Source organism: Bacillus sp. GbtcB10, assembly GCF_019091365.1.
In the GTDB taxonomy this organism is placed as follows: Bacteria; Bacillota; Bacilli; order Bacillales; family Bacillaceae; genus Bacillus; species Bacillus altitudinis.
On the sequence record NZ_JAGXJP010000001.1, the window covers coordinates 543,736 to 774,421 of the forward strand.

General features: G+C 41.6%; 232 protein-coding genes, 1 riboswitch and 1 other annotated feature (2 of these 234 running past the window's edge). Of the genes, 209 read left to right on the plus strand and 23 right to left on the minus strand.

Features of this window, described 5'->3' with window-relative positions:
- Window positions 1–74, plus strand: partial view of a signal peptidase I gene (gene lepB, locus KVT11_RS03005; RefSeq protein ID WP_034647709.1) — the 3' end only. Its footprint begins 499 nt before the window's first position; only the last 74 of its 573 coding nucleotides appear in the window; its start codon lies beyond the left edge, outside the window; its stop codon occupies window positions 72–74.
- Window positions 75–137: 63 nt separating this feature from the next.
- On the opposite strand, the gene KVT11_RS03010 is transcribed toward lepB, so the two are convergent.
- The gene (locus KVT11_RS03010; protein WP_008345136.1) at window positions 138–413 is read right to left on the minus strand and encodes a hypothetical protein; all 276 of its coding nucleotides are present in this window, start codon (window positions 411–413) and stop codon (window positions 138–140) included.
- A gap of 144 nt (window positions 414–557) precedes the next feature.
- On the opposite strand from KVT11_RS03010, the gene KVT11_RS03015 reads away from it, so the two are divergent.
- Entirely contained in the window at window positions 558–2,177 is a 1,620-nt protein-coding gene (locus KVT11_RS03015; RefSeq protein WP_007498620.1) for an ABC-F family ATP-binding cassette domain-containing protein, read from the plus strand.
- 40 nt (window positions 2,178–2,217) lie between these two features.
- On the opposite strand, the gene KVT11_RS03020 is transcribed toward KVT11_RS03015, so the two are convergent.
- From KVT11_RS03020 to mreBH, 3 genes are all read right to left on the minus strand, one after another.
- A complete protein-coding gene (locus tag KVT11_RS03020) occupies window positions 2,218–3,450 on the minus strand; it encodes an aminopeptidase (protein ID WP_008345134.1) in 1,233 nt (410 codons plus the stop codon).
- A 105-nt stretch (window positions 3,451–3,555) separates the two neighbouring features.
- Entirely contained in the window at window positions 3,556–3,687 is a 132-nt protein-coding gene (locus KVT11_RS03025; RefSeq protein WP_003210922.1) for a protein YkpC, read from the minus strand.
- 74 nt (window positions 3,688–3,761) lie between these two features.
- Window positions 3,762–4,769 (minus strand): rod-share determining protein MreBH, encoded by a 1,008-nt coding sequence (gene mreBH, locus KVT11_RS03030; RefSeq protein WP_017359401.1) that lies wholly within the window; start codon window positions 4,767–4,769, stop codon window positions 3,762–3,764.
- A gap of 276 nt (window positions 4,770–5,045) precedes the next feature.
- On the opposite strand from mreBH, the gene KVT11_RS03035 reads away from it, so the two are divergent.
- The 5 genes from KVT11_RS03035 (at window position 5,046) to ade (ending at window position 10,325) form a co-directional block, all read left to right on the plus strand.
- Window positions 5,046–5,324 (plus strand): transcriptional regulator AbhA, encoded by a 279-nt coding sequence (locus KVT11_RS03035; RefSeq protein WP_017359400.1) that lies wholly within the window; start codon window positions 5,046–5,048, stop codon window positions 5,322–5,324.
- 144 nt (window positions 5,325–5,468) lie between these two features.
- Window positions 5,469–6,758, plus strand: a complete 1,290-nt coding sequence (locus tag KVT11_RS03040; RefSeq protein ID WP_041092430.1) for an ATP-binding protein — start codon at window positions 5,469–5,471, stop codon at window positions 6,756–6,758.
- A 27-nt stretch (window positions 6,759–6,785) separates the two neighbouring features.
- Window positions 6,786–7,628 (plus strand): gamma-glutamylcyclotransferase family protein, encoded by an 843-nt coding sequence (locus KVT11_RS03045; protein WP_116306809.1) that lies wholly within the window; start codon window positions 6,786–6,788, stop codon window positions 7,626–7,628.
- Window positions 7,629–7,665: 37 nt separating this feature from the next.
- On the plus strand, window positions 7,666–8,334 hold the full coding sequence (locus KVT11_RS03050; protein ID WP_008345123.1) for a potassium channel family protein: 669 nt from the start codon (window positions 7,666–7,668) through the stop codon (window positions 8,332–8,334).
- Window positions 8,335–8,594: 260 nt separating this feature from the next.
- Window positions 8,595–10,325 (plus strand): adenine deaminase, encoded by a 1,731-nt coding sequence (gene ade, locus KVT11_RS03055; protein ID WP_116306811.1) that lies wholly within the window; start codon window positions 8,595–8,597, stop codon window positions 10,323–10,325.
- A gap of 100 nt (window positions 10,326–10,425) precedes the next feature.
- Here the strand turns inward: ade and rnjA are convergent, their stop codons facing one another.
- Together rnjA and KVT11_RS03065 are read right to left on the minus strand one after the other, a co-directional pair.
- Complete coding sequence (rnjA, locus tag KVT11_RS03060; protein WP_008345116.1) at window positions 10,426–12,093, minus strand: ribonuclease J1; 1,668 nt, start codon at window positions 12,091–12,093, stop codon at window positions 10,426–10,428.
- A 5-nt stretch (window positions 12,094–12,098) separates the two neighbouring features.
- Window positions 12,099–12,308 carry a DNA-dependent RNA polymerase subunit epsilon gene (locus KVT11_RS03065; protein ID WP_008345114.1) on the minus strand — a complete coding sequence of 70 codons (210 nt, stop codon included), beginning with the start codon at window positions 12,306–12,308 and terminating at the stop codon, window positions 12,099–12,101.
- Between the two features lie 394 nt (window positions 12,309–12,702).
- On the opposite strand from KVT11_RS03065, the gene KVT11_RS03070 reads away from it, so the two are divergent.
- Window positions 12,703–13,482 carry a Cof-type HAD-IIB family hydrolase gene (locus KVT11_RS03070; RefSeq protein WP_024719544.1) on the plus strand — a complete coding sequence of 260 codons (780 nt, stop codon included), beginning with the start codon at window positions 12,703–12,705 and terminating at the stop codon, window positions 13,480–13,482.
- Window positions 13,483–13,521: 39 nt separating this feature from the next.
- Here KVT11_RS03070 and def (KVT11_RS03075) read toward each other — a convergent pair whose 3' ends face one another.
- Window positions 13,522–14,079, minus strand: coding sequence for a peptide deformylase (gene def / locus KVT11_RS03075; RefSeq protein ID WP_008345111.1), 558 nt, complete (start codon window positions 14,077–14,079; stop codon window positions 13,522–13,524).
- A gap of 112 nt (window positions 14,080–14,191) precedes the next feature.
- Window positions 14,192–14,371, minus strand: a complete 180-nt coding sequence (locus tag KVT11_RS03080) for a YjcZ family sporulation protein (protein ID WP_026050085.1) — start codon at window positions 14,369–14,371, stop codon at window positions 14,192–14,194.
- A 235-nt stretch (window positions 14,372–14,606) separates the two neighbouring features.
- Here KVT11_RS03080 and KVT11_RS03085 point away from each other — a divergent pair, with 235 nt between their 5' ends.
- From KVT11_RS03085 to lpdA, 5 genes are all read left to right on the plus strand, one after another.
- On the plus strand, window positions 14,607–15,275 hold the full coding sequence (locus tag KVT11_RS03085) for a YkyA family protein (protein ID WP_017359395.1): 669 nt from the start codon (window positions 14,607–14,609) through the stop codon (window positions 15,273–15,275).
- A 565-nt stretch (window positions 15,276–15,840) separates the two neighbouring features.
- Window positions 15,841–16,956 carry a pyruvate dehydrogenase (acetyl-transferring) E1 component subunit alpha gene (gene pdhA / locus KVT11_RS03090; protein ID WP_007498599.1) on the plus strand — a complete coding sequence of 372 codons (1,116 nt, stop codon included), beginning with the start codon at window positions 15,841–15,843 and terminating at the stop codon, window positions 16,954–16,956.
- Between the two features lie 3 nt (window positions 16,957–16,959).
- Window positions 16,960–17,937 (plus strand): pyruvate dehydrogenase complex E1 component subunit beta, encoded by a 978-nt coding sequence (pdhB, locus tag KVT11_RS03095; RefSeq protein WP_007498597.1) that lies wholly within the window; start codon window positions 16,960–16,962, stop codon window positions 17,935–17,937.
- A 108-nt stretch (window positions 17,938–18,045) separates the two neighbouring features.
- Window positions 18,046–19,389, plus strand: a complete 1,344-nt coding sequence (locus KVT11_RS03100) for a dihydrolipoamide acetyltransferase family protein (protein ID WP_008345100.1) — start codon at window positions 18,046–18,048, stop codon at window positions 19,387–19,389.
- A gap of 4 nt (window positions 19,390–19,393) precedes the next feature.
- The gene (lpdA, locus tag KVT11_RS03105) at window positions 19,394–20,806 is read left to right on the plus strand and encodes a dihydrolipoyl dehydrogenase (RefSeq protein ID WP_003211097.1); all 1,413 of its coding nucleotides are present in this window, start codon (window positions 19,394–19,396) and stop codon (window positions 20,804–20,806) included.
- A 326-nt stretch (window positions 20,807–21,132) separates the two neighbouring features.
- On the opposite strand, the gene KVT11_RS03110 is transcribed toward lpdA, so the two are convergent.
- The gene (locus tag KVT11_RS03110; RefSeq protein WP_223255627.1) at window positions 21,133–21,513 is read right to left on the minus strand and encodes a hypothetical protein; all 381 of its coding nucleotides are present in this window, start codon (window positions 21,511–21,513) and stop codon (window positions 21,133–21,135) included.
- A gap of 318 nt (window positions 21,514–21,831) precedes the next feature.
- On the opposite strand from KVT11_RS03110, the gene KVT11_RS03115 reads away from it, so the two are divergent.
- Window positions 21,832–21,951 carry a GapA-binding peptide SR1P gene (locus KVT11_RS03115; protein WP_003212464.1) on the plus strand — a complete coding sequence of 40 codons (120 nt, stop codon included), beginning with the start codon at window positions 21,832–21,834 and terminating at the stop codon, window positions 21,949–21,951.
- Between the two features lie 43 nt (window positions 21,952–21,994).
- Here the strand turns inward: KVT11_RS03115 and KVT11_RS03120 are convergent, their stop codons facing one another.
- Entirely contained in the window at window positions 21,995–23,467 is a 1,473-nt protein-coding gene (locus KVT11_RS03120; RefSeq protein ID WP_017359394.1) for an aminotransferase class I/II-fold pyridoxal phosphate-dependent enzyme, read from the minus strand.
- 190 nt (window positions 23,468–23,657) lie between these two features.
- Between KVT11_RS03120 and KVT11_RS03125 the strand changes: the two genes are divergently transcribed.
- A complete protein-coding gene (locus KVT11_RS03125; protein WP_008345089.1) occupies window positions 23,658–23,927 on the plus strand; it encodes a UPF0223 family protein in 270 nt (89 codons plus the stop codon).
- A 27-nt stretch (window positions 23,928–23,954) separates the two neighbouring features.
- Here KVT11_RS03125 and KVT11_RS03130 read toward each other — a convergent pair whose 3' ends face one another.
- Window positions 23,955–24,590 (minus strand): DUF1054 domain-containing protein, encoded by a 636-nt coding sequence (locus tag KVT11_RS03130; RefSeq protein ID WP_017359393.1) that lies wholly within the window; start codon window positions 24,588–24,590, stop codon window positions 23,955–23,957.
- 287 nt (window positions 24,591–24,877) lie between these two features.
- Between KVT11_RS03130 and KVT11_RS03135 the strand changes: the two genes are divergently transcribed.
- The 5 genes from KVT11_RS03135 to KVT11_RS03155 all read left to right on the plus strand — a co-directional run bounded on the left by KVT11_RS03135 (window position 24,878) and on the right by KVT11_RS03155 (window position 27,644).
- The gene (locus KVT11_RS03135; RefSeq protein WP_008345085.1) at window positions 24,878–25,066 is read left to right on the plus strand and encodes a hypothetical protein; all 189 of its coding nucleotides are present in this window, start codon (window positions 24,878–24,880) and stop codon (window positions 25,064–25,066) included.
- A 133-nt stretch (window positions 25,067–25,199) separates the two neighbouring features.
- Window positions 25,200–26,006: an inositol monophosphatase family protein gene (locus KVT11_RS03140; protein ID WP_017359392.1), complete on the plus strand. Its 807-nt coding sequence runs from the start codon at window positions 25,200–25,202 to the stop codon at window positions 26,004–26,006.
- Window positions 26,007–26,189: 183 nt separating this feature from the next.
- Entirely contained in the window at window positions 26,190–26,891 is a 702-nt protein-coding gene (locus KVT11_RS03145; protein WP_223255619.1) for a hypothetical protein, read from the plus strand.
- 148 nt (window positions 26,892–27,039) lie between these two features.
- The gene (locus KVT11_RS03150) at window positions 27,040–27,354 is read left to right on the plus strand and encodes a sigma-70 family RNA polymerase sigma factor (RefSeq protein ID WP_223255628.1); all 315 of its coding nucleotides are present in this window, start codon (window positions 27,040–27,042) and stop codon (window positions 27,352–27,354) included.
- A complete protein-coding gene (locus KVT11_RS03155; RefSeq protein ID WP_008345075.1) occupies window positions 27,351–27,644 on the plus strand; it encodes an anti-sigma factor family protein in 294 nt (97 codons plus the stop codon). Before KVT11_RS03150 ends, KVT11_RS03155 begins: the two co-directional genes overlap by 4 nt.
- A gap of 44 nt (window positions 27,645–27,688) precedes the next feature.
- On the opposite strand, the gene KVT11_RS03160 is transcribed toward KVT11_RS03155, so the two are convergent.
- Together KVT11_RS03160 and KVT11_RS03165 are read right to left on the minus strand one after the other, a co-directional pair.
- The gene (locus KVT11_RS03160) at window positions 27,689–28,324 is read right to left on the minus strand and encodes a hypothetical protein (RefSeq protein WP_017359387.1); all 636 of its coding nucleotides are present in this window, start codon (window positions 28,322–28,324) and stop codon (window positions 27,689–27,691) included.
- Window positions 28,325–28,597: 273 nt separating this feature from the next.
- The gene (locus tag KVT11_RS03165; protein WP_008345070.1) at window positions 28,598–28,777 is read right to left on the minus strand and encodes a DUF5325 family protein; all 180 of its coding nucleotides are present in this window, start codon (window positions 28,775–28,777) and stop codon (window positions 28,598–28,600) included.
- A gap of 113 nt (window positions 28,778–28,890) precedes the next feature.
- On the opposite strand from KVT11_RS03165, the gene typA reads away from it, so the two are divergent.
- On the plus strand, window positions 28,891–30,729 hold the full coding sequence (gene typA / locus KVT11_RS03170) for a translational GTPase TypA (protein ID WP_008345068.1): 1,839 nt from the start codon (window positions 28,891–28,893) through the stop codon (window positions 30,727–30,729).
- Window positions 30,730–30,825: 96 nt separating this feature from the next.
- Complete coding sequence (locus KVT11_RS03175) at window positions 30,826–31,107, plus strand: YlaH-like family protein (RefSeq protein ID WP_045034298.1); 282 nt, start codon at window positions 30,826–30,828, stop codon at window positions 31,105–31,107.
- Between the two features lie 29 nt (window positions 31,108–31,136).
- Here the strand turns inward: KVT11_RS03175 and KVT11_RS03180 are convergent, their stop codons facing one another.
- Together KVT11_RS03180 and KVT11_RS03185 are read right to left on the minus strand one after the other, a co-directional pair.
- Window positions 31,137–31,367: a YlaI family protein gene (locus tag KVT11_RS03180; protein WP_008345063.1), complete on the minus strand. Its 231-nt coding sequence runs from the start codon at window positions 31,365–31,367 to the stop codon at window positions 31,137–31,139.
- A gap of 105 nt (window positions 31,368–31,472) precedes the next feature.
- Entirely contained in the window at window positions 31,473–32,090 is a 618-nt protein-coding gene (locus KVT11_RS03185; protein WP_113747327.1) for a YhcN/YlaJ family sporulation lipoprotein, read from the minus strand.
- Window positions 32,091–32,230: 140 nt separating this feature from the next.
- On the opposite strand from KVT11_RS03185, the gene KVT11_RS03190 reads away from it, so the two are divergent.
- The gene (locus KVT11_RS03190; RefSeq protein ID WP_116306813.1) at window positions 32,231–33,553 is read left to right on the plus strand and encodes a PhoH family protein; all 1,323 of its coding nucleotides are present in this window, start codon (window positions 32,231–32,233) and stop codon (window positions 33,551–33,553) included.
- Between the two features lie 15 nt (window positions 33,554–33,568).
- On the opposite strand, the gene KVT11_RS03195 is transcribed toward KVT11_RS03190, so the two are convergent.
- Window positions 33,569–34,051 carry a hypothetical protein gene (locus KVT11_RS03195; protein WP_008345056.1) on the minus strand — a complete coding sequence of 161 codons (483 nt, stop codon included), beginning with the start codon at window positions 34,049–34,051 and terminating at the stop codon, window positions 33,569–33,571.
- A gap of 120 nt (window positions 34,052–34,171) precedes the next feature.
- On the opposite strand from KVT11_RS03195, the gene glsA reads away from it, so the two are divergent.
- The 5 genes from glsA (at window position 34,172) to KVT11_RS03220 (ending at window position 42,186) form a co-directional block, all read left to right on the plus strand.
- A complete protein-coding gene (gene glsA, locus KVT11_RS03200; protein ID WP_035392166.1) occupies window positions 34,172–35,101 on the plus strand; it encodes a glutaminase A in 930 nt (309 codons plus the stop codon).
- A gap of 122 nt (window positions 35,102–35,223) precedes the next feature.
- Entirely contained in the window at window positions 35,224–35,505 is a 282-nt protein-coding gene (locus KVT11_RS03205) for an Fpa/YlaN family protein (RefSeq protein WP_003212509.1), read from the plus strand.
- A 210-nt stretch (window positions 35,506–35,715) separates the two neighbouring features.
- The gene (gene ftsW, locus KVT11_RS03210) at window positions 35,716–36,927 is read left to right on the plus strand and encodes a putative lipid II flippase FtsW (RefSeq protein ID WP_008345051.1); all 1,212 of its coding nucleotides are present in this window, start codon (window positions 35,716–35,718) and stop codon (window positions 36,925–36,927) included.
- Window positions 36,928–37,006: 79 nt separating this feature from the next.
- Window positions 37,007–40,453 (plus strand): pyruvate carboxylase, encoded by a 3,447-nt coding sequence (pyc, locus tag KVT11_RS03215; protein ID WP_057079590.1) that lies wholly within the window; start codon window positions 37,007–37,009, stop codon window positions 40,451–40,453.
- A 299-nt stretch (window positions 40,454–40,752) separates the two neighbouring features.
- The gene (locus KVT11_RS03220) at window positions 40,753–42,186 is read left to right on the plus strand and encodes a cryptochrome/photolyase family protein (protein ID WP_116306815.1); all 1,434 of its coding nucleotides are present in this window, start codon (window positions 40,753–40,755) and stop codon (window positions 42,184–42,186) included.
- Between the two features lie 39 nt (window positions 42,187–42,225).
- Here the strand turns inward: KVT11_RS03220 and KVT11_RS03225 are convergent, their stop codons facing one another.
- The gene (locus KVT11_RS03225; RefSeq protein ID WP_025207284.1) at window positions 42,226–43,149 is read right to left on the minus strand and encodes a COX15/CtaA family protein; all 924 of its coding nucleotides are present in this window, start codon (window positions 43,147–43,149) and stop codon (window positions 42,226–42,228) included.
- 389 nt (window positions 43,150–43,538) lie between these two features.
- On the opposite strand from KVT11_RS03225, the gene cyoE reads away from it, so the two are divergent.
- The 6 genes from cyoE to ctaG all read left to right on the plus strand — a co-directional run bounded on the left by cyoE (window position 43,539) and on the right by ctaG (window position 49,722).
- A complete protein-coding gene (cyoE, locus tag KVT11_RS03230; RefSeq protein ID WP_024720296.1) occupies window positions 43,539–44,456 on the plus strand; it encodes a heme o synthase in 918 nt (305 codons plus the stop codon).
- A gap of 278 nt (window positions 44,457–44,734) precedes the next feature.
- Window positions 44,735–45,802 (plus strand): cytochrome c oxidase subunit II, encoded by a 1,068-nt coding sequence (gene coxB, locus KVT11_RS03235; RefSeq protein WP_116306817.1) that lies wholly within the window; start codon window positions 44,735–44,737, stop codon window positions 45,800–45,802.
- 187 nt (window positions 45,803–45,989) lie between these two features.
- Entirely contained in the window at window positions 45,990–47,861 is a 1,872-nt protein-coding gene (gene ctaD, locus KVT11_RS03240) for a cytochrome c oxidase subunit I (protein ID WP_007499823.1), read from the plus strand.
- Window positions 47,861–48,481 (plus strand): cytochrome c oxidase subunit III, encoded by a 621-nt coding sequence (ctaE, locus tag KVT11_RS03245; RefSeq protein ID WP_007499822.1) that lies wholly within the window; start codon window positions 47,861–47,863, stop codon window positions 48,479–48,481. Before ctaD ends, ctaE begins: the two co-directional genes overlap by 1 nt.
- A gap of 2 nt (window positions 48,482–48,483) precedes the next feature.
- The gene (ctaF, locus tag KVT11_RS03250) at window positions 48,484–48,813 is read left to right on the plus strand and encodes a cytochrome c oxidase subunit IVB (RefSeq protein WP_003211520.1); all 330 of its coding nucleotides are present in this window, start codon (window positions 48,484–48,486) and stop codon (window positions 48,811–48,813) included.
- A 30-nt stretch (window positions 48,814–48,843) separates the two neighbouring features.
- Window positions 48,844–49,722, plus strand: a complete 879-nt coding sequence (gene ctaG, locus KVT11_RS03255; protein WP_017367183.1) for a cytochrome c oxidase assembly factor CtaG — start codon at window positions 48,844–48,846, stop codon at window positions 49,720–49,722.
- Window positions 49,723–49,753: 31 nt separating this feature from the next.
- Here ctaG and KVT11_RS03260 read toward each other — a convergent pair whose 3' ends face one another.
- Entirely contained in the window at window positions 49,754–50,119 is a 366-nt protein-coding gene (locus KVT11_RS03260) for a YugN family protein (RefSeq protein WP_008345035.1), read from the minus strand.
- A 161-nt stretch (window positions 50,120–50,280) separates the two neighbouring features.
- Between KVT11_RS03260 and KVT11_RS03265 the strand changes: the two genes are divergently transcribed.
- From KVT11_RS03265 to coaD, 9 genes are all read left to right on the plus strand, one after another.
- Window positions 50,281–50,703 carry a CBS domain-containing protein gene (locus KVT11_RS03265; RefSeq protein WP_035392645.1) on the plus strand — a complete coding sequence of 141 codons (423 nt, stop codon included), beginning with the start codon at window positions 50,281–50,283 and terminating at the stop codon, window positions 50,701–50,703.
- A gap of 122 nt (window positions 50,704–50,825) precedes the next feature.
- Complete coding sequence (locus KVT11_RS03270; RefSeq protein ID WP_008345031.1) at window positions 50,826–51,869, plus strand: CAP domain-containing protein; 1,044 nt, start codon at window positions 50,826–50,828, stop codon at window positions 51,867–51,869.
- A 109-nt stretch (window positions 51,870–51,978) separates the two neighbouring features.
- Window positions 51,979–52,392, plus strand: a complete 414-nt coding sequence (locus tag KVT11_RS03275) for a YlbD family protein (protein WP_017367184.1) — start codon at window positions 51,979–51,981, stop codon at window positions 52,390–52,392.
- 19 nt (window positions 52,393–52,411) lie between these two features.
- Window positions 52,412–52,660: a YlbE-like family protein gene (locus KVT11_RS03280; protein WP_017359376.1), complete on the plus strand. Its 249-nt coding sequence runs from the start codon at window positions 52,412–52,414 to the stop codon at window positions 52,658–52,660.
- Between the two features lie 73 nt (window positions 52,661–52,733).
- On the plus strand, window positions 52,734–53,141 hold the full coding sequence (locus tag KVT11_RS03285; protein ID WP_116306819.1) for a hypothetical protein: 408 nt from the start codon (window positions 52,734–52,736) through the stop codon (window positions 53,139–53,141).
- A 57-nt stretch (window positions 53,142–53,198) separates the two neighbouring features.
- Entirely contained in the window at window positions 53,199–53,648 is a 450-nt protein-coding gene (gene ricF / locus KVT11_RS03290; protein ID WP_007499807.1) for a regulatory iron-sulfur-containing complex subunit RicF, read from the plus strand.
- A gap of 65 nt (window positions 53,649–53,713) precedes the next feature.
- Window positions 53,714–53,986, plus strand: coding sequence for a YlbG family protein (locus KVT11_RS03295; RefSeq protein WP_008345023.1), 273 nt, complete (start codon window positions 53,714–53,716; stop codon window positions 53,984–53,986).
- 313 nt (window positions 53,987–54,299) lie between these two features.
- Window positions 54,300–54,857, plus strand: a complete 558-nt coding sequence (gene rsmD / locus KVT11_RS03300; RefSeq protein ID WP_007499805.1) for a 16S rRNA (guanine(966)-N(2))-methyltransferase RsmD — start codon at window positions 54,300–54,302, stop codon at window positions 54,855–54,857.
- A gap of 3 nt (window positions 54,858–54,860) precedes the next feature.
- Window positions 54,861–55,343 (plus strand): pantetheine-phosphate adenylyltransferase, encoded by a 483-nt coding sequence (gene coaD / locus KVT11_RS03305; protein ID WP_007499803.1) that lies wholly within the window; start codon window positions 54,861–54,863, stop codon window positions 55,341–55,343.
- Between the two features lie 13 nt (window positions 55,344–55,356).
- Here coaD and ylbJ read toward each other — a convergent pair whose 3' ends face one another.
- The gene (gene ylbJ / locus KVT11_RS03310) at window positions 55,357–56,565 is read right to left on the minus strand and encodes a sporulation integral membrane protein YlbJ (RefSeq protein WP_116306821.1); all 1,209 of its coding nucleotides are present in this window, start codon (window positions 56,563–56,565) and stop codon (window positions 55,357–55,359) included.
- Window positions 56,566–56,721: 156 nt separating this feature from the next.
- Here ylbJ and KVT11_RS03315 point away from each other — a divergent pair, with 156 nt between their 5' ends.
- Complete coding sequence (locus KVT11_RS03315) at window positions 56,722–57,501, plus strand: patatin-like phospholipase family protein (protein WP_008345016.1); 780 nt, start codon at window positions 56,722–56,724, stop codon at window positions 57,499–57,501.
- 4 nt (window positions 57,502–57,505) lie between these two features.
- Window positions 57,506–58,534 (plus strand): SepM family pheromone-processing serine protease, encoded by a 1,029-nt coding sequence (locus KVT11_RS03320; protein WP_017359372.1) that lies wholly within the window; start codon window positions 57,506–57,508, stop codon window positions 58,532–58,534.
- A 33-nt stretch (window positions 58,535–58,567) separates the two neighbouring features.
- On the opposite strand, the gene KVT11_RS03325 is transcribed toward KVT11_RS03320, so the two are convergent.
- Window positions 58,568–59,815 carry a nucleotidyltransferase gene (locus KVT11_RS03325; protein ID WP_189337191.1) on the minus strand — a complete coding sequence of 416 codons (1,248 nt, stop codon included), beginning with the start codon at window positions 59,813–59,815 and terminating at the stop codon, window positions 58,568–58,570.
- Between the two features lie 206 nt (window positions 59,816–60,021).
- Here KVT11_RS03325 and KVT11_RS03330 point away from each other — a divergent pair, with 206 nt between their 5' ends.
- From KVT11_RS03330 to gerR, 3 genes are all read left to right on the plus strand, one after another.
- On the plus strand, window positions 60,022–60,540 hold the full coding sequence (locus KVT11_RS03330) for a YceD family protein (RefSeq protein WP_008345010.1): 519 nt from the start codon (window positions 60,022–60,024) through the stop codon (window positions 60,538–60,540).
- Between the two features lie 21 nt (window positions 60,541–60,561).
- Entirely contained in the window at window positions 60,562–60,735 is a 174-nt protein-coding gene (gene rpmF, locus KVT11_RS03335; RefSeq protein ID WP_008354700.1) for a 50S ribosomal protein L32, read from the plus strand.
- 138 nt (window positions 60,736–60,873) lie between these two features.
- A complete protein-coding gene (gerR, locus tag KVT11_RS03340) occupies window positions 60,874–61,413 on the plus strand; it encodes a sporulation-specific transcriptional regulator GerR (protein WP_017359370.1) in 540 nt (179 codons plus the stop codon).
- Window positions 61,414–61,464: 51 nt separating this feature from the next.
- Here the strand turns inward: gerR and KVT11_RS03345 are convergent, their stop codons facing one another.
- Window positions 61,465–61,944, minus strand: coding sequence for an N-acetyltransferase (locus tag KVT11_RS03345; protein WP_007499784.1), 480 nt, complete (start codon window positions 61,942–61,944; stop codon window positions 61,465–61,467).
- Between the two features lie 210 nt (window positions 61,945–62,154).
- On the opposite strand from KVT11_RS03345, the gene KVT11_RS03350 reads away from it, so the two are divergent.
- From KVT11_RS03350 to KVT11_RS03640, 59 genes are all read left to right on the plus strand, one after another.
- The gene (locus KVT11_RS03350; RefSeq protein ID WP_046527243.1) at window positions 62,155–63,048 is read left to right on the plus strand and encodes a 2-dehydropantoate 2-reductase; all 894 of its coding nucleotides are present in this window, start codon (window positions 62,155–62,157) and stop codon (window positions 63,046–63,048) included.
- 65 nt (window positions 63,049–63,113) lie between these two features.
- Entirely contained in the window at window positions 63,114–64,733 is a 1,620-nt protein-coding gene (gene bshC / locus KVT11_RS03355; protein ID WP_116306825.1) for a bacillithiol biosynthesis cysteine-adding enzyme BshC, read from the plus strand.
- A gap of 127 nt (window positions 64,734–64,860) precedes the next feature.
- On the plus strand, window positions 64,861–65,292 hold the full coding sequence (gene mraZ, locus KVT11_RS03360; protein WP_003211163.1) for a division/cell wall cluster transcriptional repressor MraZ: 432 nt from the start codon (window positions 64,861–64,863) through the stop codon (window positions 65,290–65,292).
- 66 nt (window positions 65,293–65,358) lie between these two features.
- Window positions 65,359–66,291, plus strand: coding sequence for a 16S rRNA (cytosine(1402)-N(4))-methyltransferase RsmH (gene rsmH, locus KVT11_RS03365; protein WP_007499781.1), 933 nt, complete (start codon window positions 65,359–65,361; stop codon window positions 66,289–66,291).
- 36 nt (window positions 66,292–66,327) lie between these two features.
- Entirely contained in the window at window positions 66,328–66,675 is a 348-nt protein-coding gene (gene ftsL, locus KVT11_RS03370) for a cell division protein FtsL (protein WP_008344998.1), read from the plus strand.
- Between the two features lie 7 nt (window positions 66,676–66,682).
- On the plus strand, window positions 66,683–68,833 hold the full coding sequence (locus KVT11_RS03375) for a penicillin-binding protein (RefSeq protein ID WP_210552467.1): 2,151 nt from the start codon (window positions 66,683–66,685) through the stop codon (window positions 68,831–68,833).
- A gap of 125 nt (window positions 68,834–68,958) precedes the next feature.
- A complete protein-coding gene (locus KVT11_RS03380; protein ID WP_017359366.1) occupies window positions 68,959–70,878 on the plus strand; it encodes a stage V sporulation protein D in 1,920 nt (639 codons plus the stop codon).
- Window positions 70,879–71,089: 211 nt separating this feature from the next.
- A complete protein-coding gene (locus KVT11_RS03385; RefSeq protein WP_007499773.1) occupies window positions 71,090–72,565 on the plus strand; it encodes a UDP-N-acetylmuramoyl-L-alanyl-D-glutamate--2,6-diaminopimelate ligase in 1,476 nt (491 codons plus the stop codon).
- Window positions 72,566–72,701: 136 nt separating this feature from the next.
- Window positions 72,702–73,676 carry a phospho-N-acetylmuramoyl-pentapeptide-transferase gene (gene mraY / locus KVT11_RS03390; protein ID WP_007499771.1) on the plus strand — a complete coding sequence of 325 codons (975 nt, stop codon included), beginning with the start codon at window positions 72,702–72,704 and terminating at the stop codon, window positions 73,674–73,676.
- A gap of 9 nt (window positions 73,677–73,685) precedes the next feature.
- Entirely contained in the window at window positions 73,686–75,032 is a 1,347-nt protein-coding gene (gene murD / locus KVT11_RS03395; RefSeq protein ID WP_370648319.1) for a UDP-N-acetylmuramoyl-L-alanine--D-glutamate ligase, read from the plus strand.
- A gap of 59 nt (window positions 75,033–75,091) precedes the next feature.
- Window positions 75,092–76,192: a stage V sporulation protein E gene (gene spoVE / locus KVT11_RS03400; RefSeq protein ID WP_007499768.1), complete on the plus strand. Its 1,101-nt coding sequence runs from the start codon at window positions 75,092–75,094 to the stop codon at window positions 76,190–76,192.
- Window positions 76,193–76,390: 198 nt separating this feature from the next.
- Window positions 76,391–77,485, plus strand: coding sequence for an undecaprenyldiphospho-muramoylpentapeptide beta-N-acetylglucosaminyltransferase (murG, locus tag KVT11_RS03405; protein WP_017359363.1), 1,095 nt, complete (start codon window positions 76,391–76,393; stop codon window positions 77,483–77,485).
- A 30-nt stretch (window positions 77,486–77,515) separates the two neighbouring features.
- Window positions 77,516–78,427 carry a UDP-N-acetylmuramate dehydrogenase gene (gene murB / locus KVT11_RS03410; RefSeq protein WP_007499764.1) on the plus strand — a complete coding sequence of 304 codons (912 nt, stop codon included), beginning with the start codon at window positions 77,516–77,518 and terminating at the stop codon, window positions 78,425–78,427.
- Between the two features lie 136 nt (window positions 78,428–78,563).
- Window positions 78,564–79,343 (plus strand): cell division protein FtsQ/DivIB, encoded by a 780-nt coding sequence (locus tag KVT11_RS03415; protein ID WP_035392138.1) that lies wholly within the window; start codon window positions 78,564–78,566, stop codon window positions 79,341–79,343.
- A complete protein-coding gene (locus KVT11_RS03420) occupies window positions 79,340–80,029 on the plus strand; it encodes a DUF881 domain-containing protein (RefSeq protein ID WP_035392136.1) in 690 nt (229 codons plus the stop codon). The genes KVT11_RS03415 and KVT11_RS03420 overlap by 4 nt, the downstream gene beginning before the upstream one ends.
- A 20-nt stretch (window positions 80,030–80,049) precedes the next feature.
- On the plus strand, window positions 80,050–80,775 hold the full coding sequence (locus tag KVT11_RS03425) for a DUF881 domain-containing protein (protein WP_025207297.1): 726 nt from the start codon (window positions 80,050–80,052) through the stop codon (window positions 80,773–80,775).
- Window positions 80,775–81,143: a small basic family protein gene (locus KVT11_RS03430; RefSeq protein WP_003210988.1), complete on the plus strand. Its 369-nt coding sequence runs from the start codon at window positions 80,775–80,777 to the stop codon at window positions 81,141–81,143. The genes KVT11_RS03425 and KVT11_RS03430 overlap by 1 nt, the downstream gene beginning before the upstream one ends.
- A 159-nt stretch (window positions 81,144–81,302) precedes the next feature.
- Entirely contained in the window at window positions 81,303–82,625 is a 1,323-nt protein-coding gene (gene ftsA / locus KVT11_RS03435) for a cell division protein FtsA (RefSeq protein ID WP_007499754.1), read from the plus strand.
- Window positions 82,626–82,658: 33 nt separating this feature from the next.
- Entirely contained in the window at window positions 82,659–83,804 is a 1,146-nt protein-coding gene (gene ftsZ / locus KVT11_RS03440; protein ID WP_007499752.1) for a cell division protein FtsZ, read from the plus strand.
- 300 nt (window positions 83,805–84,104) lie between these two features.
- On the plus strand, window positions 84,105–88,424 hold the full coding sequence (locus KVT11_RS03445) for a S8 family peptidase (protein WP_210552425.1): 4,320 nt from the start codon (window positions 84,105–84,107) through the stop codon (window positions 88,422–88,424).
- A 249-nt stretch (window positions 88,425–88,673) separates the two neighbouring features.
- Entirely contained in the window at window positions 88,674–89,603 is a 930-nt protein-coding gene (gene spoIIGA, locus KVT11_RS03450) for a sigma-E processing peptidase SpoIIGA (RefSeq protein ID WP_017359360.1), read from the plus strand.
- Between the two features lie 59 nt (window positions 89,604–89,662).
- Window positions 89,663–90,382, plus strand: a complete 720-nt coding sequence (gene sigE / locus KVT11_RS03455; RefSeq protein WP_007499746.1) for an RNA polymerase sporulation sigma factor SigE — start codon at window positions 89,663–89,665, stop codon at window positions 90,380–90,382.
- A gap of 143 nt (window positions 90,383–90,525) precedes the next feature.
- The gene (sigG, locus tag KVT11_RS03460; RefSeq protein ID WP_003211879.1) at window positions 90,526–91,305 is read left to right on the plus strand and encodes an RNA polymerase sporulation sigma factor SigG; all 780 of its coding nucleotides are present in this window, start codon (window positions 90,526–90,528) and stop codon (window positions 91,303–91,305) included.
- Window positions 91,306–91,455: 150 nt separating this feature from the next.
- Window positions 91,456–92,394 (plus strand): sugar-binding transcriptional regulator, encoded by a 939-nt coding sequence (locus KVT11_RS03465; RefSeq protein WP_017359359.1) that lies wholly within the window; start codon window positions 91,456–91,458, stop codon window positions 92,392–92,394.
- A gap of 244 nt (window positions 92,395–92,638) precedes the next feature.
- A complete protein-coding gene (locus KVT11_RS03470; protein WP_007499740.1) occupies window positions 92,639–93,883 on the plus strand; it encodes an NAD(P)H-dependent oxidoreductase in 1,245 nt (414 codons plus the stop codon).
- 12 nt (window positions 93,884–93,895) lie between these two features.
- Entirely contained in the window at window positions 93,896–94,327 is a 432-nt protein-coding gene (locus KVT11_RS03475; RefSeq protein ID WP_008354650.1) for a transcriptional regulator GutM, read from the plus strand.
- A gap of 17 nt (window positions 94,328–94,344) precedes the next feature.
- Entirely contained in the window at window positions 94,345–94,875 is a 531-nt protein-coding gene (gene srlA, locus KVT11_RS03480; RefSeq protein ID WP_003210918.1) for a PTS glucitol/sorbitol transporter subunit IIC, read from the plus strand.
- Between the two features lie 13 nt (window positions 94,876–94,888).
- A complete protein-coding gene (srlE, locus tag KVT11_RS03485; protein ID WP_024720315.1) occupies window positions 94,889–95,899 on the plus strand; it encodes a PTS glucitol/sorbitol transporter subunit IIB in 1,011 nt (336 codons plus the stop codon).
- A gap of 26 nt (window positions 95,900–95,925) precedes the next feature.
- On the plus strand, window positions 95,926–96,282 hold the full coding sequence (locus KVT11_RS03490) for a PTS glucitol/sorbitol transporter subunit IIA (RefSeq protein WP_007499733.1): 357 nt from the start codon (window positions 95,926–95,928) through the stop codon (window positions 96,280–96,282).
- A gap of 129 nt (window positions 96,283–96,411) precedes the next feature.
- A complete protein-coding gene (locus KVT11_RS03495; protein ID WP_019743283.1) occupies window positions 96,412–97,188 on the plus strand; it encodes an ABC transporter ATP-binding protein in 777 nt (258 codons plus the stop codon).
- 79 nt (window positions 97,189–97,267) lie between these two features.
- Window positions 97,268–97,504: a YlmC/YmxH family sporulation protein gene (locus tag KVT11_RS03500; RefSeq protein WP_008344958.1), complete on the plus strand. Its 237-nt coding sequence runs from the start codon at window positions 97,268–97,270 to the stop codon at window positions 97,502–97,504.
- Window positions 97,505–97,716: 212 nt separating this feature from the next.
- Window positions 97,717–98,580 carry a peptidoglycan editing factor PgeF gene (gene pgeF / locus KVT11_RS03505; RefSeq protein ID WP_035700679.1) on the plus strand — a complete coding sequence of 288 codons (864 nt, stop codon included), beginning with the start codon at window positions 97,717–97,719 and terminating at the stop codon, window positions 98,578–98,580.
- A 6-nt stretch (window positions 98,581–98,586) separates the two neighbouring features.
- Window positions 98,587–99,276, plus strand: a complete 690-nt coding sequence (locus KVT11_RS03510) for a YggS family pyridoxal phosphate-dependent enzyme (RefSeq protein WP_065461561.1) — start codon at window positions 98,587–98,589, stop codon at window positions 99,274–99,276.
- 1 nt (window position 99,277) lies between these two features.
- Window positions 99,278–99,736, plus strand: a complete 459-nt coding sequence (gene sepF, locus KVT11_RS03515; RefSeq protein WP_017359354.1) for a cell division protein SepF — start codon at window positions 99,278–99,280, stop codon at window positions 99,734–99,736.
- Between the two features lie 9 nt (window positions 99,737–99,745).
- The gene (locus tag KVT11_RS03520; RefSeq protein ID WP_370539204.1) at window positions 99,746–100,024 is read left to right on the plus strand and encodes a YggT family protein; all 279 of its coding nucleotides are present in this window, start codon (window positions 99,746–99,748) and stop codon (window positions 100,022–100,024) included.
- 54 nt (window positions 100,025–100,078) lie between these two features.
- Window positions 100,079–100,855: a YlmH family RNA-binding protein gene (locus KVT11_RS03525; RefSeq protein ID WP_048002848.1), complete on the plus strand. Its 777-nt coding sequence runs from the start codon at window positions 100,079–100,081 to the stop codon at window positions 100,853–100,855.
- 26 nt (window positions 100,856–100,881) lie between these two features.
- Window positions 100,882–101,376 (plus strand): DivIVA domain-containing protein, encoded by a 495-nt coding sequence (locus KVT11_RS03530; protein ID WP_008344947.1) that lies wholly within the window; start codon window positions 100,882–100,884, stop codon window positions 101,374–101,376.
- 59 nt (window positions 101,377–101,435) lie between these two features.
- Window positions 101,436–101,673, plus strand: a binding site (T-box leader).
- Window positions 101,674–101,732: 59 nt separating this feature from the next.
- A complete protein-coding gene (gene ileS, locus KVT11_RS03535) occupies window positions 101,733–104,498 on the plus strand; it encodes an isoleucine--tRNA ligase (RefSeq protein ID WP_008344945.1) in 2,766 nt (921 codons plus the stop codon).
- A 160-nt stretch (window positions 104,499–104,658) separates the two neighbouring features.
- Window positions 104,659–105,033, plus strand: coding sequence for a TraR/DksA family transcriptional regulator (locus tag KVT11_RS03540; protein WP_008344944.1), 375 nt, complete (start codon window positions 104,659–104,661; stop codon window positions 105,031–105,033).
- Window positions 105,034–105,127: 94 nt separating this feature from the next.
- A complete protein-coding gene (gene lspA / locus KVT11_RS03545) occupies window positions 105,128–105,595 on the plus strand; it encodes a signal peptidase II (RefSeq protein ID WP_008344942.1) in 468 nt (155 codons plus the stop codon).
- Window positions 105,592–106,506: an RluA family pseudouridine synthase gene (locus tag KVT11_RS03550; RefSeq protein ID WP_007499719.1), complete on the plus strand. Its 915-nt coding sequence runs from the start codon at window positions 105,592–105,594 to the stop codon at window positions 106,504–106,506. The genes lspA and KVT11_RS03550 overlap by 4 nt, the downstream gene beginning before the upstream one ends.
- A gap of 170 nt (window positions 106,507–106,676) precedes the next feature.
- A complete protein-coding gene (pyrR, locus tag KVT11_RS03555) occupies window positions 106,677–107,219 on the plus strand; it encodes a bifunctional pyr operon transcriptional regulator/uracil phosphoribosyltransferase PyrR (RefSeq protein WP_007499718.1) in 543 nt (180 codons plus the stop codon).
- Between the two features lie 155 nt (window positions 107,220–107,374).
- A complete protein-coding gene (locus KVT11_RS03560; RefSeq protein ID WP_050827243.1) occupies window positions 107,375–108,703 on the plus strand; it encodes a solute carrier family 23 protein in 1,329 nt (442 codons plus the stop codon).
- Between the two features lie 130 nt (window positions 108,704–108,833).
- Window positions 108,834–109,757 carry an aspartate carbamoyltransferase catalytic subunit gene (locus KVT11_RS03565; protein WP_116306833.1) on the plus strand — a complete coding sequence of 308 codons (924 nt, stop codon included), beginning with the start codon at window positions 108,834–108,836 and terminating at the stop codon, window positions 109,755–109,757.
- A complete protein-coding gene (locus KVT11_RS03570; RefSeq protein WP_025207306.1) occupies window positions 109,741–111,027 on the plus strand; it encodes a dihydroorotase in 1,287 nt (428 codons plus the stop codon). The genes KVT11_RS03565 and KVT11_RS03570 overlap by 17 nt, the downstream gene beginning before the upstream one ends.
- Window positions 111,024–112,118 carry a carbamoyl phosphate synthase small subunit gene (locus tag KVT11_RS03575; protein WP_019743288.1) on the plus strand — a complete coding sequence of 365 codons (1,095 nt, stop codon included), beginning with the start codon at window positions 111,024–111,026 and terminating at the stop codon, window positions 112,116–112,118. Before KVT11_RS03570 ends, KVT11_RS03575 begins: the two co-directional genes overlap by 4 nt.
- Window positions 112,103–115,318, plus strand: coding sequence for a carbamoyl-phosphate synthase (glutamine-hydrolyzing) large subunit (carB, locus tag KVT11_RS03580; protein ID WP_007499710.1), 3,216 nt, complete (start codon window positions 112,103–112,105; stop codon window positions 115,316–115,318). The genes KVT11_RS03575 and carB overlap by 16 nt, the downstream gene beginning before the upstream one ends.
- Window positions 115,315–116,091: a dihydroorotate dehydrogenase electron transfer subunit gene (locus KVT11_RS03585; RefSeq protein ID WP_007499709.1), complete on the plus strand. Its 777-nt coding sequence runs from the start codon at window positions 115,315–115,317 to the stop codon at window positions 116,089–116,091. Before carB ends, KVT11_RS03585 begins: the two co-directional genes overlap by 4 nt.
- Window positions 116,085–117,017, plus strand: a complete 933-nt coding sequence (locus tag KVT11_RS03590; RefSeq protein WP_017359348.1) for a dihydroorotate dehydrogenase — start codon at window positions 116,085–116,087, stop codon at window positions 117,015–117,017. Before KVT11_RS03585 ends, KVT11_RS03590 begins: the two co-directional genes overlap by 7 nt.
- Window positions 116,989–117,693: an orotidine-5'-phosphate decarboxylase gene (gene pyrF / locus KVT11_RS03595; protein WP_129548274.1), complete on the plus strand. Its 705-nt coding sequence runs from the start codon at window positions 116,989–116,991 to the stop codon at window positions 117,691–117,693. The genes KVT11_RS03590 and pyrF overlap by 29 nt, the downstream gene beginning before the upstream one ends.
- A gap of 7 nt (window positions 117,694–117,700) precedes the next feature.
- Window positions 117,701–118,339 (plus strand): orotate phosphoribosyltransferase, encoded by a 639-nt coding sequence (gene pyrE / locus KVT11_RS03600; protein ID WP_017359346.1) that lies wholly within the window; start codon window positions 117,701–117,703, stop codon window positions 118,337–118,339.
- Window positions 118,340–118,498: 159 nt separating this feature from the next.
- Window positions 118,499–118,601, plus strand: a riboswitch (SAM riboswitch).
- Window positions 118,602–118,675: 74 nt separating this feature from the next.
- Entirely contained in the window at window positions 118,676–118,822 is a 147-nt protein-coding gene (locus KVT11_RS03605) for a YezD family protein (RefSeq protein WP_008344920.1), read from the plus strand.
- A 45-nt stretch (window positions 118,823–118,867) separates the two neighbouring features.
- Window positions 118,868–119,569 carry a phosphoadenylyl-sulfate reductase gene (locus KVT11_RS03610; protein ID WP_007499702.1) on the plus strand — a complete coding sequence of 234 codons (702 nt, stop codon included), beginning with the start codon at window positions 118,868–118,870 and terminating at the stop codon, window positions 119,567–119,569.
- 13 nt (window positions 119,570–119,582) lie between these two features.
- Complete coding sequence (locus tag KVT11_RS03615; protein ID WP_050827247.1) at window positions 119,583–120,647, plus strand: sulfate permease; 1,065 nt, start codon at window positions 119,583–119,585, stop codon at window positions 120,645–120,647.
- 57 nt (window positions 120,648–120,704) lie between these two features.
- A complete protein-coding gene (gene sat, locus KVT11_RS03620) occupies window positions 120,705–121,841 on the plus strand; it encodes a sulfate adenylyltransferase (RefSeq protein ID WP_045034247.1) in 1,137 nt (378 codons plus the stop codon).
- 13 nt (window positions 121,842–121,854) lie between these two features.
- Complete coding sequence (cysC, locus tag KVT11_RS03625) at window positions 121,855–122,448, plus strand: adenylyl-sulfate kinase (protein ID WP_007499696.1); 594 nt, start codon at window positions 121,855–121,857, stop codon at window positions 122,446–122,448.
- 28 nt (window positions 122,449–122,476) lie between these two features.
- Window positions 122,477–123,232: a uroporphyrinogen-III C-methyltransferase gene (gene cobA, locus KVT11_RS03630; protein ID WP_050827248.1), complete on the plus strand. Its 756-nt coding sequence runs from the start codon at window positions 122,477–122,479 to the stop codon at window positions 123,230–123,232.
- Window positions 123,233–123,308: 76 nt separating this feature from the next.
- Entirely contained in the window at window positions 123,309–124,094 is a 786-nt protein-coding gene (locus KVT11_RS03635; protein ID WP_017367214.1) for a sirohydrochlorin chelatase, read from the plus strand.
- On the plus strand, window positions 124,075–124,578 hold the full coding sequence (locus KVT11_RS03640; RefSeq protein WP_039166748.1) for a precorrin-2 dehydrogenase/sirohydrochlorin ferrochelatase family protein: 504 nt from the start codon (window positions 124,075–124,077) through the stop codon (window positions 124,576–124,578). The genes KVT11_RS03635 and KVT11_RS03640 overlap by 20 nt, the downstream gene beginning before the upstream one ends.
- Window positions 124,579–124,609: 31 nt before the next feature.
- On the opposite strand, the gene KVT11_RS03645 is transcribed toward KVT11_RS03640, so the two are convergent.
- Window positions 124,610–126,319 (minus strand): Rqc2 family fibronectin-binding protein, encoded by a 1,710-nt coding sequence (locus KVT11_RS03645; protein ID WP_217608977.1) that lies wholly within the window; start codon window positions 126,317–126,319, stop codon window positions 124,610–124,612.
- 165 nt (window positions 126,320–126,484) lie between these two features.
- Between KVT11_RS03645 and KVT11_RS03650 the strand changes: the two genes are divergently transcribed.
- The 17 genes from KVT11_RS03650 to spoVM all read left to right on the plus strand — a co-directional run bounded on the left by KVT11_RS03650 (window position 126,485) and on the right by spoVM (window position 144,055).
- Window positions 126,485–129,160: a calcium-translocating P-type ATPase, SERCA-type gene (locus KVT11_RS03650; RefSeq protein WP_007499684.1), complete on the plus strand. Its 2,676-nt coding sequence runs from the start codon at window positions 126,485–126,487 to the stop codon at window positions 129,158–129,160.
- 83 nt (window positions 129,161–129,243) lie between these two features.
- Window positions 129,244–130,119 (plus strand): YicC/YloC family endoribonuclease, encoded by an 876-nt coding sequence (locus KVT11_RS03655; protein WP_074042029.1) that lies wholly within the window; start codon window positions 129,244–129,246, stop codon window positions 130,117–130,119.
- 76 nt (window positions 130,120–130,195) lie between these two features.
- Window positions 130,196–130,465 carry an extracellular matrix/biofilm regulator RemA gene (gene remA / locus KVT11_RS03660; RefSeq protein WP_008344898.1) on the plus strand — a complete coding sequence of 90 codons (270 nt, stop codon included), beginning with the start codon at window positions 130,196–130,198 and terminating at the stop codon, window positions 130,463–130,465.
- 9 nt (window positions 130,466–130,474) lie between these two features.
- Window positions 130,475–131,089: a guanylate kinase gene (gene gmk / locus KVT11_RS03665; protein WP_007499680.1), complete on the plus strand. Its 615-nt coding sequence runs from the start codon at window positions 130,475–130,477 to the stop codon at window positions 131,087–131,089.
- Window positions 131,090–131,092: 3 nt separating this feature from the next.
- Complete coding sequence (gene rpoZ, locus KVT11_RS03670) at window positions 131,093–131,296, plus strand: DNA-directed RNA polymerase subunit omega (RefSeq protein ID WP_008344896.1); 204 nt, start codon at window positions 131,093–131,095, stop codon at window positions 131,294–131,296.
- Between the two features lie 115 nt (window positions 131,297–131,411).
- A complete protein-coding gene (gene coaBC / locus KVT11_RS03675; RefSeq protein WP_116306845.1) occupies window positions 131,412–132,629 on the plus strand; it encodes a bifunctional phosphopantothenoylcysteine decarboxylase/phosphopantothenate--cysteine ligase CoaBC in 1,218 nt (405 codons plus the stop codon).
- Window positions 132,626–135,034: a primosomal protein N' gene (priA, locus tag KVT11_RS03680; protein ID WP_017359338.1), complete on the plus strand. Its 2,409-nt coding sequence runs from the start codon at window positions 132,626–132,628 to the stop codon at window positions 135,032–135,034. Before coaBC ends, priA begins: the two co-directional genes overlap by 4 nt.
- A 15-nt stretch (window positions 135,035–135,049) precedes the next feature.
- Window positions 135,050–135,532 (plus strand): peptide deformylase, encoded by a 483-nt coding sequence (gene def, locus KVT11_RS03685; protein WP_017359337.1) that lies wholly within the window; start codon window positions 135,050–135,052, stop codon window positions 135,530–135,532.
- Between the two features lie 5 nt (window positions 135,533–135,537).
- Window positions 135,538–136,491, plus strand: a complete 954-nt coding sequence (fmt, locus tag KVT11_RS03690; protein ID WP_008344890.1) for a methionyl-tRNA formyltransferase — start codon at window positions 135,538–135,540, stop codon at window positions 136,489–136,491.
- Window positions 136,478–137,821 (plus strand): 16S rRNA (cytosine(967)-C(5))-methyltransferase RsmB, encoded by a 1,344-nt coding sequence (gene rsmB, locus KVT11_RS03695; RefSeq protein WP_048002837.1) that lies wholly within the window; start codon window positions 136,478–136,480, stop codon window positions 137,819–137,821. Before fmt ends, rsmB begins: the two co-directional genes overlap by 14 nt.
- A 3-nt stretch (window positions 137,822–137,824) precedes the next feature.
- Window positions 137,825–138,913 (plus strand): dual-specificity RNA methyltransferase RlmN, encoded by a 1,089-nt coding sequence (gene rlmN / locus KVT11_RS03700; protein WP_007499669.1) that lies wholly within the window; start codon window positions 137,825–137,827, stop codon window positions 138,911–138,913.
- Between the two features lie 3 nt (window positions 138,914–138,916).
- Entirely contained in the window at window positions 138,917–139,687 is a 771-nt protein-coding gene (locus KVT11_RS03705) for a Stp1/IreP family PP2C-type Ser/Thr phosphatase (protein WP_034647887.1), read from the plus strand.
- A complete protein-coding gene (pknB, locus tag KVT11_RS03710; protein ID WP_017359108.1) occupies window positions 139,681–141,636 on the plus strand; it encodes a Stk1 family PASTA domain-containing Ser/Thr kinase in 1,956 nt (651 codons plus the stop codon). Before KVT11_RS03705 ends, pknB begins: the two co-directional genes overlap by 7 nt.
- 12 nt (window positions 141,637–141,648) lie before the next feature.
- Complete coding sequence (gene rsgA, locus KVT11_RS03715) at window positions 141,649–142,545, plus strand: ribosome small subunit-dependent GTPase A (RefSeq protein ID WP_041090545.1); 897 nt, start codon at window positions 141,649–141,651, stop codon at window positions 142,543–142,545.
- Between the two features lie 3 nt (window positions 142,546–142,548).
- Window positions 142,549–143,199 carry a ribulose-phosphate 3-epimerase gene (gene rpe, locus KVT11_RS03720; RefSeq protein ID WP_017367226.1) on the plus strand — a complete coding sequence of 217 codons (651 nt, stop codon included), beginning with the start codon at window positions 142,549–142,551 and terminating at the stop codon, window positions 143,197–143,199.
- A 59-nt stretch (window positions 143,200–143,258) separates the two neighbouring features.
- On the plus strand, window positions 143,259–143,903 hold the full coding sequence (locus tag KVT11_RS03725; RefSeq protein WP_017367227.1) for a thiamine diphosphokinase: 645 nt from the start codon (window positions 143,259–143,261) through the stop codon (window positions 143,901–143,903).
- A 71-nt stretch (window positions 143,904–143,974) separates the two neighbouring features.
- A complete protein-coding gene (gene spoVM / locus KVT11_RS03730) occupies window positions 143,975–144,055 on the plus strand; it encodes a stage V sporulation protein SpoVM (protein WP_008354550.1) in 81 nt (26 codons plus the stop codon).
- 69 nt (window positions 144,056–144,124) lie between these two features.
- On the opposite strand, the gene rpmB is transcribed toward spoVM, so the two are convergent.
- Window positions 144,125–144,313 carry a 50S ribosomal protein L28 gene (gene rpmB, locus KVT11_RS03735; RefSeq protein ID WP_003212514.1) on the minus strand — a complete coding sequence of 63 codons (189 nt, stop codon included), beginning with the start codon at window positions 144,311–144,313 and terminating at the stop codon, window positions 144,125–144,127.
- 271 nt (window positions 144,314–144,584) lie between these two features.
- Between rpmB and KVT11_RS03740 the strand changes: the two genes are divergently transcribed.
- From KVT11_RS03740 to infB, 85 genes are all read left to right on the plus strand, one after another.
- Complete coding sequence (locus KVT11_RS03740) at window positions 144,585–144,947, plus strand: Asp23/Gls24 family envelope stress response protein (protein WP_008344871.1); 363 nt, start codon at window positions 144,585–144,587, stop codon at window positions 144,945–144,947.
- Window positions 144,948–144,962: 15 nt separating this feature from the next.
- Window positions 144,963–146,636: a DAK2 domain-containing protein gene (locus KVT11_RS03745; RefSeq protein WP_116306847.1), complete on the plus strand. Its 1,674-nt coding sequence runs from the start codon at window positions 144,963–144,965 to the stop codon at window positions 146,634–146,636.
- A gap of 149 nt (window positions 146,637–146,785) precedes the next feature.
- Window positions 146,786–147,448: an L-serine ammonia-lyase, iron-sulfur-dependent subunit beta gene (sdaAB, locus tag KVT11_RS03750; RefSeq protein ID WP_008344864.1), complete on the plus strand. Its 663-nt coding sequence runs from the start codon at window positions 146,786–146,788 to the stop codon at window positions 147,446–147,448.
- Window positions 147,449–147,468: 20 nt separating this feature from the next.
- Window positions 147,469–148,371, plus strand: coding sequence for an L-serine ammonia-lyase, iron-sulfur-dependent, subunit alpha (gene sdaAA, locus KVT11_RS03755; RefSeq protein WP_041090625.1), 903 nt, complete (start codon window positions 147,469–147,471; stop codon window positions 148,369–148,371).
- Entirely contained in the window at window positions 148,349–150,397 is a 2,049-nt protein-coding gene (gene recG, locus KVT11_RS03760) for an ATP-dependent DNA helicase RecG (protein ID WP_035700728.1), read from the plus strand. The genes sdaAA and recG overlap by 23 nt, the downstream gene beginning before the upstream one ends.
- 112 nt (window positions 150,398–150,509) lie before the next feature.
- The gene (fapR, locus tag KVT11_RS03765; RefSeq protein WP_008344859.1) at window positions 150,510–151,076 is read left to right on the plus strand and encodes a transcription factor FapR; all 567 of its coding nucleotides are present in this window, start codon (window positions 150,510–150,512) and stop codon (window positions 151,074–151,076) included.
- Window positions 151,077–151,091: 15 nt separating this feature from the next.
- Window positions 151,092–152,090, plus strand: coding sequence for a phosphate acyltransferase PlsX (gene plsX / locus KVT11_RS03770; RefSeq protein ID WP_017359101.1), 999 nt, complete (start codon window positions 151,092–151,094; stop codon window positions 152,088–152,090).
- Between the two features lie 15 nt (window positions 152,091–152,105).
- Complete coding sequence (gene fabD, locus KVT11_RS03775; protein ID WP_041090537.1) at window positions 152,106–153,050, plus strand: ACP S-malonyltransferase; 945 nt, start codon at window positions 152,106–152,108, stop codon at window positions 153,048–153,050.
- Entirely contained in the window at window positions 153,050–153,793 is a 744-nt protein-coding gene (fabG, locus tag KVT11_RS03780) for a 3-oxoacyl-[acyl-carrier-protein] reductase (protein ID WP_041090535.1), read from the plus strand. Before fabD ends, fabG begins: the two co-directional genes overlap by 1 nt.
- 81 nt (window positions 153,794–153,874) lie before the next feature.
- Window positions 153,875–154,108 carry an acyl carrier protein gene (gene acpP, locus KVT11_RS03785; protein ID WP_003212028.1) on the plus strand — a complete coding sequence of 78 codons (234 nt, stop codon included), beginning with the start codon at window positions 153,875–153,877 and terminating at the stop codon, window positions 154,106–154,108.
- A gap of 184 nt (window positions 154,109–154,292) precedes the next feature.
- Window positions 154,293–155,036 carry a ribonuclease III gene (gene rnc / locus KVT11_RS03790; protein WP_017367233.1) on the plus strand — a complete coding sequence of 248 codons (744 nt, stop codon included), beginning with the start codon at window positions 154,293–154,295 and terminating at the stop codon, window positions 155,034–155,036.
- Between the two features lie 105 nt (window positions 155,037–155,141).
- The gene (gene smc / locus KVT11_RS03795) at window positions 155,142–158,702 is read left to right on the plus strand and encodes a chromosome segregation protein SMC (RefSeq protein ID WP_116306848.1); all 3,561 of its coding nucleotides are present in this window, start codon (window positions 155,142–155,144) and stop codon (window positions 158,700–158,702) included.
- Between the two features lie 21 nt (window positions 158,703–158,723).
- Window positions 158,724–159,710 carry a signal recognition particle-docking protein FtsY gene (gene ftsY / locus KVT11_RS03800; protein ID WP_007499644.1) on the plus strand — a complete coding sequence of 329 codons (987 nt, stop codon included), beginning with the start codon at window positions 158,724–158,726 and terminating at the stop codon, window positions 159,708–159,710.
- Between the two features lie 342 nt (window positions 159,711–160,052).
- Window positions 160,053–160,385: a putative DNA-binding protein gene (locus tag KVT11_RS03805; protein ID WP_008344844.1), complete on the plus strand. Its 333-nt coding sequence runs from the start codon at window positions 160,053–160,055 to the stop codon at window positions 160,383–160,385.
- Between the two features lie 13 nt (window positions 160,386–160,398).
- Window positions 160,399–161,742: a signal recognition particle protein gene (gene ffh / locus KVT11_RS03810; RefSeq protein ID WP_008344842.1), complete on the plus strand. Its 1,344-nt coding sequence runs from the start codon at window positions 160,399–160,401 to the stop codon at window positions 161,740–161,742.
- Window positions 161,743–161,847: 105 nt separating this feature from the next.
- Window positions 161,848–162,120: a 30S ribosomal protein S16 gene (rpsP, locus tag KVT11_RS03815; RefSeq protein WP_008344841.1), complete on the plus strand. Its 273-nt coding sequence runs from the start codon at window positions 161,848–161,850 to the stop codon at window positions 162,118–162,120.
- Complete coding sequence (locus tag KVT11_RS03820; protein WP_012009937.1) at window positions 162,120–162,365, plus strand: KH domain-containing protein; 246 nt, start codon at window positions 162,120–162,122, stop codon at window positions 162,363–162,365. The genes rpsP and KVT11_RS03820 overlap by 1 nt, the downstream gene beginning before the upstream one ends.
- Window positions 162,366–162,468: 103 nt before the next feature.
- On the plus strand, window positions 162,469–162,855 hold the full coding sequence (locus KVT11_RS03825; RefSeq protein ID WP_008344839.1) for a YlqD family protein: 387 nt from the start codon (window positions 162,469–162,471) through the stop codon (window positions 162,853–162,855).
- Window positions 162,856–162,863: 8 nt separating this feature from the next.
- The gene (rimM, locus tag KVT11_RS03830) at window positions 162,864–163,388 is read left to right on the plus strand and encodes a ribosome maturation factor RimM (RefSeq protein ID WP_008344836.1); all 525 of its coding nucleotides are present in this window, start codon (window positions 162,864–162,866) and stop codon (window positions 163,386–163,388) included.
- Window positions 163,385–164,119, plus strand: a complete 735-nt coding sequence (gene trmD, locus KVT11_RS03835; protein ID WP_007499635.1) for a tRNA (guanosine(37)-N1)-methyltransferase TrmD — start codon at window positions 163,385–163,387, stop codon at window positions 164,117–164,119. Before rimM ends, trmD begins: the two co-directional genes overlap by 4 nt.
- A 137-nt stretch (window positions 164,120–164,256) precedes the next feature.
- The gene (gene rplS, locus KVT11_RS03840; protein ID WP_008344834.1) at window positions 164,257–164,604 is read left to right on the plus strand and encodes a 50S ribosomal protein L19; all 348 of its coding nucleotides are present in this window, start codon (window positions 164,257–164,259) and stop codon (window positions 164,602–164,604) included.
- A 90-nt stretch (window positions 164,605–164,694) separates the two neighbouring features.
- Window positions 164,695–165,543 carry a ribosome biogenesis GTPase YlqF gene (gene ylqF / locus KVT11_RS03845; RefSeq protein WP_007499632.1) on the plus strand — a complete coding sequence of 283 codons (849 nt, stop codon included), beginning with the start codon at window positions 164,695–164,697 and terminating at the stop codon, window positions 165,541–165,543.
- Window positions 165,544–165,619: 76 nt separating this feature from the next.
- Window positions 165,620–166,384 (plus strand): ribonuclease HII, encoded by a 765-nt coding sequence (locus tag KVT11_RS03850; RefSeq protein WP_116306850.1) that lies wholly within the window; start codon window positions 165,620–165,622, stop codon window positions 166,382–166,384.
- Window positions 166,385–166,412: 28 nt separating this feature from the next.
- The gene (locus KVT11_RS03855; RefSeq protein ID WP_116306852.1) at window positions 166,413–168,146 is read left to right on the plus strand and encodes a glycosyltransferase; all 1,734 of its coding nucleotides are present in this window, start codon (window positions 166,413–166,415) and stop codon (window positions 168,144–168,146) included.
- Window positions 168,143–168,418 carry a FlhB-like flagellar biosynthesis protein gene (locus KVT11_RS03860; RefSeq protein WP_008344827.1) on the plus strand — a complete coding sequence of 92 codons (276 nt, stop codon included), beginning with the start codon at window positions 168,143–168,145 and terminating at the stop codon, window positions 168,416–168,418. Before KVT11_RS03855 ends, KVT11_RS03860 begins: the two co-directional genes overlap by 4 nt.
- A gap of 176 nt (window positions 168,419–168,594) precedes the next feature.
- Window positions 168,595–169,755: an ADP-forming succinate--CoA ligase subunit beta gene (gene sucC / locus KVT11_RS03865; protein ID WP_008344824.1), complete on the plus strand. Its 1,161-nt coding sequence runs from the start codon at window positions 168,595–168,597 to the stop codon at window positions 169,753–169,755.
- A gap of 22 nt (window positions 169,756–169,777) precedes the next feature.
- Window positions 169,778–170,680 carry a succinate--CoA ligase subunit alpha gene (sucD, locus tag KVT11_RS03870; RefSeq protein ID WP_217608978.1) on the plus strand — a complete coding sequence of 301 codons (903 nt, stop codon included), beginning with the start codon at window positions 169,778–169,780 and terminating at the stop codon, window positions 170,678–170,680.
- A gap of 63 nt (window positions 170,681–170,743) precedes the next feature.
- Complete coding sequence (gene dprA, locus KVT11_RS03875) at window positions 170,744–171,646, plus strand: DNA-processing protein DprA (RefSeq protein WP_041090524.1); 903 nt, start codon at window positions 170,744–170,746, stop codon at window positions 171,644–171,646.
- Window positions 171,647–171,840: 194 nt separating this feature from the next.
- Window positions 171,841–173,916, plus strand: a complete 2,076-nt coding sequence (topA, locus tag KVT11_RS03880; protein ID WP_058213783.1) for a type I DNA topoisomerase — start codon at window positions 171,841–171,843, stop codon at window positions 173,914–173,916.
- A 70-nt stretch (window positions 173,917–173,986) separates the two neighbouring features.
- Window positions 173,987–175,291: an FADH(2)-oxidizing methylenetetrahydrofolate--tRNA-(uracil(54)-C(5))-methyltransferase TrmFO gene (gene trmFO, locus KVT11_RS03885; RefSeq protein WP_007499618.1), complete on the plus strand. Its 1,305-nt coding sequence runs from the start codon at window positions 173,987–173,989 to the stop codon at window positions 175,289–175,291.
- 62 nt (window positions 175,292–175,353) lie between these two features.
- Window positions 175,354–176,271 carry a tyrosine recombinase XerC gene (gene xerC, locus KVT11_RS03890; protein ID WP_007499616.1) on the plus strand — a complete coding sequence of 306 codons (918 nt, stop codon included), beginning with the start codon at window positions 175,354–175,356 and terminating at the stop codon, window positions 176,269–176,271.
- Window positions 176,272–176,285: 14 nt separating this feature from the next.
- Window positions 176,286–176,831 (plus strand): ATP-dependent protease subunit HslV, encoded by a 546-nt coding sequence (gene hslV / locus KVT11_RS03895; protein ID WP_007499614.1) that lies wholly within the window; start codon window positions 176,286–176,288, stop codon window positions 176,829–176,831.
- Between the two features lie 16 nt (window positions 176,832–176,847).
- Window positions 176,848–178,248 carry an ATP-dependent protease ATPase subunit HslU gene (gene hslU / locus KVT11_RS03900; protein ID WP_008344818.1) on the plus strand — a complete coding sequence of 467 codons (1,401 nt, stop codon included), beginning with the start codon at window positions 176,848–176,850 and terminating at the stop codon, window positions 178,246–178,248.
- A 34-nt stretch (window positions 178,249–178,282) separates the two neighbouring features.
- Window positions 178,283–179,062, plus strand: a complete 780-nt coding sequence (gene codY, locus KVT11_RS03905) for a GTP-sensing pleiotropic transcriptional regulator CodY (protein WP_007499612.1) — start codon at window positions 178,283–178,285, stop codon at window positions 179,060–179,062.
- A 288-nt stretch (window positions 179,063–179,350) separates the two neighbouring features.
- Window positions 179,351–179,740, plus strand: coding sequence for a flagellar basal body rod protein FlgB (gene flgB, locus KVT11_RS03910; protein ID WP_017359092.1), 390 nt, complete (start codon window positions 179,351–179,353; stop codon window positions 179,738–179,740).
- On the plus strand, window positions 179,740–180,192 hold the full coding sequence (gene flgC / locus KVT11_RS03915; RefSeq protein WP_007499610.1) for a flagellar basal body rod protein FlgC: 453 nt from the start codon (window positions 179,740–179,742) through the stop codon (window positions 180,190–180,192). The genes flgB and flgC overlap by 1 nt, the downstream gene beginning before the upstream one ends.
- Window positions 180,193–180,203: 11 nt before the next feature.
- Entirely contained in the window at window positions 180,204–180,521 is a 318-nt protein-coding gene (fliE, locus tag KVT11_RS03920; protein WP_007499609.1) for a flagellar hook-basal body complex protein FliE, read from the plus strand.
- 50 nt (window positions 180,522–180,571) lie between these two features.
- Window positions 180,572–182,164, plus strand: coding sequence for a flagellar basal-body MS-ring/collar protein FliF (gene fliF / locus KVT11_RS03925; protein ID WP_210552433.1), 1,593 nt, complete (start codon window positions 180,572–180,574; stop codon window positions 182,162–182,164).
- Between the two features lie 11 nt (window positions 182,165–182,175).
- Window positions 182,176–183,192 carry a flagellar motor switch protein FliG gene (fliG, locus tag KVT11_RS03930; protein WP_008344808.1) on the plus strand — a complete coding sequence of 339 codons (1,017 nt, stop codon included), beginning with the start codon at window positions 182,176–182,178 and terminating at the stop codon, window positions 183,190–183,192.
- Window positions 183,185–183,949 (plus strand): flagellar assembly protein FliH, encoded by a 765-nt coding sequence (gene fliH, locus KVT11_RS03935; protein ID WP_017359090.1) that lies wholly within the window; start codon window positions 183,185–183,187, stop codon window positions 183,947–183,949. Before fliG ends, fliH begins: the two co-directional genes overlap by 8 nt.
- Window positions 183,946–185,262: a flagellar protein export ATPase FliI gene (gene fliI / locus KVT11_RS03940; protein ID WP_008344803.1), complete on the plus strand. Its 1,317-nt coding sequence runs from the start codon at window positions 183,946–183,948 to the stop codon at window positions 185,260–185,262. Before fliH ends, fliI begins: the two co-directional genes overlap by 4 nt.
- A gap of 8 nt (window positions 185,263–185,270) precedes the next feature.
- The gene (fliJ, locus tag KVT11_RS03945) at window positions 185,271–185,714 is read left to right on the plus strand and encodes a flagellar export protein FliJ (RefSeq protein WP_024720352.1); all 444 of its coding nucleotides are present in this window, start codon (window positions 185,271–185,273) and stop codon (window positions 185,712–185,714) included.
- A 12-nt stretch (window positions 185,715–185,726) separates the two neighbouring features.
- Window positions 185,727–186,413: a MotE family protein gene (locus KVT11_RS03950; RefSeq protein WP_017359089.1), complete on the plus strand. Its 687-nt coding sequence runs from the start codon at window positions 185,727–185,729 to the stop codon at window positions 186,411–186,413.
- Window positions 186,414–187,739, plus strand: coding sequence for a flagellar hook-length control protein FliK (locus tag KVT11_RS03955; RefSeq protein WP_017359088.1), 1,326 nt, complete (start codon window positions 186,414–186,416; stop codon window positions 187,737–187,739). It begins immediately after the preceding gene.
- Window positions 187,739–188,182 carry a flagellar hook assembly protein FlgD gene (gene flgD / locus KVT11_RS03960; RefSeq protein WP_017359087.1) on the plus strand — a complete coding sequence of 148 codons (444 nt, stop codon included), beginning with the start codon at window positions 187,739–187,741 and terminating at the stop codon, window positions 188,180–188,182. The genes KVT11_RS03955 and flgD overlap by 1 nt, the downstream gene beginning before the upstream one ends.
- 21 nt (window positions 188,183–188,203) lie before the next feature.
- Window positions 188,204–188,995 (plus strand): flagellar basal body rod protein FlgG, encoded by a 792-nt coding sequence (gene flgG, locus KVT11_RS03965; RefSeq protein ID WP_017359086.1) that lies wholly within the window; start codon window positions 188,204–188,206, stop codon window positions 188,993–188,995.
- A 37-nt stretch (window positions 188,996–189,032) separates the two neighbouring features.
- Window positions 189,033–189,248, plus strand: a complete 216-nt coding sequence (gene swrD / locus KVT11_RS03970; RefSeq protein ID WP_008344794.1) for a swarming motility protein SwrD — start codon at window positions 189,033–189,035, stop codon at window positions 189,246–189,248.
- Complete coding sequence (gene fliL, locus KVT11_RS03975) at window positions 189,245–189,673, plus strand: flagellar basal body-associated protein FliL (protein ID WP_007499592.1); 429 nt, start codon at window positions 189,245–189,247, stop codon at window positions 189,671–189,673. The genes swrD and fliL overlap by 4 nt, the downstream gene beginning before the upstream one ends.
- Before the next feature lie 32 nt (window positions 189,674–189,705).
- Entirely contained in the window at window positions 189,706–190,704 is a 999-nt protein-coding gene (gene fliM, locus KVT11_RS03980; RefSeq protein ID WP_008354483.1) for a flagellar motor switch protein FliM, read from the plus strand.
- Complete coding sequence (fliY, locus tag KVT11_RS03985; protein ID WP_007499588.1) at window positions 190,694–191,815, plus strand: flagellar motor switch phosphatase FliY; 1,122 nt, start codon at window positions 190,694–190,696, stop codon at window positions 191,813–191,815. Before fliM ends, fliY begins: the two co-directional genes overlap by 11 nt.
- A 27-nt stretch (window positions 191,816–191,842) precedes the next feature.
- A complete protein-coding gene (locus tag KVT11_RS03990; RefSeq protein WP_007499584.1) occupies window positions 191,843–192,205 on the plus strand; it encodes a chemotaxis protein CheY in 363 nt (120 codons plus the stop codon).
- 18 nt (window positions 192,206–192,223) lie between these two features.
- Complete coding sequence (gene fliZ / locus KVT11_RS03995; protein WP_046343533.1) at window positions 192,224–192,883, plus strand: flagella biosynthesis regulatory protein FliZ; 660 nt, start codon at window positions 192,224–192,226, stop codon at window positions 192,881–192,883.
- Complete coding sequence (gene fliP / locus KVT11_RS04000; RefSeq protein WP_007499580.1) at window positions 192,876–193,541, plus strand: flagellar type III secretion system pore protein FliP; 666 nt, start codon at window positions 192,876–192,878, stop codon at window positions 193,539–193,541. Before fliZ ends, fliP begins: the two co-directional genes overlap by 8 nt.
- A gap of 16 nt (window positions 193,542–193,557) precedes the next feature.
- Window positions 193,558–193,827, plus strand: a complete 270-nt coding sequence (fliQ, locus tag KVT11_RS04005; RefSeq protein ID WP_003211206.1) for a flagellar biosynthesis protein FliQ — start codon at window positions 193,558–193,560, stop codon at window positions 193,825–193,827.
- Window positions 193,828–193,833: 6 nt separating this feature from the next.
- A complete protein-coding gene (fliR, locus tag KVT11_RS04010) occupies window positions 193,834–194,613 on the plus strand; it encodes a flagellar biosynthetic protein FliR (RefSeq protein WP_007499578.1) in 780 nt (259 codons plus the stop codon).
- A complete protein-coding gene (gene flhB / locus KVT11_RS04015) occupies window positions 194,610–195,698 on the plus strand; it encodes a flagellar biosynthesis protein FlhB (protein WP_007499576.1) in 1,089 nt (362 codons plus the stop codon). The genes fliR and flhB overlap by 4 nt, the downstream gene beginning before the upstream one ends.
- 29 nt (window positions 195,699–195,727) lie before the next feature.
- Window positions 195,728–197,761, plus strand: a complete 2,034-nt coding sequence (gene flhA, locus KVT11_RS04020) for a flagellar biosynthesis protein FlhA (protein WP_007499573.1) — start codon at window positions 195,728–195,730, stop codon at window positions 197,759–197,761.
- On the plus strand, window positions 197,761–198,879 hold the full coding sequence (flhF, locus tag KVT11_RS04025; protein ID WP_210552434.1) for a flagellar biosynthesis GTPase FlhF: 1,119 nt from the start codon (window positions 197,761–197,763) through the stop codon (window positions 198,877–198,879). The genes flhA and flhF overlap by 1 nt, the downstream gene beginning before the upstream one ends.
- Entirely contained in the window at window positions 198,876–199,781 is a 906-nt protein-coding gene (locus tag KVT11_RS04030; RefSeq protein ID WP_017359082.1) for a MinD/ParA family protein, read from the plus strand. Before flhF ends, KVT11_RS04030 begins: the two co-directional genes overlap by 4 nt.
- A complete protein-coding gene (locus KVT11_RS04035; protein ID WP_008344775.1) occupies window positions 199,778–200,860 on the plus strand; it encodes a protein-glutamate methylesterase/protein-glutamine glutaminase in 1,083 nt (360 codons plus the stop codon). The genes KVT11_RS04030 and KVT11_RS04035 overlap by 4 nt, the downstream gene beginning before the upstream one ends.
- Window positions 200,861–200,865: 5 nt before the next feature.
- A complete protein-coding gene (locus KVT11_RS04040) occupies window positions 200,866–202,893 on the plus strand; it encodes a chemotaxis protein CheA (protein ID WP_108611185.1) in 2,028 nt (675 codons plus the stop codon).
- 24 nt (window positions 202,894–202,917) lie between these two features.
- Window positions 202,918–203,379 carry a chemotaxis protein CheW gene (locus KVT11_RS04045; protein WP_008344771.1) on the plus strand — a complete coding sequence of 154 codons (462 nt, stop codon included), beginning with the start codon at window positions 202,918–202,920 and terminating at the stop codon, window positions 203,377–203,379.
- 12 nt (window positions 203,380–203,391) lie between these two features.
- A complete protein-coding gene (locus KVT11_RS04050) occupies window positions 203,392–204,018 on the plus strand; it encodes a chemotaxis protein CheC (RefSeq protein WP_017367253.1) in 627 nt (208 codons plus the stop codon).
- A complete protein-coding gene (locus tag KVT11_RS04055; RefSeq protein ID WP_007499566.1) occupies window positions 204,018–204,518 on the plus strand; it encodes a chemotaxis protein CheD in 501 nt (166 codons plus the stop codon). Before KVT11_RS04050 ends, KVT11_RS04055 begins: the two co-directional genes overlap by 1 nt.
- 24 nt (window positions 204,519–204,542) lie before the next feature.
- Window positions 204,543–205,310 carry a FliA/WhiG family RNA polymerase sigma factor gene (locus KVT11_RS04060; RefSeq protein WP_007499565.1) on the plus strand — a complete coding sequence of 256 codons (768 nt, stop codon included), beginning with the start codon at window positions 204,543–204,545 and terminating at the stop codon, window positions 205,308–205,310.
- A gap of 21 nt (window positions 205,311–205,331) precedes the next feature.
- Window positions 205,332–205,871 carry a hypothetical protein gene (locus KVT11_RS04065; RefSeq protein ID WP_052320410.1) on the plus strand — a complete coding sequence of 180 codons (540 nt, stop codon included), beginning with the start codon at window positions 205,332–205,334 and terminating at the stop codon, window positions 205,869–205,871.
- A gap of 155 nt (window positions 205,872–206,026) precedes the next feature.
- Complete coding sequence (rpsB, locus tag KVT11_RS04070; RefSeq protein ID WP_007499561.1) at window positions 206,027–206,761, plus strand: 30S ribosomal protein S2; 735 nt, start codon at window positions 206,027–206,029, stop codon at window positions 206,759–206,761.
- A 91-nt stretch (window positions 206,762–206,852) separates the two neighbouring features.
- Window positions 206,853–207,734, plus strand: a complete 882-nt coding sequence (gene tsf, locus KVT11_RS04075; protein WP_007499558.1) for a translation elongation factor Ts — start codon at window positions 206,853–206,855, stop codon at window positions 207,732–207,734.
- A 134-nt stretch (window positions 207,735–207,868) separates the two neighbouring features.
- Window positions 207,869–208,591: a UMP kinase gene (pyrH, locus tag KVT11_RS04080; RefSeq protein ID WP_008344767.1), complete on the plus strand. Its 723-nt coding sequence runs from the start codon at window positions 207,869–207,871 to the stop codon at window positions 208,589–208,591.
- Window position 208,592: 1 nt separating this feature from the next.
- Window positions 208,593–209,150, plus strand: coding sequence for a ribosome recycling factor (gene frr / locus KVT11_RS04085; RefSeq protein WP_008344764.1), 558 nt, complete (start codon window positions 208,593–208,595; stop codon window positions 209,148–209,150).
- A 129-nt stretch (window positions 209,151–209,279) separates the two neighbouring features.
- Complete coding sequence (locus KVT11_RS04090; protein ID WP_007499552.1) at window positions 209,280–210,062, plus strand: undecaprenyl pyrophosphate synthase; 783 nt, start codon at window positions 209,280–209,282, stop codon at window positions 210,060–210,062.
- Window positions 210,063–210,074: 12 nt separating this feature from the next.
- Window positions 210,075–210,869, plus strand: coding sequence for a phosphatidate cytidylyltransferase (locus KVT11_RS04095; RefSeq protein ID WP_007499550.1), 795 nt, complete (start codon window positions 210,075–210,077; stop codon window positions 210,867–210,869).
- Window positions 210,870–210,908: 39 nt separating this feature from the next.
- The gene (dxr, locus tag KVT11_RS04100; protein ID WP_213406619.1) at window positions 210,909–212,060 is read left to right on the plus strand and encodes a 1-deoxy-D-xylulose-5-phosphate reductoisomerase; all 1,152 of its coding nucleotides are present in this window, start codon (window positions 210,909–210,911) and stop codon (window positions 212,058–212,060) included.
- 6 nt (window positions 212,061–212,066) lie between these two features.
- Window positions 212,067–213,332: an RIP metalloprotease RseP gene (rseP, locus tag KVT11_RS04105; protein ID WP_007499546.1), complete on the plus strand. Its 1,266-nt coding sequence runs from the start codon at window positions 212,067–212,069 to the stop codon at window positions 213,330–213,332.
- Between the two features lie 80 nt (window positions 213,333–213,412).
- The gene (locus KVT11_RS04110) at window positions 213,413–215,110 is read left to right on the plus strand and encodes a proline--tRNA ligase (protein ID WP_025207337.1); all 1,698 of its coding nucleotides are present in this window, start codon (window positions 213,413–213,415) and stop codon (window positions 215,108–215,110) included.
- A gap of 75 nt (window positions 215,111–215,185) precedes the next feature.
- Entirely contained in the window at window positions 215,186–219,499 is a 4,314-nt protein-coding gene (locus KVT11_RS04115; RefSeq protein WP_217608979.1) for a PolC-type DNA polymerase III, read from the plus strand.
- A 377-nt stretch (window positions 219,500–219,876) separates the two neighbouring features.
- Window positions 219,877–221,769, plus strand: coding sequence for a glycoside hydrolase family 9 protein (locus KVT11_RS04120; RefSeq protein ID WP_017359075.1), 1,893 nt, complete (start codon window positions 219,877–219,879; stop codon window positions 221,767–221,769).
- Window positions 221,770–221,786: 17 nt separating this feature from the next.
- Window positions 221,787–223,895, plus strand: a complete 2,109-nt coding sequence (locus tag KVT11_RS04125; RefSeq protein WP_017359074.1) for a glycoside hydrolase family 48 protein — start codon at window positions 221,787–221,789, stop codon at window positions 223,893–223,895.
- A 79-nt stretch (window positions 223,896–223,974) separates the two neighbouring features.
- Window positions 223,975–225,201: an endo-1,4-beta-xylanase gene (locus KVT11_RS04130; protein ID WP_206116200.1), complete on the plus strand. Its 1,227-nt coding sequence runs from the start codon at window positions 223,975–223,977 to the stop codon at window positions 225,199–225,201.
- 20 nt (window positions 225,202–225,221) lie between these two features.
- Window positions 225,222–226,352, plus strand: coding sequence for a glycoside hydrolase 5 family protein (locus tag KVT11_RS04135; RefSeq protein WP_217608980.1), 1,131 nt, complete (start codon window positions 225,222–225,224; stop codon window positions 226,350–226,352).
- Window positions 226,353–226,593: 241 nt separating this feature from the next.
- A complete protein-coding gene (gene rimP, locus KVT11_RS04140; protein WP_008344744.1) occupies window positions 226,594–227,067 on the plus strand; it encodes a ribosome maturation factor RimP in 474 nt (157 codons plus the stop codon).
- A 32-nt stretch (window positions 227,068–227,099) separates the two neighbouring features.
- On the plus strand, window positions 227,100–228,215 hold the full coding sequence (nusA, locus tag KVT11_RS04145) for a transcription termination factor NusA (RefSeq protein WP_007499530.1): 1,116 nt from the start codon (window positions 227,100–227,102) through the stop codon (window positions 228,213–228,215).
- Window positions 228,216–228,230: 15 nt separating this feature from the next.
- Window positions 228,231–228,515 (plus strand): RNase P modulator RnpM, encoded by a 285-nt coding sequence (rnpM, locus tag KVT11_RS04150; protein WP_008344742.1) that lies wholly within the window; start codon window positions 228,231–228,233, stop codon window positions 228,513–228,515.
- Window positions 228,508–228,810 (plus strand): YlxQ family RNA-binding protein, encoded by a 303-nt coding sequence (locus KVT11_RS04155; RefSeq protein WP_007499528.1) that lies wholly within the window; start codon window positions 228,508–228,510, stop codon window positions 228,808–228,810. The genes rnpM and KVT11_RS04155 overlap by 8 nt, the downstream gene beginning before the upstream one ends.
- 19 nt (window positions 228,811–228,829) lie before the next feature.
- Window positions 228,830–230,686 carry the 5' portion of a translation initiation factor IF-2 gene (gene infB / locus KVT11_RS04160; RefSeq protein WP_007499526.1) on the plus strand. It continues 264 nt past the right edge of the window, so only the first 1,857 of its 2,121 coding nucleotides appear in the window; its start codon is at window positions 228,830–228,832; its stop codon lies off the right edge, out of view.

Genomic DNA, 230,686 nt, shown 5'->3' on the forward strand with positions numbered 1-230,686 from the left:
TTGAAAAGGATCGGATTGTCGGCACATCAGAATTTGTTTTCTTCCCATTTGGCGATATTCGACAAACACAATAAATACACCTTTCTCAATGCGTAAGAAAGGTGCTTGAATGGACGACCCTTCATGTAGGGTCGTTTTTAATTTGGTGTGAGCATCGTGACAATGATGACAATGGCCAAAACAGAAGCGAAAACGGACCCGGTAATCGCCAAAACAGAACGGAATAATCCAATTTTCACATTGTCTTTTCCGCGCTTTTGTAAAAAGCGTTTTGAAAAGATATGGACCAGTGTGTAAATGAGGACAAGCCCAATATAAAGGCCAAAGTCTCTTGCATTAAAGCCAGTCGCCGATAAATAAATGCCCATAAAGAAAATCAATAAACAGTATTCCATGAGTGTGAGTAATCTCAAATCGCCCGAACTCCTTCAACAAAAACATTCCCACTTATTATACCATATTGGACAAAAAGCCTTTGTTCTTAGTGAGAGACGTTTCTATCAATCGTTATTCATGTTATACTTCATATTGATGAATGAGTGATGGAGGATTAATAAATGATTGCAGTGAATAATGTTAGTTTGCGATTTGCTGATCGTAAATTATTTGAAGAAGTAAATATTAAGTTCACTCCTGGCAACTGCTACGGACTAATTGGTGCCAATGGAGCTGGTAAATCAACGTTCTTAAAGATTCTTTCTGGAGAAATTGAGGCTCAAACGGGCGATGTTCATATGAGTCCTGGTGAACGTTTAGCGATTTTAAAACAGAACCACTTTGAATACGAAGAGTTTGAAGTGTTAAAAGTCGTCATCATGGGTCACAAACGTCTATATGATGTGATGCAGGAAAAAGATGCGATTTATATGAAACCTGATTTCTCAGATGAAGACGGGATTCGTGCAGCAGAGCTTGAAGGTGAGTTTGCTGAGTTAAACGGATGGGAAGCGGAAAGTGAAGCTGCGATCCTATTAAAAGGTCTTGGCATTCCAGAGAGCCTGCAATCGAAGAAAATGTCTGAGCTTGGCGGATCTGAAAAGGTAAAAGTGCTTTTAGCACAAGCTTTATTCGGTAAACCTGACGTTCTACTTCTCGATGAGCCAACGAACCACTTGGACTTACAAGCCATTCAGTGGTTAGAAGAGTTCCTCATTAACTTTGAAAATACCGTCATCGTCGTATCGCATGATCGTCATTTCTTAAACAAAGTATGTACGCATATTGCAGACCTTGACTTTGGAAAAATTCAAGTGTATGTCGGAAACTATGATTTCTGGTATGAATCAAGCCAGCTGGCATTAAAACTCAGCCAGGATGCCAACAAGAAAAAAGAAGAACAAATTAAGCAGCTTCAAGAATTCGTTGCTCGGTTCAGTGCGAACGCATCTAAATCTAAGCAAGCGACATCAAGAAAGAAATTGCTTGATAAGATTTCGCTAGATGACATTAAACCATCTTCTCGTAAATATCCTTATGTTCATTTTGCGCCAGAGCGTGAAATCGGAAATGATGTCCTTCAAGTAGAAGGTCTATCAAAAACGATTGACGGTGTAAAAGTACTGGATAACGTCAGCTTTATTATGAATCGTGAGGATAAAATTGCGTTCTTAAGCCGTAATGAGCTTGCTGTCTCTACTTTATTTAAAATCCTTGCTGGTGAAATGGAGCCAGACAGCGGGACGTTTAAATGGGGCGTGACAACTTCTCAAGCCTTTTTCCCTAAAGACAACAGTGAATATTTTGAAGGAAGCGATTTAGATCTTGTTGATTGGCTTCGTCAATATTCTCCTAATGATCAAAGTGAAAGCTTCCTGCGTGGTTTCTTAGGCCGTATGCTTTTCTCTGGGGAAGAAGTGAAGAAAAAAGCAAGCGTCTTATCAGGTGGAGAAAAGGTTCGTTGTATGTTATCAAAAATGATGCTGTCTGGAGCGAATATTTTGCTGTTAGACGAGCCGACGAACCATTTAGACCTAGAGTCCATCACAGCGCTAAATAACGGTCTAATGAGCTTTAAAGGGGCTATGCTCTTCTCATCTCATGACCATCAGTTTGTTGAAACAGTTGCAAACCGTATTATCGAAGTGACGCCAAATGGCATCGTTGATAAACAAACAACTTATGATGAGTTTTTATCAGATCAAGAGATTCAAAAAAGACTACAAGAGCTGTATGCATAAACATAAAGAAAAGACATCCACATGTGGATGTCTTTTTTCTTTAAAAAGCCCAATTTCCATTACGGAAAATCGGTTCACGTTTACCATCTTTTGTGATCCCATCAATATTCATTTCCTTTGAACCAATCATGAAATCGACGTGTGTAATACTGCTGTTCACACCAGCTGCGTCTAGTTCCTCTCGTTTCATCTCTTTACCGCCTTCGATATTAAATGCATAACCGCTGCCGATGGCAAGGTGATTGGATGCATTTTCATCGTAAAGTGTATTGTAATAGAGGATATTTGAGTTAGAAATTGGTGAATCATCTGGTACAAGGGCAACCTCACCTAGATAATGTGAGCCTTCATCTGTTTCAACGAGAGAGGTTAAAATGTCTTCGCCCTCTTTTGCTTTCACATCTACAATACGCCCATTTTCAAAGGTTAACGTAAATTCATCGATAATGTTTCCTGCATAACTAAGTGGCTTAGTGCTAGAGACAGTCCCGTTTACACCATCTTTTTTAGGTACGGTAAAGACCTCTTCTGTTGGCATATTGGCCATGAATGATACGCCGCGTTCACTTACGCTGCCAGCACCTACCCAAATATGCTGCTCTGGAAGTTCAATCGTTAAATCTGTACCTGGTGCTTCATAGTGCAGCTTGTGGTAGTGACGTTCATTTAATACTTTTACTTTTTCATTTAGTGATTCATCATGCTTTTTCCACGCTTCAACAGGATCTGGCTGGTCAGCACGGGCGACTTTAAAGATTTGGTCCCATAATAATGCAACAGCTTCTTCATCTGCATGCTCAGGGAAAATCTTTTTCGCCCAATCTTTTGATGCAGCACCGACGACTGTCCATGCAACTTTGTCAGATTGAACGTATTGACGATATGTATGAAGTGCTGAACCTGCAGCTTTTTGCTGTGAAGCAATTTTTTTCGAGTCAATGCCACTTAGAAGATCAGGGCTTTCTGACAAGATCGTAATAAAAGCACCGCCACGTTTTGCGATGGTTTCCATCATCTGTGCTTCCCATTCTGGAAATTGCTCAAACACATCTTGTGGGGCATGTTCATATTTTAAACGGGTCAGAACACCATCACTCCAGCGGATATGTACGTTTTTCGCTCCGCGCTCATATGCGTGTTTTGCCACAAGGCGGACAAGGTCTACAGATTCAGTGAACGCAGATACGACCACTTCTTGACCACTTTGAACATTTACACCTACTTCAACGATGGTTTTTGCATATTGATCTAGTTGTTTTTCGAATGAACTCATAAAAACCCTCCTTTAGTCATGTTCATCATATCAGATTTAAGACCGAAAAGGAAAATGGGGAGCCGTCCCGAAGCAAAATAAAAAAGCCGCTTTCGTGCGGCTTTTTTAGCGGTTCAGTTGTTTCACAGGCTGTGCATTAGAAGGGGGCATATGTGAAAACGACAGGCTCATTCCTCCTAAAATAATACCGGTTAAAATGACTGTGACAACGACCCGTTTACCTAAATCAAGCAACATGTTCTTCCTCCTTCACGTTTATCCATTCATCACGATATGATCGAAATGATGAAAAAAGAAGTAGAACATGAAGATTATTTTAATGTTTTTTGCAATTTGTCGATGACTTCTAATGAACGACCCGTTCCAATTGCGACAGATTCAAGAGGATTTGCTGCGATATGAACTGGGACGACAATTTCTTGAGAGAGCCATTCTTGAATGCCGTTTAATAGTGCACCACCGCCAGTTAGAATAACGCCGCGATCTACGATATCACCACTCAGTTCTGGAGGGCTGTCTTCTAATGTAGCCCGAATCGCCTCTAAAATATGAAGAAGTGATTCACGCATAGCACCTTGAATTTCTGTTGATTCAAGTGTAATTGTTTTTGGAAGACCTGTGACAAGGTCGCGTCCACGTACTTCTAATGACTCAGGTTCGTGTTCAATGAGTCCATAACCAATTTCCATTTTTACCTGTTCAGCTGTCCGTTCACCGATCAGTAAATTGTATTTCTTTCTCACAAAAGTAATGATATCTTCATCCAGTTGATCTCCGCCAATTCGGATCGAGTGGCAAGAGACAACCCCGCCAAATGAAATGATCGCTACCTCTGTCGTTCCTCCGCCAATATCTACAACGACGTTGGCAACAGGCTCGTCCACCGGGAGATCAGCACCGATTGCAGCTGCGACGGGTTCTTCAATTAAATGCACATGCTTTGCCCCGCAATTTTTGACAGCATCGCTAATCGCGCGGCGTTCGACAGCTGTTGAACCTGAAGGTGTACAAACAACCACAGTCGGCTTTCTAAAGGTAAACCCAATATTTTTTCCTGCTTTTTTCATAATTTGTTTGAGTAAATCGGTTGTCATATCATAATCAGCGATGACACCATCTTTCATCGGACGGATCGCTACAATTTTTCCAGGTGTTTTCCCAATCATCTCTTTTGCTTCTGACCCCACTGCAAGGACAGTTTTTGTTTCCGTATCTACTGCCACAACGGATGGTTCATTGAGAATAATTCCTTTATTTTTACTGTAAACCAATATGTTAGCTGTTCCTAAATCAATTCCAATTTCGGCATTTTGAAACATGTTTTCACCCAATCTCTATTTTTGCTGTTTTAAACAATTTTACATTTAAAAGTTCAGAGGGTTGAGGTCATTTGTGGGGGTTTGTGATCACCTTGAAATGAATCTGTAAAATTCAAGTCTCATTTTGACAATCACAATAAATTTTCCCTTTGATTTTACGATTATGAAAAAAATTTTTATGTAGGAGAAACCTTTTAAGAACCTCTTACGTCTACGATATATCAATTGGTGAAAAACAGATTGATCTTGAGCTAATGAAAGAAAGAGGGAACGAAATTGAAATCTATCGGAGTTGTAAGAAAAGTAGATGAACTAGGGCGTATTGTGATGCCAATCGAATTGAGAAGAGCACTTGATATCGCTATTAAAGACAGTATGGAATTTTTTATAGATGGAGATAAAATCGTCTTGAAAAAATATCAGCCAGAGGGCGTCTGCCTGATGACTGGTGAGATTACTTCTGAGAACCACGAGTATGGAAATGGTCAAATTACATTAAGCGCTGAAGGCGCAGAACTACTGCTAAAAGAGCTTCAAGAAGCCCTTCAGCAGTAAATAAAAATAGCCTGTTCTCTCCCATTGTGCTGAGAGCAGGCTTTTTTTTCTAAAAAAGTTCCTTAAAAATGCCACATCTTCCTCAAAAAATAAGTGGAAAATGGTACAATTGACAAAGAATCTCAGGGCGGCAGGTGGAATTATTTGAACAAAACATATCAAGTACGGATCCTGTTATCCGTTCTTGCATTTATATTAATTTTGAGCTGGGATTTCTTTTATTATCTTAGCGGCTATCACATTAATTGGCCGCTCGATCTAGCCTTTACAGTCGTTGTTTTGGCCGGTATTTGGACCATCTCAGGCTACGTGGACCGGTTGAATTTGATTGTATCAGATTTAAATAAACGAGAAAAAGAAGCACACGAACTGACAGAGCGGCTGAATCGAATCACAGATAACTTGCAAGAAATCGTTTTTGAAACCAATGAAAAAGGTGAAATCATTTTTTTAAATCAAGCATGGAAACAAATGACGGGTTACGACATAGAGGAGTGTCTAGGTACGATGTACAATCAGTACTTTGATCAAGAAGAGCATGTCGTTCAGCATTTGTTGTCTGTGATCAAAGAGCATAAGGATGAGGGGCGGGTGGAGCTGCAGCTTCTCCATAAAGAAGGAAAAAAGGTATGGGGAGATGTGCATTATAAGCTTTATTTCGATGAACAGCACCAGTTTACTGGAGGTATTGGAACGGTTGCAGATATCACGAAACAAAAGCAGGCAAAGCTTGAACTTGAAAGATCAAATCAGCAACTGCAAATGCAGGCACAAAAGCTGGCTGTTGCAGGACAAATAGCTGCTGGCATTGCCCATGAAGTCAGAAATCCGCTCACCTCAGTCAATGGATTTTTGCAGCTGATGAAAACGCAATATCCTGAAAGAACCGATTATTTTGATATCATCTTTTCTGAAATTAAACGCATTGATTTTGTTTTAAGTGAACTGCTTGTCTTAGCAAAACCTCAATCGGTTCAATTTCAAGAAGTACAGCTCCATGATTTGCTAGAGCAGGTGATTACCTTATTAAAGACAAATGCCGTTCTTTCAAATATTGATCTCAAACAGCCATTTAAAAAGCAGGATGCTGGCACGATATTAGCAGACGCCAATCAAATGAAGCAGCTGTTCATTAACTTAATCAAAAATGCGATCGAGGCGATGCCTGAAGGCGGCAATATATACATATCAACAGAAAAAGTGATGAATGAATGGAAAATCACGATTCAAGATGAAGGAAAAGGAATGTCCGAAGAGGATATTCTGAAAATATATGATCCTTTCTTTTCGACTAAAAAAGAGGGTACAGGACTTGGTTTAACGATCTGTGCGACGATCTTAAAAGATCACCATGGAAGAATGGATGTAAAGAGCGAGCTCAGCAAAGGGACGGCTTTTGATATTTACTTACCTGTGTATCAAAAAAGCAGATAGTAGCAAGGTGAGAGGATGTGATGTGTGATGACGAAGGAGACAAAAACTTTATTTGTGTATGGGACACTTTTAAAGCACGAAAAGTATCACGAGACATTGATGAAAAAAAGCAGTCCATTAGCAGCATCTGCTTGGATAAAAGGGAGACTGTACGATACAGGTGAGGGTTACCCTGTGTGTGTTGTCTCGGAACAAAACACAGTATATGGAGAATTGTATGAGGTCAGTGATGAAACGCTGCATAAGATAGATGAGCTAGAGGAAGGGTATGACCAGCAGGAAATAGAGGTTATGACAGACCAGGGGCCAAGGTCAGCCGTTGCTTATACAATAGGTAAGCAGAAGGCATCGAGCCTGAAGGAGATTGAAAGCGGCTGCTGGAAGTCATATCAACTATGGGAGCGCAAACCGTCTTCCTTCTATTATTTTGCCTATGGGTCCTGTATGGATGATGCAAGGTTTAAGCTTGCGAAAGTGGAACATTATTTCAAACAAATCATCGGCGGCGGCACACTTGATCGTTTTACCACAAGGTTTACATTGGTGCGCCCTGATGGATCAAGAGCAGATATGGTAGAAGACGGCGGAGAAACAGAGGGTGTTCTATATGAAGTGCCTTTTGATGCCATTCGTTATTTGTACAAACGAGAAGGTGTAAATGAAGGGACTTATCGTCCAGCATTTGTCGATGTCACAGTAGGTGATCAAGTGTATGAGGACTGCTTAACGTTTCTCGTTTTAAAAAAGAGCGAAGAAATTGCGCCTCCTGGTCATTATCGCAGTGAAATCGAAAAAGGAGCAGACCTTTACTTAAGTGAAGCATTCCGTAAAAAAATACGGTCACATATGGATTCATTAATCAAACCGTAGTAAAATGCATGGTAAGTGATATAAAAGGAGTCTGAACATGAAAAAGGAATATGCAGTCATTGGTCTTGGACGCTTCGGCGGAAGTATCTGCAAGGCGCTAAGCGAAGAAGGACTTGAAGTCATGGCCATGGATATGAATGAAGATCGTGTGAACGAATATGCTAAAATTGCATCACATGCCGTGATTGGTGATTCGACGGACGAATCTGTCCTAAAAAACCTAGGCATTCGCAATTTTGATCATGTGATCGTGGCGATAGGTGAAAATATTCAGGCGAGTATTTTAACAACGATTATGCTGAAAGAACTTGGTGTCAAAATGGTCACAGTGAAAGCTCAAAATGACTACCATGAAAAGGTTTTGAATAAAATTGGTGCGGACCGTATTGTCCATCCTGAACGAGACATGGGCAGACGGATTGCACATAAAATTATTTCTAACAACGTGCTTGATTATTTAGAGCTGTCAGATGAGTACAGCCTTATTGAAATCGTCGCCAACAGCAGACTTGCTGGGCACTCTTTGTTAGATCTCGACATTCGTGCAAGGTACGGGATCAATATCGTGGCAATTAAGCGCGGGAAAGAAGTGATCGTTTCACCGCTCGCAGATGAAATGATTCAAAAAGAAGATATCCTCATTGTCATTGGGGCAGTGGCAGATATCGGGCGCTTTGAAAAACGGGAAATGCAGAACGACTATTAAACACTCCGAGAAGGGGTGTTTTTTGCTTTAGAAGTGTACATATGGGGCGGACATTGTGGGAGGAACAAAGTGGAAAAGAGCCGTTTACTTTCTAAAAGAACAGCAAAATAGAACATGGTTATTTTTCAGCCAATTATCACTATTCAGAAATAAAAACAATCTTTTGATATGGTTGATTTTCTCTAAATGTCATTGACTGGACAAACAGATTCGTTTACGATAAGAAACATTATATTGTTTACTCGGAGGAGGCAGTGTCGTTGGATAAGGAGCTTTTCAGACATCAAATTGAGGTAGCTGCAAAGAGAAAAAAAGCAGCCCTAGTGATTAAACATGCGAAGGTTATGGACGTGTTTAACCAGGAATGGATAGACGCTGATGTCGCTGTTGAAAATGGAAAAATAGTAGGAATTGGGGAGTATGAGGGAGAACAGGAGCTGGATGCAACAGGTCAAATGCTTGTTCCCGGTTTCATTGACGGCCACGTTCATATCGAATCCTCGATGGTGACTCCTGCTGAATTTTCCAAAGCTGTCGTTCCTCACGGCGTGACAACTGTTGTAACAGACCCGCATGAAATTGCCAATGTATCCGGTGTTGCAGGTATCCGTTTTATGCTCGAAGAAGCGAGAAAAGCTGCTCTAAATATATATTTCATGCTGCCATCCTGTGTACCGGCAGTCAGCTTTGAACGATCAGGTGCTACACTAAAAGCAAAAGATTTAAAGCCTCTTTATCAGGAGAAAGAAGTGCTTGGTCTTGCCGAAGTGATGGATTATGTCGCGGTTGAACAAGCGGAAGAAGATATGCTTCAAAAACTGCTTGATGCTCAACATGAACATAAACTCATTGATGGCCATCTAGCAGGATTAACGGACCGATTAATTAATGTGTACCGAACAGCTAATGTCCAAACGGATCATGAGGTGACAACAGCTCAAGAGGCCCTTGAACGTGTCAAAAGAGGCATGTATGTCATGCTCAGAGAAGGCTCTGTTGCTAAAAACGTGAAAAACGTATTACCTGCTGTCAATGAGAAGAATGCGAGACGCTTTTTCTTTTGTACGGATGATAAACATTTAGATGATTTAATGGCTCAAGGAAGTATTGATGAACAAGTACGGATGTCGATACAAGAAGGATTGGACCCCTTTTTAGCATATCAAATGGGAAGTTTAAACGCAGCGGAGTGCTTCGGTCTCAAAACAAAGGGAGCGATTGCACCAGGCTTTGACGCGGACTTTATGCTCATTTCTGACTTACATGAGGTAGGAATTACAAGCGTCTTTATCGCAGGAGAATTGGTCTCTGAACATGGAGAATATTTGCCAAGTGTCGACAAGATCACGCCAAATTCTTCGCTCATGCAATCGGTACATGCAGTGGACGTTCAAGAGAAAGATTTAACGCTGCCTATAACAGATCATCAAAAGATGAATGTCATTCGCATTATACCGAATCAGCTTGAAACGAAATTAGAACAAATATCTCCTTCTGGCAGCGATGGACAATTTACATGTGATATTGATCGAGATGTATTAAAAATAGTGCTTGTCGAACGCCATAAAGGTCTATCTGAAATTGGGATAGGGGTTGTCAGCGGATTCGGCTTAAAAGAGGGGGCAATTGCAACAACAGTTGCCCATGACTCGCATAACTTAATTGCCGTTGGAACAAATGATGCTGATATGATCAAAGCCATTGAGACGCTAAAAGAAGCAGGGGGCGGTTTGACCGTTGTAAAAGACGGAGAAGTTCTTCATACGCTTCCATTACCGATTTCCGGTTTATTATCAGATCAACCTGCACATACGGTCAATGAAAGCCTTCATGCACTTCATGATGCTTTAAAGGAAACAGGCTTTGTCTTAGACTTTAATCCGTTTTTGACATTATCCTTCTTGGCACTGCCAGTCATTCCTGATGTGAAAATGACAACACAAGGATTGTTTGATGTGAGAAGTTTTCAGCATCTCCCGATTCAATCGTAAAACAATGACTGAACCCGCACGTATCGTACAGATATGCGGGTTTTTTTTATTGCGCATAAAAAAGAGACACAGCCAATTGGCTGTGTCTCCCTGTACGTCATTACACTTCCATAATAATCGGTAAGATCATTGGGCGGCGTCTTGTTTTTTCATAAAGGAAAGGAGCAAGAGTGTCAGTAATCTCGTTCTTAATTTCTGACCATTGAGTCGTCTTGCGTTCCATTACTTTTTCAAGATGCTTTGAAATGAGATCTTGCGCGTCATTAATGAGGTCTCCAGATTCTCTCATGTAGACAAAACCTCTTGAGATTAGATCAGGACCTGCAGAAATTTTAAATTCTTTCATATCCATGCTGACAACAACAATGACAAGACCTTCTTCTGAAAGAATGCGGCGGTCTCTTAACACGATGTTGCCGATATCACCAATACCGCTACCGTCGATATACACGTTGCCTGATGGAATTTTGCCAGCGACACTTGCTTCGTCACCTTTCAGTGCAAGAACTTCACCGTTATCCATGATAAAACAGTTTTCCTCAGGGATTCCGCAATCATTCGCAAGTTTAATATGCGTTTTTTGCATGCGATACTCACCGTGAATCGGCATGAAGAATTTTGGTTTAATTAAACGGAGCATTAGCTTTTGTTCTTCCTGCCCGCCGTGTCCAGAGGTATGAATATTATTGAGTGAGCCATGAATGACTTCAGCACCAGCACGATAAAGCTGGTTAATAGTCCGGCTTACGCTAATATTGTTACCTGGGATCGGTGAAGACGAGAAGACAACAGTGTCTCCAGGGTTAATTGAAATCTGGCGGTGCGTACCGTTGGCAATACGAGAAAGAGCGGCCATCGGTTCGCCCTGACTACCAGTACAAAGAATGGTTACTTTGTTTGCTGGAAGGCGGTTGATTTCATTGTGTTCAATGAACGTGTTTTTTGGACATTTGATATATCCGAGCTCTTGTCCAATATCAATGGCAGACTCCATGCTGCGCCCAAACACAGCGACTTTTCGGCCGTTGGCAACAGCTGACTCGATCACTTGCTGAAGTCTGTGAATGTTAGATGCAAATGTAGCAAAGATAATACGTCCATCTACTTTTCTGAAGATGTCATCAATGCTTTCACCTACACGTCTTTCGGACATCGTAAATTCTGGAATTTCACTATTAGTACTGTCAGATAGAAGACAAAGAACGCCTTCTTTCCCGATCTCAGCCATTTTCGTTAAATTGGCAGGCTCGCCAACAGGAGTAAAGTCAAACTTGAAATCGCCTGTATGTACGATGTTACCAGGAGGTGTCTTCACGACAATTCCATAAGAATCTGGGATACTGTGCGTCGTTCTAAAGAAAGACACAGCTGTTTTTCTAAATTTAATTGTATCTTCTTCTTCAAAGATGTGAAGTTTGGTCTGTCTTAATAGACCATGCTCTTCCAATTTATTACGAAGTAGGCCGATTGCGAGTTTGCCTCCGTAAACTGGAATATTCACTTGCTTGAGAAGGTAAGGGATACCGCCGATGTGGTCTTCATGTCCATGAGTAATAAAAAGACCTTTGATTTTATCTTCGTTTTTAACTAAATACGTATAGTCAGGGATGACGTAATCAATTCCAAGAAGTTCATCTTCAGGGAACTTAATACCAGCATCAATCAAAATGATTTCATCTTGAAATTGAACGCCATACGTGTTTTTACCGATCTCGCCTAATCCGCCGAGCGCAAAAACTGCCGCCTGATCGTTTTTTACAAATTTCATTCCTCTCATAGCTCCAATACTTTAAAATTTTCACTTTCTCGTTCATAGTCTAAAAAAGCACCGTCTACAGGCTGAATGAATTCAATATTGTAGTTATGTTTTTTCAACTTATCGCGTACGTCTCTTTCAGAAACCGCTTCAACGTATAGTGAATCTGTGTGTTCTCTCACAGGTACCTCAGTCGTACTTGCCTGAAAAAATACCTTATATATCATCCAAATCTCTCCTTAAATACCGTATGTTACACTCGCTTATTCTATTATATTAAAAAAACGCGCATAAGAAAAGTCTCAGAGAAAAAAGGACCTTCAGCAAATGTGCGGAAGATCCTTTTAAGCAATCGATTTTTTACGAAGCATGTCCTTCCATTGTCTTCGAATTTTCTTGCGCAGACGACGAAGCATCGCGGATCGCCTCCTTTCGGTATGAGTCTCATTCAGCCATTTGTTCCGTTCTCTCTATATACTTGTATTATATGATGTTTCCACTTAATGTTACATGGTTATATGTGGGAAATGGGCGTTTTAAGAGGAAGTGGTTTCGTCAGTGAAGATCTTTCTGTATGATGAAGGGGAGAGGGTATACATAACAAGAGACAGGAGACGAGATATGAATAAAAAAGTCATCTTCTTTGATATCGACGGTACTTTATATGACCATGATAAAAAAATACCTGAATCAACGAAGCGAGCTGTTCGTTTATTAAAAGAAAAAGGGCATCATCTCTTCATTGCATCTGGCCGTTCGCCTTTTCTTATCCAGCCTATTTTAGAAGAAATAGGGCTTGACTCATTTATTGCTTATAACGGTCAGTATGTCATGTACGAAGGAGAAGTCATTTATGGCAATCCGCTTAAGCAAGAGCTGATGGATAAAATTTATGAAACAGCGGATCAACATGATCATCCGCTTGTTTTCATGGGAGAGAAGACGATGAAGGCGTCTGTGCCGAACCATCCATTTATCCATGAAGGGATTGGCACTTTAAAAACAGAGCATCCCGAGCACGATTTGTCATTCTTTAAAGAAAACGTCATTTATCAAATGCTGCTATTTTGTAAAGCAGAAGAGGAACATCTATATGAAGCGTTCCGTGAAGAAATTGATCTCGTCAGGTGGCATGAGCTGTCTACGGATGTCCTGCCAAAAGGTGGATCAAAGGCTGAAGGAATTAAACGAGTCATTGAAAGACTCCCGTACGATCAAAAGGACACAATTGCCTTCGGTGACGGGCTGAACGATCGAGAAATGATTTCGTTTGTTGGAACAGGCGTTGCGATGGGGAATGCAGTCAATGAATTAAAAACATTAGCTGACTTTGTCACCAAACCTGTAGATGAGGATGGCATATTCCACGCTGTGACTGAATTAGGCCTTATTGATGAATAAAAAAACAAGACCCGCTGATGGACGGGTCTTGTTTTTTTATTATGATCTGCCGATCGCAACCGCGTTGTCTGGCTCGGCGAATGGATGATCTTTTTGAATATGATCATAAAACATAATGCCATTTAAGTGGTCAATTTCATGCTGAAAAACGATGGCCGGAAACCCTTTTAGGCGAATATCAATGTCTTCACCTTCAAGCGTTGTACCTTTCACCCTGATTTTTTCATAGCGCGGGACGAATCCAGGGATGGCTTCATCAACAGATAAACAGCCTTCTCCAGTAGCTAAATAAGCTCTTTTGACTGAATGGCTAACAATGCGAGGATTGAATAATGCATAGCTGTAAAGTTCTCCGCCCTCGTCTTCACAGTGAACAGCAATCATTCGTTTACTGATATTGATTTGCGGAGCTGCTAGGCCAACACCGGGTCTAAGTTCATATTTTTCAGCAATGTCTGCATCCTGACTGTTTTTGACAAATTCAATCATGTCAGCTAATTGCTGTTTTTCTTCTTCTGTTGGCGGGAGTTCGACCGCTTCAGCTGTTTGTCTTAAGACGGGATGCCCGTCTCGTACGATATCATCCATGGTAATCACAAAACTTCACTCCTATTTCCTTTGTATGTAAAGTATATAAAATGATACACGACATATGCAATGAAATAAAGAAGACCGGTCGTATGAGACCGGTCAGAGGCTTATTCAGCCATTAGCAGCAGCCACCGCCACCTAAGAATGCTGCGCCAACAATGATCAATAGAATGAATAGGACGACGATTAAAGCGAATGTACGTCCACCACCGTAACCGCAACCGTATCCACCACCATAACTTGGATAGCAACAACCGCCGCCGTATCCATAACCGTAACCGCCGTATCCACCATACATACTTCCATGACTATAATTAGACATACTTTTGACCTCCTTTGGAAATACACTCGGCCTCTCATAAGTGAAGGCGAAGCGTGTAATATAAACTATGTATGAATGCACTATTTGTATAGTCATGAGCCTAGAGCATGAAAAAAATCTTCTTTCCCTTCAAAAAGCCAGCCTCTTTCCTTGTCACAACCGCCCTGAAAAATTATAGTGGTATGTGGAGATGTAAAGGGGGACCTTGTAATTGAAACAGATGAAAAGAAGAATAAAAGCAGGTGCAGCTTTAGCGGGGATATGTACCCTCTTGCTTGCGGGCTGCGGAGGTCAAAATCCGCTTTATGAGATGCAAGATGCCATGACGAAAATGAGCGAAAAAGAAGCATCCTTTGAAAAAGAACAAGGTGCACTGCAAAGCTATGAGAAAAAAGAGCAGCAGTTGTATAAAAAAATGATTCAAACAACAAAAGACCACACAAAAACAGTCTCAAACTTGTCTGATCAAGCATTAGCATCGGCAGAAAAGCGTGAAGAACATTTAAAAACAGAAAAAGACAGCATGGATCAATCGAAAAAAGAATTTCAATCTGTAAAGGAATTCGCTGAACAGATAAAAGATGCGGAAGTAAAAGACAAAGCAGAACAAACAGTCAAATCAATTGAAAAAAGATATGCATCGTATGATCAGCTTTACCGTGAGTATCAAAAGGCGCTGAAACAAGACAAGCACTTGTATGAATCTTTAAAAAGAAAAGACTTAGGATACGCTGAACTGAAATCCAAACTGAAAACAGTCAATCGTTCCTATAGTAAAGTGAGAAAAGAAAGCAAGAAGTTCAATCAATATACAGATCAATTGAACGAATATAAACAAGCTTTATACAAAACAGCTCAGAAAGAATCACAAAACAGTTAAAAACAGTACTTGCATATTCTAGTTCTGTTTATCGCTGCTACTCACAAAGTGCCTGCGTGTCGTTACTCGTTTTTTCAAGAAGTCAAACTGAAAAGAAGAGAAAGGGTTAAAATGAAGTTCATTTTAGCCCCTTGTCCATCACGATCAAAAGAGCTAAAAATAGCTCTTTTTTTATTTTTCGACAAAAACAAACATCTGCTATTGTAGTACAGCGACCCACTCTATACTAGTACAGTTTGTGCTGTTGATTAAACAGATTGATACAGGTCACCATAAAAAGTAAAGCGAATACATTTATTTAAATAAAGCCGTTAAATCAATTGACGGACTATTTTTCTTGTTGTAAACTATTCCTTGTTAACAGAAGTTGTATTAGTTTTTTGTGAACTATCGTTAATACAGTTAGAAAAACTCAAAAGCAAGCGATCATCCAATGTTTCGACAATGATCTTTGTGGCTATTATATACAGGAGTCATATGAGCATTTTGGGTTATCCTATATCTGTATGTATAAATGGATTCACGACAAATTGACTGTTAAAAGAAAGGAAGAGGTGACTTTAGAATGGCTGCAAAAACAAAAAAAGCAATTGTTGATAGCAAAAAGCAATTCGATGCCATCAAAAAGCAGTTTGAAACGTTCCAAATTTTAAACGAAAAAGGCGAAGTCGTAAACGAAGCGGCAATGCCAGATCTTTCAGATGACCAATTAAAAGAATTAATGCGCCGTATGGTGTTTACACGTGTATTAGATCAACGTTCAATTTCATTGAACCGTCAAGGACGTCTTGGCTTCTATGCGCCAACAGCTGGACAAGAAGCTTCTCAGCTTGCAACTCACTTTGCACTTGAGAAAGAAGATTTCATTCTTCCAGGATATCGTGATGTACCACAATTAATCTGGCATGGTCTTCCACTAACAAAAGCATTCTTGTTCTCTCGTGGACACTTTGTTGGAAACCAAATGCCTGAAGATGTGAATGCACTTTCTCCGCAAATCATTATCGGTGCACAAATCATTCAAGCTGCTGGTGTAGCTCTTGGTTTGAAAAAGCGCGGTAAAAATGCTGTTGCAATCACTTACACTGGTGATGGTGGAGCTTCACAAGGTGATTTCTACGAAGGTATTAACTTTGCAGGGGCTTACAAAGCGCCAGCGATTTTTGTTGTCCAAAACAACAGATATGCGATCTCTACACCTGTTGAAAAGCAATCTGCTGCACAAACGATTGCACAAAAAGCAGCTGCAGCTGGTATCGTAGGCGTACAAGTTGACGGTATGGATGCATTAGCTGTATACGCAGCGACTGCTGAAGCTCGTGAGCGTGCTGTAAATGGTGAAGGTCCAACATTAATTGAAACTCTTACATTCCGTTACGGCCCACATACAATGGCTGGTGACGATCCAACAAGATATCGTACAAAAGAAGATGAAAATGAGTGGGAGCAAAAAGATCCATTGGTACGCTACCGCAAATTCTTGGAAAACAAAGGCCTTTGGTCTGAAGAAGAAGAGAATAAAGTCATCGAAGATGCAAAAGAACAAATCAAACAAGCAATCAAAGAAGCTGACGAACAGCCTAAGCAGAAAGTCACTGATTTGATTGAAAACATGTACGATGTGAAACCATTTAACTTGGTTGAACAGCTTGAAATCTACAAACAGAAGGAGTCGAAGTAAGCCATGGCGCAAATGACATTGATTCAAGCGATCACTGATGCGTTACGCACAGAACTGAAAAATGACGAAAACGTTCTTGTTTTCGGAGAAGACGTTGGTAAAAACGGCGGCGTATTCCGTGCGACTGAAGGATTGCAAAAAGAGTTTGGTGAGGATCGTGTATTCGATACTCCACTTGCTGAATCTGGTATTGGCGGTCTTGCAATTGGCCTTGGACTACAAGAATTCCGCCCAGTAATGGAAATTCAATTCTTCGGATTCGTTTACGAAGTATTAGATTCTGTTTCTGGACAAATGGCTCGTATGCGTTACCGTTCTGGTGGACGCTGGCATTCTCCAGTGACAATCCGTTCTCCATTTGGCGGAGGAGTTCACACACCTGAGCTTCACGCTGATAGCTTAGAAGGTCTTATTGCACAACAGCCTGGTATCAAGGTTGTTATTCCTTCAACACCTTACGATGCAAAAGGACTATTAATTTCTGCAATCCGTGACAACGATCCGGTTGTATTCCTTGAGCATATGAAACTTTATCGTTCTTTCCGTCAGGAAGTTCCTGAAGAAGAGTACACAATTGAAATCGGTAAAGCTGACGTGAAACGTGAAGGTTCTGACCTTTCAATCATCACTTACGGTGCAATGGTTCACGAATCACTTAAAGCTGCTGAAGAACTTGAAAAAGAAGGCGTTTCTGCTGAGGTCGTTGACCTTCGTACAGTGAGCCCGCTTGATATTGAAACAATCATCGCTTCTGTTGAAAAAACAGGTCGTGCGATCGTTGTTCAAGAAGCACAAAAACAAGCTGGTATTGCAGCAAACGTAGTAGCTGAAATCAATGATAGAGCAATTCTTAGCCTTGAAGCACCAGTACTTCGTGTAGCTGCACCTGATACTGTATTTGCTTTCTCTCAAGCTGAGAGCGTATGGCTTCCAAACCATAAAGACGTGCTTGAAACAGCTAAGAAAGTTCTTGAATTTTAATTAAATGACAGAGGGGAAAAGAATTTATTTCTCTTCCCCTTTATCAATTACATGACCGTGTAATATTGACAGAACAAGGGTTTAACATAATCTAGGAGGCGAAAAACAGTGGCATTTGAATTTAAACTTCCGGACATCGGAGAAGGTATCCACGAAGGTGAGATCGTTAAGTGGTTTGTAAAACCAAACGACGAAATCAATGAAGATGACGTTTTAGCAGAGGTACAAAATGATAAAGCAGTTGTAGAAATTCCTTCACCTGTTAAAGGAAAAGTATTAGAATTAAAAGTTGAAGAGGGAACAGTTGCAACTGTAGGACAAACAATCATTACGTTTGATGCACCTGGTTACGAAAATCTTCAATTTAAAGGCAGCGAAGAAGAAGGCGAAGCGAAAACTGAAGCTCAAGTACAAGGTACTGCTGAAGCTGGTAACGAGCCTGAAAAGAAAGAAGTTGCTCAAGAAGAAGCGGCAGCAGCAACTGGTGCTGGCGCACAAGAGCAAGTAGATGCTGATCCTAACAAACGCGTTATTGCTATGCCATCTGTACGTAAATATGCGCGTGAAAAAGGCGTTGAAATTTACAAAGTTGCAGGTACTGGTAAAAATGGCCGCGTGCTAAAAGAAGATATCGACAGCTTCCTTAATGGCGGTTCTGCAGCAACTCAAGAAGCAGCACCTCAAGCAGCTGAAAGTGCGAAAGAAGAAGCAGCTCCAAAAGCGGCAGCAGCTCCAGTTCTAGAAGGAGAATTCCCAGAAACTCGCGAGAAAATGAGCGGAATCCGCAAAGCGATCGCGAAAGCAATGGTGAACTCTAAGCACACAGCTCCTCACGTAACATTAATGGATGAAGTTGATGTAACAAACCTTGTTGCACATCGTAAACAATTCAAACAAGTTGCAGCTGATCAAGGAATCAAGTTAACTTACTTGCCTTACGTTGTAAAAGCTCTAACTTCTGCTTTGAAAAAGTACCCAGTACTTAACACTTCTATCGATGATAAAACAGATGAAGTTGTTCAAAAGCATTACTACAACATCGGAATTGCAGCTGATACTGAAAAAGGCTTGCTTGTTCCAGTTGTGAAAAATGCAGATCGCAAAGCGATTTTCGAAGTATCTAACGAAATCAACGAGCTTGCAACAAAAGCACGTGATGGTAAATTGGCTCCAGCTGAAATGAAGGGTGCATCTTGCACAATCACAAACATCGGTTCTGCTGGTGGACAATGGTTTACTCCAGTCATCAACCACCCAGAAGTAGCGATCCTTGGTATTGGCCGTATCGCTGAAAAAGCGGTTGTTCGTGATGGCGAAATCGTTGCAGCTCCAGTCTTAGCTCTTTCCCTAAGCTTTGACCACCGTATGATTGATGGAGCTACTGCGCAAAATGCCCTTAACCACATCAAGCGTTTATTGAATGATCCACAATTAATTTTAATGGAGGCGTAAATTCATGGTAGTAGGAGATTTCCCAATCGAAACAGATACTCTTGTCATCGGTGCAGGTCCTGGTGGATATGTAGCTGCTATTCGTGCTGCACAGCTAGGACAAAAAGTAACAATCGTTGAAAAAGGAACACTTGGCGGCGTATGTCTAAACGTCGGCTGTATCCCTTCAAAAGCATTGATCAATGCTGGACATCGTTTCGAGAATGCAAAGCATTCTGAAGACATGGGTATCAAAGCTGAAAACGTAACAGTTGATTTCACAAAAGTTCAAGAGTGGAAAGCTTCTGTTGTAAACAAATTAACAGGTGGAGTTCAAGGTCTTCTAAAAGGAAATAAAGTAGACATCGTCAAAGGTGAAGCTTATTTCGTAGACAGCAACTCTGTACGTGTCATGGATGAAAATTCAGCGCAGACTTATACATTTAAAAATGCAATTCTTGCAACTGGATCTCGTCCAATCGAATTGCCTACATTTAAATACACAGACCGCGTGATTAACTCAACTGGTGCTTTAGCGCTTAAAGAAGTACCTAAAAAGTTAGTTGTCATCGGTGGTGGATACATCGGTACTGAGCTTGGTACTGCTTATGCGAACTTTGGAACAGAAGTTGTCATCCTTGAAGGTGGAGACGAAATCCTTCCAGGTTTTGAAAAGCAAATGAGCTCATTAGTGAAACGTAACCTGAAGAAAAAAGGAAACGTTGAAATTCACACAAACGCTCTTGCAAAAGGCGTTGAAGAAAAATCTGACGGTGTCACTGTTACTTTCGAAGTAAAAGGTGAAGAAAAAACTGTCGATGCTGACTACGTACTTGTGACTGTTGGTCGTCGTCCAAACACAGATGAGCTTGGTCTTGAGCAAGTTGGTGTTGAATTGACAGACCGCGGAGTTGTCAAAACTGACAAACAATGCCGTACAAGCGTTTCAAACATCTATGCAATTGGTGACATCGTTGATGGACCACCACTTGCACACAAAGCTTCTTACGAAGGTAAAATTGCTGCTGAAGCAATCGCTGGAGAGCCAGCTGAAATTGATTACCTTGGTATTCCTGCTGTTGTATTCTCTGAGCCAGAACTTGCAACTGTTGGATACACTGAAGCAGAAGCAAAAGAAGAAGGAATCGACATTGTTGCAGCGAAATTCCCATTCGCAGCAAACGGACGTGCACTTTCTCTTGATGCAACTGATGGCTTCATGAAGATGATCACTCGTAAAGAGGATGGTCTTGTGATCGGTGCACAAATCGCAGGTGTTGGTGCTTCTGATATGATTTCAGAGCTTAGCCTTGCAATTGAAGCTGGTGTGACAGCTGAAGATATCGCAATGACAATTCACGCTCACCCAACTTTAGGTGAAATCACAATGGAAACGGCTGAAGTAGCAATCGGAAGCCCAATCCATATCGTAAAATAATGAACGTTGAAACCCTCTCCACACGGAGAGGGTTTCAGATTGTTGACAAAGGGCTGAAATGAACTTGATTTTAGCCCTTTGTCTTCTTTTCAGCGTGATAGAAAACCTTTGCAGTCTAGGAAGGACGAGTACTGGAGCGGAGCGAATTTGACATTCGTGAGCACCAGCACGCAGGACTGACACCGAATGCGAGGGTTTGTCTACACGCTGAAGCCCTCTCCACACGGAGAGGGTTTTTTTATGTATGTGAAACCTCGCTGAAAACGAAAAACCCTCATGAGCTGAGGGCTTTTTTCATATGGATATATAAGTGCAAAGTCGAACCGTTAATTTGTATTCACTCGATCTAATGCTTGGCATATGGGTGATAAGATATCCTCTTTACTTCGGACATTACCTTCCACCTTCACAATGACCTTTTCATTATTGACAAGTAAAATAGCCGGCAGTTCGTCTACTTCATTTTTCCAGCCTTTACGATCTTCTTTGACAATCATCTTGGACATTTCCTTCGGATATTCATTTTTTAAATCGAGCACTGCGTCATAATAAGGACTTTCTTTATCAAGATTTTCTGCATCAGTAAAAAAGAGAATTCTTGGCTTTTGAATATGACTGACCTGGTCTGTCTGATTCGGTATGATATACGCAAATGAGCATGAACTAAGTACAAAGAGCATAGGGAATATAATGAGAAGGGTCCTCATAAAATTCAATCTATTCACCTCAAAATCCTTTGGGGTTGTACCAACATTTTTAGGAGCCAGTTCCCTGTTAGTCACTCTAGTGTATCACGTCCTTTTTGACAATTTTCGATTGTTACTCAATTGTTACAGAATTGATATGAAGCAAAATACATTTGAAACGTTTCCTCAATATGATGAGAAAAAAACATATTTTTATAAAAAATGATTAATTGTGTCATACAATTAACCGTTGACAACTTAAATGTGACATCATATTATAGAGATATGAAATAGATTAAACGCTTTCAAACTTTGAGTAAAGAAAAGGGGAATGTACAAGTGGGTACAATTATTTGTCAAGATTGCAATGAAACCATTGATCAATTTGAAAATGAAAAAGTGACAACACTTTATGGAACATGTGGTCACTGTCATTGCTGTGATGAAGCCTCTGAATAAATAAAAAAGCATGCAGCTCCAATTGGGGCTGCATGTTTCTTTTTTATAAAATGGCTTTTTGTTCTTTAATGACACGAATCATATCTAGTGTGGAATCTTCTGGTCCTTGAACAGGAAGACCGATTTCGATATTTTTAAAGATATAGGAGATATTTTCTTCTGTGATGATTTCTCCTGGTATAAAAATAGGAATACCAGGCGGATAAACCATGACAAATTCTGCAATGATCCGGCCAGCCGCTTCTTTAAATGGAATGACTTCCGTTGTTGCGTAAAAAGCGTCACGCGGCGTCATCGCAAGCGAAGGGATTTCAGGCAGTAACACTTCTGTCACGGCTTGTTTGCCGCCTTGACGTGCAGAGGTGGCCGCAATTTCCTTCATAGCCGTTACAAGCGTATCAATCGTCTCATCACAATCGCCAGGCGTCACGATACATAAAATATTGTATAGGTCAGAGAGCTCTACTTCAATTCGGTAGCTTTCTCTCAGCCATTTCTCCACATCATGGCCATTCAGTCCAAGGTCTTTAATGGAGATGATTAATTTTGTTGGGTCATAATCGTAAGTAGAAGGTGAACCGAGAATTTCTTGACCAATACAAGTAATACCTTCAATTTCGTTTAAACGAGTTCTTGCTGATTCAGCTAATCGAATGGCTTCATCTGCAAGTGCCTTTCCTTCAGTCGCTAATCGCTTTCTAGCGACATCCAGGGAGGCTAAAAGCAAATAAGAAGTAGACGTAGTTGTCAGCATGCTTAAAATAGATTGTACTCGATCCTTTGAAACAAGCCCTTCTTTTATATTTAAAATCGAGCTTTGGGTGAGAGAGCCGCCAAGTTTATGCACACTTGTTGCTGCCATATCAGCTCCCGCCTGCATCGCAGACAATGGAAGCTCATCGTGAAAATGAATATGCACACCATGTGCCTCATCTACAAGAACAGGTACGTCATATGAATGAGCAATCTCTACAATGGTTTTTAAATCAGCTGAAATACCAAAATACGTTGGGTTAATCACAAGCAGCCCTTTCGCATCTGGATGTTTAGTCAGCGCTCTTTTAGCTGACTCTGGCGTGATGCCATGTGAGATGCCAAGCTCTTTGTCAATTTCCGGGTGAATAAAAACAGGTACTGCACCAGAAAATACAATAGCAGACATAATCGACTTATGGACATTACGTGGAACAATAATTTTGTCTCCAGGGCCACAGACGGTCATCACCATTGTCATGATCGCACCGCTTGTTCCTTGTATAGAGAAAAACGTATGGTCTGCACCAAATGCTTCTGCTGCAAGCTCCTGTGCTTCTTTGATCATTCCTCGAGGCGAATGTAAATCATCAAGAGGTTCTATATTAATAAGGTCAATGCTTAATGCATTGTCTCCAATAAATGCTCTAAATTCAGGGTCCATTCCGGCTCCTTTTTTATGGCCTGGAATGTGAAATTGGACTGGATTGGTTGAAGCGTGTTTTTTAAGTCCAGTGTATAAGGGTGTATCATGTTGTGACAATTGCTTTCCCACCTTCATCGAAATACCTGCTATTATTATCCCAATAACAGCAGATTTCATTGCATAAAACAAAAGAATTATATTATGAACTGATCGGAATGTAAAGCATAAAATCAATCGGATTCTGATCAAACAGATGCTATAATAAAAGTTCAAATAAGAAATGTGGATTAAAGTGAGGGACAAGTAAATGGAATATCAATATCCAATGGACGTCGACTGGACAACTGAAGAAAAGATGGCGGTCATTTCATTTTTTCAAGCCGTTGAAAAAGCCTATGAAACAGGAATTGCGAAACAAGCGTTACTAGAGGCTTATAAACGATTTAAAGAAGTTGTACCATCAAAAGCAGAAGAAAAGACGCATTGTGCGGCGTTTGAAAAGGGAAGTGGGTATTCCCCTTATCGCACAGTAAAAAGCGCAAGAGAGGCTGAAGAAACAGCTATGATACGGATGTAAAAAACGAGCCAATATAGGCTCGTTTTTTTATACAGATTCTTTTTGTGTAAAGCGGTATAGATAAGTTACTGTGCGGAAGGCATCTTCAATTTTTGATAAGAATTCTTCATTATTCATTTGAACAACTTCTTCTCTAGGAAGCTGGATGCCGCAAAGGAGTTCGGCCTTTTTGACTGTTTGAACACGTTCAAATAGTGTTCTCAGCTGTTCAGCATCAAGTTCGCTGTGGCGGAGGACGTCCGGTTTCATATGATCCTTAGACCAAACAAAGTATTGCGGTATTTTCTTTTGGATCGTGTCCAGCTCTTTTTCGAATAATTGCCCATATTCACCTTTTACTGGAGATTCATAAATAAGCGCAAACCATACAAATACATGAGTTTTCCAAAGCCCAATTTGAAAATGAGGGAGCTTTTTATACCCACGCTTACTGTTAGCGAAAGCCACCCAAGTGTCATTTGGCGGGTTGACTGATCTTCTTGCATGTTTTGCCACGTGGACAAACATTTCGTCTCCTGTAATAGAAGAAAGAAGCGGTGCAAAATGTTCACCAAGTGCTTCAAGCTTTGGACGGACTCTCTCTTTTAATACGGTCATACGTTCATCTAAACCGTCTACTGTGAATGTTTCAAAATCTTCATCTCTAAAACGCATTTCACTCATGTTATGCCTCCTGTATCTTTTCGCTGATCATATTTTATCATAGCTTGGGTCAAGCTCAAAAAAAGATGCACTTTAAGGAGAAAGATAGCAGGGATCTTGGTTCGGCGTTTAAAAACATCGATTTTGTGGTACATAACAAATAGGTAAAAACACAATTTTCAGAATGTCGTTGCGGTTATGCGATCGCTTCATACGATATAAGCAAGAACCATTTCTCTTATCGATTGTATTTTTTATCAATGAAAACTGACAAGGAATGAATCATTCTCTGGAAGGGGCGTTGACCAATGAAGCAAATCGTGAAGCATGGGTATAGACAAGAGAAGAAGAATCGCATCGCTGTGTGGAGATTAGAGGTTGATTATGAGCTTTCTACGCTTCATGAAGCCATCGAGCAAAAAGATGATATCCAAGTAGAACGCAGCAAACGAAAGCTTGAGCGCCTAAGAAAAGAATGGGAGCAGCTTCAAGGGTAAAACAAGGTGAGGTAAAAACGAACCAATTCATCGGTTCGTTTTTGTATGAAGCTGCTTTTTTCTTGCTTTTACGTACATAATATCAGTATGCTAATACAAATAGGTACTACATAGAAAAGAGGTTTACAGTCCGATGACAAACTGGGTGGAAATTGACCGACTTGCAAAGCTTTGGGTAAAAGAAGCGGGTAGCCGCATTAAAGCATCCATGCAGGAAGGTCTATCAATTGAAACAAAATCAAATCCAAATGATCTTGTCACAAACATCGATAAAGAAACAGAACGTTTCTTCATTGAAAAGATACAGTCGACATTTTCAGATCATCATATTTTAGGAGAAGAGGGCCAAGGGGAAGAAGTGATCTCTCTTGACGGAATAGTATGGATCATTGATCCAATTGATGGCACCATGAACTTTGTCCATCAAAAACGAAATTTTGCCATTTCAATTGGGATATTTGAACATGGTGTGGGGAAAATCGGTCTTATTTATGACGTCATCCATGACGAGCTCTATCATGCAGTCAAAGGAGAAGGGGCGTATATGAACGATACCTTACTCCCGCCTTTAAAAGATGTCGCCATTGAAAAAGCCATTGTCGGCATTAACCCAACATGGGCGATTGAAAGCCCCCATTTTGACGCTAAGCCGTTTGCCCGTCTCGTACGCGATGTGAGAGGAACAAGAACGATTGGATCAGCTGCACTTGAACTGGCTTATATTGCAAGCGGAAGAAGCGACGCATATGTCACGTTAAGGCTAGCGCCATGGGATTATGCGGCTGGATGTGTGTTGCTTGATGAGGTAGGCGCTGTTTACTCGAATATTCACGGAGAACGCTTAACGTTTCTAGAGAAAAATAGCATTGTTGCCGGAAATCGATCCGTCTGTGAGAAAATCTTGCATGATTACATAAAAGGAAGCGGAAATAAAAAATAAACAACATCACTTCATGAGAATGAAGTGATTTTTTGTTTTTCCTGAAACTTTTTGGTAAGGCAGATGTCTAAACGAATGAGGCCTTAATTTGATGTAAAGGATTGTGTAGCAATGTTTGATTTGTTTAGTGATTTATCCCTCCATTTTGAAAGGTTTTTTATTTTAAATGAGTACAGTATCCACATGATTCAATGGTGTGTGCTTGGACTATTTGTCCTTTTCATTACACTTCCCATATGGAAAGAAAAGAAGAGTCGTTATGTATTTTATGCTGGAATCGTATTAAGAGTAGTTCTGCTAGGGAGTATGACACTTGAGATGATCCACCAAGTGCTAGCTAGACAGTATACGATCGAAACATTTGAAGTGCTGACAGATTTCATGCAATTTCTCATCTATGGATATGTCTTACTTGCATCACTTTTCTATGTGATTTCTCTTCCTTATTTAAAAAATAAGGGCATGTTTTTTGCATTTGATTTATCTGTGTTACTTCTGCCTTTATGTCAAACGGTATTTATTGTGTTAGTTGAAAGCAAAAAGTTCTTTCTCAGCGGTGATACGGAGCTGATATGGAGAGATTTGATCATCATTTTGCTTATGATTGGCTTTGCCGCTTTGATACTTCACCTATTCTTTCGTTTGTTTTGGCATCAGAAGTGGAAAGAATTGCTGTTTTTCTATGGCCTGATTTTCGCTGCGCTGCTGTATATTTTTTATCCTTCTATCTCGAAGCATGAGCTGCAATCTTCGTTTAAATCCATTGTGATTTTAGTAGCGGCCGCAGGAAGCTTTATGACATTACATTTGTTAGGTGCGTTACTACAAAACAAGGTGAAGTTGAGACAGTGGGTGCTTGGGGAATTGTCGTCTTTTTTATGCTGATGCTGAACCCGATCCTAAATCTCCCACATATCATGTTTCAATTTACTAAAACGGAACTGACAGATACTTTCTCAGAAGAATATCGCCCTTTATCTGAAGCAAGTGCGAAAGCATTCGCTTCAAAGTTTGTACCAGCGGACACTACATTATATTCAACGACTATCGCCGAAAAGTAAAACGAACTTTTACGGATGTAGAAAAAGCTGATTTTTTAGAGCAGCAGATATTCATGACACCTGAAGACCATTTAGAAACTCAAGCTGATATTCAAAGGCTGTGGAGCCAGATCAATCAATTGAAGGATTCTTACCGAGAAGTCCTCATTTTAAGAGATATTCAGGAATTATCGTATGAAGAAGTAGCGGAAATTTTGAATTGGACCTTATCTAAAGTAAAGAAAACCCTTCATCGAGCTAGATTAGAGCTGAAACGAAAGCTACATTGTGAGGAGTTCAACAAATGAGCTGTTATTTGATTGAAGAACTATTACCACTTTATATAGAAGGGGACACGAGTGAAGAAACAAATCAATTAGTGAATGAGCACTTACGTTCATGCAAAAAATGCCTTCATCTATATGAAGAAATGAAAGAACCAGTCTCTATTGCAAAGTCAACAGATTTCATACCGTTCATAGATGAAAAAGAAGAAAAAAGAAAGTTTGAAAAGCGCTACTATGGAAAACTGTTATTAAGGGCAAGTATCGTTTTTAGTATCGTCTATCTCATCATGCTCTTGATCTATTGGATATAAGAAAGAACCCCCATCTGGATGAACCGGATGGGGGTTTTTTGAGCTTAGTTCAATTTTTCTTTAGCAATTTGAACTGCATCATAGAACGTTTTTAATTGCTCTTGAGGAATTTTCTTAAGCAATTGGTTGAAAACAAGTAATTCAGTAGAGCTGAATCCAAGACCTTTAGCGATTTTAGAATCAATTACAACGTTTCCTTTTTTGTCTAGAACAAGTGCATCACCAGCAAGATCAGCAATTCTGATCACTGATTTGAAAAGCTTTTCGAATTTAGTTGCTTCTTCTTTAGTAAGACCAAGTTCAACAGCTTTTTCTGCATCAAAAACTAATTTTCCTTTTTCGTTTTTAGTGATGCTTTCACTGAAAACGATTGTAAGAACAGCTGCGCGATCTAAGAATTTCTCAGCAGTCGCCGCTTCTTCTTCAGTCAAACCGAGCTCAACAGCTTTTTTCACATCAAATGTGTAGTTGTTGTCTTCCTCAACAAATGAATTGATGAGAATGCTGATAACACGCTCGTTTTTCTCCAATAAATCTTTAATAATTTGTTGCTGCTCAAAAGGAATCCCTTTGAAAGTTGCAGCACTTGCTTGCCCAGGAGCTACTGTTGTGAAAGTAAAAATGATAGCTAAAGCGAAAAATACAACAGAGCTGAGCGATTTGCTCAAAAACTTCTTCATGCTTCTTTTCTCTCCCTTTTCTGTTAAATTTTGTTGCAAGAACAGCATACCATGAGAAACTTTGTGGAAGAATAGGAAAAATGTAACTTTGTGTTTGATTTTGGAGAACTATAAAAGTTCTTGTCGAAAAATGGAGGAGTTCAGATTGCTTAGATTTGCCAACACTATATGAAATTTTTAGTTGAATAATTAGTGTTACATAGGTGGTTGGTCTTGTTTTTACCCAAAATAAAAGCCTTCTACATGTAAAATGTAAAAGGCTTTTCATAAATTTTATGATTGTACGTTTAATTTTCGTTTTAATGTAAATCCTGTACCCATGAAAATCATGGCGAACACAATACTTAAGCATGTTCCCAGTATGCTTTTTTCTGCAACAGACACTCCAATAAACGCCATACTGACGACGGCAAGTAATGCACATAATAATAGAAGCCATTTGATTTGTTTCATTTGTCTCCATCCCTTTTTTTAGAGTTAATATAAGTTTACAGAAAAACGATCGGCATTTAAAGGGGATTGTGATATAATATGAAAGTTATCTAATTATTTTAGGAGATGAAAATGTGAAACTTCGAAAAGACCTTCGCAACATCGCAATTATTGCCCACGTTGACCATGGTAAAACGACGCTTGTTGACCAATTGCTCCATCAAGCTGGTACTTTCCGTGCGAATGAAAATATCGCTGAGAGAGCCATGGATTCAAATGATTTAGAGCGAGAGCGCGGTATTACGATCTTAGCTAAAAATACTGCGATCCATTATAAAGATACACGCATTAATATTTTAGATACACCAGGACACGCCGATTTCGGTGGTGAAGTTGAGCGTATCATGAAAATGGTAGATGGTGTACTTCTCGTTGTGGATGCATATGAAGGTTGTATGCCTCAAACACGATTCGTGCTAAAAAAAGCACTTGAGCAAAACCTAACACCAATTGTTGTTGTCAATAAAATTGACCGTGACTTTGCTCGTCCAGCTGAAGTAGTCGATGAAGTCATTGACTTGTTCATTGAATTGGATGCAACAGAAGAACAGCTTGAATTCCCAGTTGTATATGCATCAGCAATCAATGGTACAGCAAGTAACGATGCTAGTAAGCAAGATGAAAACATGGAATCGTTGTTTGAAGCGATTGTCAACCATATCCCATGCCCAGTCGACAACCATGAAGAACCGCTTCAATTCCAAGTGGCGCTACTTGATTACAATGATTATGTTGGAAGAATTGGAATTGGCCGTGTATTTAGAGGAACGATGCAAGTAGGACAGCAAGTTGCTCTCATGAAAGTGGATGGCAGTGTAAAACAATTCCGCGTGACGAAGATTTTTGGTTTCCAAGGGTTAAAACGAGTGGAAATCAATGAAGCGAAAGCTGGAGATCTTGTCGCAGTATCTGGTATGGAAGACATCAACGTAGGAGAAACAGTCTGCCCGGTAGAACACCAAGAGGCTTTGCCGATCCTTCGTATTGATGAGCCGACACTTCAAATGACATTTGTTGTCAATAACAGCCCATTTGCAGGCCGTGAAGGAAAGTACGTGACATCACGTAAAATTGAAGAGCGTTTAGAACAGCAGCTTCAAACAGACGTAAGTCTTCGTGTAGATCCAACGGATTCACCTGATGCTTGGGTCGTATCAGGACGCGGTGAGCTTCATTTATCAATTCTGATTGAGAACATGAGACGTGAAGGATTTGAACTGCAAGTATCGAAGCCAGAAGTTATTGTAAAAGAAGTAGATGGTGTTCGATGTGAGCCTGTAGAGCGTGTTCAAATTGATGTACCTGAAGAGCATACTGGCTCTGTTATGGAATCAATGGGTGCAAGAAAAGGTGAAATGATTGACATGATCAATAATGGTAACGGTCAAGTTCGCCTGATCTTTACAGTTCCATCACGTGGTTTAATCGGATATACAACTGAATTTCTTTCATTAACTCGTGGTTTTGGTATTTTGAACCATACATTTGACAGCTACCAGCCGATGCAGTCTGGTCAAGTTGGCGGACGCCGTCAAGGTGTACTTGTTTCAATGGAAACAGGTAAAGCAACTGCTTACGGAATCCAAGGCGTTGAAGAGCGCGGTGTGATTTTCGTTGAGCCGGGTGTTGAAGTATACCAAGGAATGATTGTTGGTGAGCATAACCGTGAAAACGATCTTGTTGTCAACGTGAGCCGTATGAAACAACAAACAAACGTACGTTCAGCGACAAAAGATCAAACGGTTAGTATGAAAAAACCACGTATTATGTCACTTGAGGAATCTCTTGAGTACTTAAATGAAGACGAATACTGTGAGGTTACACCGGAATCGATCCGTTTAAGAAAGAAAATTTTAGATAAAAACGAACGTGAGAAAGCTGCGAAGAAGAAAAAGCTAGCAGGATTATCTTAATTCCATGAAGAATTAAAAAGATAGAACCCTGAAAGGTAAGGGGAGGGAATCTTTTTGAATGATCAGGAAGTAAGTGAGAATCTATCCTTTTTTGCGATGCTGTTTCGTGTCGATGAAAATCCGCAAACAGGGATGTGGCTCCTATATGGCACCATCCTTGTTTTAGCGATTATTGTTTTTAAACTCGGCTTTGCTAGACGTTTACCGATTTTAAAAGCACTTGTCATTTATTTGTTTTTGATTTTTGGCTGCACGTTTCTCACATTTCTAGGTATCTTCTTGCCAGTCGCAGAAGGCCTGGTTGTGGCAGCTGTCATTTTGATTATTTATAAAATACGGCTGCATCGTGCGAAAAAAGAAGGAACAGTGAGTACGTAAAAAAGACCTGAACTTGTGTCAGGTCTTTTTTATGTCTTCTGTTCTTTTTTTCCTTTTTTCTTCTTTTTCTCTTTCGTCGCAGGATCTTGATAAAGAGAGAATCTGCCAGTTTTGATGCGTGCCTCTGTCTTTACTTTAATTCTTTCTTGGCAGTCATCGCACATATATGTATGAATCGGTCGATTTCTTAACCGTTTAGCAACAAGTGTATCATCATTAATGGTTTCAAGCTTTTCACATAATGAGCACTTCACTCTCATCATTTTCACCTCACTTTGGTCATGCCTTCATTATAGCATGTTTTTTGAACCACTTAAAATCAGTATAAAAAAGGCTTATATCACAAGAGATATAAGCCGTTCTCATTATTTCTTCTGATTCATATGATGGTTTGATTGATCGTTTTGATTTTTTTCTAATTGCTTTTGATCTTGTTGTTTGAGCTGATGATTCGGATCATTCGTCGGATCTGTTTCGTTACGGTCGATTTCATTTCGAGGCATTTCTGGCATCACACGGCCCACAATGGCTGCTAGTTCATCCATAATTCCGCTTACTGGTCTGCCAGCTTGAATTTCTTTGCCCATTTCCTTTAAACGGCTCACTGTATCTGGATCAGCGACGACAACAGCATTCGCACCTTCTGGATCATTTTTCAGTGCTTTGGCGACTGAATATTTAATGGTTTCAACTTTGCTTCTATCTAAATCATCTTTTACATCAATGCCGACGACAGCATACTTGCCGATGACGATCGCTGTTGCGTCATTTACATCTGCTACATGCTCAGTCACATTCACTAGGTGCTGCGCCACATCTGTTGATGGGCGGGCTTTGTCAGTGCTTTTCTTGGATGAGTCTGATACTCTTACTAAATGCTTGTTTCCGTCTTGATGTTCTTGTGCCAAAGGCTTCTCTTGATGCTGGCAAGCGCCTAATAAAAGAATGGTTTGAACCATGAATAACGTCAAAAATAGTCGCATGTGTATTCCCTCCTTCACAAACTGCATGATTTATTTTATTGTTGAATTAACCTTCTAACTTTATTCATGAAAACATATATTTTAACAATCGTTTTTGGAAAGACAAGGATGAATGAAACCCCGATCAGGAGGCGAAGGACCTGAGTAAAATTTATGTATTAGACACAAATGTGTTATTACAGGATCCGAATTCAATCTTTTCATTTGAAGACAACGAGGTCGTGATTCCGGCCGTAGTGTTAGAAGAAGTAGACTCGAAAAAAAGATATATGGACGAGGTTGGGCAAAACGCACGACGTGTCTCACGTTTAATCGACGGGTTGAGATCGAAAGGGAAACTGCATGAAAAAATTACGCTGGAGTCAAAAGGAACGCTGCGTATTGAGCTGAATCATCGCTCTTTCCATGAACTTCAAGAAATTTTCATTGAAAAAACAAACGATAACCGGATTTTGGCTGTTGCTAAGAATTTGAGCTTAGAGGAAGAAACAAAACCAGATGGCCGACCTGTTATTTTGGTCAGCAAAGATGTCCTAGTGCGAGTAAAGGCGGATGCCATTGGTCTGCAAGCAGAGGATTTCTTAAGCGATCGTGTGCTGCAAAATGAAGAAATTGATAACGGCTATCACGAGCTCTATATTCCGACTGAGCAGCTGAATACATTTTATAAGCAAAATCAGTTACCGATAAAAGACGTCACCCAAACGCCATTAAACCCTCATCAATTTGTTATTATGAAGGGAAATGAGGGTGGTTCTGCTTTGGGGATGCTTGATCAAAAAGCAGAGCATGTGAAACGGCTTATTTATGACCAAGAACATATTTGGGGAATTCGCCCAAAAAATGTCCAGCAAACGATGGCGCTTGAGTTACTTTTACGCCGCGATATTCCGCTTGTGACACTTATCGGAAAAGCGGGAACAGGAAAGACACTGCTTGCACTTGCTGCTGGATTAATGCAGACAGAGGACCTCGGCATGTTTAAAAAGCTCATCGTGGCCCGCTCTATTGTTCCTGTCGGTAAGGACTTAGGGTATTTGCCAGGCGAAAAAGAAGAGAAGCTCAGACCGTGGATGCAGCCGATCTATGACAACCTAGAATTTTTATTTAACACAAAAAAACCTGGTGAACTCGATGCGATACTAGCGGGCATCGGTTCAATTCAAGTGGAAGCTTTAACGTATATTCGCGGGAGAAGTATCCCTGATCAATTTATCATTATCGATGAGGCGCAAAACTTAACAAAACACGAAGTAAAAACATTATTAACGCGGGTTGGTGAGGGAAGTAAAATTGTGCTGATGGGAGACCCAGAGCAGATTGATCACCCTTATTTAGACAGCTTAAATAATGGGCTCACATATGTCATTGAGCGTTTCAAAGGGCAGCAAATATCTGGACATGTCAAGCTTGTCAAAGGAGAAAGGTCTGGACTTGCACAGCTTGCAGCTGATTTATTATAGTCCAGACCCGCCATCTTATGTAATGATTAACTCTTTGACGCCTTTAATCGGCTGAGTGATGTTGGACTGATCCTCGAAATAAACGTGGATTGGTCCTTCTTCTGTTATAGGTTTTCCATTTTGGCTGAAATGGGCAATGCTATCCATCGCCTTAGAGAGCGGAACAGCAATTGTTTCTGTTTCTGTGACAAATTCACACGTCTCCGCTTGTTCGAGCGGTTCTGCATTTTTTATCATGTCGCCAAGTTTCATCCCGAAGCTGCCTGTGACAAGTCTTTCTTTTTCGTACTTTTTCTCTGTTTTTAATGTGGGTGGAAGTGTTTGACCTTCTCTTATGACCCGCTCTTGATCAAGCTCCTGATCTAGCTGCTGCTCTTCGTTTGCTGCACTTTTCTCAAAAAATGAATCCATTAAAAATTTACGGTCATCAAAAATCCATACACTCGGATCAATGGTGATCTTGTATTGTACGTTCCCCTTGATTTGAATAATGCTCATGTTCAAGACAACCCCTTTCCAACATAAATTATAGAAGTTTTCGCCCGCTTTGTCACTTTCATAAACATGCACCTCCTTGTACAAACTACGATTAGACGAAAAATAGGGAGGATTTTGGGCATGGCATGTCGTGACAATGAAGAGCTTCAGCGATTTGTAGAAGAGGCAAAAAAGGTGGCCAAAAATGGAAAGGTAGCATCCTATATTCCGGCACTCGGTAAAGCGGATCAATCGGATTTATCTGTCGCTGTTTATCATGTGAGTAATACGTGCCACTCAGCAGGAAATGTTGATAAACGATTCACCCTGCAAAGTATTTCAAAAGTATTAGCACTGGCGCTCGTGCTCTCAGAAGAAGGACCGAAAAAAGTGTTTCAATATGTTGGACAAGAACCGACTGGCGACCCGTTTAATTCGATGATTAAACTAGAGACAGCAAGCCCAAATAAGCCGCTTAACCCAATGATTAATGCAGGAGCGCTTGCCGTTACAAGTTTAATCAGAGGGGCAACGCCGCAAGATCAGCTGAACCGGCTGCTTGGTTTTATTAGAGAGCTTGCCAATGACACCACCATTACATATTGCAAAGAAACCGCTGCATCCGAATTTGAAACATCAATGATTAACCGCGCAATGTGCTATTATATGAAGCAATATCATATCATTAAAGGGAATGTAGAAGAGGTGATGGACGTCTACACGAAGCAATGCGCCGTCATGATGAACAGCCTGGATTTGGCGAAGATCGCGTGTGTTTTTTCATTAGATGGCAGGCATCCAGAGACAGGAAAGCAAATCCTTTCGAAAGATGTCGCTAGAATTTGTAAAACGTTTATGGTCACATGCGGTATGTACAATGCGAGCGGGGAATTTGCGATCAATATAGGAATCCCTGCTAAAAGTGGTGTTTCAGGCGGAATTATGGGGGCGGCGCCATACGACTTTGGGATAGGTATATTCGGACCTGCTTTGGATGAAAAAGGGAATAGTATTGCGGGTATTAAGCTGCTTGAGCTCATGAGTGAAAAATATGAGATGAGTATCTTTTAATAACGAATGGCTTCTTTTTATTTTTACAGAGCGAACTGTACAAATCTGCTTGCAATTTTGGGCGTTTCGCTTTATGATAAATAGAAGAATTAGGTACTCGCCTGGGGAACGGAGGGATACTTTTGGCGTCAGAAATTTTAGTCGATCATCGGCAAAAAGCACTGGCTTTATTAAAATTGGATGCAGATAAAATTTTAAAATTGATCCAAGTGCAAATGGACAACTTAACGATGCCGCAATGTCCTCTTTATGAAGAGGTTTTAGATACTCAAATGTTCGGATTATCGAGAGAAATTGATTTCGCTGTCCGGCTTGGATTAGTTGATCAACATGAAGGCAAAAAACTACTCGATAAACTTGAGAGAGAATTATCCGCACTTCATGATGCGTTCACAAAAAAATAATGATTGAAAACTCAAACTTCCACAACATAAGTTTGAGTTTTTTTGTCCGCCTTTTTATTTTGATTGATGCCAAACGGACTTGATTGTCTCATGAAAGACGAACAATATAAAGAGGTAAAACGGGATCAAACGGAGAAAATGTAGTAGAATAAGAACAGCTAAGAGAAGAGAATATCAAGCAGTAGAAATAGACGTTAGGAAGAGGATTATATGTTAAAGAGAATGCTAAAATCGTATGACTACTCATTATTGTTCGCCATTATATTAATTAGCGCATTCGGCTTGGTGATGGTGTATAGCTCAAGTATGATTACATCTGTGATCAGATATGATGCTGCGCCAGATAATTTTTTCAAGAAACAGCTTTTATTTATGATTGTCGGGGCGGTCATCTTGATTTTTACAGCCCTCATTCCGTATCAGCTGCTCTTAAATAAAAGATTCCAAATTGTGATGCTTTTGCTATCTGTGTTTTCTCTCATTTATGTGTACTTTGGCGGTCACATTGCAGGGAATGCTAGAAGCTGGATCAAATTTGGACCTTTTAGTCTTCAGCCAGCGGAATTCGTGAAGATCGTTGTCATCATTTATCTTGCTGCTGTCTATGCAAAGAAGCAGCATTATATTGACCATATTTTAAGAGGGGTTACACCTCCAATTGTGGTTGTCTCCATCCTATGCGGATTTATTATTTTGCAGCCAGACTATGGGACAGCTTTTATCATTGGTATGATTGCCCTTGCGATGATTTTATGCTCAGGGTTTAGCGGTAAAACGCTGGCCAAGCTGCTCGCTTTATTTAGTGCGGTGATGGTTGTTGTGACACCGTTTATTATTCTTTTTTGGGATAAAATTTTCACGCAGAATCGTCTTGGACGTTTTGAGAGTTTCCAAGATCCATTTAAAGACGCAGGCGCTTCTGGGCATCAATTGATTAATTCATATTATGCGATTGGGTCAGGCGGCTTTTTTGGGCTTGGTCTTGGAGAGAGTGTACAAAAGTATGGATACCTTCCAGAACCGCATACAGATTTTATCATGGCAATTATCTCGGAAGAGCTTGGTTTTTTCGGTGTATTTTTTGTCCTTGCTCTCCTTGGCTTTATTGTCGTGAAAGGTTTTTACATTGCGAGAAAGTGTGAAGATCCGTTTGGAAGTTTGCTTGCAATAGGAATTTCTTCAATGATTGCCATCCAAACGTGTATTAATTTGGGCGGTGTTTCAGGTCTCATTCCGATCACTGGGGTCACACTTCCGTTTATCAGCTACGGGGGATCCTCTATCATTTTACTGAGTGGATGTATGGGAATATTGCTGAATATCAGCATGTTCACTGAATATAAAGAGCGTTATAAAAAGAAAAAATCAATCAGCAAACCATCGATTCAAAAAAATGGATTGCAGAAAACTTTGAATCTTTAGAAAACAAAAGTGTACAGTTTTCATTTCTTCCTTTATTATAGAGTACATATAAAATTTTAAGGGATATGGAGGAGTGAGAATGTCACAGAGAACAATTCAAAAGGTTCTAGTTGCAAACAGAGGGGAAATCGCTATCAGAGTCTTTAGGGCCTGTACGGAGCTCAACTTACGTACAGTGGCCATTTACTCCAAAGAAGACTCGGGCTCTTATCATCGCTATAAAGCCGATGAAGCATATCTAGTTGGAGAAGGGAAAAAGCCGATTGATGCCTACCTTGATATCGAGGGGATCATCGAAATTGCAAAACGAAATGACGTGGATGCGATTCATCCAGGATACGGATTTTTATCTGAAAACATTCATTTTGCAAGACGATGCGAAGAGGAAGGCATCCAATTCATCGGCCCAACTTCTCAACATTTAGATATGTTTGGAGATAAAGTAAAAGCGAGAGATGAAGCGAAAAAAGCTGGAATTCCAGTCATTCCAGGAAGTGACGGGCCAGTTGATTCGGTCAAAGAAGTCGAAAAATTCGGTGAAGAATACGGTTACCCGTTTATTATTAAAGCTTCACTTGGAGGCGGCGGCCGAGGTATGCGGATTGTCAGATCAAAAGAGGAGCTGAACGAAGCCTATGACCGTGCAAAGTCAGAGGCGAAAGCGGCCTTTGGAAATGACGAAGTATACGTTGAAAAGCTGATTGAAAATCCGAAACATATTGAAGTGCAGGTGATTGGAGACAATCACGGCAATATCATTCATTTATATGAGCGTGACTGCTCTGTTCAAAGGCGTCATCAAAAAGTCATTGAGGTTGCACCAAGTGTGTCTCTTTCTAATCAATTGCGTGAAGACATCTGTGAAGCGGCTGTTCAGCTGGCGCAGAATGTATCGTATATCAATGCAGGGACTGTAGAATTCCTAGTGGCAAATGGGGAGTTTTATTTTATTGAAGTCAATCCTAGGGTCCAAGTGGAACACACGATCACAGAAATGATCACAGGGGTCGATATCGTCCAAACCCAAATTCTTGTCGCAAAAGGACATGACCTCCACAGCAAAGAAGTCGGGATACCAAAACAAGAAGATATCTTTACACATGGATTTGCCATTCAATCAAGGGTCACAACAGAAGATCCTTTGAATGACTTCATGCCAGATACAGGAAAAATCATGGCTTACCGTTCAGGCGGTGGTTTTGGAGTACGTCTTGATACAGGAAACAGCTTCCAAGGTGCGGTGATTACACCTTATTACGATTCACTGTTGGTCAAGCTGTCTACTTGGGCACTTACATTCGATCAAGCTGCGGCTAAAATGGTCCGAAATTTACAAGAATTCAGGATTCGTGGCATTAAAACAAATATCCCGTTTCTTGAAAACGTCGCGAAGCACGAGAATTTTCTAAAAGGGGAATATGATACATCGTTTATTGATTCAACACCTGAGCTATTTAACTTCCCTAAGCAAAAAGACCGCGGAACGAAAATGCTTACTTATATTGGTAACGTTACCATTAATGGGTTCCCTGGTATTTCGGAAAATAAGAAGCCTCATTTTGATAAACCAAATGTGCCGAAACTTGCTGTCCATGAAACGATTCCTTCTGGAACAAAACAATTGTTAGACAAGCATGGACCTGAGGGGCTCGCCAATTGGGTGAAAGAGCAAAGCAGTGTACTTTTAACGGATACAACTTTTAGAGACGCACATCAATCCCTGCTTGCAACACGCTTTAGAACACACGACTTAAAGAAAGTTGCGCAGCCAACAGCAGGTTTATGGCCAGAGTTATTCAGTATGGAAATGTGGGGCGGCGCTACATTTGATGTGGCATATCGTTTCTTGAAAGAAGATCCTTGGGAAAGATTGAAAGAGCTTCGTCAAGAAGTGCCAAACACTTTGTTCCAAATGCTATTAAGATCATCAAACGCTGTCGGATATACAAACTATGCGGATAATGTGATTAAAGCATTTGTAAAGGAATCGGCAGAGGCAGGCATTGACGTCTTCCGTATTTTTGACAGCCTAAACTGGGTCAAAGGCATGACGCTTGCCATTGATTCTGTTCGTGAATCAGGCAAAGTGGCAGAGGCAGCGATTTGTTATACAGGTGATATTCTTGATCCATCACGTCCGAAATATGATTTGAAATATTATGTCTCTCTTGCGAAGGAGCTTGAATCCGCAGGCGCTCATATTTTAGGCATTAAAGATATGGCGGGATTATTAAAACCGCAGGCGGCTTATGAACTTGTATCTGCTCTAAAAGACGAGCTCACGATTCCAATCCATCTTCATACACACGATACGAGTGGAAATGGACTCTTCACCTATGCAAGAGCGATTGATGCAGGTGTTGATATTGTTGATGTTGCAGTCAGCTCTATGGCGGGGCTCACATCACAACCAAGTGCGAGCTCATTATATTATGCTTTAGACGGACATGAAAGAAAGCCCGAAATGAATGTTCAAGCGGTTGAACGTCTTTCTCAATATTGGGATTCCGTCAGAAAATATTACCATGAGTTTGAAAGCGGAATGAATTCACCGCATACAGAAATTTATGAGCATGAAATGCCTGGTGGCCAGTATAGTAACCTGCAACAGCAGGCGAAAGGGGTCGGCCTTGGCGACCGCTGGAATGAAGTAAAAGAAATGTACAGACGTGTAAATGACATGTTTGGTGACATTGTGAAAGTGACACCGTCTTCTAAAGTGGTCGGAGATATGGCACTTTATATGGTGCAAAACGATCTGACAGAAGAGGATGTTTATGAAAAAGGAGCAACACTGGATTTCCCAGATTCGGTTGTTGAATTGTTTAAAGGTTATTTAGGACAGCCTCATGGCGGATTCCCAGAAAAATTGCAAAAGCTGATTTTAAAAGGGGAGGAGCCGCTTACTGTCAGACCAGGTGAGAAACTGAAACCAGTGGACTTTGAAGAAATCAAAAAGCAGTTCAAAGAATCACATGATCTGACGTTGACAGAACAAGATGCCATTGCATATGCTTTATACCCGAAAGTCTTTTCTGAATTTGTTCAAACAGCAGAAAGCTATGGAGATATCTCTGTTCTTGACACACCAACCTTCTTCTACGGCATGAGACTTGGTGAAGAAATTGAGGTAGAAATTGAAAAAGGGAAAACCCTCATTGTCAAACTCGTGTCCATTGGAGAACCGAATCCGGACGCTACAAGAGTGCTTTACTTTGAACTGAATGGACAGCCGCGTGAAGTGGTCATTAAGGATGAAAGCATCAAATCCTCCGTTCAAGAAAAAATGAAGGCAGATCGCTCAAATCCAAATCACATTGCGGCATCGATGCCAGGCACTGTGATCAAAGTACTTGTTGAAAAAGGACAGAAAATTTCTCAAGGTGAGCATTTGATGATCAATGAAGCGATGAAAATGGAAACGACGGTACAAGCACCGTTCTCAGCAGTCGTGGATGAAATTCATGTCACGAATGGAGAAGGGATTCAAACTGGAGATCTGTTGATTGTCTTAAAGCCTGAATAATGAGTGAGACACATCCACTGCGATGTGTCTCAGCGTATAGACGAACCCTTGCATTCTTTGTCAGTCCTGCGTGCTGGTGCTCACGAATGTCACATTCGCTCCGCTCCAGTACTCGTTCTTCCTAGACTTCAAGGGCTTTCTATCACGCTGAAAAGAAGACAAAGGGCTAAAATAAAGAGCATTTTAGCCCTTTGTCAACAATCCAAGACACATCCACTGCGATGTGTCTTTTTTTGAGCGCATTAAAATGTGCAGCCGCCCGCTAGAGTGATTACACTATAGAATGAGGTGAAGAAAGAGTGGAAATTGTCGTGATTTGGTTTCGCCGAGATATGCGATTGGATGATCATATCGCCTTATCAAAAGCGATCACATATGCAAAAAAACATCAGTACCGATTATTTGCTTTTTATCATCTAGATCCATTTTTTACAGAAATGGAACTGGATTTGAACAACGAACATTTCTTTCAAAACTTGGCCAATTTCGTCAAGAAAGCGAGAGAATCTCACATGTATGTTCATCTCATTCATGATGATATTTTGTCCGCTTTTCAAAAGCTCCTGGATGCTTATGACATCAATGCGGTCTTTTTTAATGAGGACGAAGTAGGAAATGGTCAAACACGTGATGAGCAAGTGACCCGTTTCTTAGAAGAAAAGGGCATTCATGTGTCAAAGTGGCAAGATACGCATCTGCATGGGGCGAGAGATATTTTAAAAGCGGATGGTTCTCATTATCAAGTGTTTACTCCATACTACCAAGCGTGGCGGAAGCAGGAGAAGCAGTCTGTGATAAAAGTTGACAAATCATTTCTGAGCAGTGAGCATACGATTTGTGATGAGTCACTTTCTGAAAAGGGAGATGAGAAACTAAGGGACATCATCAAGAAATGTACAAGGAAATTCGATCAGATTGGATCAGACAAAGCGATGAGCACGCTAGGCGGCTTTATTCAAGAAAGATTGACGCATTATCATGAGAAACGAGATATTCCGTCTGTTTTTGGGACGAGCAAGCTGTCTCGGTTTTTAAAAACTGGGACCATTTCTATTCGCACGATCTTTCATGCGGTCAATGAGGAAGAACTTTTTGAAGATGAGGGCAAGGAAACATTTATGAAAGAGCTAGCGTGGCGCGATTTTTATCATATGATCTTTGCGCATTATCCAGAGATGAAAGAAAAAGAAATCAACGCCTCCTTTCAACATATAAAATGGAATGATGATGAGACACTTTTTGAAGCTTGGTGTAAAGGACAAACAGGCTTCCCGCTCGTTGACGCTGGGATGAGACAGTTAAATGAAGAAGGCTGGATGCATAACCGTTTGAGAATGGTGACGGCTTCATTCCTGACAAAAGATTATCTCATCGATTGGAGAATGGGCGAAGCGTATTTTGCGAGAAAACTTGTCGACTATGATGAGGCTTCGAATATTGGAGGATTTCAGTGGGCAGCCTCTGTCGGAACGGATGCTGTTCCTTACTTCCGTATTTTTAACCCAACGACCCAGTCGAAACGATTTGACCCAAGCGGAGAATATATTAGAAGGTATGTACCAGAACTAAAGCATGTGAATGAAAAATGGATTCATGAACCGAGTAAAATGCCGATAGATGAGCAAATGAAATCGGGATGCATGCTGGGGGATACATATCCTCTGCCTACAGTCGATCATCAAGAAAGACGAAAAAAGGCCATTTCGCTATTCGAAGAAGCGAAACAAACATAAAAGAAATCCCCCTTTTCGGATGAAAGGGGGATTGTATGTTTATCTGAAAGGCTCTCTATTTTCATATTTAAACCGGGCAATGAGTAAGCAGAAGTAGCATAGTACCCCAAACAAACAAGAAATAAAGAATGAATGAGCAAGCGCATAACCGAGTGCGAGATGAGAATAAACAGACATCACACCTGAGATCGCTTGAAGTGTAATCAGAATGGCTGAAATGATCCATCCATAATACAGCTGCTTTTGTTCTTTATAATGTTTAAGGGCATGGAACATCGCAACAAATATCCAAACGAATAAAAGAAGGGCTGCTGCTCGGTGAGACATTTGAACCCATTGATTAAAATACGCTGGAAGTGCGCCGTCTTTTGAACAAAATGGGAAGACAGAGCATGCAAGACTTGATTTTGTATGTCTCACATAGGCGCCCGTATACACCACAATATACGTATATGTGATCAACCCATAAATATGGAACTGCATTCTTTTGCCGATATGAAGCGGCTTCACAAGCTTTGTTTCAGATCTGGTGGCTTCAAACACAAGCAGTGCCAGCAGTAAAACGGAAGCAAAAGAAATCAGTGAAATACCGAAGTGCAGTGCCATGACAAGTGCGTTAGAACCAAACACAACGGCGAGTGCCCCTAACAGCGCTTGAAGCAGTAAGAATATAATGGACATGATGACCAAAAATTTGGTTTCACGGAATACTGGACTGATTTTTTTCCAGCATAAGACCGCCAGTGCCAGTACAAGAATGGTGGAAACTCCTGTTGACATGCGGTGGCTCCATTCGATAATGGAAGCAGGGTTCATTTCTGGAAAGAAACGACCGTGGCAAAGGGGCCATTGTCTGCCGCAGCCAAGACCGGAGCCAGTTTTCGTCACAAGCGCACCGCCAATCAGAACGATCAGCATCACAAATGTTGTGACAACGCTCAATAACCTTAAAGCAAATTTCATCAAATGATTTCACCTTCTCTAAATAACTTCTGATCTAAATGAAAACCTCACATGCTCTCAAGTTTAAGCCAAATGCGTGTTCTGTTGCAATTCATAATGACCAAAGTTCACAAAAAAATGATATGTTAGTTCACAAAGTTTACAGATTTAGAGTGCTTGATCTTTCTTTGACAGTCTGATAGAAATAGAGGAGAGAATATTTCATTTTGCACCGCCTTCTGAAACGCACATCCTAATAAATTCACGAAAAGTTCACAAATAACTTCAAGTTTGTCGTTTATTATTTAATAGGATGTTTTTTTACAGCTCTTTATCTTGTATGATAGAGTTGTAACGATTTTACGTTTTATTCGTTCGTTTGAAGGTTTGGGCAAGGGAGGTTATACACATTGGCAAATTCCAAAACAGCCGCGGAAGCAGCTATTCATGGACAAATAGAAGAAACAACCGCTTTAAAAGATTTTCTTGCTCTTATTAAAATGGGCATCGTCAATTCCAATTTCATTACAACTTTTACTGGAATGTGGCTTGCTTTTTATTTTACAGGTATGAGTTTCCTTGGGAATCTTGATATTGTGCTGTTAACAATGATTGGTTCTTCTCTTATTATTGCCGGTTCATGCGCCATTAATAATGCGTTTGACCGTGATATTGATATACTAATGGAAAGAACAAAAACAAGACCGACGGTGACAGGTAAAGTTCAGCCGGGTCAAGCGTATGCATTTGGTATTCTGCTTGTTGTACTTGGACTGATTATGCTTCTGATGACAACTGTTACATCAGCAGTGATTGGATTTATCGGTGTCTTTACTTATGCAGTTCTATACACGATGTGGTCTAAACGTCATTACACCATTAATACAGTCATTGGGAGTGTATCTGGTGCGGTTCCGCCATTAATTGGCTGGACAGCTGTTACAGGCACCATCGACACAACGGCTTGGGTCCTGTTTATGATTATGTTCATCTGGCAAATTCCGCATTTCTTATCACTTGCGATTAAGAAAACGGAAGATTACCGCAAAGCAGGTATTCCAATGCTGCCAGTTGTTTACGGCTTTGAAGTCACAAAACGCCAAATCATCATTTGGACAGCATGTCTTCTTCCGCTTCCATTTTTCTTAGGTGGATTAGGATGGCCGATTGTCGCACTTGGCACATTGCTGAACATTGGATGGCTCGTCATTGGTCTTATGGGCTTTAAAATGAAAGATATCATGAAGTGGTCAACACTCATGTTCGTTTATTCATTAAACTACTTAACGATCTTTTTCGTTGCGATGATTATTATTACACTATTCTAGAGTGAAATACACTTTGATCACATCAAAACAATGGCTATATCTTATAACACAACATTTTCTTACAACTATGAAAGCCGCCTGATATTCAGTTCTATTTAGGCGGCTTTCTGTTTATACATAGATGGTATTTTGAGTAAAAACATCATTTTTTTATGAAAAGAGGAAATGTAAGTGCTTTTATAAGAGGCGGGGGTTATGGATGGGTGAAAGGTGATTTTATAAATAAGAGGTAAAAGCGAAAGGCAAAGGAGATCAAGCAAAAGGGGTTGGGACAAATTATGATAAGAAAATGGCGTGTTTATTCACTGTTTCTCTTACTGACGCTCGTTTTGGCGGGCTGCGGTGAACCATACTTATCAACACTCAAGCCAGTTGGGGAAGTAGCAGATAAACAGTTTTTCCTAACGGTACTGAGTACACTTATTATGGTTCTTGTCGTTATTGTTGTATCGATCATTTTCTTTTACGTCATCATTAAATTCAAACGTTCTAAAGTGGGAGAAGATACGATTCCTAAACAGGTAGAAGGGAACCGTAACCTCGAAATTACGTGGACAGCGATTCCGATACTTCTACTCATTATTCTCGTTGTACCTGTTGTGGCATACACGCTTGAGCTAGGGGATACAAGCGCCATGGATAAGAAAAAACGAGATCCTGAAAAGACACTTGTAGTGAATGTAAGAGCCAGCTTATATTGGTGGGAATTTGAATACCCTGATTATGGGATTGTGACAAGTCAGGAATTGATTGTTCCAACTGATCAAAAGGTTTATTTTAAGCTGAAAGCATCTGATGTGAAACACTCATTCTGGATTCCATCAGCTGGGGGTAAAATTGATACAAATACAGACAACGAGAACAAGTTTTATTTAACGTTTGACTCAAAACGAACGAAAGATGCTGGAGAATATTTCTATGGGAAATGTGCAGAGCTTTGTGGTCCATCACATGCTTTAATGGACTTTAAAGTTAAAACGCTTTCTCAAGAGGAGTTTTTAGGCTGGACGAAAAAGATGTCAGATTATAAGAAGCCTGCATCTACGTCAGATCTAGCCCTTGAGGGTGAAAAACTCTTTAAAGAGAAAAACTGTTTAAGCTGTCACGCGGTAGAGCCTGGAGATGAACGGCCAGAGGCGGCAAGGACTGCTCCAAACCTTGCAACCTTCGGAGAGCGGACAAAAGTAGCTGGAATTAAAGACATGAACAAAGAAAATGTCAAAGCATGGCTGAAAGATCCAGAGAGCTTTAAACCAGGTAATAAGATGACAGGGACGTATCCTAAACTAAATGACTCAGAAGCAGATGCACTCTACGAGTATTTAAAAGGTCTTCAAATACAGTAAATGCCTTGAGCAGCTTGAAGTGGTGCACATTCAAAAGGGTATACGATCTATGTGAAGTTTTTGTTAAGAGCTCCCGAATAAGTCTCTACATCCAAGAATAAGTCATCTGTCAGATATAGTCTGTTTTAGAACGTGAAGATAGACATTGATATGAAAAGGGGCAAATGGGAGATAAGAGGGGGATTTCATGGTGAGTACAATAGCTAAAAAGCGGGGGTTTGGCGCTGTCTTATGGGATTACTTAACGACGGTTGACCACAAAAAAATTGCCATACTATATTTAGTGGCAGGGGGATTTTTCTTTTTAATTGGTGGCCTGGAAGCGATGATTATCCGTATTCAGCTAGCCATCCCTGAAAATGATTTTGTGAGTGCAGGGTTTTACAATGAAGTCATGACGATGCATGGAACAACGATGATTTTCCTTGCAGCAATGCCGCTTTTATTTGCATTAATGAACGCGGTTGTACCCATTCAAATTGGTGCACGTGACGTAGCGTTTCCATTTGTGAATTCACTTGGTTTTTGGTTGTTCTTTTTCGGAGGAATTTTCTTAAACCTTGGATGGTTTATGGGCGGAGCACCTGATGCAGGCTGGACTGCCTATGCGTCGCTCACGCTGAATTCAGAAGGGCACGGCATGGATTTCTATATTTTAGGGTTGCAGATAGCGGGTATTGGTACGCTAATTGCCGGAATCAACTTTCTTGCAACGATTATTAATATGAGAGCGCCAGGTATGACGTATATGAGAATGCCGCTCTTTACCTGGACGACGTTTGTGGCATCCGCACTAATTTTATTCGCATTCCCGCCGCTGACAGCAGGACTTGCGATGCTGATGCTTGATCGAATGTTTGATACGAGCTTTTTTAATCCAGAGCTCGGCGGAAATACAATCATCTGGGAGCATTTGTTCTGGATTTTTGGACACCCAGAAGTGTATATCTTGATTTTGCCGGCATTTGGGATTTTCTCTGAGATCATTCCGGTGTTTGCAAGAAAAAGATTGTTTGGTTATTCGTCCATGGTGTTTGCGACTGTATTAATTGGTTTCCTTGGATTCATGGTGTGGGCGCATCACATGTTCACAACAGGACTTGGTCCAATTGCCAATGCGATCTTTGCCGTAGCCACAATGGCGATTGCGGTGCCAACTGGAATTAAAGTATTTAACTGGTTGCTCACCATATGGGGCGGTAATGTGAAGTTTACAACGCCGATGCTATATTCAGTTGCGTTCATTCCGTCATTCTTACTTGGCGGTGTAACCGGCGTCATGCTTGCAGCAGCAGCAGCGGATTATCAGTTCCATGACACGTACTTCGTTGTGGCGCATTTCCACTATGTCATTATCGGTGGTGTGGTCTTCGGTATTTTAGCAGGTGTGCATTATTGGTGGCCGAAGATGTTTGGGAAAATATTGAATGAGAAGCTTGGGAAAATTGGCTTTGTGCTGTTTTTCGTCGGTTTCCATTTAACGTTCTTTATCCAGCATTTTCTCGGTCTTTGGGGCATGCCGCGCCGAGTCTTTACGTTCTTGCCAGGTCAGGGTCTAGACCTTGGGAACTTGGTCAGTACGATTGGGGCACTGTTCATGTTTGTAGCAGTTGTGATCATGCTGATTAATATCATCTGGACGACAGCAAAGGGGGAGCGTGTATCGGGCGATCCTTGGGGAGATGGAAGAACGCTTGAATGGGCAGTATCTTCACCTCCGCCAGAATATAACTTTAAGCAGCTGCCTCTTGTACGGGGGCTCGATCCATTATGGATTGAGAAAATGGATGGTAAAAAAGGAATGACAGCATCTGAACCGCTCGATGATATTCACATGCCGAATAATTCCATCTTGCCTATCATTATCTCATTCGGTCTATTTGTGTCAGCGTTTGGTTTTATGTATCGTCAAGAACACAGCTGGGGTCTACCGGTGATCTTCATTGGTCTTGGCATCACGTTTGCGACCATGCTCGTTCGCTCTCTTAAAGATGATCATGGATACCATATTCACAAAGAAGATTTGACGGATGACGATGACAAAGGGGTGAAAGCATAATGGAACCACAAAAAATGACAGCGGAAACCTTTCCGGCTTCTCCTGAGAAAGCCACGTTAGAAGGAAAGAATAAGTTCGTCGGGTTCTGGTTGTTTCTTGGGGGAGAAACGGTCCTGTTTGCATCTTTGTTTGCCACTTATTTGGCGCTGAAAAATTCAAATGCAGGCGGCGCAACAACAACTGAAATGTTTGACCTCACACTTGTCTTTATTGCCACAATGCTTCTGTTAACGAGCAGTTTAACGAGTGTGTATGCTATGTATCATATGAAAAACTTTGCCTTTAAAAAAATGCAGCTTTGGCTAGGTGTAACCGTTCTTTTAGGTGCTGGATTTTTAGGGGTAGAAATTTATGAGTTTTATCATTATGTGCATGCGTATGAATTTACAATTACGAGCTCTGCACTTGGCTCTTCCTTCTATACGCTTGTTGGAACACACGGGGCTCACGTCGCATTTGGACTTTGCTGGATCACCGCTCTGATGATTCGGAATATGAGACGCGGTCTAGATTTATACAATGCACCAAAATATTATGTGGCGAGCCTTTATTGGCATTTCATTGATGTTGTGTGGGTCTTCATCTTTACCGTTGTATATTTAATGGGAATGGTGGGATAAGAATGGGAAATAAAAACACAAATCAGTCCAAAGTCGATCTTGTCTATCGGAAAAAGAAAAATGCCGAAGAAATGAAGCATCAGCTCATTTCTTTCGGCTTGATGATTGGTTTAACGTTTGTTGCCTTTTTAACAATCGCCTCTGAAGACGTCGGAAATTGGTTCGCTGTCCCTTTTATTTTACTGCTTGCAGTGATTCAGGTGGCTTTTCAGCTTTATTATTTTATGCATATGAACCAAAAAGGGCATGAAACACCCGCGTTGTTTCTTTACTCAGGTGTGTTTGTCGCGTTTATTACCGTTTTAGCCTTTTTGACCATTATTTGGTGGTAAGCTCGCTTTGCCCTTGAAGGAGGCGCAGCAATGGAAAACTTAGAGATATTTGGATTTCGTGCATTATGGAGTCCTTACTATTTGACATGTATTGTAGCAGCAGCCGCTTTTTATCTGCTTCTCGTGACGAAGGGCAAGCACCGTGCGACGGTGAAAGAGAAAACGCTATTTCTCACGGGGCTTGTGTTGCTTTATGCAGTGAAGGGGAGCCCGATTGATTTAATGGGGCATATTATGTTCAGTGCGCATATGGCGCAAATGGCAGTGCTCTATTTGGTCATCCCGCCGCTTCTTATTACAGGTTTACCTGCGGCGATTTGGGAGCGGATCATTCAAACACGGGGTATTCAGCCGATTTTCCGCTTGTTTTCTAAGCCGTTGATTGCCTTGCTCGGATTTAATGGGTTGTTTTCGCTGTATCATATTCCGCTCGTGTTCGATTTTGTCAAAACAGATCCGTTTTATCACGCATTGATGACGGTTGTAATTTTTATCGCTGCCTTTTTCATGTGGTGGCCGCTTGTCCATAAAGTGCAAAGTCAGCCGCAGATTACAGGCATTTTAAAGCTTGGGTATATTATGGCAGATGGGATTTTAATGACACCTGCCTGTGCACTCATTATGTTTAGTGAAGCGCCTATCTATGCCACTTATTCAGATGCCGGTGCATGGATACAAGCACTGCACCTATGCGTACCGAGTGATATGCTTGCTGGTCTTGCGCTTACAGGACCTGACATGTTTCATACATTGCCGCTGCTAGAAGATCAGCAGCTAGGTGCTATTTTGATGAAAATCATTCAAGAGATTGTATACGGATCGATTCTTGCTGTTGTCTTCTTTGACTGGGCGAGAAAAGAAAGAGCGAAAGATGCCGTACCAGATGCGCTCATTCCGAAATATGAATAAATGAAAAGCACAGCCGCAGGGGCTGTGCTTTTTATGCTTCAGCAGTTATCGCTTCTAGTTTTTCTTTTAATTGGTTCAGCGTTTTTTTGCTTGATTGAATAAGAGATTTAGGGAAATCTTCGCCTTCTCCATATTCAACACCATGCGGATAATAGTGTTTTCCAAGTAAAGGTGTCAGCAGCTGGATGTGGGCTTTTTTGGAGCCAACATCTCCTTCAGTGGCGTAGCCAGAGATCCGTAAGTAAAACGTCCCCTCTACCATGTTATACTTCCTGTCGTACGTCACACGCTCATAATCCCATTGATCGGCTCGTACAAATCCTTCACTTTCCATAATGAAATCTAATTTATTTAAGTCAGCTGATACCTTCTCAATCCCCGTACCTTCAAACTTCACCCAAAACCCCTCCTTATAAAAATTCCCTTTACTGACAATCATAGTATGAAAGCGTTAAACTTTCAACTGTGAAAGGTATGTTCTTTTATAAGCTGGTTACAGTAATAAAGAAAATAACGGATGGAGGAATCAACGTGAAAACGAAAAAAATCAAAGATATCATGACGAAAAAAGTAGTGACGTTGCGAAAGGACGACAATGCGTATGAAGCGGCAGTCAAAATGAAAGATGCTGACATTGGTGCCATTCCAGTAGTCGACGGAGATCAGCTTGTTGGTATTGTCACAGACCGCGACCTTGTACTTAGAGGTATTGCTGAGAAAAAGCCGAACTCACAAGAGGTTGGTGTCCTCATGACGAAGGAAGTATTGACAGCTGAAGAAGATGCAACCCTAGAAGAAATTGTCCGGTTGATGTCAGAACATCAGCTCCGCCGTATCCCGGTTGTCAAAAACGGGGCACTAACAGGAATCGTAGCCCTTGGGGATTTATCAGTTGAAGATTTATCAAACGATCGTGCAGGTGATGCTCTGACGGAAATCTCTCAACAAGACCAGGATCATGGCCAAGGATTTCTTCATTAGGAGGGGCATATTTTAAATTCGTGTTAAATAGGCTGTATTGTCGTTGATAAATGGAGCAAGTTTTGTTTAAATGACAGTAGAAGGTACTTTTTGTACCTTGCCAATTTAACGGAGGTGTTTATTTGAAAACTGTGCTGAAAACACTCTTCATCCTCCTGATTATATCTGGAACGTACGTTCTGTTTATTCAATATGGATCTTCACCAGAAAAAGAAAACAGCAATGAGCCGAAGGTGTCTAATGAAGAAACATCTAGCGATAAGCCGATCAACATTCCGAAAAAAGGTCTCATGTCCTTTATGGGGAAGTCTTCAAACGAAGTGCTTAAACAGCTAGGGGAACCAGATCGCATTGATCCTTCCGCATATGATTATGACTGGTGGATATACAATCAATCGAAGAAACACTATATTCAAGTAGGGGTAAAGGACAGTAAAGTGGTGACCTTGTTTGCGACAGGGGATGGGCTGAATGTTGAGCCATTTAAAATCGGTCAAGCCACAAGTGAAGTATTTAAAAAAACACAAATCGCTCCTTACATTCATGTAGAGGACGAGGGAAATTCATATCGCTTTGAATTCTCAGAAGATGATATGAATACCAGGCCGACGGTGAAAGTGGGAGATGATGTGTATGTCCAGCTCTACATGGATAAGTTTGAAAGCACTCTTTCGAGCATTAGAGCCTTTAACGCAGATACATTTGTCAAACAAAAGCCGTATGAAGTCGTTTATCGAGGTCAATTAATTGAACCTGAGGCGATATCAGGCGAAAAGTGGAAGGATATTGAAGCGTCGAGTCAAAAACAAATTTTTGATATGACCAATATTATCCGCCATAAGTACAAACTACCGACCTTAAAGTGGGACGATGAAACCTCTGAAGTGGCATTCATGCATAGTGAGGACATGAAAGATCATCATTATTTCTCCCATGAATCTAAAAAATACGGCACGCTGAAAGACCGGTTAGAAAGAGGCGAGGTCGCATTTCAGCTTGCGGGGGAAAACATTGCGTATAATTATGTTGATGGCCCTGCAGCTGTAGAAGGCTGGCTGAATAGCGAAGGTCACCGGAAGGCATTGTTAAATCAAGATTACACGCACCTTGGCGTTGGTGTGAAAGAAAAGTACTATACACAAAACTTCATTAAGAAAACGTCTTAATCCTTTAAACAGCTGCGCACAGATGGCGGCTGTTTTTTTATGAAAAGGGCTCACCAAAATAGATCTAGATGTATATAGTATAGTAGGCATTTGTATGGGGGGTGAGGATATGACAAATAAGCAAAAGCAAACATCCATTGATGAATTTAAACAGTTCGTCAGACGCCATCCGAAATTAATCCAAGAAGTGCAGACGCAAGAAAAAAGCTGGCAAAGTTTATACGAGAATTGGGTCATGTTTGGTGAGGAAGATGATATGTGGTCTCCTTACCGGCAAACACAAAAGGAAGAAGCAAAAGAAGAAAAAGCCGCTAAGCAAAGTGAACCGGGAAAAGCAGATTTTATGTCTAAAATGGTTTCTGCTGTGAAAAAAATGGACGCTGATCAAATGAATGAACAAATTAATAAAATGAGCCAGTCTATTTCCTCTTTACAAAGCTTACTCGGTCAATTTTCATCAAATGGCTCAAAGAAGGGTTCATCTGGAGGCAGCCAGCACCCATTCTCCTTCAGGAAAGATTAATTGAAAGGGGATGCTTTTGGTGCGGAGAGAAGTACAAGAGTTTGTCATGGCCGAAGAGGATCGAATCAAATTCATCAGGCAGCGCCCACTCTGGTATAGACAGTTAACGCGGCATCCTGAAAATGTCACTTCGTTTGAATTAGATAAAATGAATTTTTATGAAAAAACCATTCCTCATCGTGTGAGCCAGTTGAGCAATAGTGTCCAAATGGCTGAAATGATGATTCAGATGTTCCAAGCAATGCGCAATCAAAATGGAGCCGGGTGAGGCTTTTTTTGAGTTGATTAAGATGTCTATTTCATGAGCATCCTATGAAAGTAGACGAAAGGAGAATCAGAACATGAAATGGATGCTGTCAATATGCGCATTGCTTTTTCTTCTCACCGGATGTCAAAGTCAACATGATCAAGAGCAAGTAACTAGGCAAGAACCAGCAATACCAGTCATGCAGCAGACGCAAAGTGAAATGAAGCAGCAAGGCTTTTTAAAATACAAAGTGCAGGGATCTGTTGTGTATATAGAAAGTACACTTCAAGATTTTCACCTTGAACCTTCACCCCTGAAAAAGGATAAGAAGACAGGGTATTTTACTGTGTATGTAGATGGGAAACGGGCAGGAAACGAATATACTGCGGCGTTTGTGGTCAAGCACCTTTCAAAAGGAAAGCATAAAATGACCGTTGTGCTAAATTCTCGTCACCCTGAATATAAGCAGAAAAGAGAGACATGGGATGTATTTGTCACGTAAAAGCATTTTCTGATCCATAGGTTTCGTGGTAAACTATGAATTGGAGGTGCAACATTTATGTATGCGACAATCGAATCTGTGGAGCTCCAAGAGGAAGCAAATCAATTGGCTGCCATGATTCTTCAGTCGGAGGAGGCTGAACATTACCGCAACTGCTTTAAGCGTCTCCAGCAAGACGAAGAAGCCCAACAAATTATTGCCCATTTTACAAAAGTAAAAGAGCAATATGAAGATGTGCAGCGGTTCGGCAAATACCATCCGGACTATAGAACGATCTCAAAAGAAATGCGTGAGGTCAAAAGAAAGCTAGATCTTCACGATACAGTGGTTGATTTCAAAAAAGCAGAAACAGCGATTCAATCCATCTTAGATGAGATTAGTATTGAAATCGGTCAAGCTGTATCAGCATATATTAAAGTTCCAACAGGGAACCCATATTTTGATGGTCTATCATCATGCGGCGGTGGCTGTGGATCAGGAGGCAGCTGTGGCTGTAAAGTATCTTGACGAGACTTGAACGTCTCGTCTTTTACATAATGAACGGAAAGAATTGAAAAGCGGCAGGTGAAAAGATGGATACCAAACGTCAAGGGATGGTCGTTTGGCTGCATTCGTTAAAGCAGTCAAAAGCGCTAAGGAAATTTGGGAATGTTCACTATATTTCAAGGAAAATGAAATATGCAGTGATTTATTGTGATATGAATGATCTTGAGCGCCACATGGCAAAGCTCAGTTCATTGCCATTTGTAAAACGTGTTGAGCCTTCCTATAAACCTTTTATTAAATTAGAGTACGAATCGAAATTGGACAAAGCTAAAGAGTATGATTATAAGGTGGGCTTTTAAAGACACAAAAAAACCCCCGCGGCATCACCCGCGGGGTCCTTCTATTCTTAATGATTCATTAAGGAGAAGGCAAAGGGAGAGGAGAAACCGGAGGAAGAACTTATGGGGAAACGTAAGTCTTCTCCGCGGTTGGCAACAGCACCACATCAGATGCTGTTAACAGTAGTATGACCCTCTCTTTTGTGATCTATACATAGAAAATGAATGGAATTCAGTGCATTGTCCCATGTGGAGTGGATATGGTAAGATAATGTTGAATTTTTTGTCATCAAACAATATTCAATAGATGCAAGCAGAAAAAGTGGTGGAAAAAATGAGAGTGATTTCTGGAACAAAAAAAGGCCGCACGCTGAAAGCCGTACCCGGCCAATCAACAAGACCAACAACAGATAAAGTAAAAGAATCCATTTTTAATATGATTGGACCGTATTTTGATGGGGGATGGGCCCTTGATTTATTTGCTGGAAGTGGTGGTTTAGGTATTGAAGCGCTTTCTAGAGGGTTCGATCATTGTATATTTGTGGATCGAGATATGAAGGCGATTCAGACGATTAAAGGCAACTTGAATCAATTGTCGCTGATGGATCAAAGTGAAGTGTTTCGAAATGATGCAAACCGTGCACTCGCTGCTGTAGTGAAGCGAGAAGAATCATTTCAAGCCATCTTCCTTGATCCGCCGTATAAAGATCAAAAGTTGAAAGCACTTCTTGATACGATTGATGAGCATTCCTTATTAGCAGATGATGGCGTCATTGTGTGTGAGCACGATAAAGATGTGACACTGCCAGAGGAAGCAGGACAGCTACATATCTCAAGGCAGGAAATGTACGGAATGACTGGCATTACGATCTATAGAAAGCGGGGAAATTAAAGCATGGGGAATATAGCCGTTTGTCCGGGTAGCTTCGATCCAGTCACATTGGGCCATTTGGATATTATCAAAAGAGGGGCAAAGATTTTTGATGAAGTATATGTGTGCGTCCTTAATAACTCGTCAAAAAAGCCGCTTTTTACTGTTGAAGAGCGATGTGAACTCATTCGTCAAGCAACAAAGGAGCTACCAAATATCAAAGTGGAATCCTTTCATGGACTGCTCGTTGATTATGCGAAACAAAAAGAGGCGAAAGTCATTTTGCGCGGACTTAGAGCGGTGACGGACTTTGAATACGAGATGCAAGGGACATCAATGAACAAAGTGTTGAATGATGACATTGAAACGTTCTTTATGATGACGAATAATCAATACTCCTTCTTAAGTTCAAGCATTGTTAAAGAAGTAGCGAAGTATCATGGATCAGTCAAAGAGCTTGTACCGCAAGAGGTCGAAGCTGCGCTGAAAGAAAAATTTAATGGATGAGTGCACTGTGCACTCATCCATTTTTTAATTTCTGATAATAGAGCGCAATATACACGATCAGACTGAACAAGGTGATGAGGGGACCAGCAGATACAAGCTGATTCCATAACACGCTGCTAAACACGACGACTTGCTCGCTTGCTTCAAATGCCCCTGCTGGAAGCGCCATGTCTGCTTTAGAGACGTAAAGGGGTTTGAATAACAAAAAGGCAAAGACGGCTGCGTAAATACCGTGAAGCAAACGGGCGAAGAAAAACGGTTTAAAACGTATATCGGTTGCTGCCAAAATGCCGGCTACCTGAGCTTGAACGGAGAATCCGCTAAATCCTAAAATAAAGCTGACCACAATCGTTTTAGCGAGCAGGGAAACCTCTTGTGACCCTGTGAGTTGACTTCCTAATGTGATTTCAAATAGACCCGCAATCATGGCTAGATCTAATTCTGGCGGAAGATGCATCGTTTTCAGTATATAACCGATCCCGATAGAGAGAAGATCTGTTACATGCACAACAGCGAGCATTTGACTAAAGACAGAAAATAAAATGATAAAGCCGCCAATCATAAAAAGCGTTTGAACAGATGACATGACAGCGTCACTTAATATTTGGCCAAGTGGTCTTTTTTCTGCGAGTCTTGCCGTATGAAGAGCGCTGAATGCTTCTCGAATTGGAGGCAATAAAAATCCTTTTCGGCTTCTGAGGTGCGCATCATGACGTGCTTTATATCCGCGCATCGTCACCCCAACCGCGAGATTTCCTAAATAATGTGCACAGGCTAACACAATGCCTAAAGCTGGGTGATGAAAAAATCCTACAGCCACTGCTCCAAAAATGAACAAAGGGTTTGAAGAATTGGTAAACGACACAAGGCGTTCTGCTTCAATTCTTGTCAGCTGTCCTTCCTGCCGAAGTCTTGTCGTCAATTTAGCGCCAGAAGGAAAACCAGAGGCCATTCCCATCGCCAGCACAAATCCGCCGACACCAGGCACCCGAAAGATAGGCCGCATAAATGGCTCTAATAATACGCCGACAAATCTGACAATTCCGAAACTGATTAATAGCTCGGACAAAATAAAAAAAGGTAGCAGCGATGGAAAAACCACTTCCCACCACATTGCAAGTCCATTTTTCGATGCTTGCAAAGAGGCTTGTGGATGTGTAATCACAGTGGCTGTTAAAAAGATAAAAAAAGCAGCGATGAACAGAGTGTTCCATTTTTTCATGGAGATGTCGCCCCTTGCCGTTATAATCTATTGGCGAGCTCGTGATTAAAGAAAAAGAGATGCTAGCCGAGCCTGTCTTCTATTACTATACGATGAGAAGGGGCATGTTTAGACCTATAGATTCGTATATATGCATAGAAAGAGGAGGGTGGATTCATGAAACGACCGATTATCGGGCTTGCGCTGGGCTCCGGGGGTGCCAGAGGGATGGCGCATATCGGGGTTTTATCTAGTCTTGAGAAACAAGGAATTCAGGTGGATATGATCGCAGGAAGCAGTATTGGTGCTCTTGTGGGGAGCTTTTATGCGGCAGGACAAGACGTAGAAAAAATGAAAAAACTTGCACTTGTCTTCAGAAGAAAGTATTATGCTGACTATACACTGCCAAAAATCGGTCTGTTAAAAGGAAATCGAATTTTGCAGCTGATTCACACGTTTACATATGGGAAGAATATTGAAGAAATGCGCGTGCCTCTTGCGATTGTTGCCTGTGACCTTCAGACAGGGGAGAAGGTTGTGTTCAAAGAAGGGTCTGTCTCACAAGCAGTCAGGGCAAGCATTAGCATTCCGGGTGTGTTTGTTCCGCATGAAATAGGCGGCAGGCAATTGGTGGATGGAGCGGTAGTGGACCGCATTCCTGTCTCTGTTCTGAAAGAAATGGGGGCAGATCTCATTATCGCCTCTGATGTATCAAGGGTGAAAAAAACAGAAAAGGCAACGAGATTATCGGATGTCATTATGCAAAGTTTGGACATCCTTCAAAATGAATTGGTTCGTCACCAAACCATTCATGCAGATCTCATGATTCGGCCGAAGCTCGAGACCTTTAGCTCTAGTGCGTTTACACAGGTTCAAGAAATGATTGAAGCAGGTGAACTCGCCGCCGACCAACTAAGAGAAAAACTGAAAGATGTCATTGATAAATGGGAGTGTTAATCGAATGAAAAAATTAAATATTCGCTGGCTCAGCTTTTTTGCTGTTGTTCTAGTCTTATTTGGCTTAACTTTTGTGAAACTGCCCTATTACGTCACAAAGCCAGGTGATGCAACAGAAATTGCGCCACACATTCAAGTAGACGGAGGATATGGCGAGAAGGGCAGCTTTTCTCTTATGACCATTAAAGTAGGTCCAGCCAATCCATATACGTATTTGCTTGCAAAAATGAACAAGTATGACGAAATCGTTCCAGAAGAAAATATTAAAGCGGACGGAGAGTCTGATGAGGATTATATGAAACGGCAGCTGCAGCTCATGAAAAGTTCTCAAGAAAATGCGATGATTGCCGCTTATACAAAAGCAGGAAAAAAAGTAGATTATACGTTTAATGGGGTATATGCGAGCTATGTGATGAAAGGAATGCCTGCATATGGGAAGATTGAAGTTGGCGATAAGATCAAAAGCGTCGACGGTCATACATATGAGTCAGCAGATAAAATGGTTTCGTATATCAGCAGTAAAAAAGCAGGCACGACTGTCCGTTTTGTACTTGAACGTAATGGCAAAGAAATCACGCAGAACGTGACGTTAAAACCATTTAAAGAAGAGCCAAAACGAGTGGGAATTGGCGTATCACTATTTACAGACCGTCATGTGAAAGTGTCTCCTTCTGTGAAAGTGGATATTGAAAACATCGGCGGTCCATCGGCTGGTTTAATGATGTCACTTGAAATTTACAATCAGCTGACAAAAGAAGATGAAACACATGGCTATGCGATCGCAGGAACTGGAACGATTGATGCAGATGGTACAGTCGGACCGATTGGCGGAATTGATCAAAAGGTTGTTGCAGCAGACAAAGCAGGAAAAGACATCTTCTTTGCACCGAATGATAAAGGTGACCCAAACTCTGACTATAAAAATGCAGTCAAAACAGCAAAAGATATTAAAAGTGATATGAAAATCGTTCCTGTGGATACCATGCAGGACGCACTAAACTATTTAAACAAATTAAAAGAGAAAGCATCATAAAAAAGAGCAGCCTGCAAATCAGGCTGCTTTTTTCTATCGAGATGAAAAGAGCCCGCTCTCTTCATCATATCGAATCGGTGATGTTTTAAACTCTGCTTTCGCTAATTCTGTTTGCATGGGTTCACAGATGGGAAGGCTGAACACCCTTGAAGCGCGAATATCAAGATCAAGGGCGGGATGTGAAAAGGAAGACAGTTTACTCACAAGTGGTACATCCAACTCTTTTTTTACAAGAGACAGGTACTGTTGTCCTTTCCTTGTCATTCCAAGTAAACGAATATAGGGCGCTTTTTTCTCTTCAAGCAGCGCGTGCATCGTCTTTTTCTTCACGTTCATCAATAGATGCGTATTCATCCGCTGTAATCTTGTCCACGTATATCGTTTTGTTTTGACAAGTGATAGATACTCCTCGTAGGAAGACGCATGTGTCATGGCTTTTTGCATGCGGTGTTCAATGCCTTCTTCAATTTCATAGATGCCCTCTAGTTCACTCGTATCCATTGTATGAAAAACATGTTTCAGAAAGCGAAAATAGGCTTCTTGCGTATGTAAAAGACCGTATGAAGAATGATAGTCGTGTAATTGCTTTAAAGTAGCGTCGGGGAGATAGGGCGTGACTGCTTGAAATGAGCTCTGTTCTTTTAATGCTTTTCGGATACTTGTGGCGCTTGCGATTTTTTGGTTGTCAGGCAGTTCTTCATCATGATAATCAGATGCAATTCTTTGAGACGTAAAAGGCTGCATGTGAGGAGCTCTCTCTAAGATGGCTTTAACATAATGAAAGCCTAAAATGTTATTTGGTTTGGACAAATCCAGTAAGTGTTCAGAATGAATGGCCTCTTGAAACGCACCTGCTGCGGCTGCGGGATAACTAAGACCTTCTTTCACCTTTTCTTTTGTTAAAAGGTCAATCTCTGCCTTTTTTTCATACCAAGCGTGTGCTGTGCGCTCAAATGCGTTGATCTCTCCATCCTCACTGCCGAAAAAAAGAGAATGGCATTTTAATGCATCGAGGATGGACACAGCGCCATTGGCGAAGGTTTCTGCCTTTTGTACGGCATATATGTATGGAAGCTCACACACAATGTCTACGCCGTTTTGCAGTGCCATTTTTGTGCGTGCCCATTTTGAGACGATGGCAGGCTCCCCGCGCTGGAGGAAAGAACCGCTCATGACGGCAATGGCAACATCTGAGGGGGTTTGTTTTTTCGCCTGATTCACATGATAGGCATGCCCATAATGAAATGGATTGTACTCGACAACGACTCCCACTGCTTTCAATAGATGTTCCGCCTTTCTTGCTATGGTTAAATGGTCTGTGCTACAGTAGCATAAGGGAAAAATGAAGACCATTTTTTTCAGTTTAGGCATTCCGAGAACTGATGTCAAACAGCCCTTTGACGTCATGAAGGACTGTAAAGAAAAAATATTGACAAATAGCATGATGAAAGCTATAATCATGTTTGTTGCTCTTAGAGGTGATACAATTGAAATGGACAGTTTATCAGTTACATCAAAAAGCTAAAAACAGCTTCGATTTTCATGAGACGGTTGACTTAAATGAACTTACTAGCCTTCATTCAGATATACGTCGTATTTCACCAGTAGAGGTGAAAGGGACTGGAGTGATCGAATCAAAGCAAGTCGCATTTGATTTAACCATCACAGGTGAAATGACATTGCCTTGTTCAAGAACGCTTGTTGATGTAAATTATCCATTTGCGATTTCAACAAAAGAACTATTTGTACTTCATAAGACAGACGATATAGAAGATGAAGACGTATCTGTTGTAGAAGACGATATCATCGACTTAACGCCTATAGTCAAGGAAGAAATTCTTCTTGAAGTGCCCATGCAAATCTTTTGCGACCAAGCTGACGTAAAAGGTGCTGCACCACAGGAAGGGAATGACTGGGCGGTCATTTCGGAAGATGCACATCAAAACCGAATTGATCCTCGTCTGGAAGGCTTGAAGAAGCTCTTAGAAGAAAATAATGAATCTTAACTCTTTAAGGAGGTGGGAATAATGGCTGTACCTTTTAGAAGAACTTCTAAAATGAAAAAAAGATTGCGTCGTACGCATTTCAAACTACAAGTACCTGGTATGGTAGCTTGCCCAGAATGCGGTGAAATGAAAATTTCTCATCGTGTCTGCAAATCTTGCGGAACATACAAAGGCAAAGACGTAAAAAGCAACTAATGCTTGATAAAAAAACGTGAGGGAATCTTCCCTTGCGTTTTTTTATTGATCTATTTTTTAGGTTTCTCTCCTGCAAATAGTCTATCTACTCTAGTAAGCGCATATGATGTGGTATTCAGATTCAGGGGGGATGATGAGTTGACGATTACACGGCAGGACGCATGGACACAAGATGAAGATTTACTTTTAGCAGAAGTTGTCTTAAGGCATATCCGAGATGGAGGTACCCAGCTTTCAGCATTTGAAGAGGTTGGAAAAGCATTGTCAAGAACAGCAGCAGCATGTGGATTCAGGTGGAATTCTTACGTCAGAAAGCAGTATCAGGCAGGCATTGAGCTTGCCAAAAAACAGCGAAAAGAACTGCGTAAAAAAATTGGTATCCATTCTTCGGGTTTACCGCAGCATGCGTTCACCATAGAAGAGAAGGCATCTTCTGATCAGACTGAACTGACGCTTCGAGAAGTAATTCGGTTTCTAGAGCAGCTTGAGAAAGAACCATCTGGTCCAGCTTATTTACGGGAGGAGCTTAAAGATGCACAGCATCAATTAAAATCACTCACCGAAGAAAATGAACAGCTGAAACGTCAATTAAAAATGACAGAAGAAGATTACCGGGCACTTATTGGTATTGTTGAAAGAGTCAAACAGAATATCAGCTTAAAAGATTACGCAAAATAAGAAAACGCCCCTCACAGATGGAAAGAGGGGCGTTTTCTTAATGATTAATGATTAAGCGGACTCACCAGTGTTCTTTTGAATATGTGCAGGCTCCCAAATGAGTGGGTTTTCTCCTTTATCGCGTTCCATATCATATTTCACCGCTTCAAAGCCCATTTTATCCCAAAAACCGGCAGATTTGACGCGTGGATTCGTTCGAATTGGAAGGCCGAAAGATTTTGCGAAATCAACAAGTGCTTCGCCGTATCCTTTACGCTGATATCCTGGCAACACTTCTAGCTTCCACAGCTCTAGATAATCATGATTATGGTCAAAATACGTCGTCGTCGAGCCATCTACTTGATAGAGACTCATACGTGCCACAAGCTTATCTCCAAAGTAAATCCCATAAAATGGAGAGTTGCTGTCATTTTCAATCATATTACTCTCTAGGTCTTCAAGCATGGAAAGTTCTTGTATGCCATATTCCTTAAATTGTTTAAATTCCTCTAATGTTTTGTAGTTAATCAGAAGACGTTTTACTTGTGTCATGTGATCTTCCCCCTTACACACATAATGTCGACAGTGATGTCATTGAAGGCGTTTTCATCCCATCCGCCTAAAAAAGTTTTTACACTTATTATTATAGTTTTTTAATTAAAAAAATTCAATCATAGCGCGTTATCTGCTTTTTGCATCGTAGCACGAAACTGGTAAAATAGTTGATAACATGAAGTAAACAGAAAAAGGGAAGTGCGGCAATTGAAAATTGGAATCATTGGCGGTGGTGCGATTGGTCTGCTTTGTGCCAGTTATTTATCAGAGCATCATGACATCACCGTCTTTACAAGAAGGAAACAGCAGGCAGAAGAAATTCGAGCATTAGGCATTGAACGAATGGTAAGAGGGGAAACCATTCAATCAGCTGTTGGGGCCGATACGGGGGTCAAAGGAATATTTGATTTGCTGATTGTGACAGTGAAGTATCATCATCTGCAAGATGTTCTAGAGGAATTATCGGGACTGCCTCGTCATCGGATCTTATTTTTGCAGAACGGAATGGCCCACCTCGTCGATTTAAAGAACTGGAAAGCGGCGCATCAGTTATATATTGGTGTAGTAGAGCATGGTGCAATGAAAGTGTCTGATCGAGCAGTGAAGCATACAGGAATTGGTGTCATTAAGTGGGGAGCATTTCTGCATGAGGAAAAAGGACCTATGAGTAATGGATTGTCAAAAGGCGATTTTCAAATGATTTATACAGATGAATGGAAAAAGATACTGGAGGAAAAACTGCTCGTCAATGTGTGTATTAATCCGTTGACGGCTTTATTACATGTGAATAATGGGGAATTGGTATCGAACCCATCATATGAACATATGATGACATGTGCATTTGAAGAAGCGGTTTCCATTCTACGGTTGCCTGAGAAAGATCGTCTATGGGCTCATGTGAAATCGATTTGCCATCAAACGGCTGCCAATCAATCGTCGATGCTGCAAGATATCGTCAAAGGCCGCCAAACTGAAAGAAAAGCAATCATTGGCTACCTTTTAAAAAAAGCTCAAGGTCAAGGGATGACGCCGCCATTCCTCACTTTCTTGAATAGAAGCTTGGAAGTATTGGAAAAAAAGCAAACAAAATCTTTTGAGTGAGCTCATTTACATGCTATACTTTTTTCGGGAAACTAACTATTTATTGAAGAAAGGAAGTTCTAAACATGCAATTGACTGAACTTTCCATCCGAAGTCAGAATTTATTCATACGTGATTATATAGAAGAAAAAAAAGAGATGACTGCTTTTTTTGATTATGATATACATTCTGAGCACACATGGAAAAAGAGATACGACGATCTCATGGAAAGGAGCTTCCCGCGCGAGGCTTTAGCGGATTATATGAGCGCATATCATGCAAAATTTGATTCGGCTGCCATGCGTGAGAATATTGAGAAGATCCGTGATGAACGGAGCGTCATGGTGGTTGGAGGACAGCAGGCAGGCTTACTGGCAGGTCCGCTTTATACCATACATAAAATCATTTCCATTATTCAGTTTGCCAAAGAAAAAGAATCAGCGCTTGGCGTTCCTGTTATTCCGGTCTTTTGGGTAGCGGGTGAAGATCACGATGTAGACGAAATTAACTTTGTGTACACGTCTGGCGAAAAAGGCCCAGTCAAACAAAAGCTTCCATTACATCATGTGAAAAAAACAGCTGCGAAAAGAACACCTCTCCACCAAGAAAAAACAGAGAGATGGCTTCGTGATGTATTTTCAACCTATGAGGAATCTGCTTACACAAATGACTTGTTTGATCAGCTTCTTCGATGTTTACGCAAATCAGAAACGTTTACTGATTTCTTTGAGTGGATTGTTTGCGATCTATTTGAAGAAGATGGACTCCTGTTATTGAATTCAGGAGACTTCGGCGTGAAGCCACTTGAACGTACGTTATTCAAGCAAATTGTGGAGTCGAGTGATGCGATCGTGGCTCGCTTAAATAACACGCAGGCTGCCATGAAACAAGCGGGGTATCAGCCGATTATTGAAGCTGGTGACCATCAAGCCAACTTGTTTTACGAATATGATGATGAGCGTTTCCTCATTGAAAAAGAGAATGGCCAATTTTCTATATCCGAAGTGGGGCTTACTTGGACAAAAGATGAGCTTTTGCAGGAAGTCGAGGAGCACCCAGAGCGGTTTAGCAATAATGTGGTGACCCGTCCATTGATGCAGGAAACCCTTCTTCCAACGCTTGCTTTTATGGCTGGACACGGTGAAGTGAACTATTGGGGTGAGCTGAAAGGCATCTTCGAGTACTTCGATGTCAAAATGGCACCCGTTCTTCCAAGACTGCACGTCACCATTCTTGAAAGGCACATTGATAAGAAGCTGCCGATAAGAGAATTGTCGGTTGAAGAAGTGCTGACAAAAGGCGTGAAAGAAAAGAAGGATGCGCACTTTCAGCAAAGTCTTCCAGACAGCTTTGTTCAATCGGTTCAACATGCCAAACGTGAATTAGCGAATGTTCATGAGGCCATGAGACAAGAAGCGCTAGAGATCGAACCAAGCTTTGAACAGCTATTAGATAAAAATGCCAAATTTATAGAAGACCAGCTTCAATTTGTTTATCAAAAGGTTGCAAAGCGTGTGGAAGAGAAGGAAGGATACATCCTTCGAGAATTTGAACGGATTGAAAATAGTTTAAAACCACTCGAAGCACCACAAGAAAGAATTTGGAATATCATGTACTTTTTAAACAAATATGGTCCAGAATTCTTCAAAACGTTCAAAAATCTGCCATTTTCATTTCAAAACAAGCAACAAATTGTCAAACTTTGAAATAAAGTTTTAATGAACCCTGACTAGTTCAGGGTTTTTTTTTATGTAGAAACAGTGTAAAATAAGTTTTGTGGAGAGAAGTGGTGGATAGTGGAGAGTATGGGTGAGAAAGTGGGGCTCTGATATCATGTTCATGGGTGAATACCAACATACGATTGATACAAAAGGGCGCATGATCATCCCTGCTAAATTTAGAGACGGTCTCGGAGAACAGTTTGTGCTGACGAGAGGGCTTGATCAATGTTTATTTGGCTACCCTATGAGTGAGTGGAAACTAATTGAAGAGAAACTCAAAGCACTGCCGCTAACGAAAAAAGATGCACGTGCGTTTACCCGGTTCTTCTTCTCCGGCGCAGTTGAATGTGATCTGGACAAGCAGGGGCGCATTAACATCGCATCCAACCTACTCCAATATGCAAAACTCGAAAAAGAATGTGTGGTCATCGGCGTTTCAAATCGAATTGAGTTGTGGAGTAAGTCGATCTGGGAACAATATACAGAAGAGCAAGAAGATTCTTTTGCTGAAATTGCTGAAAACATGATTGGATTTGATATATAATAATCCCTTGTGCAGCAAGCTTTCTACACATTCATTTCTATTTGAAAAAGGTGGGACCATATCATCATGTTTCAACATGAGACAGTATTATTAAAAGAAACAGTTGACGGTTTAAACGTCAAAGAAGACGGTACATATGTGGACTGCACGCTAGGCGGCGCAGGTCATAGCTCATATTTACTATCTCAATTATCAGAAAAAGGTACATTGATTGGGTTTGACCAAGACGATGCTGCACTGGATCATGCACGAGAGAAGCTCGCACATGTTAAAGCGAACATTCTTTTCATAAAAAGCAACTTCCGATATTTAAAAGAACGTCTGAATGAACAAGGAATTACAAGCGTAGACGGTGTGATTTTTGATCTTGGGGTTTCATCACCTCAGCTTGACACACCAGAGAGAGGCTTTAGTTATCACCATGATGCACCTCTTGACATGCGAATGGATCAAACCGCTGCTTTGTCGGCAAAACAAGTGGTGAATGAATGGCCATTTGAAGATCTAGTTCGGATTTTCTACAAATATGGGGAAGAAAAATTCAGCAAGCAAATCGCACGCAAAATTGAAGAAGCCAGAAAAAAAGCGCCAATTGAAACAACAGGTGAGCTTGTCGACATTATTAAAGAAGGAATTCCCGCACCTGCAAGACGAAAAGGCGGACATCCAGCGAAAAGAGTGTTTCAAGCGATCCGAATTGCCGTAAATGACGAATTGAAAGTATTTGAAGAAGCACTAGAACAAGCAATAGAGTTACTCAATCCGAAGGGGAGAATTTCTGTCATTACATTCCATTCACTTGAAGATCGGATTTGTAAAAGTACATTTAAAGAAATGTCTTCTCTTCCAGAACTTCCGCACGGACTACCAGTGATTCCAGAAGGACTTGAACCAAAACTGAAGCTGATCACGAGAAAACCAATCGTTGCATCAGAACAAGAGCTGGAATATAACAACCGTGCCCGTTCAGCGAAGCTCCGAATTGCAGAAAAAAAGTAAACGACACCATAGATGATGATAAAAAGGAGGTTTCTTATGAGTAATTTGGCTTACCAAAGAGAAGTAAAGCAACATCAAACCGAGCAGCAAGGTCAATCGGTTGTGATTAGAAGAAGAGGTTCTATTACACTTGGTGAAAAAATCTTACTTGTCATGTTTGTCATGGCTCTCATGTGCAGCTCGATCCTCATCATTTCTAAAGCCTTTGCTGTTTATCACGCAAATATCGAAGTGCAGAAGCTAGAACAGCAAGTGTCTTTAGAATCGAAAAAGATCACTGAACTGCAAAAGGAAAAAGACTTACTAAGTGAACCAGAGAGAATCATTGAAGCCGCTAAAAAAGCAGGCTTAAGCATATCGAAAGATGTTAAGAAGGTCGATTAACATGGCGATGCCTAAAAAGAATAAAATGATGAACAGAGGCGCGGCAATTGCGAGTATTTGCTTCGCCCTGTTTTTCTTTATCATCCTTGCACGTTTTATTTATATTCAGATTACGGGAACCGTTGATGGACAAGTGTTAGCTGCAAAAGCCAATGAACAATATCAATCGAAAAAAACACTTGAAGCCAAAAGAGGGTCCATTTTAGACAGAAATGGCAATGTGATTGCGGAAGATACATCTGTGTATAAGCTGATTGCGATCATGAGCAAGAAAATGACGGTCGATCCAAAGCATCCGATGCATGTCGTTGACAAAGAAAAGACAGCAAAAGAGCTGTCAAAAGTCATTGATATGAGTGAGAGTGAAATTTTAAAGCGTCTGAATACAAAAGATGCATTCCAAGTCGAGTTTGGTAAAGCTGGAAAGGATATTAGTTTTTCAACTAAGGAAAAAATTGAAAAGCTAAAACTTCCTGGGATCGCCTTTGAAAAAGATACAAAGAGGTATTATCCAAACGGCATGTTTGCTTCGAACTTAATCGGTTATGCTAGATTAGATGAAGCGACGAAGGACATGTCAGGCGCAATGGGTCTAGAAAAGGCTCTGAATAAATATTTGAAAGAAAAAGATGGCTATGTAACGTATAACAGCGACAGAAGCGGATGGGCACTTCCGAATAGTAAAGAAGACATCGTTGCCCCGAAAGACGGGAAAAACGTCACACTGACCATCGACCAAAAAATTCAAGCATTTCTTGAAGAAAGTATGACGCAGGTCGCTAAAAAATATAAGCCGAAGAAAATCATTGCGACAGTCGTTGATCCGAAAACTGGAAGAGTTCTTGCAATGGGACAGCGGCCAAGCTTTAATTTAAATGAACTCGACATTACGAATTATAACAACGATGTCATTTCCTACGCATTTGAACCAGGTTCAACGATGAAAATTTTTACACTTGCTGCTGCTATCCAAGAAGGAGTGTACCAAGGCAGTGACAAGTATCAGTCTGGTACTTATAAAGTAGGCGGTGGTCTTGTAAGAGACCATAACAACGGAAATGGCTGGGGAAAAATTGATTTTCATGAAGGTGTTCTACGTTCTTCAAACGTAGCTTTTGCGAAACTGGCAAAAGAAAAGCTAGGTTTCACACGCTACGAACAATACTTACAAAAATTCCATTTCTATGACAAAACAGGCATAGATTTGCCGAACGAAGCGTCTAGTAAAATCAATTTCAGATACGAATATGACAAAGCATCGACTGCTTATGGTCAGGCGTCCGCGATTACCCCAATTCAGCAAATTGAAGCGGCGACAGCCATTGCCAACGGTGGAACGATGATGAAGCCATATGTAATTGATCATATTACAGACCCGAACACAAACAAAACAATTTTACAGCACGAACCAACCGTGGCAGGAAAACCAATTTCTTCTGATACAGCGAAGCAAGTCCGTGACATTTTAGGTGAGGTCGTTTCCTCAAAAATTGGCACAGGACAGCCATATCAAATCAAAGGTTTTGATGTCGCTGGGAAAACAGGTACAGGACAAATTGGCGGTGCTGGCGGCTACCTTCAAGGGAGAAACGATTACGTCTTTTCATTCATGGGAATGGCACCAAAAGATGATCCGAAGCTACTCGTTTATGTCGCTGTCCAACAGCCTCAGCTATCTGAAACACAAACAGGCTCTGCCCCTGTTTCAGAAATCTTTAACCCTGTGATGAAAAATAGTTTGCTCTATCTAAATATCGCACCAACAAAAAAAGACGATAAAAAATCTGGCAAACAGAAAATAAAACAAGAAACAATGCCATCATTCCTAGATTTAGAAGTGAAACAGGCAGAAACAGAAGCAAAAAACAAAAAGTTATCACCTGTTGTCATTGGTGACGGTCTATCCATTAAACGCCAATGGCCAAATGCGGGCTCTGAATTCTCTGAAAGCCAGAAAGTCTTTTTGAAAACAGCAGGGAAAACCATTAAAATGCCTGATATGACAGGCTGGTCCAGAAGGGAAGTTCTTCAATATGCGTCTATTTCAGGTGTGCATATTGAAACAAATGGACAGGGATATGCTGTCAAACAAAGCGTGAAAAGTGGAGCGGAGATTTCAGATAAAGTCGTCACAGTGACCTTCAAAAGTCCAAATTAACTTGAAAACCTAGCAAATCATTTGCTAGGTTTTTTTCTTTTGCTTGAGCGATGGACGAGATCGTTCTATAAAAAGACGAGCCTGCATATGATGAAAACAAGCCATATGTAAGGAGTGAACCGGGCGTGCGAGTGTCAAGTGTAACAGTGAGAAAACGATTGCTTTTCGTGCTGCTGTTTGGGGTGATCATTTTTTTCATCATAGATACTAGATTAGGATATGTGCAGTTTATTATGGGCGAGAAGCTGACAAGTTTAGCGAAAGATTCATGGAGCCGTAACCTTCCATTTGAACCAGAACGAGGAGATATTTTGGATCGAAATGGAGTGGAGCTGGCGACGAACAAAAGTGCTCCCTCTATTTTAGTCGTGCCGCGGCAGGTGAAAGACCCAGCAGAAACAAGCAAAAAATTAGCAGCAGTGCTGAATATGTCTGAGGAGAAAGCGTACAAGCATGTCACCAAGAAAACGTCTATAGAACGAATTTCCCCAGAGGGGAGAAAAGTATCTCATGAAAAAGCAAAAGAAGTCAGAGAGCTTGATTTAGATGGAGTCTATGTAGCAGAGGACAGCATCAGACATTACCCGTTTGGAAGTTTCTTATCTCATGTATTAGGTTTTGCTGGAATTGATAATCAAGGCTTACTTGGGCTAGAAGCGTACTATGATGATGACCTAAAAGGTGAAAAAGGCTCTGTGAAATTTTATTCTGATGCAAAAGGGCAGAAAATGCCAGATGAAGCAGATGATTATACACCGCCTAAAGATGGGCTTGATATGAAATTAACCGTTGATTCAAAAGTGCAAACCATCATCGAACGAGAACTAGACAATGCTCAGGCAAAATATAACCCAGATGGCATGATTGCCATTGCCATGAATCCGAAAAATGGTGAGGTTCTGGGAATGTCGAGCAGACCTGACTTTGATCCGGCTGACTATCAATCAGTTGATTCAAAAGTATTTAACCGAAACTTACCGGTGTGGAGCACATATGAGCCAGGATCGACGTTTAAAATCATTACACTGGCAGCTGCCCTGGAAGAAAATAAAGTAAATTTAAAACGTGATCATTTTTTTGACAGCGGATCTGTGACAGTGGATGGCGCAAGGCTCAGATGCTGGAAAAAGGGAGGACATGGATCACAGTCGTTTCTAGAAGTGGTACAAAACTCTTGTAACCCAGGATTTGTCGAGCTAGGCGACCGTCTTGGAAAAGATAAACTATTTTCTTATATTAAAAATTTCGGCTTTGGTCAAAAGACAGGAATCGACCTTCAAGGAGAAGGTAGAGGAATTTTGTTCCCGCTTGATCGTGTTGGTCCTGTAGAACAGGCAACAACAGCCTTTGGTCAAGGTGTATCTGTTACGCCGATTCAACAAGTAGCTGCAGTGGCAGCCGCAGTAAATGGAGGAACGCTTTACACGCCGTATATTGCAAAAGAATGGATCGATCCAATTACAAAAGAGGTAGTGAAAAAGCAATCACCAATTGCCAAGAAGAAAGTCATTTCAGCGGAGACGTCTAAAGAAATCAGGTATGCCCTTGAAAGTGTAGTCGCTCAAGGAACTGGTCGGAATGCATTCGTTGAAGGATATCGGGTGGGCGGAAAAACAGGAACAGCACAGAAAGTAAAAGACGGAAAGTACATGGAAAATAACCACATTGTGTCATTTATCGGGTTTGCACCTGCGGATGATCCAAGCATTGTTGTATATGTAGCAGTAGATAACCCAAAAGGCACGATTCAATTTGGTGGGACAGTAGCAGCACCTATTGTGGGCCATATTATGCGAGACAGTCTGCCTGAAATGGGCGTGAAAAAAAGAAAAGGACAAATTGAAAAGAAGTATCAATGGCTGGACACAAAAACCATTGAGGTACCGAATCTTGTAGGAGGATCTGTTTCTGACCTTGAATCACTCCTGATTAATCTAAAGATTGATGCTTCAGGAACTGGCAGCAAAGTGGTGAAGCAATCGCCTGCTGCCGGCACAAAGGTCAAAGAAGGTTCCACGATCCGATTATACTTAAATGATGAATAATAAAGAATGAACAGAGGGTAGCCGCACTCATTCGGCTGCCTCTTTTTGTTGAAAGAGAAGGGTCGCTTTAAAAAAAGAGCATAAAGTGTGCTTTTTCCAAGAGAAACTTAAGGAATACGCTGGATGTATCCTTTTTTTTACGATAAAATATAGACTGTGTGTTTTTTTCACAAGACATGCACGTGAACGAATTTGAGAGGTTTGATATGAAATGAAATTACAAGAACTCCTTACATACTTTAAAAGTGAAAACAATGAACTGATAAACGAAAATCCGGAGATTACTTCCATTGAAATGGATTCAAGAGAAGTGAAAAAAGGGAGTCTTTTTGTCTGTATAAAAGGCTATACAGTAGATGGACATGATTACGCTGAAAAAGCAGTGAAAAGCGGGGCTGCAGCGATTGTAGCAGAACACCCACTTCACATAACAGATGTACCAGTCATTATTGTAAAACACTCTCAAAGAGCACTTGCAAGAATAGCAGATGCTTTTTACGAACAGCCAACTCATCAACTCAATCTAATTGGTATTACAGGAACGAACGGGAAAACGTCCACAACACACATGATTGAGCAAATCATGAGAAAAGCCGATAAAAAAACAGGTTTAATCGGTACGATGTATATGAAGGTAAACGATGAAATTCTCGAAGTGAAAAACACAACACCTGAGAGTGTCACCCTTCAGAAGACCTTTAAGCAGATGCTTGATCAAGACGTAGATACGGCCATTATGGAAGTATCATCACATGCTTTGCATCTTGGGCGTGTTCATGGATGTGATTATGATATTGCCGTCTTTACAAATCTTACCCAAGATCATTTGGACTACCACAACACAATGGAAGAATATAAACATGCAAAAAGCTTGCTCTTTTCCCAGCTCGGAAGTGCCTTTCAGCACGATAAGCCGAAGCATGCCATTTTAAATGCAGATGATGAAGCGTCTAGTTATTTTGAAAAAGTCACAGCTGCTGAAATTATGACGTATGGCTTAGAGCAAGAAGCAGATGTAATGGCAAAGAACATTCAAATCAAACCAAAGGGAACACAATTTGATTTGATTACCCCAATCGGCACAAAAAACGTGACGGTTGCCCTTATTGGAAAATTCAATGTGTATAACATTCTAGCAGCTGTATCAGTAGGAATTGTATCAGGCTTAACGTTTGAAACGATCGTTAGTGCCATTGAAGAACTTGAGGGAGTCAAAGGAAGATTCGAACTTGTGAATTTTGATCAAGACTTCCCAGTCATCGTTGATTATGCACACACACCTGACAGTTTAGAAAATGTACTGACTACGTGCAGAGAATTAACAGAAGGTAGAATTTTCTGTGTAGTTGGCTGCGGGGGCGACCGTGATAAAACCAAGCGCCCTCAGATGGCCCAAATCGCTGTGAAATATGCAGATGAGCCTGTTTTTACATCAGATAATCCAAGAAGTGAAGATCCATCAGCCATTTTGAAAGACATGGAAAATGGCGTGCCAAACGCCTATTATCACAGCTTTGTGAACCGGAAACAGGCCATCTTTTTTGCCATTGCCAATGCAAAAAAGGGCGATACAGTCTTAATAGCTGGAAAAGGGCATGAGACGTACCAAATCATTGGTGATCAAGTCTATGACTTTGATGATGCCAAGGTGGCAGCGGACGCTATTTTAGATCTAAACAAATCTTAAAAATGATGAAAAGAGTGTAATGAAATGAAGCATTTTGTACAAAAACAACATACGAAAGACACGAATGAATATCATAATAATGAATGCTATTTTCTAATGGAAAACGGCTTTGGAAATTCGGAAGGAGTAAAGAACAATGCTTGAACAGGTGATATTGTTTACAATCATAATGGGATTTTTAATCAGTGTTCTTTTATCCCCGATTTTTATTCCGTTTTTAAGAAGACTTAAATTTGGTCAAAGTATTAGAGAAGAAGGACCTCAGTCTCACCAAAAGAAATCTGGTACCCCAACAATGGGTGGAATTATGATTATCTTTTCTATTACAATTACAACGATCGTGATGATTAACAAATTCTCTGAGATTAGTCCAGAAATGTTTTTATTGTTATTTGTCACCCTTGGCTACGGATTATTAGGATTTTTAGATGATTATATTAAAGTAGCGATGAAGCGAAATCTTGGCTTAACATCGAAACAAAAACTGATCGGGCAAATTGTGATTGCTGTGATTTTCTATGCAGTCTTCCATTATTATGAGTTTGCAACGACTATTCGCATTCCAGGAACAGATGTCAGCTTTGACTTAGGATGGGCATACTTTATCCTCGTCGTTTTCATGCTTGTCGGTGGTTCTAATGCGGTAAACCTTACGGATGGACTTGATGGTTTATTATCTGGAACAGCTGCTATTGCATTCGGAGCTTTTGCTATATTGGCTTGGAATCAATCTCAGTATGATGTTGCGATCTTTTCGGTAGCAGTAGCAGGCGCTGTCCTTGGGTTCCTTGTCTTTAATGCGCATCCTGCAAAAGTATTTATGGGTGATACGGGATCGCTTGCTTTAGGCGGTGCCATCGTGGCCATTGCCATTTTAACGAAACTTGAGATTTTACTCGTCATTATTGGAGGAGTATTTGTTGTTGAAACGTTATCCGTTATCCTTCAAGTCATCTCCTTCAAAACAACTGGAAAAAGAATCTTTAAGATGAGCCCGCTTCACCACCACTATGAGTTAGTTGGCTGGTCTGAGTGGAGAGTAGTTGTCACCTTCTGGACAGCTGGTTTATTGCTTGCTGTTTTAGGAATTTACATCGAGGTGTGGTTATAATTGAATAGGATGCAAATGTTAAAAGACGAACATGTACTAGTACTAGGCCTTGCAAAAAGCGGATATGCGGCAGCCTCAATTCTTCACGAGCACGGAATAAACGTGACGGTCAATGACCAAAAAGCTTTTGAAGAAAACGAGCCTGCTCAGTTACTTTCTGAAAAGGGGATTGATGTCATTTGTGGCAGTCATCCTCTTCGTGTGTTCGACGATAAAGAAATTACGATTTTAATTAAGAACCCTGGAATTCCTTATGAGAATGTGATGGTCCAAGAGGCGCTTCGCCGAAAAATTCCAGTTTGGACTGAAATAGAATTGGCGTATCATTTGACCTCATCTCCTTTTATTGGGATTACCGGATCAAATGGAAAAACGACCACGACTACTTTGATTTATGAAATGTTGAAAAAAGACAGCCAAAAAACATTGGTAGCAGGTAATATCGGAACGGTCGCAAGTGAAGTTGCCGCGCGTGCAGCGGGCGATGAATGGATCGTAACTGAGCTCTCTTCATTTCAGTTAATGGGAACCGTTGAATTCAGACCTAAAATCAGCTTAATATTAAATATTTTTGACGCACATTTAGACTATCATCACACGCGTGAAGAATACGAAAAAGCAAAACAGAAAGTGTATGCACATCAACTGGAAGATGACATAGCTGTGGTTAACCTAGATGATCCATCTGTTGTCAAACTAGCAGAAGATTCGAAAGCGCAAAAAGTGTTTTTCTCAGTTAAAGAGCCGGTAGCACATGGAGCGTTTATTAAAGATGGTGCCATCTACTATATGAATGAACATGTCATTGACCTAAAGGATGTTGTTCTTCCTGGTGAGCATAACCAAGAAAATATTCTAGCAGCTATTTGTGTTGTAAAAAATGCAGGCTGCTCAAACGAAGCGATTGCACAAGTTCTTACTACATTTAGTGGAGTGAAGCATCGTTTGCAATTTGTGGAGACGATTCAAAATAGAAAATTTTATAATGACAGTAAAGCGACCAATATACTGGCAACAAGTAAAGCTTTGTCTGCCTTCAAGCAGCCGACCATTTTACTAGCAGGTGGACTGGATCGTGGCAATGAATTTGATGAATTAAAACCTTTTATGAAGAATGTAAAAGGAATGATAACATTTGGTGAGACTGCGCCTAAGTTTGTGAAGCTTGGTGAAGAGCTGGGAATACATCACGTAAAACATGTCGATAATGTTGAACAAGCAGTACCTGCGGCGTTTAGCATATCTGAAGAAGAAGACGTGATTTTATTGTCTCCGGCTTGTGCAAGTTGGGATCAGCATAAAACATTTGAAGAACGTGGAGACATGTTTGTAAACGCCGTGCATATGCTTAAATAAGGGCTTGTCTCTCATATGACTGACAGCCCAAATGAAATTATGCTTGGGGTGTCGGTCTCTTGACGAATAAGAAAACTTCTCCGGATTTTTTGCTTGTTGTCATTACGTTACTTTTATTGACGATTGGTTTAATTATGGTGTACAGCGCAAGTGCTGTGTGGGCATCGTATAAATTTGATGATTCGTTTTATTTTGCAAAAAGACAGCTTTTGTTTGCCGGAATCGGAGTTATCGCAATGTTTTTCATTATGCGGGTCGATTATTGGACGTGGCGGACTTGGTCAAAGATACTGATTGCAGTGTGTTTTCTCCTCCTCGTGCTTGTCTTGATTCCTGGTATCGGTATGGAGAGAAATGGTTCAAGAAGCTGGATTGGTGTCGGTGCGTTTAGTATTCAGCCCTCTGAATTTATGAAGCTTGCGATGATTGCGTTTCTTGCAAAATTCTTATCTGAAAAACAAAAGAATATCACATCCTTTCGTAAAGGTTTCGCCCCAGCACTAGGCATTGTGTTTTCTGCATTTGCCATCATTATGCTGCAGCCGGACCTAGGTACAGGAACGGTTATGGTTGGAACCTGTATTATTATGATATTTGTTTCAGGTGCGAGAATCGCTCACTTTATCTTTCTCGGTCTTTTAGGGCTTAGCGGATTTGCCGCACTTGTCTTATCAGCACCCTATCGAATAAAACGAATTACATCTTATTTAAATCCTTGGGAGGATCCACTTGGCAGCGGGTTTCAAATTATTCAATCCTTATACGCTGTCGGTCCAGGCGGTCTGTTTGGAATGGGGCTAGGTCAGAGTAGACAAAAATTCTTCTATTTGCCTGAGCCTCAAACAGACTTTATCTTTGCTATATTGTCTGAAGAACTTGGATTTATAGGTGGATCACTCATTTTGCTGCTCTTTAGTGTTCTATTGTGGAGAGGCATTAGAATAGCCCTCGGGGCACCAGATTTATATGGAAGTTTCTTGGCAGTGGGTATCATCTCAATGGTTGCCATTCAAGTAATGATTAATATCGCAGTTGTCACTGGTCTCATCCCTGTGACGGGCATCACACTCCCATTCTTAAGTTATGGCGGTTCATCACTGACATTAATGCTGATGGCAATTGGCGTACTTTTGAATGTAAGCAGATATGCTAGATATTAATGTGCTGATAGTTCATGAAACCATATAGACTTTTATTTTGCAAAAGTATGAAAAAATGATTTGAAGAGTGAAAATGGCAGTTTCTGTTTCGAAAACATGATGATTGACTCTTCTTTACAGGTTTTGACGGAGCCCTGTTGTTTAAAACAGGGTTTATACTTTGTTCAGAGCAGAAAAAAATTGAGGGGAAATGGTATAATGCGTATAGTTATTAGTGGAGGCGGAACAGGCGGGCATATTTATCCTGCTCTAGCTTTTATTAAAGAAGTGAAAAGACTGCATCCTGATGTGGAATTTTTATATATTGGCACTGAGAATGGGCTTGAAAAGAAAATTGTAGAAAGAGAAAATATCCCTTTTAAATCAATTGAAATTTCAGGTTTTAAAAGAAAGCTTTCGTTTGATAATGTAAAAACAGTGATGAGGTTTCTAAAGGGCGTCCAAAAAAGTAAATCTTATTTAAAAGAATTTAAGCCGGATGCTGTTATTGGAACAGGTGGTTATGTGTGTGGTCCAGTTGTTTATGCTGCGTCTAAGCTAAAAATCCCAACGATCATTCACGAACAAAATAGCCTGCCAGGCATCACAAATAAGTTTCTGGCACGGTATGTGAATAAAGTAGCCATCTGTTTTGAAGAAGCAAAGGAACACTTTCCTTCAGAAAAGGTTGTTTTTACGGGAAACCCAAGAGCCTCTGAAGTCGTCTCTATTAAAGAGGGAAAATCTCTTAAAGAGTTTGGGCTGGATGAGAAGAAAAAAACAGTTCTCATTTTTGGCGGGAGCAGAGGTGCAGCTCCAATCAATCGAGCAGTGATTGACATGCAAGATGAATTAAAGACAAAAAACTATCAGCTTTTATATATTACAGGTGAGGTTCATTATGAAAAAGTGCTGAACGAATTAAAAGAAAAAGGTGAAGCACCGAATATGATCACAAAGCCTTTCTTGCATCAAATGCCGGAGTATTTAAAATCAATTGATGTCATTGTTGCAAGAGCGGGAGCCACAACGATTGCTGAAGTGACGGCACTTGGAATTCCGACCATCTTCATTCCAAGTCCATACGTGACCGCAAATCATCAGGAAATTAACGCAAGATCACTTGAAAAACATGATGCTGCGATCGTTTTAAGAGAATCAGAGCTTTCTGGAGATCGCTTGCTTCATGCAATTGATGAAATTGCTGGTAATGACGAGAAACTACATCAAATGAGCCGTTTAACAAAAGAACTCGGAGTACCAGATGCGGCCACACGTTTATATAATGTGTTAAAAGAAATTACGACTTCATGATGAATGATATGAGGTAAGGCGGAGGGTAATATGGAGAACTTGAAGAATGAATTATTAGAAGCGCAAGTTGGTAAAGTACTTGAAAATGAACCGCTTGCAAATCATACGACAATGAAAATAGGCGGACCGGCCGATCTATTAGTCATCCCTAAAGATGTCGATGCTGTCAAAACAATTATGGATCAGGTGAAAAAACATGATACTCAATGGACGGTCATTGGAAGAGGGTCCAATTTACTTGTTCTTGATAAAGGAATTCGCGGGGTCGTTTTAAAGCTGGGTGCTGGGCTTGATCACTTAACTGTCAATGATGAAGAGATTACAGTTGGCGGAGGCTATTCAGTTGTAAGACTCGCGACGTCTCTTAGTAAGCAGGGGCTGTCAGGATTGGAATTCGCAGCTGGTATTCCAGGTTCTATTGGTGGCGCTGTTTATATGAACGCAGGGGCACATGGATCTGACATCAGCAAGATTCTTGTGAAAGCGAGAGTCTTATTTGAAGATGGAACGATCGAGTGGTTAACTAATGAGCAAATGAACTTTAGCTATCGAACTTCTGTGCTTCAAAAGGAGCGCCCTGGAATTGTTCTCGAAGCAGTGTTCAAGCTTAAACAGGACGAACGTGAGAAAATCACAAAGAAAATGCAGCAAAATAAAGATTATCGCAAGGAAACACAACCGTATAATAAACCATGCGCCGGCAGTATTTTCCGAAATCCATTACCTGAATATGCAGGACAGCTTGTAGAAAAGGCGAATTTAAAAGGATATCAGATTGGCGGCGCTAGAATTTCTGATATGCACGGAAACTTTATTGTCAACGCTGGTGGGGCGAAGGCTCAAGATGTGCTCGACTTAATTCAGTACATTCAAAAGAAAATCAAAGATGACTACAATGTAGAGATGCATACAGAAGTAGAAATTATTGGTGAAGCAAATTAAAGGCTACTACTTATGAATGATGGTATCACAGGAAAACAAACGGCATTTTTTCATGCCGTTTGTTTTCTAATCAATATGAGATAAAGAATGATCCAAAGGTGCGGACAAGCAGCTTTGAATGAGGTGAAGAGTATATATGCGGCCTGATCATGAAAATGAAAAGATCGTCAATATAGAAGAGCGAATCCCTAAAATTAAAGAACAAAGGAAGCAGAAAGCGAATCGGAGATTAATCTCTTTTATTTTGCTGTTTTTTATCATGGTTTTAATTATTGTCTATTTGCAAACACCAATCAGTAAAATTTCTTCTTTAACCATTACCGGTAATGAACATGTACCAACAAAACAGCTCGTTAAACTTTCGCAAATTAAAGAAGGCGAGACAGAGTTTTGGAATTTAAATAAAGATATGACAGCAGACCATATAAAGCAAAATAAATTGATTAAAAGTGTCAATATCAAAAAACATTTCCCTAATAAAGTCAGTATTGCTGTCAAAGAGTATGCAAATATTGCGTATCTGCAAAAGGGACATTTTTATTATGAGCTTCTTGAAAACGGGACGGCTTTGCCAGATGAAGTAACGCCAAGTCACGCAGGACCTATTTTTGTCGATTGGGACAATAAAGAGAAATTGAAGCAAACAGTGAGAGCTCTGAATCAACTGCCGGCTTCTATTCAGGAACTAATCTCAGAAGTATATTACGTACCGACTAGCTCCAATCAGTGGCTCGTTAAATTTTATATGAATGATGGAAACACCGTTATTGCATCAATTAAAACATTCGCAGATAAAATGACGACGTACCCTGCCATTGTCAAAGAGCTTTCGTCCTCTGAGAAAGGTACGATTCATATGGAAGTAGCTACGTATTTTGAAGCTTTTAAATCTAAGAAAAAGGAAGATGAACGTTGAGAGGCAAAACCGTCATATTCTCAATTGTAATGCTTGTTCTTGGATTTCTGATTTCTTTTTCATACCAATATACGAAGCAGCATCAAGCAGATGTCAATCGAACCGAACAATGGAAAAAAGAATATTCTTTGAAAAGTCAGCTAACAAAACAAGAAAAGGCGAATCAAAAACTTGAAAAAGAACTTTATCGTCTTCAATCAAAAGTCCAAGAAACAGAGTTTGGTTTGAAAAATGAAAAAGAGCAGTATTTTAATGTTTTGGAAGATGTTGAGAAATACAGAATGTTTACAGGAGAAATAGGTGTAAAAGGGAAAGGGGTAAAAGTATCTCTTGAAGATGCATCTTATATCCCGAGTGGACAAAATGTCAATAATTACATTGTGCATGAGAGCCACATTTTCCATGTGATAAACGAACTATTTATATCAGGGGCATCTGCTGTAGCTATAAACGGACAAAGAATCACACACCAATCATACATACATTGTAACGGTCCAGTCGTCACGGTTGATGGTGTTCAACATCCAGCACCATTTGTCATTTCTGCTATTGGAGATCCAGCTGTTTTAATTCCTGCATTAAACATTGCAGGCGGGGTGGTTGATCAGCTGACAAGTGATCATATTTCCATGACGATTGAAAAGAAGGATATTCGTATGAATCCTCTTCTAAGAAACAAAGATTAAATGTGAAAAGGTGAGTGGTGTTGAGGAAAAAGAAGCCATTACTTAGTTTGACAGTCCTGATGGTCATATTTGGCATCATGGTCTCCATCCAGTTTAACTCTCTACAAAAGCCTAAAGTTCGCGATACTCGAGACGTTTGGGAATTAAGAGAGGATTTATCTGCATCTAAAAGTAAGGAACTGGATTTATTGAAAGAAATTGATAAATATGATGAAATGCTAAAAAAGTATGGCAACCAAGAAGATCAATCCAAAGAAGCACAATTAACAAAAACGTTGAAGGATTTGAAAGAAAAGGCTGGTTTTACAGAGGTAACGGGTGAAGGAGTTGAAATAGAAATTACTCAGCTTTTTTCTAAGGAACTTACCGGAGAAGAAGTCAAAAATATACCACCTGATCTTCTGAAAAAATTAATCAACGAAGCCAATATGTTTGGGGCAAAACATATTTCCATTAATGAACACCGGGTGATTAACACCAGTGTTATTCGAGATATTAATGGTACGACGAAAATGGATGGTTACAGCATAGATGGTGATACAGTCACGATTAAGATGGTCAGCGAGCAGGCCGATAAATTATACAGCCGTTTAAATGTATCAGATATTGGTGATTTGTTTGCTCAGGAAAATTTCAGTTTGAGTATTAGACCGCCGAAGAAAAACATTCATTTAAAAGCATTTGACGGTACAATTCAGTTAAATGAATTGAAGCCTCTTGACGATGTAAAGGAGGGAAAATCTTAATGTGGCTTCCTGTACTTGGTCTAATCATAGGAGTTGCGATCGGTTTCTTAACGAATTTTACGATACCGAATGAGTATTCTAACTATCTTTCCCTCGCTGTACTTGCTGCGCTTGATACATTGATTGGTGGAATCAGAGCACATCTGCAAGGGGCATACGATGAACTAGTGTTTGTATCAGGTTTCTTCTTTAATATTATACTCGCAATAAGTTTAGCTTTTCTGGGCGTCCATCTTGGTGTAGACTTGTATTTAGTCGGAATGTTTGCATTCGGTGTTAGATTGTTTCAAAATATCGCCGTTATTCGAAGAATTCTACTAACAAAATGGACAATTTCTAGAGAAAAAAAGAAAAAAAGTGAGTCATAAAAAAGGATATACATATGATGTAACGAATATTTTCAGTAATCCTAATAAAAAATGTTGATTTTTTAAGTTTTGTTACACACTTGTAAAAACACATTCATTGTATTGTTGTTCAGCAAATAATAGAATAGAAAGTATTGATATGTGAGGAGGTGCCATAGAATGAACAACAATGAAATTTACGTCAGCCTTGACATCGGTACATCCAATATAAAAGTCATCGTCGGAGAAATGGCGGATGATTCGCTTAACATTATAGGTGTTGGAAATGTCCCTTCAGAGGGGTTAAAAAAAGGATCGATTGTTGATATAGATGAAACAGTTCATTCTATTAGACAAGCATTTGAACAGGCTGAGAGAATGGTAGGTTTTCCTTTACAAAAGGCGATAGTCGGAATTAACGGAAACCACATTCATATTCAAAATACGAGCGGCGTGGTCGCAGTGTCTAGTGAAAATAAAGAAATACATGCTGAAGATGTGAGACGTGTCTTGGATGCTGCACAGGTAGTATCTATTCCGCAAGAACATCTCGTAGTAGACGTCATTCCGAGACAATTTATCGTCGACGGAAGAGATGAGATCACAGATCCGAAAAAAATGCTAGGTGTACGGCTAGAAGTGGATGGATCGTTAATCACAGGTTCTAAAACGATTCTACATAACTGGCTCCGATGTGTAGAGCGGGCTGGTATTGAAATTATGGATATTTGCTTGCAGCCACTCGCATCGGGTTCAGCAGCGTTATCGAAAGATGAAAAAAATCTAGGGGTAGCTCTTGTCGATATTGGCGGCGGCTCTACCACGATATCCGTATTTGAAAACGGGCATCTCTATTCTACTCACAGTATCCCATTGGGCGGAGAGAACATTACAAAAGATTTGTCTATAGGACTTAGAACTTCCACTGAAGAAGCTGAACGAATCAAAAAGCAATTTGGGCATGCATTCTATGATGAGGCATCGTCTGAGGAGACATTTGAAGTTTCCGTCATCGGTACGGACCAAAAGCAGACGTATACACAACTTGAAGCAGCCAATATCATCGAAGCGCGATTGGAAGAGATTCTGCTTTTTGTGGCAGAGGAATTACGCAATATGGGTGTCCATGATTTGCCTGGCGGATTCGTTCTAACAGGTGGACAGGCAGCTATACCAGGTATCCTTTCTCTGGCACAAACGGTCCTACAAAACAATGTAAGAATCGCAAGTCCTAATTATATTGGGGTCAGGGAACCTCAATATATGACAGGAGTGGGCTTGATCCATTTTGCTTATCGCAATGCAAAGATTCAGGGCAGACAGGTTGGATTCCAAATGCCAGATGAAGCATTTCATGAAGTAGGCGCGTCCATGGAGCCGGTTTCTTCTACACCACAAGTAAAAGAAGCTCAGCCAAGACCGAAAGTGAAACAAAAAGCGCAACAAGAGACAAATAAAAAACCGGGCAAAATGAAAAAACTATTTAATATGTTCTGGGAATAGAACTAGATTTTCGACGGATTAGGAGGATTCAGCATGTTGGAGTTTGAAACAAATATAGACGGCCTAGCATCAATTAAAGTAATCGGTGTAGGTGGCGGCGGAAATAACGCTGTCAACCGAATGATTGAAAATGACGTACAGGGTGTCGATTTTATTGCAGTGAATACAGATGCACAGGCGTTAAACTTATCAAAAGCAGAAACAAAAATGCAAATCGGTGCTAAGCTGACAAGAGGGCTTGGAGCAGGTGCGAATCCTGAAGTCGGTAAAAAAGCTGCTGAAGAAAGCAAAGAACAAATTGAAGAAGTCCTAAAAGGCGCTGACATGGTCTTTGTGACAGCCGGTATGGGCGGTGGAACTGGTACGGGTGCTGCACCTGTCATTGCGAAAATCGCAAAAGATTCTGGAGCCTTGACAGTTGGAGTTGTGACTCGTCCTTTCACATTTGAAGGAAGAAAGCGTCAGCTTCAAGCAGTTGAAGGGATTGCTTCTATGAAAGAAGCAGTTGATACGTTAATCGTGATTCCAAACGATCGCCTGCTTGAAATTGTCGATAAAAACACGCCAATGCTTGAAGCATTCCGTGCAGCAGATAACGTGTTAAGACAAGGTGTTCAAGGGATCTCAGATCTCATTGCAACACCAGGTTTAATTAACCTTGACTTTGCTGACGTGAAAACGATCATGTCTAACAAAGGTTCAGCTCTTATGGGAATTGGTGTCGCAACAGGCGAAAACCGTGCTGCTGAAGCAGCGAAAAAAGCCATTTCTTCACCACTTCTTGAAACAGCGATTGATGGAGCACAAGGTGTTATCATGAATATTACTGGTGGTACGAACCTTAGTCTTTATGAGGTACAAGAAGCAGCGGATATTGTTGCATCAGCCTCTGATGAAGATGTCAACATGATCTTTGGATCTGTCATTAATGATAACTTGAAGGATGAAATTGTGGTCACAGTCATCGCAACCGGTTTTATTGAGCAAGAGCCCGAAGTGACAAAACCTCAAAGAAATCCATTAGGACAAGGATTAAAGCAAAATCAATCCATTCCACAAAAGCGTGAAGTAAAACGTGAGGAACATCAGCAAACATCATCACAACCAAGACAAAATACACAGTCAAGTGATGATACATTGGATATCCCAACGTTCTTACGTAACCGCAATAAACGATAAGCAAGCACGATTCAACCCCTTCCTTTGGAAGGGGTTTTTTTATGTCTGCATGGTGAGAAGATCCTGAGCCTGATTGATATAAAAGTCTTGTTTCTGTGTGTTATTTGGAACTATTGTATGTGTTTTGGCTTGAGTCTCTTAAGTCAAAAGAATCATTTTTAATTTCCTTTACAAAAAACGACAAAATGTTGAAGTTTATTTGACTACATTAATGAGAACACCAAGAAACTTGTCATGATCAAAAAGAAGGGGGAGGGGCAGGATACACACTGTTTGACCATTTGAGGAGGAGGGATTTTATTGAAAGTGAAGTTTCGCAAAACCGCCGTCTATCGTTTCATAAGTCTTTTGGTGATTGGTACTTTAACGATGACAAGCTTTGGGATGGTTCAAGCAAAATCGACTTCTACCTCATATCAGGAGGAAGCCGTTTCCTCTAAGACTACAAAAGCCAAGATTTCTTCGAGATTAAAGAAGCAATTTCAAAAGGAAGATAAGGTGACCTTCTTAGTCAAAATGAAGGAACAAACGAATGTACAAAAAGTAGCAAAAGAAGCTGTATCAAAAGCAAAAAAACAAAAATTAACTGCGGCTAAAACGCAGTACACAAAAAGATCAGCCGTTGTATCTGAGCTGAGAGCAACATCTGATGAAACGCAGCAAGCGCTCCTAGCGTATTTACAAAAGGAAAAAAAGAATAAGCAAGTGAAAGATATTCATTCCTACTATATTGTGAATGGTCTAGCTGTGACGGCAACAAAAGAAGTGATGGAAAAGGTTGCTTCTTTTCCAGAAGTAGCTCAAGTGCTGCCGAATGAAACTCGTCAACTTCATCGTCCTGTTGATTTGAAGCATGCTAAGCCAAACAAACAAATCAAAGCAGTAGATGGAATCGAATGGAATATTGCTCAGGTGCATGCACCAGAAGCGTGGGATTTAGGCTATGACGGGACCGGAACCGTTGTGGCAAGTATTGATACAGGTGTCGAATGGGATCATCCTGCGCTAAAAGAAAAATACCGCGGGTTTGATCCTGCTCGTCCGAACGAACCATCTCATGAACTGAATTGGTATGATGCCACGACAGGCTCTGAAGTCCCTTATGATGACTTGGAGCACGGGACCCATGTGACAGGCACAATGGTTGGTTCTGAGCCAGATGGAAAAAATCAAATTGGGGTCGCACCGGGAGCAGAATGGATTGCAGTGAAAGCTTTTTCAGAAGATGGCGGTACAGATGCTGATCTGTTAGATGCCGGTGAGTGGATTTTAGCCCCGAAAGATCAAAACGGAAATCCTCACCCAGAAAAGGCACCCGATGTTGTGAATAATTCGTGGGGCGGTGGGCCGGGTCTTGATGATTGGTATAAAGATGTAGTGAATGCTTGGAGAGCAGCAGACATCTTTCCAGAATTTTCAGCCGGTAATACCGATTTATTCAATCCAGGTGGTGCGGGTTCGATTGCAAATCCTGCTAACTATCAAGAAGCCTTTGCTACAGGCGCAACAGATCATGACAACAAGTTAGGGTCTTTCTCCCTTCAGGGTCCTTCTCCATATGGCGTAATGAAACCAGATATTGCGGCTCCGGGAGTAAACATTCGTTCTTCGATCCCGGGAAAAGGATATGAGGATGGGTGGAATGGTACATCGATGGCAGGTCCGCATGTCTCAGCTGTTGTTCTTCTTCTTCGCCAAGTGCAATCAGACCTTTCTGTTGATGAAATTCAGCAAATTCTCATTGAGACAGCGAAACCACTGACAGATCAGCAATTTCCTGAATCCCCTAACAACGGTTATGGGGCAGGGTTAGTTGATGCAAGAGAGGCGATTACTGCTTTAACCAATGGAATCGGTACGATTGAAGGTCAGGTGACAAAAGAAGGAGAAGATACAGAACCACCTGTTTTTTCACATAAAGGTCCGAATGAAATTTTTGCTGCAACGCCAACCCCATTAACCATCACTGCAGAAGATGGGATAGCAGTGACAAATGTTTCTTTGACTTACCGAGTAGATCAAGGTGAGTGGGAGACGTTGCAAGCCAACCGCACGGATGGAAATCATTTAAAAGGAACCTATACGGTGCAGCTCCCTGAACTTGAGGGGGAAAACGTGACATACCGATGGATTGTGAAAGATTTTGGAGAAAATGAAGCGGCATCAGATTCTTATACACTTCCAATTAAAACATCCATCACCACTGGCTACTCACAAGATTTTGAAGCATGGCCAAGTGGATGGTTCAGTGGTGGAACAAAAGATCCGTGGCAGTGGGGAAAACCGTCCACAGGTCCAAAACAAGCATTTAGCGGGGAACATGTCTATGCCACCAATTTAGACAGTCCTTATGAAAATAAAACGGACGCCAATTTGTCTATGCCGCTCATTGCTGTACCAGATTCAGGTTCTTCCTACCTGCAATATCAATACTGGCATGATCTCGAAGCCAATTATGATTATGTGCATGTCTATGTACAGCCAGAGGGTGAAGACGCTGTTCAAGCGACAGCTTATACGGGGAAAACAAATGCGTGGACAGCAGGCGAAGTTGATTTATCTGCTTATAAAGGTCAAAAAGTGAGAGTCTTGTTTCAGATAAGAACAGATGGCAGTGTCACAAAAGATGGCTTTTATTTAGATGATGTGAAAATCACAGATGAGGCATTGTCTCAACAAGCCAAGAACCAGTTGGGTGTGATCAAAAAAGAAAAATCCACAAGCCAGAATAAGAAATCAGTTGATCCAAAAAAGGCAAAGCCTGCTAAAGTAAAAAATAAACATGTACACATTCAAAAGCAAAACAGTCATGATGCTCCGTCTATTCAAGCTCTTCCAATGAGAGCGCAAATCAGTGTTCTAGAAAGCGGAAAATCAACTTCCACCGATGAAGCGACAGGGAAATATCAGCTGTCTCAAGGAGCAGGAGAATGGACAGTGAAAGCGGAAGCTTACGGCTTTGAATCACGGTCCCAAAAAGTCAAAGTGGCATCAAAAGAAACTGCAGAAGCGAATTTCTCCTTACAGCCGCTAGAGAAACGAACGATCTCCGGCACGGTCGTCAATGAAACAACTGGTGAAAAGGTGAAGAATGCAACTGTTTATCTTGTGGAGGACGCAAAAATTGAGCCGGTGAAAACAGATGAATCCGGTGAATTTTCTCTAGAGGCATTAAGTGGTGTCTATACAGTCAAAATTTTTGCAAAAGGGTTTAAAGGCTATACGTTTACAGCGGATGTGACGGAAAAGCCACTTGAAAAGTCAGTGAAACTTGAGCCTTTTATCGGTTTTCCGGGGGAGATTGGCTACGATGATGGAACGGCTGAGAATGCACGGGCTTTCTACGATCCTGGCAATGGCTGGGCTGTGAAGTTTTCATTAGAAAAAGGAAAGAAACAAGCACAAGTCACAGGTGGTCTTTTCCGGTTTTGGACATCAGAATGGCCAGCTCCTGGAGGCGATGAATTTGCTGTTGAAGTATATGATGCTTCTGGGAAGGGTGGCGCACCAGGTGAGAAAATCGCAGGACCTTTAAAAGCAAATGCGCTGCGTAATGGTGAATGGACAAAAGTAGATTTAGAAGATCAAGCCATTACAGTGGATGGCGATTTCTATCTTGTTTATATTCAAACGAAAAAGAATACCGAATCTCCGGGACTTGCCACAGATGAAGATGGCCCTAATGCTGAAAGAAGCTGGCAGCTGACGAGCGGTGCTTTTTCTCCTTCTCCGAAAGAAGAGGGGAATTATATGATTCGTGCGCTCGTAAACTATGAAGCAGATGTACCAGAAATCACTTCTCCAAAGGAAGGAACCATTACAAATCAAGGTGAATTGACGATTGAAGGCACGGCCTCTCCGGGTCTCGATGTGGCCATTTATCAAAATGATGAAGAGGTGGCCAAAGTCAAATCAGATGAGTCGGGTACTTTCAAAGAAAATGTATCTGTTCCAAGTGGAGAGCATGTCTTCACGGCGGCGACTGTAACGGATAAAGGCTCAACAAAACATTCCAAGCCAGTCAAGGTGATCATCGATCAAACAGCACCGACATTGACCATTGATACACCGAAAAAAGGCGACAAGTCTAATAGAGAATCACTCACGGTAGAAGGGAAAGTAGCGGATGATTATCTAGACCAAGTCACAGTCAATGGAAAAAAAGCGAACGTAAAGGATGGGGCATATTCTGCAAGGGTGCTACTTGAAAATGGGAAAAATACAATCAAAGTGACAGCAAAAGATGCGGCTGGAAACAAAACGACTAAAAAGGTCGACATCGATGTACAATATGATGCACCTGTCATTTCTGAATTAACGCCAAAAGACAATATGAATCTATCATCAGGTGAATCGGTTAAGATTTCATTTAAAAGCAGGGAAAAGCTAGATGCCACCTTTGTTCTTCATATGCCGCTGACAAATGCTAGATCAAAACTTCAAAACACAACTGAACTGCCGATTCGTGAAGTAGCACCGGGAACGTATGAAGGCTACTGGACGGCGACATCTATTGCAAAAGCAAAAGGTGCAGTGATTGAAGTCATTGTCAAAGATGATTATGGAAATGTCACAAGACAGAAGGCAGAAGGAACACTCACCATCAATGAGAAAGAATGACAGCGAAAAAGACACGACTCTTCGGAGCGTGTCTTTTTTTGTGCAATTGATAGAGGAGACACATGTCCAACAAATCATTCTGATGTTCTCTCTGTCTCATACGTCGACAAAAACGATAACAATCCACCAAAAGTTCTCTATCATCCCCTACAAGAATTGACAGACTTCCATCCGATGACTGTTTTATACTGGTACAAACAAGTGCAAGTACTGCTTTTGATTCTTTGTTTCAGATGAAAGGAGCAGAAGGTGGTCATTTATTTAGATGTCATTTGGCTGTTAAACTTTTGTTTTGATCTATTGCTGCTCTTACTCACGGCATTTATTCTCAAACGACAAGTGAAAAAAAGGCGATATATGTTAGGAGCTCTCATTGGATCGAGCATTGTTCTCTTGCTCTTTACGCCATTTGCAATGATTGTGTCGCACCCTTTAGGCAAACTGCTTTTTTCTGTCTTGATCGTGCTTGGAACCTTTGGCTTTCAAAGATTTCGTTCCTTTTTTCAAAATCTGTTTGCTTTTTACTTTGTCACATTTTTGATGGGAGGGGGCATGATCGGGGTTCATTCGTTTTTGCAGACAAATACAGTTATTCAAGATGGACTGCTTATTTCACAAAATGATGGATTTGGTGATCCCATTAGCTGGCTTTTTGTTCTCACTGGCTTTCCGGCCATTTGGCTGTTTTCAAAGAAACGATTAGGAGAGGTTGGTGCGAAAAAAAGACAATATGACGAACAAGTACTTGTGGAGATCCACATTCAAGGAGAAACGATCCGCTTAAATGGTCTGGTCGATTCTGGAAATCAGCTGTATGATCCATTGACGAAAACACCTGTCATGATCGCCCAGCTCGATCAGCTCACATCTATTTTCGGAGAGCCATTTATAGAAAAAATGAAACAGTTTCATCCTGTTGAAGTGATGCAAAAGCTCGATGACCATTTTCCGCTGCTTGATCGTTTAAGACTTGTTCCGTATCGCGCAGTCGGTCATGATCACGGGTTTCTACTATGCTTTAAACCAGATACGGTCGTCCTTTATACAAAAACGCATATGATCCAGCCAGCGAAGTGTTTTGTTGGGATGAGTCTAAGTGGATTATCAGCAGATCAGGAATTTCAATCCATCATTCATCCAGAGATGTTAGACGGAAAAATGATACAAGGGGTGTCGTAGTTTTTTTGTGATGTCTTTTATCTTACGAAGTCAACTGGACATTTAGAAGGGAGAAGAAGATGAAAAAATTAAAATTTAAACTCACTTACTACTGGTATAAACTCCTCATGAAGCTAGGGCTAAAGAGTGATGAGATTTATTATATTGGTGGAAGTGAGGCACTGCCTCCGCCATTATCAAAGGATGAAGAACAAGAATTGCTCGTTAAATTACCTAAAGGTGATCAAACAGCAAGAGCCATTTTGATCGAAAGAAATTTGCGATTGGTCGTTTATATCGCAAGAAAATTTGAAAACACAGGCATTAACATTGAGGATTTGATTAGTATCGGAACGATAGGCCTCATCAAGGCAGTAAATACGTTCAATCCAGAAAAAAAGATCAAACTGGCCACATATGCGTCTAGATGTATTGAAAATGAAATTTTGATGTATTTGCGCCGAAATAATAAAATCCGTTCAGAAGTATCCTTTGATGAACCGCTTAACATCGACTGGGACGGTAATGAACTGCTTTTATCAGATGTACTTGGGACAGATGATGATATTATCACCCGCGATATTGAAGCAAATGTCGATAAAAAATTACTGAAAAAAGCGTTAGAACAATTAAACGATCGTGAAAAACAGATCATGGAACTGAGGTTCGGTTTAGTTGGCGGTGAAGAAAAAACACAAAAAGATGTTGCCGACATGCTTGGTATTTCTCAGTCCTATATTTCAAGGCTCGAAAAAAGAATTATTAAACGATTGCAAAAAGAATTTAATAAGATGGTCTAAAAAAATTTTTTTGAAAGCTTTATCCCTGCACTGTCAAAGGGATCACCATTTTTTCACATCTTTCTCGTCGTAGACCGTGCATATTTTTCCATCCCACGGAGATACTGAACTTTGTACAACAGCTCCTGTAGGGAGGGAAAAAAGTGTCCAGAAATAAAGTGGAAATCTGCGGAGTCGACACCTCCAAACTGCCTGTTCTGAAAAACGACGAGATGAGAAAATTATTCAGACAGCTGCAAGATGAAGGTGACGATACAGCAAGAGAAAAGCTAGTTAATGGCAATTTGCGGTTGGTTTTAAGTGTGATCCAGCGTTTTAACAACAGAGGCGAGTATGTTGATGATCTCTTCCAAGTAGGCTGTATCGGATTAATGAAATCAATTGATAATTTTGATTTAAGCCACAATGTCAGATTTTCAACTTATGCGGTCCCTATGATCATAGGAGAAATCCGTCGATACTTGCGCGATAACAACCCTATCCGGGTGTCTCGTTCACTAAGAGATATTGCCTATAAGGCGCTTCAAGTCCGTGAGAGATTGATTAGTGAGACAAGCAAGGAACCAACGGCAGAAGACATTGCCAAAGTGTTAGAAGTCCCTCATGAGGAAATTGTTTTTGCCCTAGATGCCATTCAAGATCCTGTTTCTTTGTTTGAACCGATTTATAATGACGGAGGAGATCCGATTTATGTGATGGATCAAATTAGTGATGAACGGAACAAAGATACACAATGGGTAGAAGAATTGGCCTTAAAAGAGGGAATGCGCAGATTGAATGATCGAGAAAAAATGATTCTTCGTAAACGCTTTTTCCAAGGCAAAACACAAATGGAAGTGGCAGAAGAAATCGGTATTTCTCAAGCACAAGTATCAAGGCTTGAAAAAGCAGCAATCAAACAAATGAATAAAAATATTTTTTAAAGCCGCCGCTAATGTGCGGCTTTTTTCATTCTTTTTAGAGAACCCATCTCTAGTATTGACTCTGTTATTTTTTTCATTTAATCTGTTTTTAACAAATGTTATTTAAAATATCATTTGTGAGGGAATAGAGAAGCGGAAAGAAGGGTTATTATGACATTCCATGATGAAAGAAGGCTGCTCATTAAGGTTGCGCATATGTACTATGAAGAAGGCGCCACTCAATCTAAAATTGCAGAAGCTGTTGGGGTTAGCCGTTCGCTCATATCGAAATATTTGGCAAAAGCACGTGAAGCAGGAATCGTGGAAATCATTATTCATGATGAAGTAAATCAACAATATGGTTCGTTAGAAAGAAAAATAGAGCGAAAATACGGGCTGCGAGAAGTCGTGTGTGTGGAATCTCTCAGTCAAGAAACAACAAAAAGTCGAATAGGAGCTGCGGCTGCGGGCTTTTTATTAAAAGTCATGAAGGATGGACAAGTCATCGGTTTTTCATCAGGGACAACCTTGCATGAAATGGCGAAAGCGCTTACGTCTGTTCAGCATTTTCCGTCTGTGACATTTGTTCCGCTTGTCGGAGGCGTCGGAAATGAAGATGTTGATATTCATGCCAACTATATTATTGGAAGATGCTCAGAAGCACTCAAATCCAAATGTGAGTTTTTACATGTACCTGTCATGCTTGATACGAAAGAAGCGAAAGATGTACTCATTAGACAGCCGTCGATCAAAAAAGTCATTGAATTAGGAGAATCATCAAATATCGCGGTCGTAGGAATAGGCGGTGTTCCGCAACATTCAACGATGGTGAAATCCTATATGACAAGTGGTGAGGAAGATATCCTGCAAGCGAAAGATGTCGCGGGTGACATTTGTTATAACTTTATTGATCATACAGGTGAAGTGTATCCGCATCCGTGGAACGACCGGGTGATGGGGATCAGTCCTCAAAAACTGAAAGAGATCCCGCTTGTGATTGGTGTCGCTGGAGGAGAAGAAAAAATTGAAGCGATCAGGGCAGCGTTAGAAGGTGGATTAATTCATGTGTTAATTACAGATGAACAAACCGGAGATGCCCTATTAAAGTAACTACCTAAGCCGATTAGGTAGTTTTTTTTGAGTCTTTAGACTCAAAAAGATTGAAAATTTTATCGATTTTATCTTGACACAAAGTTGACACATCATATAAACTAAGTTCATAACAAATGATAAATAAAATAACAAATGTTACAAGAAACAGATTTTTGTTAATTTTTATAACATTTGTTAAAAGTTTCAGATTATTTTTCTAGCAATCTATTGTGAAGCAAGAAAACCTGAAAGGATGATTTAGATGTCAATTTATCAACAATTGTTAGCACGAGAACGCAGCGGAGATCCAATCAAAGTTGGGATTATCGGGGCAGGCCAAATGGGCTTTGGACTCATTTCACAAATTTCTAAAATTCCAGGTATGATTGTCGCAGGTGTTTGTGATATTCATCTTAGTGCAGCTGAGAAAGCAGCGAATTTTTACAAGCAACATGCGAAACCACATCAAATGGTCGTCACAAATGATTACAGAGAAGTGATTCAATCAGATTCTGTGGAAGTGGTTGTGGATGCAACAGGTGTTCCAGAGGTCGGAGCAAACATTTCTTTGGAAGCGCTTAATTCAAAAAAACATCTCGTTCTTTTAAATGTAGAAGTCGATATTACGATCGGCTTGGTCATGCATAAATTATTCACGAATGCAGGACTTGTTTACTCTGGATCAGCTGGAGATGAACCAGCAGCAACGCTAGAACTATATGAATTTGCAAAAACAATGGGGCTTGAAGTATTGGTTGCTGGGAAAGGTAAGAACAACCCATTCTTCCCAGAAGCAAACCCAGATACGTGTAAAGCTGAAGCAGATAGTAAACATATGAGTGCCCACATGCTGGCAGCATTCCAAGACGGAACAAAAACGATGGCAGAAATGAACCTATTAAGTAATGCAACAGGACTTTTGCCTGATAAAGTCGGCATGCACGGAGTAGAAGCGAATTTAGAAAATGTAGCAGATAAATTAAATCAAAAACAGCAAGGCGGCGTACTGGATAACTTCGGAGTCGTTGAATATGTAAACGGACTGGCACCAGGTGTCTTTGTCATCGTCAAGAGTGATCTTGAGCCAGTAGATGAAGAGCTTCGTTACTTAAAAGTTGGAAAAGGTCCTCACTACACACTGTATCGTCCTTTCCACTTAGCAAGTCTTGAAACACCAGTGACGATCGCAAAAGCAGTCTTACAACACGATTCTTCAATCCATCCAATTGGTGTACCAGTATCAGAAACTGTCGCTGTGGCGAAAAGAGATATTAAAGCAGGAGAAACACTTGATGGTATTGGCGGATACTCCGTAAGAGGTGTACTTGAAACTCATCAAGACATGAAAGCGAACGGCCACATCCCAATTGGTTTAATCAGCGGAAAAGTGGTAGCGAAAAAAGATATCAAATTGGGGCAATTCCTATCTCATGATGATGTAGAACTTGATGCAAGCACAACGGTCTGGAAGCTGCGTTCATTACAAGATCACTTATTTCAATCATAAGGACGTGAGGCTATGGAAAAATTAGCAATCGTACTTTGTATCATTTTGATTGTGCAGTATGGTTTATCGTTTATTCAAATCAAGTACTACCGCAAAAGCATGGATTCACTGATTGACGACTATAAAGGGAAACAAGGCTATCACTTGTTTTCAGGAATGGAGCGGCGCAAATTTGGTCCTGGAGCCATTGCGCTCATCATTGTCGATGAATCATACATCATTCAAAAGTGTCATGTGCTGGGTGGCGTCTCGATTTTGTCTAAATTTAAGGAACTGCCTTCCTATGAAGGAAAACATGTGGGGGCTGTGCTTGATGAGCATCACATGATGAAACAAACATTGAAAAAGCGCAAAAGGGGACCAGCTGTCATGCAAGCACTCTCCATGGCAGCGGAGCAGGCGCTTGTCTCGATTTCTAAAAAAAATATAACAAATGTGAACTAAGAAAGGGGAGATGAAACATGGAATGGATTCAATGGTTTGGAGAGCACTTTATCGGGATGTTTGAAGCCGGCGGAAAGCAATTCATGGGTCTTGTTACAGGTATCGTTCCAACGCTTGTTGTGTTACTTACTTTCACTTATGCTGTCATGAAGTTTATTGGAGAAGAGCGAGTGAATAGAGCGATTCAGTTTGCAGCGAAATATACCATTTTGCGCTATACGTTAATGCCGATCTTATCCGTTCTTATTTTGACAAACCCAATGGCTTATACGTTTGGCCGCTTCTTACCTGAAAAACAAAAACCAGCATTCTATGATTCAGCTGTTTCATTTGTTCATCCGGTGACATCGCTGTTCCCGTATGCCAACGCAGGAGAACTGTTTGTCTACTTAGGAATTGCGAACGGGATTAAAGAAGCTGGATACTCTATGTCAGAGCTGGCTGTTCGTTACTTCTTAGTCGGGATCGTTGTCATTTTACTTCGCGGAATCATTACGGAATGGATCACAAAGTACTTAGCAGGAAAAATGAAAGCGAATTCACAATAGGGGAGGGTTAGACATGACAAACCACAAAGTATTTGTTGCAAAAGGTGCTGGCGGATGGGGAAAAGGATTAGAGCTTGAACCAACCGGTAAAAGAAGAAAGGTCGTTTCCATTACAGGAGGAGGCATTCACCCAGTTGCACGTAAAATTGCAGAAATGACAGGGACAGAAGCATGTGATGGCTTTAAAAATTCTATACCAGAAGATGAAATGATGTGTGTTGTCATTGACTGCGGAGGAACAGCGCGAATTGGGCTTTATCCAATGAAACGCATTCCTACTGTCGATGTGCTGGCATCCTCTCCTTCTGGACCGCTTGCAAAACATATTACAGAGGATATCTTCGTATCAGGTGTCACAGAAAAAGATATTTCCTTTGCGGAAGCATCTGATAGTGAAGGGAATGTAGAAGGTCAAGAAAGCAGCGGCCCAATTGACAAAGAAAATTTCAAAGAAACCTATTCAAAACTGAAAGAGGAAAATATCGAACGTCAAGAAAAAGGGAATTTCCTCATGAGATTCTCAAGAGGAATCGGGAAAGTAACCGGCACATTCTATCAAGCTGGTCGTGATTCAGTTGATATGCTCCTTAAAAACATTATTCCATTCATGGCCTTTGTCAGTATGTTAATTGGAATTATCAATTATACAAAAATCGGTGATCTGATTGCCCATTTCCTTTCACCTTTGGCAGGATCTTTATGGGGGCTCTTACTGCTCGTTGTTGTCTGTACCTTACCGTTCCTATCGCCTGTCTTAGGACCTGGGGCAGTCATTGCACAAGTCATCGGTGTTCTCATTGGTAGTCAAATTGCACTAGGGAATATTCCGCCTCAATTTGCTCTTCCAGCACTGTTTGCGATCAACGGTCAAGTAGGGTGTGACTTTATCCCGGTGGGGCTATCACTTGGTGAAGCGAAGCCGGAAACGGTACAATATGGGGTACCAGCAGTTTTGTATAGCCGTCTCATTACAGGCGTTCTATCTGTTGTGATCGCATACGTTGCCAGCTTCGGTATGTATTAAACGTATTAAAGGAGGAATCGAGATACATGGTAACACAATCTGTCGTAAAAGAAATTGGGATCTTAGTCCCGCAGTTTAAAGAAGATAAGCTGATTGTTTTATTTGGACCAGCAGCGCCGCAGGAATTAAGAGATATGTCTGTCATTCATGAGTTTGAACACTTAGAAGAAGAGCCGCTGAAATTAGGCGGAACGATTCAAGTGGGCGACCAAACTTATACCATTACTGCTTTAGGCAATAAAGCAAATGACAACTTTAAGGAACTCGGCCATATTTCGATCTACTTCCAAGAGCCGTTTGATGATGTATTACCGGGAGCTGTCTTTGCATCCCCGCATACGTTTCCTGACATTAAAGAGGGCGTACGAATTGAAATTTCGTAACCATGCAAAAAAGCTGTTCCTTAATAGGGAGCAGCTTTTTTGCGTTAGGTTTACTGATTGAAACATTTGCGATATGCTGTAGACGTTATTATTTGTTTATTCAGAATTTTTATTCAGGGGGAAAAGATCGTGTCGCTTGACTTGAAGGATGTTTCTTTAAAACGAAATGGAAAATGGCTGCTTCGTTCTATTGACTGGCAGGTGAAAAACCAGGAACACTGGGTGCTTTATGGATTGAATGGTGCTGGGAAAACGGCTTTATTAAATATGCTTTGCTCATATTATTTTCCAACGTCAGGTGAGATGACGGTGTTAGGCCATGTGTTTGGCAAGGAAGCGCTTGGTGAAAAACTAAGGAAGAAAATTGGTCTCATCTCTGCTGGTCTTGAAAAGAAGCTGCACAGAGATGACAATGCATTTGAAATTGTTTTGAGCGGGGCATTTGCTTCCATCGGACTTTATGAAACACCGACAGATGAGATAAGAGAGAAGGCGATTGATTTATTAAAAACATTTGGCTCGTTTCAATATGCCAATCGCACGTATGAAACCCTCTCGCAAGGGGAGAAACAAAAAGTGCTGATCGCAAGAGCTTTAATGAATGATCCGAAGCTTCTAATATTAGATGAACCTGTGACGGGTCTTGATTTCTTAGCAAGAGAACAAGTGCTGGAGACGATCTCATTGATTGCATCAAAACCAGATGCGCCCACATTGCTTTATACGACCCACCATGCAGAAGAGATTCTCCCGATTTTTCAGCACACCTTATTATTAAAAGAAGGTACTGTTTTTCATAAAGGGGAGACAAAGCAGATGATGACAAGTGACTTGCTTTCTTCCTTTTTTGAATGTCCAGTTGAAGTCATGTGGCAAAACGGCCGCCCTCACTTAAGTAAATTGTAGATAAGAGAAACTATTGGTCTGCTTCCCTGCTTTTCCATCATACATATTATAGTAGAAAACGAAAGGCGGGGAAGGACAGATGATCAGTATTTCTGAATTCCAAATCAAAGATGTCGTCGATGTGTCGAGCGGAAAAAAATTAGGTACTATTGGAGACATCGATATCAATGTCACGAGCGGTAAAATACAAGCGATTATCATAGGCGGTACAGGTAAAATGATGGGATTTTTCGGAAAAGAAGAGGAAATGATTGTCCCGTGGCGAAATATAGTAAAAATTGGCGAAGATGTGATACTTGTCCGTTTGTCTTCTTAAAATTCGTATAACTCCTCAATGAATCATTCAATGATCCTTAACATAAGCTCTCCATTCTCAGCAATCAATGTCTTTTTCGGGTAAAAAGATTACGTTTTCATATCAATTTGAAAAAAAACCTGTAGAAAGGGCACATTTGAGTGTAATATTTAATGAATCCCACTAACTGTCTTAGCAGGTCTTGTGGTAAAATAGGAGCGATATAAAGAGAGATGAATGAAAGGTGGGAGGCAGCTTTGATAGACAAATATGACCCCTTTCAGCAGAAATCACCTTATGCAATGCTGATTCATGATTGGACGAACATGACATGTTCTGGAAAAGAGATATTGGCCGGTTTTACGACAAAAAATGGCGGCTTTAGCCTTTCTCCATATCAATCAATGAACACTGGACTCCATGTAGGAGATGATGCTTCTAGTGTCCAAATGAATCGTCAAGTCATTGCAGATGCTACTGCTGTGCCGCTCTCTAATTGGGTGTTTGCTGACCAAACACACGAGGATCGCATCATGAAAGTCACGAAGGAACAAAAGGGAAGAGGAAGTCTTCAGTATGATGAAGCGCTCTCGAGAACAGATGGTTTATACACCTCTGAACCAAACATCATGCTCGCTCTTTGTTTCGCTGACTGTGTTCCGCTTTATTTTCTAGCGCCGCAATCTGGGCTGATTGGAACGGCTCATGCCGGCTGGAAAGGAACCGTCAAACAAATTGGCGCCAACATGGTTGATGCATGGGTTCGCCAAGAAGGCGCTGATGCCGATCATATACAAGTCGTCATTGGACCATCCATTGGCAGCTGCTGCTACATAGTAGATGATGTTGTCATAGATCAAGTGAAACAGCTTCCTTTTTCAACAGAGGATGTGTATTCCGAGATGTCACAAGGACAATACAAAATTGACTTAAAAACACTAAACAAAAACGTATTACTTCATGCAGGATTAAAAGAAGAAAACATACATGTCAGTTCGATGTGCACAAGTTGCAATGAGCAGCATTTCTTCTCACACCGGCGTGATCAAGGGAAAACAGGACGTATGATGTCTTTTGTCGGGTTTAAGGAGGCATAAGTGCAATTGAATGTACGAGAGAATCTCAGACAAATAAATGAACAAATCAACGAAGCATGTAAAAGAGCAGGTAGACATCCAGACGATGTATCGGTTGTCGCTGTCACAAAATATGTCTCGATTGAACGAGCATTAGAAGCAAAGGATGCCGGCATTTTGCACTTTGGTGAAAATCGTGACCAAGGGTTACTTGAAAAACAGGCAGCCATAACCGATGAAAACATTAGCTGGCACTTCATCGGCAGTTTACAGACGCGAAAAGTGAAATCTGTCATTCAGACCATTGACTACTTACATTCGCTAGACAGAATGTCCCTTGCGAATGAAATTGAAAAAAGAGCGGATCACACGGTTCGCTGTTTTGTACAGGTGAACACATCACTTGAGGAGTCAAAACACGGCTTACAAAGCGAAGACGTGATTCCATTTGTCAAACAGCTCGCTGATTTCAAACATATTGAAATTGCTGGACTCATGACGATGGCTCCATTTTCAGATGATCATACTGTGATACGAAACTGTTTTAAAACATTAAAAAACCTTCAACAAGAGGTAAAACAACTGAACCAAGTAAATGCACCTTGTCAGCATTTATCGATGGGCATGTCAAACGATTTTGAAATCGCAATTGAAGAAGGTGCGACATTTGTTCGGATTGGCTCTTCACTTGTTGGAAATGAAACAGGAGGTGCGTGACATGAGCATAAAAAATAAGTTTAAAAGCTTCTTCACACTCGATGATGAAGAGTATGAGTACGAATATATTGATGAAGAAAGAGAACCAGCACAAGAAGAAAAAAACACAAAAGATAAAGCGGCATTTCAAGAGCGTCCTCAGGCAGGAAAACAAAATGTCGTCAGCTTGCAAAGCGTGCAAAAATCCTCTAAAGTGGTGTTAAGTGAGCCGCGTGTTTATGCAGAGGCTCAGGAGATTGCAGACCATATTAAAAATCGTCGTGCAGTCGTCGTCAATTTGCAGCGCATTCAGCACGATCAAGCAAAGCGAATCATCGACTTCTTAAGCGGAACGGTTTATGCAATCGGTGGAGACATTCAGCGTATTGGCTCGAATATATTCCTCTGCACTCCTGATAATGTGGATGTATCTGGCACAATATCAGAACTATTGACAGAGGAAGAACCTCAGAGGTGGTAAATCATAGTTATTCTAAATTTCATTTTTAATATTTTGGGTACGGTCTTAACGATTTACTCATTCGCGATCATTATTTACATCTTTATGTCATGGGTGCCATCTGCAAGAGAAACAGCGATTGGCCGCTTCTTGACAAACATTTGCGAACCGTATTTAGAACCATTCCGTAAAATTATTCCGCCAATTGGCATGATTGACATCTCGCCGATTGTGGCATTGCTTGTGATTCGTTTCGCATCATCGTATGGACTAACTGGTCTTTATAATATGATTGTACGATTCATGTAAACAGGCTGCCGGGCTTGGCATCTGCCAGGCTCTTTTACATAAAAGGGGAACAAAATGAGCGATATTTATCAACATTTTAGAAAAGACGAACAGCCATTTGTCGACCAAGTATTAGGCTGGAAAAACATCGTACTCGAACAATATCGAATGAAATTAACAGACTTTCTTGATCCGCGTGAGCAGTTCATTACCCAGTCCGTGATTCAGCATTCTGATGAACTAGGTCTCATGTTTTTTGGCGGTTATGAGGAAGCGGAGCGGAAAAGGGCTTTGATCTATCCTGACTATTTAGCACCGACCATACAGGATTTTGAACTGACTTATTTTCAGGTGAACTATGCGAAAAAGTTTATTTCGATAGAACACCCCAACCTTCTCGGTTCGCTTATTGGGACAGGCCTGAAGCGTCAAAAATTCGGTGATTTGTTGTTTTCAGAGGACAACGTGCAATTTATTTGTACAAGCGATGTTGCCGATTTTGTTCGGGCTCAGCTGACGCATGTGGGCAGAGCATCTGTTTCATTAGAGGAAATTAGCAAGGCAGATCTTCAGCCAGTCATCAGCAAAACCGATATCAAAGAAGATACGATTTCTTCACTGCGGCTTGACGCTGTATGTGCTGCTGTCAGCCGTCAGTCTCGGCAAAAAGCACAGCTTTTGGTCAAAAATGGTCTTGTCAAAGTCAACTGGAAAGTCACTGAAGACCCTTCCTTTACAATTGGTGAAGGTGATCAGCTCTCTGTCAGGGGATTTGGCCGCTTTAGCTTAAAAACAATTGATGGGAAGACAAAAAAAGATAAATTCAAAGTAACATTTGAGCTTCTGACATAACGAATTTGAATCTGGAGGTGGCAAGATTGCCATTAACACCTAATGATATTCATAATAAAACATTCACAAAAAGTTTTCGCGGCTATGACGAAGATGAAGTAAATGAGTTTTTAAGCCAAGTACGTAAAGATTACGAGATCGTACTTCGCAAAAAGAACGAGCTTGAAGACAAAGTCAACGAGCTTGATGAAAGACTAGGCCATTTTGCAACAATTGAAGAAACATTAAACAAATCCATTCTTGTGGCGCAAGAAGCAGCAGAAGACGTGAAGCGTCATTCTGATAAAGAAGCGAAATTGATCATTCGTGAAGCTGAGAAAAATGCAGACCGTATTATCAACGAAGCGTTATCAAAATCAAGAAAGATTGCAATGGAAATCGAAGAGCTCAAGAAACAGTCGAAAGTCTTTAGAACTCGTTTCCAAATGCTCATCGAAGCTCAGCTTGATCTTCTGAAAAATGATGATTGGGATCATTTGCTGGAATATGAAGTTGACGCTGTCTTTGACGAAAAAGAATAAGCGCATCATCTTGACATGACGTGCTCATGTTGCATATAATACCATCATAAATTAACAAGAGATAAACGTTTGAAAGGGACACTCGCAGCGGTTACATGCGTAATAAAGCGAATCAGGGACGGTGGAAGCCTGACATTACGAAACGCTGCAACGAGATCACCCCTTTAGTTCCTTTTCTGAAATGAATGAGTAAGAAAAGGCGTCTGATCACGTTACGATTTTAGAGTGGATAAGCGGCAATTTCAAAGCGCTTGTCTAAAAGGGTGGTACCGCGAGACAAGCCTTCTCGTCCCTTATGGGATGAGAGGGCTTTTTTTATTGTTTTTTAATACGAATTTGCATGTGGAGGAATAGGTATGAACTACAAAGACACCTTATTAATGCCAAAAACAGAATTCCCGATGAGAGGGAACCTGCCGAACAAAGAGCCTGAAATCCAAGAGGAGTGGGCAGAAAAAGACATCTATCAAATGGTTTTAGAGCGGACAAAAGGACGCCCGACCTTTATTTTGCATGATGGACCTCCATATGCGAATGGTGACATTCATATGGGGCACGCACTCAATAAAATCCTCAAAGATTTTATTGTCCGTTTTAAATCAATGAATGGATTCCATGCACCGTACGTACCGGGCTGGGATACACATGGCTTACCGATTGAAACAGCCCTTACGAAAAATAAAAAAGTCAAACGCAAAGAAATGTCGACAGCAGAATTCCGTAAACTATGTGAGGAGTATGCTTGGAAACAAATCGAAGGTCAACGCAATCAGTTTAAACGTTTGGGCGTAAGAGCAGACTGGGACAATCCATATGTGACATTAAAGCCTGAATACGAAGCGCAGCAAATTCTTGTCTTTGGTGAAATGGCGAAAAGAGGCTATATTTACAAAGGTCTTAAGCCTGTTAACTGGTCTCCATCAAGTGAATCAGCACTTGCTGAAGCAGAAATTGAATACAAGGACAAACGTTCACCATCAATTTACGTATCATTTAAAGTGAAAGATGGCAAAGGCGTACTTGAAAACGGCGAGCAGTTCATCATCTGGACAACAACACCTTGGACACTTCCTGCAAACCTTGGCATTTGTGTTCACCCAAACCTAGAGTACAGCGTGCTTCAAGTGGGTGCTGAGCGATATGTCATCGCATCTGAACTAGTTGAACAAGTGGCAAAAACACTTGGCTTTGAAGAGTACGAAGTTGTGAAAACGTTAAAAGGTAAAGAATTAGATAAGGTCGTTGCAGCACATCCAATTTACGATAGAGATTCTCTTGTGATGCTTGGCGATCACGTCACAACAGATGCAGGAACAGGCTGTGTTCACACAGCGCCAGGTCACGGGGAAGATGACTTTATCGTAAGTATGAAGTACGGTCTTGATGTGTTATGTCCAGTAGATGAAAAAGGTGTGATGACAGAAGAAGCACCTGGTTTTGAAGGACTATTCTACGAGGATGCCAATAAAGCCATCACAGAACAGCTTGAAGCAAAAGGCGCATTGAAAAAACTCGACTTTATCACGCACTCCTATCCGCATGACTGGAGAACGAAAAAACCAACAATTTATCGTGCAACTGCTCAGTGGTTTGCTTCCATTAAAGATTTCAGAGAAGCACTATTAGATAATATTAAAGAAACGAAATGGGTTCCAGCTTGGGGCGAAACGCGCCTGTTCAATATGGTGCGTGACAGAGGTGACTGGTGCATTTCAAGACAGCGTGTATGGGGCGTTCCAATCCCAGTCTTCTATGCTGAAAATGGTGAGCCAATCATCACAGATGAAACGATTCAGCACGTCTCTCAATTATTTAGAGAACATGGCTCGAATATTTGGTTTGAAAAAGAAGCAAAAGAATTATTGCCTGAAGGCTTTACACATCCAGGCAGCCCGAACGGTGAATTTACAAAAGAGCAAGATATCATGGATGTATGGTTTGATTCTGGTTCTTCTCACCAAGCGGTATTAGAAGAACGAGATGACCTTGTTCGTCCGGCAGACCTTTACCTTGAAGGTTCTGATCAATATCGCGGCTGGTTTAACTCATCTTTATCTACAGCAGTTGCTGTCACAGGAAAAGCGCCATATAAAGGTGTTCTCAGCCATGGCTTTACGCTTGATAAAGAAGGACGCAAAATGAGTAAATCATTAGGCAATACGATCGATCCGACGAAAGTGGCGAAGCAGCTTGGTGCGGAGATTCTTAGACTTTGGGTCTCTTCTGTCAACTATCAAGCCGATCATCCAGTGTCTGACGACATTTTAAAACAAGTCGCAGAAGTTTATCGTAAAATCCGTAACACGTTCCGCTTCTTGCATGGTAACCTGTTTGACTTTGATCCAGCAGTCAATGCAGTACCAGTCGAAGAGCTTCGCGAAGTGGATCAATATATCTTAATCAAATTAAACAAATTGATTGATAAAGTGAAAAAAGCTTATGATGATTACGAATTTGCGGTTGTCTATCATGCCATCCACAACTTCTGTACGATTGAGCTTAGCTCTTTCTATCTCGATTTTGCAAAAGATGTGGTATACATTGAGCATGCGGATCATCCAGACCGCCGCAGCATGCAAACGGTCTTCTACGAAACATTAATGGCGTTAGTGAAGCTGACAGCACCAATTCTTCCGCATACAGCAGACGAACTATGGAGCCACTTAAGCTTTGTTGAAGAACCAAGTGTTCAGTTAACAGATATGCCAGAAGGTGTAGCTGTTCCTCAAGCAGAAGCGACAGAAGTGAAGTTTGACCGCTTTATGGAAGTGCGTGACGATGTGCTAAAAGCGCTGGAAATTGCGCGTAATGAGAAAGTCATCGGACGTTCACTTGAAGCAAGTGTGACCCTTTATGCAACAGAGGAAGTGAAAAACCTTCTTGCATCCATTAAAGAAGATGTGAAGCAGCTCTTTATCATTTCTGAATTAACAGTAGAAGATGAGAAGCATGCAGACGCATCAGCGCCTGAATACACATCAGGACGAATTGTTGTTCAAAAAGCAGAAGGCGAACTGTGCGAACGTTCCCGCATTATTTCAAAAGATGTTGGCGCAAATCCAAAATACCCAACATTGTCGCTCAAAAATGCTGAAATTGTGGAGAAATATTACCAGAATTAACAGCGTGATATCACCAACTAGCGCCCCGCATATAGCGGGGCGTTTTTGATATAGAGAAAATGACAGCGTTTAGAACGAAAGGAAAAATCTTATGGCTTTAAAGTGAACAGGCGGGGCAACAATATGATTATCACGACAGGGCAGGAGTTGAAACAGCGACATGAATGGCGATCTAGAGACGATTTACATGGAACTCCTTCAAATGAGAGAAGAACTGCAATCGAAACTGTTTGAATATGCATCATTGCGTTCACCCGCTGAACATGTCACGTTCGATCAAGCAAAAACGACCACGCTTCTTTATCACATCAAAGAAGAACTGCAAGATGTTTCGCTCGCGATTGCAAAAATTGAACAAGGAACTTATGGCATATGTGAGGCGACTGGGCATACAATGCCCATTGAACAAATGAGTATTCTTCCGACTGCTCGTACGACTGACGACTTTTTATATCATAAGCAATACGAGAAAAAAGCATTCACCCCTTATCCTTATGAATCGAACGATTCTCATTTTGAAGCCTTCCACATGTAGGGAGGTTTTTGTCTGTCAACTAAAGTTTCTTTACTCCTTCCTGTTTTCTTGATAAAATGCTTAAAGACCAAAGTATGAAGATGGAGGAACGTGTGTGTTCTATTACATAATCGCATTCGTGATAATTTGTTTAGATCAATTAACAAAATGGCTCATTGTCAAACATATGATGCTCGGTGATTCTATTCCTGTGATTGATGGCTTCTTTTACATCACATCCCACCGAAATTCAGGAGCCGCATGGGGGATTCTCCAAGGACAAATGTGGTTTTTCTATGTGATCACACTCGTTGTTATTGCAGGAATTGTTTATTATTTGCAAAAACATGGACAAAAGGACAAGCTACTTGGCGTAGCGCTTGCCTTAATGCTTGGCGGAGCGATTGGAAACTTTATTGACCGTATTTTCCGTCAAGAAGTGGTTGATTTTGCTCATTTCGTATTTGGGGATTATCATTATCCAATCTTTAATATCGCAGATTCCTCTCTATGTGTGGGGGTCATTCTGCTCTTTATTCAAATGCTGTTAGATGGAAAGAAAAATAAGGAGTCAACTACATGAATCAAGTAAACATTGCCGTTTCAGAAGAACAAACGAGTGAACGGCTTGATAAATTTTTAAGCACAACTGAACCAGAATGGTCAAGAACTCAAGTCCAGCAGTGGGTGAAAGATGGGCTCATCGAAGTAAATGGAAAACAAGTGAAGGCCAATTATAAAGTACAAGCTGGAGATCAAATCAAAGTAGAGATTCCAGATCCAGAAGCACTAGATGTAGAAGCGGAATCAATGGATCTTGATATTTATTATGAGGATGAAGATGTACTAGTGGTCAATAAGCCAAGAGGAATGGTCGTTCATCCAGCACCAGGACATGTGACAGGTACTCTTGTCAATGGCCTCATGGCTCATTGCAATGATTTGTCAGGCATTAATGGTGTCATGCGCCCTGGAATTGTCCACCGAATTGATAAAGATACGTCAGGGCTTTTAATGGTCGCAAAAAATGATATGGCGCATGAATCACTCGTCAATCAGCTGGTGGCGAAAACGGTCACTAGAAAATACACAGCCGTTGTTCATGGCATCATTCAGCATGATACTGGAACGATTGATGCACCAATTGGTCGAGACAAAAAAGATCGCCAAAGCATGACGGTCACAAAAGAAAATGCAAAGCAGGCAGTCACTCATTTTGATGTGATGGAGCGCTTTAAAGACTTTACCGTTGTAGAATGCCGCCTTGAAACAGGAAGAACCCACCAAATTCGTGTTCATATGAAATACATTGGCTATCCGCTTGCAGGAGATCCAAAATATGGCCCGAGAAAAACGGTTGATTTCAATGGACAACTGCTACATGCAGGCGTGTTAGGATTTGATCACCCTAGAACAGGAGAATATATGGAGTTTACAGCTCCAATTCCAGCTGATATGAGAGGCTTTATCGATTCATTAAGAAATAACGATTGACAGACCGTTCTTTTTTTGAAATAATAAACGAAGAAATTGAGATTCTTTAAAACAGTCCAGAGAGGCTGAGAAGGATAACGGATCAATTTGTGCACGAGTATGCACAAATGAGCGCCCCTCTCTGCCCTTTGCAGAAGGGGCTTTTTATTTGTCAAAAAGAGGTGTAAAAGATGGAACAAAAAGCAGTCATTCTTGATGAACAAGCGATAAGACGAGCGCTTACCCGTATTGCACATGAAATGATTGAGCGCAACAAAGGGATGAAGGATGTCATCCTAGCCGGGATCAAGACAAGAGGTATTCATCTTGCAAAGCGCCTTGCAGAGCGCATCGAGCAAATTGAAGGAAACCCAGTGACTGTGGGTGAACTTGATATTACGCTATACCGTGATGACCTGACAAAAAAGACAGAGAACCAAGACCCGCTTGTCAAGGGTGCAGACATCCCAGCTGACATTAATGACAAAACACTCATTGTCGTTGATGATGTGCTGTTCACAGGTAGAACGGTGAGAGCAGCTATGGATGCGCTTGTGGATGTAGGAAGACCATCTTCCATTCAGCTGGCTGTTCTAGTCGACCGGGGACACCGGGAGCTGCCGATTCGGGCAGATTATATCGGGAAAAACATCCCGACATCAAAAGCAGAGACAGTCATGGTTCAGCTCAATGAAGTAGATCAAAACGACCTTGTCGCTATATATGAAAAATAACCTTTTTAAATGCATTCCAGAGAGTTTGCAAAGAGGGCAATAACAGAGACACCGAGCACACGACTAAAGTGACGTGTACGGTTTTTCTAGGCCTCTTTGCGCATACTCGCAAAGAGGCTTTTTTAATGAAAAAGGACACATCTAGGAGGAAAATCATGAGTCAGCAAAAAGCCAATTTAGGCATTCGAGATATCCCAAAACCGTTCACATGGCTTTCACTCAGCCTGCAGCACTTGTTTGCCATGTTTGGTGCAACCATTCTTGTACCAAAGATCATTGATATGAGCCCAGCCGTTGCGCTCATCTCAAGCGGGGTTGGAACCATTGTGTACTTAATCATCACAAGAGGGCAGATTCCGGCGTATCTTGGATCGTCCTTTGCCTTTATCGCCCCTATCTTGAATGTAAAAGCCACCGGCGGCCCTGGAGCCGCAATGGTAGGTGCCTTTATGGCTGGTGTGGCATATGCACTCATCGCATTATTTATCAAATGGCTTGGCACAGGCTGGCTAATGAAGCTTCTGCCGCCTGTCGTTGTAGGACCCGTCATTATGGTCATCGGACTCGGACTCGCTGGAACAGCTGTTAACATGGCGATGTACGTGGATCCAAATGCAAAGGAGCTTGTTTACAGCCTGAAGCACTTAATGGTTGCAGGCTTCACACTCGCTGTCACCATTATTAGTATGATCTTCCTAAGAGGATTCCTTAGCTTGATTCCAGTCTTAATCGGCATTATCAGCGGCTACCTCTTTGCTTTAACACAAGGCATTGTGAACTTCCAGCCGGTCATTGCTGCAAAATGGTTTGCTGTACCAGACTTTGTTGTACCATTTGTCGACTATACACCTGCTGTGACTTTAAGCATTCTCACAGTGATGGTGCCGGTTGCCTTTGTGACCATGTCTGAGCACATCGGCCATCAAGTCGTGTTAAGCAAAGTTGTTGGACAAGATTTTATTAAAAAGCCAGGTCTTCATCGCTCCATTTTAGGAGACAGTGCGGCGACAATCTTCGCTTCACTCATCGGCGGACCTCCAACAACGACTTATGGAGAGAACATTGGCGTCCTTGCCATCACAAGAGTGTTCAGTATCTTCGTCATCGGCGGAGCAGCGGTGTTTGCGATCTGCTTCGGCTTTGTTGGGAAAATTTCAGCATTAATCAGTACAGTACCATCCGCGGTTATGGGGGGCGTTTCGTTCCTGCTCTTTGGAATCATAGCCTCAAGCGGACTGCGAATCCTGATTGATCATAAAGTGAACTTTGAAGAAAAGCGCAATCTCATTATCGCATCAGTCATCTTAGTCATTGGAATTGGCGGGGCATTCATTGAGGTGAAACAAATCAATCTGACGCTGTCAGGAATGGCACTCGCTGCCATTACTGGCGTCCTGTTAAATATGATTCTGCCGCATCAAAAGGCAGAAGATGATGAGTCAAATGAATCGAATACCGAAAACCTTTTAAAAGAAGTCCAGTGAGGCTGACAAGGGTTCTAAACGGAGCAGAACGTGCGAAAGCACCCCTGCTTCTTTTGGAGAACCCTAAGCTGCCGAGGCTTAGGGTTTTTTTGAACCTGAAAGTGATGAAAAACTAGAGGGGGCAGAAAAAATGAATGATTTATCGACAATGAGCAGCTTGTCAAAGGAAGAAATTTTACAGCTGATTGAAGAAGCATGTGCATTGAAAAAAGGGAAACAGGAACATGGTTTAGCAGGTGAATTTGTAGCGAACCTCTTCTTTGAACCAAGTACAAGAACGCGTTTTAGCTTTGAGGTGGCAGAGAAAAAACTTGGAATGAATGTGCTGAACCTAGACGCAGCAAGTACCTCTGTTCAAAAGGGAGAGACCCTTTACGATACAGTGAAAACACTTGAATCCATCGGAGTCAAGGCATGTGTCATCAGAGACAGTACCGACGAATATTACAAAGAGCTGATTGGGAAGGTCGGGATTCCAATCATTAATGCGGGAGATGGCTGCGGACAGCACCCTACACAATCATTGCTGGATTTGATGACGATCTTCGAAGAGTTTGGCGGCTTTGAAGGCTTAACGATCTCGATTCATGGTGATATCAAACATAGCAGGGTGGCAAGGTCCAATGCTGAAGTCCTCGCAAGACTAGGAGCGACAGTGCTCTTTTCAGGACCAGCTTCCTTCCAAGATGAACAAAATCCTCATGGAACGTATGTCGAAGTGGACGAAGCCGTGAAGCGGTCTGACGTGGTGATGCTGCTGAGAATTCAGCATGAAAGGCACTCAGAAAAGATGGGCAATGAGGGTTACTTATCGACTTATGGATTAACAGTAGACAGGGCAAGCAAAATGAAAGAAAGAGCGATTATTATGCATCCAGCACCAGTAAATAGAGGTGTTGAAATAGATGATTCATTAGTAGAGTCAAAACAGTCAAGGATTTTCAAACAAATGGAAAATGGTGTGTATATCCGAATGGCTGTGTTAAAAAGAGCTTTTCAAAATAGCAGACTACATCAAAAAGGGAGAGATTCTGTCTATGTCATATCTCATTAAAAACGGTTTTATCTTAACAAGCACAGGGGAAAGAGTGCAGCAGGATATTAGGGTAGAAGGAAAAGTGATTCAAGCAGTGGGTCACTTAAAAAGAGAAGACGGAGAAGAAGTCATTGATGCAGCAGGGCTATTTGTATCACCAGGTTTGATTGATCTGCATGTGCATTTAAGAGAGCCAGGCGGTGAGAAAAAAGAAACCATTGAAACAGGTTCTAAGGCAGCAGCAAGAGGCGGGTATACGACCATTGCAGCGATGCCAAATACACGGCCAGTTCCAGATACAAAAGAACAAATGGAATGGCTGATGAATCGAATCAAAGAGACCTCATCTGTAAGAGTACTGCCATACGCTTCCATCACGACGAGACAAATTGGCGAAGAGATGACAGACTTTGCGGCGTTAAAAGAAGCGGGTGCATTTGCCTTTACGGATGACGGTGTTGGTATTCAAACCGCAGGCATGATGTACGAAGCAATGAAAAAGGCAGCAAGCCTTGATCAAGCCATAGTGGCGCACTGTGAAGATAACTCACTCATTTATGGAGGATGCGTTCATGAAGGAGACTTTTCAAAAGCAAATGGGTTAAACGGGATACCGTCAATTTGTGAATCGGTGCATATTGCAAGAGATGTCCTCTTAGCAGAAGCAGCGAATTGTCATTATCATGTATGCCATATCAGCACAAAGGAATCAGTCCGAGTGGTACGCGATGCAAAAAAAGCAGGCATTCGTGTGACGGCTGAGGTCTCTCCACATCACCTGCTCTTATGTGATACAGACATCCCAGGTCTTGACACAAACTATAAAATGAATCCGCCGCTCAGAGGAGCAGAAGATCGCGAGGCACTGATCGAGGGGCTTTTAGATGGCACGATTGATTTTATCGCCACAGACCATGCACCGCATACAGAAGAAGAAAAGAACGAAACGATGCAGAGGGCACCTTTTGGGATTGTTGGACTTGAAACAGCGTTCCCGCTTCTTTACACACGTTTTGTGAAAACAGGGGAATGGACATTAAAAGAACTTGTTGATTATATGACCATCAAACCAGCAGAAGCCTTTGCTCTTCCATACGGAAAGCTGGAAGAAGGTCAAATCGCTGATATCACACTGATTGATTTAAACAAAGAAATGGCAATTGACAAAAAAAGCTTCTTATCTAAAGGACAAAATACACCGTTTGACAAATTGACTGTATCAGGATGGCCGGTCATGACACTTGCATCTGGGAAAGTCGTTTATGAAGAGGGGAGACTAGTAAAATGAAGAGACGCTTAGTGCTAGAAAACGGAACAGTATTCGAAGGAACAGGCTTTGGCAGCTTAGAACCGTCAGTCGGAGAAGTCGTCTTTAACACAGGGATGACAGGCTATCAAGAGATTTTGTCTGACCCGTCGTACTGCGGACAAATTGTCACACTCACTTACCCGCTGATCGGCAACTACGGCATTAACCGTGATGATTTTGAATCGATCACACCGTTTGTGAAAGGGCTGATCGTGAAAGAGCTTTGTGAAAAGCCTTCAAACTGGCGCTCTTCATACTCACTTGATGAGTATTTAAAAATGAAAAATATCCCGGGTCTTAGCGGCATTGATACACGCAAGCTCACGCGCATGATTCGAAGTGCAGGTACATTAAGAGGAGCTTTTGCAGGACCGGATGAACAAGTAGAAGACGTTGTAAGCCGCCTTCAAACGATGCAGCTACCAACAGATCAAGTAAGCCAAGTATCTGTGAAAAATGCGTATCCAAGCCCAGGAAGAGGAAAAAGAATTGTGCTTGTCGATTTCGGCATGAAGCATGGCATTTTGCGCGAACTCAATAAGCGAGATTGTGATGTCATTGTGGTGCCATACAATATCACGGCAGATGAAGTATTACAGTTAAAACCAGACGGCATCATGCTTTCAAACGGACCTGGGGATCCAGTCGATGTGCCAGAAGCGGTTGAAATGATTCAGCAGCTGATTGGAAAGGTACCACTCTTTGGTATCTGCCTAGGACACCAATTATTCGCGCTTGCGTGCGGCGCAAGTACAGAAAAAATGAAATTTGGGCATAGAGGGTCCAATCATCCAGTCAAAGAACTAGCAACTGGCAAGGTAACTCTGACGTCTCAAAACCACGGTTACACGGTTAGCGCCATTAATGAAGACGTGCTTGAAGTCACACATATTGCGCTAAATGACAACACCATTGAAGGATTAAAACATAAAGAAGCACCAGCATTCACTGTCCAGTATCACCCAGAAGCATCACCGGGTCCAGAAGATGCGAACTACTTATTTGACGAGTTCATGGACATGATTCATACAACTGAGAAAGAAGGGGAAGAAGTATGCCAAAACGCGTAGATATCAAAAAGATTTTAGTGATCGGTTCAGGTCCAATCATCATCGGTCAGGCAGCGGAGTTTGACTATGCAGGCACACAGGCTTGCTTAGCGCTAAAAGAAGAGGGCTATGAAGTCGTTCTTGTGAACTCTAACCCTGCGACGATCATGACGGATACAGAAATGGCCGATAAGGTATACATCGAACCACTGACACCAGAATTTTTAACACGAATCATTCGAAAAGAACGTCCTGATGCGATTCTGCCGACACTTGGCGGACAAACTGGATTGAACCTTGCTGTTGAATTATCAGATCTTGGTGTACTCGCTGAATGCGGTGTTGAAGTACTAGGCACAAAGCTGTCAGCTATTCAAAAAGCAGAGGACAGAGATTTATTCCGTAATCTAATGAATGAATTAAATGAACCTGTACCAGAAAGTGAAATCATCCATAACCTTGAAGAAGCGATGGCATTCACAGATCAAATCGGTTTCCCGGTCATTGTTAGACCAGCCTATACACTAGGCGGAACAGGCGGCGGAATTTGTACAAATGAGCAAGAATTAAAAGAAATCGTCGAGAATGGACTGAAGTTAAGTCCGGTGACACAATGTTTGCTTGAAAAAAGTATCGCAGGCTTTAAAGAAATTGAATATGAGGTCATGCGTGACAGCGGAGATCATGCCATTGTGGTTTGTAACATGGAAAACTTTGATCCTGTCGGCATCCACACAGGTGACAGTATCGTTGTGGCACCAAGTCAAACGCTAAGTGATCGTGAATATCAGCTGCTTCGTAATGTGTCACTCAAGCTGATCCGTGCACTTGGCATTGAAGGCGGATGTAACGTACAGCTGGCGATTGATCCAGACAGCTTCCAATACTATATTATCGAAGTAAACCCGCGCGTGAGCCGTTCTTCTGCTCTTGCGTCTAAAGCAACAGGATATCCAATTGCAAAACTTGCAGCGAAAATCGCAGTCGGCCTAACACTTGATGAAATGATGAACCCAGTCACAGGTAAAACATATGCAGCGTTCGAACCAGCACTCGACTATATCGTTTCAAAAATCCCGCGCTGGCCGTTCGATAAATTTGAATCTGCCAACAGACGACTTGGAACACAAATGAAAGCAACGGGTGAGGTCATGGCGATCGGCCGTACATTAGAAGAGTCTCTTTTAAAGGCTGTTCGTTCACTTGAAGCGGATGTGCATCACATTGAATTAAAAGACGAAGCGGACATTACGAACGAAGTGCTTGAAAAGCGGATTATCAAAGCAGGAGATGAGCGTCTGTTTTATATCGCTGAGGCGCTAAGAAGAGGCTATACCGTCGAACAGATTCATGAATTCTCGAAAATTGATTATTTCTTCCTTCATAAGCTGGAAGGCATCATCGCATTTGAAAAGACACTAAAAGAAAACAAAGGCAATGTAGACGTTTTAAAAGAAGCGAAAGAAAAAGGTTTCTCAGATATTTATATTAGCCGCGAATGGAATATGAATGAGGCAGATGTCTATAACCTAAGAACAGAAGCAGGCATCGTTCCTGTGTATAAGATGGTGGACACATGTGCGGCAGAATTTGAATCAGAAACACCGTATTTCTACAGCACATATGAAGATGAAAATGAATCCGAGCGAACAGATAAGAAAAGTGTCATCGTGCTAGGCTCAGGTCCAATCAGAATCGGACAAGGGGTTGAATTTGATTATGCGACCGTTCATTCAGTGTGGGCAATCAAACAAGCAGGCTATGAAGCCATTATTATTAACAACAACCCTGAAACCGTCTCAACAGACTTTAGTATTTCAGATAAGCTCTACTTTGAACCACTCACTGTAGAAGATGTGATGCACATCATCGACCTTGAACAACCAGAAGGTGTCGTCGTTCAGTTTGGCGGACAAACAGCGATTAACTTAGCAGATGAATTATCAAATAGAGGGGTTAAGATACTTGGAACATCGCTTGAAGACCTTGACCGTGCGGAAAACCGTGACAAGTTTGAACAAACATTAGAAACTCTCGGCGTGCCGCAGCCAAAAGGTAAGACAGCAACGTCTGTGCCAGAGGCAGTAGCGATTGCGAATCAAATCGGTTACCCCGTGCTTGTCCGTCCTTCCTATGTATTAGGCGGCCGTGCAATGGAAATTGTGTATCAAGAAGCTGAGCTCCTTCACTACATGGAGAATGCGGTGAAAGTCAATCCGCAGCACCCAGTGCTCATTGACAAGTATTTGACAGGAAAAGAAATTGAAGTAGATGCTGTGTCTGACGGAGAAACGGTTGTCATACCAGGCATTATGGAACACATTGAAAGAGCCGGAGTTCACTCTGGAGACTCCATTGCGGTCTACCCGCCGCAAACTTTGTCAGAGGACATCAAAGCGAAAATTGCAGAATACACGATTAAACTGGCAAAAGGCCTTAACATCATTGGGCTTTTGAACATTCAATTTGTTCTATCAAAAGGAGAAGTGTACGTACTTGAAGTGAATCCGCGCTCAAGCCGGACTGTCCCATTCTTAAGTAAAATTACAGGCATTCCAATGGCGAACTTAGCTACAAAGGTTATTTTAGGAGAAAAACTGAAAAACTATGGCTACCAAGAAGGGCTTCATGTTGAGCAAGAAGGCGTATATGTGAAAGTTCCAGTCTTCTCTTTTGCAAAACTAAGAAGAGTAGATATTACACTAGGGCCTGAAATGAAATCAACAGGTGAAGTCATGGGGAAAGATGTCACAATCGAAAAAGCCCTCTACAAAGGGTTGATTGCATCAGGCATTCAAATTCCAAAAGACGGAACGGTGCTCCTGACAGTGGCTGATAAAGATAAAGAAGAAGGACTTGAGATTGCAAGAAGATTCCATTCCATCGGCTATCATATTTTAGCAACAGAAGGAACAGCGAATTACTTAAAACAAGCCTCTATTCCATCAAGTGTTGTCGGCAAAATAGGAGAAGAAGGAAAGAATCTGCTGGATGTCATTCGAAATGGTGAAGCCCAATTTGTCATCAACACCTTAACAAAAGGAAAACAGCCGGCAAGAGACGGCTTTAGAATTAGACGTGAATCTGTTGAAAATGGTGTCGCTTGCTTAACGTCACTAGATACAGCGGAAGCGATTTTAAGAGTGCTAGAGAGCATGACATTTAGAGCAGATGAAATGCCAGAAGTGAAAACGAATGCTGAGGTGACAGTAACGATATGAAAAAAGCATACTTGACGGTCGTCTCAAACCGAGAGATCGCTGATCATATTTACGAAATGACATTAAAAGGTGATCTTGTTGAATCCTTTCAAACAGCTGGACAGTTTCTTCATATAAAGGTCAGTGAATCCATGACACCGCTGCTGAGAAGACCGATCAGTATTGCCAACATTCATGCCGAAAAGCAAGAAGCAACCATCATTTACCGCGCAGAGGGAGAGGGCACAAAGCTCCTTTCCCAAAAGCGGGCGGGAGAGTCAGTCGATGTGTTAGGACCGCTTGGAAACGGCTATGACCCTTCAGTCGTTCAGGCCGGACAGACCGCATTATTAGTCGGTGGAGGAATCGGTGTGCCTCCGCTATATGAACTGTCTAAGCGGTTAACGAAAAAAGGCGTCATCGTAAAACATGTTCTCGGTTTTCAATCGAAAAAGGATGTATTTTATGAGGAGAAGTTTCAAGCACTCGGAGATACGTTTATCGCAACCGTTGATGGGACATATGGTTCGAAAGGTTTCGTGACAAATGTCATTGAAGAGAATGAGCTGGACTTTGATGTCTTGCTTTCTTGCGGACCGACACCTATGTTAAAAGCACTAAAAGACTCTTATCCCGATAAGCCTGTCTATATTTCAATGGAAGAACGAATGGGCTGCGGAATCGGTGCATGCTTTGCTTGTGTCTGTCATACCGATCAGCACGAGAAACCGTACGTTAAAGTTTGTCTGGATGGACCTGTTTTTAAAGCGGAGGAGGTGGCGCTATCATGCTAAACATCGAATTACCCGGCTTATCTTTAAAAAATCCAATCATTCCTGCATCAGGCTGTTTTGGATTTGGAAAAGAATTCGCATCATTATATGACCTTTCCTTGCTGGGCGGCATCATGATTAAAGCCACGACCCTTGAACCGAGATTTGGCAACCCGACACCGAGGGTAGCTGAGACAGGAGCCGGTATGCTGAATGCGATTGGTCTCCAAAATCCAGGTCTAAAAGGCGTGCTTGAACATGAATTACCTTGGCTTGAGCAGTTCGATACCCCTATTATTGCCAATGTTGCTGGATCACAAGTTGATGATTATGTTGAAGTAGCAAAGCAAATTAGTCAAGCAAGCAATGTTCATGCCCTTGAACTGAATATCTCGTGTCCGAATGTGAAAACAGGCGGAATTGCCTTTGGGACCGATCCAGAAATGGCGGCTACATTGACAAAAGCCGTTAAGGAAGTTTCCTCCGTTCCTGTTTATGTGAAACTGTCACCTAATGTAGCCAATATCGTTGAGATTGCTAAAGCGATTGAATCGGCTGGAGCGGATGGACTCACCATGATCAATACCTTGATTGGGATGCGTTTAGATTTAAAAACAGGCAAACCCATTCTTGCCAATAAAACAGGCGGATTATCAGGTCCTGCTGTAAAACCTGTTGCCATCCGAATGGTGCATGAGGTCAGTCAGGCCGTTTCTATTCCGATTATTGGGATGGGCGGGGTGCAAAGCGCTGAAGATGTACTTGAATTTTTACTAGCTGGCGCAAGTGCGGTAGCTGTTGGGACAGCCAATTTTGTGAACCCATTTATTTGCCCGGAAATCATTGATGAACTGCCGAATGTGTTAGCGGCTTATGGGTATTCATCTGTAGAGGAATGCATCGGAAGGAGCTGGAAACATGAAGCACTTGCCCATCATCGCGCTTGATTTTCCATCAGGACAGGAGGCGCACGCCTTTATAGATCGTTTTGAAGGCGCTCCATTATTCGTAAAGGTCGGCATGGAGCTGTTTTACCAAGAAGGTCCTGCCATTATTGACGCACTGAAAGAAAAAAATTGCCGTATTTTCCTTGATCTGAAGCTTCATGACATTCCAACAACTGTGCAAAAAGCGATGAACAGGCTTGCTGCACTTGGTGTTGATTTGGTGAATGTGCATGCAGCCGGCGGGAAGAGAATGATGCAGGCGGCCGTAGAGGGGCTTGAAAGCGGAACCCCTGCCGGGCAAAATCGCCCGGCTATTATTGCAGTGACCCAGCTGACAAGCACGTCAGAAGATATGATGAAAAAAGAATTACTAATTGACCGCCCATTGCAAGAGGCGGTGCTTCATTATGGACAATTGGCATATGAAAGTGGACTTGATGGTGTGGTGTGCTCTGTTCATGAATCAAAACAGCTTCATGAACAAATCTCTCCTTCCTTTCTCACTGTGACGCCAGGAATTCGCTTACCAAATGATCAAACGGATGACCAAAAGCGTGTGGCGACACCTGCCTTTGCCAAAGAACAGGGTGTTTCGCAGATTGTTGTGGGAAGATCGATCACAAAAGCCACAAACCCAGTGGAAGCTTATCAACAAATTTTGAAAGAGTGGGAGTGACTGCCGGATGAAAACGAAAATCGCGAAGCATTTATTACAAATCAAAGCTGTCTCTTTAAAACCAGACGAACCATTTACATGGGCGAGCGGTATCAAATCACCGATTTACTGTGACAATCGCCTCACCTTGTCTTATCCTGAGGTCAGAGGAGACATTGCGGAAGGTTTAAAAGACTTGATTCTCACTCATTTTGAAGGAGCGGAAGTTGTCGCAGGTACAGCTACAGCTGGCATTCCTCATGCGGCATTAGCAGCTGATCGTCTGAACGTACCGATGTGTTATGTAAGAAGTAAACCAAAAGCACACGGAAAAGGAAATCAAATTGAAGGAGCCGTATCACCTGGCCAAAAGGTGGTTGTCGTAGAAGACCTCATCTCAACTGGAGGCAGCGTTCTTGAAGTTGTTGCTGCTCTTGAAGAAGAAGGCTGTGACGTACTCGGAGTTGTTGCGATCTTCACTTATGGACTGCCAAAAGCAGCTGCGGCTTTTCAAGAGAAAAACATTCCCTATGTCACGCTGACAGACTATGACACACTGACAGAAGTGGCACTTGAGCTAAAAGCAATCGAGCCTTCTGCTATGAATAAACTAAAACGCTGGAGACAGGATCCTTCGTCTGAATCTTGGATGGAAGAAACGGTCTAAAAAGCTTGTTTTGTTTTAAAAAAAGCTGTGCTGCGCTGCACAGTTTTTTATTTGGTTAAAAATAGTAAAATAGACTCAAATTTAAATAAAAACTAATCCTATCAATAAAGTCGGGTTGACTTTTGTTTGAATTGTGTTAATATTTAATACAAATTAAAACTCTTATCCAGAGAGGTGGAGGGACTGGCCCGATGAAGCCCGGCAACCTGCGATTTGCAAGGTGCTACTTCCTGCAAAATGATTCTATTTTGAAAGATAAGGAAATCGTGAGCTTCCTCATCTTTCTTTCGGACTGAAAGAAAGTTTTTTTATTTTAACGGTGAGGAGGAAGAGGAGATGGAACTGAAACAAAACCAGGATGAGGACTTAGTGAAGCATATGCAAGAGCTGATTGGGGATATGAAATTCGGTTCAATTACGTTGATCGTTCAGGACGGTCAAGTGATTCAAGTGGAAAAAAATGAAAAAATCAGATTAAAGTAGTGCGGAGAATAGCAATAGAAGCAGTACTCCGGAAGGGGAGAAACAATGTTAACTTATGAAAATTGGCAAGAGCCGTCCATTACATTTCAAGAGGACGATTTGTATAAAGGGGCCCTATCTGTGCTGAAATGGGCGTACGGCCACTATGGTGATCAGCTCGTTTATGCATGCAGTTTTGGCATTGAGGGCATTGTCCTGATCGATCTTATTGCGAAAGTAAAAAAAGATGCAAGAATTGTCTTTTTAGATACAGGTCTGCATTTTAAGGAAACATACGACACCATTGATGCAGTTAGGGAAAGATATCCCGGGTTAGACATCGTGCTGAAAACACCTGAGCTGACGGTGGAAGAGCAGAATGAGCAGCATGGTGATAAATTATGGGAAACGAATCCTCAAAGCTGCTGCCATATGAGAAAGGTCATTCCGTTGCAAGAGGCACTATCTGGCTATCCGGCATGGCTGTCTGGTTTAAGAAGAGAGCAGTCGCCTAAACGAGCAGGTACGAACTTCTTAAATAAGGATGAAAAATTCCAATCAGTTAAAGTATGTCCGCTCATCCACTGGACGTGGAAGGACATATGGAGATATGCGTCTAGAGAGGATCTTACTTATAATCCGCTGCATGACCAAGGATATCCAAGCATCGGGTGTGCACCTTGTACACAGCCGGCATTTACTGCTGATGATTTGCGTTCTGGAAGATGGTCAGGGACAGCAAAGACTGAGTGCGGATTACATGAGTAAGGGAGTATAATGTATGGAAATCGCCGCAATTTTATTTAGCTTATTCTTTGCTTTAAATATTGGCGCAAGCGGAGCAGCCGCTTCGATGGGCATCGCATATGGATCAGGTGCGATCAAAAAGCCAATATATGCGCTCAGCGTTTGTGCAGTTGGAATATTAGCAGGTTCAGTGATTGGCGGCGGTGAGGTCGTCAAAACGATCAGCTCCGGGATTATGCCGGAATCTGTCATCACACTTGAAATTGTGTGTATCATCATTGGCTCGGCCGCATTATCACTTTTCATAGCGAATCTCTTAGCCATTCCTTTATCCACAAGTGAGGTCACAGTAGGAGCTGTGGTCGGTGTGGCAGCCGCATATAAAGTGCTGTATGTGAAATCGATCTTAGTCATTGTCTCTTTTTGGGTGATTATTCCGATTGTTGCCTTTGTTTTTACCTTTGCTGTTGTCAAAATCATCAGATTGTTCCCTAAACGGACATTATCCAAAAAAGGTACATTGATCTTATCTGTTGTTTTGATTATCAGTGGGTTTTTAGAAGCATTTTCAGCCGGCATGAACAATGTCGCCAATGCGGTCGGCCCGCTTGTCGCGTCAGGTGTTTTAACAGTCGGGCAAGGAACCCTTTACGGCGGAATCTTTGTGGCCATTGGGGCGCTGCTTCTAGGAAGAAGGGTACTAGAAACAAACGGAAAGAAAATTACACGCTATCAAACGGGTGAAGGCATTCTATTATCGAGCACCGGTGCAGGACTTGTCATCGTCAGCTCTATATTCGGACTCCCTGTTCCCCTTACTCAAATTACCTCCTCGTCCATTATTGGGCTAGGTATGGCAAAGGGTGGACCGAACATATTCCATAAACATGTTGTGAAAAAAATGCTGAAGGTATGGGTTGTGTCACCTTTCTTATCACTTAGTCTATCTTATTTGCTAGTAAGCCTTTTCTTAAAAGGAGACTATTACTCTATCTTTATCATGATGAGTGTACTGCTAGCTTCACTAGGTGCACTGAGTCTTATGAAGGCAGTTAAAAATGAGAGCAGCTCGATTCATGAACAGGGCGGCGGGATTTAAATATAAATCCGACTATTAACATCTAATAAATATGAACATTGAGAGGAAGATGAACAAATGAGTTTAACACCACATGGTGGCGTATTAATTAATCGAGTAAATGAAGAATTTGATCTAAGCACAGCTGCGAAAGAAATTGAGCTGGATGCCATCTCTTTTGCAGACCTTGAACTCATCGCAATTGGCGGGTATAGTCCAATTGAAGGGTTTTTAACGAAAGCTGATTATGAAGCAGTTGTCAGCAGTATGCGACTAGCAAGTGGTGTCGTTTGGTCTCTTCCGATTACTTTGCCTGTCACAAAGGAAAAAGCAGCGGAGATCAATCAAGGTGACATTGTTCGTCTATCGTATAATGGAACAGTATACGGGGTCATTGAGGTGGAAGATCAATACACACCTGATAAGGAAAAAGAAGCAGTGAATGTGTATAAAACAGATGACCGCAATCACCCAGGCGTGAAAAAATTATTTGAACGCGGTGATACGTATATTGGTGGTAAAATTACACTGACGAAACGTAGCGAAAAACCTTTCCCGCAATTTACGTATGAGCCAGAAGAAACAAGAAAACAGTTTAAAGAAAACGGCTGGAAAACCATTGTTGGTTTCCAAACAAGAAACCCAGTCCATCGAGCGCATGAATACATTCAAAAGACAGCACTGGAAACAGTGGATGGTCTATTTTTAAATCCACTTGTTGGTGAAACAAAATCTGATGATATTCCAGCAGATGTCAGAATGAAAAGCTATCAAGTGTTACTGAACGGTTATTACCCGAAAGACCGCGTCTTTTTAGGTGTTTTTCCTGCTGCCATGCGTTATGCTGGACCAAAGGAAGCGATTTTTCATGCGCTTGTGCGTAAAAATTATGGCTGTACACATTTTATTGTCGGCAGAGATCATGCAGGTGTTGGTGATTATTACGGCACATACGAAGCGCAGGAGCTATTTGAACAATTTACAAGCGAAGAAATTGGGATCACACCATTAAAATTTGAGCACAGCTTTTACTGCAATACATGTGAAGCCATGGCAACACCAAAAACATGCCCACATGATAAAAGCGAACATGTCATTCTTTCAGGTACAAAGGTCAGAACGATGCTGAGAAATGGTGAATTACCACCGAGCACGTTCAGCCGAAAAGAAGTCATTGAAACATTAATCGAAGGATTAAAAACGACGGTATCTTAAAGGAGGATATGACATGAGCAACGAACATATCGTGTGGCATGATTCATCTATTACTAAAAAAGAATATCAACAGAAAAACAACCATACAAGCGGGATCATTTGGCTGACAGGTCTAAGCGGTTCAGGTAAATCGACGATCGCCAACGCAGCGGCTCGAGAGCTCTTTGAACAGGGGTACCAAGTGACAGTCCTTGACGGCGATAACGTACGCCATGGACTCAATAAAGACTTAGGCTTTTCAGATGACGACAGAAAAGAGAACATTCGGCGCATCGGTGAAGTGGCGAAATTATTTGTTGAGCAAGGAACGATTGTCATTACTGCTTTTATTTCACCATTTCAAGAAGACCGCCAAATCGTAAGACAGTTAGTCGAAGACGGAGAATTTCACGAAGTGTTTGTGAAATGTGATCTGAACGTGTGTGAAGAGCGTGATCCAAAGGGATTATATAAAAAAGCAAGAAACGGCGAAATTCCATTTTTCACGGGAATCGATTCACCATACGAAGAGCCAGCTGCGCCTGAGCTTGTTCTAGATACAGGTGAATTATCACGCGAGGAGTCAAAACAGCGGCTTGTTGAATATGTAAAAGGTAAAACGAAATAATCGCCTGATGGCAGGGGGAGAAAGCAAGATGGGGAAAGTATACATTGTTGGTGCCGGACCGGGTGATCCAGACTTAATTACGCTAAAGGCCCATAAGGCAATACAGCAGGCAGATGTCATTTTATATGATCGTCTTGTCAATCAAGAGATTCTTGCCCATGCCAAACCGGAGGCGGAGTTGATCTATTGCGGCAAACTGCCGAATCATCATACGATGAGACAGGAAGCGATTAATGAAGCGCTTGTTGCTTATGCGAAGGAAGGGAACATAGTCGTTCGTCTAAAAGGCGGTGATCCCTTTGTATTTGGCCGCGGCGGTGAAGAAATCGAATGCTTAGCTGAGCACGGTATTCCGTATGAAGTTGTCCCAGGGATTACTTCTGGCATTGCAGCCGCTGCTTATGCAGGCATTCCAGTCACGCACCGAGAATTCAGCTCAAATGTTGCGTTTGTAACAGGGCATTATCAAAAGGATGAACATTTTGAAGAAAAGTGGGAAGCGCTGGCGACGGGGATTGATACCCTTGTCATTTACATGGGCGTCAAAAACGTGGAAAGAGTCCAGCGGCTGCTTTTGAAAAATGGGCGGAATCCTGAAACCCCAGCTGCGTTTATTCACTGGGGAACGACCACAAGGCAAAACACGACTTGCTGCACGGTGGCGACACTATCTGAAACGGTTGAAAAAGAAGGGATCGAGCATCCGAGTTTAATCGTAGTAGGAGATGTCGTTCACTTTCATCAAAAGTTGAACTGGTTTGAACCAGCACTGATTGAGAAATGAGAACAAAGGTGAAAAGACACGTGTGGACATCGTGTCTTTTCGTCTGAATAAAACTAGGGTTGCAAGGAGGAGTCAAATGAAACAAGCTGTCCTTTATGTTGGGCATGGAAGCAGGGTAAAAGAAGCACAGGATAAAGCCATTTCTTTTATGAAAAGCTGTATGCCGTTAGTGGAAGCAGATATACAAGAAATTTGTTTTTTAGAGTTGACGGACCCTTCAATCGAAGAAGGGTTTGAGACTTGCGTACAAAAAGGAGCAACCCACATTGCGATCGTCCCGCTCCTCCTTTTAACTGCCATGCATGCCAAATCAGATATTCCAGATGAGATTGTGAAAGTACAAAAACGTTTCCCACAAGTGAAAGTGACATATGGAAGACCTATAGGCGTGAACCAAGAAGTCACGAAAGCGGTTATCGCAAGGATTGAAGAAGCTGGATACAAGGGAGAGCACGCAAAAATTCTCTTAATTGGCCGCGGAAGCTCTGATCCAGATGTAAAGCGGGATGTGTTTGGCATTGCAGATGATGTCCGAAGCATGTTGCCTTGTGCAGAGGTTTTTCCGTGTTTTATTACAGCGTGTGAACCGAATTATCGTGACGTCTTAGCACAGTTAACAGTAGATGACGATACGCCTGTCTATCTCGTGCCTTATCTTTTATTTACCGGCATTTTAATGAAAGAGATTGAGAGTGAAGCGAATCAGGCGAGAGAGCGGCTGCGAGATGTCCGTGTCTGCCGATATATTGGGTTTCATCCCCATGTAAAAGCAGCTTATATTGAACGTGTGCAGGAAACCATCTTAAACAAAGAGGATGCGTTTCGTTTTCAAGGAGAAAGCCATGCTTCCAGTTCATCTTGATCTAACCAATAAACACGTGCTAATTGCCGGCGGTGGAAGGATTGCGGCTAGAAGGACGAGTGCGCTATGCATGGAGCCATGCAGCATAACCATTGTGAGCCCTGACATTTGTGATGAAATGGCGAATCTCATTGAGACATATCAGCTGACTTGGAAAAAAAAGAAAGTGGATGCGGAAGATGTAAAGGATGCATTTTTAATTGTTGCTGCTACAGATGATCCTTCAGTAAACGAGTGGATGACGCAATCAGCGCTTCCTCATCAGCTCGTCAACTGTGTGAGCCAGTCAGAGCTAGGCAATGTGATTGTGCCAAAGGTTGTAAGGGCAGGAAAAGTGACAATCTCCATATCTACGAGTGGTGCAAGCCCAGCCCGCACTAAACAGCTGGCTGCGGCCATTGAGACCTTGCTTGAACAAGAGGATGTAGATGCACTGGATGAGCTCTATATAGAAAGAAAAAAAAGACAAAGAAAAAGCCGATAAAATCTCATCTAAAGATTTAATCGGCTCTTTTTTATTTTCTCAGCTTTAGGACAACATCCTCATCAGGCGTCACAAATAATGTTTGCTGTTGATCATATGTGACAAAGCCCGGTTTTGCTCCGTTTGGTTTTTTCACATGCCGGATTTTCGTATAATCGACAGGGACGGAGCTTGATTCTTTTGCCTTCGAGAAGTAGGCAGCAATTTGTGCCGCTTCAAGCAAGGTTTGTTCATCAGGCGCTTTGTGACGAATGACAACATGTGATCCAGGAATATCCTTTGTGTGCAGCCAAATGTCATCACGAGCTGCCGCCTTTGTGGTCAAATATTCGTTTTGCTTGTTGTTTTTTCCAATGAGAATCGGAACACCTTGAGAGGATTCATATGCTTCAAGCTGAATGGCCGATGGTTTTTTCTTTTTGGCATTGCGTTTTTGTTTGGGACGCAAATATTTTCCTTCCACCAGTTCTTCTCTTATTTCCTCTAAATCTTTTGGTGAGGCAGAGGACAGCTGCTGGATCAGCTCGTCAAAATAAACAATTTCTTCATGCGTTCGCTTGATTTGTTCATTTACGGCCTCTACTGCATTTTTTGCCTTTTGGTATTTTGTAAAATACGCTTGCGCATTTTCAGAAGGGGTTTTGTTTGTTTTGAGCGGGATCGTGATCTCTCCGCCATCTTCATCATAATAATTGATAACTGTCGCTTCTTTATCCCCTTTTTTAATCGCATATATATTGGCAGTAAGCAATTCACCATAAAGCTGGTACTTGTGCGCATTTTGAGATTCTTCAAGTGTTCTTGTTAGTTTTTTCAGCTTGTTTTCATTTTTCTTTTTTTCATTCACAACAAAACGTTCAAGATCAGCCGCCTGCTGTTTGACTCTGTCTCTTTCAGCTTTTCCGAAATAAAAGCGGTCAAGTAGCTCACTAAGAGAATCAAATGTCTTCATGTCACCATGGACGTGCTGAAGTTCTAATAAATAAAAATACTCTTTCCCGTCTTTTCTCGTGAGCTGAGGGGTAAAAGAATGCGCCTGAATGAGCTGAAACATCTTGAGCAATGTACTTGGAATCGTTTCCTGATTGGCAAGACCGGCCCTGTGGACAGCTTCCTTAGCAAACAGCGGAGAAACCCCAGAGAATGTATCGACAATTTGATTGGCGATTTTCCCTTCTTGAAAACGTAAATGCTTTAAAATATCTTCCTTCGTCACGTCAAAAGGATTCAGCTTTTGCTGTGCCGGCGGCAGAAGATATTGATGTCCGGGTAGCACCGTTCGATAGCTGTTCACAGATGGAGAAAGGTGTTTCAGTCCGTCAATGATCTGCTCCGTTTCGTCCTCCACGAGAATTAAGTTGCTGTGCCGGCCCATAATTTCAATATACAGCTTACGGGTTTGTTCATCGCCAATTTCATTTCGGCTTCGCACGTGCAGCACGATCACCCGATCTAACCCAATTTGTTCAAAACGTTCAATGAACCCACCCTCAAGATGTTTTCTGAGAAGCATACAAAACATTGGCGGTTCGCTCGGATTATCATCATGGTGCTCAGTGAGCTGTACTCTTGCATAGCTCGGGTGAGCGGATAAAAGCAGCTTATGATTCTTCCCCTTTGACCGGATATGAAAAATCAGCTCATGCTTGTATGGCTGATGTATTTTCGAAATTCTTCCGCCAGTTAATGTTTCTTGCAATTCATTAGTCATACCGTATGTAAAAATGCCGTCAAATGACATGTTGGATACACCCTCTTCTTTCACACAAATCTACTGAAAGAACCTTACGTTTTCTCGTTCTTTAGGCAGTCTTATTATTATAGCATGATTTAGGACGAGTCTGAATAAACTGGCTTATAGAACACTGCATAAGAGAGAGAACAAAAGAGGAGTGGACGAGGTCAAATGAATTGGCATGAACTGAACCAAACCGATTTATTAAAAACAATGAATACATCGATAGGTGACGGACTGTCAGAAAAAGATGTGCAAAAGCGGCTTGAAAAGCATGGGCCAAATGAATTACAGGAAGGGAAAAAGGCGTCGGCGTTCGTTATTTTTTTAGCGCAATTTAAAGACTTTATGGTGTTAATCCTGCTTGCGGCAACGATTATTTCTGCCTTTTTAGGTGAATATATTGATGCTGTGGCGATTGTGGCGATTGTGCTGATAAATGGTGTGCTTGGCTTTTATCAGGAACGCCGTGCGGAAAAGTCCCTCCAAGCACTAAAGGAATTATCAACGCCGCATGTCTATGCAAGGAGAAACAATGAATGGGTCAAGATCCCGTCCAAGCACCTCGTGCCGGGAGATATTGTGAAGTTTTCAAGCGGGGACCGAATTGGGGCAGATATCAGATTACTAGAAACAAAGAGTTTGGAAATCGAAGAATCTGCCCTCACTGGAGAGTCCATCCCAGCGGTCAAACATGCGAGTCCGCTCTCACGAGATCATGTCTCGCTTGGAGATTTGACGAACATGGCCTTTATGGGGACGCTTGTCACAAGAGGAAGCGGTGTAGGGGTTGTCATTGGTACAGGGATGAATACGGCGATGGGACAAATTGCCGGTATGCTTGATTCAGCAGGTAATATGGAAACACCGCTGCAAAGACGCCTTGAGCAGCTGGGGAAAATTTTAATTGTGGCTGCATTATTTTTAACTGTGCTTGTGGTTGTTCTTGGTGTGGTGCAAGGTCATGATTTGTATCATATGTTCTTAGCGGGTGTATCTCTCGCTGTTGCTGCGATTCCAGAAGGACTGCCGGCGATCGTCACTGTCGCACTTTCCCTAGGTGTGCAGCGGATGATTAAACAAAAATCCATTGTCAGAAAGCTGCCGGCTGTGGAAACACTTGGCTGTGCCTCGATTATTTGCTCAGATAAAACAGGCACAATGACACAAAATAAAATGACAGTGACACATGTATGGGCAGAGGGGAAAACGTGGAATATTTCTGGCACTGGGTACGAGCCGTCAGGTGATTTTACCTTAAACGGAGAACTTGTCCATGTAGACAAACATCCAAGCCTGCAAAAGGTGCTATTATACGGAGCACTTTGTAATACATCGACCATCGTTGAAAAAGACGGCGAGATGAGACTTGATGGCGATCCGACAGAAGGAGCACTTCTAACCGCTGCGCGTAAAGCGGGTTTTACAGAGCAATTCATCGAAGCGGGATTTCGTGTGGTGGAGGAATTCCCTTTTGACTCTGAAAGAAAAATGATGTCAGTCGTCGTGGAAACGAATCAGAAGGAGCGGTATGTCATTGCCAAAGGGGCGCCAGATGTGCTGATGAACCGTTCAAGTCATATGATGCACGGCGGACGCACCGCATCATTTTCAAAGGCCCACCGGCAAGAAACAGAAGCTGCCATTCAAGGTTTAGCAAGACAAGCGCTTAGAACCATTGCGATTGCATATAAAAAAGTAAGCCTGACAGAAAAAATCACATCTGTTCAGCAGGCAGAAACTGGCCTCACATTTATCGGTCTAGAGGGCATGATTGATCCACCTCGTCCTGAAGTGAGACGAGCGATTAAAGAATGCCGGGATGCTGGCATTAAAACAGTAATGATTACAGGCGATCACGTAGAAACGGCTAAAGCGATCGCTAAAGATTTAAGTCTCTTACCGAAGCAAGGAAAGGTGCTTGATGGAAAAGCTCTGGATCAGCTAAGCGACAAAGAGCTGGAGCAAACAGCAGAAGATGTGTACGTCTTTGCCCGTGTATCACCTGAGCATAAACTGAGAATTGTGAAGGCCTATCAAAAAAATGGCCATATTGTCGCGATGACAGGTGATGGGGTGAATGATGCGCCAGCGATTAAACAAGCGGATATCGGCATATCCATGGGGATTACCGGAACAGACGTTGCCAAAGAAGCTTCTTCTCTTATTTTGCTTGATGACAACTTTGCGACCATTAAATCCGCTATTAAAGAGGGCCGGAATATTTATGAAAACATTCGCAAATTTGTCCGCTATTTGCTGGCATCGAATGTGGGAGAGATTTTGGTCATGCTGTTTGCGATGCTTCTTGCGCTTCCATTGCCTCTCGTTCCAATTCAAATTTTGTGGGTAAACCTTGTCACAGACGGCTTGCCGGCTATGGCACTTGGAATGGATAAACCAGAAGGCGATGTCATGAAGAGAAAGCCGCGCAACATGAAAGAGGGGATTTTTGCAAGAGGGCTTGGTTGGAAGGTCATATCAAGAGGGTTTCTGATCGGGATTGCCACTTTGTTAGCCTTTATGTTTGTGTATCACCGTGATCCGAACAATCTTCAATATGCGCAGACGGTTGCATTCAGCACACTCGTTTTGGCGCAGCTCATTCATGTGTTTGACTGCCGCAGTGAACGGTCTATTTTTGAACGCAATCCATTCGGGAATATGTACTTGATCGGCGCCGTTGTGTCTTCCCTTCTGCTGATGCTTGTGGTCATTTATTATCCGCCGCTTCAGCCGATTTTCAAAACGGTGGCAGTCGCACCAGTCGATTGGCTTCTGATCATCGGTATGTCTGCATTGCCAACTTTTTTACTGGCAGGATCACTTTTGACAAGAAAAAAATAATTGGTTATGGTATAATTTTGAGGTAATAGTGTCTGCTATTACCTTTTTCATTTTATTAATATGAAAGAATTGGGTGTTTTCACATGATACGCAGTATGACGGGATTCGGCCAAGCGAGTAAAACGGATGGTGAACTGACAGTGTCAGTTGAGCTAAAATCGGTCAATCACCGTTTTAAAGAGGTTCATGCCCGTTTGCCGAGGCCGCTTTTATATTTCGAAGATACATTAAAAAAAATCATTCTTCGTCACGTGCAGCGCGGTCGAATTGAGCTGTTTGTTACGATTGAAGGCGGTAAACTTGCAAGCCGGTCTTTACAGATTGACTGGCCGCTGCTTGATGAATATATGAAAGCCGCAAAAGACCTTGAGGACCGCTATCATATTTCAGGTATTCAGCATGCACATGACTTACTGAAGCTGGAACAGGCTGTTCAGGTGGAAGAGTCAGTCAGCCGAAATGAGCAGCTGGAGCATTTGTTGATAGACACTTGTGAAGAAGCTGTCAAGGAGCTTTGCTTCATGAGAGAGCAGGAGGGAACATCACTTCAAAAAGACTGTGAACTCAGGCTGTCTGAACTCGAGGCATTTACAGAAGAAATCGAAGTGTTTGCACCAGAGGTTGTGAGTCAGTACAAAGAACGATTGAATCAAAGATTGCAAGAATGGATCGGAGAGGCGCTTGAAGAGAGCAGGCTGACCACAGAGGCGGCCATCTTTGCGGATCGCTGTGACATTACAGAAGAGATTACCAGGCTGAAAAGTCATTTTCAGCAGTTCCAGCAAATTTTGACGCAAGGCGGCGCTGCCGGACGAAAGCTTGACTTTCTTGTACAGGAGCTCAACCGTGAAGTGAACACGATTGGATCAAAAGCAAACCATCACCATTTAACAAAGCTCGTGGTTGAAATGAAAAGCGCTATTGAAAAAATAAAAGAACAAGTGCAAAATATAGAATAGTCATTGTGTATGCTGTTTACAGTGCGTCTCTTTCGGCGAGACTAGAGACGTTTATATTACAGGGGGACGAAAGAAGATGACCATAAAGTTGATCAATATCGGATTTGGAAACATCATTTCAGCGAATCGGATGATTTCGATCGTCAGTCCGGAATCAGCACCGATTAAACGAATGATACAAGACGCAAGAGATCGAGGCATGCTCATTGATGCGACATACGGAAGAAGAACCCGTGCTGTTGTCATTATGGACAGTGACCATGTCATCTTATCTGCCGTTCAGCCTGAGACTGTCGCGCAAAGACTTTCTGTAAAAGAAGAAATCATAGATGAAGGGCAGGGGTAATACGCCATTATGAAAGAAAGAGGACTTTTAATCGTTCTCTCTGGACCTTCGGGAGTTGGAAAAGGAACGGTCAGACAAGCCATTTTCTCCCAGGAAGATACGAAATTTGAATACTCTATTTCTGTGACAACCCGCAAACCGCGTGAAGGTGAAAGAAATGGTGTTGATTATTTCTTTAAAACCAGGGAAGAATTTGAACATATGATTGAAAACAAAAAGCTGTTAGAATGGGCAGAATATGTCGGGAATTACTACGGCACGCCTGTTGACTATGTAGAACAAACATTGAGCGAAGGAAAAGATGTTTTCCTTGAAATCGAAGTGCAAGGTGCACTTCAAGTAAGAGAAGCATTCCCGGAAGGTCTCTTTATTTTCCTTGCACCGCCAAGTCTTTCAGAACTTCAAAACCGCATTATTACACGCGGGACAGAATCTGAGGATCTCATCCGTAACCGAATGGCTGCTGCAAAAGAAGAAATTGAAATGATGGATGCTTATGACTATGTCGTTGAAAACGACGATGTCGAGCTTGCATGTGAAAGAATTAAAGCGATCGTCCTTGCAGAGCACCTGCGAAGAGACAGAGTCGCACCAAGATATAAAAAAATGCTGGGGGTAGAATAAACCATGTTAGATCCTTCAATTGACTCATTGATGAACAAACTTGACTCAAAATATACACTTGTCACAGTGTCTGCACGCCGTGCACGTGAAATGCAAATCCATCAAGATCAACAAATCGAAAACACAAAATCCTATAAATTTGTAGGGAAAGCTCTTGAAGAAATCGATGCTGGTCTTTTGACATTTGAAAAAGAAGAGCAAGAATAACATCGCTTCTGCCATGCAGATACGATACGTTCAAAAAAGTCAAAACTATGATTGGTTTTGACTTTTTTGAATTGTAGACGAATTTGTGAAAAAGGCCGTTAAGGGGGACAAACAAATGTTACAGTCAAAAAATATTTTGCTCGGCGTCAGCGGAGGAATCGCCGTATATAAAGCAGCTGCACTCACTAGTAAACTCGTACAGGCAGGCGCAAACGTAAGAGTGATTATGACAGAATCTGCCCGTGAGTTTGTGTCTCCGCTCACCTTTCAAGCCCTATCTCGGCATGAGGTGTATGTGGATACATTTAAAGAAAACAATCCAAAAGTCATTGCGCATATTGATGTAGCTGACTGGGCCGATCTCATTCTTGTTGCCCCTGCAACAGCACATACCATTGGTAAAATGGCCGCAGGACTTGCTGATGATATGCTCACAACGACCTTGCTTGCTTCAACAGCTCCTGTATGGGTTGCACCGGCTATGAATGTGCACATGTATGACCATCCAGCTGTCAAGCGGAACATCCGCACTTTATATGAAGACGGCTACCGGTTTATAGAGCCAAGTGAAGGCTATTTAGCATGCGGCTACATTGGAAAAGGACGCTTAGAGGAGCCTGAAAAAATTGTTGAACACATCCGTGCGTTTTTTGATGAGCAAGCCAGTTTGCCGCTTTCAGGTAAAAAAGTCGTGGTCACAGCTGGCCCTACACGAGAAGTGATCGACCCTGTTCGTTTTCTTTCAAATCGATCTTCTGGGAAAATGGGCTATGCCATTGCAGAAGCTGCCGAGCAAATGGGGGCTGATGTCACGCTCATTTCAGGACCTGTTTCGTTAACTGCGCCTGAGCATGTGGATGTGGTGCAAGTGGAATCGGCTGAGGAGATGTATCAAGCAGCGTTAGATGTATACGAGACAGCAGATATAGTGATTAAATCAGCAGCCGTTGCTGATTATACGCCTGTCACGACGTATTCTCATAAAATGAAAAAACAAGACGGTGAACTAGCGGTTGAATTTAAGCGGACGAAAGATATTTTAAAAGAGCTTGGGAAAAGAAAAGAACATCAGGTGCTAGTCGGCTTTGCAGCTGAGACGCAGGATGTAGAATACTATGCGAAAAAGAAAATCGAATCCAAGCACTTAGATATGATTGTCGCGAACAATGTTGCAGCAGAGGGCGCAGGCTTTGGCACAGATACGAATGTCGCAGCATTGATCAAAGCAGACGGAACAAAAAAAGAGCTGCCAATGATGAGTAAAAAAGACCTTGCCTTTGAAATCTTACAGGAGGCAAAACAGCTGCTGCCAAAAGAGCGTGATCGAGCATGATTGCTGAAGTGATCGTCGATGTCACAACGAAAGCCATTGACAGGCCATTTGACTATCGTGTGCCAGACCGCTTTAAAGGCCTTGTCAAGGCTGGTATGAGGGTAGTGGTTCCTTTTGGCCCAAGGAAGATTCAAGGGTTTGTGACAAAAATCAAAGAAGAAACAGACGTACAGTCAGGAAACATCAAGGACATTGTCGATTTATTTGATTTATCTCCTGTTCTGACAGATGAGCTATTGGAGCTTTCCCACTGGCTGACGGAAAAAACATTGTCCTATCATATTACGGCGCTTCAATCGATGCTTCCAGCAGCGATGAAAGCAAAATATGAAAAAGAAATTCAGGTGTTATCAGCTGAGGAACTTCCGCAGTCATTGAAAGAGCTTTTCGGTCAGCAAGAGAGCATCCTTTACGCTGACATTCCGCCTGAACAGCTGAAGCCTATTCAAAAGCATGTCCAAAAAGGCCATCTAGAAGTCAGATATCACGTCTCACAAAAATCCGGAAAGAAAAAGGTGCGGACACTTCAGATAGCAGTTACGAAAGAAAAACTTGAAGAAAAGCAGGAACAGTTAAAGAAAAATGCGGTGAAACAGAAGGCGCTGCTTGCCTTTTTACTTCAAACGAATGAAACGACGTTTTTAGCAAAAGATTTGCAGCAGCAAACAGGTGCTAGTTCTCAAACGATAAAAGCCTTGATTCAAGAAGGTCTGTTAACAGAAAGCTATGAAGAGATTTATCGAGATCCTTATCGGGATAGGGAGTTTACACCGTCTACTCCTCTTGATCTCACAGCAGAGCAAGCAGAAGCGGCAAAACCCATTCATCAAGCAGTGAGCGATGACAAACATGAAACGTTTTTACTGCACGGAGTCACAGGAAGCGGTAAAACCGAAATTTATTTACAGACGATTGATCATGTCCTCCAAAAGGGAAAAGAAGCGATCGTCCTAGTTCCTGAAATTTCATTAACGCCTCAAATGGTCCAGCGTTTTAAAGAGCGCTTCGGGTCCAATGTGGCTGTTCTTCATAGCGGCTTATCGACTGGGGAAAAATACGATGAATGGCGGAAAATCCACCGCAAGGAAGTCAAGCTTGTCGTTGGCGCAAGATCAGCGGTTTTTGCCCCGTTTGAGAATCTAGGAATGATCATTATAGATGAAGAACATGAATCTTCTTATAAACAAGAGGAAATGCCTCGTTATCATGCAAAAGATGTGGCCATTGAACGAGCAGGGCGGCACCAATGTCCGGTTGTATTGGGCAGTGCAACGCCTTCACTTGAGTCATATGCGCGTGCGAAAAAGGGTGTGTATACACTGCTGACGCTCAAACGGCGCGTCAATCAGCAGCAGCTGCCGCACGTTTCGTTAATTGATATGAGAGAAGAATTAAGAAACGGCAACCGCTCCATGTTCTCAGAAGAATTAATGCTCAGGTTAAAAGAAGTACTTGAAAGGAAAGAGCAGGCAGTTTTATTTCTCAATAAAAGAGGTTATTCATCCTTTGTGATGTGCCGTGATTGCGGATATGTGGAACAATGTCCACATTGTGAGATTTCTCTTACTTATCACCGCTTTCAAAAACGGCTGAAGTGCCATTACTGCGGTCACGAAGCTCCTGTACCTGCAGAATGTCCAGAATGCCATAGTGAGCATATTCGCTATTTTGGTACAGGCACGCAGCGTGTGGAAGAAGAGCTGACGAAGGTATTGCCAGAAGCAAGGGTCATCCGAATGGATGTAGATACAACCTCTCGGAAAGGTGCGCACGAAAAGCTTCTCACGTCCTTTGGCAACAAAGAAGCGGATATACTGCTTGGGACGCAAATGATTGCAAAAGGATTAGACTTCCCAGATGTTACACTTGTCGGTGTCCTTAGTGCGGATACGTCTCTTCACATCCCTGATTTTCGTTCAAGTGAAAAAACGTTTCAGCTTCTCACGCAAGTAAGCGGACGGGCGGGACGTCATGAAAAAGCGGGGTCAGTCATTATTCAATCATATACACCTTCGCATTATAGTATTGAATTAACCAAACAGCATGATTATGAAGCCTTTTATGAGCAGGAGATGCTGCACCGTCGTCATCAGTCCTATCCGCCATTTTATTTTTTGGCGATGGTGACTGTATCACATGAAGAAGTGACAAAGGCAGCGCATGTCACAGACAAAATTGTTCAGTTCCTGAAAATGAATTGTGCACCGAATACAAGAATTCTCGGTCCTGCTGCTTCTCCGATCGCTAAGATCAAAGATAGATATCGATATCAATGCGTGATAAAATACAAAAGGGAAAATGAACTGGCAAGTTTATTACGAAAAATACAAGATCATTATCAAAAAGAAATGGAACAAAAACAGTTGATGATATCAATCGATATGAATCCATATATGATGATGTAAAACGGAGGTCTTTTCGTGGCAATCAAACCGATAGTCTTACATCCTGCAGACGTGCTTGAACAACAAACAGAGCTTGTTGATACATTCGATAAAAAACTGAAAAAACTGCTGGATGATATGTATGATACAATGCTTGAACTAGATGGAGTCGGCCTAGCCGCACCACAAATTGGCATCTCAAAAAGAATCGCCGTGGTCGATATCGGAGAAGATTCTGGGAGGATTGATTTGGTAAATCCTGAGATTCTTGAAGTGGAAGGAAGCCAGACAGACATTGAAGGCTGCCTGAGCTTTCCATCTTTATACGGAACGGTTGAAAGACCAAATTATGTGAAGGTGAAAGCCTTTGATAAGAAAGGCAAACCATTTACAATAGAAGCAGAAGGATTTTTAGCAAGAGCTTTATTGCATGAAATTGATCACTTAGACGGTGTATTATTCACGTCGAAGATCATTCAAACCTATACAGAAAAAGAACTTGCGGAAATGGAAGGGTGAAGAAAATGGCACGTATCGTATTTATGGGAACCCCTGATTTCTCAGTACCTGTGCTGCAAACACTTATAACAGAAGGATACGAAGTGGTCGGGGTCGTCACACAGCCAGATCGCCCGAAAGGCAGAAAACGAGTACTGACGCCGCCTCCTGTGAAAGTAGAAGCCTTAAAACACGGCATTCCAGTTTTACAGCCTGAAAAGGTACGTCTTGATGAAGAAATTGATAAAGTGCTTGCGTTAAAGCCAGATTTAATCGTAACAGCAGCGTTCGGACAAATTTTGCCAAAAAGATTACTTGATGAACCTGAATTTGGCTGTATCAACGTTCATGCCTCACTGCTGCCAGAACTAAGAGGCGGTGCACCGATCCATTATGCGATCCTGCAAGGCAAAAAGAAAACAGGCGTGACGATCATGTATATGGTAGAAAAGCTTGATGCAGGTGACATGATTAGCAAAGTAGAAGTAGAAATTGATGAATTAGACAACGTCGGAACACTGCACGATAAATTAAGTGTGGCTGGTGCGGCCTTATTAAAAGACACAGTTCCAAATGTGTTAAGCAGGTCTATCTCGCCAATTCCGCAAAATGAAGAGGCAGCAACGTATGCACCAAATATTAAGCGGGAGCAGGAAAGATTAGACTGGACCAAGCCAGGAGAAGAGCTTTACAACCAAGTTCGCGGCTTAAATCCATGGCCAGTTGCCTATACTGAATGGAGCGGTGCTAACTTAAAAGTATGGGAAGCGAAAAAAGTTCCGCTTCAAGCACCAGAAGAACCTGGGAAAGTGATTGAGCTTCAAAAAGAAGGACCAGTCGTTGGAACAGGAAATCAGCAAGGCCTTTTATTAACGAGTGTACAGCCCGCTGGAAAGAAAAAAATGAGCGGTGAAGACTTCTTAAGAGGCGCAAATATCGAAATTGGACAGAAATTAGGGTTAATCAATGAAGAAAAGTAATGTGAGAGAAATAGCGCTGGACGCTTTAATCAAACTCGAACAAAATCAAGCCTACAGTAACTTGCTTTTGCAGTCAGTGATGAAAGAGAAAGAACTTTCCGATCAAGACAAACCGCTATTAACAGAACTTGTATACGGTACACTGCAAAACAAGCTGGCACTTGATTATATGCTCACACCCTTTGTGAAAAAACCGCAAAAAGTGGCTCCATGGGTGATGCAGCTTTTGCGGATGTCTCTTTATCAGATGGTTTACCTTGAAAAAATTCCAGATCGTGCAGCCATCCATGAAGCAGTGGAGCTAACGAAAAAGCGCGGACATAAAGGCATTTCTTCACTAGTCAACGGCGTTCTTCGTTCTGTGCAAAGAGAAGGCGTGCCATCATTTGATGCGATCAAAGATCCGGTAAAAAGGCTCTCAATAGAGACAAGCCATCCATTGTGGCTCGTACAAGAATGGGTGGAGGCGTACGGTTTTGAAGCAGCAGAAAGCATGTGCCGTATTCATTTAGTCCCGCCAAAGCAGACATTGCGTGTCAATCAAATGAAAAAAAACCGCACTGCACTGCAGCAAGAACTCATGGATGCAGGAATTGAGACAGAGCTCGGCGACTTATCTGAGGATGCACTCAAACTCATGAAAGGATCTATCGTATCCACTCCTTTCTTTCAAGAGGGCTTTGTCACGATTCAAGATGAAAGCTCCATGCTTGTCGCAAGAGCGCTGGATCCTCAGCCGGGAGAAATGGTGCTTGATGCCTGTGCCGCTCCTGGTGGTAAATCAACACATATCGCAGAGCGAATGAACGATGAGGGGAAGATTGTGTCTCTTGATTTACATGAGCACAAAGTAAAACTGATCAAACAGGCAGCAAAGCGTCTAAACTTAACGCATATTGAGGCAAAAGCGCTTGATGCAAGAAAAGCATCCGACCATTATGATGATGCTTCGTTTGACCGTATTCTCATTGATGCACCATGTTCAGGTTTTGGCGTCATCAGACGAAAACCAGATATGAAATATACAAAGTCCTCGGAAGACTCAGCAAGACTTGCGACAATTCAGCAATCGATCTTGCATGAAACAGCCCAGCTGCTAAAGCCAGGCGGAACCCTTGTATACAGTACATGTACAATGGATCCAACAGAAAATCAACAAGTGATTCATGCGTTTTTACAAGAACACCAAGACTTCGAACCCGATCTATCTCTTAATGAACGGCTGCCTGAGCAGGTTGCTCCGTTTGTTCAAAACGGAAGTGTACAAATTCTTCCTCATTATTTCGGAACAGATGGTTTCTTTATTTGCAGCATGAGAAAGAAGGGATAAAAAATGACAGAACAAAAACAAAAAGTAAGAAAAGAACTGAAAACAGACATGCCGTCGATCTACTCGTTTGAGCTAAATGAAATCAAAGACTGGTTAAAGGAACAAGGCGAAAAGCCTTTCCGTGCAACACAAATTTTTGAGTGGCTTTATGAAAAACGCGTCACATCCTTTGATGAAATGTCTAACCTTTCAAAGGAATTAAGAGAAAAATTAAAAGATCAATTCGCCATCACGACTTTAAAAACAGTGATCAAACAAACTTCTCAAGATGGAACGATCAAGTTCTTATTTGAATTACACGATGGCTATACCATTGAAACCGTGCTGATGCGCCACGAATATGGCAACTCTGTCTGCGTCACAACACAGGTTGGCTGTCGAATTGGTTGTACATTCTGTGCATCTACACTTGGCGGTTTGAAACGTAACCTTGAGGCGGGAGAAATTGTGGCCCAAGTATTGAAAGTACAACAGGCGCTTGATGAAACAGATGAACGCGTCAGCTCAGTTGTCATCATGGGTATTGGCGAACCGTTTGATAACTTTGATGAAATGCTTGCATTCCTTAAAATCATTAACCATGACAACGGTTTAAATATTGGTGCACGTCATATTACCGTTTCGACGAGCGGGATCATTCCAAAGATTTATCAATTTGCGGATGAGCAAATGCAAATCAACTTTGCTGTCTCCCTGCACGCACCAAATACTGACATTCGAAGCCGCCTCATGCCAATCAATAAGGCATACAAGCTGCCAAAATTAATGGAAGCTATTGAATATTACATTCAAAAAACAGGCAGACGCGTGAGCTTTGAATACGGTCTGTTTGGCGGAGTCAATGATCAAGTCCATCATGCAGAAGAACTTGCTGATTTATTAAAAGGAATCAAATGCCATGTAAACCTCATCCCGGTGAACTATGTACCAGAAAGAGATTACGTGAGAACACCAAGAGAACAAATCTTCCTATTTGAAAAAACGCTGAAAGAACGAGGCGTAAACGTAACGATTAGACGAGAGCAAGGCCATGATATTGATGCTGCTTGCGGTCAGCTAAGAGCGAAGGAGCGTCAGGAAGAGACGAGGTGACGAATGTTGATAAGGGCAGCCTTTCAAACCGATACAGGAAAAGTCCGTCAGCATAATGAAGATGATGCAGGTATTTTTGAAGCAAAAGAAGACACACTTCTAGCTGTTGTAGCAGATGGAATGGGAGGTCATCTTGCTGGTGATGTAGCCAGCAAGATGGCAGTTTCTTCTTTAAAAGAATACTGGCAGGAAACATCTTCAATTCCAAATAAACCAGCCGATCAAGAAAATTGGTTAATCTCAAAAATTAGCGACATTAATGACCAAGTATACGAACATGCGAAAAACAATGAGGAATGCCAAGGAATGGGGACGACCATCGTTTGTGCGCTCGTTCATTTGCAAACGGTCACAATTGCCCATATTGGTGACAGCCGCTGCTATTTGCTAAGAGAAGGCGCGCTGACCCAATTAACAGATGATCACTCACTAGTGAATGAGTTAGTGAAAACAGGAGAGATTTCAAAAGCGGATGCAGAATATCATCCAAGAAAAAATGTGCTGACCAAAGCGTTAGGAACGGATAAACACGTTCAAATTGATGCACGAACTTTTGAAGTGGATCCAGGAGATCAAATTTTACTTTGCTCAGACGGATTATCGAATAAAGTAGAAGAAGAACATTTGATTCAGATTTTATCGCAAACAACCGCACCAGATGAAAAAGTAACAGAGTTAGTTCAAACAGCGAATGACAACGGCGGTGAAGATAACATTACAGCAGTACTGTTAGAAATCTCCTCCCAAACAGAGGAGGGTGACAGCAAGTGTTGATCGGAAAAAGGATCAGCGGCCGTTATCAAATTCTTCGCGCCATAGGCGGGGGCGGAATGGCCAACGTTTATTTGGCGGAGGATATGATTTTAGATCGCGAAGTGGCGATTAAAATTTTACGGTTTGACTTTGCAAGCGATGATGATTTTATTAGACGGTTCCGGAGAGAAGCGCAATCAGCAGCCAGCTTAGATCATCCGAATATTGTCAGTATCTACGATGTAGGAGAAGAAGATGACATTTATTATATTGTCATGGAATATGTCGAAGGGATGACGCTGAAAGAATACATACACGCCAATGGACCGCTTCATCCAAAAGAAGCCGTTCGCATTATGGAGCAAGTCGTTGCGGCGATGGAAGAAGCCCATGCGAAACAGCTCGTCCATAGAGACATTAAGCCTCACAATATATTAATAGACAACTTGGGGAATATCAAAGTCACTGATTTTGGCATTGCCATGGCACTTAGCTCAGCGACCATTACTCATACGAATTCTGTTCTTGGCTCCGTGCATTATTTGTCCCCAGAGCAAGCGCGCGGCGGTCTTGCAACGAAAAAGTCAGACATTTATTCACTTGGTATCGTTCTTTATGAGCTGATTTCAGGACGCATGCCATTTGAAGGAGAATCCGCTGTCAGTGTCGCACTGAAGCATTTGCAATCAGAGCCGCCATCTGTGAGAAGGTGGAATCCTTCTGTACCACAAAGCGTGGAGAACATCATTTTAAAAGCGATGGCCAAAGATCCATTCTATCGATACGAAGATGCATCTGAAATGCAAAAAGACTTAAAAACGGCTTTTGACCCTGCAAGACTAAAAGAAAAGCGCTTTGTCATTGAAGAAGATCATGAAGCAACAAAAGCCATTCCTATTATAAAAGATCATCAAGTCGATCAAGACAATGAAAAAACAGCCGTCCACCCGGTTCAAAAACCAAAGAAAAAAGAGAAACAAAAGCCGAAGAAAAAACGGAAAAAATGGCCGTGGATTGTAGCATCGATCTTATTTGTTTTGACGGCTGCAACCATTTTAGCGATCACGGTCTTCCCAGGATTACTCTTTCCAAAAGACGTAGAGGTGACCGATGTTTCTGGCATGACGGTTGAAAAAGCGGAAGACACCTTGAAGAAAGCCGGATTTACCGTCGCTTCTGAACCCATTGATATTGCCGACGAGAAGATTGAAAAAGGGCTGGTTGTCAAAACAGACCCGAAAATTGGAACAAAGGTAAAAGAAGGGACAGAAATTCAGCTTTATCAAAGTACAGGTAAAGAAAAAACCGAATTACCTGATGTAACAGGTGAAAAGGTCGAGAAAGCAAAAGAACGATTAGAGAAAAAAGGGTTTAAACAGGTTGTTGTAGAGGAAGTGAATGATAATGACACAGAATCAGGCATTGTCATGGAACAGAAACCTTCCGCAAACACAGAACTTGTCGCAGCAGATGAAGAGGTCACATTGACCGTCAGCATAGGACCTGCCGATATTACCTTACGGGATTTAACGACGTATAGTAAACAAGCCGCATCAAATTATCTAGAGGATAATGGACTAAAGCTAGATGAAAAAGAAGCATATTCTGACGATGTGCCAAAAGGTGAGGTCATGAAGCAGGAACCGGGAGCGGGGACAGCTGTTAAACCTGGTGATACGGTCAAAATTACGTTCTCTCTTGGTCCAAAAGAGAAACCGGCTAAAACGGTGACTGAAAAAATTGCGATCCCGTATGAACCAGAAACAGAAGGACAAGAAATGAATGTTCAAATATCCATTGACGATGCAGAACATAGCATTTCTGATTTATATGAAACCTTTAAAATCACTGCGCCCACTGAGCGAACGATTAAATTTAAGATAGAACCTGGTCAAAAAGGATACTATCAGGTGACTGTGGATGATAAAGTAGTAAGCTCCAAAACGATTGAATACCCTGATGATGAATAAAGGAGGGACTTTATGCCTGAGGGCAAAATTATTAAAGCATTAAGCGGATTTTATTATGTGCTGGATGAGTCTTTAGAAAGTGGCAAAGTAATTCAGTGTAGAGCAAGAGGGATTTTTCGTAAAAACAAAATAACCCCTCTTGTTGGAGATTATGTCGTCTATCAAGCAGATAACGATAAGGAAGGCTATTTGCTGGAAGTAAAAGAGCGGACCAATGAGCTGATTCGGCCGCCTATTAGCAACGTTGATCAAGCGGTGCTCGTTTTCTCAGCAGCAGAGCCGACCTTTAGTACATCGCTGTTAGACAGATTCCTAGTGCTTGTTGAAGAGAGCCAGATTGAACCGATTATCTGCATCACAAAAATGGACTTGCTGAAAACAGAGCAAGAGCGAGAAACGATTCAAGCCTATGCAGAAGACTATCGCCAAATTGGATACGACGTTCATTTAACATCGACAATCGAAGGGGATGGAATTGAAAAGCTGACCCCGTATTTCCATCACAAGATTACTGTTTTTGCAGGTCAATCGGGTGTAGGGAAGTCTTCCCTCTTAAATGCGATGAGTCCTGATTTAGCACTGAAAACAAATGATATTTCCTCCCATCTTGGCAGGGGGAAACATACAACAAGACATGTGGAACTCATTCGAACGGCTGAAGGGCTCATTGCCGATACACCAGGATTTAGCTCGCTTGAATTTACAGGTATCGAAGCGGAAGATTTAGGGCTCTATTTCTTAGAAATCAGAGAGAAGAGTGCAGAATGTAAATTCAGGGGCTGTTTGCACGTAAAAGAGCCTGGATGTGCAGTAAAAGAGGCAGTAGAACACGATCGCATCAGAGAGTATCGCTATCAGCATTATTTAGAGTTTTTAACTGAAATTAAAGACAGAAAGCCGAGGTACTAAATCATGGTTTATATTGCCCCATCCATTTTATCAGCCGATTTTGCCAATCTGGAGAAAGATATCCGTGATGTGGAACAAGGTGGTGCGGATTATATTCATATTGATGTGATGGACGGTCATTTTGTACCGAATATGACATTTGGACCAAATGTAGTGGAGGCGATCAGGCCGCATACAAAGCTGCCGCTCGATGTTCACTTAATGATTGAGCAGCCAGACCAGTATATCCCTGCATTTGCAAAAGCGGGCGCTGATATTATTTCTGTTCATGTCGAGGCGTGTCCACACTTACATCGCACGATTCAGCATATAAAAGAACAAGGTGTCAAAGCAGGGGTCGTTTTGAACCCGCACACACCCGTTTCTCAAATCGCGCATGTATTAGAGGATGTTGACCTAGTCTTATTCATGACGGTGAACCCTGGTTTTGGCGGACAGGCGTTTATTCCTTCTGTTCTCTCAAAGGTAAAAGAAGTAAAGACACTTAGTGAACAAAAGGGCTTAACCGATTTACTCATTGAAATAGATGGCGGTGTCAATGTAGAGACAGCAAAGAGCTGCAAAGAAGCAGGCGCTAATCTACTTGTTGCCGGCTCAGCGGTATATGGGAAAGACGACCGCGCGGCGGCCATTCAGGCCATTCGAGAAGCATAAGAAAAAGAACCAAAGTCATTGTGATCTTTGGTTCTTTTTCAATGGAGAGGAGCGTAATCATGCACATACATATCGTAGCCGGCGGTCCTTTTGCGTACATCCCGCCGCTTGATCATGAAGCATCTGAGGAGGACATTCTCTGGGTCGGCGTAGATCGGGGAACCCTTTTCTTACTAGAGCATGGCATTGTACCTGACAGAGCATTTGGTGATTTTGATAGTGTGACAGAAGAGGAGCTTCATGAACTGAAAAAGAAATTGCCTGCACTCAATCTATTTCAGGCAGAGAAAGATGAAACGGATTTAGAACTTGCGCTGAACTGGTCTTTGCGTCAGAATCCAGCACATATTCAAATTTACGGTATCACAGGCGGAAGAGCAGATCATTTTCTTGGGAATATCCATCTCCTTTATAAAGGCATTCAGCACAAACAGAGCATGACCCTTGTAGACAAACAAAATATCATTCAAATGTTTGGACCTGGTACATACGAAATCAAACAAGACCCGGATAAAAAATATGTGTCGTTTTTGCCCTTCGGTACATCGGTTGAAAAGCTGACATTAAAAGGTTTCAAATATCCTCTGAAAAATTGTCATATTGAGCCTGGTTCCACACTATGTATTAGTAACGAACTCATCCACTCAAATGGTACTTTTTCTTTTCATGAAGGCATATTAATAATGGTAAGAAGCAAAGATTGACCAACCTATCAATGTGGATGGCTGATTAAGCTCAATTGTGCTGCAAGCGGTACTTTTAGGAGGGGGACAAAATGAAATTTTATACAATCAAACTGCCTAGATTTCTTGGCGGCATTGTCCGTGCGATGCTTGGTTCATTTAAGAAAGATTAATGAGTATTCTCCTTTATTTCCACATAAAAACGCCTGCTACAGTTAAATGTAGCAGGCGTTTACTCTTGCTTATACACGCTCAACTTTACCAGATTTCAAAGCTCGAGCTGATACATATACTCTTTTAGGCTTACCGTCCACTAGAATACGAACTTTTTGAAGGTTCGCGCCCCATGTACGTTTTGTAGAGTTCATTGCGTGAGAACGGTTGTTCCCAGCTTTTGTTTTTCTGCCTGTAATAACGCATTTACGTGCCATTTGTTTCCCTCCTAACTGCGAAAACATCATCATATTCTTCATATACGTACTTAGAGATGCCTCAAGATACTTTAATAATTTACCACAGCTTCAAGGGGTTTGCAAGGATTGTTTGCTCCTCTTTCAAGAAAAATACCTTGACATCTTGATAAAAAATCAAGGCTATAGTATAAGTAGGATTGGGTCGGATTGAATGATTTCTTTTAAAAAGAAGGGTCTTATAGTAAAATAGTGATAACTCAGGGCAATTTCTCAAAAAGGGGGAACCAATGTGTCCATTGAACTTAGAACGAAATACGGACAAATTGATATATCAAATGAAGTCATTGCAATGGTGGCAGGAGGCGCTGCGATCGATTGCTATGGTATTGTTGGCATGGCGTCCAAAAATCAAATAAAGGACGGCTTGACGGATATTCTCCGCAAAGAGAACTTCAGCCGGGGTGTTCTTGTGCGTCAAAAAGAAGATCGCATTCATATTGATATGTACATCATCGTCAGCTACGGTACAAAAATATCAGAAGTCGCACATAATGTTCAAACGAAAGTCAAATATACGATTCATCACACGATTGGACTTTCAGTTGACTCAGTCAACATTTATGTACAAGGAGTAAAAGTTACGAACCCGTAGTAAGGAGGAAATATATTGTCTATTAGAAATCTGGGTGGCCGCTCATTTGCAAAAATGATTCTTGCAGGTGCTCACCATCTTTCTCAAAACGCACAAATTGTTGATGCGTTAAATGTTTTTCCAGTGCCAGACGGAGACACGGGGACAAATATGAATTTGTCAATGACTTCAGGGGCAAAAGCAGTTGAAGAAACAAATACCGATCACATTGGTAAGGTCGGGGTGGCTCTGTCGAAAGGGCTGTTAATGGGGGCAAGAGGAAACTCAGGTGTGATCCTGTCTCAGCTCTTCAGAGGTTTCAGCAAAAATATAGAACAAAAAGAAACAATTGACGCAAAAGAATTTGCGCTTGCCTTGCAGGCCGGTGTTGATACAGCATATAAAGCCGTCATGAAACCGATTGAAGGAACCATCTTAACGGTTGCAAAAGACGCAGCAAAGAAAGCGGTTGCTGTTTCAGCAACAGAAGACCAAATCGATCGTGTACTAGAATTAACGATTGAGGAAGCAAGAGCATCACTTGACCGCACGCCAGATCTCCTTCCTGTTTTAAAAGAAGTCGGCGTTGTAGATAGCGGCGGTAAAGGACTTCTTTGTGTATATGAAGGTTTTCTTGCTTCATTAAGAGGAGAAGAGCTTCCCCCTAAAACGGCCTCTTTGCCAACATTAAAAGAATTAGTGAGTGCAGAGCATCATAAAAGTGCACAAAGTCATATGAACACAGAAGATATTGAATTTGGCTACTGTACAGAATTTATGGTGAAATTTGAAGAAGACAAACAGTCCTTTGACGAAAATGCCTTCAGAGAAGAATTAAGCGAATTCGGAGATTCACTTCTTGTGGTATCTGATGATACGCTTGCAAAAGTTCATATTCATGCAGAGCAGCCGGGAGATGTCTTATCATATGCACAGCGCTACGGCAGCTTGATCAATATGAAAATTGAAAACATGAGAGAGCAGCATAGCTCGATCGTCAATGAAGAAAAAGATCACTCGCCTGCTGCACCAAAAGCAACAGCTGCTGAAAAACAGCGCTTTGGAGTAGTGAGTGTCGCAATGGGAGAAGGGATTGCTGACTTGTTTAAAAGTATCGGAGCATCCGTCGTCATTGAAGGCGGGCAGACGATGAATCCGAGCACAGAAGACATTGTCAAAGCAATTGATAGCATTCATGCCGAAACCGTCTTTATCTTACCTAATAATTCTAATATTGTCATGGCAGCTAAACAGGCGGCAACTGTCTCAAGTCGTGAGGTCGTTGTTATTCCGACAAAGACCGTTCCTCAAGGAATGTCGGCACTTCTTTCTCTAAATGAAGCAGCTTCAAATGAAGACAATGAAGCAGCGATGTTAGAAGCGATTGATCATGTGAAAAGCGGCCAAATTACCTTTGCAGTGAGAGATACCCAAATTGATGGGGTCGACATTGCCAAAGGCGACTATATGGGCCTATACAATGGAAAAATCACCTTAACAGCTAAAAATCAATTAGATGCAGCAAAAGAGCTTTTGACCCAAATGGTGACAGAAGATGATGAGATTGTCACAATCATCAAAGGGGAAGATGCATCATCTGATGAGATGGAAGCTTTAGAAGCATATATTGAAGAAACATTTGAAGATGTAGAAGTTGAAGTCCACGATGGAAAACAGCCGCTTTATTCATATATTTTGGCTGTTGAATAAAGAAAGAAGGGCATATGAAGCCCTTCTTCTTCTTTTGCATTTTTTTACTATGTGTTCATCGGTGAAATGAGTTGCGGGAATCGAATGAATCCATTAGTCTAAAGGGAGTAACAAACCAATCTGTGATTGGTGATGAGAGGGGAAGACCTATGAAATTTAGAAGTGTGTTTGATATTATTGGACCCGTCATGATTGGTCCATCAAGTTCGCACACGGCGGGTGCGGCTCGTATTGGAAGAGTGGCTCGCAGCTTGTTCGGAAGGGAACCGAAACGAATTGTTGTGTCGTTTTATGGCTCTTTTAAAGATACGTATAAAGGACACGGGACAGATGTAGCCATTATCGGTGGTGTTCTTGATTTTGATACATTTGATGAACGAATTAAAACAGCGATTGATATTGCAAAAAGCAAAGAAATCGACATTGAGTTTAAAGAAGAAGATGCGGTGCCAGCGCATCCAAATACAGCAAAAGTAGAAATTTCAGATGCGAATGGAAGCCTTGAATTAATCGGGATTTCCATTGGCGGAGGTAAAATTGAAATCACAGAATTAAATGGCTTTGAACTGAGACTCTCAGGGAATCATCCGGCCATTCTTGTGGTTCATAACGACCGCTACGGGACGATTGCAGCAGTTGCCAATGTGTTAGCGAAATTCGCCATCAACATTGGTCATATGGAAGTGGCACGTAAAGAGGTCGGGCAAGAAGCACTCATGACGATTGAAGTGGATCAGAATATTGATCCAGCGGTTTTAACAGAGCTTGAGACGCTGCCAAACATTATTCAAGTCACACAAATTGCAGAGTAACAACAAGGAGGTTATGTATGATGTTTAAAAACGTCAAAGAACTCGTGCAGCTAACAGAAGAACGGAATACCTCCATTTCAGAAATTATGATTACTCAAGAAATGGAAGTGACAGGGAAGTCACGTGAAGACATTTTCTCGCAGATGTACCGCAACCTAGAAGTGATGGAACAGGCCGTTGAAAACGGATTGAAAGGTGTGAAATCATTATCTGGTTTAACAGGCGGGGATGCTGTGAAACTTCAAGCATATATCGAATCAGGCAAAACATTGTCTGGTCATACCATTTTAGATGCTGTTAGTAAGGCAGTGGCAACAAATGAAGTGAACGCAGCAATGGGAACGATCTGTGCAACGCCTACTGCTGGCTCAGCAGGTGTTGTGCCAGGAACGCTCTTTGCGGTGAAAGAAACATTAAAGCCAACAAAGGAACAAATGGTCAGATTCCTATTTACATCTGGTGCATTTGGTTTTGTTGTCGCCAATAACGCAAGTATCTCTGGTGCAGCAGGCGGCTGTCAGGCAGAAGTAGGATCTGCATCAGGTATGGCAGCAGCAGCCATTGTAGAAATGGCAGGCGGTACGCCGCAGCAATCTGCTGAAGCCATGGCCATCACCTTAAAAAATATGCTGGGTCTTGTTTGCGATCCAGTCGCAGGACTTGTGGAAGTGCCATGTGTGAAACGAAACGCAATGGGCGCTTCTAATGCGATGATTGCAGCAGATATGGCACTTGCCGGCATTACAAGCCGCATCCCTTGTGATGAAGTCATTGATGCGATGTACAAAATTGGTCAAACGATGCCAACAGCTCTTCGTGAGACTGCACAAGGCGGACTTGCTGCAACACCGACAGCAAGGGAGCTTGAAAAGAAGATTTTCGGAGGTGTGACCTCATCTCGTGATACAGAAACTGCAAGATAAGATCTCTGCCCTCAAAGGGATTGGAGAAGAAACAGAAAAAACACTAAATGAACTTGGAATCTACACAGTAGCCGATTTACTCGGCTACTTTCCTTATCGATATGACGACTATGAGCTTCGCAACTTAGAGGAAGTCAGGCATGACGAACGTGTCACAGTTGAAGGAAAAGTGCACAGTGAGCCCGTTCTCACCTATTATGGAAAAAAACGAAGCAGGCTGACATTCAGGCTGCTTGTCGGTCGTTTTTTGATTACAGCTATATGCTTCAATCGCCCTTATTTAAAACGAAGTCTTGTTTTAGGCGATACGGTATCAGTTACAGGGAAGTGGGATAAAAACCGGCAATCCATTATGGTGCAGGAATTTAAAAAAGGAACACACGAACAAGATGGCAGTATAGAACCTGTTTATTCAGTCAAAGAAAATGTAACCGTGAAGATGATGAGACGATTTGTAAAACAAGCGTTGTCACTCTATGTAGACCATGCTGAAGATCCACTGCCAAAGCAGCTTGTAGCTGCTTATAAACTCATGTCTTATCAAGAAGCACTAAAAACCATTCATCTCCCTGAAACGAGAGACTCGCTCAAGCATGCAAGACGACGCTTCGTGTACGAGGAATTTCTCATCTTTCAGCTGAAGATGCAGGCGATCAGAAAAAAAGAACGAGAAAAAACATCAGGCATCCAGCATCCGTTCGCAAAAGAGGCGGTCTTTGAGTTTGTTCATAGCCTGCCGTTCCCGCTGACAAAAGCACAATCAAGAGTGCTGGATGAAATTATGGCAGATATGGCATCCCCGTACCGAATGAACCGGCTTCTTCAAGGAGATGTTGGATCGGGGAAAACAGCTGTAGCGGCAATTGCCCTTTATGCCGCTCATTTATCCGGCTTTCAAGGTGCGCTGATGGTGCCAACTGAAATTTTGGCTGAACAGCATGCCGATTCACTGTATCAGCTATTTGAAAAATGGGGGCTAAATATTGCTCTTTTGACGAGTTCAGTGAAAGGAAAGCGCCGCAGAGAACTGCTTGAACGTCTGAAAGAGGGAGATATTGATATTTTAGTCGGCACGCATGCCCTTATCCAGGACGAAGTGGAATTTCAGCAGCTTGGTCTTGTTATTACAGATGAACAGCACAGGTTCGGCGTGGAACAGCGGAAAAAACTGCGAAGCAAAGGGCAGGACCCAGATGTTTTGTTTATGACCGCAACGCCGATTCCAAGAACGCTTGCCATCACAGTATTTGGAGAAATGGACGTCTCAGTCATTGATGAGCTGCCAGCCGGCCGAAAGCAGATTGAAACGTATTGGGTGAAGCATGACATGCTTGAACGGATTCTTGCTTTTGTTGATAAAGAGCTGAGAAAAGGCAGACAAGCGTATATTATTTGTCCACTTATAGAAGAATCAGACAAACTGGATGTCCAAAATGCGATTGATGTTCACAGCATGCTGACAGAGGCGTATCGCGGAAAATGGTCGATCGGCTTAATGCACGGGAAACTCGCCAGTGATGAAAAAGATCAAGTGATGAGAGATTTCACTTCCAATGAAGTGCAAATCCTTGTGTCAACGACAGTTGTTGAAGTTGGTGTCAACGTGCCGAATGCGACCATCATGGTCATTTATGATGCGGACCGCTTTGGACTGTCACAGCTTCATCAGTTAAGAGGCAGGGTCGGACGCGGAGAGCATCAATCTTTTTGTATTTTAATGGCGGACCCTAAATCAGAGACCGGTAAAGAACGCATGCGGATCATGTCTGAAACAACGGATGGCTTTGAACTGTCTGAAAAGGACTTAGAACTAAGAGGCCCTGGCGACTTCTTTGGCAAGAAACAAAGCGGAATGCCTGAATTTAAAGTGGCAGATATGGTTCATGACTATAGAGCGCTTGAAACCGCTAGAAAAGATGCGGCAGAGCTCGTGCAGTCTGAAGCCTTTTGGACAGACCCTGAATACAAAGAACTTAGGCAAACACTCGTAGACAGCGGTGTGCTTGGCGGAGATAAATTGAGCTGATCAAGTGCTGGAGGAATTTTCTTGTCTTTTTGAAACAAGGATTGATTTATCATCTATGAGATTATATACTACTATTAGTACCTAGTCATAAATGTACGGATGGTGTCTGCATATGAAACTAAATAAAAAAGAACGACAAAGGCTTCTCCAGCAAACGATCAGCTCGACTCCGTTCATTACTGATGAAGAATTGGCAAGTAAATTCGGTGTAAGCATTCAAACAGTTCGTCTTGACCGTTTGGAGCTGTCAATCCCTGAATTACGCGAAAGAATTAAGCACGTGGCCGAAAAGACATTAGAGGATGAAGTGAAGTCTCTTCCGCTGGATGAAGTCATTGGAGAAATGATTGATGTAGAGCTTGATGATCAAGCGATTTCCATTTTTGAAGTGAGAAAAGAGCATGTATTCAGCCGTAACCAAATTGCCAGGGGACATCATCTTTTTGCCCAGGCAAATTCGCTGGCAGTAGCCGTCATCGACGATGAACTGGCTTTGACAGCAAAAGCAAATATTAAGTTTACAAGGCAGGTCAAACAAGGCGAAAGAGTCGTCTCAAAAGCCAAAGTTGCCTCACATGATAAAGAAAAAGGCAGAACCGTAGTTGAAGTAAACAGCTATGTAGGTGAGGAAGTTGTCTTCTCAGGCGATTTCGTCATGTATCGCTCAAAACAAAAGTAAAAGGTGGCACATAACATGAGAATTGCAGTCGATGCAATGGGGGGAGATCATGCCCCTAAAGCCATTATTGACGGTGTGCAAAAAAGCTTAGAAGCATTTTCAGATATCGAGATTACACTAGTCGGCGATGAAAGCAAGATCAAATCATACATAACAAATCATGAACGCATCACGATCTTAGATGCAAAAGAAGTCATTGAACCAACGGATGAGCCAGTGCGTGCAGTGAGACGTAAAAAGGATTCTTCTATGGTGAAAATGGCGCAGGAAGTTTCAGAAGGAAGAGCAGATGCCTGTATTTCAGCTGGAAATACTGGGGCACTCATGACAGCAGGCCTGTTTATCGTAGGCAGAATTGATGGCATTGACAGACCAGCACTTGCTCCGACGTTGCCAACACTTGATGGCAGCGGGTTCTTATTATTGGATGTCGGCGCAAACGTTGATGCAAAGCCAGAGCATCTTGTGCAATATGCCATGATGGGATCTATTTACGCAGAGCATGTCTTCCCGAAGAGCAATCCACGCGTTGGACTTTTAAATGTCGGGACAGAAGATAAAAAAGGCAACGATTTAACGAAAAAAACCTTTGAATTATTAAAAGCATCAGATTTGAATTTCGTAGGAAATGTAGAATCGCGTGACTTATTAGAGGGTGTAGCTGATGTCGTTGTCACAGATGGTTTCACGGGGAATATCGCCCTTAAAACGATCGAAGGCACAGCTCTTTCTGTTTTTAAAATGCTGAAAGAAACCTTAACATCCAGCTTCACAGCTAAAATAGCAGCAGGTATGATGAAGCCAAAATTAATGCAGATGAAATCTAAAATGGATTACTCCGAATATGGTGGTGCCGCATTATTTGGTTTAAAAGCGCCCGTTATTAAAGCGCATGGATCCTCTGATGAAAATGCGATTTTTCATGCCATTCGTCAGGCGCGCGACATCGTTAAAAAAGACGTTTCAGCTATCATTCATCAAGAAGTTCAAAAAGAAGACACGAATGAGTCGTAATGGAGGTAGAGTAGCATGAGTAAAATTGCTTTTTTATTCCCAGGCCAAGGCTCTCAAAAAATTGGCATGGGAAAAGATTTATTTGACCAAGAAGCAGCATCTAAAGCTGTGTTTGAAGAAGCAGATCAGACCCTTGGTTTTGATTTATCTTCAATGATTTTTGAAGGAGATGCAGAAGAACTGACGCTGACATATAATGCACAGCCAGCTCTTTTAACGACAAGCATCGCGATCTTAAAGAAGTTTGAAGAGAGCGGAATCAAAGCAGATTATGCAGCAGGGCACAGTCTGGGTGAATATACAGCCCTTGTTGCAGCGGGAGCTCTTTCGTTTAATGATGCCGTTTTCGCAGTGAGAAAGCGCGGCGAATTAATGAATGAAGCCGTTCCAGCAGGAGAAGGCGCAATGGCGGCGATTCTTGGCTTAGACCAAGCGGCGCTTGTAGAAGTGACAAAAGAAGTGACAGAAAGCGGTCATCTTGTAGAACTAGCGAACTTAAACTGTCCGGGGCAAATCGTCATCTCTGGTACAGCAAAAGGTGTGGAACTTGCATCAGAGAAAGCGAAAGAAAAGGGCGCAAAACGTGCAATTCCACTTGAAGTGAGTGGACCTTTCCATTCTGCATTAATGAAACCAGCAGCTGAAAAATTCACAGATGTATTATCTAAATTAGACATTTCTGATGCCGCGACGCCAGTCATTTCAAATGTAACAGCAGACATCGTGACATCACGTAATGAAATTGAAACGAAGCTGATTGAACAATTGTATTCTCCTGTTCGATTTGAAGAAAGTGTAGAACGCCTGATTGACTTAGGCGTGACAACATTTATTGAAATTGGTCCTGGTAAAGTGCTCTCAGGTCTTGTGAAAAAAGTCAATCGCCGCCTGACGACCATTTCTGTATCAGATCAAGCAACAATTGAAGCAGCCATTCAAACACTCAAGGGGGATTCTTGATGCTTACAAATAAAACAGCCGTTGTCACAGGTGCATCACGCGGTATTGGCCGTTCGATTGCGATCGATTTGGCGAAAAAAGGTGTCAATGTTGTGGTGAACTATTCAGGCAACGAAGCAAAAGCAAACGAAGTCGTCGATGAGATCAAAGCACTTGGCCAGCAGGCTTTTGCTGTCAAAGCGGATGTGTCAAATGCAGAAGAAGTACAGGCATTAATGAAACAAGCCGTTGATACATTTGGTTCAATCGACATTCTTGTGAATAATGCTGGAATTACAAAGGACAACCTGCTCATGAGAATGAAAGAAAATGAATGGGATGATGTCATTAACATAAACTTAAAAGGTGTCTTCAACTGTACAAAAGCTGTGACACGTCAAATGATGAAACAGCGCAGCGGAAGAATCATCAATGTAGCATCTGTTGTCGGCGTTTGCGGAAACCCTGGACAAGCAAACTACGTTGCAGCAAAAGCTGGTGTGATCGGATTAACGAAAACAACAGCGAAAGAGCTGGCAAGCCGTCATATTACAGTCAATGCCGTAGCACCAGGCTTTATTTCTACTGATATGACTGACAAGCTTGATGAGAATGTTCAAACAGAAATGCTTAAGCAAATCCCGCTCGCACGCTTTGGTGCGCCTGAAGATATAAGCAATGTTGTTGTCTTTTTAGCTTCAGAAGGAGCAGGTTATATTACAGGCCAAACCATCCAAGTGGATGGCGGAATGGTTATGTCCTAAGAAATATCAAAATTTCGTTACGTTTTCTCTAGTTTTTTAAAAACGAATCAACTATAATACTTTGAGGGGAGGTGAAAGGCAATGGCAGACGTATTAGAGCGTGTATCAAAAATTATTGTAGACCGCCTTGGCGTTGATGAGGCTGACGTGAAAATGGAAGCTTCATTTAAAGAAGATTTAGGCGCTGATTCCCTTGATGTAGTTGAGCTAGTTATGGAACTTGAAGATGAGTTCGATATGGAAATTTCTGACGAAGATGCTGAAAAAATTGCAACAGTCGGTGACGCTGTGAACTACATAAATAGCCAGCAATAAGCGTAACAAAGTCCCGTCTATTTTCATGGCGGGACTTTGAAAATTTATGTTAGTTTCAACATATTCAGCTGATCAATTGTCAGCCTTTTTCAGATGCTAAGGAACACGGTTTCCTTGCATGTAGAAAGAGAGACTCCATATAATCAGTATCCTTAAAGGCGATGACGCCTACCTGGAGGTTGCTATGCCAAAACACTATAAAGACAAACAGAAACAGAGCAAAAAACTAGAGCAATTCAGAGAATTTCAGCAGCGCATTTCTGTACACTTTAAAAATGAAAAACTACTCTATCAAGCCTTTACACATTCCTCTTATGTGAATGAGCATCGTAAAAAACCTTATGAGGATAATGAAAGACTTGAATTTTTAGGGGACGCTGTTTTAGAGTTGACGATCTCACAGTTCTTATTTGCAAAGTACCCAGCCATGAGCGAGGGAGATTTAACAAAACTGAGAGCGGCGATCGTATGTGAGCCATCACTTGTGTCATTAGCACATGAGCTGTCCTTTGGAGACCTTGTTCTTTTAGGAAAAGGGGAAGAAATGACAGGCGGCAGAAAACGCCCAGCACTCTTAGCAGACGTATTTGAGGCGTTTATCGGAGCGCTTTATTTAGATCAAGGACTTGAGCCTGTTGAACGATTCCTAGAAGCCTATGTATACCCGAAAATTAATGACGGGGCATTCTCACATGTCATGGACTTTAAAAGCCAGCTTCAAGAATTTGTTCAGCGAGATGGAAAAGGTGTACTTGAATACCGAATCCTGCATGAAAAAGGTCCAGCACATAACCGGGAATTTGAAGCCAATGTATCCCTTAGAGGAGAAGTGCTCGGAATTGGAAATGGTCGTTCAAAAAAAGAAGCGGAACAGCATGCTGCACAGGAAGCACTTGCTAAATTACAGAAACATCATATGAACCAATAAAATCCCCCTCGTGATTCAGGGGGATTTCACTCTGTTTTCCATCATCTTTTTTCAGTTCATATGGTAAGATAATAGTACTTTAAATACATAAGGAGGATCACTCTCATGTTCCTCAAACGTTTAGACGTGATAGGATTCAAATCTTTCGCACAGCGGGTGACCGTAGACTTTGTCAAAGGGGTTACAGCTGTTGTTGGACCAAACGGAAGCGGCAAAAGTAATATTACTGATGCGATCCGCTGGGTACTTGGAGAGCAATCAGCAAAAAGCCTCCGCGGAGGAAAAATGGAAGACATCATTTTTGCAGGAAGTGACTCAAGAAAACGAGTCAACTTAGCAGAAGTGACATTAACGCTCGATAACGAAGATCACTTTTTGCCGATCGATTTTCACGAAGTCAGTGTGACAAGAAGAGTCTATCGTTCTGGAGAAAGTGAATTTCTCATTAACAATCAATCTGTCCGCTTAAAGGATATTATTGATCTTTTCATGGATTCAGGTCTTGGAAAAGAAGCTTTTTCGATCATCAGCCAAGGTAAGGTAGAAGAGATTCTATCGAGTAAAGCTGAAGAAAGACGTAGCATCTTTGAAGAAGCAGCTGGTGTCCTGAAATATAAAACAAGAAAGAAAAAAGCCGAGAATAAACTGTTTGAAACGCAGGACAACTTAAACCGGGTGGAAGATATTCTGCATGAACTAGAAGATCAAGTAGAACCACTAAGAATGCAGGCATCTATCGCAAAAGACTATCTGCAAAAGAAAGAAGAACTTGAAAATGTAGAAATTGCTCTCACCGTCCATGATATTGAAGCACTGCACAAAAAATGGACAACACTTGGTGAAGCTGTCGAGCGGTTCAAACAAGATGAAATGAAGCAGTCCACAGACATTCAAGCGAAGGAAGCCAAAATCGAAGAATCGAGAGACCGTATTCAGGCGCTTGACGATTCGATTCATGACCTCCAAGAAGTCCTCCTTTTCACAAGTGAAGAACTAGAAAAGCTTGAAGGGAAAAAAGAAGTTCTAAAAGAACGGAAAAAAAATGCGGCCGCTAACCAAGGGCAGCTAGAAGACACGCTCGTGCGTTTAACCGAAAAACAGTCGTTGTTAACGAAAAAGATTGAACAGCAGAAAGTCACACGTGACAGCCTGCAAACAGAAGTGCAGCAGCTAAAAGATGAAGTGAAAACAAAACAGCATCAGCTGTCTCTTCATAGTGAAGATGTGGAAGGGCAAATTGAACAGCTGAAAAGCGATTATTTTGACCTATTAAACGAGCAAGCTTCTATCCGAAACGAACGTACATTACTAGAAGAGCAGCAGCGCCAAGCAGCCTTGCAGCTAGAGCGGTTAACGCAAAATAATCAGAAACATATCGAAGAACGGGTGTCTGTGAAGGGAAAGAAAACAGAAGCCGAGCAGCAACTTTCAGAACGAGAAGAAGACATTTTGGCTCAGGTGAAACGCTTTAGAGAAGCGGAACAAAAGCTAGAGCAGATGAAGCGTCAATACGAGAAAAAAGAAACGGCTCTTTACCAAGCCTATCAATATGTACAGCAGGCAAAATCTAAAAAAGAAATGCTTGAATCGATGCAGGAAGACTTCTCAGGTTTTTTCCAAGGAGTAAAAGAGGTTTTAAAGGCAAAGGACCGGTTAGGCGGTATTCACGGGGCGATTGCAGAGCTGATTCAAACAGAGCAGCAACATGAAACAGCGATTGAAATTGCACTTGGCGCAGCCACGCAGCATGTCGTTACTGAAAATGAAGCGGCTGCCAGACAGGCCATTGGATACTTAAAGCAGCATTCCTTTGGGCGTGCGACCTTCCTGCCGATGAACGTCATCAAAGAACGAACCATTCAGTTTAGAGATATTCAAACAGCTGAGCAGCATGACGCATTTATCGGCGTAGCGAGTCAGCTCGTTTCCTTTGACGAAAAGTATGAAAAAGTCATACAGAATTTGCTTGGAACGGTCCTGATTGTTCAAGACTTAAAAGGTGCCAATGAGCTGGCGAAAATGCTTGGACATCGTTATCGCATCGTGACCCTTGATGGGGACGTGGTGAACCCAGGCGGTTCAATGACTGGGGGCGGCGTAAAGAAAAAGAACAATTCCCTCCTCTCCAGAACCCGAGAGATTGAAACATTAACAAAGCAGCTCGTTGAAATGGAAGAAAAAACAACGATCCTTGAAAAAGAAACAAAAGAAACGAAGCAATCGATTGCCGCAAGCGAAGTCCAATTAAATGAACTGCGTCAGCGCGGCGAAATTCTTCGAGAAAAGCAGCAAGAGTTAAAAGGGACATTATATGAACTGCAAGTAGCGGAAAAAAATATTAACGCTCATCTAGAGCTCTATGATCAAGAAAAAGAAGAGTTGCAGCAGCGCTCTAGCGAACTTGCGAGCAAGGACAAAGAGCAGGCAGCCCTTGAAACATCTATAGGTGAGAAACTGACCTCTCTTGACGAAGAGATCAACACGTTAACAAAACGGAAGCAGACCCAAAGCTCAACGAAAGAAACCATTTCTTCCGAATTAACAGAGCTGAAAATCTCGCTTGCCAAAAAAGAGCAGTCTTTAGCGAATGAACAAGAAAAACTATCGAGCTTAACGGCTGAATTAGAAGAGGCTGAAAAGACGCTGACGGAAACAAAAGAAGATTTGTCCCTCTTAACAAGTGAAATGTCATCCAGCTCAAGCGGCGCCGAACAACTGGAAGAAGCGGCAAAAGAGAAACTGGAACATAAAAACAAAACGACAGCGCTTATCTCAGAGCGACGCAAACAGCGCCTGGCTCTTTCTGAAACATTAGAATTCGCAGAACGTGAACTAAAAGAGCAAAAACGCCTGTATAAACAGCTCACGACAAGCTTAAAAGATGAAGAAATCAAGCTTGGCCGCATGGAAGTTGAACTTGATAACCTCATCGCCTATTTAAACGAAGAGTATGCCCTTTCGTTTGAAGGAGCAAAAGAAATGTATCATCTGACGCTATCGCCGGATGAAGCAAGAAAACGCGTGAAATTGATCAAACTAGCCATTGAAGAGCTTGGAACAGTGAACTTAGGCAGTATTGACGAGTATGAACGTGTGAATGAACGTTTTCTCTTCTTAACTGAACAGCGCAATGATCTGACAGAAGCGAAAAATACGTTATTCCAAGTCATTGAAGAAATGGATCAGGAGATGACGAAACGTTTCTCTGAGACATTCTCTCAAATCCGCGGGCATTTTGAATCTGTTTTCCAAGCATTATTTGGCGGAGGAAGAGCAGACCTTAAGTTGACAGATCCAAACGATTTACTAAACTCAGGCGTCGATATTGTGGCGCAGCCGCCGGGGAAAAAGCTGCAAAATCTAAGCCTGCTTTCAGGCGGAGAAAGAGCATTAACAGCCATCGCTTTATTATTCTCGATCTTAAAAGTGAGACCTGTTCCATTCTGTGTGCTAGATGAGGTAGAAGCAGCGCTTGATGAAGCGAATGTGTTCCGCTTTGCCCAGTATTTAAAGAAATATAGCCAAGAAACACAGTTCATTGTGATTACACACCGAAAAGGAACCATGGAAGAAGCAGATGTTCTGTACGGTGTCACGATGCAGGAGTCAGGTGTCTCAAAACTGGTATCTGTCAAACTAGAGGAAACGAAAGAGCTTGTCCAGTAATTAAAGGAGGTTTTTGAACCAATGAGCTTTTTTAAGAAATTAAAAGAAAAATTTACGCAGCAAACCGATTCAGTATCAGAAAAGTTTAAAGATGGACTTGAAAAAACGAGAAATTCGTTTCAGGGAAAAGTAAATGAACTCATTTCTCGCTATCGTAAAGTGGATGAAGACTTTTTTGAAGAACTAGAAGAAGTGTTAATCGGTGCTGATGTTGGTTTCACGACTGTGATGGAACTGATTGATGAGCTGAAAAAAGAAGTGAAATTAAGAAACATTCAAGACCCAAGTGAAGTACAAGCAGTCATCTCTGAAAAACTCGTGGAGATTTACAATAGCGGTGAGGAACAAATCTCTGAACTGAACATTGAAGACGGCCGTTTAAATATTATTTTATTCGTAGGCGTGAACGGTGTCGGTAAAACCACAACCATTGGTAAGCTGGCAAACAAGCTGAAAAATGAAGGGAAATCCGTCATTTTAGCAGCAGGTGATACGTTCCGTGCGGGGGCGATTGAGCAGCTTGAAGTATGGGGCGAGCGCTCTGGTGTTCCTGTCGTTAAACAAACAGCAGGCTCTGACCCGGCAGCGGTCATCTATGATGCCGTTCAATCAGCTAAAGCCAAAAAAGCAGATGTCCTGATCTGTGATACAGCAGGCAGACTGCAAAATAAAGTCAACTTGATGAAAGAGCTGGAGAAGGTCAAGAGAGTCATTGAACGCGAAGTGCCCGATGCACCGCATGAAGTACTGCTTGCCCTTGATGCGACAACGGGTCAAAATGCGATGGCGCAAGCGAAGGAATTTTCTAAAGCAACAAACGTGACAGGTATCGCTTTAACAAAGCTTGACGGTACTGCAAAAGGCGGGATTGTTCTTGCCATTCGCAATGAGCTCAACATCCCTGTAAAACTTGTCGGATTAGGTGAAAAAGTAGACGATCTGCAAGAGTTCGATGCTGAATCGTATGTGTACGGATTATTCTCAGACATCATTGATCAAGAAGACTAATCAAGATGCCGACAAAACTGCCGGCATTCAGCGTGTAGACAAACCCTCGCATTCTTTGTCAGTCCTGCGTGCTGGTGCTCACGAATGATAAATTCGCTCCGCGCCAGTACTCGTCCTTCCTAGACTGCAAAGGTTTTCTATCACGCTGAAAAGAAGACAAAGTGCTAAAATCAAGTTCATTTTAGCCCTTTGTCAACAATCTGGGGATGTCGGCAAAATTGCCGGCATTTTTATTTATATATCGCCGCAGGAAGTGACAAGATAAAAACTTGACACATAGATCAGAACCGTGTAAACTTAGTTGTTGTAAAGGGAATGAACTTAACAAAGGGGAGAGAGCCCATGACGCTTGAAAAGACAACGAGAATGAACTACTTGTTTGATTTCTATCAATCGTTGTTGACCGCAAAACAAAAGAGCTACATGTCGCTTTACTACCTAGACGATTTTTCCCTCGGTGAAATTGCGGATGAATATGAAGTATCAAGACAGGCTGTTTATGATAATATTAAACGGACTGAAGCGATGCTTGAACAATATGAAGAAAAGCTGCTCTTGTTTAAGAAATTTAAAGAGCGTAAAGAACTTCTCACAAAAATGAGAGAGCTTGTAGCAGATTCCGCGCAAAAGGAAGAAGCAGAAGCTTTAATTGAATCGCTTGAGAAATTAGATTAGGAGGCGGCACAGTATGGCATTTGAAGGATTAGCCGACCGACTGCAGCAGACGATTTCAAAAATCCGCGGCAAAGGAAAAGTGTCAGAGCAAGATGTAAAAGAAATGATGCGCGAGGTACGCCTTGCCCTTCTTGAAGCTGACGTCAATTTTAAAGTAGTCAAAGACTTTGTGAAAAAAGTAAGCGAGCGGGCAGTTGGACAAGAGGTCATGCAAAGTCTTACCCCAGGACAACAGGTCATTAAAGTTGTAAAAGAAGAACTCACTGAATTAATGGGCGGGGAAGAGAGTAAAATCGCTGTAGCGAAAAAATCTCCAACTGTCATTATGATGGTTGGTCTTCAAGGGGCAGGTAAAACGACCACAACTGGAAAGCTTGCCAACTTACTTCGCAAAAAACATAATCGCAAGCCGATGATGGTGGCCGCTGATATTTACAGACCAGCAGCGATCCAGCAGCTTCAAACGCTTGGGAAACAGCTTGATATGCCCGTATTCTCATTAGGTGATCAAGTTAGTCCTGTCGAAATTGCCAAACAGGCAATTGAAAAAGCGAAAGAAGAACATCATGATTATGTCATTTTAGATACAGCAGGACGTCTTCATATTGATGAAGACTTAATGGATGAACTTCAGAAAGTAAAAGAAGTCGCAAATCCAGAAGAGATTTTCCTCGTTGTTGACTCGATGACTGGTCAAGATGCTGTCAATGTCGCAAAAAGCTTTAATGAACAGCTTGGTTTAACAGGTGTCGTTCTGACAAAACTAGACGGTGATACGCGAGGCGGGGCAGCACTTTCAATTCGTGCAGTCACAAATACGCCGATTAAATTCGCCGCACTAGGTGAAAAGCTTGATGCAATTGAACCATTCCACCCGGAGCGGATGGCATCGAGAATTCTTGGCATGGGAGATGTGCTCACGCTTATTGAAAAAGCACAAGCAAACGTTGACCAAGATAAAGCGAAAGAGCTTGAACAAAAAATGCGGACAATGAGCTTCACGCTCGATGATTTCCTCGAGCAGCTTGGGCAGGTTCGCAACATGGGTCCACTTGATGAACTGATTCAAATGATGCCGGGAGCCGGTAAAATGAAAGGGCTCAAAAACGTCCAAGTAGACGAAAAGCAGCTCAATCACATCGAAGCGATTATTAAATCAATGACGACCGAAGAAAAAGAACAGCCAGAGGTCATAAATGCAAGCCGCAGAAAACGGATTGCAAAAGGAAGCGGAACATCTGTACAGGAAGTCAATCGCCTTTTAAAACAATTTGACGAAATGAAAAAGATGATGAAGCAAATGACCAACATGTCCAAAGGAAAGAAAAAAGGCGGCTTTAAATTACCATTTATGTAATTGGTTATACATGATAAAACCGTTGTTAAGAAAAAACACTTTACAAACCCTTTTATCATTGTTAATATACTATCTTGTTGAAATATTTTCGGAGGTGCTAGTAAAATGGCAGTAAAAATTCGTTTAAAACGTATGGGAGCAAAAAAATCTCCTTTCTATCGTATTGTTGTAGCAGATTCTCGTTCACCACGTGACGGTCGTTTCATCGAAACAGTTGGAACTTACAACCCAGTGGTATCACCAGCTGAGGTGAAAATCAACGAAGAATTAGCGCTTAAATGGCTTCAAAATGGTGCGAAACCATCTGATACAGTTCGTAACCTTTTCTCAAGCCAAGGAATTCTTGAAAAATTTCATAATGCGAAAAACAGCAAATAATGAATGAGCTGTCCTTGGAAGAATTGATTGTGTCCATCGTCGAGCCACTTGTTGATTTCCCTGAAGATATTCACGTATCTTCATTAGAAAAAGATGAGCAGGTCATTTACACACTGTCTGTCAATGCTGAAGATACCGGAAAAGTGATCGGAAAGCAGGGGCGTACAGCTAAAGCGATACGAACAGTCATGTTTGCAGCAAGTGCAGAGTCTTCTAAGAAAGTTCAACTTGAGATTGCTGACTAAAAAGGGAGAGGGCTTAGGACCTCCCCTTTTTTTACACGTTTAAATCTATTTTTCGTTATACTGTAGAGGACAAATGCCTTCGGATAGGGGGACAAAAAGGAAGATGCAGATCATTCAACATGTCACCGTTATGCAAGTATTAACTGAAAGCAGTAAGGACAAACTGTTAACGACTTTTTTGGAGAAAAAAGAAAGACTAGAACGTGAGTGCAATCAACTATATTTTCAACTCAAAAAGCATGAAAAAGAACCACATCAGCAAGAAGCCATCCCTCAATTTCAAAAAGCCATTGAAAAAAGACAAGAGAAAATGAGGCAAATTGACTTTCAAGTCGAGCAGCTGCATATCTTGCCTCTTGGCAGTGAAATGAAAGAAACAGAAGTGGATGCGCTGATTGAAGTAAAAATAGGTGATAAATGGGATGACAAAATGCAAGACAATGTCATCGTCGTGAAAGACGGCACCATTGTGGAAATACGTCAGGGGTGATTGAGAACATGGAGCTAGAATGGTTGAATGTCGGAAAGATCGTCAATACACATGGAGTGCGCGGAGAAGTACGTGTTGTGTCAAAGACTGATTTCCCAGAAGAACGCTACAAAAAAGGCAGCGTCCTTTATATTTTCAAACAAAATCAAAAAGAACCGCTAAAAGTGACTGTCGCATCACATAGACAGCACAAACAATTTGATTTACTGACATTTGAAGAAGTCGGCTCGTTAAATGAAGCTGAGCAATTAAAAGAGTCGATTTTAAAAGTAGAAAAAGAACATCTTGGTTCATTAGATGAAGGGGAATTCTATTTCCACGAAATCATCGGCTGTGAAGTATATGATGAAGAGGACAAACTGATTGGTCAAATCAAAGAAGTTTTAACGCCAGGGGCAAATGATGTATGGGTGGTTGGAAGAAAAGGCAAAAAAGATGCCCTCATCCCTTATATTCCATCTGTCGTCAAAACAGTTGATATTTCATCCAAGAAAGTACACATTGAAGTGATGGAAGGACTCATTGACGAATGAAAATTGACTTTTTAACACTGTTTCCTGAAATGTTTGAAGGAGTGCTTCACTCATCGATCTTAAAAAAAGCTCAGGAAAAAGATGCGGTCTCATTTGATGTCGTGAATTTTAGGGAGTATTCCGATCATAAACATAAAACAGTGGATGACTATCCGTATGGCGGCGGTGCTGGCATGGTTCTGAAAGCACAGCCTGTATTTGATGCGGTAGAAGATTTAACGAAAAAAGCAAACAAGAAGCCCCGCATTATTCTTGTCTGTCCTCAAGGAGAAAGATATACACAAAAGAAAGCAGAAGAGCTTGCAAAAGAAGAGCATCTTATGTTCATTTGCGGCCACTATGAAGGCTACGATGAGCGCATCAGGGAGCATCTTGTCACAGATGAAATCTCAATCGGGGATTTCGTTCTCACAGGCGGAGAGCTGCCGGCGATGATGATTGCAGACAGTGTGGTCAGGCTTTTGCCTCATGTGCTTGGAAAAGAAGCGTCTCATATCGAAGATTCATTTAGTACAGGTCTGCTTGAGCATCCGCACTATACAAGACCAGCTGATTATAAAGGATTGAAAGTACCAGATGTGCTTCTCTCTGGAAATCATGCCAAAATTGAAGAGTGGCGGCGTAAAGAATCGTTGAAGCGAACCTATACAAGACGGCCAGATTTGATCGATTCTTGCAAAACATTAACGGATGAAGAAAAAAGATGGCTTTGGCAGCTTCATAATGACTAGATTGTATTGCACAAGGTATACAGGTGTGGTATGATACTACTTGTGACTTGGACGGCTTGCCGATTCAAGTTTGAAAACGATGTTCCGCTGCAATGAAGAAAGAGGACATGAGCATCTGTTGGAAGGAGTTGAAAACGATGCAACAATTGATTGAAGAAATCACAAAAGAACAATTACGCACTGATCTTCCTGCGTTCCGTCCTGGTGACACTTTACGTGTACACGTGAAAGTTGTCGAGGGTACTCGTGAGCGTATCCAGATCTTTGAAGGTGTTGTAATTAAGCGTCGTGGTGGTGGAATCAGCGAAACTTTCACAGTTCGTAAGATCTCTTACGGTGTAGGCGTTGAGCGTACATTCCCTGTACACACACCAAAAATCGCTAAGATCGAAGTTGTACGTCACGGTAAGGTACGTCGTGCGAAACTTTACTACCTACGTGAACTTCGCGGTAAAGCGGCTCGTATCAAAGAAATCAGACGATAATGATATCAAAGGAAAGAGCTTGTTACCTGTAACAGGCTCTTTTTTTGTACAATGTATAGAGACAACCGTTAGAAGAGAGAAGGTGCACATATGACAATTCAATGGTTTCCAGGCCATATGGCAAAAGCAAGACGGGAAGTCACAGAAAAATTAAAGCTCATCGACATCGTATTTGAATTAACCGATGCAAGAATTCCGATGTCCTCTAGAAACCCAATGATTGAAGAAATCCTCCAAAACAAACCGAAAATTATGCTTTTGAACAAAGCAGATAAAGCAGATCCTCGTATGACAAAAGAGTGGCAGGCACACTTTGAAGCGCAAGGTGTACGGTCACTTGCCATTAATTCTGTCGATGGACAAGGATTAAATCAAATCATTACGACATCAAAAGAAATCTTAAAAGAAAAGTTTGATCGAATGAAAGCAAAAGGTGTTAAGCCGCGTGCCATTCGAGCTTTGATTATCGGAATTCCCAATGTCGGCAAATCAACGCTGATCAATCGGTTGGCAAAGAAAAATATTGCGAAAACAGGAGATCGACCTGGTATTACGACGTCACAGCAATGGGTGAAGGTCGGAAAAGAACTTGAACTGCTCGATACCCCCGGAATTCTCTGGCCGAAATTTGAAGATGAACAAGTAGGTCTTAGGCTGGCCGTCACTGGAGCGATTAAAGACTCAATCATCAACTTGCAGGATGTCGCTGTGTATGCGCTCCGCTTTTTAGAAGAGCACTATCCAGAGCGGTTAAAAAAACGCTATGATCTAGCAGAAATACCTGAAGATACAGTTGAGCTGTTTGATGCCATTGGCACAAAACGCGGCTGTCTGATGAGTGGAGGATTCATTAATTACGACAAAACGACCGAAATCATTATTCGGGATATTCGGACGGAAAAATTTGGTCCCCTCACTTTTGAGAAGCCTGAAAGCTAAAAGACACGCAGCTCATGCGGGTCTTTATTTTTTGCGAAAAACTGCCGATATAAAGAAGGAGGCTGCGGAAAAGCCAATGTACACGGTCAAACAAATAAAAGAATTAATAGAACAACATGCTGACGACGAGTCATACATTCGTGAACTATTGAAAGACGATACAAGAAAAAGTGTCCAGAAACTGATGGACAAATGGAACAAAGAGAGAGAAAAGCAGCAAGAACTGCATGCAGCATGGAAGCAAATGCTGCAATTTGAAACCAAAGCAAGAGCGCAAGGATACACTTATATTGCAGGCATAGATGAAGCAGGAAGAGGACCACTCGCTGGTCCAGTTGTTGCGGCAGCTGTGATATTAAAAGAGGATACCATCCTACTCGGTTTAAATGATTCAAAACAGCTATCTGAGAAAAAAAGAATGACCTATTATGAGCTCATTCAAAAGGAAGCGCTCGACATCGGCATCGGCATTGTTGATGCGGCAACGATTGACGAAATGAATATATACGAAGCATCAAGACTGGCGATGGTGAAGGCTGTAAAGCAGCTCACTCACACACCTGATTATCTACTCATAGATGCGATGACGCTCCCGCTTCCTACTCACCAGGAGAATATCATCAAAGGAGATGCTAAAAGCGCATCCATCGCAGCTGGTGCATGTATTGCCAAAGTGACAAGGGACAAAATGATGGAAGAGTATGGACGCCAGTACCCTGAGTATCAATTTGAAAAACATAAAGGGTATGGAACGAAAGAGCACCTGGCTGCCATTCAAACACATGGCGCCACACCTATCCACCGGTTATCATTTGCACCAGTGAAATCTGTTATTTCATAAATATTTTGATACAAGGAGGCTGCCTGTGATGACAAGAGTTGAAGATATACATACTGCACTGAATAGTCGGCTGAATACGGCAGAATCTGTTCCGCTTAACACGGAAGGAAAGGAAAATATTCACCGGCTCATTCTCGGCAAAGTACTGAAAATGCTCGGGGATGATACAGCACTTGTTCAAATAGGTTCGACCAAAATCAAAGCGCAGCTAGCGGCTCAGCTAAAAGCCGATTCTTTCTACTGGTTCCAATTAGAACAAGAAGGTGGAGGCAGTCTGAGTAAATTAAGACCTGTTCAGCAATTTGACCAAGATCCTAAAACATTAAAGGATGCCGCAGCTAAACTACTAGAAGGTCTGTCGCTTAAAAATGGACTTGAACAAATGTTAACAGCTACAGCCTTTTTAAAAGAAAAACCGGTCATCAACGAAGCAGAGTTAAAAACGGCAGTAAAATGGATTGAACAACTTCAAGGCGCGGATATCAAAAAAGGTCTGCAAGCACTTCTTTTTGCTTTAAAGAAAGATTTGCCGATTCAGCAAGGAGTGCTCCAATCAATATTAGCGATGAAATCCCCCTCTGCACTTCATCAGGATGTGACAGCACTGCTAGATCGATTAACACAGCTTCCGAAGCAATCAGAAGCCACACAGGCTCTTACACGGGCCGTTCGTACGGTTGTAAATGCTGAGACAACTGTTCATGCAGAAAAGCTCTTATCGGTGCTTCTAGGAGCAAAAGAAGGTCAAACGAAGCAAGGAGAAAGCTTGCAGCAGGTGCAGCCTCATGTCAATCCGGCTCAGCAAACAAAGCAGAGCCAGCCCGCCGTTATACAAGGGCGACAGGTGGATACAGTGAATCAGAACAGCGTGCAGCAATTATTAAGTCCAAAACAGCTCCCGCTTCAGCAAATAGAACGCATTCTGACAAGCATCACAAAGCAAGGCACAGACGGACAGCAGCAGCTTGATGTAAAACAACTCACATCACTGGTTCAAGCAGTCCAGCAGGCAGGGCCACAGGCTGACGCAAAGGCAGCCGTGCTTCAAAAAGAATTTCCGTTTCTTTCAAAAACAGAGGCGAACGCATTGGTAAAGGTCATTCAGCAGACTGAACCAGCATTAAGCAATAAAACCGATGTACTCGATTTACTGATGACGATGAAAAAAGCGATAGGTGTACGAGATGAAATTGGGATGCTGAAATTACTGGAAAAGGGCAGCCAAGATGTCAAAAGCCAAGAGCTTCACCAATTAAAGTTGGTTTTAAATGATGCAAGGCAAGCTGATGTTCCGGAACCCGTAAAAAAAGAAGTGGATCAATTATTCCATAGATTAAATGGGCAATTACTAGTACATCAGGAAAACCAAACAGTTAGTCAAATGATGGTTTCTTACCCTCTTTTTTCAAAACATAGTGTTCAAGATTTAACCTTTATTCTAAAAGGGCATAAGAAAAAAGATGGCTCTATTGATATTTCTCAGTGCCGTTTAATGTTTTATTTAAACATGGAGAACTTAGAAGAAACGTTAATAGACTGTACGATTCAGCAAAAAGTAATGTCAATTACAGTCGAGACGGCTCACGAACTGCAAGGGACCATTAATCCAATGATTCCAGCTGTTCGAGAGAATTTAAATGCCCTAGGGTATAGTTTAACGGGGATTACAGCGAAAAAGAGAGAAGAGCCAATTGATCCGTCTGACTTTCTAGATGAACACTTTCATAAAATCAGCGAGAAAGGGCTGGACTTACGAGTATGAAAGATTCAAAACCGCTTAGAAGAGCGGTCGCTCTACACTATGATGAAGAAAAACAAAAAGCGCCAAAAGTCGTTGCAACAGGCAGCGGCTATGTGGCTGATCATATTATTGAAGAAGCTCAAAAAGCTGGAGTTCCTATCCAAGAAGACCGTAATTTAGTAGAACTGATGCGCCATTTAACGCTCGATGAGGAAATCCCAGAAGCGTTATACGATACTGTAGCAGAAATATTTTCATTTATCTATCGATTGGATCAAAAAATGAAAAAATAAGGTAAAATAAGTGTTTTGACTGAAAAATTTATATTTTTAATAAAATAAAAGTTTGAATGTTTAGAAGGATTTTACGATTTTACATAGAACCCTAGACATTCTCTTTTTTATTCTTTAAAATGAAAGCGCAGTCTATTTTATAATTTTTGTTTCTACATATGTTGGGAGGATGGGAAATGAATATCCATGAGTACCAAGGAAAAGAAATCCTAAGAAAATATGGGGTTTCAGTTCCAAATGGTAAAGTAGCATTTACACCTGATGAAGCAGTGAAAGCATCAGAAGAGCTAGGAAGCTCTGTATATGTCGTAAAAGCACAGATTCATGCAGGCGGCCGTGGTAAAGCAGGTGGGGTAAAAATTGCAAAAACAAAAGATGAAGTGAAAGGGTTTGCAGAGGAATTGCTCGGCAAGACACTTGTCACACATCAAACAGGGCCTGAAGGGCGCGAAATAAAACGTTTACTTATTGAAGAAGGCTGCGATATTCAAAAAGAGTACTATGTAGGACTCGTTTTGGATAGAGCGACATCAAGAATTGTTTTGATGGCTTCTGAAGAAGGCGGTACTGAAATTGAAGAAGTAGCAGAAAAAACGCCAGAAAAAATCGTGAAAGTGGTCATCGACCCAGCGATTGGTCTCCAAGCCTATCAGGCGAGAGAAGTTGCGTTTAAAATTAATATTCCAACAAAATTAGTTGGTCAAGCTGTTAAGTTTATGACAAGCCTTTACAATGCGTTTATTGAAAAGGATTGTTCAATTGCCGAGATAAATCCTCTTGTTGTAACAGGTGATGGAAAAGTCATGGCACTTGATGCAAAATTAAACTTTGATAGCAATGCCTTATATAGACAAAAAGATATATTAGAATACCGTGACCTTGATGAAGAAGATCCAAAAGAGATTGAAGCATCTAAATATGACCTAAGTTACATTTCTCTAGATGGGAATATTGGCTGTATGGTGAATGGAGCAGGCCTTGCGATGTCTACAATGGATATCATCAAGCATTACGGCGGGGACCCTGCAAACTTCCTTGATGTTGGCGGCGGTGCAACTGCTGAAAAAGTAACGGAAGCATTTAAAATCATCTTATCTGATCAAAATGTCAAAGGGATTTTCGTGAACATTTTTGGCGGCATCATGAAATGTGATGTCATCGCAGAAGGTGTTGTTGAAGCGACGAAACAAGTCGGCTTAACATTACCACTCGTTGTACGTCTTGAAGGAACAAACGTTGAATTAGGGAAGAAAATCCTGAGTGATTCAGGCTTAAATATCACTTCTGCTGAGTCTATGGCTGACGGGGCAGAAAAGATTGTATCTTTAGTCAAGTAGAGCAGAAAGGCAGGGAACCTAAATGAGTGTATTTATTAATAAAAATACGAGAGTAATTGTTCAGGGGATTACCGGTTCAACCGCATTATTCCATACAAAACAAATGATTGAGTATGGAACAAATATCGTTGGCGGTGTCACACCTGGAAAAGGTGGAACTGAAGTAGAGGGAGTTCCTGTATTTAATACTGTAGCTGAAGCAGTACAGACAACTGGAGCAAATGCTTCTGTTATCTATGTACCAGCACCATTTGCAGCAGACGCCATTTTAGAGGCTGTTGATGCAGAAGTGGATCTAGTGATTTGTATCACAGAACACATTCCAGTTCTGGATATGGTTAAAGTGAAACGCTATATGGAAGGTAAGAAGACAAGACTTGTTGGACCGAACTGTCCTGGCGTGATTACACCTGAAGAATGTAAAATTGGCATCATGCCTGGATACATTCATAAAAAAGGTCATGTTGGTGTTGTGTCTCGTTCTGGAACGCTTACATATGAAGCGGTACATCAGCTTTCAGAGGCTGGTGTTGGTCAATCAACAGCTGTAGGAATTGGCGGAGACCCTGTCAATGGCACGAACTTTATTGATGTATTAAAAGCCTTCAATGAAGATCCTGAAACGCATGCTGTGATCATGATTGGTGAAATCGGTGGTACTGCTGAAGAAGAAGCAGCTGAATGGGTAAAAGCAAATATGACCAAGCCGGTTGTTGGCTTTATTGGTGGTAATACAGCGCCTCCAGGAAAACGTATGGGACATGCTGGTGCCATTATTTCTGGTGGTAAAGGAACTGCTGATGAAAAAGTAAAAACAATGCGTGAATGTGGAATTGAAGTGGCAGAGACACCATCTGTCATGGGAGAAACCTTAATTAAAGTGTTAAAAGAGAAGAATCTCTTCGAAGCTTGTAAAACGCATTAATGACACAAGAAGACTTGTTCTTTGACAAGTCTTCTTCTTTCTATCTTAAACTGGAGGAATGGTATGTACAACGTGTCCGAAAGAATGATTTTTCACCGCTTAAAAGGCCTCATCTCACCCTCTTTGTTAACAAAATGGTGGAAAGTCGATCCTGAGCTATATATAAATGAAGAAACACATCATTTCAAACAGGATCGATCATTACAAAAGATCGACTTTACCCGCTTACAACAAGCTGAAGAAAATGAATTCCCCATTTTTCAACACATCGTTCAAGCCTATTTAAAGCAAAATATTCACATGATTCCCATCACATCACCTTTATATCCCAGCTCACTAAAACACATTTATGATCCTCCCCCAGTATTATTCCTAAAAGGAAACGTTACCTATTTAAATGAAGAAAAAAGTTTAGGTGTAGTAGGTACACGAGTGCCATCCTCTTATGGAGAAGCGTGCGTGAAGAAAATTGTTGGAGAACTTGTAGAGGAAGATTGGATGATTGTGAGCGGTTTAGCAAAAGGAATTGATGGACTTGCACACAAAGAGTGCATAAGAAAAAAAGGAAAAACGATTGGTGTTGTAGCTGGCGGCTTTCAACATGTATATCCAAAAGAACATGTGCAAATGGCTCAATATATGGGAGAACATCATTTACTGTTGTCAGAGCACCCGCCTTATATCAAACCAGAAAAATGGCATTTTCCAATGAGAAACCGATTAATTAGTGCCCTGACAAGAGGAACCATCGTGGTCCAGTGCAAAGAAAAGAGCGGTTCGCTTATTACAGCCTACCAGGCATTAGAGCAAGGAAAAGAAGTGTTTGCTGTTGCAGGATCAATCTTTGATTCTAATTCTATAGGTCCAGCTAGACTGATTCAGCAAGGTGCCAAGCTTGTTCATTCAACGAAGGATATTTTAGAGGAATTCTCCTTGAGCGGTGTTCAATATACTGAACTCCCATAAAAATATCGTTTGACAAAAGACATCGGAATATTTAATAATAGTGAGGATTTAAGTTTACACTTTGTTTTTCGTGTTTATAATGATGTTCATCATAAAGAATTTTTAACGATTGACTGTTAGATAGGTGCAATTAACATAAATATAAATTTGTGAAATGGATAAAGAGAGAACACCTCTTAAGGGGGATTTTGAGTATGGCTGATTATTTAGTCATCGTTGAGTCGCCAGCAAAGGCGAAAACGATTGAGCGTTATTTAGGAAAAAAGTATAAAGTAAAGGCTTCAATGGGGCACGTAAGGGATTTACCGAAAAGTCAGCTTGGTGTTGACACTGAGCATGACTTCGAACCGAGATATATTACGATTCGAGGAAAAGGTCCAGTCTTAAAAGAATTAAAAACAGCAGCGAAGAAAGCAAAAAAAGTATATCTCGCAGCTGACCCTGACAGAGAGGGAGAAGCGATTGCTTGGCATTTAGCTCACAGCCTTGACCTTGACCTCTCTTCGGATTGCCGCGTAGTCTTTAACGAGATTACAAAAGATGCAATTAAAGATTCCTTTAAGCATCCACGTATGATCAATATGGACTTGGTTGATGCGCAGCAGGCAAGACGGATTTTAGATCGTCTCGTTGGATATAAAATCAGCCCGATTTTATGGAAGAAAGTCAAAAAGGGCTTAAGCGCCGGTCGTGTTCAATCAGTTGCACTCCGCCTGATTATTGACCGCGAGAATGAAATTAATGAATTCAAACCAGAAGAATACTGGACAATTGATGGCACCTTCCTAAAAGGGAAAGAAAGTTTTGAAGCGAGTTTCTTTGGCGTAAATGGCAAAAAACATCCGCTAAAAACAAAAGAAGATGTAAAAGAAATCCTTTCGAAATTAAAAGGAAGTAAGTTTTCTGTTGAAAAAGTGACGAAAAAAGAACGTAAACGCAACCCAGCTGTTCCGTTTACAACATCTACCTTACAACAAGAGGCAGCGAGAAAACTAAACTTCCGTGCGAAGAAAACGATGATGATTGCACAGCAATTATATGAAGGAATTGATCTTGGTAAAGAAGGTACAGTAGGTCTCATTACATATATGAGAACGGACTCAACACGTATTTCCAATACGGCAATTGAAGAAGTATCTGCTTTCATTGATCAAACGTACGGCAAGAATTTCTTGAATACAACAAAACGAACTGCCAAAAAGAACGAAAATGCACAGGATGCTCACGAAGCCATCCGTCCGACTTCTACGCTAAGAAAACCAGCAGATGTCAAACATGTGCTAAGTAGAGATCAGCTTCGTCTTTATAAATTGATTTGGGAACGTTTTGTGGCAAGCCAAATGGCACCAGCTGTTCTTGATACAATGAGTGTGGATCTTGAAAATAACGGGCTTACTTTCCGTGCAAATGGAAGTAAGGTGAAATTCCCTGGATTTATGAAAGTGTATGTTGAAGGGAAGGACGACCAGTTAGAAGAAAAGGATAAAATGCTTCCTGATCTGAAAGAGGGAGATACCGTTCTTTCAAAAGATATTGAACCAGAGCAGCACTTCACGCAGCCGCCTCCACGTTACACTGAGGCAAGACTTGTCAAAACCCTTGAAGAGCTAGGTATTGGCCGCCCATCTACGTATGCACCAACATTAGATACCATTCAAAAGCGTGGCTACGTGGCACTTGATAACAAACGGTTTATTCCAACAGAGCTTGGAGAGATTGTGCTCAACTTAATTATTGAATTCTTCCCTGAAATCATTAACGTAGAATTTACTGCGAAAATGGAAAAAGAACTTGATAGCGTTGAAGAAGGTACGATTGAATGGGTACGCATTATCGACAGTTTCTATCAAGATTTTGCAAAACGGGTAGAAAAAGCAGAAGCAGAGATGCAGGAAGTTGAGATCGAGCCTGAATACGCCGGAGTTGATTGCGAAGAGTGTGGTCATCCAATGGTGTACAAAATGGGGAGATACGGTAAGTTCATGGCATGCTCTAATTTCCCTGACTGCCGTAACACAAAACCAATTGTCAAAGATATTGGTGTCAAATGCCCGACTTGTCACGAAGGAAATATCGTTGAACGGAAATCTAAGAAGCGCCGCATTTTTTACGGTTGCGATCGTTTTCCAGAGTGTGAATTCGTCTCTTGGGACAAACCAATTGAAAGAAAGTGTCCAAAATGCGAAAATATGCTTGTAGAGAAAAAGCTGAAAAAAGGCATTCAAGTTCAATGTGTGAACTGTGATTATAAAGAGGAACAACAAAAATAGCGGTGAGCAGCCTTGTTCACCTGCTTTTTTATGTCATCAAATAGAACTTACGAAATAGGAGAGTTGTACAATGAGTCAATTTGTAAATGTGATCGGAGCAGGTTTAGCAGGAAGTGAAGCGGCATGGCAAATTGCTAAGCGCGGAATTAAAGTCCATCTGTATGAAATGAGACCTGTCAAACAAACACCAGCTCACCACACAGATAAATTTGCGGAGCTCGTATGCAGTAACTCATTGCGTGCGAATGCTTTAACGAACGCAGTCGGTGTTTTAAAGGAAGAAATGCGTCATTTAGATTCAGCAATCATCGCAGCAGCAGATGAAAGCTCGGTTCCTGCTGGTGGAGCGCTTGCAGTAGATCGTCATGAATTTGCAGCTAACGTCACAGACCGCGTGAAAAATCACCCGAATGTGACGGTCTTTCAAGAAGAAGTGCAAAGCATTCCAGAAGGTCCGACGATTATCGCAACGGGTCCTCTTACATCAGAAGCACTTTCAAAAGAATTAAAATCTTTAACAGGTGAAGAGTATTTATATTTCTACGATGCAGCAGCGCCGATCCTCGAGAAAGACAGCATCGATATGGATAAAGTGTACTTGAAATCACGTTATGATAAAGGGGAAGCGGCTTATTTAAACTGTCCGATGACAGAAGAAGAATTCGATCGTTTTTATGAGGCGCTCATTTCTGCTGAAACTGTGCCGTTAAAAGAGTTCGAAAAAGAAATCTTCTTCGAAGGCTGTATGCCCATTGAAGTCATGGCCAAAAGAGGGAAAAAAACCATGCTCTTTGGCCCGATGAAACCAGTTGGACTTGAAGATCCAAAAACAGGGAAAAGACCTTACGCTGTTGTTCAATTAAGACAGGATGATGCAGCAGGTACTTTATATAATATTGTTGGTTTCCAAACACATCTAAAGTGGGGCGATCAAAAGGAAGTATTCCGTTTGATACCAGGTCTTGAAGAGGCAGAGATTGTTCGCTATGGTGTGATGCACCGTAATACATTTATTAACTCGCCAAGCCTTCTAAAACCGACGTATCAATTTAAAAATAGAGATGACTTATTCTTTGCCGGACAAATGACTGGTGTTGAAGGATATGTTGAGTCCGCGGCTTCAGGACTAGTGGCTGGAATCAACGCAGCTCGTTTTGTTAAAGGAGAAGAGCTTGTGACACTTCCAGAAGAAACAGCGATTGGCAGTATGGCTTACTACATCACATCAACAAACAAGAAAAGCTTCCAGCCGATGAATGCAAACTTTGGCTTGCTGAAAGATCTTGGCGTTCGAATTAAAAACAAACAAGAGCGCTATGCAGAGTACGCTAAACGCGCAATCGAAACTATTCAAACTATTTCGAAATCTCTGTAGTAAAACATTGCACGGGAAGCAAGATATGTGATACCATTTAAAAGCCTTAAAGAGGTGTAAAAATGACAGATAAACAGCGTCTTGTCCACTTATTCATTGAATATTTGCAGATTGAAAAGAACTATTCAGCTTTAACGATCTCAGGTTATACTGAGGCGATTGAAGAGTTTGTCAGATTTATGAACATTCAAGGAATAGACGGTTTTGAAGAGGTATCCTATCAAGATACGAGAATTTATTTAACAGAAGCTTATGAAAAAGGCCTTACAAGAAGAACGATTAGTAAGAAAGTCTCTGCACTTCGCAGCTTTTATAAATTTTTATTAAGAGAACAGCTTGTGAAAGAAAATCCTTTTTTACTCGTTAGCTTACCAAAGCAGGATAAGCGAATTCCTTCATTTTTGTATGAAGAGGAACTAAAAGAGCTATTTACAGTTTCTGATGTAAATACACCGCTTGGTCAAAGAAATCAAGCCATTTTAGAACTACTTTATGCAACAGGTATGAGGGTCAGTGAGTTATGTTCATTAAAAGAATCTGATCTTGATTTATCGATGGATACAGTGCTTGTACATGGGAAAGGCAGCAAACAGCGGTATGTACCTTTCGGCTCTTATGCACATGAAGCGCTCTCCACATATTTAGAGGATGGAAGGCAGAAGCTGAAAGTGAAGGGAAAGGATCGTGCTGATTCACATGTGTTTTTGAATCAGCGCGGAGCTCCTCTTACAGATAGAGGCGTTCGATTCATTCTCACTGAATTAATGAAAAAGGCGTCTGGCACATTACATATCCATCCACACATGTTAAGGCACACCTTTGCTACGCATCTTTTAAACGAGGGAGCGGATTTAAGAAGTGTTCAAGAACTTCTCGGTCACTCAAATTTATCATCAACACAGGTGTACACGCATGTATCAAAAGATTCTTTAAGAAAAACGTACATGTCTCATCACCCAAGGGCTTTTAAACGATCCTAAAAGGAGGTTTTTTCATGTCATCATTTCATGCAACCACAATCTTTGCCGTTCAACATAAAGGAAAAAGTGCGATGGCTGGAGACGGTCAAGTCACTTTTGGGCAGGCTGTCGTCATGAAACACACAGCAAAAAAAGTGCGCCGTCTTTTCGGAGGCAAAGTACTCGCAGGTTTTGCTGGTTCAGTTGCAGATGCATTTACACTCTTTGAGAAGTTTGAAACGAAGCTTGAAGAATACGGTGGTAACCTAAAACGAGCAGCTGTAGAACTGGCGAAAGAATGGCGAAGTGACAAGATGCTCAGACAGCTTGAGGCCATGCTGATCGTCATGAATAAAGAAAGCATCCTGCTCGTATCTGGAACAGGAGAGGTCATCGAGCCAGACGATGGCATTTTGGCTATCGGGTCAGGCGGTAACTACGCGCTTAGCGCCGGGAGAGCACTCAAAAAACATGCAGGTGACCATCTCTCAGCTCGAGAGATTGCAAAGGCGGCTCTTGAAACGGCCGGAGAAATCTGTGTCTACACGAACGATCAAATCACTTTAGAAGAGCTTGAATAGAAAGGACATGAGACGTATGGAGAAAAAGCCGTTCACCCCAAGAGAGATAGTTGAAAAGCTTGATCAGTACATTATTGGTCAGCTTGATGCGAAAAAAGCAGTGGCGGTGGCTTTAAGAAACCGTTACAGAAGAAGTCTTTTACATGATAAGCTAAAGGATGAAGTCGTTCCTAAAAACATCTTAATGATTGGTCCGACAGGTGTAGGGAAAACAGAAATTGCCCGCAGAATTGCAAGGATTTCTGGTGCACCTTTCATTAAAGTGGAAGCGACGAAGTTTACTGAAGTTGGATATGTCGGACGTGACGTAGAATCAATGGTCAGAGATTTAGTGGAAACAGCAATCAGACTAGTCAAAGAAGAAAAAATGAAGGATGTTCAAGAAGAAGCGGAAAAACAAGCAAACAAACGGCTTGTTCATCTACTTGTTCCTGGAAAGAAAAAAAGTCAGTCTGTGAAAAATCCTTTTGAGATGCTGTTTGGTGGTTCTGATGCTGATGAAAGTGATCGAGATCACTCAAGTGAAGAAGTAGAGCTTGAGTCGACGAGAAAACGCATTGCGCACCAGCTGGCGATGGGTGAACTTGAAGACCATTACGTCACGATTGAAGTTGAAGAGCAGCAGCCTTCCATGTTTGATATGCTTCAAGGCTCGGGTATGGAGCAAATGGGTATGAACATGCAGGATGCGCTTAGCAATCTCATGCCTAAAAAGAAAAAACGCAGAAAGCTGACCGTCAGAGAAGCGAGAAAAGCGTTAACTGCTGAGGAAGCTTCAAAACTGATTGATATGGATGAAGTCGGTCAGGAAGCCGTGCAAAAAGCAGAGCAGCAAGGAATCATCTTTATCGATGAGATCGATAAAATTGCCAAAAGCGGTGGTGCATCGTCTGCAGATGTTTCTCGTGAAGGGGTTCAACGTGATATTTTACCGATTGTAGAAGGTTCCACTGTGATGACGAAGTATGGGGCTGTGAAAACAGATCATGTTCTATTTGTAGCAGCAGGCGCTTTTCATATGGCGAAACCCTCGGATTTGATTCCAGAGCTTCAAGGGCGCTTCCCAATCCGTGTAGAATTAGATAAATTAAGTATAGAAGACTTTGTGAAAATCTTAACGGAACCAGATAACGCGTTATTAAAGCAATATAAGGCTTTACTTGAAACAGAAGGTATATCTCTTGAATTTTCTGACGATGCTATTCATAAGATTGCCGAAGTGGCTTATCACGTCAATCAGGAGACGGATAACATCGGTGCAAGAAGGCTTCACACCATACTTGAGAAGCTGCTAGAAGAGCTCTCATTTGAGGCGCCTGATATTACAATGGAAACAGTGACCATTACCCCTCAGTATGTAGAAGAGAAGCTAGGAAAGATTGCAAATAACAAAGACTTAAGTCAATTTATACTTTAACAAATGAATAAAGTAATCTAGGAGGATCATTATTATGGCGTTACTACAAAAAACAAGGATTATTAACTCGATGCTGCAAGATGCAGCGGGGAAACCGGTTAATTTTAAAGAAATGGCAGAAACATTGAGAGATGTCATTGATTCAAACATTTTCGTATTAAGCAGAAGAGGGAAGCTTCTTGGCTACTCCATTAACCAGCAGATTGAAAATGCACGTATGAAAAAAATGCTGGAAGATCGTCAGTTCCCTGAAGAATATACAAAAAGCTTATTCAATGTCCCTGAAACATCTTCAAACCTTGACATCAACAGTGAGTACACAGCTTTCCCGATTGAGAACCGTGATTTATTCCAATCAGGTTTGACAACGATTGTGCCAATCATCGGAGGCGGGGACCGCTTAGGGACGTTAATCCTTTCTCGTTTGCAAGATACATTCACAGATGATGATTTAATTCTTGCTGAATACGGCGCAACAGTTGTTGGAATGGAGATTCTTCGTGAGAAAGCGGAAGAAATTGAAGAAGAAGCAAGAAGTAAAGCGGTTGTTCAAATGGCGATCAGCTCTCTTTCATATAGTGAACTTGAAGCGATTGAACATATCTTTGAAGAACTTGATGGAAACGAAGGGCTGCTTGTGGCAAGTAAGATTGCTGACCGTGTAGGAATCACTCGTTCAGTGATCGTAAACGCACTTCGTAAATTAGAAAGTGCAGGCGTTATTGAATCTCGTTCTCTTGGAATGAAGGGAACATACATCAAAGTATTAAACAACAAATTTTTAATTGAACTTGAAAATTTAAAATCTCACTAATCAAAAAACCCTTTTCGGCCGAAATAAACGCTGAAAAGGGTTTTTTTGTATAAAAATAGAGGATTTGTCCGAAAAATGACACTCTTTTTCCCAAGAAACCCCTTACAATTCTGTAGTGCTTTGAATCTAGGTCTTTATACCTATTCGTAAAATAGATATATATTACGAGTTTTTTTTACAATTACATCATAGACTTTAATCCTATTATTTCTTACAATGAACATATGGTTTTACAAATCTCGACATGATTAAATGGAATGAAATACATATGATTGGAGGTATATGGTTTTGGATATATTTTCTGGAACGATAAGCAACCTTGAGAATGCCTTGGGCAGAGCGAATGTTAAGCAAAAAGTCATAAGCAATAATATCGCGAATATAGACACACCGAACTACAAGTCTAAAAAAGTTGCATTCCACGACATGCTAAATGATGCGTCAATCAAATTAGATGCTAAAAAAACATACCAAGGTCACATTGATTTTTCTAAAACAGGGTCTAATTATTCAGTTGTTTCGAGTAACCGTACTTCTTATCAAGAAAACGGAAATAATGTCGATATTGATCAAGAGATGAGTGAACTCGCTAAAAACCAAATTCAGTATAATGCGTTGGTTGAAAGAATGAGCGGAAAGTTCAATTCTCTTAAAACAGTTTTGACAGGAGGTAAGTGATGTCGATTTTTTCAGGCGTTAACGCTTCGGCCTCAGCATTAACAGCACAGAGGCTCAGAATGGACGTTGTATCCTCGAACCTTGCGAATATGGATACAACAAGAGCTAAACAGGTTGATGGCAAGTGGGAGCCTTATAGACGCAAGCTCGTCACATTACAGCCGTCAGGTGAATCATTTTCATCTATATTGAACTCAAGCATGAATTCGAGCGGCAAATTAGGAAACGGCGTCAAAGTAACAAAAATTACTGAAGACGAAACTCCATTCAACCTTCAATATGATCCTACAAATCCCGATGCCAATGAAAATGGATATGTTCAAACACCAAACGTTGATCCATTAAAGGAAATGGTTGATCTCATCAGCAGCTCAAGGTCATATGAAGCAAACGTGACCGCGCTGAATGCGAATAAAAGCATGCTGATGAAAGCTTTAGAAATAGGAAAGTAAGGTGAAAAGAATTGGTTAACGCAATATCTCCTTTCCAGCTTCAAACCGCTCAGCAAGCAAGTGAATTGACGAATGCATCGTCTGTGCAGGCGGCTGCACCTAAAAGTCAAACGAATTTCTCTGATGTGCTGAAGAATTCCATTGAGGCATTAAATCAATCACAGCTGAAATCAGACCAGTATACGAATGCTCTCGCACAAGGGAAAGATGTCAATCTCGATGAAGTCATGATTGCTTCACAAAAAGCGAGTGTGACACTCACAGCTGCAACCGAGTTTCGGAATAAAGCAGTCGAAGCGTACCAAGAGATTATGAGAATGCAGATGTAGGAGGTGCTGGTGGACAAAAAATAGACTGAATGGAATGACCGGGGGTTAAGATGAATCGTACTTTAATGCAATTAAGAACAAAAACAGTTGAGTTTTGGCGAAATCGATCAAAATTACAAAAAATACTCATGATTGGCGGCGTAGCTGCCCTAGCAATCATTATTACGGTTGTTAGCATCTTTGCTTCTTCTGAAAAAATGGTTCCGTTGTTTAGAGATTTGTCTGAGGCAGAAGCAGGACAAATCAAACAGGAACTGGATGGCAAAAACGTTAAATCGGAACTTGCAAATAACGGAACGACGATTTTAGTTCCAGAAAAGCAAGCGGACACTTTAAAAGTAACACTTGCATCAGAAGGACTTCCTAAAACGGGGAATATTGACTACTCCTTCTTTGCGAACAATTCCGGCTTCGGTTTAACAGATAATGAATTTGATGTTCTGAAAGTAGACGCAACTCAGACAGAACTATCCAATCTGATCAACACGATTGATGGGATTAAAGATTCAAAGGTTATGATTAACCTGCCAAAAGATTCCGTTTTTGTTGGAGAAGAGCAAAGTAATGCATCAGCATCAATTGTGCTGCAAGTTCAACCAGGCTACACGCTTACTCAGCAACAAGTAAAAGGCCTTTATCATCTTATTTCAAAAAGTGTGCCGAATTTAAAAACAGAAAACATTGTCATTATGGACCAAGATTCCAACTACTATGACTTAAACAGCAGCTCAGATTCCTATGCAAGTGGAATGGATGCACAGCAGCAGAAAAAAGAGGAGATTGAAAAGAATCTTCAACGAAAAATTCAACAGCTGCTTGGAACGATGATGGGTCAAGAGAAAGTTGCCGTATCGGTCACTACAGACATTGATTTTACTGAAGAAAAAAGAAAAGAAGATCTTGTCGAACCAGTTGATCAAGAAAACATGCAAGGAATTGCTGTCAGCGCTGAAAAGATTGCTGAAACTTATTCAGGTAGTGGCGCAGCAGCTGGAGGCACCGCTGGAACAGGTGACGATGATGTCACAAATTATCAAGGTGCCGATGGAACGAATGGAAGCGGAGATTACGAAAAGAGCGAAGATCGTATCAATTATGAAGTCAACCGCATTCATAAAGATATCAAAGAAAGTCCTTATAAAATCAGAGACGTTGGCATTCAGGCACTAGTTGAACCGCCTACTGCAAACGATCCGAACTCATTAACTGCTGAAAGGCAGGATGATATCAAAAAAATTCTTTCAACCATCATTAGTACATCGATTGATAAAGAATACACAAACGGTCAAGCACTCACTCAAGCTGACTTAGATAACAAAATCGTTTTATCTGTATCAAAATTAGACGGTAAACAGCAAACGGCAGCAGAAAACCCTTCAAACAATATTCCGATTTGGGTTTATATTGTTGGCGGTGTGCTACTACTTGCCATTATCGCTCTCATCATTCTTCTCGTACGTAAGCGAAGAAAAGAAGAGGAAGAAGAGTTTGAGTTTGATGAACGTACACCAATCCATGTTCCTGATATCGATACTGAGCCAGAAACAGAAGAAATGGTGAGAAAAAATCAGCTTGAAAAAATGGCAAAAGATAAACCAGAAGACTTTGCTAAATTGCTACGCAGCTGGCTGTCCGAGGATTAGGAGGAATACACATGTCGAGAAAAGATCCAAATCGACTAACAGGCAGACAAAAAGCAGCAATCCTAATGATTTCCTTAGGGCTAGACGTGTCAGCATCTGTATACAAACATCTGTCTGAAGACGAAATAGAAAAATTAACATTAGAAATTTCAAATGTAAGAAGTGTAGATACTGCTAAAAAAGATGAGATCATCGAAGAATTTCACAGCATTGCCATCGCGCAGGACTACATATCACAAGGCGGCCTTATGTACGCAAGACAAGTGCTTGAAAAAGCGCTTGGTGAGGACAAAGCGGACAGCATCTTAAATCGCTTAACATCCTCACTTCAAGTGAAACCATTTGATTTTGCTAGAAAGGCTGACCCAGAGCAAATTTTAAACTTTATCCAGCATGAGCATCCACAAACCATTGCGCTCATTCTTTCCTACCTAGATCCAGTACAGGCTGGACAGATTTTATCTGAGTTAGGCGAGGAAGTACAAACCGAGGTTGCAAGAAGAATTGCTTTAATGGACCGCACATCTCCAGAGATCATCAATGAGGTGGAACGTATTCTTGAACAAAAGCTCTCTTCAACCTTTACGCAAGATTATACCCAAACGGGCGGAGTCGAAGCGGTAGTCGAAGTCCTGAATGGTGTAGACCGTGCAACGGAGAAAACCATTTTAGATACACTGGAAATTCAAGATCCTGAGCTTGCTGATGAAATTAAGAAACGTATGTTTGTCTTTGAAGACATTGTCACTCTTGATAGCAGAGCCATTCAGCGCGTGATTCGAGATGTTGAAAATGACGATTTACTACTTGCACTCAAAGTGGCAAGCGAAGAAGTCAAAGAAATTGTCTTCCGCAACATGTCGCAGCGTATGGTCGAAACGTTCAAAGAAGAAATGGAGTTTATGGGACCTGTCCGGCTTAGAGATGTCGAGGAAGCACAGACTCGTATTGTCAGCATCGTAAGACGACTTGAAGAGGCTGGAGAAATCGTCATAGCTCGAGGTGGAGGAGACGATATCATTGTCTAGGATTATCAAACATGAAACATCTGTTATTCCTGAACAAGGCCGTCAAACCATTCCCTTGCAGCAAGTGGAATTCAAAAGAGAACATCACGAAGAAGAGCTTGTCAACGAAACAGAAGCATCTCAACTTGTATTAAGTGATGCACAAGATGAAGCAAGCCGTATTTTAGAACAAGCAAATCGTGAGCTGGAACAAACAATGGCTGAAATCAATCAGCGGCGAGCTGATTTTGAAGCAGAAAGAGTACAGCTCATTGAAGAAGCGAAACAAACAGGATATCAAGATGGTTTTCAAAAGGGCGAAGCAGATGCGACTTTACAGTATCAATCGATTCTTGATCAAGCGAATGACATTGTCAGCCTTGCAAAGCAGGACTATGAAGCAAAAATTGAAAGCTCTGCTGAAGAAATTGTCGAACTTGCCTTTGAGCTCGCTAAACGAGTATGGAATGCAGCTGAGGATACAAAAGAACAATTTTTAACGCTAGTGAAGCAGGTCATTTCAGAAGTGAAAGAATATGACGATATTTCCATCTATGTCGACCCTGCACATTACGAACATGTGATGGAATATAAAGACGAATTAAATAGAATCCTTCAAAAGAATACACATCTTGCCATTTACTCGGATGAAAAAGCACCAAAAGGTACTTGTTACGTCGAAACAAGCTTTGGAAAAGTGGAAGCGAGTGTTGATACCCAAATGAATCAGTTAAAAGAAAAGTTATTAGAAGTCATTGATTCAGGTGATCACAAATGAACATAGATGTGCTAAAAGAAACGATTGAAACCGCCGATCCTTATAAACGTTTTGGTAAAGTCAATCGAGTTGTTGGACTGATGATCGAGTCCAAGGGGCCAGAAAGCTCAATCGGTGATGTATGTCTTATTCACAAAAAAGGGAGTAAGAATCATCCGATCAAAGCAGAAGTCGTTGGTTTTAAAGATGAAAACATTCTGCTCATGCCCTATGTAGAAGCCTCTAACATCTCACCAGGCAGTCTTGTTGAAGCAACAGGTGAGTCGTTAAAGGTCAAAGTAGGAACTGGTTTAATCGGGCAGGTTGTTGATGCCTTCGGTGATCCACTGGACGGCAGCATGCTTCCTAAAGGACTTGCACCTGTCTCAACAGAACAATCTCCTCCAAACCCGATGGACAGACCGCCTATTCGTGAAAAAATGGGCGTTGGTGTCAGAGTGATCGACAGCTTGCTCACAGTCGGCACTGGTCAAAGAATTGGCATATTCGCGGGAAGCGGTGTTGGTAAAAGTACCTTGATGGGGATGATTGCCAAGCAGACAGAAGCGGATCTCAATGTCATTGCACTTGTTGGAGAGCGTGGACGTGAAGTTCGCGAGTTTATCGAAAAAGATTTAGGAGCTGAAGGACTGAAGCGTTCGATTGTTGTTGTCGCAACTTCAGATCAGCCCGCACTGACAAGATTAAAAGCAGCCTATACAGCAACAGCTATTGCCGAATATTTCAGAGACAGAGGAAAAAATGTCATGTTTATGATGGATTCTGTCACAAGGGTCGCCATGGCACAGCGGGAAATAGGACTTGCAACCGGTGAACCGCCAACAACAAAAGGATATACGCCTTCAGTGTTCGCTATACTGCCAAAATTGCTAGAACGAACTGGTACAAATCAACTTGGTTCCATCACAGCGTTTTACACAGTGCTTGTTGATGGTGACGATATGAATGAGCCGATCGCTGATACAGTGCGGGGGATTTTAGATGGCCACATAGTACTTGATCGTGCATTGGCCAACAAAGGACAGTTTCCAGCTGTCAATATTCTGAAAAGTATCAGTCGTGTCATGAGTAATATCGCAAGTCATGATCATAAGGAAGCGGCTAACCGGTTCCGCCAGCTTTTATCCACATATCAAAACGCTGAAGACCTCATTAACATTGGAGCATATAAAAAAGGCTCCTCTAAAGATATTGATGAGGCTATGCAAGCTTACCCACAACTGATTTCATTTTTGAAGCAGGACGTTGAAGAGGCTGTATCGATTGAAGACAGCGTGAGGATATTGCTCAGTTTGATGAATAGAGAGGATTGACAAAAACAGTGAGATATCAATACAAATTTCAAAAGCTCTTAGAATTGAAAGAAAGTGAAAAAGACAAATCACTCGCAGCGTATCAACAATCCGTTTCGGCATTTGAGCAAGCCGCTGAAAAACTCTATGAAAATATGAGTAAAAAAGAGCTAATGGAAAAGAGCAAAGAAGAAAAGCTGAGAAGTGGGATGAGTGTTCAAGAAATGCGTCATTACCAGCAATTTGTGACGAACTTAGATAACACCATTCATCATTATCAGCAGCTTGTGATCATGAAACGCCATCAAATGAATGAAAAACAATCTGATTTAACAGAAAAAAATATTGAGTTTAAAAAGTTTGAAAAAATGAAAGAAAAGCAATTTGAAAAGTTCTCCCTTGAACATAAGGCAATTGAAATGAAAGAAATGGATGATATCTCTATCAGCCAATTCATGTTTCAAGGACATTAGGAGTCGAGATGAATGCCTAAGAAGGAAAAAACAAAGGAATCAAGTGGCGGCGGTAAATTTCAATGGATCTTGTTTATTGTCATTATCCCATTGGTTGTGCTTGTGATCGTGACGGGCACAATCCTTTATATGGCGGGTTATGATCTAAAGAAACCGCTCCAAAACATTCCGGGGATTAGCAGCTTGGTTGGATCAGATGACACATCAAAAACGTCATCTTCAAATAACGATCAACGTGATACAGAGTTGAAAGCGTTGAAAAAGACGATTAAAGAACAAGAGAATGAACTTGAAATTGCTCAAAAAGACTTGAAGACAAGTGATGAAGAGATTAAACGATTGAATCAAAAAATCAATTCACTTGAAAAAACATCTGATAAAGAGAACACGTCAGCAAGTGACAGTTCATCAAACAGTACATCATCAAGTAATAACGCATCAGGATCTTCCTCTGATTCGTCAGCATCTTCTAATCAGCAATCAAAAGGAAAGGTCGCCAGCATTTATGAAAGCATGGATGCAGGGAAATCTGCCAAAATTTTATCAGAGCTAAGTGATAAAGAAGCTTTGAAGATCCTTGAAGAGCTGAGTAAAAATAAGCTGACGGACATATTAGCAAAACTGACACCTCAGAAGGCAGCAACGTTCACGAAGGAGCTTGCCAAAAAAGAAGAAAGTGAAAATGGGGGTGGACAATAAGTGAAGCTATTGGACATTGGAGCCTTACAGCAATCTTCCCAAAGTCTCTCGGGACTAAAGGGAGAGGGGGCAGTATCTGCTCGCGGCCTGTTTAAACAATTGTTAAATGGCGCAGGTATTCAAAGTGGTCCAGCTATTTCTCAGCCAGCGGAAATCACTCTATCCATGAATGATGCGATGCAAATCATTGAAAGATGGATGCAATCACCTGAAGAAGGAATAGATGGAGATCTTCTTGCGGCACTTCAGGCGCTGCAAGGTCAAAAGCTTGAAGGGGCTGACTTAAAGTCACTTGAAGAGCTATTTCAAAAGATGGAATCGGTTATCTATGGCGATCAGGATGAGAAGCCAGTTGCTGAACATAGTGAACAGCTCATACAAGTCCACTTTTTCTTATATCAAATACTGAATCAGCAGCCGGTGAGCTTTGATGCAAAACTTGTACAGGATATTCAAGCAAAAGGTGAAGATTTCATCAAGTTTCTAACGAAAAACGGAGCAGATGAAAAGCTCATTCAACAAGTAAAAGAGCAGTTCTTCTCGCAAGGATCGGCACCTAAGCTGAATAATATGTCGCAAAGCGAGCTGAAACACTTTAATCAGTTAATCGATCATATGATGGCGAATGCGAAAGGGTCAGATAAAGAATGGAAAATTTCCTTAGGAGAGTTAAAAGAAATGGTTGCTCCAAGGCAAGAATCTTCCTTCTCATCTCCAGCAAAAGGTGCTGCCTCACTTGAATGGCTTATGAAGAAAGAAGTCATCAAAGGTCAAGGCACTGCGGCACCTGCTTCTGAAAAAACAATCACCCATACGCTGCTTCCAGGGCATAAACAGTTTTTCCAACTGCAATCAGCTGCTCCTATGCAGCAGACGCAAACAACTGACGAAAAGCCAGGCACGGTTGATCAGCAGATTTTAAATACGTGGAAACAAATGAAGTTCACACCATTTGGCAATTCAAGCGGACGGTTTACCGTACGATTAAATCCAGAAAATCTCGGGTTTATTACCATCCAGCTAACGAAACAAAACGGGATGTATGCGAGTAAAATTACAGCTTCAACGCAAGCAGCTAAAGAGCTGCTCGAGCATCATCTGCCGCAACTCAAGCAGGCGCTACCGAATATGTCGGTTCAAGTTGACCGTTTCCATATACCGCTTCAGTCAAATGAGCAGCCGTCTTTTGGACAATTTAATGAGGAAGGCAAGCAGCAGCCATCAAAAGGACAAAGTTTCCAGCAGCCTGATGAACAGGAAGCTGAATTCCAAGATGTACTAGATGCGCTTGTTGGATCAGAAGAAGAAGAAGAGGAGGAGATCTAATGGCAACTGTTGATGCGACGAATAGAACAGCCGCACAAGCGGACACTTCTTCAAACGCAGCAAAGAAAACAGATACACTTGGCCGAGATCAGTTCTTGAAAATCTTGCTTACGCAGCTTCAAAACCAAGATCCGACAAACCCGATTGATGACCGTGAGTTTGTCACACAGCTTGCAACATTTTCTTCTTTAGAACAGCAAATGAATATGAATGAATCAATCACCAAAATGAATCAGATCATGTCTACATTTGTTGCACACCAAGATCCATTTACGACATATGTAGGCTGGATTGGTAAAGAAGTAGCGGGTAAACAAGATGATAAAGACATATCTGGCACTGTGAAGTCTGTGAAAAACATAAACAATGAATACTTCCTATATTTAGAAGATGGAACGAAAATCAGCCCTTGGGACGTTACAACTGTTGGAGAAAAATCGTAAGCAAATCGAGGAGGAAAATAAATGTTACGCTCACTTTACTCAGGAATTAGTGGAATGAAAAACTTCCAATCAAAATTAGATGTTGTAGCCAACAACGTAGCCAACGTCAACACACACGGATACAAAAAAAGCCGTATCACGTTTAAAGATATGGTCAGCCAAACCATTGGAAGTTCTGGTGGGCCAACGAACAACTCTGGTTCAATCAACTCAAAGCAAATTGGTTTAGGGTCATCTTTATCTTCAATCGATAAAATCATGTCAGCGGGATCTTCTCAAAATACAAATGAACCTTACGACTTCTATATCAATGGAGATGGGTTTTTCCGTATTGAAGTTCAAGGAGAAGTTCTTTATACAAGAACAGGAAATTTCGACACTGATTCAGAGGGAAGCTTAGTCACCCCTGATGGAAATTATCTACTTGGAATGAATGGACAAAAGATAACGATTCCAGACGGTGTTTCAAGTGTAAGTGTTGGTCCAGATGGAACGATTTCGGTTGTTGAAAACAATGTATCAAGAACCGTTGGTCAAATATCACTCGTATCTTTCCGTAACGCAGGAGGGCTAGACAAAGTTGGTGACAACCTTTACCGCCAAACGTTAAGCTCAGGTGCTCCAAGTAATCCAATCGTACCAGGTGAACAAGGAACGGGCGTCGTCCAAACAGGTAAACTTGAAATGTCAAACGTTGATTTAACAGATGAGTTTACAGAAATGATTATCGCACAGCGTGGATTCCAATCGAATGCAAAGACGATCACAACATCTGATGAAATTCTGCAAGAACTTGTGAATCTGAAACGATAGGAGGTAGGAGGAGCGGTTTATCGCTTCTCTGCTTAATATGATTGAAGTGACAAGATTAAATGGCAAAGGATTTATGCTCAACGCTCTCCATATCGAGCAAATCGAAAGCTTTCCAGACACGACCATTACACTCGCCAATGGAAAGAAATTCGTTGTGAAAGAAGATGAAGAGCAGCTTCAGGAGAAAATCATTTCTTTCTATAGAAAAATCCAAGTCATTTCATTGAATCAAGGAATAGAGGAGTTTGAATGAAGAAGAAATTAGTCGTAGTAATGCTAATCATGATTATTGCTATCGTCGGAATTGGAGCAGGTATTGTCTTTCTGGTGAATGGGTCAGACGAAGCAAAAGCAGAAAAAGAGCCAACAGCAGATGAAGTCGTAAAAGCTTCTGTTGAAATTCCTGAGATTGTGACCAATTTAAAATCTGAAGGAAATGCGGTCAAACTTGTACTAAATATTGAAACAGATTCAGAAAAAGCCAAAGAAGAGCTTGAAAAAAGAAGCTTCCAAGTGAAGGATGCTGTGATCGACATTTTATCAGACACGAATGCAGATGAACTTGATGGCAAAAAAGGCAGAGAACATTTTAAAACACAGGTCAAAAACAAAGTGAATAACTATTTGCAAGATGGCAAGGTGAAAGAAGTTTATATAACCTCCTTTAATCTGCAATAGAGGCGATTAATTGACACGATGGAGGTGAAGAAATGTCAGGAGAAGTGCTTTCCCAGAATGAGATCGATGCATTATTATCCGCCATATCAACAGGCGAAATGGATGCAGAAGAGCTGAAAAAAGAAGAAACGACGAAAAAAGTGAAAGTGTATGACTTTAAACGTGCACTGCGCTTTTCAAAAGACCAGATTCGAAGTTTAACAAGAATTCATGATAACTTCGCTAGACTGCTTACCACACACTTTTCAGCGCAGCTAAGATCATATATTCAAATTTCTGTCAGCTCGGTTGACCAAGTGCCATATGAAGAATTTATTCGTTCGATTCCTAATATGACATTATTAAACTTATTTTACGTCAGCCCGCTTGAAGGAAGAATCATGCTTGAAGTGAACCCAACGATTGGCTATGCCATGATGGATAGGCTGATGGGTGGGATTGGCATTAGTCATAATAAGACAGAATCACTGACAGAAATCGAAACAAAGATTATCTCAAACATGTTTGAGGGAGCTTTGGAAAACTACAGAGAAGCGTGGCAGTCCATAACCGACATCGAGCCAGAAATGGCAGATTTCGAGGTAAATCCCCAGTTTGTTCAAATGGTGTCACCAAACGAAACAGTTGTCGTCATTTCTCTTAATACACAAATTGGTGAGGTAAGCGGGGTTATTAACCTCTGTATTCCTCACGTAGTATTAGAGCCTATTATTCCGAAGCTGTCTGTACACTACTGGATGCAATCGGAACGAAATGAACCGAAACAAGAAGAAACAAAGGCCATTGAAAAACGGATTATGACGGCGAAAATACCGGTAGTCGCAGAGCTTGGACAATCGGAAATGACGGTGGAAGAGTTTTTGAATTTGGAAATTGGTGATTGTATTGCCTTGGACAAACCAGTAAATGCGCCTCTTACTGTTATGGTCGGAAATAAACCGAAATTCTTGGGACAGGCCGGCCGCGTGAATCGGAAACAGGCGATTCAAATTCTAGATCACGACATAAGAGGTGAAGAAGATGGAGAATAACGGAAGTAAATTATCACAAGATGAAATCGATGCGCTCCTTAAAGGAGGCAGCAATGACGATATAGAGCCTGATACACTCCTTTCTGCAATGGAACAAGATGCCATTGGGGAAATCGGAAATATATCATTTGGAAGCTCTGCAACAGCACTTTCAACCCTATTAAGTCAAAAAGTGGAGATTACAACTCCAACTGTCACAGTGATTCAAAAAAGCAAGCTGAATGAGGAATTTCCTCATCCGTATGTCGCAATTGAAGTGAATTATACGGAAGGCTTCAGCGCTAGTAACTTGCTTGTCATCCAGCAAACCGATGCGGCAGTCATTGCGGATTTAATGATGGGCGGAGATGGAACAAATGCTGACCCGTCGTTAAGTGAAATTCACTTAAGTGCAGTACAAGAAGCGATGAACCAAATGATGGGTTCAGCAGCGACGTCCATGTCAACAGTCTTTAATAAAAAGATTGATATTTCTCCGCCTCGCGTTGAGCTGCTTGATGTGAAAGAAGGAGAAGGCACAGACCGCATTCCAGCTGAAGAGATGCTTGTCAAAGTGTCCTTTAGATTAACGATAGGTGAACTCATAGATTCAAATATTATGCAGCTTTACCCTATTACGTTTGCGAAAGATTTGATTGCAGAATTAACAGACCCAGCGGAAGAAGAGCCGGTTCAAGAAGCACCTCAGAGTGCACCTGAACCACAGCAGGCTGCTCCGCAAGCACAATCTGCTCCTATGCAGCAATCGGCACCGCCGAAAAGACAGGCGAAGCCAAAGCCGGCAGAACCTGTCAATGTGGCGCCAGTTGAATTTGAGGCATTTAGTGAGCCTCAGCATACAACAAGTCAGCTCGGTAATCTTGATATGCTGATGGATATTCCACTTTCCATTACAGTGGAGCTTGGAAGAACGCAGCGCAGTGTGAAAGAAGTACTTGAACTTTCCGCTGGAAGTATCATTGAACTGGACAAACTTGCAGGTGAGCCAGTCGACATTCTGGTCAACAAACGAATCGTCGCCAAAGGAGAAGTTGTTGTCATTGATGAGAACTTTGGTGTACGTGTGACTGACATTTTAAGTCAGTCTGAAAGACTTTCTAATTTAAAATAAACAAACATATAGGGAGAGAATAAGTAAATGGCTACTAAGGTATTAATCGTAGATGATGCAGCATTCATGAGAATGATGATTAAGGATATTCTTGTAAAAAATGGATTTGATGTAGTAGGAGAAGCAGAAAACGGCGCACAAGCTGTTGAAAAATATAAAGAAACATCTCCTGATCTAGTCACAATGGATATCACAATGCCAGAAATGGACGGGATCACAGCATTAAAAGAAATTAAACAAATCGATGCTTCTGCAAAAATCATTATGTGCTCAGCGATGGGACAACAATCAATGGTTATAGATGCCATTCAAGCAGGTGCAAAAGACTTTATCGTGAAGCCATTCCAGGCAGACCGTGTACTTGAAGCAATTAATAAAACGTTAGGCTAAAAAAGGGTGTAAGACTTGTTGAAAAAACGTTTGATATTTATAGCAATGATCAGTTTTATGCTTTTCTTGACAGCGCAGCCCGCCTCACTGTTTGCTGAAACAAAAGATCCTGAAAATGGCATGGTGAATGATTGGATCAAAGATGAGAAAGAAAGCAAAAAGGATACAGAAAAGAAAACCACTGACAATCAAACGAATCCGGCAGAAGAAGTTCCCTCTTCTTCTGTCTCCATTATGGATTTTGTCAAAATGATTGGTGCCTTACTTTTTGTCATCCTGCTCATTTACGGATTGGTGAGATTTGTTGGAAAGCAAAACCGCTTACTCAAGCCATTTCGCTATGTTGAAAATATTGGCGGAACGACGGTTGGTCAAAATCGTTCAGTTCAGCTAATCAAAGTGGGCAAACGAGTGTTAGTTGTTGGTGTAGCAGACTCAATCCATCTGCTAAAAGAAATCGATGATGAACAAGAATGCGAAGCGATTGTGAAACAATACGAAGAAGCGATGGAAAGTAAGACTGACTTACCGAAAATGATGCAAAAATTGACATCGCAAGTGAAGAAACACGATCAGCCGACCACTTCTTCTTTTTCAGCCAATTTAAAGGCGCAGCTAGCCGAATTGAAAAAGACCCAATCAGAAGTCAGAAAGAAAGGCCCGAAACAAAATGAATGAGTTTATCGATTTATTTAATTCCAGTGGCGCAGGGAATATTAGCACATCTGTCCGTCTTCTTTTATTGTTAACTGTATTTTCAGTTGCACCAGGCATTCTTATTTTAATGACCTGTTTTACACGGATTGTGATTGTTCTTTCGTTCGTCAGAACATCACTTGCAACCAACTCAATGCCGCCAAACCAAGTGCTTGTAGGACTTGCTTTGTTTCTCACATTTTTTATTATGGCACCCACGTTCTCAGAGATTAATAAAGAGGCACTCACGCCGCTTTTAAATGATGATATTACGTTAAATCAGGCCTATGAAAAAGCCGAAGTGCCAATTAAAGAGTTTATGAGTAAACATACGAGACAGAAAGATTTGGCTTTATTTCTTAGTTACGCAAAAATGGATACCCCTGAATCGATTAAAGATATTCCCTTAACGGCGATGGTACCAGCATTTGCAATTTCAGAATTAAAGACGGCATTTCAAATTGGTTTTATGATTTTTATTCCATTTTTAATTATTGACATGGTGGTCGCAAGTGTCCTGATGTCGATGGGGATGATGATGCTTCCGCCGGTTATGATATCGCTCCCTTTCAAAATATTGTTATTTGTATTAGTTGATGGATGGTATTTGATTGTTAAATCTTTGCTGCAAAGCTTTTAGAGTAGGTGCTTAAAACATGAGTTCAGAATTTGTCATTACGATGGCTGAAAGATCAGTGTATGTTGTTTTACTTGTCAGCGGGCCGCTTCTTGCGCTCGCACTAATCGTGGGACTAATTGTCAGTGTGTTTCAGGCGACAACCCAAATCCAAGAACAGACGCTTGCGTTCATTCCAAAAATTGTTGCAGTGCTCATTGGACTTGTTGTGTTTGGTCCGTGGATGCTTTCAACAATTGTGTCATTTACAACAGAGCTGTTCTCGAATTTAGATCGATTTGCAGGTTAATCAGAGATGTCAATCATAGAATTATTTCCTGCCTTTCTTCTCGTTTTCATTCGGATCACCGCTTTTTTTGTGACAGTGCCGCTATTAGCGCATCGAACGATACCAGCAGTTCACAGAGTTGGTTTTTCACTGTTTTTGGCTGTCATTAGTTTTAGCACCATTAAAGAACCGCCAGCACTCGATATCGACGGTCTTTACATGATGCTTGCCGTGAAAGAAGCAATGGTCGGACTTCTTCTTGGACTGATTGCATATATCATGGTGTCCGCAGTTCAAATTGCCGGCTCATTCATCGATTTTCAAATGGGTTTTGCGATCGCCAATATTATTGATCCACAAACAGGGGCGCAAACGCCGCTGATGGGGCAGTTTTTTTATACGGTGACCTTGCTGCTGATGCTGGCAACAAATGCACATCATTTGCTGCTTGATGGAATCTATTACAGTTTTCAATATATTCAAGTTGATCAGTATGCACTGAACTTCGGTAGTGAATCCTTTGCTTACTTTATTGCAAAGAGCTTCAACCAAATGTTCATCATAGCCTTTCAAATCTCAGCACCTGTTGTGGCTAGTTTGTTTTTAGTCGATTTGGCATTAGGAATTGTGGCACGTACAGTTCCTCAGATGAACGTATTTGTCGTTGGACTTCCCATTAAAATGGGCGTGAGTTTTATTATGATCATCATTTGTATGGGTGTTATCTTCGGAGTCGTCCAAAATACATTTGAAACGATTGTGCTCACCATGAGGAATTTCTTAGCATTGGTCGGTGGTTCGTCATGACGACAAGACTTAGACTCGACTTGCAATTTTTCGCAGGTGAAAAAACAGAAAAAGCAACACCGAAAAAGAGACGGGATTCACGTAAAAAAGGACAGGTTGCCAAAAGTACCGACGTCAATACAGCCATCTCATTTCTACTAATCTTTTTATCATTCTTTTTTATTGGGCCTTTTATGAAAGAGCGTATTATTGCGCTCATTGAACGTTTTTATTCAACAACCATGCTAATGAAGGTTAGCACATCTAATATTCACCAGTTATTCTTGGAATTGCTTCAAGAGACAGGTCTCCTCCTCATGCCAATTCTTGGTGTTGGGATGCTGGCAGGGATCATCAGTAACTATTTACAAGTTGGGTTTCTCTTTTCAACTGAAGTGATCAAGCCCAAATTAGAAAAGCTTGATCCAATCAAAGGGTTTAAACGAATATACAGTATTCGAGCACTCGTTGAGCTATTAAAATCCATTTTAAAAATTGGTTTTGTTGGTTTTGCGACATTTATCGCTCTATGGATGCACTTTGACGAAATCTTGCGGCTCCCTCTACTCACTGCAGAGGAAACCCTTCATTTCGTGGCAAATATGACCTTGATTATGGGTCTATATGCAGCAGGTGCTCTTCTCATCTTAGCTGGGCTTGACTACATGTATCAGAAATTTGATTATGAAAAAAACTTACGGATGTCTAAACAAGACATCAAAGATGAGTATAAAAAATCAGAGGGTGACCCGCTCATAAAATCAAAAATTAAACAGCGGCAAAGGGAAATGGCCATGAGACGGATGATGCAGGAAGTCCCAAAAGCGGACGTCATCATTACAAACCCGACCCACTACGCAATTGCCTTGAAATATGACGAAGAAAAGATGGACGCGCCGTTTGTTGTGGCAAAGGGAACGGATATTTTGGCTTTGAAAATTAGAACAATTGCGAAAGAACATGATGTTATGACTGTAGAGAACCGGCCACTCGCCCGCGCCCTCTACGATCAAGTGGATATCAACCAAGCGGTGCCTGAAGAATATTTTAAGGCGATCGCAGAAATTTTGGCTTACGTATATAAAACGAAACAAAAGATTTTATGAATTTTTGGTTTTAAAAGGAGAGAACAGGCATGTCAGCAAGAGATTTATCTGTTTTATTCAGTGTTATTTTAATCGTGGCGATGCTGGTCATACCGTTTCCGCCCGTCCTATTAAGTATTTTAATCATTATTAATATTTCTCTTGCGCTTATCGTGCTTCTCACCACAATGAACATGCAAGAACCACTGCAATTTTCCATTTTTCCATCGTTACTTTTGCTCTTAACACTGTTTCGTTTAGGGCTTAACATCTCTACAACCCGTTCTATTTTATCAACTGGAGATGCTGGTAAGGTTGTAGAAACGTTTGGATCATTTGTTGTTGGGGGCAATATACTCGTTGGTCTGGTTGTCTTCCTTATTCTGATCATTATTCAGTTTGTTGTCATCACGAAAGGGGCGGAGCGTGTATCAGAGGTTGCGGCCAGATTTACACTCGACGCGATGCCAGGTAAACAGATGAGTATTGACGCAGATTTGAATGCAGGAATGCTGACAGAAAGTGAAGCTAGAAACCGCCGTGAAAAAGTAGCAAGAGAAGCAGACTTTTATGGTGCGATGGATGGTGCAAGTAAGTTCGTTAAAGGGGATGCCATCGCAGGTATTATCATCGTTATTATCAATATTATTTTTGGAATCATTATTGGGATGATTCAGCAAGGAATGTCGATTCAAGAATCAGCTTCCCACTTTACTCTTTTAACAGTAGGGGACGGAATTGTGTCGCAAATCCCTGCACTTCTCATCTCAACAGCGACAGGGATTGTTGTCACGAGAGCGGCTTCTAACGGAAACCTTGGTTCAGACATTACGGGTCAGCTCTTTGCCTTCCCTGCCATGCTTTACGTCACAGCAGGTACGATCTTCCTGCTTGGTTTGTTTACGCCAATTGGCGTACTTTTGACAGGGCCGATCGCAGGTTTACTTGCACTCGGTGCGTACATGATGTCGAAAAACAAACAGGATCAAGAAGAGATTGAAGAAGTACTGGAAGAACAGGCAGAGGTAGAAGAGATGAAAAGTCCAGAAAGTGTCATTCATCTCCTGCAAATGGATGCCATTGAATTTGAATTTGGCTACGGATTGATTCCACTTGCAGATGCCAATCAAGGCGGAGACCTGCTAGACCGAATTGTGATGATCAGAAGGCAGCTTGCTCTTGAACTAGGTCTTGTCATTCCAGTTGTCCGTATTCGAGACAACATTGCGCTGAACCCGAATGAATACAGGCTCAAAATAAAAGGGAACGAAGTGGCAAAAGGAGAGCTGCTGCTTGATCATTACTTAGCGATGTCCCCAACGCCTGATGATGATCCGATTGAAGGAATTGAAACAATCGAACCATCCTTTGGTCTGCCGGCAAAATGGATATCAGAAGCAGAAAAAGATCAGGCTGAAATGCTTGGGTATACAGTGGTCGATCCAGCATCTGTTGTGTCTACCCACATCACAGAGAAGATTAGACAAAACACCCATGAACTGCTTGGACGCCAAGAAACGAAGCAATTAATCGATCATCTGAAAGAAAGTTATCCAGTTTTAGTAGATGAGGTAACACCGAATCCACTAGCAGTCGGGGATATCCAAAAAGTACTTGCAAAGCTTCTGAAAGAAAAGGTCTCCATTCGAAACCTTGTGACCATTTTTGAGACCCTTGCAGACTACGGAAAATTAACGACTGATACTGACTTGCTAACAGAGTATGTTAGACAGGCACTTGCAAGACAGATTACTGCACAGTATGCAAGAGAAAATGAATCACTGAAAGTCGTGACATGCTCAGGCCGAGTCGAAAAGGTGATTGCAGACAGCGTGCAGCAAACGGAGCATGGGAACTACTTATCGTTAGATCCAGAATCCTCTGAAAGTGTGATTCAATCAGTGGCGAGAGAAATTGAACAGCTTTCGCTTCGTCAGGAAACGCCGGTTCTATTATGCTCACCTCCTATAAGAATGTACGTCAAACAGTTGTTAGAAAGATATTTCCCAGATTTACCGGTACTATCTTATAACGAACTAGAAGCAAATGTGGAAGTACAGAGCATCGGAGTGGTGGATATCTAATGAAAATGAAAAAAATCACAGCGAATTCTATGCAGGAGGCAACGATCCAAATCAGGCAGCAGCTTGGGAAGGATGCCGTCATATTAAATTCGAAAACCGTTGTCAAACGAAAGCTGTTCGGTTTAAAGAAACAGCAAATGGTCGAAGTGATTGCAGTGCTGGATCAAGATTTTGAAGAAAGAGCCGGTAAAGGATTACAACCAGCAGCTGCGCCTATCCCGGTGTTACCGAAAAAGGAGCAGATTCAACATCTTACGCAAGAGCTGTCGGCTGCCACTCAAGCAGTTAAAGCAGCGCCTTCTCATTCTCAGCCTTTAGAATATGCAAGAAACGAACGCCATGCCGGGATCTTGCCGGATTCTCTCATGAAAATGGATCAAAAGCTAAAGGATCAAGGTCTTGATGATGAGATTCGAGATGAGTGCTTAAAGGGTCTTTTAACAAAAGGTGCTGTGAAAGAAGAGCAGATTGAAAAAGAACTTGAAAAACTACTCACAGGGATGCTGCCGGCTCACACTTCTGATGAGCCGATGATTCGTTCGAAATACATTGTGTTGTTTGGTTCAACTGGTGCTGGTAAAACGACAACGATTGCAAAGCTTGCTGCGAAAACAGCCATTCAGCAGCAAAAGAAAATTGCTTTTATCACAACAGATACGTACCGGATTGCAGCGATTGAACAACTAAAAACATATGCTGAACTGCTGAATGCACCTCTTGAAGTTTGTTATTCAAGAGAGGACTTTGTGAAAGCACAGCAGACCTTTAAAGACTATGATCATATTTTCATCGATACAGCAGGCCGTAACTTTAAAGAAGAGGCGTACATCAAAGAGCTGACAGATATCATTCCATTTGATGAAAGCATTCAAAGTTTTCTCGTCATGAGTGCGACATCGAAATATCAAGATATGAAAGCCATGGTCAATCGATTTGAACATGTTCCAATCGATCAATTTATTTTCACAAAAGTTGATGAAACAGACACGATGGGAACGATCTTTCAAATCATTGCAGAATCTCAAATCGGGCTAGGGTTTTTAACAAATGGCCAAAATGTGCCTGAGGATATTCTTGAGAGTTCCCCCCTTGATTTGACAAGGATGGTCTTACAATGATGAAGCCTGACCAAGCCGAAGGTTTAAGAAAGCTTGTTCAGCAGAATCAACTGATTGTACCGAACTCTCTTCGTGCGAATGGACAGGCGAAAACCATTGCTGTCATGAGCGGTAAAGGCGGAGTAGGTAAATCGAATTTGACGCTGAATATGGCACTGTCTATCGCAAGTACGGGCAAGCAAGTGCTCATCATCGACCTCGACTTTGGCATGGGGAATATTGATATTTTACTAGGGAAAACATCGACCAGCTCTATATTAGACGTGCTTGTTAGAAAAAAATCCTTCCAAGCGGCTATGACAAAAGGAACGGACAATCTGTATTACATTTCTGGCGGAAGCGGGCTTGAACAGCTGTTTTCTTTAGACAAAGATCAATGGTCGTTCTTTTTAGAAGAGATGGAGAAAATATTGAATGACTTTGATTGTATATTCTTTGATATGGGTGCAGGATTGTCAAAAGATCAACTCCCTTTTGTCTTATCGGCAGGTGAGGTGGTCGTTGTGACAACGCCAGAACCAACATCCATCATGGATGCATACAGCGCAATTAAGCACTTAGCCATTCATCAGTTTGAACAGTCTGTTCAAATCATTGTCAACCGGTGTAAAACCCCTTCGGAAGGATCTGAAACGTACCGGAAATTAGCGGGAGTAGTGACGTCATTTCTACACCGAAAGCTTGTGTTTGCTGGTGCGGTACCTGATGATCCTGCTGTTCCTAAAGCAGTCACTGAACAAATACCATTTTATATGAAACAGCCTCATTCAAGGCTAAGTAAAACCATTAAAATGCTGGCTGAAACACTTTATCATCAGCAGATAAGAGAGGCACAGAGAGAGCAGCATACGTTTATAGATAAGTTGTCCTCTTTTTTTAAAAGGAGGAAGGTGGACTCATGATTAGAGTGCTTGTAGTAGATGACTCGGCTTTTATGAGAAAACTCATCAGTGATTTCCTAAGTGCCGAGCAAGAAATTGAAGTCGTCGGAACGGCGAGAAATGGAGAAGATGCCTTAAAACGGATTAAGGAATTGAATCCAGATGTTGTCACACTTGATGTGGAAATGCCTGTTCTAAATGGAACAGAAGCATTAAAACAAATTCTGGCTGAACACGACCTTGCTGTGATTATGGTGTCAAGCCAGACGAAGCAAGGGAAGGAATTAACCATCCATTGCTTAGAACTCGGTGCTTTTGACTTTGTGACAAAGCCTTCAGGAAGTATTTCGCTCGATTTACACAAAGTAAGAGGTCAAATTGTAGAGCGGGTACTTGCGGCAGGCCTGTCTAGAAAACGTACTGAGAAACAAGTTTCTCCTAAGCCGTTCATGAAGCCGCCAAGTCCAATTCCAGCGGCCGCTCCCCGCCTGCAAGAAGTAAGAAGCGGCTCATCACTCCGAAAGATTATTTCAATCGGAACTTCTACGGGAGGGCCTAGGGCGCTTCAACGAGTCGTCACGAAGCTGCCAAAAGACATAGAGGCGCCGATTTTGATTGTGCAGCATATGCCGGCAGGATTTACGGCATCGCTGGCTACTAGATTAGATCATTTATCACAAATTACAATCAAAGAAGCTCAAGATGGAGACATCGCTAAAAATGGAGTGGCTTACATAGCTCCTGGTGGATTGAATATGTCACTTCATGAACAAGGGGCAGCTTTAGTGATCAGGCTGTCCCCAGAAGATACTGACAGCCGTCACAAACCTTCTGTTAACTATTTATTTGAATCCATCAGCAACATAAAAGGTTACGAGAAAATCGCTGTCATTATGACAGGAATGGGTAGTGACGGCACAGAAGGTGTCAAAAAAATGGTCGCAAGCGGTCATACAAAAGTCATTGCAGAAAAAGAAGAATCATGTGTTGTTTTCGGAATGCCTAAATCAGTCATTAAAGCAGGCCTTGCACATGAAACAAGGCATGTGGATGACATCGCACATGCAATTATAAGCTCCATGAAAAAAGAGAGGGCGTGAACACGTTGGATGTAAACCAATACTTAGATATCTTTTTAGATGAAAGCAGAGAACACTTACAAACTTGTAATGAAAAACTTCTTGAATTAGAAAAGAACCCAACAGACTTGCAGCTAGTGAATGATATATTCAGAGCCGCTCATACACTGAAAGGCATGAGTGCAACGATGGGCTTTGATGATATGGCTCAATTAACACATCATTTAGAAAACATGTTTGATGCCATCAGAAACGAACAAATGATTGTCACTCCTGAATCAATGGATACGATGTTTGAAGCACTCGATCACCTTGAAGCAATGGTTCAATCGATTGCAGAGGGCGGGGATGGAAAACGTGATGTCACGGAGATTAGTAAAAAACTAGATGTGACAGGAAGCCATGCAGAAACAGCATCTGCCGTTGAGACAGCTGAAGCATCATCAGCTGCAAGCGACCTAGATTATAACGAATTTGAACGAACAGTTCTTGATGAAGCAAGAGAACAAGGCTTTAAATGTTATGAGCTGACCGTGACATTAAGTGACGCATGCTTATTAAAAGCCGTTCGTGTCTATATGATTTTTGAAAGACTGAACGAAGCAGGAGAAGTTGTCAAAACGGTTCCGAATGCAGAACTTTTAGAATCAGAAGATTTTGAATCTGAATTCAGCATTTCTTACTTATCGAAACAGCCGATGGAAGAAGTGAAAAAAATCGTGACAGCGATCTCAGAGGTTGAACAAGTGGAGATTTCTGAAGTCTCTGCCTTTGAAGAAGCGGCTCCGGCTGAAACAAAAGCAGCGAAACCTGAGCAGAAAAATGAAGAAGCCGCAGCGCCTGTTGCTAAAGCGCCAGCAAACGATGCGCCAAAAGCAAATGGCAATAACGGTGCAGCTGCCGGCGGAACGAAAACGATCCGTGTCAACATTGATCGTCTAGATTCACTTATGAACCTGTTTGAAGAGCTTGTCATAGATAGAGGACGTTTAGAACAGATTGCCAAAGAACTTGAAAACAACGAACTCACGGATACAGTGGAAAGAATGTCCCGTATTTCTGGCGACCTGCAATCGATCATCTTGAACATGAGAATGGTGCCTGTAGAAACGGTGTTTAACAGATTCCCTCGTATGATTCGTCAATTGACGAAAGAGCTCAATAAGAAAATTGAACTGATTATTGAAGGTGCTGAGACAGAGCTTGATCGAACAGTGATCGATGAAATTGGCGATCCGCTCTTACACTTACTTAGAAACAGTCTCGATCACGGGATTGAATCACCAGAAGAACGTGTGAAAAAAGGCAAACCAGAAAAAGGAACCGTTCTATTAAAAGCGTATCATAGCGGAAACCATGTCTTCATTGAAGTAGAAGATGATGGCGGAGGGATTAACCGTAAAAAGGTCCTTGAAAAAGCATTAGAGCGTGGAGTTATTACGGAAAGAGAAGCGGAAACACTTGAAGATCACCAAATTGATTCATTGATCTTTGCAGCAGGGTTCTCTACAGCTGATACGATTTCTGATATCTCGGGCCGGGGTGTAGGTCTTGACGTTGTGAAAAACAAGCTGGAATCATTAGGTGGTTCTGTGAGTATTAACTCAACAGAAGGTCAAGGCTCACTGTTCTCAATTCAGCTTCCACTCACATTATCGATCATTTCCGTACTTCTTGTGAAACTAGAGGAAGAAACATTTGCTATTCCGATTTCTTCTATTATAGAAACAGCTGTCATTAAGAAGAGTGACATCCTTCAAACGCATGATCGTGAAGTCATTGATTTCCGTGGATTTATCGTACCGGTTGTGTACTTGAAGAAGCAGTTCAACGTACCAAATGCGAATGATTTAGAAGAAGAACTGCACATTATTGTTGTCCGTAAAGGAGACAAGCTAACAGCATTTGTGGTCGATTCGTTTATCGGTCAGCAAGAGGTCGTATTAAAATCACTTGGAGATTACCTACCAAACGTATTTGCGATATCAGGCGCAACAATCTTAGGTGACGGTCAGGTTGCACTCATCGTTGACTGTAATGCACTGATTAAGTAAAAAACAATAGAGGAGCGGTCTGAAATGAGTACAGATATCAAAACTGGCGAAAAGATGATTGTGTTTATCGTAAACAAAAAAGAATACGCCATTTCAGTATCAGAAGTAAAGTCCATTGAAAAATGGCAGCAGCCGACAAGAGTTCCTGGCGTTGCCCCTTATATATGCGGTGTCATTAATCTACGCGGTGTCGTGACACCTGTCATTGACCTTAGAGTGAGACTTGGATCAACTGACAACGAGATTACAGACGAAACAAGAATGATTATTGTACAAGTTGGTGACATTGAAGTCGGCTGGATTGTTGATGAAGCAAATGATGTCATTACTGTCCATCAGGAAGAGGTAGAATCTTCTACTGATTCAGCTGAAAAAGAAGGACTGTCATGGGTGACAGGAATTATTAAGCATGATCAGCGTCTATTCAATATCATTCATGCTGGTGCGGTCCTCGACAAGAGCGTGCAAGATGCACCTGTTCATTAAGGGGGATGTGAAATGAGCATTTTCAATGAAATTAAAGATGAACAGCTAGATATATTAAGTGAGGTTGGGAATATCGGAGCAGGCCATGCAGCGTCTGCTCTTGCCAGCCTATTGAATCGCAAAATTGATATGGCTGTTCCTTTTGTCAAAGTTCTCTCGTTTGAAGATTTAATGGATTTCTTTGGTGGAGCAGACCTTCCAGTTGCCAGTATCTTTTTGCGAATGGAGGGTGATCTTACCGGTTCAATCTTTTTCATTATGCCGTTTGAACAAGCTGAACAATTTGTAAGGGAGCTTGTTCAGGACCCAGCATTTGATATTGATACGATTCATGAACACATGCTAGGAACATCAGCGCTTCATGAGCTAGGAAATATTTTAGCAGGCTCTTATTTATCAGCACTTGCCGATTTAACAAAACTGCAGCTTCACCCAAGTGTTCCAGATGTCACGCTCGATATGTTCGGGGCTGTCATTAGTGAAGGGTTAATGCAGTTTAGTCCTCTCGGCGATCAGGCAATTGTGATTGATACATCGATTTTTGATGATCAAAATAAGCAAGAGCTGAAAGGAAATATGTTTCTATTACCAGACTTTGAATCGTTTGAAAAACTGTTCAAAGCATTAGGTAACCTATAATGAACGTGCAGATTCCGGCAGTTGTAAAGGTTGGTATAGCGGATGTTCAGCTTGTGAAAACACCGGACCGTATTCGGACATCCGGTCTTGGTTCTTGCGTAGGACTTGTCCTTTTTGACCAAGAAAAAAAACTGGCAGGACTTGTCCATGTCATGCTTCCAGACTCCTCTCTTTCAAAAGGAGCGGTAGAGAACTTGGCTAAGTATGCAGATACAGGTGTCAAGCATACAATTGATCTGCTCTTAAAAGAAGGAGCACGCAAACATGCGCTAAAAGCGAAGCTTGCTGGCGGCGCAGAAATGTTTAAATTTAAGTCAACCAATGATCTGATGAGAATTGGACCTAGAAATGTATCAGCTGTGAAAGAACATCTGTCTCTTCATCATATCCCGATCATTAGTGAGGACACGGGCGGAAACAATGGACGCACGATTGAATTCGATCCGCTTACAACAGAACTTGAGATCCGCACTGTGAAACAAGGCATTATGAAGATATAACTAAGGAAGTATAGGGGGAGAAAGATGCAATCCTTAAATTACGAAGATCAGGCGCTATGGGCTAGATGGAAAGAGTGGAAGGACCCAGCTGCTGGAGATGATCTTATGCGCCGCTATATGCCGCTCGTCACATATCATGTTGGAAGAATTTCCATCGGTCTCCCGAAGTCAGTGCACAAAGAAGACTTGATCAGTCTAGGGATGCTCGGTTTATATGATGCCCTTGAAAAATTTGACCCCGGAAGAGATCTGAAGTTTGATACATATGCATCCTTCAGAATTCGTGGGGCCATCATCGACGGTCTTCGTAAAGAGGACTGGCTGCCTCGTACATCAAGAGAAAAAACAAAAAAAGTAGAAGCGGCAATTGAAAAGCTTGAACAGCGATATTTAAGAAATGTGACACCAACAGAGGTTGCTGAAGAACTCGGCATGAGTGAACAAGATGTGGTCACAACGATGAATGAAGGGTTCTTTGCGAATTTGCTCTCGATTGATGAGAAGCTGCATGATCAAGAAGACGGAGAAAACGTTCAAGTCATGATTCGCGACGAAAAGACTGTGACACCTGAAGAGAAAATGCTGAAAGATGAATTAATTGAACAGCTTGCCGAAAAAATGACAGAGCTTTCGGAAAAAGAAAAGCTTGTGATTAGTCTTTTCTATAAAGAGGAATTGACGTTAACGGAAATTGGTCAAGTGCTTAATTTATCGACCTCCCGCATTTCGCAAATTCATTCAAAGGCATTGTTCAAGCTTAAGCATCTGCTTGATAAAGCCATTCAATCTTAAAGAGTTAGTGAGTGAAAAAATATGCTATGGCTGATTAGCTTTATGCTTCATGCTGCACTTATTTATTTTGTGATCATTTTATACACGAGAATGAATTCGCTGAAGGCAACAGAACAAAAGCAGCGAGAGCTTTTAGAAGAAACGGAAAATACCCTGGCTGCATTTTTGATGGAAGTCAAAGAAGAGAATGAAAAACTATCAAAAGCTGCAGCCACTTCCCCTGATTTTTCTGCTGAAGAGCTGAAATCGGATCTTCAGACACCAAAGCAGCCACAACCACCAATTGAATCCCAGCAATCGGTAGAAAGTGAAGATCCAGTTCCAGAGCACCTGTCGGCTCTCCTTAGCGAAGTTGAGGTGCAGGAAGAGAAGGTAAACGAACCCGTTTCAAGTCTTGAAACAGAAGCTTCTACGCCTTCTGAAAGTGAAATAGAAGAAACATTTGAGGATCAAGTAAAGGCCTTATATGATCAAGGGCTATCATTAGAAGAAATAGCGAAAGAATTAAAAACGGGCAAGACAGAAATCGAGCTTTTATTAAAATTTAGCGGAAAGCTGTAAAGGATTCTTGATTGTCAGTCCATCATGTGTTATATTATTTCTTGGTGTTAAATACACACGCTTAATGATTCGTATGAAGGTGCTGCCGTGGCGCAGTTTTATGTGAACATGACTTAAGCGGAGGAAAAAAAACCATTATATTAGGAGGCAACAACATGTCAGTTATTTCTATGAAACAATTGCTAGAAGCTGGTGTTCACTTCGGTCACCAAACACGCCGTTGGAACCCAAAAATGAAGCGTTACATCTTTACAGAGCGTAACGGTATCTACATCATCGATCTTCAAAAAACGGTGAAAAAAGTAGAGGAAGCTTACAACTTCACGAAAAACCTTGCTGCTGATGGAGGAAAAATCCTTTTCGTTGGTACGAAAAAGCAAGCACAAGATTCAGTGAAAGAAGAAGCAATCCGTTCTGGTATGTTCTATGTAAACCAACGCTGGCTTGGTGGAACGTTAACAAACTTTGAAACAATCCAAAAACGTATCAAACGTTTAAAAGATATTGAAAAAATGCAAGAAAACGGTACGTTCGAAGTTCTTCCTAAGAAAGAAGTCGTTCAACTGAAAAAAGAATTAGAACGTCTTGAAAAATTCCTAGGCGGAATCAAAGACATGAAGGGTCTTCCAGATGCACTTTTCATTATCGACCCTCGTAAAGAGCGTATTGCAGTTGCAGAAGCTCGTAAATTGAATATCCCAATTATCGGTATCGTTGACACAAACTGTGATCCAGACGAAATTGATGTTGTGATCCCTGCAAACGATGATGCAATCCGTGCTGTAAAACTTCTAACTGCTAAAATGGCAGATGCGATTCTTGAGTCTAAACAAGGCGAAGAAGAAGCTGTTGTAGAAGAAACGACAGAAACTGAAACAACAACTGCGTAACCTATTCAAAAGGTGATAAGAGGGAACTGCCTTTTATCACCTTTTTTTCACCTAGTAATCCGTGTTTTAACATAGAAGGAGGAAATGTAAAATGGCAATTACTGCTCAATTAGTAAAAGAACTGCGTCAAAAAACTGGTGCAGGTATGATGGACTGTAAAAAAGCGTTAACAGAAACTGATGGTGACATCGATAAAGCAATCGATCTTCTAAGAGAAAAAGGGATCGCAAAAGCTGCGAAAAAAGCAGACCGTATTGCGGCAGAAGGATTAACTCTTATTAAAACTGACGGCAACACTGGCGTTATCCTAGAAGTGAACTCTGAGACTGATTTCGTTGCGAAAAACGAAGGATTCCAAAATCTTCTTAACGAACTTGCTGATCATTTACTTGCTGCGAAACCTGCAACAATTGAAGAAGCACATGCTTCTAAAATGGAAAATGGTTCAACAGTTGAAGAACATATTACTTCTGCAATTGCGAAAATCGGAGAAAAAATTACGCTGCGCCGTTTCTCAGTCATCACAAAAGAAGATAACGCTGCATTCGGTTCTTACTTACACATGGGCGGACGCATCGGTGTATTAGCGGTTCTTAACGGAACAACTGATGAAGAGCTTGCGAGAGACATCGCAATGCACGTTGCTGCTGTAAACCCTAAATACATTTCTCGTGACCAAGTGTCTGAAGAAGAAGCAAACCGTGAGCGTGAAGTATTAACACAACAAGCGCTTCAAGAAGGAAAGCCTGAAAATATCGTTGCTAAAATGGTAGAAGGCCGTCTAAACAAATTCTTCGAAGAAATTTGTTTACTTGACCAAGCATTCGTTAAAAACCCAGATGAAAAAGTGAAACAAGTTGTAGGTGCGAAAAACGCAACTGTTCAAACTTATGTTCGCTATGAAGTGGGCGAAGGTATCGAAAAACGTCAAGACAACTTTGCTGAAGAAGTCATGAGCCAAGTGAAAAAATAATGTTTGAAAAGCTCTCTGGGGCTTTTTTAGGGAGCACAAGCACTGTGTTCCCTATTTTTTAGAGGATATTGATTTACAAAAGACGGTTTCTTACGCATAATAAGAGACGGTATAGTTTACACTTGGAGGTTATCATGAGCAAACCGAAATATAATCGCATTGTACTGAAGCTAAGTGGAGAAGCACTAGCTGGTGATGCTGGAAATGGAATTAACCCAACTGTCATTCAATCAATTGCAAAGCAAGTAAAAGAAATTGCAGAACTTGATGTTGAAGTTGCAGTCGTTGTAGGTGGAGGAAACCTTTGGCGTGGTAAGACAGGCAGTGACTTAGGAATGGACCGGGCAACAGCAGACTATATGGGGATGCTTGCAACAGTGATGAATTCATTGGCATTACAAGACAGCCTAGAAACGCTTGGCATTCAGTCTAGAGTACAAACCTCTATCGAAATGAGACAGGTTGCAGAGCCATACATAAGAAGAAAAGCGATCCGTCACCTTGAGAAGAAACGTGTCGTGATTTTTGCTGCAGGTACTGGTAACCCTTATTTCTCTACTGATACAACAGCAGCACTTCGTGCAGCTGAAATTGAGGCAGATGTCATTTTAATGGCGAAAAACAATGTAGACGGTGTCTACAGTGCTGATCCTCGTACAGATGCGGATGCAGTAAAATATGATAAGCTTTCATATCTTGATGTACTAAAAGAAGGGCTTGCTGTAATGGATTCTACTGCGTCCTCATTATGTATGGACAATGACATTCCATTAATCGTCTTCTCTATTATGGAAGAAGGTAATATTAAACGTGCCGTCAATGGCGAATCAATCGGAACGATCGTGAGGGGGAAATAACGTGTCAAAAGAAGTGTTGAACCAAACAAAAGAAAAAATGGAAAAAGCCGTTCAAGCATACGGACGTGAACTAGCAACTGTCCGTGCGGGCAGAGCTAATGCTTCCCTTTTAGACAAAGTAACAGTGGATTACTATGGGGCGCAAACACCACTAAACCAAATTGCGTCAATTACAGTGCCAGAAGCACGTATGCTGATTATCACACCTTACGATAAAACAGCGATCGGTGATATCGAAAAGGCGATCCAAAAGTCTGATCTTGGTATCACACCAACAAGTGACGGAAACGTGATCCGTATTGCGATCCCAGCACTAACAGAAGAAAGACGTAAAGAACTTGTAAAAGTTGTGAGAAAATACTCAGAAGAAGCAAAAGTAGCTGTTCGTAACGTTCGTCGTGATGCAAACGATGAATTGAAAAAGCTAGAGAAAAATGGGGAGATCACTGAAGATGAATTAAGATCATCTACAGAGGATGTTCAAAAATTGACAGATGAATATGTCGCTAAAATTGATGAAGTGACAAAAGATAAAGAAAAAGAAATCATGGAAGTTTAAGAAAAAACTATGTACAATAGATAATAGTGAAAAGACCCTCTTCATGTTTACAGGGGGTTTTTTTGTTAATACTGTTGAGGACTATATTATTAGCGGGAACGCAACCTTTTTGGGTGATGGAGGAATCTCATGCTCAATATACTCAAAAATTGGAAGAATCAGCAAACAGCAGCTTCCAACTTAGAAAGCCTGACAAAAGAAGACATATTAAATGGAGAAATTCCTGAACATATCGCCATTATCATGGATGGGAATGGAAGATGGGCGAAGAAACGTGCGCTTCCACGGGTAGCAGGACATCATGAAGGTATGAAAGTTGTCAAGCGCATGACCAAGCTTGCAAATGAGCTGAATGTCAAAGTGCTGACTTTGTATGCTTTCTCTACAGAAAATTGGAAACGTCCAAAACTAGAAGTAGACTTTTTAATGAAGCTTCCTGAAGAGTTTCTAAACATCTATCTGCCTGAACTCATCGAGGAAAATGTCCGTGTACGTTTAACAGGTGATCCAGACGGCCTCCCGCAGCATACGAAAAAAGCGGTAGAGAACGCAGTGAAGAGTACGGCGAATAATGACGGACTCATTTTAAATTTTGCGCTCAATTATGGAGGACGGACAGAAATTATTTCTGCATGCAGACAAATTTCTGAAAAAGTCAAAGAAGGCAAGCTTCGAGCAGAAGACATCACAGAAGAGATGTTTTCAGCTTATTTAATGACAGAATCTCTTCAAGATCCGGATTTGCTTATTCGTACGAGTGGAGAAATTAGATTAAGCAACTTTATGCTTTGGCAAATTGCATACAGCGAGTTTGTCTTTACGGATGTGCTTTGGCCTGACTTTTCTGATGAGCATCTCATAGGCGCTATCGGAGAGTACCAGCGCCGCGGCCGGAGGTTCGGTGGAATTTAGAGGGTGGTGCAGATGAAACAAAGAATTTTGACGGGTGTTCTGGCAGCTGCAGTGTTTTTACTTGCAGTGATTTATGGACAAATGCCATTTACCCTGCTGATTTATTTAATGGGAAGTGTCGCTCTCTTTGAGCTTCTTAGAATGAAAAAGATTTCGATTTTCAGCTTTCCTGGCATTGTCAGCTTAATATTGCTTTGGCTTTTAATGGGCGGAGAAAATAGCTTCTTCCCGAACGTAGACGCATCAAAAATGCAGATTGCTTTATTTGCAGTCTTAATCCTTTTAACTTATACAGTTCTGAGTAAAAACTCTTTCACATTCGATGAGGTTGCTTTTGTTATATTAGCCACATTATATATTGGCGTTAGTTTCTATTATTTTATTCAAATTAGAGGCTTGTATGGCATGAGTGCGATCTTCTTCGCAGCGGTGATTATTTGGTCCACTGACTCAGGTGCCTATTTTATTGGGAAATCTATGGGGAAACGAAAGCTTTGGCCAGAGATCAGCCCAAACAAAACAGTAGAAGGATTTATCGGCGGAATCGTCACAGCGGTCGTGCTGTCACTTGTGTTCCAGGCGGTTACAGGATTTTTGCCATCATATCTGCTTGTTATGTTTATTACTCTTTTGCTCAGTATTTTTGGACAGCTTGGCGACCTTGTGGAATCTGCTTTAAAGCGTCATTACCATGTGAAGGATTCAGGGACAATACTCCCAGGTCATGGCGGAATTTTGGACAGGTTTGACAGCTTTTTATTCGTTCTGCCGTTTTTATATTTATTGCTGGCCACGTTTGCTAGCTAACCTCATAGAAACTAATTGAACGAGAGAAGGAGTGGCAATTTGAAATATATTTCGCTATTAGGCGCAACAGGATCAATTGGAGAACAAACATTAGATGTGATCAGGCAGCATCCAGACAAATTCAAGTTGAAAGCGATGACGTTTGGCAGAAATATAGACAAGGCCATCCCTACCATTGAACAATTTCAGCCTGAATTTGTTGGATGTGTAGACGAAGAGACCTATCGCACGTTAAAAGGTCATTCATTTCAATACGATGTCAAAATGGCTGCGGGTGATGAAGCGAACATCGAAGCAGCGACCTATGATGCAGTGGATGTTGTGGTCAATGCACTGGTAGGAAGTGTCGGACTTGTGCCGACATTAAAAGCCATTGAACAAAAAAAGACGATCGCACTTGCAAATAAGGAAACACTTGTGACAGCTGGTCATATAGTAAAAGAGTACGCCAAAAAGTATGACGTGCCTTTACTTCCTGTCGATAGTGAACACTCCGCTATTTTTCAATCCCTGCAAGGTGAACAAGCTAAAAACATTGAACGCTTAATCGTCACAGCTTCAGGCGGCAGTTTCCGAGATAAAAAACGCACGGAGCTTGAAGGTGTCACGGTTGAAGAAGCGCTGAATCATCCAAACTGGTCCATGGGCGCAAAAATCACGATTGATTCAGCGACCATGATGAATAAGGGGCTTGAGGTGATTGAGGCGCATTGGCTGTTTGATATCCCATACGATCAAATTGATGTGCTGTTACATAAAGAGAGCATCATTCATTCCATGGTGGAATTCCATGACAAAAGTGTCATGGCTCAGTTAGGTACACCTGACATGAGGGTTCCGATTCAATACGCGCTCACTTATCCTGATAGAGCGCCATTAAAAGAAGCGAAATCATTAAACCTTTGGGAGATTGGACAATTAAATTTCCAAAAAGCGGATTTTGACAGGTATCGCTGCTTACATTTTGCTTATGAATCAGGTAAAATAGGAGGGACAATGCCTACTGTGCTTAATGCAGCCAATGAAATAGCTGTTGATGCATTTCTAAAAGGCAAAGTAACGTTCCTGCAAATTGAAGAATTGATTGAAAAGGCACTGAACAGACATCATGTGATTTCAACGCCTAGTTTGCAAGATATCCATGAAGTGGACAAAGATACACGAGACTTTGTTCAATCAATCCTCGCATAAGGTGGTATGTTCGTGAATACAGTGATTGCGTTTATTATTATTTTTGGAACGCTCGTTTTTTTCCACGAGCTTGGCCATTTAATTATGGCGCAGCGCGCAGGCATTTTATGCCGCGAGTTCGCAATTGGTTTTGGACCGAAGATTTTCTCCTTTAAACGAAAAGAAACCGTCTATACCATCAGACTTCTGCCAATCGGCGGATTTGTTAAAATGGCTGGAGAAGATCCTGAAGTCATTGAAATTAAACCGGGTCATACAGTGGGGCTCTTATTCAATGAGCAAAATGAAGTAGAAAAAATCATTTTAAATGATAAAGAGAAATATCCTGATGCACTTGTCATTGAAGTTGAACAAATTGATTTAGATCATGCGATGAGAATTTCAGGATATGAGGCTGGAAATGAAGACATTCTGACTGGCTACAATGTAAGCCAAACAAGCTTCTATATTGCAGATGGTGAAGAAATTCAAATTGCGCCATACAACCGTCAGTTTGGTTCAAAAACAGTATGGCAGCGTATTAAAGCCATTGCAGCTGGACCGATTATGAACTTTATCCTGGCATATGTGATTCTAGTGGCTTTAGGATTTATTCAAGGTGTAACCGTGGATGATCCTGTACTTGGTAAGCTGACAAAAGACGGCCGGGCAGCGCAAGCCGGGCTTATGCAGGGAGATCATATCGTTTCAATTAACGGGGATAAAATGAATTCTTGGACAGACGTTGTTCAAACGGTTCAAAAGAACCCAGATAAAAAAATGAATGTCGTCATTGACCGAGATGGCAAAGAAAGCACCATTCAAGTTGTACCGGAAGCTGTGAAGGCCGAAGGAAAAACCATTGGCCGTTTTGGCTCTTATCCGCCAACGGAAAATGGCTTTCTCAAAGTCATCTCATCCTCAGGCACGACAGTGATATCTACAGCAGGTCTCATCTTAACGAACTTGCAAAAGATTGTCACAGGACAATTTTCATTAGATATGCTTGCAGGTCCTGTTGGAATATATGACATGACAGGAGAAGTAGCGAAACAAGGTGTGTTAACATTAATGCAGTTTGCTGCGTTTCTTAGTATCAACTTAGGGATCGTGAATTTATTACCGATTCCTGCATTAGATGGAGGAAGATTACTTTTCCTATTCGTTGAAGCCATTCGCGGCAAACCAATTAATCGTGAGAAAGAGGCACTTGTTGTCTTCATTGGTGTTGCGTTCCTCATGCTATTAATGCTAGTAGTGACATGGAATGACATCCAGCGATTATTTTTATAAAAACCAATGTCTCTTGTTTCTCATTCTGGGAAACAAGAGTTTTTGTGAGAAGTCCTATTTCTTAAATGAGGTGTAACGACATGAGACAATCCCTGACTTTCATTCCAACTCTTCGAGAGGTGCCGGCAGATGCTGAGGCAAAAAGTCATCAGCTATTAGTAAGAGCTGGATTTATTAGACAAAACACGAGCGGTATCTATCATTATCTGCCGCTAGCACATAAAGTGATTCAGCACATTCAAGCCATTGTTCGCAAGGAAATGGAAAAGGCGGGAGCAGCTGAGCTGTTAATGCCAGTGCTGCAGCAAGCAGAAATGTGGCAAGAGTCAGGAAGATGGTATACATACGGTCCAGAACTCATGCGTATGAAAGATCGTCACGGCCGCGAGTTTGCACTTGGCCCAACACACGAAGAAGTGATCACATCACTCGTACGCAGTGAAGTCAAATCGTATAAAAAGCTTCCTTTGACACTTTATCAAATCCAATCTAAATTCCGTGATGAACAAAGACCTCGCTTTGGGTTATTGCGCGGACGTGAATTTATTATGAAGGACGCCTATTCATTCCACTCTTCACCAGAGAGCCTTGATGACACATACAACAAAATGTTTACAGCTTACTCGAATGTCTTTTCAAAAGTAGGTCTTAACTTTAGACCCGTCATTGCCGATTCTGGGGCAATGGGAGGAAAAGATACACATGAGTTTATGGCACTGTCAGAAGTAGGAGAAGATACAATCGCATACTCTGACACATCTTCCTACGCTGCGAACATTGAAATGGCTGAGGCTGTGTATCACGGAGAAGAAGCAAACCCTGCGGACTTCAAAGAACTCGAGAAAGTAAACACGCCGCAGGTGAAGACGATACAAGATGTTGCGTCATTCTTTGAAGTGGCTCCTTCTACATGTATCAAATCTGTCTTGTTTAAAGCGGATGATGCGTATGTACTTGTCCTGACAAGAGGCGATCATGAAGTAAATGATGTGAAAGTGAAAAACTTAGTTGGAGCACAGCTTGTAGAGCTTGCTTCACGTGAGGAAGTACTAGACGTGATCGGAACAGAACCAGGATTTGTTGGACCAGTGAAGCTTGAAGCGGAAGTAACGATTTATGCAGACCACGCTGTCAAAGGAATGACAAATGCAGTTGCAGGTGCAAATGAATCGGATTATCACTATGTCAATGTCAATCCTGCTCGTGATCTATCAGTGAAGGAATATACAGATCTTCGCTTGATTCAAGAAGGAGACGTTTCTCCAGATGGTGAAGGCACAATCCAGTTCGCAAAAGGAATTGAAGTAGGACAAGTCTTTAAGCTAGGCACACGTTATTCAGAGGCAATGGATGCAACATACCTTGATGAAAATGGACGTGCGCAGCCAATGATCATGGGCTGCTATGGTATTGGAATTTCTAGAACCCTTTCTGCGATTGTTGAACAGCATCATGATGATAAGGGGATTATTTGGCCAGAAACAGTTGCGCCATATGATCTTCATCTACTTGCCTTAAATATGAAAAACGATGCACAAAAGGAACTGGCTGAAACGTTGTATGAGCGTTTACAGGAAGAGGGCTATGATGTCCTTTTCGATGACCGCCAAGAGCGAGCAGGCGTCAAATTTGCCGACAGTGACTTAATTGGACTGCCAATTCGCATTAGCTGCGGGAAACGTTCAGAAGAAGGTATTGTCGAAGTGAAATTCAGAAAATCAGGTGAATCACACGAAGTATCTGTTGATGAACTGATTTCATTTATACGCCAAGCATAAAAAACGAACAAAAAAATGAAGGTACCTCCTGCAAAAAAGAGGTACCTTTCTGATTTACAAAAGGAGGGTCCTGTCTTGGATGAACAATTACCGATTACCCGGCGGCAATTTCATATATTACTCAATCAGATTCAAATGACAGATGATGACCTCAGTCGTTACTTTGAAGAAGGCGAGATCGTCAAATTGACGGTGCATAAGGCGGCAAAAACATGGCATTTCCATTTTAAATTTAAGGCGCTTTTGCCTTACCAAGTATATGCAATGTTTTTAAGCAGGCTGACAAATGCATTTTCTCATATCGCACAAGTCACTTGTACGATTGAAGTCAATGATCCGCACATATCTGAAGAGCTCGTTCAATCGTATTGGTCCCATTGTGTGGAAGAGCTTCAAGGAATTTCTCCCCCAATCATCAGCTTGCTTCAACAGCAAAAACCAGCGCTGTCTGGACATAAGATCATCATCAAAACAAAAAGCGAAACTGAGGCTCTGGCCATCAAGAAGAAATATAGCCCAATGCTTCAGGCTGCATTTAAACAAGTTGGTTTTCCAGAACTTCAATTTGATACAGAAATTTTTGTATCAGATCAAGAGATTCAGAAGTTCAGAGAACAAAAACTTGCTGAAGATCAAGAAAGAGCCATGCAAGCCCTTGTTGAGATGGAGAAGAAGGAAAGTGAGGATCAAGAGGAAGCTCCTTCTGGCCCTCTGATGATTGGCTATCAAATCAAAGACAATGAAGAAATACGTACGCTTGATAGTATTATGGACGAAGAAAGACGAATCACCGTCCAAGGGTACGTGTTCGATGCAGAAACGCGCGAACTAAAAAGCGGCAGAACCCTTTGTATCTTTAAAATTACCGATTATACAAATAGTATTTTGATCAAAATGTTTGCGAGAGAAAAAGAAGATGCTCAGCTCATGAAATCCTTGAAAAAAGGGATGTGGGTTAAAGCAAGAGGAAGCATTCAAAACGATACGTTTGTGAGAGATCTTGTCATGATCGCAAATGACGTCAATGAAATGAAACCTCAGCTGAAAGAAGATACTGCACCTGAGGGAGAAAAGCGTGTTGAGCTTCATTTGCATTCGCCAATGAGCCAGATGGATGCTGTCACTGGCATCGGTAAACTTGTTGAACAAGCAAAAAAATGGGGGCATGAGGCCATTGCTCTGACAGATCACGCCGTTGTACAATCCTTTCCAGATGCGTATGCAGCAAGTAAAAAGCATGGCATCAAAATGATGTACGGGGTGGAAATCAATTTAGTCGACGACGGGGTACCGATTGCGTATAATCCAGAGCACCGCTTATTAGAAGATGCGACGTTTGTCGTATTTGATGTTGAGACAACAGGACTCTCTGCTGTGTATGATACGATCATTGAGCTTGCAGCCGTGAAAATCAAAGGCGGGGAAATCATTGACCGCTTTGAGGCATTTGCAAACCCTCATCATCCGTTATCAGCCACAACCATTGAACTAACCGGTATCACGGATGATATGGTGAGAGATGCACCAGATGTGGTCGATGTTGTTCGGGATTTCAAAGAGTGGATTGGACAAGATATCCTTGTTGCTCACAATGCGAGTTTTGATATGGGCTTTTTAAATGCAGCATATAAGCGACTGTTAAAAACAGATAAAGCGTCAAACCCTGTCATTGATACACTAGAACTCGGCCGATTCCTTTATCCTGAATTTAAAAATCACCGGCTGAACACGCTGTGTAAAAAGTTCGATATTGAACTCACGCAGCATCACCGGGCGATTTATGATGCAGAAGCAACTGGTTACCTCATGCTGAAGATGCTAAAAGATGCGGCTGAAAAAGAGATTGCCTACCACGATCAATTAAATGAAAACATGGGGCAGTCCAATGCGTATCAGCGCTCACGTCCTTACCATGCAACCGTGATTGCACAAAATGAGACGGGTCTAAAGAATTTATTTAAGCTTGTTTCACTTTCTCATATTCATTATTTCTACCGCGTGCCGCGCATCCCGCGCTCACAGCTTGAGAAATATCGAGAAGGTTTAATTGTTGGGTCTGCTTGTGATAAGGGTGAAGTGTTTGAAGGGATGATGCAGAAGTCACCTGATGAGGTAGAAGACATTGCCGCATTTTACGACTATTTAGAAGTTCATCCGCCAGAAGTGTATCAGCATTTACTCCAGCTGGAGCTTGTTCGGGATGAACGTGCATTAAAAGAGATCATCACAAACATTGTGAAACTTGGTGAAAAACTGAATAAACCAGTCGTGGCGACTGGAAATGTGCACTACCTGCATCCAGAAGACAAAATTTATCGCAAAATCTTAATTTCATCACAAGGCGGGGCGAATCCGCTTAATCGTCATGAACTGCCAAAAGTTCATTTTAGAACAACTGATGAAATGCTAGAAGCCTTCTCTTTCCTTGGAGACGAGAAGGCGAAAGAGATTGTCGTGATGAATACGCAAAAAGTATCTGAGATGGTCGAAAGTATTAAACCAATCAAAGACGATCTTTATACACCAAAAATCGAAGGTGCAGATGAAGAAATTCGGGAAATGAGCTATAACATGGCTCGCAGCATCTACGGTGACGATTTACCGAAAATTGTAGAAGACCGGATTGAGAAAGAATTAAAGAGTATTATTGGTCACGGTTTCGCTGTTATTTATTTAATTTCTCATAAGCTTGTTAAGAAATCACTTGATGATGGATATCTAGTTGGTTCAAGGGGATCAGTTGGTTCATCTCTCGTTGCGACATTAACAGAGATTACAGAAGTGAACCCGCTTGCGCCGCACTATGTATGTCCAAGTTGCAAGCACTCCGAGTTCTTTAATGATGGATCGGTTGGCTCAGGATTTGACCTTCCTGATAAAAACTGTCCTGAATGCGGGACGCCGTATAAAAAAGACGGACACGATATTCCGTTTGAAACGTTCTTAGGTTTTAAAGGAGATAAAGTGCCCGATATCGACTTGAACTTCTCAGGAGAATATCAGCCGATTGCCCATAACTATACGAAAGAGTTGTTTGGTGAAGAGTATGTATACCGCGCAGGTACAATCGGTACCGTTGCAGAAAAAACGGCATATGGTTATGTAAAAGGCTACGCAGGAGATCATAACCTTCATATGAGAGGTGCTGAAATTGACCGGCTCGTACAGGGCTGTACGGGCGTCAAACGGACAACGGGCCAACATCCAGGCGGAATTATCGTCGTGCCGGATTATATGGACATTTACGATTTCTCACCAATTCAATATCCAGCAGATGCGACAGGTTCTGATTGGAAAACGACGCATTTTGATTTCCATTCAATCCATGATAACTTGCTGAAACTAGATATTCTTGGACACGATGATCCAACGGTTATTCGGATGCTTCAGGACTTGAGCGGAATTGATCCAAAAACGATTCCGACAGATGATCCTGAGGTCATGAAAATCTTCCAAGGAACGGAACCTCTCGGTGTCACAGAAGAACAAATTGGATGTAAAACGGGAACACTTGGGATCCCAGAGTTTGGCACAAGGTTTGTTCGTCAGATGCTTGAGGATACAAAACCGACCACCTTCTCGGAGCTTGTTCAGATCTCTGGTCTATCTCACGGTACAGATGTATGGCTCGGCAATGCCCAAGAGCTGATTCATAATAAAACGTGTGAACTAAGTGAAGTGATTGGCTGTCGTGATGATATTATGGTCTATCTGATTTATCAAGGTTTAGAGCCGTCACTTGCCTTTAAAATCATGGAATCTGTTCGTAAAGGGAAGGGACTTCCTCCTGAATGGGAAGAAGAAATGAAGAATAATAACGTACCGAACTGGTACATTGATTCTTGTAAAAAGATTAAATACATGTTCCCTAAAGCCCATGCGGCTGCTTATGTATTAATGGCCGTTCGGATTGCTTATTTCAAGGTGCACCATGCACTTCTGTACTATGCGGCTTATTTTACCGTTCGTGCTGATGATTTTGATATCGAAACGATGACAAAAGGATCAAATGCGATTCGAGCGGTCATGGACGATATTAACTCAAAAGGTCTTGATGCATCACCGAAAGAGAAGAACCTATTAACTGTACTAGAGCTTGCACTTGAAATGTGTGAAAGAGGCTATCACTTTAAAAAAGTAGACCTATACCGATCAAGTGCCACTGAGTTTATCATTGATGGAGACGGGCTAATCCCGCCATTCAACTCTATCCCTGGACTCGGAACAAACGTTGCGTTAAATATTGTACGCGCACGCCAAGATGGTGAATTCCTTTCAAAAGAAGATTTACAAAAACGAGGAAAAGTGTCTAAGACCATCCTTGAGTATTTGGATCGTCAAGGCTGCTTAGAAGCACTTCCTGATCAAAACCAGCTTTCTTTGTTCTAATGTGAAAAATGAAGAGCGCCCTTAAAGGGCGTTCTTTTTATATATACAATAAAATTATTATGTAAACTAAAATATTTTAACTGGAATTATTTTCTTGTTGGTTCATATATCTTGATTTAACGTCGTGTTTTGAGAGAAGAGATTGTATGTCATTCTTTCTACCCAAATAGAGCAAAAAAGAGAATTTAGCCGTCTGAAATGTTCTCATACGACATATGATCATTTTGGGTACAGTCACATGAAGAATCAGGAGAAAACCCTCGGTGAGCGTCAAGCTGATGGCTGTTTACTATGCACATTTTTGAAACACGCTTGATTCTTTTCAACACTGTACAAAACACGTACGGAATGACAAGGAGGTGGTCATTTCTTGTTCAATGTTTCACGTTTTAAAAAAAGAAGGGGTGAGAAGTAGGTACATGTCAGATTACAACTATGTAGAGGTGCTTCAAAAATCCATTTTGTTTTACGAAGCCCAGCGTTCCGGAAAGCTTCCTGAAAGCAATCGTCTTAACTGGCGAGGGGATTCTGGACTAGAGGATGGGAAAGATGTTGGTCATGATTTAACAGGCGGCTGGTACGATGCTGGTGATCATGTGAAGTTCGGGCTTCCGATGGCTTACTCGGCAGCCGTGCTTGCATGGACAGTCTATGAGTACCGAGAAGCTTACGAAGAAGCAGAGCTGCTTGATGATATGTTAGATCAAATCAAGTGGGCAACCGATTATTTTTTGAAAGCCCATACAGGTCCAAATGAATTTTGGGCACAAGTAGGCGATGGGAACGCGGATCATGGCTGGTGGGGTCCAGCAGAAGTGATGCCGATGAACCGGCCAGCATTTAAAATTGATGAACATTGTCCAGGAACAGAAGTAGCCGCCCAAACGGCAGCCGCTTTAGCAGCAGGTTCAATTATTTTTAAAGAAACAGACGCGCCTTATGCAGCAAAGCTTCTCACCCATGCAAAGCAGCTTTATGCATTTGCTGACCAATATCGCGGTGAGTATACAGATTGTGTCACCAATGCTCAGCCATTTTATAATTCCTGGAGCGGCTATATTGATGAGCTCATTTGGGGTGGAATATGGCTGTACTTGGCGACAAATGACCAGACCTATTTAAACAAAGCACTAAAAGCAGTAGAAGAATGGCCGAAGGATTGGGATTATACGTTTACGATGTCGTGGGACAATACCTTTTTTGCTTCGCAAATTTTACTTGCGAGAATCACAAAGGAGAAAAGGTTTATCGAATCGACGGAGCGTAATCTCGATTACTGGTCGACGGGTTTTGTTCAAAATGGAAAAGTAGAAAGAATCACTTATACGCCTGGCGGACTAGCGTGGTTAGATCAATGGGGTTCACTTCGTTATACAGCAAATGCTGCATTTTTAGCGTTTGTGTACGCAGATTGGGTCTCTGATCAAGAAAAAAAGAATCGATACCAAACGTTTGCGATCAGGCAAACACACTATATGTTAGGGGATAATCCGCAAAATAGAAGCTATGTCGTTGGGTTTGGCAAAAATCCGCCGATGCATCCACACCATCGAACTGCACATGGCTCATGGTCTAATCAGCTGACAACTCCTTCTTCTCATCGGCACACGCTTTATGGAGCGCTTGTTGGGGGGCCTAATGCACAGGATCAGTATACCGATGACATCTCTGACTATGTATCAAACGAGGTAGCAACAGACTATAATGCCGCCTTTACTGGAAATGTAGCCAAAATGGTGCAGTTGTTTGGTCAGGGGCAGTCAAAGCTGCCGAATTTTCCGCCTAAAGAAAAAGTGGAAGATGAGTTTTTTGTAGAGGCAGCTGTCATGAGTAACGATACAACATCTACTCAGATCAAAGCCATTCTATACAATCGATCAGGCTGGCCGGCAAGAAGTAGTCAATCACTTTCTTTTAGATATTATGTCAATCTAAGTGAGATATTTGCGAAGGGATTCACTGATAAAGATATTCAAGTGACAGCTGTTTACAATGAAGGCGCTTCCTTAACTCCGTTAACGGTGTATGACGCATCATCCCATATCTATTTTACAGAAATCGATTTTACTGGCGTAGCTATTTTTCCAGGAGGTGAATCGCTTCATAAGAAGGAAATACAGTTCCGGTTATCTGCGCCAAATGGTGCGAATATATGGGATGCCTCAAATGATTATTCCTTTCAAGGATTAACATCCAATATGCAGAAAACAGCGAGAATTCCTGTTTTTGATCAAGGTATTTTAGAATTTGGTACGCTTCCGAATAAATAAATATAAAGGGTGAGGACATGACAAATAAAGAACGGTTTTTAACGCTTTATCATCAAATGAAAAACGATGCGAATGGATATTTTTCAAAAGAAGGCATTCCGTATCATTCCGTTGAGACACTCATTTGTGAGGCACCTGATTACGGGCATATGACCACTTCAGAAGCTTACAGCTATTGGTTATGGCTTGAAGCATTGTATGGTCACTACACAGGCGATTGGAGCAAACTAGAAGCGGCTTGGGATAATATGGAGAAGTTTATCATTCCAGTAAACGAAGATGGACATGACGAACAGCCGCATATGAGTTCTTACAATCCATCTAGCCCAGCCACATACGCTTCAGAAAAACCATATCCAGATCAATATCCGAGCCAGTTGACGGGTGCTCGCCCTGCTGGTCAAGATCCGATTGATGGTGAACTGAAGTCAACTTACGGAACGAATGAAACGTATTTAATGCACTGGCTTCTTGATGTAGACAACTGGTATGAATATGGGAATTTGCTCAATCCATCACATACAGCCGCATATGTAAACACATTCCAGCGGGGTCCGCAAGAATCCGTATGGGAGGCCATCCCTCATCCATCACAAGATGATAAAACGGCCGGAAAGCCCAATGAAGGTTTCATGAGCTTGTTCACAAAAGAAAATCAAGCGCCAGCCGCCCAGTGGCGCTACACAAATGCGACGGATGCTGATGCACGTGCGATACAGGCAATGTATTGGGCAAAGGAACTTGGCTATAATGGGTCAGCCTATCTTGATAAAGCGAAAAAGATGGGTGATTTCCTTCGTTACGGAATGTACGATAAATATTTTCAAACAATTGGAAGCGGCAAACAAGGTAATCCGTATCCTGGAAATGGAAAAAGTGCATGTCATCACTTAATGGCATGGTACACCTCTTGGGGCGGGGGACTTGGAGAATATGCGAATTGGTCATGGCGTATCGGAGCGAGCCATTGTCATCAAGGGTATCAAAACCCAGTCGCTGCCTACGCTTTATCCTCAGATAAGGGAGGCTTAAAGCCATCGTCACCGACTGGTGCAAGTGATTGGGAAAAGACGTTAAAGAGACAGCTTGAATTTTACGTCTGGCTTCAATCAAAAGAGGGAGCGATTGCAGGAGGTGCTACCAACAGCTGGAATGGAGACTATAGCGCTTATCCAGCAGGAAGAAGCACATTTTATGATATGGCTTATGAAGATGCGCCTGTTTACCATGATCCTCCGTCCAATAACTGGTTTGGAATGCAAGCATGGCCGATTGAGCGTGTAGCAGAGCTTTATTATATCTTTGCAAAAGATGGCGACAAAACATCTGAAAATTTCCAAATGGCCAAATCTGTCATCACAAAATGGGTCAACTATTCACTAGATTATATTTTTATTGGCACTCGTCCTGTGTCGGATCAAGATGGGTATTTTTTAGATGGTCAGGGTCAAAGGATTCTAGGGGGGACAAATGTTGCTGTTGCTACGACGAGTGCACCTGGAGAGTTTTGGATTCCTGGGAATATAGAATGGAGCGGTCAGCCTGACACTTGGAGCGGATTCCAATCTGCAACAGGTAATCCAAATTTAACGGCAGTTACAAAAGATCCTACTCAAGATACTGGTGTACTGGGCAGTCTCATCAAAGCACTCACATTCTTTGCTGCTGCAACACAGAAAGAGACAGGAAACTACACAGCACTTGGCATAAGAGCAAAAGAGACAGCGGCACAGCTCCTTGAGGTTGCTTGGAATTACAATGATGGTGTAGGGATTGTGACAGAGGAAGACAGAGAAGACTACCACCGTTTCTTTAAAAAAGAAGTGTACTTCCCAAATGGCTGGAACGGAACATTTGGTCAAGGAAATCAGATCCCTGGTTCCAGCACCATTCCTTCTGACCCGCAGCGAGGAGGTAACGGAGTGTATACGAGCTTTGCAGATCTTCGTCCGAAAATCAAGCAAGACCCAGCTTGGTCAGCACTGGAGAGTAAATATCAAGCATCTTTTAATGAAGCAACAGGCAAATGGGAAAACGGAGCGCCAAGTTTCACCTATCACCGTTTCTGGTCGCAAGTTGATATGGCTACGGCTTATGCAGAATACCATCGTCTCATAAACGAATAGAACGTAGTACAGCTGCCGGCTTTTTTAGTCGGCGGTCTTCTCATAAGATAAATGAAGTGAAAGCAAAGGTGATGTCATTATGGTTAAAAAGAAAGAATTTATGAATCATTCATCGAATGGCGGATCACAGGAACAAGAAGATCAAAGCTGGAGAAAAGAAGCAAATGATCGAATCTTACAACATAGACAAAGAGAGCTTGTCATAAATGTCATCGATAAAGAAAAAAAGCCCTTAGCCGGAATAGAGGTTGAAATAAAACAAATCAGACATGAATTTGCATTTGGTTCAGCAATGAATGACCAAGTACTATTCAATCAAACGTATGCTGATTTTTTTGTCCAACATTTTAATTGGGCTGTGTTTGAAAATGAGGCAAAATGGTATGCAAATGAGCCTGAACGAGGGAAAATAACCTACGAAAAAGCAGATGCCATGCTGAATTTTGCCAATAGACACCAAATTCCAGTGAGGGGGCACGCCTTATTTTGGGAAGTAGAGGATGCCAATCCAAACTGGCTGAAATCATTACCGAATCATGAAGTATATGAAGCCATGAAAAGGCGGCTTGAGCATGCAGGCAATCATTTCAAAGGGAAATTCCGTCATTGGGATGTAAACAACGAAATGATGAATGGTTCATTTTTTAAAGACCGGTTTGGGAAACAGATTTGGAAATGGATGTATGAAGAAACGAAGAAAATTGACCCTCAAGCCTTGTTGTTTGTCAATGATTATAATGTAATCTCATACGGCGAACATCATGCATATAAAGCACATATCAATGAACTTCGTCAGTTGGGGGCACCAGTTGAGGCTATTGGAGTTCAAGGTCACTTTGCAGATCGAGTGGATCCAGTCGTTGTAAAACAAAGACTAGATGTGCTTGCTGAGCTTGGTCTACCGATATGGGTGACAGAGTGTGACTCTGTTCATCCGGATGCCAATAGACGAGCGGATAACTTAGAAGCTTTATATCGGGTAGCCTTTAGTCATCCAGCTGTAAAAGGTGTGCTGATGTGGGGATTTTGGGCGGGTGCTCATTGGAGAGGTGAGCACGCAGCCATCGTGAATCATGATTGGTCGTTAAATGAAGCAGGCAGGCGTTATGAAAAGCTACTACAGGAATGGACGACACAAAGAGTGGAAAAAACAGATGGGAATGGCCAAGTGACATGTCCAGCGTTTCACGGGACGTATGAGGTTCGAATTGGTGAAGTAAGTAAAATGTTGCAGCAGCAGACGATTGAACTTGATTCAACTAAACAAACACCGCTTCAACTAGATATCATCGTACCAGTAGAATAAGAGATTGTGAGGAGAATGGAATGAAAAAATGGGTTCAACGGGTGGCTTGTTTTATGATGCTGATCACTTTATGGGCGGGTTGGTTCACTCTGACCGTAAAGGCCTCCTCCTATGTGCAAACATCTGGTACACATTTTGTATTGAACAACCACCCATTTTACTTTGCTGGCACAAATAATTATTATTTCCATTACAAATCAAAAAAGATGGTAGATGCTGTTTTTGACGATATGAAGGCAATGGATTTAAAGGTTATTCGTATTTGGGGATTTCACGATGGTACCCCTCAAGAAAACTCAGTCTTACAATCTCGTCCAGGTGTTTATGAAGAATCCGGTTTTCAAAAACTAGACTATGCGATTTATAAAGCAGGGCAGGAAGGAATCAAGCTGGTCATCCCACTCGTGAACAATTGGGATGACTTTGGCGGGATGAATCAATATGTGAAGTGGTTTCAGGCAGGATCACATGATCACTTTTATACAGATCCTCGGATTAAAACAGCTTACAAAAACTATGTGCGCTATGTATTAGAGAGAACCAATACGTACTCAGGTGTTCAATATAAAGATGATCCTGCTATTATGACATGGGAGCTCGCCAATGAGCCGCGCGCTCAGTCAGACCCTTCGGGAGATATACTAGTAAACTGGGCAGATGAAATGAGTGCATGGATCAAATCAATCGACTCGAATCACCTTGTTGCTGTAGGAGACGAAGGGTTCTTTCGCATGACAGGTCATGATGATTGGTTTTACAGTGGAGGAGAAGGTGTTGATTGGGATCGTTTGACTGCTCTCCCTCATATTGATTATGGAACCTATCATTTATACCCAGATCACTGGAATCAGTCTGCTGCATGGGGAGTGAAATGGATCAAAGATCATATCACCCGAGGAAACGCAATCGGAAAACCTGTTGTATTAGAAGAGTTTGGCTATCAAAATCAAGCAGCCCGTCCTGATGTATATGATAGCTGGCTGAAGACAATTGAACAGCTCGGAGGCGCAGGTAGCCAATTTTGGATTTTAACAAGCATTCAAGACGATGATTCCCTCTACCCGGATTATGACGGTTTTCGAGTTTTAAAGGAGAGCCGGGAGGCAGAAATCATTCGTGAACACGCCAAAAGAATGAATGAAAAGAACTGATGAAGAATGCCTGTTTATAAGGAACTTCATTTGCATAAAAAAATTGGATATGGTATAGTTTTTATGGAAATGCTAACGATTACCGAGACAAGAGTGGGGAAACCCGCTCTTTTGTATTGAACAGGCAATTTTTGTCTCGACATTATTCATCCGTTTTCTGCTCCCCCTGCTCACAATAAAGCAGGGTTTTTATGCAGAATGATTGATAAGAGCGTTTATCGAAAGCACAAGGAGGAAGAGAATGAGCAAAAAAGTAGTGGATATCGTAAGCGACATGGTACAGCCAATTTTAGATGGCTTACAGCTTGAACTCGTTGATGTTGAATTTGTCAAAGAGGGTCAAAACTGGTTCCTTCGCGTATTTATTGACTCTGACAAAGGCGTCGATATCGAGGAGTGTGCCAAAGTGAGCGAAGCCTTGAGCGAAAAGCTTGATGAGGCAGATCCAATTAGCCAAAACTACTTTCTTGAAGTGTCCTCTCCTGGAGCGGAGCGCCCATTAAAGAAAAAAGCTGATTTTGAAAAAGCACTTGGAAAAAATGTTTTCATGAAAACATACGAACCAATTGATGGTGAAAAGGCATTTGAAGGTGAGCTTACAAGCTTTGATGGTGAGATTGCAACAGTGACAGTGAAGATCAAGACAAGAAAGAAAGAGATCAATATTCCATACGAAAAAATTGCTAACGCAAGATTAGCAGTTTCGTTCAATTAACCTTTTCATTGATATAAGGGGGAACCATAAAAATGAGTAGTGAGTTGTTAGATGCCCTGACTGTTCTTGAGAAAGAGAAGGGCATTAGTAAAGAAATTATTATTGAAGCGATAGAAGCTGCACTCATTTCTGCATACAAGCGTAATTTTAACCAAGCACAAAATGTGCGTGTTGATTTAAACCGTGAAACGGGAACGATTCGCGTATTCGCAAGAAAAGATGTTGTAGATGAAGTGTATGATTCTCGTCTTGAAATCTCTGTAGATGATGCAGCAAATATCAACCCGAATTACATGGTTGGTGACGTCGTTGAAATTGAAGTCACACCAAAAGATTTCGGACGCATTGCAGCTCAGACAGCGAAACAAGTCGTGACGCAGCGTGTGAGAGAAGCAGAGCGAGGTGTGATTTACACTGAGTTTATCGATCGTGAGGAAGACATCATGACGGGAATCGTTCAGCGAATTGACAGTAAATTCATTTACGTGTCACTTGGCAAAATCGAAGCCCTTCTTCCGGTCAATGAACAAATGCCAAATGAGGACTACAAACCACATGACCGCATTAAAGTGTTCATTACGAAAGTAGAAAAAACAACAAAAGGACCACAAATTTATGTATCAAGAACACACCCAGGTCTTTTAAAGCGTTTATTTGAAATCGAAGTGCCAGAAATTTATGATGGTACTGTAGAGCTTAAATCTGTCGCTAGAGAAGCAGGGGACCGTTCTAAAATATCTGTTCGTACAGATGATCCTGATGTTGATCCAGTTGGTTCTTGTGTAGGACCTAAAGGTCAGCGTGTACAAGCAATTGTCAATGAGCTGAAAGGCGAAAAAATTGACATTGTTCATTGGTCGAATGACCCGGTTGAATTTGTTGCCAATGCGTTAAGTCCATCAAAAGTTCTTGATGTCATTGTAAATGAAGAAGATAAGGCGACAACTGTCATTGTCCCTGATTATCAGCTGTCATTAGCCATTGGTAAAAGAGGTCAAAATGCGCGTCTTGCAGCGAAATTAACGAGCTGGAAGATTGACATTAAAAGCGAAACAGATGCAAGAGAACTCGGTATTTTCCCAAGAACTGAAGACTCTGAATCTCTTTTCTTAGAGGCTGAACCAGTAGCTGAGGAATCTGACGAATAAGAGGTGATATAAAAGGTGAAAAGCCGAAAAAAAATCCCGCTTAGAAAATGCGTCGTGACGGGAGAAATGAAACCAAAGAAAGAACTGATTCGCGTTGTTCGTTCAAAAGAAGGTGAAGTGTCTGTTGACGCAACCGGAAAAATGAACGGGCGCGGCGCTTACCTTTCTCTCGATAAAGAAACCATTCTTGCGGCGAAGAACAAACGTAGTTTACAGCAGCAATTTCAGACACAGATTGACGAACACATTTTTGAAGAATTACTAGAACTAGCTGAAAAGGTGAAAAAACCGAATGACTGAATCTGAATGGTATCCTTTGCTTGGTCTAGCAAATCGAGCTCGTAAAGTCGTGTCAGGAGAAGATCTGGTGATCAAAGAAATTAGACATGCGCGTGCTAAGCTGGTTCTTCTTGCAGCAGATGCCTCATCCAACACAGAGAAAAAGGTATCTGACAAATGCAAATTTTACAATGTTCCGGTTAGAAAAGTTGAAGACCGTTCCGTTCTCGGACGTTCTATAGGGAAGGAAGCTCGCGTAGTTGTCGCTGTCACTGACCAAGGCTTCGCTAAGAAGCTCATAAGCTTGCTCGATTAATTTATTTGGGGGTGAACGAATGGCTAAAGTGAGAGTATATGAATACGCAAAAGCCATAGATGTTTCAAGTAAAGATATTATAGCAGCGCTTAAGGATATGAACGTGGAAGTGAACAACCACATGGCGACGCTTGAAGACGACACTGTGAAAAAGCTAGACGCTATCTATAAAAAAGCCAAAGCAAAAGAGACAGCTAACGAGAAACCCGCAGAACAAAAAAAACAATCATCTAACAAAAACAATGATAGAAAGAAGAATGACGTGCAGAATAATCAATTTAATAAAAACAAAAAAAACAACAACCAAAACAAAAACAAAAATAAACGCGGCGGCAACAACAAGGCGCAGCATCAGCAAGCAAGACCTGTGAAGCCGAAAAAAGAGCTTCCTGAAAAAATTGAATTTACAAATTCAATGACAGTCGGTCAGCTTGCTGACGAGCTTGGCAAAGAAACTGCTGAAATCATCAAAAAACTGATGATGCTTGGTGTTATGGCTACGATCAACCAAGAGCTCGACAAAGATACAGTCGAATTAATTGCTTCTGAATATGGTGTTCCAGTAGAAGAAGTCATCATTTTAGAAGAAACTGAACTTGAAAAGTATGAAGTTGAAGATAAAGAAGAAGATATGCAAGTACGCCCTCCAGTCGTAACGATCATGGGACACGTTGACCACGGGAAAACAACGCTTCTTGACAGCATTCGTAAAACGAAAGTTGTTGAAGGCGAAGCGGGTGGAATTACGCAGCATATTGGTGCATACCAAATTGAAGAAAACGGTAAGAAAATCACGTTCCTTGATACACCAGGACACGCAGCTTTCACTACGATGCGAGCACGTGGTGCTGAAGTAACAGATACGACGATCTTGGTCGTTGCAGCAGATGACGGTGTCATGCCGCAAACGATTGAAGCGATCAACCACGCCAAAGCGGCAGAGGTGCCAATCATTGTGGCTGTCAATAAAATTGACAAACCAACAGCGAACCCTGACCGCGTGATGCAGGAATTAACTGAGCATGGTCTTGTACCTGAGGCATGGGGTGGCGAAACCATTTTCGTTCCTTTATCTGCAAAAACAGGCGAAGGCATTGACGAATTGATCGAAATGATCCTTCTTGTCAGCGAAGTAGCAGAACTAAAAGCCAACCCAAATCGTGCGGCAAAAGGAACTGTGATTGAGGCTGAGCTTGATAAAGGAAGAGGTTCTGTTGCAACCCTTCTCGTTCAAACTGGTACACTTCAAGTAGGTGACCCAATCGTTGTCGGTAATACATTTGGCCGTGTACGTGCAATGGTCAATGACATCGGACGCCGCGTGAAAACAGCAGGACCATCTACACCTGTTGAAATCACTGGTTTAAATGATGTACCGCATGCAGGGGATCAGTTCCTCGTATTCAAAGATGAAAAAACAGCTCGTCAAGTCGGTGAGGCGCGTGCGTCTAAACAACTTGATGAACAGCGTTCAGACAAAGCGAAATTATCTCTTGATGACCTATTTGAGCAAATCAAACAAGGTGATGTGAAAGATATCAACTTAATCGTAAAAGCAGACGTACAAGGTTCTGCTGAAGCACTGACGGCAGCTCTTCAAAAAATTGAAGTAGAAGGCGTCAAAGTGAAAATCATCCATACGGGTGTTGGAGCGATTACAGAATCTGATATCATTTTAGCAAGTGCTTCTAATGCGATTGTGATCGGATTTAACGTACGTCCTGATGGCAATGCGAAGAGCACAGCTGAAACAGAAAACGTAGATATCCGCTTACACCGCATCATCTACAAAGTCATCGATGAAATTGAAGCTGCGATGAAAGGGATGCTTGACCCTGAATATGAAGAAAAAGTCATCGGTCAAGTTGAAGTTCGT

What these genes read in the sequence shown, in the direction of transcription:
- KVT11_RS03015 (WP_007498620.1), top strand. Translation starts at nt 558, where the DNA reads ATGATTGCAGTGAATAATGTTAGTTTGCGATTTGCTGATCGTAAATTA.
- KVT11_RS03020 (WP_008345134.1), bottom strand. Translation starts at nt 3,450, where the DNA reads ATGAGTTCATTCGAAAAACAACTAGATCAATATGCAAAAACCATCGTT.
- KVT11_RS03025 (WP_003210922.1), bottom strand. Translation starts at nt 3,687, where the DNA reads ATGTTGCTTGATTTAGGTAAACGGGTCGTTGTCACAGTCATTTTAACC.
- mreBH (WP_017359401.1), bottom strand. Translation starts at nt 4,769, where the DNA reads ATGTTTCAAAATGCCGAAATTGGAATTGATTTAGGAACAGCTAACATA.
- KVT11_RS03045 (WP_116306809.1), top strand. Translation starts at nt 6,786, where the DNA reads ATGACGAAGGAGACAAAAACTTTATTTGTGTATGGGACACTTTTAAAG.
- KVT11_RS03050 (WP_008345123.1), top strand. Translation starts at nt 7,666, where the DNA reads ATGAAAAAGGAATATGCAGTCATTGGTCTTGGACGCTTCGGCGGAAGT.
- rnjA (WP_008345116.1), bottom strand. Translation starts at nt 12,093, where the DNA reads ATGAAATTTGTAAAAAACGATCAGGCGGCAGTTTTTGCGCTCGGCGGA.
- KVT11_RS03065 (WP_008345114.1), bottom strand. Translation starts at nt 12,308, where the DNA reads ATGATATATAAGGTATTTTTTCAGGCAAGTACGACTGAGGTACCTGTG.
- KVT11_RS03070 (WP_024719544.1), top strand. Translation starts at nt 12,703, where the DNA reads ATGAATAAAAAAGTCATCTTCTTTGATATCGACGGTACTTTATATGAC.
- KVT11_RS03080 (WP_026050085.1), bottom strand. Translation starts at nt 14,371, where the DNA reads ATGTATGGTGGATACGGCGGTTACGGTTATGGATACGGCGGCGGTTGT.
- pdhA (WP_007498599.1), top strand. Translation starts at nt 15,841, where the DNA reads ATGGCTGCAAAAACAAAAAAAGCAATTGTTGATAGCAAAAAGCAATTC.
- pdhB (WP_007498597.1), top strand. Translation starts at nt 16,960, where the DNA reads ATGGCGCAAATGACATTGATTCAAGCGATCACTGATGCGTTACGCACA.
- lpdA (WP_003211097.1), top strand. Translation starts at nt 19,394, where the DNA reads ATGGTAGTAGGAGATTTCCCAATCGAAACAGATACTCTTGTCATCGGT.
- KVT11_RS03110 (WP_223255627.1), bottom strand. Translation starts at nt 21,513, where the DNA reads ATGAGGACCCTTCTCATTATATTCCCTATGCTCTTTGTACTTAGTTCA.
- KVT11_RS03125 (WP_008345089.1), top strand. Translation starts at nt 23,658, where the DNA reads ATGGAATATCAATATCCAATGGACGTCGACTGGACAACTGAAGAAAAG.
- KVT11_RS03130 (WP_017359393.1), bottom strand. Translation starts at nt 24,590, where the DNA reads ATGAGTGAAATGCGTTTTAGAGATGAAGATTTTGAAACATTCACAGTA.
- KVT11_RS03135 (WP_008345085.1), top strand. Translation starts at nt 24,878, where the DNA reads ATGAAGCAAATCGTGAAGCATGGGTATAGACAAGAGAAGAAGAATCGC.
- KVT11_RS03140 (WP_017359392.1), top strand. Translation starts at nt 25,200, where the DNA reads ATGACAAACTGGGTGGAAATTGACCGACTTGCAAAGCTTTGGGTAAAA.
- KVT11_RS03145 (WP_223255619.1), top strand. Translation starts at nt 26,190, where the DNA reads ATGATTCAATGGTGTGTGCTTGGACTATTTGTCCTTTTCATTACACTT.
- KVT11_RS03155 (WP_008345075.1), top strand. Translation starts at nt 27,351, where the DNA reads ATGAGCTGTTATTTGATTGAAGAACTATTACCACTTTATATAGAAGGG.
- KVT11_RS03160 (WP_017359387.1), bottom strand. Translation starts at nt 28,324, where the DNA reads ATGAAGAAGTTTTTGAGCAAATCGCTCAGCTCTGTTGTATTTTTCGCT.
- KVT11_RS03165 (WP_008345070.1), bottom strand. Translation starts at nt 28,777, where the DNA reads ATGAAACAAATCAAATGGCTTCTATTATTATGTGCATTACTTGCCGTC.
- KVT11_RS03175 (WP_045034298.1), top strand. Translation starts at nt 30,826, where the DNA reads ATGCTGTTTCGTGTCGATGAAAATCCGCAAACAGGGATGTGGCTCCTA.
- KVT11_RS03180 (WP_008345063.1), bottom strand. Translation starts at nt 31,367, where the DNA reads ATGAGAGTGAAGTGCTCATTATGTGAAAAGCTTGAAACCATTAATGAT.
- KVT11_RS03185 (WP_113747327.1), bottom strand. Translation starts at nt 32,090, where the DNA reads ATGCGACTATTTTTGACGTTATTCATGGTTCAAACCATTCTTTTATTA.
- KVT11_RS03195 (WP_008345056.1), bottom strand. Translation starts at nt 34,051, where the DNA reads ATGAGCATTATTCAAATCAAGGGGAACGTACAATACAAGATCACCATT.
- glsA (WP_035392166.1), top strand. Translation starts at nt 34,172, where the DNA reads ATGGCATGTCGTGACAATGAAGAGCTTCAGCGATTTGTAGAAGAGGCA.
- ftsW (WP_008345051.1), top strand. Translation starts at nt 35,716, where the DNA reads ATGTTAAAGAGAATGCTAAAATCGTATGACTACTCATTATTGTTCGCC.
- pyc (WP_057079590.1), top strand. Translation starts at nt 37,007, where the DNA reads ATGTCACAGAGAACAATTCAAAAGGTTCTAGTTGCAAACAGAGGGGAA.
- KVT11_RS03225 (WP_025207284.1), bottom strand. Translation starts at nt 43,149, where the DNA reads ATGAAATTTGCTTTAAGGTTATTGAGCGTTGTCACAACATTTGTGATG.
- coxB (WP_116306817.1), top strand. Translation starts at nt 44,735, where the DNA reads ATGATAAGAAAATGGCGTGTTTATTCACTGTTTCTCTTACTGACGCTC.
- ctaD (WP_007499823.1), top strand. Translation starts at nt 45,990, where the DNA reads ATGGTGAGTACAATAGCTAAAAAGCGGGGGTTTGGCGCTGTCTTATGG.
- ctaE (WP_007499822.1), top strand. Translation starts at nt 47,861, where the DNA reads ATGGAACCACAAAAAATGACAGCGGAAACCTTTCCGGCTTCTCCTGAG.
- ctaF (WP_003211520.1), top strand. Translation starts at nt 48,484, where the DNA reads ATGGGAAATAAAAACACAAATCAGTCCAAAGTCGATCTTGTCTATCGG.
- ctaG (WP_017367183.1), top strand. Translation starts at nt 48,844, where the DNA reads ATGGAAAACTTAGAGATATTTGGATTTCGTGCATTATGGAGTCCTTAC.
- KVT11_RS03265 (WP_035392645.1), top strand. Translation starts at nt 50,281, where the DNA reads ATGACGAAAAAAGTAGTGACGTTGCGAAAGGACGACAATGCGTATGAA.
- KVT11_RS03275 (WP_017367184.1), top strand. Translation starts at nt 51,979, where the DNA reads ATGACAAATAAGCAAAAGCAAACATCCATTGATGAATTTAAACAGTTC.
- KVT11_RS03285 (WP_116306819.1), top strand. Translation starts at nt 52,734, where the DNA reads ATGAAATGGATGCTGTCAATATGCGCATTGCTTTTTCTTCTCACCGGA.
- ricF (WP_007499807.1), top strand. Translation starts at nt 53,199, where the DNA reads ATGTATGCGACAATCGAATCTGTGGAGCTCCAAGAGGAAGCAAATCAA.
- KVT11_RS03295 (WP_008345023.1), top strand. Translation starts at nt 53,714, where the DNA reads ATGGATACCAAACGTCAAGGGATGGTCGTTTGGCTGCATTCGTTAAAG.
- rsmD (WP_007499805.1), top strand. Translation starts at nt 54,300, where the DNA reads ATGAGAGTGATTTCTGGAACAAAAAAAGGCCGCACGCTGAAAGCCGTA.
- coaD (WP_007499803.1), top strand. Translation starts at nt 54,861, where the DNA reads ATGGGGAATATAGCCGTTTGTCCGGGTAGCTTCGATCCAGTCACATTG.
- ylbJ (WP_116306821.1), bottom strand. Translation starts at nt 56,565, where the DNA reads ATGAAAAAATGGAACACTCTGTTCATCGCTGCTTTTTTTATCTTTTTA.
- KVT11_RS03315 (WP_008345016.1), top strand. Translation starts at nt 56,722, where the DNA reads ATGAAACGACCGATTATCGGGCTTGCGCTGGGCTCCGGGGGTGCCAGA.
- KVT11_RS03320 (WP_017359372.1), top strand. Translation starts at nt 57,506, where the DNA reads ATGAAAAAATTAAATATTCGCTGGCTCAGCTTTTTTGCTGTTGTTCTA.
- rpmF (WP_008354700.1), top strand. Translation starts at nt 60,562, where the DNA reads ATGGCTGTACCTTTTAGAAGAACTTCTAAAATGAAAAAAAGATTGCGT.
- KVT11_RS03345 (WP_007499784.1), bottom strand. Translation starts at nt 61,944, where the DNA reads ATGACACAAGTAAAACGTCTTCTGATTAACTACAAAACATTAGAGGAA.
- bshC (WP_116306825.1), top strand. Translation starts at nt 63,114, where the DNA reads ATGCAATTGACTGAACTTTCCATCCGAAGTCAGAATTTATTCATACGT.
- mraZ (WP_003211163.1), top strand. Translation starts at nt 64,861, where the DNA reads ATGTTCATGGGTGAATACCAACATACGATTGATACAAAAGGGCGCATG.
- rsmH (WP_007499781.1), top strand. Translation starts at nt 65,359, where the DNA reads ATGTTTCAACATGAGACAGTATTATTAAAAGAAACAGTTGACGGTTTA.
- ftsL (WP_008344998.1), top strand. Translation starts at nt 66,328, where the DNA reads ATGAGTAATTTGGCTTACCAAAGAGAAGTAAAGCAACATCAAACCGAG.
- KVT11_RS03375 (WP_210552467.1), top strand. Translation starts at nt 66,683, where the DNA reads ATGCCTAAAAAGAATAAAATGATGAACAGAGGCGCGGCAATTGCGAGT.
- KVT11_RS03385 (WP_007499773.1), top strand. Translation starts at nt 71,090, where the DNA reads ATGAAATTACAAGAACTCCTTACATACTTTAAAAGTGAAAACAATGAA.
- mraY (WP_007499771.1), top strand. Translation starts at nt 72,702, where the DNA reads ATGCTTGAACAGGTGATATTGTTTACAATCATAATGGGATTTTTAATC.
- murD (WP_370648319.1), top strand. Translation starts at nt 73,686, where the DNA reads ATGCAAATGTTAAAAGACGAACATGTACTAGTACTAGGCCTTGCAAAA.
- murG (WP_017359363.1), top strand. Translation starts at nt 76,391, where the DNA reads ATGCGTATAGTTATTAGTGGAGGCGGAACAGGCGGGCATATTTATCCT.
- murB (WP_007499764.1), top strand. Translation starts at nt 77,516, where the DNA reads ATGGAGAACTTGAAGAATGAATTATTAGAAGCGCAAGTTGGTAAAGTA.
- KVT11_RS03415 (WP_035392138.1), top strand. Translation starts at nt 78,564, where the DNA reads ATGCGGCCTGATCATGAAAATGAAAAGATCGTCAATATAGAAGAGCGA.
- KVT11_RS03430 (WP_003210988.1), top strand. Translation starts at nt 80,775, where the DNA reads ATGTGGCTTCCTGTACTTGGTCTAATCATAGGAGTTGCGATCGGTTTC.
- ftsA (WP_007499754.1), top strand. Translation starts at nt 81,303, where the DNA reads ATGAACAACAATGAAATTTACGTCAGCCTTGACATCGGTACATCCAAT.
- ftsZ (WP_007499752.1), top strand. Translation starts at nt 82,659, where the DNA reads ATGTTGGAGTTTGAAACAAATATAGACGGCCTAGCATCAATTAAAGTA.
- sigE (WP_007499746.1), top strand. Translation starts at nt 89,663, where the DNA reads ATGAAAAAATTAAAATTTAAACTCACTTACTACTGGTATAAACTCCTC.
- KVT11_RS03465 (WP_017359359.1), top strand. Translation starts at nt 91,456, where the DNA reads ATGACATTCCATGATGAAAGAAGGCTGCTCATTAAGGTTGCGCATATG.
- KVT11_RS03470 (WP_007499740.1), top strand. Translation starts at nt 92,639, where the DNA reads ATGTCAATTTATCAACAATTGTTAGCACGAGAACGCAGCGGAGATCCA.
- KVT11_RS03475 (WP_008354650.1), top strand. Translation starts at nt 93,896, where the DNA reads ATGGAAAAATTAGCAATCGTACTTTGTATCATTTTGATTGTGCAGTAT.
- srlA (WP_003210918.1), top strand. Translation starts at nt 94,345, where the DNA reads ATGGAATGGATTCAATGGTTTGGAGAGCACTTTATCGGGATGTTTGAA.
- srlE (WP_024720315.1), top strand. Translation starts at nt 94,889, where the DNA reads ATGACAAACCACAAAGTATTTGTTGCAAAAGGTGCTGGCGGATGGGGA.
- KVT11_RS03490 (WP_007499733.1), top strand. Translation starts at nt 95,926, where the DNA reads ATGGTAACACAATCTGTCGTAAAAGAAATTGGGATCTTAGTCCCGCAG.
- KVT11_RS03500 (WP_008344958.1), top strand. Translation starts at nt 97,268, where the DNA reads ATGATCAGTATTTCTGAATTCCAAATCAAAGATGTCGTCGATGTGTCG.
- pgeF (WP_035700679.1), top strand. Translation starts at nt 97,717, where the DNA reads ATGAATGAAAGGTGGGAGGCAGCTTTGATAGACAAATATGACCCCTTT.
- sepF (WP_017359354.1), top strand. Translation starts at nt 99,278, where the DNA reads ATGAGCATAAAAAATAAGTTTAAAAGCTTCTTCACACTCGATGATGAA.
- KVT11_RS03525 (WP_048002848.1), top strand. Translation starts at nt 100,079, where the DNA reads ATGAGCGATATTTATCAACATTTTAGAAAAGACGAACAGCCATTTGTC.
- ileS (WP_008344945.1), top strand. Translation starts at nt 101,733, where the DNA reads ATGAACTACAAAGACACCTTATTAATGCCAAAAACAGAATTCCCGATG.
- KVT11_RS03540 (WP_008344944.1), top strand. Translation starts at nt 104,659, where the DNA reads ATGAATGGCGATCTAGAGACGATTTACATGGAACTCCTTCAAATGAGA.
- KVT11_RS03550 (WP_007499719.1), top strand. Translation starts at nt 105,592, where the DNA reads ATGAATCAAGTAAACATTGCCGTTTCAGAAGAACAAACGAGTGAACGG.
- pyrR (WP_007499718.1), top strand. Translation starts at nt 106,677, where the DNA reads ATGGAACAAAAAGCAGTCATTCTTGATGAACAAGCGATAAGACGAGCG.
- KVT11_RS03560 (WP_050827243.1), top strand. Translation starts at nt 107,375, where the DNA reads ATGAGTCAGCAAAAAGCCAATTTAGGCATTCGAGATATCCCAAAACCG.
- KVT11_RS03565 (WP_116306833.1), top strand. Translation starts at nt 108,834, where the DNA reads ATGAATGATTTATCGACAATGAGCAGCTTGTCAAAGGAAGAAATTTTA.
- KVT11_RS03570 (WP_025207306.1), top strand. Translation starts at nt 109,741, where the DNA reads ATGTCATATCTCATTAAAAACGGTTTTATCTTAACAAGCACAGGGGAA.
- KVT11_RS03575 (WP_019743288.1), top strand. Translation starts at nt 111,024, where the DNA reads ATGAAGAGACGCTTAGTGCTAGAAAACGGAACAGTATTCGAAGGAACA.
- carB (WP_007499710.1), top strand. Translation starts at nt 112,103, where the DNA reads ATGCCAAAACGCGTAGATATCAAAAAGATTTTAGTGATCGGTTCAGGT.
- KVT11_RS03585 (WP_007499709.1), top strand. Translation starts at nt 115,315, where the DNA reads ATGAAAAAAGCATACTTGACGGTCGTCTCAAACCGAGAGATCGCTGAT.
- KVT11_RS03590 (WP_017359348.1), top strand. Translation starts at nt 116,085, where the DNA reads ATGCTAAACATCGAATTACCCGGCTTATCTTTAAAAAATCCAATCATT.
- pyrF (WP_129548274.1), top strand. Translation starts at nt 116,989, where the DNA reads ATGAAGCACTTGCCCATCATCGCGCTTGATTTTCCATCAGGACAGGAG.
- pyrE (WP_017359346.1), top strand. Translation starts at nt 117,701, where the DNA reads ATGAAAACGAAAATCGCGAAGCATTTATTACAAATCAAAGCTGTCTCT.
- KVT11_RS03605 (WP_008344920.1), top strand. Translation starts at nt 118,676, where the DNA reads ATGGAACTGAAACAAAACCAGGATGAGGACTTAGTGAAGCATATGCAA.
- KVT11_RS03610 (WP_007499702.1), top strand. Translation starts at nt 118,868, where the DNA reads ATGTTAACTTATGAAAATTGGCAAGAGCCGTCCATTACATTTCAAGAG.
- KVT11_RS03615 (WP_050827247.1), top strand. Translation starts at nt 119,583, where the DNA reads ATGGAAATCGCCGCAATTTTATTTAGCTTATTCTTTGCTTTAAATATT.
- sat (WP_045034247.1), top strand. Translation starts at nt 120,705, where the DNA reads ATGAGTTTAACACCACATGGTGGCGTATTAATTAATCGAGTAAATGAA.
- cysC (WP_007499696.1), top strand. Translation starts at nt 121,855, where the DNA reads ATGAGCAACGAACATATCGTGTGGCATGATTCATCTATTACTAAAAAA.
- cobA (WP_050827248.1), top strand. Translation starts at nt 122,477, where the DNA reads ATGGGGAAAGTATACATTGTTGGTGCCGGACCGGGTGATCCAGACTTA.
- KVT11_RS03635 (WP_017367214.1), top strand. Translation starts at nt 123,309, where the DNA reads ATGAAACAAGCTGTCCTTTATGTTGGGCATGGAAGCAGGGTAAAAGAA.
- KVT11_RS03640 (WP_039166748.1), top strand. Translation starts at nt 124,075, where the DNA reads ATGCTTCCAGTTCATCTTGATCTAACCAATAAACACGTGCTAATTGCC.
- KVT11_RS03645 (WP_217608977.1), bottom strand. Translation starts at nt 126,319, where the DNA reads ATGTCATTTGACGGCATTTTTACATACGGTATGACTAATGAATTGCAA.
- KVT11_RS03650 (WP_007499684.1), top strand. Translation starts at nt 126,485, where the DNA reads ATGAATTGGCATGAACTGAACCAAACCGATTTATTAAAAACAATGAAT.
- KVT11_RS03655 (WP_074042029.1), top strand. Translation starts at nt 129,244, where the DNA reads ATGATACGCAGTATGACGGGATTCGGCCAAGCGAGTAAAACGGATGGT.
- remA (WP_008344898.1), top strand. Translation starts at nt 130,196, where the DNA reads ATGACCATAAAGTTGATCAATATCGGATTTGGAAACATCATTTCAGCG.
- gmk (WP_007499680.1), top strand. Translation starts at nt 130,475, where the DNA reads ATGAAAGAAAGAGGACTTTTAATCGTTCTCTCTGGACCTTCGGGAGTT.
- rpoZ (WP_008344896.1), top strand. Translation starts at nt 131,093, where the DNA reads ATGTTAGATCCTTCAATTGACTCATTGATGAACAAACTTGACTCAAAA.
- coaBC (WP_116306845.1), top strand. Translation starts at nt 131,412, where the DNA reads ATGTTACAGTCAAAAAATATTTTGCTCGGCGTCAGCGGAGGAATCGCC.
- priA (WP_017359338.1), top strand. Translation starts at nt 132,626, where the DNA reads ATGATTGCTGAAGTGATCGTCGATGTCACAACGAAAGCCATTGACAGG.
- fmt (WP_008344890.1), top strand. Translation starts at nt 135,538, where the DNA reads ATGGCACGTATCGTATTTATGGGAACCCCTGATTTCTCAGTACCTGTG.
- rsmB (WP_048002837.1), top strand. Translation starts at nt 136,478, where the DNA reads ATGAAGAAAAGTAATGTGAGAGAAATAGCGCTGGACGCTTTAATCAAA.
- rlmN (WP_007499669.1), top strand. Translation starts at nt 137,825, where the DNA reads ATGACAGAACAAAAACAAAAAGTAAGAAAAGAACTGAAAACAGACATG.
- KVT11_RS03705 (WP_034647887.1), top strand. Translation starts at nt 138,917, where the DNA reads ATGTTGATAAGGGCAGCCTTTCAAACCGATACAGGAAAAGTCCGTCAG.
- rsgA (WP_041090545.1), top strand. Translation starts at nt 141,649, where the DNA reads ATGCCTGAGGGCAAAATTATTAAAGCATTAAGCGGATTTTATTATGTG.
- rpe (WP_017367226.1), top strand. Translation starts at nt 142,549, where the DNA reads ATGGTTTATATTGCCCCATCCATTTTATCAGCCGATTTTGCCAATCTG.
- KVT11_RS03725 (WP_017367227.1), top strand. Translation starts at nt 143,259, where the DNA reads ATGCACATACATATCGTAGCCGGCGGTCCTTTTGCGTACATCCCGCCG.
- spoVM (WP_008354550.1), top strand. Translation starts at nt 143,975, where the DNA reads ATGAAATTTTATACAATCAAACTGCCTAGATTTCTTGGCGGCATTGTC.
- rpmB (WP_003212514.1), bottom strand. Translation starts at nt 144,313, where the DNA reads ATGGCACGTAAATGCGTTATTACAGGCAGAAAAACAAAAGCTGGGAAC.
- sdaAB (WP_008344864.1), top strand. Translation starts at nt 146,786, where the DNA reads ATGAAATTTAGAAGTGTGTTTGATATTATTGGACCCGTCATGATTGGT.
- sdaAA (WP_041090625.1), top strand. Translation starts at nt 147,469, where the DNA reads ATGTTTAAAAACGTCAAAGAACTCGTGCAGCTAACAGAAGAACGGAAT.
- fapR (WP_008344859.1), top strand. Translation starts at nt 150,510, where the DNA reads ATGAAACTAAATAAAAAAGAACGACAAAGGCTTCTCCAGCAAACGATC.
- plsX (WP_017359101.1), top strand. Translation starts at nt 151,092, where the DNA reads ATGAGAATTGCAGTCGATGCAATGGGGGGAGATCATGCCCCTAAAGCC.
- fabD (WP_041090537.1), top strand. Translation starts at nt 152,106, where the DNA reads ATGAGTAAAATTGCTTTTTTATTCCCAGGCCAAGGCTCTCAAAAAATT.
- fabG (WP_041090535.1), top strand. Translation starts at nt 153,050, where the DNA reads ATGCTTACAAATAAAACAGCCGTTGTCACAGGTGCATCACGCGGTATT.
- acpP (WP_003212028.1), top strand. Translation starts at nt 153,875, where the DNA reads ATGGCAGACGTATTAGAGCGTGTATCAAAAATTATTGTAGACCGCCTT.
- rnc (WP_017367233.1), top strand. Translation starts at nt 154,293, where the DNA reads ATGCCAAAACACTATAAAGACAAACAGAAACAGAGCAAAAAACTAGAG.
- smc (WP_116306848.1), top strand. Translation starts at nt 155,142, where the DNA reads ATGTTCCTCAAACGTTTAGACGTGATAGGATTCAAATCTTTCGCACAG.
- ftsY (WP_007499644.1), top strand. Translation starts at nt 158,724, where the DNA reads ATGAGCTTTTTTAAGAAATTAAAAGAAAAATTTACGCAGCAAACCGAT.
- KVT11_RS03805 (WP_008344844.1), top strand. Translation starts at nt 160,053, where the DNA reads ATGACGCTTGAAAAGACAACGAGAATGAACTACTTGTTTGATTTCTAT.
- ffh (WP_008344842.1), top strand. Translation starts at nt 160,399, where the DNA reads ATGGCATTTGAAGGATTAGCCGACCGACTGCAGCAGACGATTTCAAAA.
- rpsP (WP_008344841.1), top strand. Translation starts at nt 161,848, where the DNA reads ATGGCAGTAAAAATTCGTTTAAAACGTATGGGAGCAAAAAAATCTCCT.
- KVT11_RS03820 (WP_012009937.1), top strand. Translation starts at nt 162,120, where the DNA reads ATGAATGAGCTGTCCTTGGAAGAATTGATTGTGTCCATCGTCGAGCCA.
- KVT11_RS03825 (WP_008344839.1), top strand. Translation starts at nt 162,469, where the DNA reads ATGCAGATCATTCAACATGTCACCGTTATGCAAGTATTAACTGAAAGC.
- rimM (WP_008344836.1), top strand. Translation starts at nt 162,864, where the DNA reads ATGGAGCTAGAATGGTTGAATGTCGGAAAGATCGTCAATACACATGGA.
- trmD (WP_007499635.1), top strand. Translation starts at nt 163,385, where the DNA reads ATGAAAATTGACTTTTTAACACTGTTTCCTGAAATGTTTGAAGGAGTG.
- rplS (WP_008344834.1), top strand. Translation starts at nt 164,257, where the DNA reads ATGCAACAATTGATTGAAGAAATCACAAAAGAACAATTACGCACTGAT.
- ylqF (WP_007499632.1), top strand. Translation starts at nt 164,695, where the DNA reads ATGACAATTCAATGGTTTCCAGGCCATATGGCAAAAGCAAGACGGGAA.
- KVT11_RS03850 (WP_116306850.1), top strand. Translation starts at nt 165,620, where the DNA reads ATGTACACGGTCAAACAAATAAAAGAATTAATAGAACAACATGCTGAC.
- KVT11_RS03855 (WP_116306852.1), top strand. Translation starts at nt 166,413, where the DNA reads ATGACAAGAGTTGAAGATATACATACTGCACTGAATAGTCGGCTGAAT.
- KVT11_RS03860 (WP_008344827.1), top strand. Translation starts at nt 168,143, where the DNA reads ATGAAAGATTCAAAACCGCTTAGAAGAGCGGTCGCTCTACACTATGAT.
- sucC (WP_008344824.1), top strand. Translation starts at nt 168,595, where the DNA reads ATGAATATCCATGAGTACCAAGGAAAAGAAATCCTAAGAAAATATGGG.
- sucD (WP_217608978.1), top strand. Translation starts at nt 169,778, where the DNA reads ATGAGTGTATTTATTAATAAAAATACGAGAGTAATTGTTCAGGGGATT.
- dprA (WP_041090524.1), top strand. Translation starts at nt 170,744, where the DNA reads ATGTACAACGTGTCCGAAAGAATGATTTTTCACCGCTTAAAAGGCCTC.
- topA (WP_058213783.1), top strand. Translation starts at nt 171,841, where the DNA reads ATGGCTGATTATTTAGTCATCGTTGAGTCGCCAGCAAAGGCGAAAACG.
- trmFO (WP_007499618.1), top strand. Translation starts at nt 173,987, where the DNA reads ATGAGTCAATTTGTAAATGTGATCGGAGCAGGTTTAGCAGGAAGTGAA.
- xerC (WP_007499616.1), top strand. Translation starts at nt 175,354, where the DNA reads ATGACAGATAAACAGCGTCTTGTCCACTTATTCATTGAATATTTGCAG.
- hslV (WP_007499614.1), top strand. Translation starts at nt 176,286, where the DNA reads ATGTCATCATTTCATGCAACCACAATCTTTGCCGTTCAACATAAAGGA.
- hslU (WP_008344818.1), top strand. Translation starts at nt 176,848, where the DNA reads ATGGAGAAAAAGCCGTTCACCCCAAGAGAGATAGTTGAAAAGCTTGAT.
- codY (WP_007499612.1), top strand. Translation starts at nt 178,283, where the DNA reads ATGGCGTTACTACAAAAAACAAGGATTATTAACTCGATGCTGCAAGAT.
- flgC (WP_007499610.1), top strand. Translation starts at nt 179,740, where the DNA reads ATGTCGATTTTTTCAGGCGTTAACGCTTCGGCCTCAGCATTAACAGCA.
- fliF (WP_210552433.1), top strand. Translation starts at nt 180,572, where the DNA reads ATGAATCGTACTTTAATGCAATTAAGAACAAAAACAGTTGAGTTTTGG.
- fliG (WP_008344808.1), top strand. Translation starts at nt 182,176, where the DNA reads ATGTCGAGAAAAGATCCAAATCGACTAACAGGCAGACAAAAAGCAGCA.
- fliI (WP_008344803.1), top strand. Translation starts at nt 183,946, where the DNA reads ATGAACATAGATGTGCTAAAAGAAACGATTGAAACCGCCGATCCTTAT.
- KVT11_RS03950 (WP_017359089.1), top strand. Translation starts at nt 185,727, where the DNA reads ATGCCTAAGAAGGAAAAAACAAAGGAATCAAGTGGCGGCGGTAAATTT.
- flgD (WP_017359087.1), top strand. Translation starts at nt 187,739, where the DNA reads ATGGCAACTGTTGATGCGACGAATAGAACAGCCGCACAAGCGGACACT.
- flgG (WP_017359086.1), top strand. Translation starts at nt 188,204, where the DNA reads ATGTTACGCTCACTTTACTCAGGAATTAGTGGAATGAAAAACTTCCAA.
- swrD (WP_008344794.1), top strand. Translation starts at nt 189,033, where the DNA reads ATGATTGAAGTGACAAGATTAAATGGCAAAGGATTTATGCTCAACGCT.
- fliL (WP_007499592.1), top strand. Translation starts at nt 189,245, where the DNA reads ATGAAGAAGAAATTAGTCGTAGTAATGCTAATCATGATTATTGCTATC.
- fliM (WP_008354483.1), top strand. Translation starts at nt 189,706, where the DNA reads ATGTCAGGAGAAGTGCTTTCCCAGAATGAGATCGATGCATTATTATCC.
- fliY (WP_007499588.1), top strand. Translation starts at nt 190,694, where the DNA reads ATGGAGAATAACGGAAGTAAATTATCACAAGATGAAATCGATGCGCTC.
- KVT11_RS03990 (WP_007499584.1), top strand. Translation starts at nt 191,843, where the DNA reads ATGGCTACTAAGGTATTAATCGTAGATGATGCAGCATTCATGAGAATG.
- fliP (WP_007499580.1), top strand. Translation starts at nt 192,876, where the DNA reads ATGAATGAGTTTATCGATTTATTTAATTCCAGTGGCGCAGGGAATATT.
- fliQ (WP_003211206.1), top strand. Translation starts at nt 193,558, where the DNA reads ATGAGTTCAGAATTTGTCATTACGATGGCTGAAAGATCAGTGTATGTT.
- fliR (WP_007499578.1), top strand. Translation starts at nt 193,834, where the DNA reads ATGTCAATCATAGAATTATTTCCTGCCTTTCTTCTCGTTTTCATTCGG.
- flhB (WP_007499576.1), top strand. Translation starts at nt 194,610, where the DNA reads ATGACGACAAGACTTAGACTCGACTTGCAATTTTTCGCAGGTGAAAAA.
- flhA (WP_007499573.1), top strand. Translation starts at nt 195,728, where the DNA reads ATGTCAGCAAGAGATTTATCTGTTTTATTCAGTGTTATTTTAATCGTG.
- flhF (WP_210552434.1), top strand. Translation starts at nt 197,761, where the DNA reads ATGAAAATGAAAAAAATCACAGCGAATTCTATGCAGGAGGCAACGATC.
- KVT11_RS04030 (WP_017359082.1), top strand. Translation starts at nt 198,876, where the DNA reads ATGATGAAGCCTGACCAAGCCGAAGGTTTAAGAAAGCTTGTTCAGCAG.
- KVT11_RS04035 (WP_008344775.1), top strand. Translation starts at nt 199,778, where the DNA reads ATGATTAGAGTGCTTGTAGTAGATGACTCGGCTTTTATGAGAAAACTC.
- KVT11_RS04045 (WP_008344771.1), top strand. Translation starts at nt 202,918, where the DNA reads ATGAGTACAGATATCAAAACTGGCGAAAAGATGATTGTGTTTATCGTA.
- KVT11_RS04050 (WP_017367253.1), top strand. Translation starts at nt 203,392, where the DNA reads ATGAGCATTTTCAATGAAATTAAAGATGAACAGCTAGATATATTAAGT.
- KVT11_RS04055 (WP_007499566.1), top strand. Translation starts at nt 204,018, where the DNA reads ATGAACGTGCAGATTCCGGCAGTTGTAAAGGTTGGTATAGCGGATGTT.
- KVT11_RS04060 (WP_007499565.1), top strand. Translation starts at nt 204,543, where the DNA reads ATGCAATCCTTAAATTACGAAGATCAGGCGCTATGGGCTAGATGGAAA.
- KVT11_RS04065 (WP_052320410.1), top strand. Translation starts at nt 205,332, where the DNA reads ATGCTATGGCTGATTAGCTTTATGCTTCATGCTGCACTTATTTATTTT.
- rpsB (WP_007499561.1), top strand. Translation starts at nt 206,027, where the DNA reads ATGTCAGTTATTTCTATGAAACAATTGCTAGAAGCTGGTGTTCACTTC.
- tsf (WP_007499558.1), top strand. Translation starts at nt 206,853, where the DNA reads ATGGCAATTACTGCTCAATTAGTAAAAGAACTGCGTCAAAAAACTGGT.
- pyrH (WP_008344767.1), top strand. Translation starts at nt 207,869, where the DNA reads ATGAGCAAACCGAAATATAATCGCATTGTACTGAAGCTAAGTGGAGAA.
- KVT11_RS04090 (WP_007499552.1), top strand. Translation starts at nt 209,280, where the DNA reads ATGCTCAATATACTCAAAAATTGGAAGAATCAGCAAACAGCAGCTTCC.
- KVT11_RS04095 (WP_007499550.1), top strand. Translation starts at nt 210,075, where the DNA reads ATGAAACAAAGAATTTTGACGGGTGTTCTGGCAGCTGCAGTGTTTTTA.
- rseP (WP_007499546.1), top strand. Translation starts at nt 212,067, where the DNA reads ATGTTCGTGAATACAGTGATTGCGTTTATTATTATTTTTGGAACGCTC.
- KVT11_RS04110 (WP_025207337.1), top strand. Translation starts at nt 213,413, where the DNA reads ATGAGACAATCCCTGACTTTCATTCCAACTCTTCGAGAGGTGCCGGCA.
- KVT11_RS04120 (WP_017359075.1), top strand. Translation starts at nt 219,877, where the DNA reads ATGTTTCACGTTTTAAAAAAAGAAGGGGTGAGAAGTAGGTACATGTCA.
- KVT11_RS04125 (WP_017359074.1), top strand. Translation starts at nt 221,787, where the DNA reads ATGACAAATAAAGAACGGTTTTTAACGCTTTATCATCAAATGAAAAAC.
- KVT11_RS04130 (WP_206116200.1), top strand. Translation starts at nt 223,975, where the DNA reads ATGGTTAAAAAGAAAGAATTTATGAATCATTCATCGAATGGCGGATCA.
- KVT11_RS04135 (WP_217608980.1), top strand. Translation starts at nt 225,222, where the DNA reads ATGAAAAAATGGGTTCAACGGGTGGCTTGTTTTATGATGCTGATCACT.
- rimP (WP_008344744.1), top strand. Translation starts at nt 226,594, where the DNA reads ATGAGCAAAAAAGTAGTGGATATCGTAAGCGACATGGTACAGCCAATT.
- nusA (WP_007499530.1), top strand. Translation starts at nt 227,100, where the DNA reads ATGAGTAGTGAGTTGTTAGATGCCCTGACTGTTCTTGAGAAAGAGAAG.
- KVT11_RS04155 (WP_007499528.1), top strand. Translation starts at nt 228,508, where the DNA reads ATGACTGAATCTGAATGGTATCCTTTGCTTGGTCTAGCAAATCGAGCT.